213 protein-coding genes, 3 tRNA genes and 3 pseudogenes (2 of these 219 cut by a window edge) are annotated in these 230,686 nt (G+C 39.6%); 87 read left to right on the top strand and 132 right to left on the bottom strand.

Features of this window, described 5'->3' with window-relative positions; translation table 11 throughout:
• Positions 1-85, top strand: partial view of a CoA-acylating methylmalonate-semialdehyde dehydrogenase gene (locus F902_RS10505; RefSeq protein WP_005203273.1) — the end only. The gene continues 1,412 nt to the left of window position 1, outside the view; only the last 85 of its 1,497 coding nucleotides appear in the window; its start codon lies off the left edge, out of view; the stop codon is at positions 83-85.
• A gap of 43 nt (positions 86-128) precedes the next feature.
• Here the strand turns inward: F902_RS10505 and F902_RS10500 are convergent, their stop codons facing one another.
• Positions 129-878, bottom strand: coding sequence for an IclR family transcriptional regulator (locus F902_RS10500; RefSeq protein WP_005203272.1), 750 nt, complete (start codon positions 876-878; stop codon positions 129-131).
• A 271-nt stretch (positions 879-1,149) separates the two neighbouring features.
• Here F902_RS10500 and F902_RS10495 point away from each other — a divergent pair, with 271 nt between their 5' ends.
• Complete coding sequence (locus F902_RS10495; protein ID WP_005203271.1) at positions 1,150-2,820, top strand: FMN-binding glutamate synthase family protein; 1,671 nt, start codon at positions 1,150-1,152, stop codon at positions 2,818-2,820.
• Positions 2,821-2,850: 30 nt separating this feature from the next.
• On the opposite strand, the gene F902_RS10490 is transcribed toward F902_RS10495, so the two are convergent.
• From F902_RS10490 to F902_RS10475, 4 genes are read right to left on the bottom strand one after another with little or no spacing between them, the layout of a single operon-like run.
• Positions 2,851-3,879 (bottom strand): alpha/beta hydrolase, encoded by a 1,029-nt coding sequence (locus F902_RS10490; RefSeq protein WP_005203270.1) that lies wholly within the window; start codon positions 3,877-3,879, stop codon positions 2,851-2,853.
• Complete coding sequence (locus F902_RS10485) at positions 3,879-5,015, bottom strand: YdcF family protein (protein WP_005203269.1); 1,137 nt, start codon at positions 5,013-5,015, stop codon at positions 3,879-3,881. Before F902_RS10485 ends, F902_RS10490 begins: the two co-directional genes overlap by 1 nt.
• Before the next feature lie 8 nt (positions 5,016-5,023).
• Positions 5,024-6,058 carry a UDP-N-acetylmuramate dehydrogenase gene (murB, locus tag F902_RS10480; RefSeq protein ID WP_005203267.1) on the bottom strand — a complete coding sequence of 345 codons (1,035 nt, stop codon included), beginning with the start codon at positions 6,056-6,058 and terminating at the stop codon, positions 5,024-5,026.
• A 13-nt stretch (positions 6,059-6,071) separates the two neighbouring features.
• A complete protein-coding gene (locus F902_RS10475) occupies positions 6,072-6,581 on the bottom strand; it encodes a low molecular weight protein-tyrosine-phosphatase (RefSeq protein ID WP_005203265.1) in 510 nt (169 codons plus the stop codon).
• A gap of 598 nt (positions 6,582-7,179) precedes the next feature.
• Here F902_RS10475 and F902_RS10465 point away from each other — a divergent pair.
• Both F902_RS10465 and F902_RS22970 read left to right on the top strand, forming a co-directional pair.
• Positions 7,180-7,812, top strand: coding sequence for a glutathione S-transferase family protein (locus F902_RS10465; protein WP_005203264.1), 633 nt, complete (start codon positions 7,180-7,182; stop codon positions 7,810-7,812).
• A 154-nt stretch (positions 7,813-7,966) separates the two neighbouring features.
• Positions 7,967-8,089 (top strand): hypothetical protein, encoded by a 123-nt coding sequence (locus tag F902_RS22970; RefSeq protein ID WP_263974999.1) that lies wholly within the window; start codon positions 7,967-7,969, stop codon positions 8,087-8,089.
• Positions 8,090-8,693: 604 nt separating this feature from the next.
• Here F902_RS22970 and F902_RS10455 read toward each other — a convergent pair.
• Together F902_RS10455 and F902_RS10450 are read right to left on the bottom strand one after the other, a co-directional pair.
• Positions 8,694-9,161 (bottom strand): BLUF domain-containing protein, encoded by a 468-nt coding sequence (locus F902_RS10455; RefSeq protein WP_005189133.1) that lies wholly within the window; start codon positions 9,159-9,161, stop codon positions 8,694-8,696.
• A 39-nt stretch (positions 9,162-9,200) separates the two neighbouring features.
• A pseudogene (locus F902_RS10450) lies at positions 9,201-9,650 on the bottom strand (BLUF domain-containing protein).
• Between the two features lie 545 nt (positions 9,651-10,195).
• Here F902_RS10450 and F902_RS22875 point away from each other — a divergent pair.
• Positions 10,196-10,531 (top strand): hypothetical protein, encoded by a 336-nt coding sequence (locus F902_RS22875; RefSeq protein ID WP_005203261.1) that lies wholly within the window; start codon positions 10,196-10,198, stop codon positions 10,529-10,531.
• A gap of 130 nt (positions 10,532-10,661) precedes the next feature.
• Here the strand turns inward: F902_RS22875 and F902_RS10440 are convergent, their stop codons facing one another.
• Positions 10,662-11,753 (bottom strand): DUF6670 family protein, encoded by a 1,092-nt coding sequence (locus F902_RS10440; protein WP_026057551.1) that lies wholly within the window; start codon positions 11,751-11,753, stop codon positions 10,662-10,664.
• Positions 11,754-12,052: 299 nt separating this feature from the next.
• On the opposite strand from F902_RS10440, the gene F902_RS10435 reads away from it, so the two are divergent.
• Both F902_RS10435 and F902_RS10430 read left to right on the top strand, forming a co-directional pair.
• A complete protein-coding gene (locus F902_RS10435; protein WP_005203256.1) occupies positions 12,053-13,213 on the top strand; it encodes an iron-containing alcohol dehydrogenase in 1,161 nt (386 codons plus the stop codon).
• A complete protein-coding gene (locus F902_RS10430; protein WP_005203254.1) occupies positions 13,210-13,644 on the top strand; it encodes an acyl-CoA thioesterase in 435 nt (144 codons plus the stop codon). Before F902_RS10435 ends, F902_RS10430 begins: the two co-directional genes overlap by 4 nt.
• A 71-nt stretch (positions 13,645-13,715) precedes the next feature.
• Here F902_RS10430 and F902_RS10425 read toward each other — a convergent pair whose 3' ends face one another.
• From F902_RS10425 to dnaX, 19 genes are all read right to left on the bottom strand, one after another.
• Positions 13,716-14,297: a TerD family protein gene (locus F902_RS10425; RefSeq protein ID WP_004807602.1), complete on the bottom strand. Its 582-nt coding sequence runs from the start codon at positions 14,295-14,297 to the stop codon at positions 13,716-13,718.
• A 32-nt stretch (positions 14,298-14,329) separates the two neighbouring features.
• Positions 14,330-15,049 (bottom strand): TIGR00266 family protein, encoded by a 720-nt coding sequence (locus F902_RS10420; RefSeq protein ID WP_004807604.1) that lies wholly within the window; start codon positions 15,047-15,049, stop codon positions 14,330-14,332.
• Positions 15,050-15,061: 12 nt separating this feature from the next.
• Positions 15,062-16,360: a VWA domain-containing protein gene (locus F902_RS10415; protein ID WP_005203252.1), complete on the bottom strand. Its 1,299-nt coding sequence runs from the start codon at positions 16,358-16,360 to the stop codon at positions 15,062-15,064.
• A 79-nt stretch (positions 16,361-16,439) separates the two neighbouring features.
• Positions 16,440-17,015, bottom strand: a complete 576-nt coding sequence (locus tag F902_RS10410; protein ID WP_004653185.1) for a TerD family protein — start codon at positions 17,013-17,015, stop codon at positions 16,440-16,442.
• A gap of 87 nt (positions 17,016-17,102) precedes the next feature.
• Entirely contained in the window at positions 17,103-18,173 is a 1,071-nt protein-coding gene (locus F902_RS10405) for a DUF475 domain-containing protein (protein WP_005203250.1), read from the bottom strand.
• 59 nt (positions 18,174-18,232) lie between these two features.
• Positions 18,233-18,811 carry a TerD family protein gene (locus tag F902_RS10400; protein WP_005203249.1) on the bottom strand — a complete coding sequence of 193 codons (579 nt, stop codon included), beginning with the start codon at positions 18,809-18,811 and terminating at the stop codon, positions 18,233-18,235.
• Between the two features lie 103 nt (positions 18,812-18,914).
• The gene (locus tag F902_RS10395) at positions 18,915-20,114 is read right to left on the bottom strand and encodes a TerD family protein (protein ID WP_005203248.1); all 1,200 of its coding nucleotides are present in this window, start codon (positions 20,112-20,114) and stop codon (positions 18,915-18,917) included.
• 24 nt (positions 20,115-20,138) lie between these two features.
• Positions 20,139-21,020, bottom strand: coding sequence for an HpcH/HpaI aldolase/citrate lyase family protein (locus F902_RS10390; protein ID WP_005203246.1), 882 nt, complete (start codon positions 21,018-21,020; stop codon positions 20,139-20,141).
• 4 nt (positions 21,021-21,024) lie between these two features.
• Positions 21,025-22,176, bottom strand: a complete 1,152-nt coding sequence (gene stiP / locus F902_RS10385; RefSeq protein ID WP_005203244.1) for a cysteine protease StiP — start codon at positions 22,174-22,176, stop codon at positions 21,025-21,027.
• Positions 22,160-22,981 carry an HAD family hydrolase gene (locus F902_RS10380; protein ID WP_005203240.1) on the bottom strand — a complete coding sequence of 274 codons (822 nt, stop codon included), beginning with the start codon at positions 22,979-22,981 and terminating at the stop codon, positions 22,160-22,162. The genes stiP and F902_RS10380 overlap by 17 nt, the downstream gene beginning before the upstream one ends.
• The gene (locus tag F902_RS10375) at positions 22,974-24,113 is read right to left on the bottom strand and encodes a phosphoribosyltransferase domain-containing protein (RefSeq protein ID WP_005203238.1); all 1,140 of its coding nucleotides are present in this window, start codon (positions 24,111-24,113) and stop codon (positions 22,974-22,976) included. The genes F902_RS10380 and F902_RS10375 overlap by 8 nt, the downstream gene beginning before the upstream one ends.
• A gap of 42 nt (positions 24,114-24,155) precedes the next feature.
• Positions 24,156-25,208: an ATP-grasp domain-containing protein gene (locus tag F902_RS10370; RefSeq protein ID WP_005203237.1), complete on the bottom strand. Its 1,053-nt coding sequence runs from the start codon at positions 25,206-25,208 to the stop codon at positions 24,156-24,158.
• Positions 25,205-26,734 (bottom strand): helix-hairpin-helix domain-containing protein, encoded by a 1,530-nt coding sequence (locus F902_RS10365; protein ID WP_005203236.1) that lies wholly within the window; start codon positions 26,732-26,734, stop codon positions 25,205-25,207. The genes F902_RS10370 and F902_RS10365 overlap by 4 nt, the downstream gene beginning before the upstream one ends.
• The gene (locus F902_RS10360; protein ID WP_005203235.1) at positions 26,727-28,532 is read right to left on the bottom strand and encodes a PP2C family serine/threonine-protein phosphatase; all 1,806 of its coding nucleotides are present in this window, start codon (positions 28,530-28,532) and stop codon (positions 26,727-26,729) included. The genes F902_RS10365 and F902_RS10360 overlap by 8 nt, the downstream gene beginning before the upstream one ends.
• A gap of 21 nt (positions 28,533-28,553) precedes the next feature.
• On the bottom strand, positions 28,554-29,612 hold the full coding sequence (locus F902_RS10355; protein ID WP_005203234.1) for a TerY-C metal binding domain-containing protein: 1,059 nt from the start codon (positions 29,610-29,612) through the stop codon (positions 28,554-28,556).
• Between the two features lie 34 nt (positions 29,613-29,646).
• Complete coding sequence (locus F902_RS10350) at positions 29,647-30,282, bottom strand: vWA domain-containing protein (RefSeq protein ID WP_005203233.1); 636 nt, start codon at positions 30,280-30,282, stop codon at positions 29,647-29,649.
• A gap of 37 nt (positions 30,283-30,319) precedes the next feature.
• Complete coding sequence (locus F902_RS10345; RefSeq protein ID WP_005203232.1) at positions 30,320-30,961, bottom strand: TerD family protein; 642 nt, start codon at positions 30,959-30,961, stop codon at positions 30,320-30,322.
• Between the two features lie 34 nt (positions 30,962-30,995).
• Positions 30,996-31,634 (bottom strand): vWA domain-containing protein, encoded by a 639-nt coding sequence (locus tag F902_RS10340; protein ID WP_005203231.1) that lies wholly within the window; start codon positions 31,632-31,634, stop codon positions 30,996-30,998.
• Positions 31,635-31,747: 113 nt separating this feature from the next.
• On the bottom strand, positions 31,748-33,730 hold the full coding sequence (gene dnaX / locus F902_RS10335) for a DNA polymerase III subunit gamma/tau (RefSeq protein WP_026057550.1): 1,983 nt from the start codon (positions 33,728-33,730) through the stop codon (positions 31,748-31,750).
• Positions 33,731-33,932: 202 nt separating this feature from the next.
• Here dnaX and F902_RS10330 point away from each other — a divergent pair, with 202 nt between their 5' ends.
• The 10 genes from F902_RS10330 to F902_RS10285 all read left to right on the top strand — a co-directional run bounded on the left by F902_RS10330 (position 33,933) and on the right by F902_RS10285 (position 44,605).
• A complete protein-coding gene (locus tag F902_RS10330; RefSeq protein WP_005203228.1) occupies positions 33,933-35,099 on the top strand; it encodes a cupin domain-containing protein in 1,167 nt (388 codons plus the stop codon).
• A 208-nt stretch (positions 35,100-35,307) separates the two neighbouring features.
• Positions 35,308-36,369 (top strand): linear amide C-N hydrolase, encoded by a 1,062-nt coding sequence (locus F902_RS10325; RefSeq protein WP_005203225.1) that lies wholly within the window; start codon positions 35,308-35,310, stop codon positions 36,367-36,369.
• Positions 36,370-36,400: 31 nt separating this feature from the next.
• Positions 36,401-36,913: a hypothetical protein gene (locus F902_RS10320; protein WP_005203223.1), complete on the top strand. Its 513-nt coding sequence runs from the start codon at positions 36,401-36,403 to the stop codon at positions 36,911-36,913.
• Between the two features lie 476 nt (positions 36,914-37,389).
• Positions 37,390-37,956 (top strand): TetR/AcrR family transcriptional regulator, encoded by a 567-nt coding sequence (locus tag F902_RS10315; RefSeq protein ID WP_004807643.1) that lies wholly within the window; start codon positions 37,390-37,392, stop codon positions 37,954-37,956.
• A 564-nt stretch (positions 37,957-38,520) separates the two neighbouring features.
• On the top strand, positions 38,521-38,832 hold the full coding sequence (locus tag F902_RS10310) for an ArsR/SmtB family transcription factor (RefSeq protein WP_004807645.1): 312 nt from the start codon (positions 38,521-38,523) through the stop codon (positions 38,830-38,832).
• Positions 38,833-38,912: 80 nt separating this feature from the next.
• Positions 38,913-40,613, top strand: a complete 1,701-nt coding sequence (locus tag F902_RS10305; RefSeq protein WP_005203220.1) for a SulP family inorganic anion transporter — start codon at positions 38,913-38,915, stop codon at positions 40,611-40,613.
• A 197-nt stretch (positions 40,614-40,810) separates the two neighbouring features.
• Positions 40,811-42,013: a serine/threonine transporter SstT gene (gene sstT, locus F902_RS10300; protein WP_005203217.1), complete on the top strand. Its 1,203-nt coding sequence runs from the start codon at positions 40,811-40,813 to the stop codon at positions 42,011-42,013.
• A 6-nt stretch (positions 42,014-42,019) separates the two neighbouring features.
• Positions 42,020-42,700: a YoaK family protein gene (locus F902_RS10295; protein ID WP_005203216.1), complete on the top strand. Its 681-nt coding sequence runs from the start codon at positions 42,020-42,022 to the stop codon at positions 42,698-42,700.
• Positions 42,701-42,703: 3 nt separating this feature from the next.
• A complete protein-coding gene (locus tag F902_RS10290) occupies positions 42,704-43,243 on the top strand; it encodes a DUF2058 domain-containing protein (protein ID WP_005203213.1) in 540 nt (179 codons plus the stop codon).
• 120 nt (positions 43,244-43,363) lie between these two features.
• Positions 43,364-44,605 (top strand): mechanosensitive ion channel family protein, encoded by a 1,242-nt coding sequence (locus tag F902_RS10285; RefSeq protein ID WP_005203208.1) that lies wholly within the window; start codon positions 43,364-43,366, stop codon positions 44,603-44,605.
• Positions 44,606-44,638: 33 nt separating this feature from the next.
• On the opposite strand, the gene F902_RS10280 is transcribed toward F902_RS10285, so the two are convergent.
• From F902_RS10280 to F902_RS10255, 6 genes are all read right to left on the bottom strand, one after another.
• On the bottom strand, positions 44,639-44,893 hold the full coding sequence (locus F902_RS10280; RefSeq protein ID WP_005203206.1) for a hypothetical protein: 255 nt from the start codon (positions 44,891-44,893) through the stop codon (positions 44,639-44,641).
• Between the two features lie 135 nt (positions 44,894-45,028).
• The gene (locus F902_RS10275; protein ID WP_004653154.1) at positions 45,029-45,310 is read right to left on the bottom strand and encodes a hypothetical protein; all 282 of its coding nucleotides are present in this window, start codon (positions 45,308-45,310) and stop codon (positions 45,029-45,031) included.
• A gap of 160 nt (positions 45,311-45,470) precedes the next feature.
• Entirely contained in the window at positions 45,471-45,983 is a 513-nt protein-coding gene (lptA, locus tag F902_RS10270) for a lipopolysaccharide transport periplasmic protein LptA (RefSeq protein WP_005203204.1), read from the bottom strand.
• Positions 45,984-46,144: 161 nt separating this feature from the next.
• Positions 46,145-46,477 (bottom strand): hypothetical protein, encoded by a 333-nt coding sequence (locus F902_RS10265; protein ID WP_026057549.1) that lies wholly within the window; start codon positions 46,475-46,477, stop codon positions 46,145-46,147.
• Positions 46,478-46,737: 260 nt separating this feature from the next.
• Positions 46,738-48,609, bottom strand: a complete 1,872-nt coding sequence (locus F902_RS10260) for a non-contractile tail sheath protein (RefSeq protein ID WP_005203194.1) — start codon at positions 48,607-48,609, stop codon at positions 46,738-46,740.
• Positions 48,610-48,794: 185 nt separating this feature from the next.
• Complete coding sequence (locus tag F902_RS10255) at positions 48,795-49,448, bottom strand: hypothetical protein (RefSeq protein WP_005203193.1); 654 nt, start codon at positions 49,446-49,448, stop codon at positions 48,795-48,797.
• A gap of 858 nt (positions 49,449-50,306) precedes the next feature.
• On the opposite strand from F902_RS10255, the gene F902_RS10250 reads away from it, so the two are divergent.
• Entirely contained in the window at positions 50,307-50,549 is a 243-nt protein-coding gene (locus F902_RS10250) for a hypothetical protein (protein WP_005203192.1), read from the top strand.
• A gap of 153 nt (positions 50,550-50,702) precedes the next feature.
• Here F902_RS10250 and F902_RS10245 read toward each other — a convergent pair whose 3' ends face one another.
• The 3 genes from F902_RS10245 to F902_RS10235 all read right to left on the bottom strand — a co-directional run bounded on the left by F902_RS10245 (position 50,703) and on the right by F902_RS10235 (position 51,761).
• Complete coding sequence (locus tag F902_RS10245; RefSeq protein WP_005203191.1) at positions 50,703-51,005, bottom strand: hypothetical protein; 303 nt, start codon at positions 51,003-51,005, stop codon at positions 50,703-50,705.
• 92 nt (positions 51,006-51,097) lie between these two features.
• On the bottom strand, positions 51,098-51,292 hold the full coding sequence (locus F902_RS10240; protein ID WP_005203190.1) for a hypothetical protein: 195 nt from the start codon (positions 51,290-51,292) through the stop codon (positions 51,098-51,100).
• Between the two features lie 151 nt (positions 51,293-51,443).
• On the bottom strand, positions 51,444-51,761 hold the full coding sequence (locus tag F902_RS10235) for a hypothetical protein (RefSeq protein ID WP_005203189.1): 318 nt from the start codon (positions 51,759-51,761) through the stop codon (positions 51,444-51,446).
• Between the two features lie 524 nt (positions 51,762-52,285).
• On the opposite strand from F902_RS10235, the gene gltS reads away from it, so the two are divergent.
• Both gltS and F902_RS10225 read left to right on the top strand, forming a co-directional pair.
• Positions 52,286-53,515, top strand: a complete 1,230-nt coding sequence (gene gltS, locus F902_RS10230; RefSeq protein ID WP_005203187.1) for a sodium/glutamate symporter — start codon at positions 52,286-52,288, stop codon at positions 53,513-53,515.
• Positions 53,516-53,747: 232 nt separating this feature from the next.
• Positions 53,748-54,695, top strand: coding sequence for a metal-dependent hydrolase (locus F902_RS10225; protein WP_004807673.1), 948 nt, complete (start codon positions 53,748-53,750; stop codon positions 54,693-54,695).
• A 125-nt stretch (positions 54,696-54,820) separates the two neighbouring features.
• Here the strand turns inward: F902_RS10225 and F902_RS10220 are convergent, their stop codons facing one another.
• Positions 54,821-55,183: a hypothetical protein gene (locus tag F902_RS10220; protein WP_004807675.1), complete on the bottom strand. Its 363-nt coding sequence runs from the start codon at positions 55,181-55,183 to the stop codon at positions 54,821-54,823.
• 681 nt (positions 55,184-55,864) lie between these two features.
• Between F902_RS10220 and F902_RS10215 the strand changes: the two genes are divergently transcribed.
• The 4 genes from F902_RS10215 to gcvH all read left to right on the top strand — a co-directional run bounded on the left by F902_RS10215 (position 55,865) and on the right by gcvH (position 59,761).
• The gene (locus F902_RS10215) at positions 55,865-57,712 is read left to right on the top strand and encodes an ABC transporter ATP-binding protein (protein WP_005189223.1); all 1,848 of its coding nucleotides are present in this window, start codon (positions 55,865-55,867) and stop codon (positions 57,710-57,712) included.
• Positions 57,712-58,152, top strand: coding sequence for a MaoC family dehydratase (locus F902_RS10210; RefSeq protein WP_004807678.1), 441 nt, complete (start codon positions 57,712-57,714; stop codon positions 58,150-58,152). Before F902_RS10215 ends, F902_RS10210 begins: the two co-directional genes overlap by 1 nt.
• Before the next feature lie 128 nt (positions 58,153-58,280).
• Positions 58,281-59,306 (top strand): AraC family transcriptional regulator, encoded by a 1,026-nt coding sequence (locus F902_RS10205; protein WP_004807680.1) that lies wholly within the window; start codon positions 58,281-58,283, stop codon positions 59,304-59,306.
• Positions 59,307-59,386: 80 nt separating this feature from the next.
• Positions 59,387-59,761, top strand: a complete 375-nt coding sequence (gene gcvH / locus F902_RS10200; RefSeq protein ID WP_005203186.1) for a glycine cleavage system protein GcvH — start codon at positions 59,387-59,389, stop codon at positions 59,759-59,761.
• 89 nt (positions 59,762-59,850) lie between these two features.
• Here gcvH and F902_RS10195 read toward each other — a convergent pair whose 3' ends face one another.
• Both F902_RS10195 and aspA read right to left on the bottom strand, forming a co-directional pair.
• Complete coding sequence (locus F902_RS10195) at positions 59,851-61,008, bottom strand: lytic polysaccharide monooxygenase (protein ID WP_026057548.1); 1,158 nt, start codon at positions 61,006-61,008, stop codon at positions 59,851-59,853.
• A gap of 260 nt (positions 61,009-61,268) precedes the next feature.
• The gene (gene aspA, locus F902_RS10190; RefSeq protein ID WP_005203184.1) at positions 61,269-62,717 is read right to left on the bottom strand and encodes an aspartate ammonia-lyase; all 1,449 of its coding nucleotides are present in this window, start codon (positions 62,715-62,717) and stop codon (positions 61,269-61,271) included.
• Positions 62,718-63,190: 473 nt separating this feature from the next.
• On the opposite strand from aspA, the gene putP reads away from it, so the two are divergent.
• Positions 63,191-64,687 carry a sodium/proline symporter PutP gene (gene putP / locus F902_RS10185; protein ID WP_005203183.1) on the top strand — a complete coding sequence of 499 codons (1,497 nt, stop codon included), beginning with the start codon at positions 63,191-63,193 and terminating at the stop codon, positions 64,685-64,687.
• Between the two features lie 44 nt (positions 64,688-64,731).
• Here the strand turns inward: putP and F902_RS10180 are convergent, their stop codons facing one another.
• Positions 64,732-65,223, bottom strand: a complete 492-nt coding sequence (locus tag F902_RS10180) for an Lrp/AsnC ligand binding domain-containing protein (protein ID WP_004653132.1) — start codon at positions 65,221-65,223, stop codon at positions 64,732-64,734.
• 120 nt (positions 65,224-65,343) lie between these two features.
• Here F902_RS10180 and putA point away from each other — a divergent pair, with 120 nt between their 5' ends.
• From putA to F902_RS10160, 4 genes are all read left to right on the top strand, one after another.
• The gene (gene putA, locus F902_RS10175) at positions 65,344-69,105 is read left to right on the top strand and encodes a trifunctional transcriptional regulator/proline dehydrogenase/L-glutamate gamma-semialdehyde dehydrogenase (RefSeq protein WP_005203182.1); all 3,762 of its coding nucleotides are present in this window, start codon (positions 65,344-65,346) and stop codon (positions 69,103-69,105) included.
• A 104-nt stretch (positions 69,106-69,209) separates the two neighbouring features.
• Positions 69,210-69,680 carry a GrpB family protein gene (locus tag F902_RS10170; protein ID WP_005203181.1) on the top strand — a complete coding sequence of 157 codons (471 nt, stop codon included), beginning with the start codon at positions 69,210-69,212 and terminating at the stop codon, positions 69,678-69,680.
• Positions 69,681-69,773: 93 nt separating this feature from the next.
• Positions 69,774-70,859 (top strand): tRNA (uridine(54)-C5)-methyltransferase TrmA, encoded by a 1,086-nt coding sequence (gene trmA / locus F902_RS10165; protein ID WP_005203180.1) that lies wholly within the window; start codon positions 69,774-69,776, stop codon positions 70,857-70,859.
• A gap of 249 nt (positions 70,860-71,108) precedes the next feature.
• Complete coding sequence (locus tag F902_RS10160; protein ID WP_004653128.1) at positions 71,109-71,336, top strand: hypothetical protein; 228 nt, start codon at positions 71,109-71,111, stop codon at positions 71,334-71,336.
• A gap of 50 nt (positions 71,337-71,386) precedes the next feature.
• On the opposite strand, the gene F902_RS10155 is transcribed toward F902_RS10160, so the two are convergent.
• A complete protein-coding gene (locus F902_RS10155; protein WP_017402292.1) occupies positions 71,387-72,124 on the bottom strand; it encodes a phosphodiester glycosidase family protein in 738 nt (245 codons plus the stop codon).
• Between the two features lie 164 nt (positions 72,125-72,288).
• Here F902_RS10155 and F902_RS10150 point away from each other — a divergent pair, with 164 nt between their 5' ends.
• The 3 genes from F902_RS10150 (at position 72,289) to F902_RS22110 (ending at position 74,493) form a co-directional block, all read left to right on the top strand.
• Positions 72,289-72,822: a lecithin retinol acyltransferase family protein gene (locus F902_RS10150; RefSeq protein WP_005203178.1), complete on the top strand. Its 534-nt coding sequence runs from the start codon at positions 72,289-72,291 to the stop codon at positions 72,820-72,822.
• Positions 72,823-73,055: 233 nt separating this feature from the next.
• Positions 73,056-73,313, top strand: a complete 258-nt coding sequence (locus F902_RS10145; RefSeq protein WP_005189278.1) for a YjhX family toxin — start codon at positions 73,056-73,058, stop codon at positions 73,311-73,313.
• Positions 73,314-73,425: 112 nt separating this feature from the next.
• On the top strand, positions 73,426-74,493 hold the full coding sequence (locus F902_RS22110; protein ID WP_017402291.1) for a bifunctional HD family hydrolase/N-acetyltransferase: 1,068 nt from the start codon (positions 73,426-73,428) through the stop codon (positions 74,491-74,493).
• Positions 74,494-74,556: 63 nt separating this feature from the next.
• Here the strand turns inward: F902_RS22110 and F902_RS10130 are convergent, their stop codons facing one another.
• The 5 genes from F902_RS10130 to F902_RS10110 form a co-directional block, all read right to left on the bottom strand.
• Positions 74,557-75,108: a hypothetical protein gene (locus tag F902_RS10130; RefSeq protein WP_005203166.1), complete on the bottom strand. Its 552-nt coding sequence runs from the start codon at positions 75,106-75,108 to the stop codon at positions 74,557-74,559.
• Between the two features lie 58 nt (positions 75,109-75,166).
• Positions 75,167-75,562, bottom strand: coding sequence for a hypothetical protein (locus F902_RS10125; protein WP_004807705.1), 396 nt, complete (start codon positions 75,560-75,562; stop codon positions 75,167-75,169).
• A gap of 138 nt (positions 75,563-75,700) precedes the next feature.
• On the bottom strand, positions 75,701-76,441 hold the full coding sequence (locus F902_RS10120) for a hypothetical protein (RefSeq protein ID WP_005203165.1): 741 nt from the start codon (positions 76,439-76,441) through the stop codon (positions 75,701-75,703).
• Positions 76,442-77,180: 739 nt separating this feature from the next.
• Complete coding sequence (locus F902_RS10115) at positions 77,181-77,732, bottom strand: hypothetical protein (RefSeq protein ID WP_005203163.1); 552 nt, start codon at positions 77,730-77,732, stop codon at positions 77,181-77,183.
• Between the two features lie 60 nt (positions 77,733-77,792).
• Complete coding sequence (locus F902_RS10110) at positions 77,793-78,200, bottom strand: hypothetical protein (protein WP_005203155.1); 408 nt, start codon at positions 78,198-78,200, stop codon at positions 77,793-77,795.
• Between the two features lie 134 nt (positions 78,201-78,334).
• Between F902_RS10110 and F902_RS10105 the strand changes: the two genes are divergently transcribed.
• On the top strand, positions 78,335-79,012 hold the full coding sequence (locus F902_RS10105) for a LexA family protein (protein ID WP_005189291.1): 678 nt from the start codon (positions 78,335-78,337) through the stop codon (positions 79,010-79,012).
• Between the two features lie 124 nt (positions 79,013-79,136).
• Here the strand turns inward: F902_RS10105 and F902_RS10100 are convergent, their stop codons facing one another.
• Entirely contained in the window at positions 79,137-79,715 is a 579-nt protein-coding gene (locus F902_RS10100) for a YceI family protein (protein ID WP_005203153.1), read from the bottom strand.
• Between the two features lie 227 nt (positions 79,716-79,942).
• On the opposite strand from F902_RS10100, the gene F902_RS10095 reads away from it, so the two are divergent.
• Complete coding sequence (locus tag F902_RS10095; protein ID WP_005203151.1) at positions 79,943-80,353, top strand: OsmC family protein; 411 nt, start codon at positions 79,943-79,945, stop codon at positions 80,351-80,353.
• A 38-nt stretch (positions 80,354-80,391) separates the two neighbouring features.
• On the opposite strand, the gene F902_RS10090 is transcribed toward F902_RS10095, so the two are convergent.
• The gene (locus F902_RS10090; protein WP_005203150.1) at positions 80,392-81,024 is read right to left on the bottom strand and encodes a hypothetical protein; all 633 of its coding nucleotides are present in this window, start codon (positions 81,022-81,024) and stop codon (positions 80,392-80,394) included.
• 140 nt (positions 81,025-81,164) lie between these two features.
• Positions 81,165-83,153 (bottom strand): transketolase, encoded by a 1,989-nt coding sequence (gene tkt / locus F902_RS10085; RefSeq protein ID WP_005203149.1) that lies wholly within the window; start codon positions 83,151-83,153, stop codon positions 81,165-81,167.
• 383 nt (positions 83,154-83,536) lie between these two features.
• On the opposite strand from tkt, the gene metK reads away from it, so the two are divergent.
• A complete protein-coding gene (gene metK / locus F902_RS10080; RefSeq protein ID WP_004653111.1) occupies positions 83,537-84,703 on the top strand; it encodes a methionine adenosyltransferase in 1,167 nt (388 codons plus the stop codon).
• Positions 84,704-84,761: 58 nt separating this feature from the next.
• Here the strand turns inward: metK and F902_RS10075 are convergent, their stop codons facing one another.
• Positions 84,762-85,019 (bottom strand): hypothetical protein, encoded by a 258-nt coding sequence (locus tag F902_RS10075; RefSeq protein ID WP_004807761.1) that lies wholly within the window; start codon positions 85,017-85,019, stop codon positions 84,762-84,764.
• 241 nt (positions 85,020-85,260) lie between these two features.
• Between F902_RS10075 and F902_RS10070 the strand changes: the two genes are divergently transcribed.
• Positions 85,261-85,446 (top strand): hypothetical protein, encoded by a 186-nt coding sequence (locus tag F902_RS10070; protein ID WP_004807762.1) that lies wholly within the window; start codon positions 85,261-85,263, stop codon positions 85,444-85,446.
• A gap of 46 nt (positions 85,447-85,492) precedes the next feature.
• Here F902_RS10070 and F902_RS10065 read toward each other — a convergent pair whose 3' ends face one another.
• From F902_RS10065 to F902_RS10035, 8 genes are all read right to left on the bottom strand, one after another.
• Complete coding sequence (locus tag F902_RS10065; RefSeq protein WP_005203146.1) at positions 85,493-86,056, bottom strand: FxsA family protein; 564 nt, start codon at positions 86,054-86,056, stop codon at positions 85,493-85,495.
• 186 nt (positions 86,057-86,242) lie between these two features.
• Positions 86,243-86,677: a putative hemolysin gene (locus tag F902_RS10060; protein ID WP_026057544.1), complete on the bottom strand. Its 435-nt coding sequence runs from the start codon at positions 86,675-86,677 to the stop codon at positions 86,243-86,245.
• A gap of 164 nt (positions 86,678-86,841) precedes the next feature.
• Entirely contained in the window at positions 86,842-87,003 is a 162-nt protein-coding gene (locus F902_RS22630; RefSeq protein ID WP_005203143.1) for a hypothetical protein, read from the bottom strand.
• A 167-nt stretch (positions 87,004-87,170) separates the two neighbouring features.
• A complete protein-coding gene (locus F902_RS10055; RefSeq protein ID WP_005203139.1) occupies positions 87,171-88,589 on the bottom strand; it encodes an NAD(P)/FAD-dependent oxidoreductase in 1,419 nt (472 codons plus the stop codon).
• Positions 88,590-89,189: 600 nt separating this feature from the next.
• Positions 89,190-89,402, bottom strand: coding sequence for a cold-shock protein (locus F902_RS10050; protein WP_004807774.1), 213 nt, complete (start codon positions 89,400-89,402; stop codon positions 89,190-89,192).
• A 457-nt stretch (positions 89,403-89,859) separates the two neighbouring features.
• The gene (locus F902_RS10045; RefSeq protein ID WP_004653101.1) at positions 89,860-90,069 is read right to left on the bottom strand and encodes a cold-shock protein; all 210 of its coding nucleotides are present in this window, start codon (positions 90,067-90,069) and stop codon (positions 89,860-89,862) included.
• Positions 90,070-90,179: 110 nt separating this feature from the next.
• Positions 90,180-90,413 (bottom strand): hypothetical protein, encoded by a 234-nt coding sequence (locus F902_RS10040; protein ID WP_004807776.1) that lies wholly within the window; start codon positions 90,411-90,413, stop codon positions 90,180-90,182.
• 184 nt (positions 90,414-90,597) lie between these two features.
• Positions 90,598-90,674 (bottom strand) — tRNA-Met (locus F902_RS10035).
• Positions 90,675-90,971: 297 nt separating this feature from the next.
• Between F902_RS10035 and ruvC the strand changes: the two genes are divergently transcribed.
• Positions 90,972-91,517: a crossover junction endodeoxyribonuclease RuvC gene (gene ruvC, locus F902_RS10030; protein WP_004807778.1), complete on the top strand. Its 546-nt coding sequence runs from the start codon at positions 90,972-90,974 to the stop codon at positions 91,515-91,517.
• Here ruvC and F902_RS10025 read toward each other — a convergent pair.
• The gene (locus F902_RS10025) at positions 91,514-93,007 is read right to left on the bottom strand and encodes a bifunctional ADP-dependent NAD(P)H-hydrate dehydratase/NAD(P)H-hydrate epimerase (protein ID WP_005203136.1); all 1,494 of its coding nucleotides are present in this window, start codon (positions 93,005-93,007) and stop codon (positions 91,514-91,516) included. The two genes, ruvC and F902_RS10025, sit on opposite strands and share 4 nt — an antisense overlap.
• Positions 93,008-93,030: 23 nt before the next feature.
• Here F902_RS10025 and queG point away from each other — a divergent pair, with 23 nt between their 5' ends.
• Complete coding sequence (queG, locus tag F902_RS10020; protein ID WP_005203135.1) at positions 93,031-94,155, top strand: tRNA epoxyqueuosine(34) reductase QueG; 1,125 nt, start codon at positions 93,031-93,033, stop codon at positions 94,153-94,155.
• A gap of 91 nt (positions 94,156-94,246) precedes the next feature.
• On the top strand, positions 94,247-95,236 hold the full coding sequence (bioB, locus tag F902_RS10015; protein WP_005203134.1) for a biotin synthase BioB: 990 nt from the start codon (positions 94,247-94,249) through the stop codon (positions 95,234-95,236).
• A 43-nt stretch (positions 95,237-95,279) separates the two neighbouring features.
• Here bioB and F902_RS10010 read toward each other — a convergent pair whose 3' ends face one another.
• Both F902_RS10010 and F902_RS10005 read right to left on the bottom strand, forming a co-directional pair.
• Positions 95,280-95,492 carry a hypothetical protein gene (locus F902_RS10010; protein WP_005203133.1) on the bottom strand — a complete coding sequence of 71 codons (213 nt, stop codon included), beginning with the start codon at positions 95,490-95,492 and terminating at the stop codon, positions 95,280-95,282.
• Between the two features lie 132 nt (positions 95,493-95,624).
• On the bottom strand, positions 95,625-95,972 hold the full coding sequence (locus tag F902_RS10005; RefSeq protein ID WP_004807786.1) for a hypothetical protein: 348 nt from the start codon (positions 95,970-95,972) through the stop codon (positions 95,625-95,627).
• A gap of 489 nt (positions 95,973-96,461) precedes the next feature.
• On the opposite strand from F902_RS10005, the gene F902_RS10000 reads away from it, so the two are divergent.
• The 9 genes and pseudogenes from F902_RS10000 to F902_RS09960 all read left to right on the top strand — a co-directional run bounded on the left by F902_RS10000 (position 96,462) and on the right by F902_RS09960 (position 108,948).
• A complete protein-coding gene (locus tag F902_RS10000; protein ID WP_004653088.1) occupies positions 96,462-96,995 on the top strand; it encodes a fimbrial protein in 534 nt (177 codons plus the stop codon).
• 80 nt (positions 96,996-97,075) lie between these two features.
• On the top strand, positions 97,076-97,807 hold the full coding sequence (locus tag F902_RS09995; RefSeq protein ID WP_004807790.1) for a fimbrial biogenesis chaperone: 732 nt from the start codon (positions 97,076-97,078) through the stop codon (positions 97,805-97,807).
• A gap of 66 nt (positions 97,808-97,873) precedes the next feature.
• Positions 97,874-100,447 carry a fimbria/pilus outer membrane usher protein gene (locus F902_RS09990; RefSeq protein WP_005203132.1) on the top strand — a complete coding sequence of 858 codons (2,574 nt, stop codon included), beginning with the start codon at positions 97,874-97,876 and terminating at the stop codon, positions 100,445-100,447.
• Complete coding sequence (locus F902_RS09985; protein ID WP_005203131.1) at positions 100,444-101,457, top strand: fimbrial protein; 1,014 nt, start codon at positions 100,444-100,446, stop codon at positions 101,455-101,457. Before F902_RS09990 ends, F902_RS09985 begins: the two co-directional genes overlap by 4 nt.
• Before the next feature lie 154 nt (positions 101,458-101,611).
• Positions 101,612-102,592 (top strand): annotated as a pseudogene (locus F902_RS09980) (DUF4882 family protein).
• A 356-nt stretch (positions 102,593-102,948) separates the two neighbouring features.
• Positions 102,949-103,242: a hypothetical protein gene (locus F902_RS09975; RefSeq protein ID WP_005203129.1), complete on the top strand. Its 294-nt coding sequence runs from the start codon at positions 102,949-102,951 to the stop codon at positions 103,240-103,242.
• 313 nt (positions 103,243-103,555) lie between these two features.
• The gene (locus F902_RS09970; protein WP_005203128.1) at positions 103,556-106,582 is read left to right on the top strand and encodes a LodA/GoxA family CTQ-dependent oxidase; all 3,027 of its coding nucleotides are present in this window, start codon (positions 103,556-103,558) and stop codon (positions 106,580-106,582) included.
• Positions 106,583-107,689 (top strand): FAD-dependent monooxygenase, encoded by a 1,107-nt coding sequence (locus F902_RS09965; protein WP_005203127.1) that lies wholly within the window; start codon positions 106,583-106,585, stop codon positions 107,687-107,689. It begins immediately after the preceding gene.
• 107 nt (positions 107,690-107,796) lie between these two features.
• Positions 107,797-108,948: a catalase family protein gene (locus F902_RS09960; protein WP_005203126.1), complete on the top strand. Its 1,152-nt coding sequence runs from the start codon at positions 107,797-107,799 to the stop codon at positions 108,946-108,948.
• Between the two features lie 185 nt (positions 108,949-109,133).
• Here the strand turns inward: F902_RS09960 and F902_RS09955 are convergent, their stop codons facing one another.
• The 5 genes from F902_RS09955 to F902_RS09935 form a co-directional block, all read right to left on the bottom strand.
• A complete protein-coding gene (locus F902_RS09955; RefSeq protein WP_004807805.1) occupies positions 109,134-109,343 on the bottom strand; it encodes a cold-shock protein in 210 nt (69 codons plus the stop codon).
• Between the two features lie 99 nt (positions 109,344-109,442).
• Positions 109,443-109,676 carry a hypothetical protein gene (locus F902_RS09950; protein ID WP_004807806.1) on the bottom strand — a complete coding sequence of 78 codons (234 nt, stop codon included), beginning with the start codon at positions 109,674-109,676 and terminating at the stop codon, positions 109,443-109,445.
• Between the two features lie 185 nt (positions 109,677-109,861).
• Positions 109,862-109,938, bottom strand: a tRNA-Met gene (locus F902_RS09945).
• Positions 109,939-110,221: 283 nt separating this feature from the next.
• Positions 110,222-110,620 carry a hypothetical protein gene (locus F902_RS09940; RefSeq protein WP_005203125.1) on the bottom strand — a complete coding sequence of 133 codons (399 nt, stop codon included), beginning with the start codon at positions 110,618-110,620 and terminating at the stop codon, positions 110,222-110,224.
• A 687-nt stretch (positions 110,621-111,307) separates the two neighbouring features.
• Positions 111,308-111,384, bottom strand: a tRNA-Ile gene (locus tag F902_RS09935).
• Between the two features lie 157 nt (positions 111,385-111,541).
• Here F902_RS09935 and F902_RS09930 point away from each other — a divergent pair.
• Together F902_RS09930 and F902_RS09925 are read left to right on the top strand one after the other, a co-directional pair.
• A complete protein-coding gene (locus F902_RS09930) occupies positions 111,542-112,933 on the top strand; it encodes an integrase family protein (protein ID WP_005203124.1) in 1,392 nt (463 codons plus the stop codon).
• A 91-nt stretch (positions 112,934-113,024) separates the two neighbouring features.
• A complete protein-coding gene (locus tag F902_RS09925; protein ID WP_005203123.1) occupies positions 113,025-113,249 on the top strand; it encodes a hypothetical protein in 225 nt (74 codons plus the stop codon).
• A 186-nt stretch (positions 113,250-113,435) separates the two neighbouring features.
• Here F902_RS09925 and F902_RS09920 read toward each other — a convergent pair whose 3' ends face one another.
• The 4 genes from F902_RS09920 to F902_RS09905 all read right to left on the bottom strand — a co-directional run bounded on the left by F902_RS09920 (position 113,436) and on the right by F902_RS09905 (position 127,956).
• Positions 113,436-113,846 (bottom strand): hypothetical protein, encoded by a 411-nt coding sequence (locus F902_RS09920; protein WP_005203121.1) that lies wholly within the window; start codon positions 113,844-113,846, stop codon positions 113,436-113,438.
• Positions 113,847-114,377: a glycoside hydrolase family protein gene (locus F902_RS09915; RefSeq protein WP_005203120.1), complete on the bottom strand. Its 531-nt coding sequence runs from the start codon at positions 114,375-114,377 to the stop codon at positions 113,847-113,849. It abuts the gene before it with no gap.
• Positions 114,361-114,645 carry an HP1 family phage holin gene (locus F902_RS09910; RefSeq protein WP_005203119.1) on the bottom strand — a complete coding sequence of 95 codons (285 nt, stop codon included), beginning with the start codon at positions 114,643-114,645 and terminating at the stop codon, positions 114,361-114,363. Before F902_RS09910 ends, F902_RS09915 begins: the two co-directional genes overlap by 17 nt.
• An 84-nt stretch (positions 114,646-114,729) precedes the next feature.
• The gene (locus tag F902_RS09905) at positions 114,730-127,956 is read right to left on the bottom strand and encodes a PLxRFG domain-containing protein (protein WP_005203118.1); all 13,227 of its coding nucleotides are present in this window, start codon (positions 127,954-127,956) and stop codon (positions 114,730-114,732) included.
• A gap of 99 nt (positions 127,957-128,055) precedes the next feature.
• Between F902_RS09905 and F902_RS09900 the strand changes: the two genes are divergently transcribed.
• Complete coding sequence (locus tag F902_RS09900; RefSeq protein WP_005203117.1) at positions 128,056-128,586, top strand: hypothetical protein; 531 nt, start codon at positions 128,056-128,058, stop codon at positions 128,584-128,586.
• A gap of 23 nt (positions 128,587-128,609) precedes the next feature.
• Here the strand turns inward: F902_RS09900 and F902_RS09895 are convergent, their stop codons facing one another.
• From F902_RS09895 to F902_RS09785, 24 genes and pseudogenes are all read right to left on the bottom strand, one after another.
• The gene (locus tag F902_RS09895) at positions 128,610-130,559 is read right to left on the bottom strand and encodes a hypothetical protein (RefSeq protein ID WP_005203116.1); all 1,950 of its coding nucleotides are present in this window, start codon (positions 130,557-130,559) and stop codon (positions 128,610-128,612) included.
• A gap of 73 nt (positions 130,560-130,632) precedes the next feature.
• Entirely contained in the window at positions 130,633-133,161 is a 2,529-nt protein-coding gene (locus F902_RS09890; protein ID WP_005203115.1) for a hypothetical protein, read from the bottom strand.
• A gap of 1 nt (position 133,162) precedes the next feature.
• Positions 133,163-134,503 carry a hypothetical protein gene (locus F902_RS09885; RefSeq protein ID WP_005203114.1) on the bottom strand — a complete coding sequence of 447 codons (1,341 nt, stop codon included), beginning with the start codon at positions 134,501-134,503 and terminating at the stop codon, positions 133,163-133,165.
• Complete coding sequence (locus F902_RS09880) at positions 134,500-137,121, bottom strand: hypothetical protein (protein ID WP_005203113.1); 2,622 nt, start codon at positions 137,119-137,121, stop codon at positions 134,500-134,502. Before F902_RS09880 ends, F902_RS09885 begins: the two co-directional genes overlap by 4 nt.
• Positions 137,122-137,124: 3 nt before the next feature.
• The gene (locus tag F902_RS09875; protein ID WP_005203111.1) at positions 137,125-137,709 is read right to left on the bottom strand and encodes a hypothetical protein; all 585 of its coding nucleotides are present in this window, start codon (positions 137,707-137,709) and stop codon (positions 137,125-137,127) included.
• Positions 137,710-137,739: 30 nt separating this feature from the next.
• On the bottom strand, positions 137,740-138,936 hold the full coding sequence (locus F902_RS09870; protein WP_005203109.1) for a hypothetical protein: 1,197 nt from the start codon (positions 138,934-138,936) through the stop codon (positions 137,740-137,742).
• The gene (locus tag F902_RS09865; RefSeq protein ID WP_005203107.1) at positions 138,936-142,574 is read right to left on the bottom strand and encodes a hypothetical protein; all 3,639 of its coding nucleotides are present in this window, start codon (positions 142,572-142,574) and stop codon (positions 138,936-138,938) included. Before F902_RS09865 ends, F902_RS09870 begins: the two co-directional genes overlap by 1 nt.
• An 8-nt stretch (positions 142,575-142,582) precedes the next feature.
• Positions 142,583-142,912, bottom strand: a complete 330-nt coding sequence (locus F902_RS09860) for a hypothetical protein (protein WP_005203105.1) — start codon at positions 142,910-142,912, stop codon at positions 142,583-142,585.
• Positions 142,912-143,886 carry a hypothetical protein gene (locus F902_RS09855; RefSeq protein WP_005203103.1) on the bottom strand — a complete coding sequence of 325 codons (975 nt, stop codon included), beginning with the start codon at positions 143,884-143,886 and terminating at the stop codon, positions 142,912-142,914. Before F902_RS09855 ends, F902_RS09860 begins: the two co-directional genes overlap by 1 nt.
• Complete coding sequence (locus F902_RS09850; RefSeq protein WP_005203100.1) at positions 143,887-144,195, bottom strand: hypothetical protein; 309 nt, start codon at positions 144,193-144,195, stop codon at positions 143,887-143,889.
• 49 nt (positions 144,196-144,244) lie between these two features.
• Positions 144,245-144,652 carry a hypothetical protein gene (locus F902_RS09845; RefSeq protein ID WP_005203098.1) on the bottom strand — a complete coding sequence of 136 codons (408 nt, stop codon included), beginning with the start codon at positions 144,650-144,652 and terminating at the stop codon, positions 144,245-144,247.
• The gene (locus F902_RS09840) at positions 144,633-144,830 is read right to left on the bottom strand and encodes a hypothetical protein (protein ID WP_017402287.1); all 198 of its coding nucleotides are present in this window, start codon (positions 144,828-144,830) and stop codon (positions 144,633-144,635) included. Before F902_RS09840 ends, F902_RS09845 begins: the two co-directional genes overlap by 20 nt.
• Positions 144,831-144,900: 70 nt before the next feature.
• Complete coding sequence (locus F902_RS09835) at positions 144,901-145,572, bottom strand: phage adaptor protein (protein ID WP_005203094.1); 672 nt, start codon at positions 145,570-145,572, stop codon at positions 144,901-144,903.
• Position 145,573: 1 nt separating this feature from the next.
• A complete protein-coding gene (locus F902_RS09830; RefSeq protein WP_005203091.1) occupies positions 145,574-146,467 on the bottom strand; it encodes a RyR domain-containing protein in 894 nt (297 codons plus the stop codon).
• A gap of 85 nt (positions 146,468-146,552) precedes the next feature.
• Entirely contained in the window at positions 146,553-147,029 is a 477-nt protein-coding gene (locus F902_RS09825) for a hypothetical protein (protein WP_005203089.1), read from the bottom strand.
• Positions 147,030-147,091: 62 nt separating this feature from the next.
• The gene (locus F902_RS09820) at positions 147,092-148,381 is read right to left on the bottom strand and encodes a phage capsid family protein (protein ID WP_005203087.1); all 1,290 of its coding nucleotides are present in this window, start codon (positions 148,379-148,381) and stop codon (positions 147,092-147,094) included.
• A gap of 26 nt (positions 148,382-148,407) precedes the next feature.
• Positions 148,408-149,457: a hypothetical protein gene (locus F902_RS09815; RefSeq protein ID WP_005203085.1), complete on the bottom strand. Its 1,050-nt coding sequence runs from the start codon at positions 149,455-149,457 to the stop codon at positions 148,408-148,410.
• 177 nt (positions 149,458-149,634) lie between these two features.
• Positions 149,635-149,994, bottom strand: coding sequence for a hypothetical protein (locus F902_RS09810; RefSeq protein ID WP_228129735.1), 360 nt, complete (start codon positions 149,992-149,994; stop codon positions 149,635-149,637).
• 259 nt (positions 149,995-150,253) lie between these two features.
• Positions 150,254-150,994, bottom strand: coding sequence for a hypothetical protein (locus F902_RS09805; protein ID WP_422385893.1), 741 nt, complete (start codon positions 150,992-150,994; stop codon positions 150,254-150,256).
• Positions 150,989-151,387, bottom strand: a pseudogene (locus F902_RS23110) (Gp49 family protein); the annotation flags it as partial. The pseudogene F902_RS23110 and the gene F902_RS09805, both read right to left, overlap by 6 nt.
• A gap of 80 nt (positions 151,388-151,467) precedes the next feature.
• Entirely contained in the window at positions 151,468-151,863 is a 396-nt protein-coding gene (locus F902_RS09800; protein ID WP_005203080.1) for a hypothetical protein, read from the bottom strand.
• A 68-nt stretch (positions 151,864-151,931) separates the two neighbouring features.
• Complete coding sequence (locus tag F902_RS09795; protein WP_005203078.1) at positions 151,932-154,208, bottom strand: portal protein; 2,277 nt, start codon at positions 154,206-154,208, stop codon at positions 151,932-151,934.
• A gap of 9 nt (positions 154,209-154,217) precedes the next feature.
• Complete coding sequence (locus F902_RS09790) at positions 154,218-155,903, bottom strand: terminase large subunit (RefSeq protein WP_005203076.1); 1,686 nt, start codon at positions 155,901-155,903, stop codon at positions 154,218-154,220.
• 2 nt (positions 155,904-155,905) lie between these two features.
• Positions 155,906-156,658: a hypothetical protein gene (locus F902_RS09785; RefSeq protein WP_005203074.1), complete on the bottom strand. Its 753-nt coding sequence runs from the start codon at positions 156,656-156,658 to the stop codon at positions 155,906-155,908.
• Between the two features lie 116 nt (positions 156,659-156,774).
• On the opposite strand from F902_RS09785, the gene F902_RS09780 reads away from it, so the two are divergent.
• A complete protein-coding gene (locus F902_RS09780; protein ID WP_005203072.1) occupies positions 156,775-157,725 on the top strand; it encodes a hypothetical protein in 951 nt (316 codons plus the stop codon).
• A 41-nt stretch (positions 157,726-157,766) separates the two neighbouring features.
• Here F902_RS09780 and F902_RS09775 read toward each other — a convergent pair whose 3' ends face one another.
• From F902_RS09775 to F902_RS09715, 13 genes are all read right to left on the bottom strand, one after another.
• Entirely contained in the window at positions 157,767-158,243 is a 477-nt protein-coding gene (locus F902_RS09775; RefSeq protein WP_005203069.1) for a hypothetical protein, read from the bottom strand.
• Between the two features lie 11 nt (positions 158,244-158,254).
• Positions 158,255-158,689 carry a hypothetical protein gene (locus tag F902_RS09770; RefSeq protein WP_005203067.1) on the bottom strand — a complete coding sequence of 145 codons (435 nt, stop codon included), beginning with the start codon at positions 158,687-158,689 and terminating at the stop codon, positions 158,255-158,257.
• Between the two features lie 5 nt (positions 158,690-158,694).
• A complete protein-coding gene (locus tag F902_RS09765; RefSeq protein ID WP_005203066.1) occupies positions 158,695-159,360 on the bottom strand; it encodes a RusA family crossover junction endodeoxyribonuclease in 666 nt (221 codons plus the stop codon).
• A gap of 129 nt (positions 159,361-159,489) precedes the next feature.
• Positions 159,490-159,693, bottom strand: a complete 204-nt coding sequence (locus F902_RS09760; RefSeq protein ID WP_005203062.1) for a hypothetical protein — start codon at positions 159,691-159,693, stop codon at positions 159,490-159,492.
• Positions 159,690-160,046, bottom strand: a complete 357-nt coding sequence (locus F902_RS09755; protein WP_005203060.1) for a hypothetical protein — start codon at positions 160,044-160,046, stop codon at positions 159,690-159,692. The genes F902_RS09760 and F902_RS09755 overlap by 4 nt, the downstream gene beginning before the upstream one ends.
• Positions 160,043-161,098 carry a replication protein gene (locus tag F902_RS09750; RefSeq protein ID WP_005203058.1) on the bottom strand — a complete coding sequence of 352 codons (1,056 nt, stop codon included), beginning with the start codon at positions 161,096-161,098 and terminating at the stop codon, positions 160,043-160,045. The genes F902_RS09755 and F902_RS09750 overlap by 4 nt, the downstream gene beginning before the upstream one ends.
• Positions 161,088-161,936, bottom strand: a complete 849-nt coding sequence (locus F902_RS09745) for a DNA adenine methylase (RefSeq protein WP_005203055.1) — start codon at positions 161,934-161,936, stop codon at positions 161,088-161,090. The genes F902_RS09750 and F902_RS09745 overlap by 11 nt, the downstream gene beginning before the upstream one ends.
• Positions 161,933-163,834: a DNA cytosine methyltransferase gene (locus tag F902_RS09740; RefSeq protein ID WP_005203052.1), complete on the bottom strand. Its 1,902-nt coding sequence runs from the start codon at positions 163,832-163,834 to the stop codon at positions 161,933-161,935. The genes F902_RS09745 and F902_RS09740 overlap by 4 nt, the downstream gene beginning before the upstream one ends.
• A complete protein-coding gene (locus F902_RS09735; RefSeq protein WP_005203050.1) occupies positions 163,834-164,340 on the bottom strand; it encodes a hypothetical protein in 507 nt (168 codons plus the stop codon). Before F902_RS09735 ends, F902_RS09740 begins: the two co-directional genes overlap by 1 nt.
• Positions 164,337-165,047: a hypothetical protein gene (locus tag F902_RS09730; protein ID WP_005203048.1), complete on the bottom strand. Its 711-nt coding sequence runs from the start codon at positions 165,045-165,047 to the stop codon at positions 164,337-164,339. The genes F902_RS09735 and F902_RS09730 overlap by 4 nt, the downstream gene beginning before the upstream one ends.
• Positions 165,044-165,352 carry a hypothetical protein gene (locus F902_RS09725; protein ID WP_005203046.1) on the bottom strand — a complete coding sequence of 103 codons (309 nt, stop codon included), beginning with the start codon at positions 165,350-165,352 and terminating at the stop codon, positions 165,044-165,046. The genes F902_RS09730 and F902_RS09725 overlap by 4 nt, the downstream gene beginning before the upstream one ends.
• Positions 165,353-165,588: 236 nt before the next feature.
• Positions 165,589-165,861 carry a hypothetical protein gene (locus F902_RS09720; RefSeq protein WP_005203042.1) on the bottom strand — a complete coding sequence of 91 codons (273 nt, stop codon included), beginning with the start codon at positions 165,859-165,861 and terminating at the stop codon, positions 165,589-165,591.
• The gene (locus F902_RS09715; RefSeq protein ID WP_005203040.1) at positions 165,849-166,112 is read right to left on the bottom strand and encodes a helix-turn-helix domain-containing protein; all 264 of its coding nucleotides are present in this window, start codon (positions 166,110-166,112) and stop codon (positions 165,849-165,851) included. Before F902_RS09715 ends, F902_RS09720 begins: the two co-directional genes overlap by 13 nt.
• A gap of 121 nt (positions 166,113-166,233) precedes the next feature.
• Between F902_RS09715 and F902_RS09710 the strand changes: the two genes are divergently transcribed.
• The 12 genes from F902_RS09710 to F902_RS09655 all read left to right on the top strand — a co-directional run bounded on the left by F902_RS09710 (position 166,234) and on the right by F902_RS09655 (position 174,371).
• The gene (locus F902_RS09710) at positions 166,234-167,019 is read left to right on the top strand and encodes a S24 family peptidase (protein WP_005203038.1); all 786 of its coding nucleotides are present in this window, start codon (positions 166,234-166,236) and stop codon (positions 167,017-167,019) included.
• A 225-nt stretch (positions 167,020-167,244) separates the two neighbouring features.
• Entirely contained in the window at positions 167,245-167,724 is a 480-nt protein-coding gene (locus F902_RS09705; protein WP_005203036.1) for a hypothetical protein, read from the top strand.
• Positions 167,725-168,054, top strand: coding sequence for a hypothetical protein (locus F902_RS09700; RefSeq protein WP_005203034.1), 330 nt, complete (start codon positions 167,725-167,727; stop codon positions 168,052-168,054).
• Positions 168,055-168,056: 2 nt separating this feature from the next.
• Positions 168,057-169,118 carry an ERF family protein gene (locus F902_RS09695; protein WP_005203032.1) on the top strand — a complete coding sequence of 354 codons (1,062 nt, stop codon included), beginning with the start codon at positions 168,057-168,059 and terminating at the stop codon, positions 169,116-169,118.
• Positions 169,115-169,801 (top strand): hypothetical protein, encoded by a 687-nt coding sequence (locus F902_RS09690; protein WP_005203030.1) that lies wholly within the window; start codon positions 169,115-169,117, stop codon positions 169,799-169,801. The genes F902_RS09695 and F902_RS09690 overlap by 4 nt, the downstream gene beginning before the upstream one ends.
• Positions 169,802-169,861: 60 nt before the next feature.
• Positions 169,862-170,677: a hypothetical protein gene (locus tag F902_RS09685; RefSeq protein WP_005203028.1), complete on the top strand. Its 816-nt coding sequence runs from the start codon at positions 169,862-169,864 to the stop codon at positions 170,675-170,677.
• Positions 170,678-170,679: 2 nt separating this feature from the next.
• A complete protein-coding gene (locus F902_RS09680; protein WP_005203026.1) occupies positions 170,680-171,060 on the top strand; it encodes a helix-turn-helix domain-containing protein in 381 nt (126 codons plus the stop codon).
• 11 nt (positions 171,061-171,071) lie between these two features.
• The gene (locus tag F902_RS09675; protein ID WP_005203023.1) at positions 171,072-171,740 is read left to right on the top strand and encodes a hypothetical protein; all 669 of its coding nucleotides are present in this window, start codon (positions 171,072-171,074) and stop codon (positions 171,738-171,740) included.
• On the top strand, positions 171,733-172,017 hold the full coding sequence (locus F902_RS09670; protein WP_005203022.1) for a hypothetical protein: 285 nt from the start codon (positions 171,733-171,735) through the stop codon (positions 172,015-172,017). The genes F902_RS09675 and F902_RS09670 overlap by 8 nt, the downstream gene beginning before the upstream one ends.
• Before the next feature lie 76 nt (positions 172,018-172,093).
• Entirely contained in the window at positions 172,094-172,393 is a 300-nt protein-coding gene (locus tag F902_RS09665) for a hypothetical protein (protein WP_005203017.1), read from the top strand.
• 540 nt (positions 172,394-172,933) lie between these two features.
• Positions 172,934-173,479, top strand: coding sequence for a 1-acyl-sn-glycerol-3-phosphate acyltransferase (locus F902_RS09660; RefSeq protein ID WP_017402284.1), 546 nt, complete (start codon positions 172,934-172,936; stop codon positions 173,477-173,479).
• A 142-nt stretch (positions 173,480-173,621) separates the two neighbouring features.
• Positions 173,622-174,371: a YebC/PmpR family DNA-binding transcriptional regulator gene (locus F902_RS09655; RefSeq protein WP_004653079.1), complete on the top strand. Its 750-nt coding sequence runs from the start codon at positions 173,622-173,624 to the stop codon at positions 174,369-174,371.
• A 43-nt stretch (positions 174,372-174,414) separates the two neighbouring features.
• On the opposite strand, the gene F902_RS09650 is transcribed toward F902_RS09655, so the two are convergent.
• On the bottom strand, positions 174,415-174,885 hold the full coding sequence (locus F902_RS09650) for an Lrp/AsnC family transcriptional regulator (RefSeq protein ID WP_004661600.1): 471 nt from the start codon (positions 174,883-174,885) through the stop codon (positions 174,415-174,417).
• Positions 174,886-175,344: 459 nt separating this feature from the next.
• Entirely contained in the window at positions 175,345-176,115 is a 771-nt protein-coding gene (locus tag F902_RS09645) for a glutathione S-transferase family protein (protein ID WP_005203014.1), read from the bottom strand.
• Between the two features lie 359 nt (positions 176,116-176,474).
• Here F902_RS09645 and F902_RS09640 point away from each other — a divergent pair, with 359 nt between their 5' ends.
• The 7 genes from F902_RS09640 to ychF all read left to right on the top strand — a co-directional run bounded on the left by F902_RS09640 (position 176,475) and on the right by ychF (position 184,106).
• Complete coding sequence (locus F902_RS09640) at positions 176,475-177,686, top strand: SfnB family sulfur acquisition oxidoreductase (RefSeq protein WP_005203012.1); 1,212 nt, start codon at positions 176,475-176,477, stop codon at positions 177,684-177,686.
• Between the two features lie 13 nt (positions 177,687-177,699).
• Positions 177,700-178,923, top strand: a complete 1,224-nt coding sequence (locus F902_RS09635) for an SfnB family sulfur acquisition oxidoreductase (RefSeq protein ID WP_005203010.1) — start codon at positions 177,700-177,702, stop codon at positions 178,921-178,923.
• Positions 178,923-180,335, top strand: coding sequence for an LLM class flavin-dependent oxidoreductase (locus F902_RS09630; RefSeq protein WP_005203008.1), 1,413 nt, complete (start codon positions 178,923-178,925; stop codon positions 180,333-180,335). The genes F902_RS09635 and F902_RS09630 overlap by 1 nt, the downstream gene beginning before the upstream one ends.
• A gap of 27 nt (positions 180,336-180,362) precedes the next feature.
• Positions 180,363-181,193: a MetQ/NlpA family ABC transporter substrate-binding protein gene (locus F902_RS09625; protein ID WP_005203005.1), complete on the top strand. Its 831-nt coding sequence runs from the start codon at positions 180,363-180,365 to the stop codon at positions 181,191-181,193.
• Positions 181,194-181,204: 11 nt separating this feature from the next.
• Positions 181,205-182,275 carry a methionine ABC transporter ATP-binding protein gene (locus F902_RS09620; protein ID WP_005203003.1) on the top strand — a complete coding sequence of 357 codons (1,071 nt, stop codon included), beginning with the start codon at positions 181,205-181,207 and terminating at the stop codon, positions 182,273-182,275.
• The gene (locus F902_RS09615; RefSeq protein ID WP_004639351.1) at positions 182,256-182,915 is read left to right on the top strand and encodes a methionine ABC transporter permease; all 660 of its coding nucleotides are present in this window, start codon (positions 182,256-182,258) and stop codon (positions 182,913-182,915) included. The genes F902_RS09620 and F902_RS09615 overlap by 20 nt, the downstream gene beginning before the upstream one ends.
• 99 nt (positions 182,916-183,014) lie before the next feature.
• Positions 183,015-184,106 carry a redox-regulated ATPase YchF gene (gene ychF, locus F902_RS09610; protein WP_005203001.1) on the top strand — a complete coding sequence of 364 codons (1,092 nt, stop codon included), beginning with the start codon at positions 183,015-183,017 and terminating at the stop codon, positions 184,104-184,106.
• 51 nt (positions 184,107-184,157) lie between these two features.
• Here the strand turns inward: ychF and F902_RS09605 are convergent, their stop codons facing one another.
• Entirely contained in the window at positions 184,158-185,105 is a 948-nt protein-coding gene (locus F902_RS09605; RefSeq protein ID WP_017402283.1) for a GlxA family transcriptional regulator, read from the bottom strand.
• Positions 185,106-185,206: 101 nt separating this feature from the next.
• Between F902_RS09605 and F902_RS09600 the strand changes: the two genes are divergently transcribed.
• Entirely contained in the window at positions 185,207-185,986 is a 780-nt protein-coding gene (locus F902_RS09600) for an alpha/beta fold hydrolase (RefSeq protein ID WP_005202994.1), read from the top strand.
• Between the two features lie 102 nt (positions 185,987-186,088).
• On the opposite strand, the gene F902_RS09595 is transcribed toward F902_RS09600, so the two are convergent.
• Positions 186,089-186,622, bottom strand: a complete 534-nt coding sequence (locus F902_RS09595; RefSeq protein WP_005202993.1) for an Mpo1 family 2-hydroxy fatty acid dioxygenase — start codon at positions 186,620-186,622, stop codon at positions 186,089-186,091.
• Between the two features lie 107 nt (positions 186,623-186,729).
• Here F902_RS09595 and F902_RS09590 point away from each other — a divergent pair, with 107 nt between their 5' ends.
• A complete protein-coding gene (locus F902_RS09590) occupies positions 186,730-187,434 on the top strand; it encodes a Crp/Fnr family transcriptional regulator (protein ID WP_004807836.1) in 705 nt (234 codons plus the stop codon).
• A gap of 204 nt (positions 187,435-187,638) precedes the next feature.
• Entirely contained in the window at positions 187,639-187,956 is a 318-nt protein-coding gene (locus tag F902_RS09585; RefSeq protein WP_004807838.1) for a hypothetical protein, read from the top strand.
• Positions 187,957-188,020: 64 nt separating this feature from the next.
• On the opposite strand, the gene F902_RS09580 is transcribed toward F902_RS09585, so the two are convergent.
• A complete protein-coding gene (locus F902_RS09580) occupies positions 188,021-188,485 on the bottom strand; it encodes a hypothetical protein (protein WP_005202989.1) in 465 nt (154 codons plus the stop codon).
• Between the two features lie 187 nt (positions 188,486-188,672).
• Between F902_RS09580 and F902_RS09575 the strand changes: the two genes are divergently transcribed.
• The 4 genes from F902_RS09575 (at position 188,673) to dapC (ending at position 194,329) form a co-directional block, all read left to right on the top strand.
• Complete coding sequence (locus F902_RS09575) at positions 188,673-189,062, top strand: tautomerase family protein (protein WP_005202987.1); 390 nt, start codon at positions 188,673-188,675, stop codon at positions 189,060-189,062.
• A gap of 120 nt (positions 189,063-189,182) precedes the next feature.
• Positions 189,183-190,400: a formate-dependent phosphoribosylglycinamide formyltransferase gene (gene purT, locus F902_RS09570; protein ID WP_171061120.1), complete on the top strand. Its 1,218-nt coding sequence runs from the start codon at positions 189,183-189,185 to the stop codon at positions 190,398-190,400.
• A 70-nt stretch (positions 190,401-190,470) separates the two neighbouring features.
• Positions 190,471-193,134 carry a [protein-PII] uridylyltransferase gene (glnD, locus tag F902_RS09565; protein WP_005189443.1) on the top strand — a complete coding sequence of 888 codons (2,664 nt, stop codon included), beginning with the start codon at positions 190,471-190,473 and terminating at the stop codon, positions 193,132-193,134.
• Positions 193,135-193,159: 25 nt separating this feature from the next.
• Entirely contained in the window at positions 193,160-194,329 is a 1,170-nt protein-coding gene (gene dapC / locus F902_RS09560; RefSeq protein WP_005202982.1) for a succinyldiaminopimelate transaminase, read from the top strand.
• 47 nt (positions 194,330-194,376) lie between these two features.
• Here the strand turns inward: dapC and F902_RS09555 are convergent, their stop codons facing one another.
• Together F902_RS09555 and F902_RS09550 are read right to left on the bottom strand one after the other, a co-directional pair.
• Positions 194,377-196,593, bottom strand: a complete 2,217-nt coding sequence (locus F902_RS09555) for a TonB-dependent receptor (RefSeq protein ID WP_005202980.1) — start codon at positions 196,591-196,593, stop codon at positions 194,377-194,379.
• Positions 196,594-196,782: 189 nt separating this feature from the next.
• Entirely contained in the window at positions 196,783-197,400 is a 618-nt protein-coding gene (locus tag F902_RS09550) for a LysE family translocator (protein WP_026057542.1), read from the bottom strand.
• Between the two features lie 152 nt (positions 197,401-197,552).
• Between F902_RS09550 and F902_RS09545 the strand changes: the two genes are divergently transcribed.
• The 3 genes from F902_RS09545 to F902_RS09535 all read left to right on the top strand — a co-directional run bounded on the left by F902_RS09545 (position 197,553) and on the right by F902_RS09535 (position 202,532).
• A complete protein-coding gene (locus F902_RS09545; protein WP_004653055.1) occupies positions 197,553-198,005 on the top strand; it encodes an Lrp/AsnC family transcriptional regulator in 453 nt (150 codons plus the stop codon).
• Between the two features lie 182 nt (positions 198,006-198,187).
• Complete coding sequence (locus F902_RS09540) at positions 198,188-199,378, top strand: efflux RND transporter periplasmic adaptor subunit (RefSeq protein WP_005202970.1); 1,191 nt, start codon at positions 198,188-198,190, stop codon at positions 199,376-199,378.
• A 1-nt stretch (position 199,379) separates the two neighbouring features.
• Positions 199,380-202,532, top strand: coding sequence for an efflux RND transporter permease subunit (locus tag F902_RS09535; protein ID WP_005202968.1), 3,153 nt, complete (start codon positions 199,380-199,382; stop codon positions 202,530-202,532).
• 47 nt (positions 202,533-202,579) lie between these two features.
• On the opposite strand, the gene F902_RS09530 is transcribed toward F902_RS09535, so the two are convergent.
• The 4 genes from F902_RS09530 to msrB form a co-directional block, all read right to left on the bottom strand.
• Entirely contained in the window at positions 202,580-203,203 is a 624-nt protein-coding gene (locus F902_RS09530; RefSeq protein ID WP_005202964.1) for a LysE family translocator, read from the bottom strand.
• Positions 203,204-203,275: 72 nt separating this feature from the next.
• Complete coding sequence (locus F902_RS09525; protein ID WP_422385889.1) at positions 203,276-204,118, bottom strand: AraC family transcriptional regulator; 843 nt, start codon at positions 204,116-204,118, stop codon at positions 203,276-203,278.
• Positions 204,119-204,152: 34 nt separating this feature from the next.
• Positions 204,153-204,641 (bottom strand): glutathione peroxidase, encoded by a 489-nt coding sequence (locus F902_RS09520; RefSeq protein ID WP_004653049.1) that lies wholly within the window; start codon positions 204,639-204,641, stop codon positions 204,153-204,155.
• Complete coding sequence (gene msrB, locus F902_RS09515; RefSeq protein WP_004653048.1) at positions 204,638-205,057, bottom strand: peptide-methionine (R)-S-oxide reductase MsrB; 420 nt, start codon at positions 205,055-205,057, stop codon at positions 204,638-204,640. The genes F902_RS09520 and msrB overlap by 4 nt, the downstream gene beginning before the upstream one ends.
• Before the next feature lie 240 nt (positions 205,058-205,297).
• On the opposite strand from msrB, the gene F902_RS09510 reads away from it, so the two are divergent.
• Positions 205,298-206,728, top strand: coding sequence for a pyridoxal phosphate-dependent aminotransferase (locus tag F902_RS09510; protein ID WP_005202960.1), 1,431 nt, complete (start codon positions 205,298-205,300; stop codon positions 206,726-206,728).
• 40 nt (positions 206,729-206,768) lie between these two features.
• On the opposite strand, the gene F902_RS09505 is transcribed toward F902_RS09510, so the two are convergent.
• Positions 206,769-207,665, bottom strand: coding sequence for a tetratricopeptide repeat protein (locus F902_RS09505; RefSeq protein ID WP_005202958.1), 897 nt, complete (start codon positions 207,663-207,665; stop codon positions 206,769-206,771).
• A 215-nt stretch (positions 207,666-207,880) separates the two neighbouring features.
• On the opposite strand from F902_RS09505, the gene dnaE reads away from it, so the two are divergent.
• The 5 genes from dnaE (at position 207,881) to F902_RS09480 (ending at position 216,260) form a co-directional block, all read left to right on the top strand.
• Positions 207,881-211,444 (top strand): DNA polymerase III subunit alpha, encoded by a 3,564-nt coding sequence (gene dnaE / locus F902_RS09500; protein ID WP_005202955.1) that lies wholly within the window; start codon positions 207,881-207,883, stop codon positions 211,442-211,444.
• A 13-nt stretch (positions 211,445-211,457) separates the two neighbouring features.
• On the top strand, positions 211,458-212,297 hold the full coding sequence (locus F902_RS09495) for an RNA methyltransferase (RefSeq protein ID WP_004807869.1): 840 nt from the start codon (positions 211,458-211,460) through the stop codon (positions 212,295-212,297).
• Entirely contained in the window at positions 212,290-213,102 is an 813-nt protein-coding gene (cysE, locus tag F902_RS09490; protein WP_005202954.1) for a serine O-acetyltransferase, read from the top strand. The genes F902_RS09495 and cysE overlap by 8 nt, the downstream gene beginning before the upstream one ends.
• A 113-nt stretch (positions 213,103-213,215) precedes the next feature.
• Positions 213,216-214,115: an ABUW_2363 family tetratricopeptide repeat lipoprotein gene (locus F902_RS09485; protein ID WP_005202952.1), complete on the top strand. Its 900-nt coding sequence runs from the start codon at positions 213,216-213,218 to the stop codon at positions 214,113-214,115.
• A 126-nt stretch (positions 214,116-214,241) separates the two neighbouring features.
• Positions 214,242-216,260, top strand: a complete 2,019-nt coding sequence (locus F902_RS09480; protein ID WP_005202951.1) for an esterase/lipase family protein — start codon at positions 214,242-214,244, stop codon at positions 216,258-216,260.
• Positions 216,261-216,308: 48 nt separating this feature from the next.
• Here the strand turns inward: F902_RS09480 and ahpF are convergent, their stop codons facing one another.
• The 13 genes from ahpF to F902_RS09415 all read right to left on the bottom strand — a co-directional run.
• The gene (gene ahpF, locus F902_RS09475) at positions 216,309-217,874 is read right to left on the bottom strand and encodes an alkyl hydroperoxide reductase subunit F (protein ID WP_005202949.1); all 1,566 of its coding nucleotides are present in this window, start codon (positions 217,872-217,874) and stop codon (positions 216,309-216,311) included.
• 127 nt (positions 217,875-218,001) lie between these two features.
• Complete coding sequence (locus F902_RS09470; RefSeq protein WP_005202948.1) at positions 218,002-218,919, bottom strand: hypothetical protein; 918 nt, start codon at positions 218,917-218,919, stop codon at positions 218,002-218,004.
• 27 nt (positions 218,920-218,946) lie between these two features.
• The gene (locus tag F902_RS09465; RefSeq protein WP_026057541.1) at positions 218,947-220,071 is read right to left on the bottom strand and encodes a toxic anion resistance protein; all 1,125 of its coding nucleotides are present in this window, start codon (positions 220,069-220,071) and stop codon (positions 218,947-218,949) included.
• A 12-nt stretch (positions 220,072-220,083) separates the two neighbouring features.
• Positions 220,084-220,860 carry a hypothetical protein gene (locus tag F902_RS09460; protein ID WP_005202944.1) on the bottom strand — a complete coding sequence of 259 codons (777 nt, stop codon included), beginning with the start codon at positions 220,858-220,860 and terminating at the stop codon, positions 220,084-220,086.
• Positions 220,861-221,031: 171 nt separating this feature from the next.
• Positions 221,032-222,024 (bottom strand): putative solute-binding protein, encoded by a 993-nt coding sequence (locus F902_RS09455; RefSeq protein WP_005202941.1) that lies wholly within the window; start codon positions 222,022-222,024, stop codon positions 221,032-221,034.
• 132 nt (positions 222,025-222,156) lie between these two features.
• Positions 222,157-222,591 (bottom strand): PaaI family thioesterase, encoded by a 435-nt coding sequence (locus F902_RS09450; RefSeq protein WP_005202939.1) that lies wholly within the window; start codon positions 222,589-222,591, stop codon positions 222,157-222,159.
• A gap of 65 nt (positions 222,592-222,656) precedes the next feature.
• On the bottom strand, positions 222,657-223,640 hold the full coding sequence (locus tag F902_RS09445) for a fatty acid desaturase family protein (RefSeq protein ID WP_005202937.1): 984 nt from the start codon (positions 223,638-223,640) through the stop codon (positions 222,657-222,659).
• Between the two features lie 120 nt (positions 223,641-223,760).
• Positions 223,761-224,558 (bottom strand): PaaX family transcriptional regulator C-terminal domain-containing protein, encoded by a 798-nt coding sequence (locus F902_RS09440; protein ID WP_005202934.1) that lies wholly within the window; start codon positions 224,556-224,558, stop codon positions 223,761-223,763.
• A gap of 100 nt (positions 224,559-224,658) precedes the next feature.
• The gene (locus tag F902_RS09435) at positions 224,659-225,459 is read right to left on the bottom strand and encodes an undecaprenyl-diphosphate phosphatase (RefSeq protein WP_004807892.1); all 801 of its coding nucleotides are present in this window, start codon (positions 225,457-225,459) and stop codon (positions 224,659-224,661) included.
• 128 nt (positions 225,460-225,587) lie between these two features.
• Positions 225,588-227,477 (bottom strand): M48 family metalloprotease, encoded by a 1,890-nt coding sequence (locus F902_RS09430; protein ID WP_026057540.1) that lies wholly within the window; start codon positions 227,475-227,477, stop codon positions 225,588-225,590.
• Between the two features lie 102 nt (positions 227,478-227,579).
• Positions 227,580-229,118: an amidophosphoribosyltransferase gene (purF, locus tag F902_RS09425; protein ID WP_004807897.1), complete on the bottom strand. Its 1,539-nt coding sequence runs from the start codon at positions 229,116-229,118 to the stop codon at positions 227,580-227,582.
• Positions 229,119-229,142: 24 nt separating this feature from the next.
• Positions 229,143-229,736, bottom strand: coding sequence for a CvpA family protein (locus tag F902_RS09420; RefSeq protein WP_004807899.1), 594 nt, complete (start codon positions 229,734-229,736; stop codon positions 229,143-229,145).
• A gap of 1 nt (position 229,737) precedes the next feature.
• Positions 229,738-230,686: the 3' portion of a quinone-dependent dihydroorotate dehydrogenase gene (locus tag F902_RS09415; protein WP_005202924.1), read on the bottom strand. It continues 59 nt past the right edge of the window; only the last 949 of its 1,008 coding nucleotides appear in the window; the start codon falls outside the window, past its right edge; it ends in the stop codon at positions 229,738-229,740.

Here is a 230,686-nt window from a genome sequence, read left to right as displayed (position 1 = left end):
TACGCGTCGTAAAACCATTACTCAACGCTGGCCAAGTACCAATGTTCGTGAAGGTGCTCAATTTTCAATGCCGACACTCAACTAATTTATTTACTCACTAAAAAGAGTGAGCATTCAGCTCACTCTTTTTAAACATCAATCAATTTATTTAAATCACTTGCTGCCTGACGTAATAAAGGCTCATACGCCACTAGATCTTCAAGAGACTTTCTTATTGTGGGTGCATGTACATAAAGACAGGCCACAATGGTACCAGCTCTTTGAATCGGGACTGAACAAGCCACCATCCCCGAAATAAACTCTTCATTATCCGTTCCAAGTTTATTCAAAAAAATTTGCTCCAGATTTTCTTCAAGTAATACTGGATCGGTAATGGTATTTTTGGTGAGTTGTACAATCGGGAGATGTTCTAATATATTTTTCCTGCGATTCACAGGCTGAAAACTTAAAAACAGTTTTCCACTCGATGTACACCACAGAGGTACTGTCGCACCAACGGGTAAATACACCTGTAGCGGCCAATTCGCCTGAACCCTGTCGGTGTAAAGCATTTGATTATCACTGAGTATTGCGATACCACAGGTTTCATTAATCTGATCAGATAGTTTTTGCAGGATTGCCAAGCGTTCCATCTTTCGAGGTTCCTGCTCCCAAGCATTCATCAGCAGCTTATAGGTGCGATCACCTAAAATATAACCACCATACATATCCGTCTTCACAAACTTTTCTTGTTCTAAAGTTTGCAATAAACGATGGATACTTGGCTTTGGGATATCCAACTCTACTGAAAGGTCTAAAGGTGATGGTGGATGTTTTGCAGTTGAAATTGCCTCAATAATGTCTAAAACCCGAGTAATTGATGAACCTTTTTTATTCATTTTAAGTCCCAAAACCTGCATATCGCCAATTTCTTTTCGAATACAGCACATCTATATTTATGAAAGTTACCAATATTCAAGATAGTAATCGTGTTAGGAACATGGATTCAAGTCATTCTTCCGCTATAAACAGGAAAGTTACTTTCCAATAAAGAATCAAATAAGCTGGCTTATAAGAGAATAATTCTCATATCTAACAATTCATTACTTGAGCTTATGTGTGCTTCTTGGCATCGTTTGTCAGTTGCTTCATTATGGGAATCTCCTGCCGATGGCTAGTCCAGCGCAAGCTATAAGACATAAATTACTTAACACTTTCTTTTCAAGACATTCTGTTTGGTTTCTTTGTATTTTTACTGCTTTAACCATTACTTGGTTTAAATTTACCTATACCCCACATACCATTTATTATTTTATATCCGATACGCTTTTAAACGGTCTTTGGTTAGTCACTGGATTACTCAGCATTGTTGGTTTACGCGATCTATTGCAAAAGAAACATGCCATCTTAAGAAACTATCCAATTTTGGGTCATTTTCGTTTTCTGTTTGAAGATGTTCGCCCTGAAATTCGTCAATATTTCATAGAATCAGATCAAGACGCCCTGCCTTTTTCACGCATGCAACGCAGCCTTGTTTATCAACGTGCAAAAAATGAAAATGCAGATAAACCGTTCGGTTCAATTATAGATGTCTATGATCCAAACTATCGCTTTATTGTGCATTCAATTGCCCCTTGCCCACCTGCAAACCCAGAATCTTTCCGTGTGCTGATTGGTAATGCGCAATGTAGCCAGCCTTATAGTGCATCGATCATGAATATCTCTGCGATGAGCTTTGGTAGTTTGAGCGCCAACGCAATCCGAGCTCTTAATAAAGGCGCGCATTTAGGCAACTTCTACCACGATACAGGTGAAGGTAGTCTAAGCCCATACCATTTAGAGCATGGTGGCGATATTGTCTGGCAAATTGCTAGTGGTTATTTTGGTTGCCGTACAGCTGAAGGCTTATTTGATCCAGACAAGTTTGCACAGCAAGCCAAAAATCCGAATATTAAAATGATTGAGGTCAAGCTCTCACAAGGCGCGAAACCAGGTCACGGCGGTATTTTACCCAAGCATAAAATCACTGAAGAAATTGCCCGTATTCGTGGTATTTCCAGAGATCATGACTGTGTTTCCCCTTCTAAGCACCCAAGTTTTAACACCCCAATTGAAATGATGCATTTCATCCAAAAACTCAGAGAGCTTTCAGGCGGTAAACCTGTTGGCTTTAAATTATGTATTGGCCAACCATGGCAATTTATGAGCATTGTCAAAGCCATGCTCGAAACCAAAATTGTGCCTGACTTTGTGGTGGTTGATGGTTCAGAAGGCGGAACTGGCGCAGCACCAATCGAATTTAGTGACTATATTGGTACGCCGCTTAGAGAAGGTTTGCGCTTTGTGCACAATACACTGGTGGGTGCAGGACTTCGTAGCCAAGTCAAAATTGGTGCCAGTGGCAAAATGATCAGTGCCTTTGATATTGCCAGCACCTTTGCCTTAGGTGCAGACTGGGTTAATTCTGCGCGTGGCTTTATGTTTGCGGTAGGTTGTATCCAAGCCCAAAGTTGTCATACCAATCAATGTCCTGTTGGCGTTGCAACGCAGGATAAAGATCGCCAAAAAGCCATCGATGTTCCAAGTAAAGCTGAACGTGTATTTAACTTCCATAAAAACACGCTACACGCCTTATCTGAAATGATTGCAGCTGCAGGTTTACATCATCCATCCGACATTAAAGCGCATCATTTGGCACAGCGTATGAATGATCGTGAAATCAAAAACTATGCACAGATCCACTTCTTCTTAAAAGAAAATGAATTACTGCATAGCGATTTAAATGATGACGAGAATTTCTACTATCGTATGTGGAAAATGGCGGATGCCAATCAGTTTTAATATAAACGCTTAAGCAAATAAAAATCACCACTAGTAATAGTGGTGATTTGGTTTTGCATGTAAGAAAGCAGGAATTAAGCCTGTCAGCGCAGCACGAATATCAGCACGTTCATTAATTAATTGATGCGAACCTTCTTCCAACATCAATAAAGTCTGCAATCTAAACTTACGGCGAATATACTCAATGTTATAACGCCAATCTACGGTTTGATCTAAAGCACCTTGTGCGAGCCAGACAGGAATACGACATGCTGGTCGCTGTTCCATTTCCAGCATCCATTTTGACATCGCCAAAATCCAGTCCATGCCCATCATTCGAGGTTGCAAGGGATCTTTTAAACGAACAAAACGTAGAAACTCTGGATTATGGTTATTACGACGGAAATGTCGTGGCACTTGGCTTTTGATCCGACGAATAATGCCTAGACCAACTGAGTTATGCCACCAAGCCGTTTTTGCAGGTCGGATCAATGGAGACAACAGCAATACACGGTCAACAATAGGATCTTCTCTGCGCTCTGCATATTCAAGTAAGTGATGCATCCAAATTGCACCACCTGTACTTTGCCCAATCCCTAACCATGGCTTTGGTAATTGTTTCGCACCACGCACGGCATCATAAACTGCATGTAACACTTGCTGATAATGATCAAAATTCTGAATACTGGCTGGTGAGCCATTGCTTAAACCATGTCCAGGTAGATCGTAAGTGACGATGCTAAAGCCCTGATCTAGAATCTCTTTAATAATCGGTTGGTAAATACCACTATGTTCCAAATAACCATGTAGCAAACACACGGTACCTTGGATTTTTTGTTGTTTGGGTTGAAATACTTGGACATGTACGCGGAACAATGGCATTTCTACATAGCCCTGCCAATGTTCACAGTCCAATAAATGTAAGCCATATAATTTACGATAGGCTTGTAATGGTTTCGAAATTTCAGTAATACCAGATAAATCCAAAGGTTCAAGCACCTGTGGTGTTGTCTCTCGATTGGGTACAGGTAAATCTAATTGCTTTAAAATTGTCGGATTTAAAAATGGAAGATCAGACATTATGGTATCTCTCGACAATCACTTGAGCCAAATAACATATCACGTATTGTTGCCAACATTTCGTAGTTGGCACGACGGCTATGATCATAGTTTTGTTCACTTGGACGCCATTCGGTTAACTTTGTTGGCATCGGAGCAACCACAGGAATCGTTTCAATTCCATTCAAGGCAAACAAACGACGAGTACGCGGCATGTGGTATTCATCAGTAATGAGGATCACTGTTGGTGCACCGCCTTTCTTTTGCAGCAATAAAGAACTGAATCGCGAGTTTTCACAAGTATTCATACTGCGATTCTCAAGTAGCTTCGCTTCAACACCACGTTCTTTTAACCATGCTTGCATATAAGGTGCTTCAACACCACTCAGTACAATTGGTAATGCATATTTCTTCTCGACTTGTAATGTTTTTTCCAAGCGCAAGCGAGTGTAATTATTCACAACAATATCTTTACCATTTGCCCCAAGCGTCAACCCGCCACCCAATACGACAATTGCATTCGGCTGCGAAATACTTTGTTGCTCGGCCGCACTATCTTTGTTTTTTTTGAGTTCAATCAAATCCTTATTGGTCTGATCTTTGTCATCCTCGCTCACAGGCAATGCGATCGGATAAGTTTCTAAAAAGGCAATATACTTCCCCATGAGTGCCTGATTATCAGGTGTATTCCATTGCAAAAAGTCCAATGGCGTATTGATCACAACTGCAGAACTCTCCTGATCCTGATCAGGCTGCTGTTCACTCATTAATGGAATATTCGGTTGCTTTTTCTCATCTTGGTTTTCTTTTTCTTGCTCTTCAGCAATCAATTCTTGCAGCAATTTATAACGCGCTTGAATTAACCTTAAATCCTCTGATTTTTCAGATTGAAAGGTTTTTTCCATAAGCTTCAAATAAGCCTGACGAGCAATCCATAAATTCGAACCTGGCTCAAGCGTTTCATGTTCACTTAAGGCTGCTGGTCGTTGACTTTGTGCCGCCACTTCATTGACATCTACAGGGACAAAACGATTCAAACCTTTTACAACAAACTGTGAGTAAAAAGGTGAATATAAAAAAAGTACAAAACAGCCTAATAGCACGAATAATATAGTAATTACCCGTACTAAACTGACCATCCAATGTACTTTCGCCATAGATTTCTTCACCCACTATGCGCTTGAATCAAACCTTGTTCACTGTATAACACAGGTTCAGGTTCCAATAGAATACTAAACTTTTGTTTTACATCACTTTGTACAGCCTGATAAGTGCTTTGTACATCAGCTAGAGTCGCCTCAGCATAATTCACCAAAACCAAAGCTTGTTTATGAAACATCCCAACTGAGCCTAATTGCTTACCCTTCCAACCTGCTTGATCAATTAACCAGCCTGCAGCCACTTTAACACTGCTATTTGCCTGCGGATAATGCGGAATGTTTGGAAATTGTTGAGTAATTTTATCAAATTCAACTTGTGCCAAAATTGGATTCTTAAAAAAGCTTCCAACATTTGGAAATTCTTTCGGGTCTGGCAATTTACTTTGGCGAATGTGTATCACCTGATTCTGTAAGTTTTCTGCGGTCAGTTCATCGCCTACTGCTTGCTTCAGATCACCATAATTCAGTTTAAGTTCAGCTTGTTTCAATAGTTTAAAAGTCACACTGACAATGATGTAACGATTGGGGTGATCTTTGAAAATACTATGGCGATAAGCAAAATGGCAATCTTGCGCAGAGATCGAATCAAACTGTTTTAGTTCACGATCATAAACTTGTACCGATTCAATAAACTCACCCGCTTCAACGCCATAGGCACCAATATTCTGGACAGGTGAAGCACCGACTAACCCCGGTATCAAAGCAAGATTTTGCAATCCAAACCATTGCTGTTGCGTGCTATATAAAACAAAGTCATGCCAGACTTGCCCAGCACCCACCTTAACCGTAATAGTATTTTCATCTTCAGAAAGAACTTCAATTCCCTGAATATTTAAATGCATCACCAAGGCTTGTACTTGCTGTGGCAATAAAACATTACTGCCACCCGAAAGTACCAAAACGTTTAAATGCTGCTGCTCCGCAAATTCTAATGCCGCAAGGACGTCATCTGGATGATTGATTTGTACATAATGTGAAGCAATCGCATTCAAATTTAATGTATTTAAGTTTTTAAGCTGAACCTGCGCTTGTAGCTGCATATTAAATTAAATCCTATTGCCCTGCTTTCATTTGCTTTTTAAAAATATCGATCCATGCTTGGCTGCTGGATTCACACTGATCAAGTACTCGATCAAATCCATCTGCACCACCATAATAAGGATCTGGTACAGCTTGTTGACTAAATTGAGGATCATGTTTACTCATCAATGCCAACTTGGCGCGAATCTGATGTCTACCAAACTGTTGCACAGCTTGAGACATGAGTGTTTGAATATCATCGAAGTTTTCATGGTCCATTGCTAAAATCAAATCAAATTCAACAAAGTCTGCTAAAACAATCTGTCTAGCCCGTAAAGCAGATAAATCATAACCACGTTTTGCAGCATGTTTTTGACTACGTAGATCTGGTGCTTTGTTCGGATGGTAATTACTGGTCCCAGCAGAGTCGACCGTGACATTTAGGCCATGCACATCACAATAATGTCTGAGAATCGCCTCCGCAGTTGGAGATCGACAAATATTCCCTAAACAGACACATAACACCTTATATTGTGTAGCCATCAGAAAAATATTCCAACATTATGTTTTATAAGGAGATTAAAATATTGCATGCAAAATTCCTGCAAAATAAACGCAAAACGATTAAATGTCATTATGCCTGAATTGACCTTTCTGACATCAGCTATTTTGTCAAAAATTGCTTTGATTTGAAAGGAAATAGTGTTTGTCTCTTTTGAATATTCTGTATGAATATGTACTTTTTTGGAATTAACAATGTGTACCACTCACAACCGTTGCATGAAACCACACTGAACAACCAAGCTCATAAAGAAACTGAATGTTTAAAGGTCAATTATATAAAGCTAAAATGCAAAAAACGCTCAAAGAATACGGTTTTTGCGGAAGCGCATTCGACTCACGCCACCTCTATCAAAGACTAAGAATGATTGTTGAAAAAGTTAAGATACATTTTGATTAAGGAATCACTTAATCCTGCTCTGCAACTTCAAACATTGAAAACATTTGCTTTTTCATATTTGCTATAGCAGTTCGACTATTATTTAAGTAGATAAACAGCACTATCTGTAAACTTAAGCGTATATTGGAAACCGTAAAATTTGGGGAAATGACCCATAAGATTTTTAAAGCAGGTATTATCATGATTACATTACATCACTTAGACCAATCACGTTCTTTCCGAATTTTGTGGTTACTCGAAGAAATCAAACAACCATATCAATTGCAACGCTATTACCGTGACTTAACGACTCATTTGGCACCTGAGTCACTAAAAGCCATTCATCCTTTAGGAAAATCTCCTGTAATTGAATGGGAAGGTAAAGTGATTGCGGAATCAGGTGCTATAGTAGAGTTGTTGATTCAAAGACTTGCTCCACACCTTGCACCAGATATAAATGACGCTATTTATGCAGAATATCTACAATGGATTCACTTCGCTGAAAGCTCTGCTATGGTGCCATTTTTATTAAAAACGTTTAATCAGATAGAAGCTAAGCATGGTACGAAATTGGTGTTTCTAGAAAACTATACTCAAGTTGAGTTTGATAAAGTTTTTGGTTTTTTAAATGATTATTTAAAAGATAAAAATTTTTTAGTGGATGATCGTTTAACAGGGGCAGACTTTATGATGGGATTTGGGCTTCACGGCTTAATTCATCATATGGAACAAGGTGAAAATTATCCATATATTAAAAGTTATGTAGAACGTTTAAGCTCACTACCAAGTTGGAAGGCAGCAGAAAAAATTGAACAAGACGGCATGCTGATCTAAAGATAAAAAATATATGGGTGAATCACTTAACAAATATGAATCGTAAAGTCACACTTTGAACAGATTAACTGATGAAACAAGTCCTCTTATGAGAACTTTTACACAAATTTCAGTGTGATTACGAAGACGAATAGAGAAATAGAATGTTTTAGCCATGTTTATGCTGGGCTATTTAACTAAAGATGAACCATATAACGGCGGCTATGACATCTCTCCAGTATATTTCTTAGAGGCTGATCCAGTAAAGCAGAAGATCATGACTTTCGCGCTTAAGTAAACGCACCATTACTGAACCAAGCCCGTGAAAACTTTAAACAGTATAGCGCAATGGAAGAACGATTTATTAGGGAGGTGGGAAAGCCAACGGGGCCTGAGATTCCTAAAAATTAAGATCTCTCAAATTATAGGCCTACTGTACAACGTTTACTTAAATAAGAAGCCAGTATAGACCGTTACATCTCCTAATTTTTCTTAAAAATTATTTTACATTCTGAAATGTGACTCTATCCTCGAATTGTATAAAATTACATCTACCTATATTTTTTAAGAAGCATTTTTTTGAAGATTAATGCAGTGGTTCTTCAGGATGAAGACTTAAAGTTACATAAGCTCCAAAAAGTGCAAGACTCCGTGTACGACTCAGCCCACAACAATAGAGTTTCAAATTGGCTATGGATTTATGCTGAAACAGCCGAGTTTTTTAACTTTGATATATGGGATGAGCTAGACAATGCGTATGTCAATAAAGTAATTCATTATAAGAACAAGCTTTACAAGGTCATTGAAATTAACTCTATGGGTAAAATTAGATATTCCTGAACCACTGATACAATACACATTTACCTAAAAACCTATCCCCCCATAAGCTTCAATCAATTTTTTCAAAGATATGGGTGAATACCTCTTTGATTTAAACCCACTCTTTTACGAACGCGAGTTTGATTTTCATTCAATAATGCTTCAAGCAATCCATTCAAATTCTGATCATTCAAAACAGATGGGATAAATTCTTCACAGCCTAACCGATTAAAGAAAATATCTACTTTCGAGCTTTTTTGAACATACTTCATAGACCAGTTTTTAAAACTATACTTCTGAATTTTTTTAACTTCAAATTCAATAATACTGTTATGTCTAGCGTCTTTTTTGATACTTTCGAATAAAGGTAAAACAATAAAGTCTTCCCCTTCTAAACATTGGAAGAATGCATTATTTGCATAATACAAAACTCCAAATACAGCATTCTTGGAATTAAAGTCTCTTGCTACAGTCAGGATATTGCTTAGATCATCAATCAGATCGTCAGCAAGACCTTGTCGTGAACTTGCATAGCACAATTGAATCTTCATTTTCTTCTCTCATGTACGATGCATGGTTAAAATTTGGTACTAGTCATTTACTTCAAAAACATATGGCTCTGTTGCATACTCTGAAGCTAGAAGCTCAATGAATGATGGTATTGAGTTTGTAGTAAGTAAGAAAGGATTAAAATCATCTCTATGGTTTTCTAAAAAGAAGTCCCCTAATCTTTTATTAATTGGTGCAAACTTCATGTTCCAACGTTTAAAAAGTCCAAAATCACATTTTTCATAAAATAAAATTTCTCAGTTTTTATGACGATCATCTTTTAAAATTTTTTCATAGAAAAGCTCATCAATTTTACTCTTACGCCCTTCTAAACACTGAACAAAGTATCCATGCCCATAGTAAAGAACGCCTGTAATTTCATTTCGAGAATTGAAATCTACAGCTGTATCCAAGATTTTTATCAAATCCTGTTTAAGATCTGGATAGATATTGGTGGCCTTGCTTGCGTATAAAACTCTCACGAACTCCATTTTTATCACTTCCAGCTATAAAATTACATAATAGGTAAAAGCTAAATCTACCGACTAAAGTGAAAAGTCTATAGGATCAGCAACTACAATAAAACCGTCTAATACAATACATGCATTTGTTTTTTAATACTATTTTAATTTTTTACTTCATTACGTATTCCTTCTGCCATACTTCTGTTAAAAAATATTAATGGATTTTTGAGAATTTCAGAGATATTAAAATTAAGGATTTGATATAAATAAATATTAAATTTTTATTCCAACTATTTATTGATCAAATAACAATCAAATGTGCGAGATTTCTTATGATCATGTAAGCCAAAGATTATACCGTTAGATTTTTGAATAACTATAATTTTCTCATACACCAGTATTTCGATAATCCATTATTTTTATTGAGTTTAAAATTCTAGCCATGATTATTTTAGACGACAAAACCAATAGATAGGCTTACTTTAAAAATGGTGTACACACAAATCCCCACCTTTGAGATGAGGCCCTTAAAGGTGGGGATTTTCTTTTCAACTTGAATTAGAGGAAAAACAATGAATATCATCAAGAATTTTTTTATTTTTGCTCTTTCTGTAATAATTATTTCTCTAGTTATAATCGTGTTTGACAAGATGGGAATGAACCAAAACTTTAATTTATTCTTTTCCTCACTCTTATACTCTGTATTTATCACACTGTATTTTAAAAATTTTTTGGTCAGTCTTCTATGCTTTTCTGTGTTTTACACGATACTATTCCTATTAAGTCATTCTCTAGAAGTTTTGTTGATGCTTTTGACTTCACTATCTACACTAATTTTAATTGAAACGCTTATGCCAAAACTAAAAAAGAATGTAGTAATCCCACTTTATAAAACTGATGCTTTTTAATTTCTTAGTCGGTATTCGAATACAAAGCTGATAGACGCATTGAAAATTTAAGGTCGAATCACTTTAATTAAAAAAGCCCTCATCAGAGGACTTTTTTAAAATTATTCAGTTCATTCTTAAGTTAATTTTTTTAACGTCTATCGATATACTCTAAATACCCTCTGCCAATAAGATCTTTCCCTTGGAACATTCCTTGCCACTTATACGAAGAAACATAACCAGCCGCTAAACCATAGCAATATGCGGTATCTACTTCTGCTCTGATTTCTAAAATCTTCAAATTATCGTGATATGCAATCCATTCAAATGTTTCTGGTACATACATGCTATAACCATCAGGTGTTATCTGAGGTTCAACCTTATTCTTAGTAACTTCAAACCTTATATCACCATTAAATTGAATTGAAGTACCATCGATATGACGGTAATAGACTGATGTTAAAATAGGTTGATCTTCATAACAAATAAAAGCCAGCACCAATTGCTGTTCATCATCTAAGTTAATTACTTGATAACTGAAAATCTTTACAGGAATTTGGATAGCATTTACTAATGTTTGATTTTTTAGCATTGATGTTGCTATAGCTTTCCATGATTCAAGGGTGCAAAGCCCATTTACTTCTATACTTTCATCATTTTGAATCATTCGTCCTTCATATTTCATCAATACACTGAAATGCTTGTATAAAGAACCATATGCAAACCATGTGATTGCTCCGGTAGGTACCAAATGTATTTCAATTTGCAAATCTTCTCTTTTTGTAGTTAGAAGAAACCCATTGTCAATTTCTGTGAGAGAAGTTTCATTGTTAAAAATGACAGAAAATGGCTTTTCACTGAACTGTATATCATCAACTATTGAATATGTTTTAAATGCTTCTTCAGTAGAAGATAAAGCTGTCCCATGGACCAATGACGCGGTATCACCTTTTCCTCTAATGGACATTTGATATTCTGAGTCTGTTATCGGAAAGCCAACATAACCTATCACTGAAGCCCAAGAGAGATAACGATATGGTTCAGGCAAGTCTGGTACCATGATCCCGTAATGTGTACTTCCATATCGCTTATAGTCAATATGTGGGCTTAATTCAAAAGCTTTAGGAAGTGTACTCTGTTTCTTTGGGGTTACAGCACCTAATAAATATCCTGAAAACTTAGCTAATTTGCTATTAACTATATCTTTAATGCCCTTTGGCCCTAAATGACTTGAAGCTAACATAAACATTTTTACATGGGTTACTTAAAATTAAAATTAGTTCTATATTAGAACTTACAACCAGTTTTATTAATGTTAAATGAGGACAGAAGAAATCCTTTTTTGTTTAATTAATTTAAGAATATGACTAGACTGTCCTAAGATGACTATTTATTAATGACGAGAACAAATACCTTTTTCTTCTTTTCTTGCTCAGAGCTACACTTTTTAGGAACGCCTTATGTTAATTTATTTAGACAGTGAAACTTATAGTCACATGATATAAAAATGTTGTATTTATTATGAAAAATAAGGATGTATGTATGAACTCGTTTCAATTTCAAACTGTTCCGAACATCATTGCGGGGCTAGGTTCAATACAAGAACTTAAAAGTGTTTTAACACAACAAAATTATCATAAGGCACTCATCGTAACCGATGCAGGAATGATACAACATCAATTGCATCAACCCATTTTAAAAATTCTGAATCAGATTAGTCTTGAATACATTATTTATTCCGATATCCAAGCAGATCCACCAGAACATATTGTGCTGGAAGCTGTTGATTTTGCGAAACAAGAAAAGATAGATGTGATCATCGGTTTTGGTGGCGGTAGTTCAATGGATGTGGCCAAAATCATTGCCTTGCTGGCACATCCTGAACAACAACAAAACCTCAGTGAAATCTACGGCGTAAACCAAGCCAAAGCCCCGCGTTTACCACTGATTCACATCCCGACCACAGCGGGCACAGGTTCAGAAGTCACTCCCATTTCAATTGTGACTACAGGTGCAACCACCAAAATGGGCGTGGTTTCACCAATTTTATATGCCGATGTTGCCATTTTAGATGCGACTTTCACTCAAGGTTTACCTGCGCATCTTACTGCGGCGACAGGCATCGATGCCATGGTGCATGCCATTGAGGCTTATACCTCAAATATTAAAAAGAATTTTTATGCCGATATGCTGGCTAAAAATGCATTGAAATTACTTAATCATAATTTAGCCAAAGTCTTGAAAAATGGGGCTGACTTAGAGGCACGCCAAAACATGTTGGTGGGCTCTATGTTAGCTGGTCAAGCCTTTGCCAATGCCCCCGTTGGTGCGGTACATGCCCTCGCATACCCATTGGGTGGGCATTTTCACCTTTCGCATGGACATACCAATGCATTGGTGCTGGTTGAAGTTTTAAAATTTAATGCACCCAAAGCCAAACAACACTATGCAGAATTGATGCAATTACTAGACCCTCGAAGTACGGGTTGTACCGATGGCCTTTGCGACCTGTTTATAGACCATATGCAGAATCATCTGGACCAAAGTGGCTTAACCTTGAAGTTAAAAGAACTCGATATTGCTGAAGCGAAATTACCACAACTTGCCAAAGATGCCATGCTGCAAACTCGACTGTTGCAGAACAATCCAAGAGAAATGACCGAACAAGACGCATTACAGATCTATCAGGCGATTTATGCATGAGCAAACCGACTTTAAAACGACGCGAACAATTTAAGTTCTTTTTTCCAATCCAGACCCGTTGGGCCGATAATGATATTTACGGCCACGTCAACAACGTGACTTATTATAGTTATTTTGATACTGCAGCCAATTCATTACTGATTCAGAAAACAGGTTTTGATATTCATCACAGTGAAATTATTGGTCTAGTGGTTGATTCGGCTTGTAGCTTTCAACAGGAACTGTCGTTTCCAGAAATCATTGAAGTAGGTGTAGCGATTGGCAAAGTAGGAAACTCATCACTTAGATACGAGTTGGCGATCTTTAAACAAGGTCAGCACGAGGCTGCTGCTCAAGGGCATTTTGTCCATGTCTTTGTGGATCGGATAAGCCGAAAAAGCACCACCATTCCAGAAGCAATGCGGGATGTTCTAAACCACTATTTATTATAATTTCAGATTGCAGAAATAAACATGCCGCAATGTATTGAGCGATTGCGGCAGGCCATGATCAATTTAAATCATTAGATATGTGGTAAAGCATAAGGTACGATATCTTGGAAGGTACGACCATGCACATTTTCACCAATCGCATGCATTTTCCATGCATCATTGTGGCGATAAATTTTTGCAATAATCAAACCAGTATGTGCGCCTTGTGAAGACAGCTTATAGCTTGCAATTTCCTGATTGCTGGATTGATCCACCAAACGACAGAATGCATTTTCAACTTTCTCAAAGGTCTGTCCACGGAAACTGCTCACAGTAAATACCAACGATTTTACTTGTGCTGGAATCTGGTTCAAATTAACACGAATGACTTCATCATCACCATCGCCCTCACCAGTTAAGTTATCGCCCGAATGATGGATACTGCCATCCTTACTTTGCAATTGACCAAAGTAAACGACATCCAATACTTGTTTGTTATCATCAAATAAAATGACAGAGGCATCAAGGTCAATATTCCCACCACCACCACCAAAGCCGAAAAAGCCTTTGCTTTTCGCAACGTCCCAGCCCACACCCAAAAAAATTTGTTGTAAGCTGCTGCCATCTGCTTTTTGCAAACTAATTTTTTGACCCTTTTCTAAATTAATTCCCATGTATTTTTCTCCTCTGGATAAAAATGATTGTTTTAATTGGATTGATTACGGTTTAAGTTTAACTTCGAAGTTAACCATTGCAGGAAGTTGTTACGGTTTCGAGAACAAATTACCACCTTACCTTGGCCCGAAAAACGTAACACCATCCCTTCACCACTGGTCACACTATTGACCAAATTGCCAAGAAAGCCACTACTCTGTGAAGTAGAAACGGATAAATTATAATTTAAGCGTGAATCCCAACAGACCACGTGTCCATTATCAATAATGACTTCTTTGTTTGGTTCAACTTCAAGCTCAAACAAGGTGCCACAACCAGACACCACCACTTGGCCTTGCCCGCTAGTTTCCATCACCAAAAAACCACCGGTATTACCAAAAAATGCACCACCCAGACTGCTGTTTAAACGAGCTTTGACTTCAACTGAGTCATGTGCCGCCACGAAAGCCCCATCACTCAGCAAATACTGCGTCGCACCGACATCCAAAATCTGCATATCCCCATCCAACGCTGCGGATAACAGACAGTCACCATCACCGCGTACAGCTTCAATATGCTGCTGAAACAACGATTCATCATTGGCAAAACGACGTAATAGGGATTGCATTAAGCCACCTTGCAAACGCCCTTTTAACTCCAAAGGCGCTTCCATCATCACCATGGCATTACTTTCGCAATAGATTTTGTCGCCACGGCGCATGGATACATGCAGGAACGGTTCTGGTGAACCAACTAAGCTAAACTGTGCCATTATTTATTCCTTTTAATTTCTAACAATCTGATGTTGCTTCGCAGCGATTAACCAATCAGGGAATTCTTGTAATAACAATTCATATAAACGTTCATCTGAAACACTATCAATGCGGTCCAAACTAAAGAAATTACAGTTATCGACAATTCGACCTGACATTTCATCCAGCTTTTCTAGTGCACCATAATCTCGCCCGCCAATCCCGACAAATTGCCAGAAAATAGGCAGTTTGGCCGCTTGGGATAATATTTTCTGCATTTGTCGACGGCTGCCCACGCCACCATCCGAAATAAATAAAACATAAGTCGGAATTTGATCTTTGAATTTTTGGAAATAGTTAATCACAGCTTCAATTGCTGGAATTTCCTCATTATAACGTGCCCCCACTTGCCAGTTTTTCCAGCCACGTTGGGTGGTATTAATGAAATCATTGACATTGTCGAGCGTCACATCATCCAGTTGTGTCGTTTTAGCGGCAAAAGCCCAACATTCAAAACTGCCATCATCATCAAAATGAATGGCCAGTGGCATTAAGCGATTCACCACCTTTTGCACATCACCACGGCGATATTGCCCATCCATTGAGCCAGATGCATCTAATACCAAGGCTACGCGAGCGGTTACGCCCAGTAAATTTTTCTTTTCCAGTTGGACCAGTGATTTTTTGGTCAGATCGATAATGGATGCATTGCCCGTTTTTTCGGCCTTTTGCAAAGATAATTTTTTCTTTAAATCGATATTCGATTGTGGTGCTGCAGGTGTCGGCTGTTGTACTGTCGGCTCTTCGGCAACTTCTCCACCAAAATGTTGAATTAACGCGGCAAGCCCTGCATTAAAGCCTTGTCCAATGGCTGCTAAACGCCAAATACCTTCTTTTCGATAAATCTCAATCAGCATGGTGGCACGTTCTTGATCAAAGATGCTGCCATCTAACTTCAGTTCAGCAATCGGCTGTAACTGCAAGTTAAGAATTTGAATCGTCGCTTGCTGTAATTGCGACATGACATTCTGTCCATCAATTGCAGCGGTCAAAACCAGATGTTGAATATTTGCAGGTAGTTTTGCAGAATCAACTAAAAAACGGCTGCATTTATTGTGATTTTCAATCAGACGAACCGCTTGGCATGGCGTTTCAGGCTGATTATAAAAGGTCATGTATCGCTCATCACTCAAACGATACTGCGGATCAAGCCCAAAACTGGCGATATCTAAATCAAAAGCGGCTTGATATTGAATCTGGATATAAAAAGAGGATTGCCCCTGTAAAACATCATTTAATTTTATTTTTTGTCCGCGAACTAAATTCAACATATTCAGGAATAACCTATTTTTATCATTTATAAATATCGAAAAAGAAGATAGTGCCTAAACACTATCTCCCACAGACATCTTAAACAGAAACACCATAAGAAGCGGCTAATGGCCCTAAGCCACCAGCAAAACCTTGACCGATTGCGCGGAATTTCCACTCGCTACCGTGTTTATAAAGTTCACCAAAGATCATTGCAGTTTCAGTGCTGCTGTCTTCAGACAAGTCATAACGTGCAATTTCAGTACCCCCCGCATCGTTAATTACACGAATGTAGGCATTCGCAACTTGACCAAAGTTTTGGTTACGGGTTTGACCATCATAAATCGTAACCGCAAAGATCACTTTTGCAACGTCAGCTGGAACTTTGCTTAAATCGATACTTAGGGTTTCGTCATCACCATCGCCTTCGCCTGTACGGTTATCACCATTGTGAACCACAGAACCATCAGATGACTTTAAGTTATTAAAGAAAATAAAGTCATTATCAGCACGAACCTTACCACCTTCATTGACTAAAAATGCAATTGCATCTAGGTCAAATGCAGCACCATCAGTTACGCGAGGATTCCAACCTAAACCAACAGTTGTTTTTGTAATACCAGGCGCTTCTTTGGTTAAGCTAACGTTGCCGCCTTTGGTTAAACTAATTGCCATTCGAGTTTCTCCTTATTAAATTTCAACTCATTGTTTATTTCATTTGAATCATGGACATCATATAAATGATGTATCCATACATTTTTATCAAGCTTGTGTTTGTTGTTTACTGTAAGCAATTGAAGATAATACAGCCCAAATAATGAATGCAATACCAATCAAGCCTGTTACAACTTCAGGCACATGACCACCTGTTCCGGTATAAAGCATAATTGCAGCTAAAGCACCAATCGCATAATGTGCGCCATGCTCCAGATAGATAAATGCTTCTAGTGTGCCTTTCTCAACTAAATAAATCGTCATCGAACGGACAAACATTGCACCAATGGCCAGACCGAGCATAATCACAACCACATCACTTGTGATCGCAAATGCACCAATCACACCATCAAAACTAAACGAAGCATCTAATACCTCGAGGTAAAGGAAACCACCAATACCTGCTTTGACGATATTACTTGAAGTACCAGTAACTGGTTTTTCATCGGCTTCATCATCTTCGCTGCTGCCTTCAAGCAAATGACCCAATACCTGTACACCGATATAAACCACGATGCCCCAGATCCCCGCGACAATCACAATCAGTTTTTGTTGCTCAGGTACAAAAGCAGCCATAGTCAGTAAAGCAATCAGTGACACGAATACTGACATCGCAGGAATATTTGCTAGATTCGATAAATGGGTTTCCAGCCAATGGAACCAGTGCGTATCTTTACCATCATCAAACAAGAAGTTTAAGAACACCAACAGTAGGAACATCCCACCAAAGGCTGCAATTTCAGCATGATGTGCAAGTAACTTTTCTGAATAAGTTTTTGGATCATTCAATGCCAGTTTCGCAACCTCAATCATTCCCATGTCAGCGGTTACACCAACAATTAAGAGTGGGAAGATTAAACGCATACCAAATACAGCAACTAAAATACCAACGGTAAGAAATAGTTTTTTCCAGAACTCGTCCCAGTTTCTGAGTACTGATGCATTGACAACAGCATTATCAAAAGACAGGGATACTTCCATGACCGCTAGTACTGTCGTAATCAATAAAACTTTAAGCATCATCGAGAAACCAGCATTTGGGCCATGCGTAAAGCCCCACCATGCTGATAACCCTAAACAGATTACGGTAAAAATAATTGAGAAACGAAAATGTTTCATTTTTTTCCTTTTCTAAACAGCTTTAAGCTATTCATCATTTATGTGTTGAAATGAGAACCTTAGCCGACCTGAATACCATATTGTTGGCACATTGCAGCAAGCCCACCAGCATAGCCTTGACCAACGGCTTTAAATTTCCATTCGCCATTGTGGCGATAAACCTCGCCAAACACCATGGCAGTTTCAGTCGAATAATCTTCTGCCAAATCAAAACGAACCACTTCTACATTGGTGTCTTGGTTCACAACACGAATAAAGGCATTGGCAATCTGACCAAAATTCTGACCACGTGCTTGTGCATCATGAATGGTCACGGTAATCGCAATTTTTTCAATTTCAGGTGAGACTTTTGACAGATCAACCAATAAGGTTTCATCATCACCATCGCCTTGACCTGAACGGTTGTCACCCGTGTGCTCGACTGAACCATCTTGAGATTTAAGTTGGTTGTAGAAAATAAAGTCGTGATCACCACGTACTTTACCTGTTGAGGTTAATAAGAATGCACTCGCATCCAAGTCAAATGCTGCGCCATCAGTCGCACGCTCATCCCAGCCCAATCCAATTAAAATACGAACTAAATTTGGATCTGTTTTACTTAGGGATAAATTTCCACCTTTATTTAAACTAATTGCCATTTTGTTTTTTCTCCTCGTTTGAACACTTAAAATTCAATGGTCTTAATGACGTCTACATAGATATCGAAATTGTTGTTATCTAATACATCATTAAATATCAACTTTATTTACTGCCTGCAACCCAGCGCAGACCAAAACCAAAGGCTTGGTCCAACTCCCGATGTCCAGGTACATAGCGCACATGACGTTGTACTTGAATACTACCGCCTTGATTCACCAATTCAACAATTCCACACATCCCCAAAGGCTGCCCTTCAGTTAAACGGATTTCAATCGGTGGTTGATCTGGAACATAAATGGTGACCACAGCATCTGTTTCAGCCCAGTTCGGGACACCTTCATAAATAAAGGCAAACAACACTACACGGCGAATCTGCGACCAGTGCTGTCCATTAATTCTGAGCCACTCACCCTCTGTTAATGCACCAGTACGGTCATCCGCAGAAAGTTGGATAAAGGGGAAGCCGTTAAAATCACCAAATCGATTACCTAAAGCCTGAATCACCGATTTGCTACCATCTTGCATCTCGAATAGGCAACCCAAATCCAGATCAATACCTTGATTTTGGTTGAGCAGCTTTTTAAAGAAACCAGCTGACTGAGCTTGTTGAGTCCGTTGGTTCCAATTCAGATTAATTTTAATCTCACCAAAACCGTGAGCCTGTTTCTGTAAATTAATCTGGCTATTGCGTTTATCTAAGGTAATTTTGCTTAAATTAATCTTAGGCTGAGGTGCTGGCGTAGGTACAGGTTGAGGCACTGGCTCAGGCGTTGCAGCTTGATCACTAATTTCTACGCCAAAATGCTCAGCTAGCGGTTGTAAACCACCATTGAACCCCTGATTGACAAAGCGGAATTTCCACTGATCTTTATGACGATAAACTTCGGCCAAAATCAGTGCTTTTTCAGTCTTTTCTGCACTTTTTACCGTTGCTGTTGCCGTGAGCTGTCCGTTTTCCCATAATTCAATCTGAATATCTTGAATCGCATTGATTGCACCTTGCCCATCAATCGTTGCACACATCGCAAGCTTGCTGATATCCGCATCGAATAATTGAGTGTTCAGATTGAATTGTGCGATATACGGTGCTTTTGTGGTTGCCTCGACCAATTCCACACTACGGTTCGGTGTCTGCTTTTGCCCATAAAAAATCATGTCCGCATCACCACGAACTTTCGCCTGAGCATTCAAGACATAGGCGGTGACATCTAAACCGATATGCGCCGCTAATGTAGTTTTAATTTTCACTTGGCACTGTGACTGGCTCAATGCCAAATTGGCTCCTGTAATCAGTTGTTGCATCGATTATTCCTATATTTTTTGATTTTATACTTTTAGCCCAAACACTTTTGCCCGTTCTAAAATCCGTTCCGCCCAACGACGATGGGTTGCGGGTTCAAGCATACTGCCATGACAGGCAAATACAGCTTTGCTGCCATCCTGTAAAATACCCTGCGCTTGTTTTAACTCAATTTCATTGACCTGATAAGCCTGATGCACAATCGAGATCTGTGCAGGATGAATCACGGTTTTACCCGATAAACCATGCTGTAAATCCAGATATAATTCATCCTGCAACAATTTCACCTGACTAAAATGCTCACAGACAGGTGCGCTCAGTGCAAAACCATAAGGTAAAAACTGACCTGCTAGATTTGCAATGAGTGTGCCGATAGGCGTTTGGTATAAGGTCATATCACTTGGGCGGCGCAAAGCTAAACAATTGAGTAAATCATTGCCCCCAATCCGAAGCACCAACACTTTATGAAATTCAGGCAAGGCCTCTCTCAGTTCTTTCATTTGCCCCATATCAAAACTATCAGCTGTTTCAAGCGTAGGCATATAATGAAGTTCTGGAGGAAGAACGCTAAGCCATTGCTTAAAGCTGGCTAAACCAAATTTCGGCAATACCATGCCATCTAAAGCGGTGATTTCTTGCCATTCTGCCAATTCAGCAGCCATCGCAATATGACGAGGGCGAATAAACACTTTCGGATGTTGTTCAAGGCGCTGTTGCTGTTGGATTTGCTGCAATAACTGTTTGAGATTTTGTTTGGCAAATGCGATCTCCTGTTCAGTGATTGCATCTTCCAGACAAATCACCAGAGAACGCAACTCTGGATATTTTTCACCCTTCACCACAGCCCATAAGTCTGGACGCGTGGCAGGCATATATAATGTTGCCCCTAAAGATAATGCAGATAACATAAAATTATCCTTTCCCCAATTTTTGAATCAATGTAATCGCTCTATACGGCGCAATTTGATCACCGACTACTTGTACAGGTGTCTCTGTGACTTGCGTTAAATAACGTAATAAACGGGTATCAGCATCATCAGCATCGCGAAGCAAGACCAGATCAGGTACTCGTCTTAAAATCGCTCGGGTTGCTTCAGCAATACTCGGTTTTATCCGATTAATATTTTGAATGTCGTATTCTTGAGCCAGTTTCTGTACCACCTGCTGGCTTTGATCTTGTTGTGCTTGTTGTTGAGTTTCCGCCCAGACTGCATTGGGTTGTGGATTAAGGTGGGTGCGAATCTGGTTGATGCGCTGAATAAACTGCTGCGAAATATCAAATTCTTTTAAATGGCTATATTCGATACAGCGATGCCATTGATCGATATTCTCGGCATTGATTTCCTCGGCACTCAAGGTTTCACCTTCACAAATACTGCGGGAAATAAGACCCGAAATAGTCGAACCCAAAATACCAGATGGAATCAGCCAATCATCACCACTGGCCGCCAACCATGCGCACCCTGCAATATCCGACAAGACCACCAACGGTAAAGGTCGCCCTGCAAAACGAGCATCATCGCCTAAACTACGTTGTAATTCTTGGCGAATCGCGCCTTTCCCCGTCCAACCATCCACAAATACAAGCGATTGGTGTCCATGTTTAGCAATAATGGTTTCCAAGGCAGCAAAATCGATGCCACGGTCTCGAATAATACTGATGCCATAATGTACACAGTCACAGCCTAAATCCTGTATCGCATGATAAAGCAGTACACCTAAGGGTACACCCGCACGTACAAAGCTCACCAATACAATTGGCTCCTTGAATTGTGCAACCAAGCTTTGTGCCAACTGCTGAACTTCTTGGGCCAAACGCTGTTGCCCTTGCTGCATGGCCTGTTCAAATAACTGTAAATGGCGTTCGGTCGGTGCACTCTCCAAACTGATCATTTGCGAATAATGCTTTTCGCCCGATTGAATCAGGCGTTCTTTTTCGATGGTATCGGTTGGTTCAATATGCGTCCGTTTAAGTAAAAAAGTCACTTGTTCTGATTGATAACTACCACTAAACCCTTGTTTTAAAATTAACTCATTTGCTTTATCTTTATTGATAATCGCCATAATATCCTTCTTGTTTATATTGCTGCGTCAAATTATGTTTTACCCAACGATTCAATTGACTGTGGTTCGGCATGCCCCACCAATGACATAGATTCAAAAACTCTACATCGGATAAACTATCGCCAAAACCGAGAATCGGACGTTGTTGAGACGCAAACTGTTGCAATAAAAAACGGGCTGCATTGGCTTTGCTTACAGGTTCGGGAATCAAAGCCAAATTATTGCCATTTAAATGAAAATAGAACCCGTCTAATACATCTGGACTTAAGCTATTTAATAGTTCTGGTAAGAAATTCGGTGCATAAGGATTATCATTTTCGGTATTTTGCTTGGCCACCACGTATAAACCTAAACCTTGCTCTTCGACCACCCAAGTACGGATAGAACCAAAATGGGTTGCCTGTTGCTGTACCACCTCAATCAAAGCCTGTTGCCGTGCTTGATAAGGGGCCAATGCATGTTGCATCTGTGCATGCCAATCCAGATTTACACTGAAATCTGCATTCAGTACCGTACCGCCATGAGAACAGACTGCTCCATACTGAAAAGGTAAATGGACCCGAGACAATGCCTCTGCACTTCGTGCTGTGACGGGAATCAAATGTGTACTATGCAACAACCACTGCACAAAGTGCTGCTGAATCGGGTTCATATACGCCAATGCTTGTCCCTGTTTGTCCGTGGTGACCATTTTAAAGTCAGCTTGGGGAACAATACGGCGATGAGTCTGGAATAAAGTATCATCCAGATCAACCAACATGAGCGGCGTTGCAATATTTGGCGCGTCAAATAAGAAATTAGTCATTCGCACTACACAGATTAAAGGTTTGATGTGGGAATTCTACTGCGCTGATAACTTCAGCATTTGGAATCGCGTCTAATAGGCTATCGGAGACTGACTCAGCACAGGTTTCCACTGTAATAAAGATTCGGTCATACTCTAATGGATTGATATTGTAGACAAAGTTCTGAATACCCAATCCATAGTTATCTGAAAAAGCCAAAGCAGATTGAATTGCATGGCCTACTGCGATCGGTGAGCGGGTGATCGCACTAAATTTCACCTCTGCACCCTGTCGCTGCAAATCTTCAGCCAATAAGAATGAAGACCAGACATATTCACCACTTCCTAATACTAAAATCCGTTGCTGAGGTTCGACCTGCAAACGAATATAGGCAGACGTATCCTGAATCGGTAAACGCCCCCAAGTCGGTTCAGACAAGGTCGCGTACTCACCAAATGCCACGGTATCGACTTTGGGCATATTAATCTGTGGTGGATTTTCGGCATCCTGCCACTGCCATTTACCTGTCATCAATGCTACGGATTGACAATCTAATCCAGCAATATGAATACCTGATGACCAATCCGCCAAAGTAGCCGTCACAATATGGGAAATTTGATCAAAGCCAGCAGCTTGTAGTGCAGACACTAAATTGATAAAGGTTTTCCCTGTAGAAGCTTCATCATCAACCAATACGATACTTTTGCTGGCTAAAATTTTCTTTTGGATATCAGCATCAGGAGATCCATACAGCAATTGATCTTGGGCATGGCTATGTTCTTCTAAAAAGCGAGCCAATAACGGTGCGCCTTCAACAGGATGACGAGTTGTGGTGACATACAGTGCATCTGGATAGCGTTCTTGCAGGACTTGATGTACACCTGCGCCTAAACCTACCGCGGTTTCTGCCATTCCAATCACCAAGATTGGCTCAGGTAAATCACTCGGAATCAGTTGGGCTAAATCAGTAAACGCATGGCGCATGACTTGAGGGCTAACGGGAATATGTCTCCCCAAGACTTTTGAGACAAATAAAAAGGCTCTTTTCGGATTTATTCGTTCAGCAAAACCGAGTAAATCCTGCCATTTCCAATGGCTATTTTCATCGGGCTTTAAATCCAATTTGCCACGTTGTAATTCAATCTCAATCATATAATTCTTAAATCTAAGTTAAAATAATATACATAATGGTCTTTATATTACACAAATACTCTGACTTATGCTGCGTACAGTGACCGAACTTTTCATCTTTTCAGGTTGATAATTGAGCTGTAGTGCTTGGGCAATCGCCAAATGCACCAAATTCACACCGCTCATGAAGGTATGTGCAATGCCACCTGATGGTCGAGAGTTCACCTCCAAAATATACAACTGCTGTTGATCATTATATCGAGCTTGCATATTCACTAACCCATCACAACCAAATAATGCAGCCACCTGATTGGCCAACTCGATCGCAGGATCTTCGAATGTCAAACTCTGGCAGCCATTCTTTTGCTTATAACGTGCGATCGCACCATGCACCTGACCATGTACGCACAGCATATCCACTGAACACTCCAATCCAGCAAGAAATGGCATGACCAAATACACAGGGGGCTGTTCTAACTGGCGATAACTCTCAATAAAACTTCCAGGATGCGCTTTGAATCTCATGCTATTGGCAAACACATCAAAAGCATCTGCATTAGGGTCCAAATGCCAAAATCCTGAAGCAAAAACCCCTTTGGCAGGCTTGACGCACACATCGCCTTTTTGCAGCCAGTCATGATATGCATCTTCTAATTGCTCGGCATTTTCAACTATGGTTGCCGGTGCAACTGCCAAGCCGTGTGTTACGCAGATTTGAGTGAACAGAGCTTTGTCATTCAGTTGCTCAATCTGCTCAACCGTATCACAACCCGCCATGAGACGGATGCCCAATTGTTCGAAGCGCTGTTTTTGCGCCAGATAAAGTTCAGCATGATGCCCAGCAATGATCAATTTGACGTTTAAGCATCGTGCCTGTTGTAAAACCCACTCGACTCGCTCTGACAAAGGCGGTTCTTGTAAAGCGATATCAGCGACAGATGTAATTTCAGGACGATCATCTGCATGTGATGCCACCACATGAATTCTGGTATCAAAAGGCGCGTTTTTTGCTGCCAAAATTAAATCACGTTGACAAGAATGTGCTTGGGTAAACCAAATCCCAATCGAATTTTCTGCAATGCCAATCTGAGCAAGATCATTCACTATTTGTGTCATACACATTCCACCATTTGCACCACCACTAAGCGGCCTCCATCCTGACGTGAAAGTAAAATTTGTTTTCCATCTAGCAATTCAATTTTTTCGCCAATTGGAATCGTTGTTTTGGTTGCCACATCCATGAGATCAGGCAGATTTTCATTGACCAACCACCACTGATTTTGGTGAAAAACAAAATAGCCAACACGTTTGGTTTGCTCTGCTGTTAGACGCTCATTCGGTGCAATCAAATTATTGGCATGCCACGGGTAAAGTGACTGCCCTGTCCAGACCATTAAACGGTGATTATCAGGTCTAAAACTGCCTTCTCGGCGTGCCGAATAGAGGTTCAGTACAGGTAACTTGCCTTTAAAGGCTGTACCACAAAATGGACATACTGGTTTTGTTGTATTATCAAATACATACCATTTTTGACTGCAATCGCTATTTAAACAAGGCTGAATCAAATCCACCGTTTTAACCAAAGCGGTTTCCCAATCATTGGCTGAAGGTCGCTGCTGCGGTTGCTGTAAACCTGTCACAAAACTTTGTAAAAACAGTTCTTTTAAATAAGGGCCTGTCACAGTGAATGGAATTTTTTCAGGATCGGCCCACGGTAAAGCACTTGGACGGACTTGACTAACTTTTACCCGATTGCTTGGGTCGGTTGGATGTTCAATAAATAAGGCATTGTCACCCATTGCCAGATTTTCATCGCGCTGCGGATCATTCACATCATGGACTTTTCCACCACGCAATGGATGCCGATACAGTAAATACATGTAGATCAAGACCGCCAAGGCATGCCGATCGGTCATGATATTTGGGAGATTTCGCTGTGGATCATCTTTTTTTAAATGATTGGTTTTCACCACTTCAGGTGCAATAAAATCAGGCGTTCCAACCACATCAGGTGGATATTTGCCTGGCACGACCAAACCATCAACATCAATTACACAGGCACGGCCAGTTACAGGATCAATCAAAATATTCTTATAGGATAAATCTGAATGTGCCAAACCTGCTGCATGCATACGGCGCACAGCACGGGCAATTAAAATACAAATACGCAGATAATTCGACCAATTGCCTTTTTCTTTTTCATCTAAAAAGCGATTTTGGTTATTGGCACTGGCAAACCATTTCCCTTCTTTTTCCTTACCTTTAATGCCTAAAAAATCATTATTTTTAGACCCATGTTCGAAGAAAAACTGTTTTTGGTAAGTGGGAGCTGTAATCCCCAACAAACCATTATATTCAATCAAACCATCGGGCCAGCAAAAGACATTTTTCCAGTAATCCCCGCCGGCACTGTTGAAAATACCTTGCCATTTATTGCCAACAATTTCCTTTAAGCGGTCCTTCTGTCTTTCCAGCTCAGCATGTGACTGATAGAAATGGTTTTTTTCTTTGCTAAAAAAACACACCACATAAGATTTATCAGGAGAAAAATAGACATCTTTCATTGCTCCTGAGCCAATCACTTCATCAACGAATGCAACTGGCCGACCATCTAAAGTTTGACACTGGATAATCTTAGTCATGGGCAAGCCCCTCCACACTCACAGGCTTATTCCATAAAATCGCCAAAGTACGATCATCATGATGCCCTGCACTAAAGAACTTTGACCATTCCAATAAAGCCTGATCTGGGTGTGGCTGCTGTAACTGTGGTTCAATTTCTTGCCATAAGGCCTGCCATTTTTCGTGGTTCGCAAGTCCAGCATCTGTTTCAAAGCGCGGATCGGAAATACCATCTGTCATTAAAATCACAGCTTCACAATCATCGTAATAGCCAATATTGACGCGACTAGCAAACTGCTGTGCAAAACTGCGATCTAAGAAACGGGTTTGCCCAGCAAACTCACCACCATCTGGTTTTCCCATTAAACGTACTTTATCTTTGGCATATACAGCAATCGCACCATCGCCCATCCAAAAGGTACTAATAAAGGTTTTTTGCTCACACTGTTTAACCACAGCTACCAATAAAGTCGTGGCATAGGCCTTGGCTGCAACCTGCTTTAACTCGGCTTCCTTCTCAATGGCTTCAATGGCCACTTGGGCAGTTTTATAGAAGGTATCGTGAAAATCTTTATAGATTTGCTGTGCAACAGACTTGGTCATTTCATCATCACTGCCAACTTGCCATTGCTGCAATAAGCGATCCAGATGCGGATGATGCTGTTCGAGGTAATCCGTCAGCGTTTTGGCTGCACTTTGCACCGCAAGTAAAGAACCTTGTCGAGAATAACTGGCACTACCAGCGCCGTCCGCAACAATCAATACTGACCAATCGGTCTCTGCAACGCGAGCAATCAGAAAGTCATCATCACGGAATGTACCTGCGTGTTCATGTGAGCGCCCGCGCTGGCTACAAGCAGCAAGGTTAAAATACTCAGTCTGGATCAATTGATGGTCACTATGTGCTTTCTGATAAGGCGCATGGATATCAGGCTCATTGACCTGCCATAAGCTACGCGGGTCAGCAGTAATAATAAAGGTCACCTCACCCGAAGACCATGCTTGTGTGGCTTCGTTGTTTTTATACTGAAATGCCAGTTTAAATTCACCTGCTTGTAGCGGTATGCCCTGTAATTGTTGCGCTTCATCATCAAATACGATGCCTAAGTCGTCTGGAATTTTGATCGATTCTGAGCAAATCAGCACGTCCTCTTTGACTGGATATTGCATTTGGATACGGGCTTGATAGTCTTGCCCAACACGCGCATTGGGTATCTGAAAATGAGGCATTTTTTTCACCATTTTCACCTCATGATTTGGTTTTCCTGAGGCATTATTCTGATTGTGGTCTGTATTCTTTGCGTCGATATCTGTGATCGACTTAACTGACAGCAGCGAGGTTGTCTGGTGTGGCGTAGCGACAAAGCAATCATTGATGAAAGAAGGATCAGCTTCTGCTTCAATAGACGGGGACAAATAAAGTTCATCTAGAAAATCAAGCTGATCAACTGACTCCAATACATCCGTCTCATCAATTGGATTCTGCATCATTTGGATATGATCGAATAGCGGTTGGATTGATTCAGCGCTATTGATATTTTCAGCTTTAGAGATGTAAACCGGCAAGCGCCCCTGGTCCAGGATGCGCTGTAATAAAGAATGCTGAAACGCTGCTGACTGTTCTAATTGAAAGCCCATCAGCTCATAAATCTGTTCAGCCAAATCATGATAGGCATTATAAATTTTTTTACTGCTCAGCAATTGATTAAGAGAATCATCATCCAGTAACAGAGGATTCTGTTGAGTTTGATCTTGTAACAGCTGCTTTAATGTATTTAAAAAAGCGGTCTGAACGTCAGAAGTCAAAGTTTGCGACATGGCTTTTCCTAAATCCAATTGTTAACCACGCCCTCGTTGCACATCGAAGCCGTCCATTCCACCATAACCAAAACTGACTTGGCGACGACACCATGGGCAAGTCACGTCCTCGCTAAAACCGTCATAACACATCAATTGGCCACAACCACACATGGCAAAAGCCGTTTCAGCCAAACAATGTGGACATTCTGGAGTACCTTGTAATAGCGTGGTATTGACCTGCTGCTGATGTTGGGTTTGATCAGACCAAGTAAAATAATCCTCATCAATTCTGCAGCATTCGGTCAATTGAAAATGATATAAATTCAGGTTGATATTTAAATCTTGAGGCGCTTGATACTGAATTTCACGTTCAAATTTCATTAAATAGGGGCGATTCAGCTTGCCACAACGCCCCACAAAAGTGACACAGTTTTCATCCACCAAAGTTTTCTTGGCAGGCAAATCCTTGACCAGACGCATATAGCGCTCATCAATTGGCGGTAAATGATCTTGCTGCTGCCCGTCCCCAATACTTTTACTTTGTGCAACCACAGACGCACTAATCCATTGGAAAAACTTTTTAAAGTCTTGTTCATTCAACTCATCAAAAGCAATACAGTGTTCTGTTAATTGCTTGAGCGTTGCATAATCGACGTTTTTACCCATTCCTAAGGCAATCAACGTACAGCGTCGCGCATATTTCTTTTGCCAGCGATATATCGCATCTTTACATTCATCGGTCGGACGACCATCTGTAAACAAATATACGATTGGCTTCCAATCCCCTTTAATTTCTTCCGTTGTTTTAATCAAATGACGATCAAATTCATTCATCAAATGTTCTAAGGCTTTGCCTAAATGTGTCCCACCACCCAAAGGTAATTTCGCAGGATAATAAGCAAATACTTCCACTAACGGAACTAAGGTTCGAACAATCCCTGCAAAGGCAATAACAGAAACATACACGGTTTCCAAGGCATATGGATCTTGACGTAATTGTTGCATAATCAACTGGATGCCTTGTTGCATCTGTTGAATATTTTGCCCCGCCATCGACTCAGAACAATCCAATACGAAAAAAACAGGTAAACGGCGCATCTTCTGATTATCCTTAATGTATTCTTTATTTTATTTACAACACCAATTGCACTTCCGGCGGCGGTGGCGGCAATGAAACAGAACCTGAAATGCCCGCACTACTACTTCCCACCACGACACTGGCAGACACCCACTTAAAGAATCCTGCAAAAGAGGCCGCATCCATAGTATCCAATACCACAACTTTATCGGTCAGTTGCAGGAGATGTTCCTGTTTGGCTTTTGGCCCAGCGGCACAGGCAACAATACTGGCAAAGTTTAACTGTTTTATGACAGGAATCGCTTGCTGGTAAGCATAGACATCTGAAGGTGAGCCGTCAGTCATCACAAATAATAGCGGACGCCAATCCCCTTTGACCTCATCGGTACTTTTTTGTAATTGCTGAGTGACTTGCTCAGCAAGCAACTCAAGTGCAGCCCCCATAAAAGTTGCGCCTGCACTTGGAACATCGATATCGGCAAGCTGCACTTGATCCAAGGGCGTTAAAGGCAAATAAACCTTCGCTTCCAGATCAAAGGTAATAATACTTAAATGCACACTCTCCAATGCATAAGGATCTTGCCGCAATGCACTCAACATGGACTGCAAGCCGACGTTCACCGAATGAATTGGCTCACCTCGCATCGATCCTGAGGTATCTAATAAAATATAAACGGGTAAACGGCGCATGTTGTTCTAAACCTTTCTTTAGCCGAAAATCAAATTTTTAAGCGTATTGTTTTAACCATTCCACAAATGAATCAGATTGGGAAGCCTGTCCGACTGCATTAAATTTCCATCCTGCTGATTCACGGACAAGTTCAGCAAACAGTAATGAGCGCTGTTGATCATATTGTCCAGTACCCGACAAATCGAAACGGACCATTTCCTTGCCTGTAGTATCCACTGCACGGATAAATGCATTTTTGACTTGACCAAAATGTTGGTTATTTTCTGCGGCTTTATAGATTTGCACCACAAAAACCACTTTTTGGTATTGTTGATTCAGGTCATTGAGCTTCACGATAATTTGTTCATCATCGCCATCCCCCGCACCTGTACGGTTATCACCGGTTAACCAGATATGTCCAGAAGAATGCTTTTGATTATTAAAAAAGATAACATCACTATTTTCTAAGGTGACATTCCCCTGCGCATCTCGCCCCAGATTATTAACCTTGCCATTACTCCCCACCAGAAAGGCAATCACATCCAGATCATATTCAGCGCTATTGCCACCAAATAATCCGCCAAGAAAGCCTTTTTTCTGTTCCTGAATATCCCAACCTAAACCAATCGTTACTTGAGACAAATTATTTTCAGTTTTACTTAAACTTATGCCTTGACCTTTATTTAAACTTACAGCCATGGTTTTACCCTCTTATTTAATCTTTATTTTGCTTTTATAGTACGATGTTGACTTCAGGCGGTGGAGGTGGCAAATCGCCCAAGCCTGTGACTTCTTTTTGCCCTGCATCCACTTTCTGGCTGCCAGTTGAAATACTGGCAGAAACCCATTTAAAGAATGCTTTAATCGTATTTGAATCTGCCGTTGCCAATTCAACAACAACTTCTGTGATTTGTTTTAAAATTGAAGTATCAGCACCATGTCCCGCTGCGCAGGCCACGATCACCCCTGTTTTGACTTGTTGTAAACGTTGCAAACCTTTACGCCAATCATCTGTTGGCACACCATCAGTCATAATGAAAATCAATGGTTTCCAGTCACCTTTGACATCTGCTGTGGTTTTTGCCACTTCTTGTTCAATTTTATCGGCTAATAGCGCTAAAGCATCGCCCAAGGCTGTGGTTCCTGTGACCTGCAAATCTGGCGCTTGGAAAACAGCCAATTCAGTTAAAGGCACTAACTGTTTGGCTTGGCTGTCGAAACTGATTAAAGATAAATAGGCCGTTTCCAGCGCATAAGGATCTTGACGTAAAGTCGAAAGTAAAATTTGTACCCCATTTTTTACGGCTTCTATAGGCTCACCATGCATAGAACCTGAGGTATCAAGTAATAAATAAACTGGTAAACGACGCATTATTTTTTACCCTTATTTCGTTATGATTTAAATTTTAAGCCTAGATTACACTTTTAGCTTACCTAAATCATTACAAAGTAAAAAATAAATACTCTTCTGTCTACCTATTCCAGCTAAGGATTGAGCTTAATATTGACCAATTCGGCTTCAAAAGTATCGACCAAACTCTTAATTGTCGGCTCTTGGTGTAATAACTCGACTGCACGATGATATGCTCTTTCTTTACGCTCATTCTGCATCATTAAAGGCGTATTGGAATCCACTGCAGCATATTGCACACTGAACAGCGTTTGTGGCCATTGTGCTTTTAATGCATCCTCCAAGCCATGCTGCAATTGCGATAACATCCCTTCATATTCTTGAGGAATCTGAAAAACACAAGCAGCATTGATCTGTCCTTGCATCACACCATGCTGAGCTAACTCTTGAACCGCAGGTGAAAGCTGGCTAGTTCTAAACCAATACTCCCACTTCTCTAAATTCCACTCGCCTTCTAAAACCTGCTCACGCAGTTTTAAAATATCTTGAGGCATCAGATCAGTTTGTCCGTGATCTTGCTGTTGTATTACAGGTGCAGCTGGTTTATCTGCGACAACACTCGGTTCCGAAACAACCGCTTCAAGCACTGACTCTGCGATGAGATCAAGCGCCTGTTCAGCTTGAGGCTGCTCCAGCTGTACTTGAGGGTTTTGCTCAACAGGAAAAACCAGTACATCATCCGCCTCAACGATATTCGACTGAATCGTATGTTGTTGTACTGATACATCCAATCCAATTAACTGACCGTCCTCGACATCAAACACCATGAGATGAGGATCTTGATTGCGCTGTTCAGGTTCAGGTTCAGGTTCAGGTTCAGGTTCAGGTTCAGGTTCAGGTTCAGGTTCAACGCTAACCGTTTCTTGCTGAACTGCAAACTGATTTTCTATCCTTAAATCCGGTACTGGCTGATGCACTTCAGGTGCTGTAATTTGCGTAACAGGCATTGCCGTAACCGTGACTTCATTCAACGTTAACGGTCTAAATGCCAGTAAACGCAACACCGTCATTTCAAATCCTTGCTCTTGTGTCACCGCAAGTTGCAACTCAGCTCGACCTTTACAGGCAATTTGATAATACAACTGCAAATCTTGAGCAGAAATGAGTTTCGACAGCTGCAGAATTTTCTGGTTAATTTCTTCACTATATTTCAGTGCAAGATCAGGCAAGTATTGCAACAATGCCAGTTCATGCAAGGTAGAAACCAATTGATCCAAAACCAAAGACACGTCTAAAGCTTGCTGTCTAAATTGTAGAAGTAGCTGACTTACTCGTGCTTGCTGATTTTGATGAATTGCCAAGATCAAATCATAAATAATAGTTCGGTCAATCAAACCGAGCATATCTTTAACATCTTGATGATGGACTGCACCTTGACCATAGGCGATTGCTTGGTCTGTCAGAGACAATGCATCACGTAATGAACCTTGTGCAGATTCTGCAATTTGCCAAATCGCATCTTGATCGGCTTCGATATGCTCTTTATTTAAAATTGCTGTCAAATGTTCCGTGATTTCATCGACGGCCAAAGGACGTAAGGTAAATTGCAAACAGCGCGAGATGACGGTAATCGGCAGTTTTTGTGGATCTGTCGTTGCAAAGAGGAACTTCACATGCTCAGGTGGTTCTTCCAGTGTCTTGAGCAAGGCATTGAATGAATGCGTTGAAAGCATATGCACTTCATCGATCAGATAAACTTTGAAGCGACCCTGCGTTGGCGCATAAGGCACATTGTCGAGTAACTCGCGAGTATCCTCAACCTTGGTCCGAGATGCCGCATCGATTTCAATTAAATCAATAAAACGACCTTCATTTACGGCCTTACATGTTGCACAAACTTCACACGGTGTTGAAGTCACGCCTGTCTCGCAGTTCAAACACTTGGCTAAAATACGGGCAATCGTGGTTTTACCAACACCGCGCGTTCCAGTAAATAAGTAGGCATGATGCAAACGCCCACGTTCTAATGCGCTGGTTAAAGCACGAGAAACATGGTTTTGCCCCACTAACTCATTGAAATTACGTGGACGGTATTTTCTTGCCAGTACTTGATACATGAATGCTCCTTTTTGCGTCTTAAGCATACTGTTTTTTTGAAAGTCTGTGAATGAATCCGCTTCTAATTGATCAAGATTAAATACATTGCTGCACTTTTGATGACTATTTCCGAGCTTTTCATCACATTCAGACAAGACTTGCACCAATATTCAACTCAAGGGAGAATACGCACTAATTTATGTGTTGTTGGTTTTATTTCCCATGTCTCAATCTTTAACGGTACTCGGCGGCATTAGCGCAGAACAATTTCTTAATGAATATTGGCAGAAAAAGCCGTTGTTGGTCCGCAATGCAATGCCTGAAATTATCGGCTTATTAGAACCAGCAGATGTTCAAGAATTGGCATTGGAAGAGGATGTCACTGCCCGTTTGATCCGTCAAAAGAATAAAAATCCAAATGAGTGGCATGTGAAGTCCTCCCCTTTAACCAAAGGTGATTTCCAAAAGCTACCCAATCTTTGGACACTCTTGGTTCAAGCAGTTGACCATTATTCATTTGATATTTCAGAACTTTGGAAGAAATTTCCATTTATCCCTCAATGGCGCCGCGACGACATCATGGTGTCTTATGCACCTAAAGGTGGCTCTGTTGGTAAGCACTTCGATTTTTATGATGTATTCTTAGTACAAGGCCATGGTCATCGCCGTTGGCAATTAGGGCAAATGTGCGATGAATCAACTGAGTTTTTGCCAGATCAACCGCTGAAACTTCTAGCAGACTTAGACATTCATTTTGATGAAGTTCTTGCCCCAGGCGACCTTCTTTATGTCCCACCAGGTCTCGCGCATTATGGTGTGGCTGAAGATGATTGCTTAACCTACTCTTTTGGCTTCCGTATGCCAAACCTCTCAGAAATGATTGATCAAGTGAGTGATAAATTTGCAGAGAATACCTTACTCAAAAATCCATTGATCGATATTGCGCGCCAGCAAACAGCGCATCTAGGGGAAATTAACAGTACTGAGTTTTCATATTTAAAGACTCAATTACTTGATTATCTCACTCAAGCACCTGAATTTGATGCAGCGATCATGGCCTATATGAGCGAAGCAAGCTATCCAAATAACATTCCAGAACCTGAAGAGGTTGATGCCAATGATGTTGCCGAGATTATTGGCGCTGATTATCAAATTATTCTAGAACCGGCTTCTCGTTTACTTTACAGAAAACAAGATGAGTCTCTTGAGTTTTGGGCAAATGGCGATACCGTTTGCGTATCAGAACCGTTCATTCCTTATCTAAAGCAAATTGCAGATGGTGAAAGCCTCTTGCTAGATGAGCGATTTAATCAAACCGAGATTCTAGAAGATATCACAACGTTGCTGAATACCGCCGTCGTGATGTTATTACCACCAAACGAAAACTAAAGCATTCTTTTTTATGCGGATAGAGATTAATTTTGGTCTCTATTCACATTTATTATCTCAACATTTTGATCAAAAATAAAACCCTACTTTTTTTAATGATTACATTATAATGCTTGAATAATAATTTTTTTTTAATAGACTAAAACCAAGTCATTATAAAAATATTTTATAGAAATCACTTTGATACAACAGCAAGGAGTACGGACTTGTGTTTAAAAAAATATTATGTTTTTCCTTTCTCGCATCCTCATTCATTCTACAAACCAGCCATGCCTGCACCCGAGCAGTCTATTTAGGCAACAATGACCATATCATCACCGCCCGCTCCATGGACTGGAAGGTTGATGTAGGCACTAATCTTTGGATTTTACCGAGTGGCATACTTCGGGACAGCAATGCAGGGCCAAAATCTTTAAAATGGAAAGCCAAATATGGCAGTGTAATTGCAACAGGTTATGATATTTCCACGACTGACGGCATGAATGAAGCTGGATTGGTTGCCAATGTATTATGGTTGGTTGAATCTCAATATCCAGACACCAAACAATCTAAAAAACCGCAACTCAGCATTTCGGCTTGGGCACAATATGTACTTGATAACTATGCAAGCGTTGCAGAAGCTGTCAGTGCTTTAGAAAAAGAACCCTTCGATCTGATTACTGACAGCGTGCCAGGTGAACAACGCCTCGCGACATTGCATTTATCTATTTCAGACAAAACCGGAGATAGTGCCATTATCGAATATATTGGGGGCAAGCAAGTTATTCACCACAATAAAAAATATCAGGTCATGACCAACTCGCCAATATTTGATCAACAACTGGCACTCAACACTTACTGGCAACAAATTGGCGGTACAGTCATGTTACCGGGGACCAATCGTGCTGCTGACCGCTTTGCACGTGCCTCTTTTTACATCAATGCGATTCCAAAAAATGACAATCCTAAAGATGCCTTGGCTTCTGTTTTTAGTGTGATTCGCAATGCATCCGTTCCTTATGGCCTCAATACAGCGGAAGAACCGAATATTTCATCGACACGTTGGAGAACCGTTGCAGACCATAAACAGCAACTTTATTTCTTTGAATCTGCTGTCTCTCCCAATGTATTTTGGGTCGATTTAAAGAAAATTAACTTTAAAGATAGTTTAACGCGTAAACTTGATCTTGGCAAAGATCAACAGAATACTTTTGCTGGTGATGCAACCAATCAATTTAAAATATCAAAACCATTTGAATTTCTTGGTCCACAACTACATCATTATCACTGAAATATTGAGTACATCCTAGAGAGTTAAAAAGATGAAAAAAACTTTAAGTTTACTGAGCCTTTGTATTGTGATGAGTGGCTGCGCGACCTTACCTGACTCTTCTGCAAACTCAACAGACAATCTCGCAACCGCAGGCTCTTTGAACTGCAAAGCCAACGAACTTTGCCCGAATGTTTTTGTTGAATGGGATAAACAACACAAAGAGCAATTAAGAGTCGAGACCGTACTCAACAGTAGCTATGATTATTATGATATCAAAAGCCTTACTTTCTTAATTGATGATAAGACTTTTACTTATCAGCCCGTTGGTCCAACGCAGCAAAAAGACATCAATCGACTTATTCCAAGATGCTCATCGAATAGCTTCATTCTGCCGAGTACATTCCTGTATGAGCTGAAAAAAGCAAAAAATGTCGAACTTTCGATCGAAACAGATAAAGGCAACATCAAACGTTCAGTCTATACCCCAAGCCAACAATCGATGCTTTACCATAATTTTATAAAGCTCATTGCAACACTACCATTGCAACAAAACAAATCTTAAAATAGAAAATTATACGATGAAAGTCAGTTATTTATTTTAACTATAACTAACTGGCTTTTATATTATGTATTTATTCAAAATAGATTCCAGAGTAAGCATTAAAAGTAGAAGCGTTGCTTAAATATACACAAACCTACAAACAAGAATAAATCTCAACATAACCATCATAATTAAATCTAAACACCCCATCAAACCAGTTATCCTTTGAAAACAATTAGATGAATAATCACGGATCAAATAACTTTAAGTTATTCTAATCTTTTATCGTATTTTAAGATTTTATTAATAGTTATTTTCTATAGATATAAACATTATTTTCAAACTCTGTACTTGAAAATACGGACAAAAGAATCATTTAAATGAATAATGTTATTTTTTCCTATGATATTTCCAAAATACCATGTAAAATCCCTGCCAAAATTGCATGATGAAATGCAACATGATGCTCTTGGCGATGGGCGAACTAGAGGCGTTGTATGTCAAAAAAAGAAGATATTATTACCACTGCATTAAGACTTTTTAATTCGCATAGCTATAACTCGATCGGTGTAGATCGAATCATTAGTGAATCGGGCGTTGCAAAAATGACTTTCTACAAATACTTCCCTTCAAAGGAAAAGTTAATTGAAGAATGCTTAGTGCAACGTAACATTAATCTCCAAACTTCTTTAAATGCAACTTTGGCAGAATGTGATCCAGAGGATCATCTTGACCAACTTAAAGCAATCTTTGGATGGTATGCAGCCTGGTTTAACAGCGAAGATTTTAATGGCTGTATGTTTCAGAAAGCGTTAGAAGAAGTGATTAAAATCTATCCTTCTACGTTGCAACCTGCTACCCAATATAAAATTTGGTTAACAGCTTTAATTGAAAACTTATTGAAAAGTTTGGATATTCGTAACCCGACTCATCTTGCAACATTGATTGTCAGCATTTTAGATGGTATGACGATTCAAGCCCATGTCAATAAGCACTCAGTTGAAATGGATGAATACTGGAAACGCGTTGAGCACTTAATCAGTTTTGAAAAAGCTTTGGCATAAATACAAAATATCCCTTTATAAATAAAGGGATATTTTTTATTAAAAGTGTTTGAAAAATCAGGTATCATTGCATAAAAAAATAAAGCGTGATTTATAGTTATTATTGTGGCTCACGCTTGCGTCTGAGTGTAAAAAGAATAATAAATATTATTACCCTCTGGCGGTTGCACTTTCGCACTTCCGATCCTTCTTATGCAGACAGATCGTTCTGTCTTGTTTCTCATTATATATGTTTTTTTGTAAAGCACAATCTTTTTTTTAGTTTTTTATATTCGTTAATTATATTAACCACTTAATTTTATTATTTAGTATTTTTAAAGAATGAAGCAAAGGATATCGAATCTTAATGGCGTCAAACTGGATATAAATCTCTCAAAACCACGATAATGTGAATTTAATCACGAATTTCACCCAAACAACCGATTAATTAACAGTATAACACCTCCTTATTACTTTTACTGATATACATTTTCATTAAAAACCATTGCAATTATTCAGTTTTACTACAATTTTTTCATTGCGTGACTTTATACTAGCCTCGGCTGTAACCTAGAGAGTATATGCATGCAAAAGGATTTCGAGATCGACGCCATGAGAGAGTCAGCTGGTACAATTGTGACTGTACTGAAATCTCTGGCAAATACTGATCGTTTAATTATTTTGTGTCATTTGGCTAAACAAGAACTTAATGTTTCACAAATTGAAGAATTAACCCAAATCTTCCAACCTACGCTTTCACAGCAATTGATGATGTTAAGAAAAAGTAATGTTGTTTCTACCCGTCGAGATGGCAAACAAATTTTTTACTCAATTTTAGATCCAAAGTTGCAAGTGGTTTTGAATACGCTGTATGAGCATTACTGCCCTCAGGCATAATTCTCAAAAAAATTCAATCGTACCCTCTTTAGCATTTTTTCTGCATAATATATATAAATTTATGATTTAGACTATTGCGCATGAAATTGCTAAACCTAAACCTATCTAAACTTTTTCCTGCGCGAAAATGGTTAAGTCATTATCAGCTTTCCAGCCTAAAGTCTGATCTGATTGCAGCCTGCATTGTATTGGCTATGTTGGTACCACAAGGTATGGCTTATGCAATGTTGGCAGGGCTTCCGCCAATTATGGGGATATACGCCAGTATACTACCCATGATTATCTATGCCTTTACAGGAAGTAGTACCACCCTTTCGATTGGTCCTGTCGCCATTATTTCGATGATGGTATTTACAGCGCTCGACCCACTATTTGCTGCTGGATCAACAGCCTATATCGAAGCTGCTTACTTATTAGCGCTACTTGTCGGGATCATTTCTCTGCTTTTAGGTTTATTGCGTTTCGGTTTTCTTATTCAGCTTATTAGTCATCCTGTTATTCAAAGCTTTATCATTGCCTCTGCGTTACTGATTACCTTAGGACAATTTAAGTTTTTACTGGATATTCCGTTGCAAGCAGGCAATATTCCTGAGTTTTTACTGAGCTTATCTCAAAACTTACACCAAGTGACTTTGACTGGCATAAGCTTTGGGCTAATTTCTGTTTTACTCCTGTTTATGCTTCCGAAACTGATTCGATCCAGCTTTCTGAACAAAATATTACCTTTATTACTGGTTTTGCTCTCTATCGCGGTCATCACCTTTATTGGAAACGATGATCAGGCAATCAAAACAGTTGGAGTCATCCCAACAGGCCTGCCCAATTTTCATTTCCCAACATGGAACACTGAGCTGATTCTGCAACTACTCCCAAGCGCATTTATGATTGCAATGATTAGCTTTGTAGAATCGCTGGCCATTGCGCAAGCCACAGCACTACAAAAGCGCGATGACTTAGACAGTAACCAAGAACTGATTGCTTTAGGCTTAGCCAATATTGCTGCGGGATTTAATTCCGGTTTTGCAGTCTCTGGTAGCCTATCTCGTACGGTTGTCAACGCTGATGCGGGAGCGAAAACCCCGATGTCTGGTGTTATTTCATCTTTATTGATGATTGCAGTCAGCCTTTACTTTACAGGCTTCTTTCAAAACCTACCACTCGCTGTATTAGCTGCCACAATTTTTGTTTCTATCTGGAAGTTGATAACACTGACTCCATTTATTGAAACATGGAAATATTCAAAAGCTGACGGACTGGCAATGTGGGTTACCTTTTTTGGTGTAACCTGTATAGATATTTCAACAGGACTGATCATTGGTATTGTACTGACCTTTATTCTACTGCTTTGGCGTATTAGCCGCCCTCATATTGCTGTTATTGGTTTAATTGAAGGAACTCAACACTTTAGAAACATCTCAAATTACAATGTCATTACAACTCCAACTGTGGTTTCTTTCCGTGTTGATGAAAACCTTAACTTTTTAAATGCCCATGTTCTGAAAGGTTATGTGATTACAGAAGTTAGCCAGAATTCGCTGTTGCGACATGTTGTGATCAACTGCTCAAGCATTAGCAATATCGATCTCAGTGCATTAGAAATGTTAGAAGACCTAAATCGAGAATTAGCTCAGTTGACTATCCAATTACATTTATCCGAAGTGAAGAGCCCTGTTATGGAGCGACTATGTAAATCCCAGCTCAAAAATGAGCTTACAGGTCAAATATTTTTATCACATTATCAAGCAATACAAACACTTTCGCCTGAAATGCTTGTAGAATGAACAGCTTTTATTGGGTTTTTTTTATACAAAAGGATGTATCATGTTTTCATAATTATTTTTAAAAAACATTGTGTTAATTTTTTCGGTATTTTTAAAGTGATTGAATTGCAAAAAAAATTTTATTATTCACGGTTCTTAGGTATAGAATACCGCGCTTGTTTAACCTTAAACCGTGCATAGGTTTATAAGGCCTTTATATGTTTAATGTACTGTCTCGCTTGAGCTTAGTTAGCAAAATTATTATCGCTATTTTTTTAGGGATTGGCGTCGCTTTGCTCTTTCCTAACTTTACACCCTACTTAAGTTTATTGGGTGAATTATTCATTAAAGCATTAAAGTCTGTTGCACCGATTTTAGTTTTTGTTTTAGTTCTATCTTCAATTGCAAATTTCCAGATTGGTCAGAATTCAAATATCAAACCTGTGCTGGTTTTGTATGTGGTCGGCATGCTACTTGCTGCATTCAGTGCGGTAACTGCAAGTGTTTTGTTTCCAAGCCAACTTTTTTTACATTTACCGGCAGAAACAGGCCTTCAAGCACCAGGTAGCCTTGCAGAGATTCTAAAGAATTTACTTTTAAGTTTTATTGCAAACCCTGTTCAAGCAATTGGTGAAGCCAACTTTATTGGTATCTTGGCTTGGGCAATTGGTTTAGGCCTAGCTTTACGTCATAGCTCTGACACGACCAAGCAAGTTTTGACTGATGTGGCTGGAGCAGTTAATAAAATCATTCATACCGTGATTGGTTTTGCCCCGATTGGTATTTTTGGTTTAGTTGCAGTGACATTTGCAAGCGAAGGTCTAGCAACACTGACCAGTTATGCCCACCTATTAGCGGTCCTCATCGGCACAATGCTATTTGTTGCACTGGTGATTAATCCAATTTTGGTTGCGATTACCATGAAGGCTAACCCATACCCTTTAGTCTTTACCTGTTTAAAAGAAAGTGGTATTACCGCCTTCTTTACCCGTAGTTCAGCTGCCAATATTCCAGTAAACCTAGATTTGGCTCAGCGTTTAGGTGTCAATGAAGCAACTGCAAGCGTATCAATTCCATTGGGTGCGACTATCAATATGGCAGGTGCAGCAGTCACAATTACGGTGCTTACCCTTGCTACTGTGCATACACTCGATATTCCTGTTGACTTGAGTACCATGATTATTTTATCAGTGGTTGCAACGGTTTCTGCATGTGGCGCTTCAGGCGTTGCAGGTGGATCTTTATTGTTAATCCCTGTTGCTTGTAGTTTGTTTGGTATATCATCTGAAATTGCCATGCAAATCGTTGCGATTGGTATGATTATCAGTGTATTGCAAGATTCAACGGAAACAGCATTGAATTCATCGACAGATGTATTATTTACCGCTGCTGTTGATTTTAGAGACCATCCAAGATCATAGGTTGCTATGCCACTTCAACGTTTACCTAACTGGATTCAACTCGGTGCTTTCTTCCTCGCACTGAATGCAGGTATGGTAAACGTTTTGGGCTTATTTACAGTCCTCCATCAGTCCGTTTCACACATGACAGGCAATGTCAGTATGTTAGCAATGAGTTTGCTTGACTGGCAGCCTGAGCATTTTATCTACCTCAGTCTGGTGATTCTTTGCTTTGTGATTGGCTCTTTTTATAGTGGTTTAATCCTTGGCAATGGTAGTGTTGCATTTGGTCGACGTTATGGCCTACCACTTAGTTTAGTTGCGATCTTTCTGGTTCTCACTTGGCTCTTACTGCCTTATTTCCCGCGCTACGGCCTGTTATGGGCCTGTGTTGCCATGGGTGTACAGAATGCGATGGTAAGCCACTATAAAGGGGCAATTATCCGCACAACGCACTTATCTGGCGTGCTGACCGATATCGGTTTAGCATTAGGCTATAAAGCACGTGGCTTAAAAGTAGAAAAACGCCGTATTTTTCTGCATCTTCTCATCTTTATCGGGTTTTTATGTGGTGGACTTATTGCGAGTCTGCTTTATCCTTATTTAAACTTACAGACCTTTCTCATTCCAGCAGCATTAAGCTTAGCAATGAGTGTTGCCTACTGGATTTTCTATTTTCGTTCTTCATCAAACTCAAATTTGGATTGAATTATGGTTAAAAATGCATTGCAAGCTCAATTGTTAAAAGCGGGCTTGGTTGATAATAAGAAAGCAAAAAAATTAACGAAGCAAGCACAACATGGCCAACGTACTGGACAAAATGATGATGCGGCATTGAAAGCTGAAATCGACCGTGCCAAACAAGAAAAACTAGCCAAAGACCAAGCATTGAATCAAGAAAAGCAAGCTGTACTGGAAGAGAAAGCCCTAAAAGCTTCGATCATCCAGATGATTAAACATCATAAAGTCAAAGAAATTGAAGGTGACGTAACTTATCAATTTATTGATGAGGGCAAGATCAAAAAAGTCTATCTTTCACAGCAAGTGTATAATGCCCTTGTTTCAGGTTCACTTGTGATTGCCAAAGATCAAGACAGTTACGCTTATTTACCTAAAGCGCTTGCGGAAAAAATTGATCAAAAAATGCAAGGTTTTATCTTGATAAATAACAATACCGAGAAAAATGATCAAACTACCGATGAGGAAGATCCATATGCAGCATATGTGATTCCTGATGATCTAATGTGGTAAATCATCCAACAGTTATGTAAAGACGCCTTTACAAATCGTATATAAACTGTGATCAAGTTAATATAAAACACCATTACACCTTACAATTCCCGCTCAAAGAATTTATAAGGTGTTTTGGGTTTGGATTATTTAAAGTATTTGCGTAGTGAGTTAAGCCATTACCCATGGCTAGAAACAGCGATTGCATTCATCATTTTGATTTTGTTTGCGGCACTTGCCAACTTTATTGCGAAAAGAATTATCGTCCGTGGTATTCGCCATTTAGTTACAAAATTTAAATCTCCAAATCAATCAATTTTCGCACAACATAGTGTGACTCAGCGTTTTGCCAATATCGTCCCTGCGATTGTCATCATGAATGGCATTACCACGATTCCACATCTACCAGAGAAATTCATCAGCTTTGTACAAATGGGTGCGCAGGCTTTTATCTTCCTGACCCTAGCACTTACTGTCAGTGAAGCGCTGAATATTTTTAACTTAATTTATCAACGTAATCCCAAGTCTAGAAATAAGCCGATTAAGGGCTATCTGCAACTTGTTAAACTGATCTTATTCGTTGTTTGTGGCCTTATGATTTTGGGTACCTTCTTGAAAAAAGATGTGTTTACCCTACTTGCAGGCTTCGGTGCAATGGCTGCGGTATTGATGTTGGTGTTCCAAAATACCATTCTTTCTTTGGTTGCCAGTGTTCAAATTGCTTCTTATGACATGGTCCGTATTGGTGACTGGATTGAAATGCCATCTTTAAATGCAGACGGCGATGTCATTGATATGTCATTACATACGGTGACCGTACAGAACTTTGATAAGACCTTTACAACCATTCCAACAAATAAACTGGTGACTGACACCTTTAGAAACTGGCGTGGGATGAGTGAGTCAGGCTGCCGTCGTATTAAACGTTCACTGTTCCTAGATCAAAGTAGTGTTCACTTCATGTCTGATGCAGAACAACAAAAGCTCAAAGACTTCTTGTTACTTGATCAGTACCTCGATGCTAAGAAATCTGAAATTGAAGAGTTCAACAATCACTTGAGTAATCAGTCTCAGTATAATCAACGTCGTTTAACCAATCTTGGGACGTTCCGTGCTTATGTTGAATTTTACTTACGTCAGCATCAAGGGATTGCCCAAAACCAAACTATTTTGGTGCGTCAAATGCAACCAACCAGTGAAGGCTTACCATTAGAAATCTATGCATTTACCAATACCATTGCATGGGCTTCGTATGAAGCAATTCAGTCTGATATTTTTGATCACTTGATTGCAATTATTCCTGAATTTGGCTTGAGAATTTATCAAGCGCCATCAGGTCACGATTTTCAGGTACTCTCTGCTGAACAAACCGATAAAGCTTAATCTAGCTCAATAAAAAGCACCGTCAGGTGCTTTTTATTGATTGATCTCAAAATACTTCTTACACCCTTGCATCCACTCCGCTGATACTGGTGGCTCTTCTGGGTTTTCTGTATTTGCTAATTCACAATCTGCTGGATTGTTTAATCCATTGTCACTCGGAAAAGAATAACCATAATAGCCATCACTATTCTTCTGATAGCCACCCGTTTTTTTATAATTCCAGTAGAAGTAACTGGCAAAAGCCAATGCCATCCCTAACATGACAAAGAGCAATCCTTTTAAACTCATCCATCGCTCTAAATTGATTTTTCAACATTATAAACAAATTTATTAAACATTTAGGGATAAGTTTTACTTCTAGAAAAGAAAATGGCGCATAAAAAAGCCCCAATCAAATTTGGAGCTTTTTACGGTCTTTAGGAATCAGTCCCACTCTAGCTGAAACTGAATATTGGTATTGGTAAAATTAGGATTTAAGAAAACTCTATAACCTGCTTCCTTTAATTCAGTTACAACAATATCCGCATCTTCGCTACTGACTTCATGTTTTGAAAATTGTTGTAAGGCATCTCGATCACCGTCACTGGCTCTTAATTTAATCGTACTGGAAATTTTTGAGAGAATTTTATCTACTGTTAACTTTTTAACATTTGCATTAGAAATTGCAGTCGCTCGTGATGCAGGTAACAAAACTTCTTCGTTCACCGTATTCCGCCTGTAATATCAGAATAAGAAAAAAATTATAATATGTTCTATTTCCAGTTTTTCAAGTCCATAAAGTCAACTAAACGACAGATTTTGGCGCGCCAATACAAGAATAACAATTTTATGAGGTAAATAAGCAAATGGAAGTACTTTGACTCGCCTACTGACTTCTGATCAGCGGCTTCATTTTCACATTTTTCTGCGGTGGAATAACCATCTGAACGCGTTTATTCGAGCTACCACGAGCCTCAACATCACCTATGGTTAAATTATATCTTAGCGTTTCACCTGAAATACTGGAGCCATCCATGATAATGGATGCATTACCTTTTAATACAATTTCAGTTGCTGAAGTGTTGTACTCAACGCGGTTGGCCTTACCATAAACCATTCCCTTTTCTTCACTCACTTTTTGCTGAAATCTGACAGGGCTTCCCATCAGCGTAAGTTGATAAGGCTGGCCATTTTTCAGAGTTCCTATGGCTTTAGCCGCTTGGATATCAATCGTACCTTGTTTAATTTGGATATTAGAAGCCGAAAAGGAACTTTGATTTGGGCTATAAAGCGTATCTGTAGCTTCAATATAAATTGACTGCTGAAAATCAGACTCAAGGGCATAAATATATGTACTACACATCAAAATTGATGTAATCGAAACGATTTTCTTTATCATGATATTATTTTAGATCAATGCATTTATAGACGGCTGATCTTAGCATAAGATGAGATTAATTCTTATTTGAAATAATTAAATGAGCGTAAATCCTGACTCTAAATATTCGAAAATTCCTGATGGGTAAAAATAAGAGAGGAAAATCTCCTCTCTAAGCCAGTCTATTGACAATTGATATCCAGTTTTTCAGCATAATAATCCGTCGATACTTTTAAATCAGACATCAACTTCTCTTTGCTATAGTCCTTAGGTGCAAGTTTTAGTAAAGCAGGAATATACTTTGATTCATATAGATTAGGATAATCTTTGCAAAGTACGCGTGTCTGCTCTTGTTTTGGTGTATCCGGATTATCCAAGATGTCCATGTATTCGGAGATTTTATTGTCCACGACTTCAAAACTTTCTTGCGCTTTCTCACTTTTAACTTCAGGCTGCTTGTTACAACCAATAAATAAGATTGAGATTAAGCCTAGAGATAGAATTCTGATTTTCATAACAATACTGCATACGATAAATTCATAGAAATCCGCCATTGCGGGTCATTTGTTCTAATTTATCATTAAAGTGCGACACCGCAGATATCTTTTGTACCAGTTGGGTAAGAAAAATTTAACTGCGTATGATCAAACAAAAATTCTATGGATATTCCGCCAGCACTCACTTCGTGATTCAAATCATTCTATTAAAAAATTAGGCAAAGGATGAAAATAGAAGTGGCTTTTAATTTAAAAACCACTTCCAGTCTAAGTATTAATTATAAATAAATTTCAGGTGGATACGGCGTATCATCACTCACAGGGTTATAGAGTGTATTTTCGACAAAGAATCCATTCGGTGCCTGTACAGTATCAATCGTCACAGAATCCTGCATCACTTGCGGATAGGCCCAGATAAACTGCTTCATCAGTCCTAAAGGATTATTATTCTTCATGTCTCCAAATACACGCTGCCAGATTGGTGTTCGGTAAGGCTTAGTCTTATCGAATCCATAAAGGTGAGCAATTGAGGAATCAGGAACAAATCCTGCCAAATAAGCCACTTTATCAGCTGGGTAGTTCAAATCTTGTGTAGGAATCTCTGAAACCGCCTGATGAGCCAAGCCTAAACGCGCTTCCAAAATCCAGTCATAGGCTTCCGTCATGATGTAATCGAAATTCGGATAACTATAGTGCTCACTTGGATAATTGATATCTGTCGCCAAGGTTTCAATCGGTGTGCGAATCGTTGGAAAGAAAATCAGTGGACACACTTTTGCTGTTGGATACTTGGTTTTAATCACTGTACGAATATCTCGACATGTCTGTCCTAGTTTATTGCGTAACCAAGCCTTAAACTCATCATATGGTGTGCCTGTTTTATTTACTGCATCATAAATCGTGCCCAAGTCTGGTGCATACAATCCCGTGTCTGCGTTAAATGCCAGTTTAGTTGGATAATCATAGACACATGGTAAATCTGTACCCTGATTATACCACCACCACGGTTCACCAATCTGCATATTTACAGGACAGCCGCCTACAGCCATCGTATCAGCAAACTCAATAAACGCTTTATGTAGATAAGCAAGTGCATTTTGATCACACGGGCTAAAGAAATAACTTGGCGGTTCATACCCCGTACGGCCTAAATTACTATTCCAATCCCGCTGTGCCCAGAATTCATTTGCGCCCAATGAGTACATTTCAAAACTGACACCAAATACAGGCTGCATCCCTGCATTCTGCAATGCTTGAGCGAAACGCTCATGCCATTTACGTGTACATGGATTTACAACAGATTGATTGGTCACCAACGTATCTGGAATTTGCCATTTATTAATACTACTGTTCCAAGACATCTCAGGATACTTTGACATACCACAATAATGATTGATCAAACCGTGATAGCCCAAAGCCTGCATATTATCGACCAAGCGCTGTGGATTCAGATCATAATGGTCATCGTAGCTGGTACAGATGCCGTAGTCATGTTGCGGAACAGAAACGCGCTTGAGCGTAAGTTTGGCATTTGGCCCTGTGGTTACCGAATTCGTTAAACGAATATAGCCATCTTCGACTTGGGCTAAAGGCTGGGTAGAATGCCCATTATAACTGCTCGTAAAACCTGAAAACGAAATTCGCTGAATGTTGGTGACAGGAAAAGACTCTGTTGCTGAAAACCCCGCTTTGACTGTATTCCAATTGATATGAATATGTGCCGAGCGAGATGCTGGCTGATTTGCATAGTTAAACAAGACAATGTAAGCAACCTTGTCTTCACCATTGGCTTTGTATTGCACAGTAAGTGTCGGTGTTAATGTTGGATTATTTAACATTGGCATAGATGCCGAGAGTTCAATATCAAAATCCCAAATCACACCGCTGTAATCATATTTAGTTTCATAAGCCAAAAACTTATGATCTTTCGCATCATATGAATCCCAAATAATCCCTGCAAGATCGGTTGTGGTACGTGAGCGAAATGATGCTTCAAAGCCATTCCCATAATTGGTAATTGCAAACGACATGGTCTGTGGACCATCAATGCGCCAGTACTTTGGACTAAAACGATTAATCATTGAGGTTTGGATGCTAATTGCGGGAGTTGTTTTTAAATTTTTTTGTTTATATTCAAAAGTATTTGTCATTTTTTTAAATGCTCTCATTAATCACTGAATCTTTATCTTAAGCGATCGTGATTTTTTGACTGTTTGCATGAGTAAGGATTGATCAAAAAGTACGCATTTATTTCGACTTTATGTAAAGCTAAACTGAATCAGATCAATAAAAAAGCTCATCTTGTGACGAGCTCTTTTATTGCAAAAACGGATTCTTAGAAATTGTAACGAATGCCCACTTTATAAGTGATTCCATCTAGATCTAACACATCAGACGCGGTGCTCTCACAAAAATAACCTGTACATGCATCGTCAAAGTTTTCGATGTACAGCCATTTATATCCAAGTCCCACATAGCCTGCAATATCCTTTTGAATATAGTGACCTAATTCAAAATCAATCGGCAAAGTTACATAACGCAGTTTAGTATCATAGTCATCTGCATCAAGCCATGCATAACCAATACCAATACTTGCATTCGCATAAGTATTATTTTGATTATAAAATTTATAGCCACCTTTAACATTGATTTCAGTGCTGTGCCAATCTGAACTTTTTTGGTAATTCAATCCAAATGTTGTACTTAAGGTATCCAAGGCTGTAAATGTAACGCCTGTACCAAAGCCATTTAATTTCTCATGACCATCAATCGCATCCGACTGCAATCTAGAGCCATAATATTCTGCAAATACAGAAGTCTGAATTCCGCTGCTCGTCTCACTACGATAATTCTGATCTATGGGTTGGACTGTACGCTGTCCAAGCTCTTTAGGTGTCCCATAATTGACTTGTAAAGGTGTATCTGCCCACCCATTTACGCCCATGAGAGATACTGCTACTCCCATCACCCCGACAAATATTTTTTTCATCCTAATGCCTATTTTTATTTGAATTTAAGAGCTTAGAGAATAATTTATTTTCAATTTTTTAAAAATCATTTTTTTTAAAGACTATCAATAAAAACAAGAAACCGACATCTGGTCGCCCTTATATCGTTGTGTAATTTTAACACAAAACCATGTTCAGCCCTAAACTCACCGTATTGTTGTCTCATAGACACACTGAATAATATCTCCAAGAGATTTATTATCTTCGTTAACTTTACAGTTCAATTTTTTTATGTTGTATTAAGCCACATGCTAATTCATTAATAAAAAACATATTTTTTTCATATAACCTATATAGGAAAAAAATGACAAATATTCTTCCATTGCGTTCATTTTTGCTACCCCACTATTTTATTACTGCAAAAAAACGTCATAATTGTCAATTTAGGGTCGGCTTTTACAATTTCAAAGTATACAAAAAATAATTTATTATTAAAACTTAGTTATTGATTAAATTAAATAAAAACTTAAAAACAGAATTAAATAAATAATTATTAATGCTTGTCAAAAAACACACAAAAAAGGCCAATCGAAATGTAACCGTCAGTTGACTAAAGCTTACAAATTGCATTATAAAATTAGAGTATTTTTCATTTATTTGTGAAATTTAAACCTGAAAGTTGACAAAATAATGATGCAAGATTCAGTATTGCCAATTTTAGAGTTATTCTCAGCTCAAACTTATAAATAAAAGTGACGCGCTGCAAGCAGTGAGAAATACATTAATGAATACCTATAGCATTTTATTTATTTAATATTCAATTAATTTTAATTTAATAAATCATTAAGCTATTTCCGTATTCTATTAATTATTGAGATACCTTTTATAGGAGAAAAAAAATGTATCAAAAACGGCAAAAAGATGCAGCAATCGACTATATCAAAACTGAAATTGATATGTTAATTGATCTTGACAATTCTGATGAAATCATTAAGAGCAAAAATCATCTTGAAATGACGCTGCTATTATTGGTCAAATTAGAGATATTTGGTTGGGATCAAGCCCAAACTTTAGCTAGAGAACTCAGTGTAACAAGTAGGACCGCAATTGACTGCTTGGAACATATGAAAAAAATAGCATAAGCGCAAGCAACTAAGCATCAAGAACACATTTCTAAGCAACTAGAATGAATAAACGCTCAAAATCAATGATGAAAATGAGCGTTTTAATTTTCAAGTGCCACTACTCGAACCTAAATCAAATTACTTCTAAACATTTAGTTCATCTGTTTTTTGTTATGGGCAGATCTCTTTATCTAAGCGTCTAGAAACCCAGTCAATAAAAGCTGTTTTATTACGAAATTGGGGTGTATTAAATAAGTTAATATCCAATTCAAAATGATCAAAATTCAGTAGCTTATACACTCCACCACCTAAAGGGATTAAACCAGTATGCGGATATTTAATTGCTTTTAGCGCATTTCTCAAAAATAATGCTTTGATTTGTATGTCACTGTTTTTATAGGATTGATAGTTTTGAGAGTTTATGAATAGCTCATATTCTCGATCTAAAGTTTGAACAATTTCAGAAAAAAACACTTTATGCTCCTTTATTATTGGAATTATTTTTATACCACATAAAAATAAAAAGCCCATCATTTGATAAGCTTTTGTACAATTAAACATAAATTCTATTGAATACTTAATTCATCATCTTTAGCAACAATGACGGAAGTGAGCATTGGAACACCAAGAATAATCGGAACCATGATAATCCATAAATCCGTAGTCAACTTACTGGAAAAGAAGAAATGAATCACAAGAGCGACCAGAGCCAATACCGCAAATAGAACACCCATGAATCGAACTGCAAATTTAACAAGCATTTTTGGATCCTTATGATTCTAATACGTATAAACAGTATACGCCTACTCAGTAAATTAGGGCATTTTCTTTTTCTATTGCACTATAAAACCAACATATATATTTCTAAAGTTCAAAAAAGCCCAACATGAAGTGGGCTTTTTTAAACTAAAATTATTTCGCTTCGTTTACCCCAACGATAAACTGGCTGCAATTTGAACCTGCAGAAGCATTTGCCAGCTGTTTTTCAGAAAACTGAAATTTGGAAGCAACAGATTGATAGTCTTTCTTAAGACTTTGTCCAGTCAGTGTGCCTAACTGTTTAACCTGTTCTGGCGTTAATAATTCATTTTCAACCGCTTGATTCATCATGACACAAGCTGTAGTCATTGCATCATAACGTGCTGCAGTCTTTGAATAACCGAATGAACCGATTAAACCACCAATAACTAAACCGATAAGTAAAGATAAAATAATATGCTTTTTATTCATTTAAGTAACCTAGACAACCAATAAAAAATTAAGCAAATAAATATATTCACTTTTTCAAAATAAACGATTCGTTTTCTGTTTTTATTGTAGAGCGCTTTGCGGGATTTAAGCTACGAAATGTAACTTCTTCAGAATTCTGCAACTTTATCGTTCCTGCGCGATAAGAGTGTCTTGATATTGCATTTTTCTAGCGTATTCATGATTGAAATTCTAAATTATGCTGTAGCAAGCGTATAAAAAGTACCCTTTTAGATCCCATTCAGACAAAAAAATAATTTTTCTCAATTTCATGTGAAATCCATGGCAGCAACATGCCATCTCAAATAAACAATCATTAAATTAAATGCTTAAATTTACTGTAATTTTACTCTTTGTTTACTTAAATATTTTGCAACAACTATTTAGATGCAGCAATGTTTAATTGTTAACCACATCACATATTTTAAAGCTGTTTTTTTTAATTTAATCTAGCGCCCTCAGAGCGCCTTTTTACGCTCTTGACGGTTCATACTTTAAGGATATCTATGGATTTCATTCTTAATCCAACATATACGCTCATGCTAGCGGTGTTGGTCCTCTACGTAGGACGCATTTTAAACAAGCACATCCCGTTTTTAACAAAATACAATATCCCAGAGCCTGTTGCAGGCGGTTTAGTCGGCGCAATTATTTTTTACTTAATCCATCAATTTGCGGGTTATACAATTTCTGTAAATAAGCCAATGCAAGACACTTTTATGCTGATGTTTTTCGCATCCATTGGTTTAAGTGCTAATTTCGCCAAACTCAAAGAAGGTGGCAAACCATTAATCATCTTCTTAATTGCAATTTCCTTCTTTGTCATCATTCAAAATGGCGTTGGTATGGCAATTGCCTCTGCCGTAGGCCTTGATCCATTGATGGGTGTTGTTGCAGGTTCAATTGCCTTAGTCGGTGGATTAGGTACTGCGGGTGCGTGGGGTCCAATTTTTGAAACCAAATATGCAGTTGAAGGCGCATTACCAATGGGTATTGCGAGTGCAACTTTTGGTATGGTGGTCGGCGGTTTAATGGGTGGTCCATTAGCGCGTTATCTTATTCGTAAGCATAATCTGGCGTCACCTTTAAACGCTGAAATACGCGAAGAAAATAAAGATGCCCCGCTTACTGATAGCGAATACACATTTGAAGCACCGCAAAAAGTTCGTTTGATCACTGCAGACAACGCAATTGTTACCTTAGGTATGTTTGCATTTGCGCTAGCGTTTGCAGAAACAATGAAAAACCTGACGATTGGTACTGCAATTGAATTACCTACCTTTGTCTGGGCATTGGGCGGCGGTATTCTGTTACGTAATGTGTTAGAAACAGGCTTAAAACAAGAAATCTTTGATCGTTCAATTGATGTATTTGGTAACACCGCTCTCGCGCTTTTCCTCGCCATGGCACTGGTATCATTAAAACTTTGGCAATTGGCAGATCTTGCAGTTCCAATGATCATCTTGTTGATTGCTCAGTCTATCGCGATGTGGGTCTTTGCAGTTTATATCTCATTCCGTGTAATGGGGAAAAACTACGATTCAGCAGTACTAGCTTCTGGTCTGTGTGGTTTTGGTATGGGGGCAACACCAAATGCGATTGCAAATATGCAAGCCATTACCAACATGTATGGTCCTTCACATAAAGCATTCCTGATTGTTCCTCTTGTCGGTGCATTCTTTATTGATCTGGTAAACGTTGTTGTTATTCAAAGTATCTTACAAATCTTTGGTTAATTGCTAAGTCATAGATTGACTGCTTGATTGATTTTATTAAAGCCATATCTTCAATAGATATGGTTTTTTTATGTATGACATTTCAAGCTTCAAAGTGAGAAGTTCTTGCTATTTTATCTTTAGAATCCCTAGATCAGGTATTTTTGTCCTATAAGCACATGGTGAACAATTTTACTCAATGCTAAAAATCACTTATTCAAATTGATTCGTAATTTTATATTGGGTGACAGGTATGATCACAGAAAATCATCAACTAAAAGCAAGAAAAGTTTATTTCGACTTTTCGGAATCTTCTGTTTGTTGGATGCCAAATGATCCACTATGTTCTCACATTGCCAATGGTATCAATATGTTGTTACCTGCAGGTGAATTTTGGTTTTGCCGAGTTTTTAATAAAGCACTCCCTTATGTAACTGATGAAAACCTAAAACAAGAAGTCATTGGATTTGTCCGCCAAGAAGCTGCTCATGCCCGCGCCCACGAAAAAGCACAAGATTTCTTAAGAGAAAATGGTTATGACATCCAAGATCCATTAAATCGTGCTCACTTTATTTTTAATATTCTTCTCGGTGACAAACCTTTAGGGATACCGTTCCTCAAGGGTGAAAAGTTGGAGGAATACTGGTTGTTGTTCCGAGTTGGTGTTATTGCTGCAATCGAGCACTTTACTGGAACCATTGGACAATGGACACTCGATAGCAAGTCTTGGGATACAGCAGATCCAGCTATGACTGACTTATTTCGCTGGCATCTTGCCGAAGAAGTTGAGCATCGTTGCGTTGCCTATGACCTTTTTGAGCATTTACTCACCAACAAATTTGGTTTCTATGTCTCTCGACAAGTGATCATGATGGGTGTATTCCCTCTGTTTATTTTCTTCCTTGCAGATTTTGCGCGTAGCCTTGGACAACAAGATCTAGAGCATCAAGATATCCAAAAATTAATGCGTCGCGGATTCTTTAGATTTATCCGTGAATTTGAAAAAACTGCAACACAAACAGATAATCTGCCAACCATTAAATATTTATGGAAAGCAACTTTACGTTGGACATCTCCAAAATTTAACCCAGTCCATGAAGGCGATACTGAACAGGCATTGGCATATATGGCCCGCTCACCAGCAGTACAATATTTCGAACAAATGACTCAAAACTCAGGCAAGACGCCTGTAGCAAGTTAATTTTTTTGCAATATCCTTCATCAGTATCATACTTTTCAATTTCACACCCTTAATTCGTTAAGGGTGTTTTTCTTCAAGACTTGAGCTTAAACATACAGCAGGTAGAAACAATAACTAACAGTTACTTAACAAGGAAATTTAGTTTGTTTTAACTCATTTTTAAGTACTGCATAATTTTTTTGTGCTTCATTTTGAGTAAAATTAAATTCATCTTTGGCCATCACACTTTCAGCAGCATCCTGCATATAGCCCTGATACTCTAAATAATGTTCCATAATGAGCTTGTGTAGATTTACTTTACTCTTCTCAACCAAGCATTCTTTTTGCTTTGCCTCTAACTGCTCATTTTTCGACTTTACTTTTCCTCTTAAGCCGTATTCAAATTGAATTTGATCATCTATAGATTTGAAATAAACATCAGATAAATTAACGTAATCATCTTTAAAGTTTTTAGCATCTGCTGTACGACATATACCGAATAAAAACATAAGTATAACTATAGATATTATTTTCATCACCGTTTCTATATATATTAATTTTCACTTATTATAACAACATATTGGACAAAAAACCGCCTTAAAATCAAACACCAATACGTTTAAAAACATAAAACAAAGCATGAAGAATAACTAAATAAAACCTTATTTAATATCTCCCTATTTTAAATAACTACACTTAGTTATAAGACAAACTTTCTAATCAAAAAGTCACATCAATATTCTCTATAATTGATGAAGCCACATCTAATGCATCTCTTCCAATCTCAACAAAAATTTCAACTAAATCTACTGGATTAACATTAATTGAATTCACCACCGAACTCTGTGGCTGCTGATCTTCATTTTCTAATTCATTTATTTTATTATTTTGGCTATTCGTTTCTGCCTCTACCTATTAGTGAAGCCATTTAATTCATAAAAAAGTAGTATATTATCAAGGGTGTAATTCTTGAGCTTGATGATTAAAACAACCTCACTATCTTTATAAATTACATCCTTACTATTTCTATCATCTATTCATCTAATAGTTTTTCTTCACTTAAAATAGAAGCTTGATCTGTTGTCTGTTTCCTTTCTCATCATTTATTTTCTTTTACCATCTTCTGGCAGCTTTTCTGCTATCCTACAGGGGTGAGCTGAATCGTACTGTATAATTAGAGGAAATGCGGCATGCTGCAATGGTTTGAAAAATTAGTTGATCCCTATCCAACGAAAGACTTAAACAAACCATTACCAACCACTTTTTTTGCTTTCGTTTGGCAATCAACCAAAGGCATCCGCCCTTATCTCTTTATTCTGATTGCATGTACTGCAGCCGCAGCAAGCTTCGAAGCACTATTTTTCTCTTATATAGGCAAATTGGTCGATTGGCTGACACAAAGTCACCCAAGTACATTCTTAGAAAATAACCAACAAAACCTCACCATCCTGATTAGCATCCTTTTTGCCAATATCTTCTTTGTCAGCCTGCAATCTGTAGTCAAACATCAAGTTTTGTTTAGTAATTTCCCAATGCGTATGCGTTGGCGCTTCCATAACTTGTTATTACAACAGAGCCTCGACTTCTTCCATACAGACTTCGCAGGGCGCCTTTCTGCCAAGGTCATGCAAACTGCTTTGGCTGTGCGCGAATTCTGGATGATTCTAGGTGACATGCTGGTTTATGTACTGATCTACTTCATTACGATTAGTGTGGTCTTAGGCTCCATTTCTCCTGTACTTATTATTCCTTTAATGTTGTGGCTGGTTTTTTTCATTGTGATTGCCAGCTATTTTATCCCCCGTTTAGGTAAAATTTCCAAAAAACAAGCGGATTCACGTGCTGTCATGACAGGCCGTATAACGGATGCTTATACCAACATCCAAACTGTAAAACTTTTTGCGCATGCAGGCCGTGAAAGCCAATATGCCAAAGAATCCATGCAAGAGTTTATGGTTACGGTTTATAAGCAAATGCGTTTAGGGGTCAAATACGAAATCAGCATTCGTCTACTCAGTGCATTTCTATACATTGGTGTCATTGGCACATCAGTTTGGTTATGGACACAAGGGCAAGCTGCCATTGGAGTGATTGCAGCAACCACGGCGATGGTACTGAAGCTAGACAGTATGGCTGAGTTTTTAATGTGGCATGTCACCATGCTATTTGAGAATGTCGGTACCATTCAGGATGGTATGACCACCCTAGGTAAACAGATCCAGATTCAGGATAAGAAAGATGCGACTGAATTAAAAGTTCAGCATGGTGAAATCCGATTTGAGGACGTTAGCTTTGCTTATAACCAAAAAAATGTCATCGAGCATTTTAACTTAACCATTAAACCTGGTGAAAAAATTGGCGTTGTGGGCCGTTCTGGTGCAGGTAAATCGACACTGATTCAATTACTACTTCATTTCTACGATATCAACCAAGGTCGTATTCTGATTGATGGTCAAAATATTCATGATGTTACCCAAGACAGCTTACGCGCCAATATTGCATTAGTCACGCAAGATACCTCTTTATTACACCGCACTGTTGCTGAAAATATTAAATATGGTCGCCCAAATGCGACTGAAGCGGAAGTGCAACTTGCGGTTAAAAAAGCCAGAGCAGAAGAATTCATTCCCCAACTGACAGATCAAAAAGGTCGTGTTGGATTTGATGCCTACGTTGGTGAACGTGGTGTGAAACTCTCTGGTGGACAGCGTCAACGTATTGCAATATCGCGTGTTTTCCTCAAAGATGCACCGATTCTCATCCTTGATGAAGCAACCAGTGCGCTTGATTCGGAAGTTGAAGCTGCCATTCAAAGTAGTTTAAATGACTTGATGGTTGGCAAAACAGTCATTGCAATTGCACACCGTTTATCTACTATTGCTCAAATGGATCGCCTTATTGTCCTTGATCAAGGTCGAATTGCTGAACAAGGAACACATGAGGAACTGATTGCTAATGATGGCTTGTATGCACAATTATGGAAACGCCAAACAGGTGGTTTTTTAGTTGAACAGCGAGTGACTCAGGACACAGAATAATGTTGTATTTAGAAGACTTAAATATTGGTGATCGTTTTAGCAGCCGCGAATATGAAATGACACTTGAAGAAGTGAAACAATTTGCAGGTCAATACGATCCCCAACCTTTTCATTTGGATGAGCAAGCAGCAGCAGAACATCCTATATTTCAAGGATTAGCCGCAAGTGGTTGGCATACTTCTGCAGTGACCATGCGCTTATGGACGGAATGCTTTCCTGTTGCAGGTGGCCTGTTAGGTACTGAATCAAGCTTACGCTGGCCTCGCCCAACCCGTGTTGGCGATAAAATTCACGTAGAGATTGAAATTACTGCAATTGTGCCATCTAAAACCAAAAATGATCGTGGTATCGTCAGCTACGTAACACAAGCTTTGAACCAATATGGTGATGTGCTATTAATATCAACAACCAAAATTATGGTGTTTAGAAAACCAACTTGATTCTTGAATATTCGGTGACTGTTTTGTCCAACAATTTTTTTGATTGATTATTTTTTTTCATGTAAAGATGTTTAAGACTTAAATGTTTAAAAGATATTGGCAAAATTGATGAGCGCCACGGAAAGCACATGAAAACAACCTCAACTCGTCAAGATCAAGGAATACCAGGCGTCTATGGCTTATTGCTATTAGATGTCGTTTCTCGCTGGGGATATAGCGATGAAACATTGTTTGCACCGTTTCACTTAACCAGCGAACAACTGGCTGATCCAAACTATCGAATTCCAACACCGATTGCGAATGAATTGGTGAAACACTCTTTGCGCCTTACTGGTGAAAGCACACTTGGCTTTCATCTAGGTACGCAGATGCGTATTTCCATTCATGGTTTTATTGGCTATGCCATTATGACGGCGCATGACATTACCGATGCAATTGCACTGGCAAGCCGTTTCATTCAGTTACGTCTTCCCTTTTTACAGCTCTATTTCTCGACTTTCGGCCCTAAAGCAACTTTACAACTACAATGTGATATTGAAGTTGAGCCATTGCGTACCGAAATCATTTTAGGCTTAACCATTGGTATTATGACCATGGCCAAAGCCTTAACCGGAATTGATGACCTTAGCGGTGAAGTTGATCTGGACTTTCCAGAACCTGCTGGCTTTGAAAAATATAAAGATCGATTAACCAGTACAGTACGCTTTAATCAGCCCCATCTGATTTCAAGCTTCGATAAAAAATATCTTGGCTTAAAAATGGTCAATGCAGATCCAATTGCCAGCCAGATTGCTATTAACCAATGCGAAACTGAACTTTCAGCGCTAGGCGAACGTCGCCGTTTAGCAATGCGGGTGCGTGATATTTTAACCAATTCAGAACAACACTATCTGAGTATTGAAAGTGTGGCTGAACGCTTGCATATGTCAGATCGTACTTTGAAACGCCAATTGGCTGCGGAAGGTACATCCTTCTCTACGCTCGTGGATGAAGTTCGTTATCGTCACGCAACCTCGTTGCTATCTCGAACCGATTATAGTTTGGAGCAAATTGCTGACGAGCTCGGTTATTCCGATGTCGCGAATTTCAGCCGTGCCTTTAAACGATGGAGTGGCCGTAGTCCAAGTAACTGGCGTAAAGACCCTTACTTATAAGTTCACGAAAGCTTTTGTTTTTATTGAAAAGCATGTATAAACCAAATAAAAATGATACGACAGATTGTTAAGGAGTTGTCATGAATCATCCAGCAGAATTGAAATATGCACGTACGCATGAATGGGTAAGAATTGAGGGTGACCTCGTTGTTACAGGGATTACTGACCATGCACAAGATGAGTTGGGTGATTTAGTCTATGTGGAAACCCCTGAAGTGGGTAGCCATGTCACCGCAACCGAACAAGCAGGTATTGTTGAGTCAGTTAAAACAGCCTCTGATATTCACGCACCTGTTTCAGGCACAGTGGTTGAAGTGAATATTGATCTTGAAGATGATCCTGACTTTGTCAATGACGAGCCATATGGTAAAGGTTGGATTTATAAGATTAAGCCAGACAATATGGCTGATGTTGAAAAATTACTTTCAAATAGCGAATACGAATCAGGTTTATAATTTTTTATAAATCAGACCAATCTATTTGGACTAATCTATTAAAAAAACCGAGTTATATTAACTCGGTTTTTTTATTGCTTGAACATTGATTATTTCATTAAAAGCCAAGCATCCTGCCAGTTCGAGCCTGTGCCAGGTACGTATTGATGCGCTTGAATGGTACACCAACCACTATAAGGAAAAGCCTTGCACTGATATATCCGTCCATCACCACCCAATACCTTGGTCCCTGTTTTATATGTAGCAATACTCTTCGGATAAACAAAATCATAAGAACCACCACCACTGATCGGGGCACGCTCAATTTTGATTTCGACACGTTGGATGCCACTATTTAAACTACTATAAACATCATTTTTCCCGTTTACAGGCACAATCTCACCGTTTGCATTTTTAACGCCTGCGCGTAAGGAACTGTGTTCTCGATTAATCGCCTCCGCTAATAAGCGAGGCCAAACATTTCGATTGCCATTGGCAGTACTTGTAATCCGTAATTCTGTTTTTAAATTTGGATTTTCGCCATTCGCATCAAAGACTCGTGTAGATACACGATCATTTACCGATAAGTCATCAAGCGGATTAATATCACCAATATCATTCCAGCTTTGAACCGGTTTTGGTGGTTGTGGATCGACTGGTGTTGTTGGACTACCTGAACCGACATTTACATCAATAACATTATAAAAGGCATTACTGGTATCCCCGATATCCCAAACCGCTAGAATGACATGATAACCACTTCGGTCAGCGGGCACATGACAGCGATGTGTTTCCACACTGGCAGGTTTTTGGTACTTACCATCCACCGTACAAAAAGGATTTAGATCAAAAGAGCTACGTGCCAAGGGAGCTGAAGGATTCCACCCTTGTTTAGTGATGAAATAACGCCAGCCTTGAGTGACATGCTGTGCCGTAAACTGCCAAGTAAAGTCATTTGCACCTGTGGGCAAATTTGTTTTAACCCATCGTGTTGGTGATTGTGCATTCAGTTCTGAAAATTGACTCAAATTGGCATTGGCAATCTGTCCATCTGGTGGTCCAGACTGCGGAAAACCTTTCGGAGCTTCTAAACTTTGCGGCTCCCACACAATGCTGCCACATTGAGTATTCTTATTTAACTTACAGGCATAAGCTCGAGATTCTGGTTTAAGTACATAGCCATGTGCAAAAACCAATGAAGGTACAATAGGCAGTACCAATATTCCAATCGTGATTAAGCTGCGTCTAATAAAGTGATGCATCATTATTCTACCTTTGTCATATAACTTATTTATTGTTGTTGAGCATTGGTGTTCTTAAGACACCTCTTAGACCATAGGTGAGCTGCCTAGACAAGACAACCACCTACTCTGTAATGATCTGTAATACGTCAGTTGACTTGATCACAGGAATAAAAGCTTATGATGACCCGATCAAATTATGGCACCAATCCATTATTTCTCAGTGCAATCAAAAAAGCCTAATTCAATTTGAATTAGGCTTTTATCACAACTTAATTTTTCAGGATTTAAGCGACATAATCCACTTGAATGCCATCTACTTCTGAAACCAAGTTTTCAAAAGAGAAAATCTCATCCAGTTGCGCTTGAGTCAGCAGGCCGCGCTCTAAAACTACCTCTTGAATGGTCTTATTTTCAGCAATACATTGTTTACCGATTTCATCACACAATGCATGGCCCAAGAGTGGATCAAGCAGCGTAATAATCCCAACACTACGCATCACTGCATCATGGCAAGCCTGTTCATTTGCTTTGATGCCACGTACACATTTTTCATCTAGGCTTTGAATTGCATGTGTAAGCAATTCAATTGATTCATTCAATGAAATTGCAATCACAGGTTCCATCACATTGAGTTGTAATTGCCCCGCTTCTGCCGCGAAGGTAATGGTTAAATCATTACCAATCACTTTAAATGCAATCTGATTGACCACTTCAGGAATCACAGGATTTACTTTTGCAGGCATGATTGAAGAGCCAGCCTGTAATTCAGGTAACTGGATTTCGCCTAAACCTGTCCGTGGTCCTGAACTGAGCAACCGTAAGTCATTGCTAATTTTGGAGAGTTTGCATGCAAGGCGTTTTAATGTACTGGATAAAATGATGAATACACCGCAGTCACTGGTTGCTTCAACATAATCTTCTGCACCGACCAGATTCAAACCTGTAATCTCTTTTAAACAGGATACAGCTTTGATGGCATAACCTTTTGGTGTATTAACACCTGTGCCAATCGCAGTCGCACCTAAATTCACTTCAAGTAACATTTCTCGGGTACGCTTAATCAAACGCACATCTTCTTTTAATAAGGTCGCAAAAGCATGAAATTCTTGCCCGAGCGTCATCGGCACCGCATCTTGCAACTGAGTACGGCCCATCTTTAACACATAGCGGAATTCAATCGCTTTATTTTCAAATGAAGTAATCAACTTATCCATTTGCGTGAATAAAGCATCCAAAGAACAGTAAGTTGATAGGCGAATCGCTGTTGGATAGACATCATTGGTTGATTGTGACTTGTTAACATGATCATTTGGATGAATCACATCGTATTGACCTTTTTGATGGCCTAATGATTCAAGTGCAATATTAGCAATCACTTCATTGGTATTCATATTAATTGAAGTGCCTGCACCCCCCTGATAAATATCAATCGGGAATGAGTCTTGCCATTTTTCAGTTTCAGTAATTAAAGCATCACAAGCATGTTGAATCGTCAGACTTTGAGTTTCAGTGAGTTTACCAAAACTTAAATTCGCTTGAGCTGAAGCCTTCTTTACTTGCGCCAATGCACGAATAAAATAGCTATTTTGTCCAACTTTTTGCGAAGAAATTTTAAAATTTTCAATGGCGCGCAATGTATGAATTCCATAATAACAATCAGCTGGAACTTCTTTCGCACCGAGCAAATCATGCTCTATTCTTATCGTTGCCGTTTGAACCGTTTCCACTTCCATTTCTCTCAGACAATGCACCTTAATGGTGCAATGAATTAATATGAGAGATTCCAATCAATTTTTCATTAGCAAAAGCGCTTAACATTATATTTTTTTATAATCAAATTTCACTGAATTGTTGCCAATGTAACATTATGTGTCATAAATTCTGCTTAGTTTTTAGCTCAAAAAAATTAATCTACAGATGTACATTTTGTGAATTGTAACTTTTAAATACATTTTGAGTTTTTTTTGCACGCCGACCATTCATATTTTGATGAAAAAAAATCCTATTTTTTGGATTAAAAAATTAATATTCATATACTTATTTTAAATTACACAAAATAAACAATAATAATACACAAACATAACAGTTTTTTAAAAATCATTTGTGCTTGAATCTGTGACCTTATCAATCCCAAGAATAGTAAATCATTTTTTTGGCTATTCAGGTGTGATTGCAAATTATGGATATGTAAGGACAGGCATCCATTATGAATTTTTCTAATCCCACAGTTGTTGTATTCGTGGTATATATCCTGGCCATGCTTGGCATCGGTTTATACGCCTATTTTTCTACCAAAAACCTTGACGATTATATTCTTGGAGGCCGAAGTCTAGGCAGTTTTGTAACCGCTTTATCTGCGGGTGCATCAGACATGAGTGGTTGGTTACTCATGGGTTTACCTGGCGCAATTTACTTAACAGGCTTATCTGAATCGTGGATTGCCATCGGTTTAATTATTGGTGCATGGCTAAACTGGTATTTGGTCGCAGGACGTTTACGTGTACACACAGAAGTACAAAACAATGCCCTCACCTTACCGGATTATTTTACTGGTCGTTTTGACGATCAGAAGAAAATCTTACGCGTCACATCTGCATTGATTATTCTTGTCTTTTTCGCGATTTATTGTGCTTCTGGCATGGTTGCTGGCGCACGTTTATTCGAAACATTGTTCCACTTACCGTATAGCACAGCTTTATGGCTAGGTGCATTTGCGACGATTGGTTATGTGTGTATCGGTGGCTTCCTTGCAATTAGCTGGACTGATACTTTCCAAGCGGGCTTGATGATTTTCGCGTTATTGCTCCTTCCTATCGTAACCTACATGTCTCTAGGCATTGGGATGGAAGAGTTTAGCGCAGTGGTTGAATCTGTTCGCCCACACGCTTTTGATTTTGCGACAAACTTAAGTGTTGTTGCGATTCTTTCAGCAGCAGCTTGGGGTTTAGGCTATTTTGGTCAACCCCACATCCTTGTCCGCTTCATGGCAGCCGACTCGGTAAAATCAATTCCAGCTGCACGCCGTATCGGTATGACATGGATGATTTTATGTTTGGCAGGTGCAGTCGGTTCAGGCTTTATCGGTATCGCTTATTTCCAAATGCACCCAGAGTTTGCAGCAGCAGTAACGGCTAACCCTGAAACTGTATTCATGGAACTTACCAAAATCTTGTTCAACCCTTGGGTTGTGGGTGTAATTCTTGCTGCGATTTTATCTGCAATCATGAGTACGTTAAGCTGTCAGCTTCTGGTATGTTCTAGTGCTTTGACAGAAGATTTGTACAAAGGCTTTATCCGTAAGAATGCATCTCAAAAAGAACTGGTTTGGATTGGTCGTGCAATGGTGATCGCGGTTGCAATGCTTGCCCTTGTTCTTGCACAAAACCCAGAAAGTAAAGTACTAGGCTTAGTTGCTTATGCTTGGGCTGGTTTTGGTGCAGCATTTGGTCCATTGATTATTCTTTCATTGTTCTGGAAACGTATGACGTTAAACGGTGCATTGGTGGGTATGGTTGTGGGTGCTTTGACAGTCATCCTATGGAAAAATTTCTTCGGTTACACCGGCATCTATGAAATTATTCCAGGCTTCGTTTTTGCATTGATCAGCATCGTTGTGGTGAGCTTACTTGGTAAAGCACCAAATGCAGCGGTGACAAGTCGCTTCGAACAAGCTGATGAAATCTATGCGCGTGAAATGAAATAATTCTGATCAAAATTTAAGGGGCTTTCGGGCCCCTTTTCTTTTGCTTAAAATTTTGTTTTTGATTTAATTTTTATTTTAGAGCTGTCTTTCACTACTTGCATGACTGGGTAGCTGCGTGTTTCCTTCACACCAGGGAGCTGCCATAAAATCTGCCCTGCAATACGGCGAAACTCCTCCATCCCCGCACTTCGTAGTTTAATCAGAAAATCAAAACCTCCACTGACCATATGGCATTCCACGATCTCAGGATATTGGGTCACCGCATCAATAAAATCATCTAGCACGTGCGGTGTGGTCTTATCCAACAACACTTCCACAAAGACCAAAAAATTTGCATTAAGCTTATTCGGATTGAGCTTTGCCTCATACCCTAAAATAAATTCATCCTTTGTCAGTTTCTGTACACGTGCCATCACCGCAGTCGGTGACAGGTTCACTAATTCTGCCAATTTACTATTAGAAATTCTCCCATCTGCTTGAAGAATATCCAGAATTTTTAGGTCAGTTCGATCTAGTGTATAAATAGGGCCATTCAACTGAATTTTCCTCTAAAAAATGGGTAAATTATAGTGAGTTACTCGGGATTCATTCTGTAATCATAAATTATCTAAACCTCTCTACTCAATATGTTCTAGAGATTGTTATTGGAATTTAGTATGAATACATTGGATACTCCCGCACAAATGGAAACAGCTCACATCGACGGTTATATCACCGAATTTAAAGAAAAAAGTGAGTTTGAGCAACGCATTAATACGGCTTGGCGACGTGCAGAGCCTGAAGCAGTAGCTGTACTTGCTGAAGCAGCCAACATTTCCCCAGAACTTGATCAGAAAATTTATGAACTTGCGTTTAGCCTAGCGCATAATTTACGTGAACGTAAAAGCTCGGCGGGTAAAGCAGGTATTGTTCAAGGTTTACTCCAAGAATTCTCGCTTTCTTCACAGGAAGGTGTGGCATTGATGTGTTTGGCTGAAGCTTTGCTTCGTATTCCAGATACAGCGACACGCGATTTATTGATTCGTGACAAAATCAACCAAGGTAACTGGAAAGATCACGTCGGTCAAAGCAACCTGATGTTCGTAAATGCTGCTGCATGGGGCTTGATGTTAACTGGCAAGTTAATGGAAACACCAAAGCAAACCAGCTTATCAAGTGTTTTGACTGGTCTTTTAGCGCGTAGTGGTCGCGGCATCATCCGTAAAGCGGTTGACGTTGCAATGCGTATGATGGGTGAGCAATTCGTTACAGGTGAAACCATCGAAGAAGCGCTTGAACATGCAAAACCATTTGAACACAAAGGTTTCCGCTACTCATACGACATGTTGGGTGAAGCGGCACTGACTGAACATGATGCTGAGCGTTACTATAACGACTACACGCAAGCGATCCATGCCATTGGTAAAGCATCAAATGGTCGTGGCGTTTATGATGGCCCTGGTATCTCAATCAAACTCTCTGCGTTACACCCACGCTACCAACGTGCACAAATTGCGCGTGTTCATCATGAACTTTACAACAAAGTCTTCGAACTTGCGTGCTTGGCGAAACAATACAACATCGGTTTAAACATTGATGCTGAAGAGTCTGAACGTTTAGAAATTTCTCTCGAATTGCTTGAGCGTTTATGTTTCGAACCAAAACTTGCTGACTGGAAAGGCATTGGCTTCGTTATTCAGGCTTATCAAAAGCGTTGCTTCTACGTTGTAGATTACATCGTTGACCTTGCAAAACGCAGTAACAAGCGCCTGATGATTCGTTTGGTGAAAGGTGCATACTGGGATAGCGAAATCAAGAAAGCTCAAATTGATGGTATGACTGACTACCCTGTGTTTACCCGCAAAGTACACACTGATTTGTCATACATTGCTTGTGCGAAAAAATTACTTGCTGCACCAGATCAAGTGTATCCGCAATTTGCGACACACAATGCGCAATCACTTGCAACGATTTACACCTTGGCTGACCCAAGCAAATATTATCCTGGTCAATACGAATTCCAATGCTTGCACGGTATGGGCGAACCATTGTACGAACAAGTGGTGGGTTCTAAAGAAGATGGCAAGTTAGGTGTTCCATGTCGTGTTTACGCACCTGTTGGTAACCATGAAACTTTATTGGCATATTTAGTTCGTCGTTTACTTGAAAATGGTGCAAATACCTCATTCGTAAACCGTATTGCTGATAAGACTTTAAAAGTTGAAGACTTGATTCAGTCTCCAATCAAAGATATTCAAACTTCTGCGAAAGACGAAGGTCAGCTTGGCTTAAAACACCCTGCGATTCCACTTCCGCATGATCTTTACCCATTACGTCCAAATTCAAATGGCTTTGATCTCAATAACGATCAACCATTAACAGACTTAGATGCAACTGCACAAAAACTTCGTACTCACGTGTGGAAAAGTGCACCGCTACTTGGATTTGAATCAACAGTTCACGATCAAAGCAATGCGATTGCAATTACAAACCCAGCACAAAACAGCGAAGTTGTTGGTCATGTCAATGAAGCAACCAGCGCAGATGTACAACTGGCGCTAGAAGCAGCGGTACAAGCACAACAAAGCTGGGCTGCAACAGATAAAGTTGAACGTGCAGCTTGCTTAAAGCGCGCTGCAGATTTGATGGAAACTCGCATCCAAGAGTTAATGGTATTACTTTGCCGTGAAAGTGGTAAAACCTATGCCAATGCCATTGCAGAAGTTCGTGAAGCAGTCGATTTCTTGCGTTATTACGCGACACAAATCGAAAACTTGCCTGCAAATGCACAAGTGAAACCATTGGGTACCGTATTGTGTATTAGCCCATGGAACTTCCCTCTTGCGATTTTCTCTGGCCAGATTGCAGCAGCATTGGTGAGTGGTAACTGTGTGATTGCCAAACCTGCTGAACAAACACCTTTAATTGCAGCTCAAGCAGTTCAAATGCTTTGGGAAGCTGGCGTGCCACACGGCGTTGTTCAACTTCTTCCTGGTCGCGGTGAAACAGTTGGTGCTCAATTGAGCCAAGATGACCGCATTCAAGGTATCATGTTCACGGGTTCGACTGAAGTTGCAAAAATCTTGCAAAAGACTGTCGCAAAACGTTTATCTCCAAATGGTCAACCAATTCCGTTAATCGCGGAAACGGGTGGTCAAAATGCGATGATCGTCGATTCATCTGCGCTTACTGAACAAGTCGTTCTCGATGTCGTCAGTTCTGCATTTGACAGTGCGGGTCAACGTTGTTCTGCACTTCGTATCTTATGTGTGCAAGAAGATAGTGCTGCAACAGTCATCAAAATGTTGAAAGGTGCAATGCAACAGTTGATCGTAGGCAACCCTGCAATCTTAAAAACTGACATTGGTCCTGTAATTGATACTGAAGCAAAACAAACCATCGATACACACATTCAAAAGATGAAATCTAAGGGCTACCCTGTTCATCAATTGATGTTTAACGATGCGGTAAGCCAACAAGCGCTTGCACAAGGTACATTTGTTCCACCAACAGCGATTGAATTGCCAAACCTTGACGATCTAGAACGTGAAGTCTTTGGCCCTGTATTGCATATCATCACTTATAAATATGGCGAACTTGAGCAATTGATCGACCGTATCAATGCTAAAGGCTATGGCTTAACCATGGGTCTCCACACGCGTATTGATGAAACCATCAATACAGTGATCCAACGTGCTGAGGTGGGTAACTTATATATCAACCGCAACATCGTTGGTGCAGTTGTAGGCGTGCAACCATTTGGTGGTGAAGGCTTATCAGGTACTGGTCCTAAAGCGGGTGGTCCGCTTTATATGTACCGTTTGATGGAGCATTGTTCAGAGAAAGTATTGGCAACCCCATTTGCGGTGAAAGCTGAAATCTCTCAGTTTGATGCAGTCTCAAATGTTGCTTATCAAAGCTTATTGGCTTGGGCAAACCAAAACATGCCTCAAGCAATTCCAACGATTCCAGCATTTGGTGTAGGTAAGTTCTACGAGTTGCAAGGCCCTACTGGTGAAAGCAACCAATACATTATCTTGCCTCGTCATCGTGTGCTTTCGATTGCGAATGATGAAGCAAGCCAGCTTCAACAATTACTTGCAATTTTCTCCGTCAGCAGTACTGCGGCTGTGTTGAAAGACAATGCATTCTTAGTAAAACACAAAGCGTCTTTACCAAAAGATGTCTTAGATGCAATCACTGTGATTTCAAGTGTTGAAAAAGATGCGTTTGATGCAGTACTTCATCATGGTTCTGTTGAACAGTTGAAAGACTTGCAAACTAAAGTTGCGAATCGTTTAGGTGCGATTGTCGGGATTACCCAGTTACAAGCAAATGAACAAATTCCTTTAGAACGTCTAGTCATTGAACGAGCAATTAGCGTAAACACTGCAGCAGCAGGTGGTAATGCGAGTTTAATGACTTTATCTGAAGACTAATTTTCAGTCTTCTATCTCCTAGCCCGAATCATGTTTACATGGTTCGGGTTTTTTATTATTTTAACGTTACCTTTAAATAGCAATAATAAAATGAGATCACTTATATGCAGTTTTTCTCAGCTCCTGAATATCAACCCAACTGCACTCAGCTTTTTGAGGATTATAAAAATAAGATCCAGCAGCTTGTTCCTTTTGCGCTTGTTGAACATATTGGTTCATCCGCCATTCCCAATGCAATTTCAAAAGGTGATCTCGATATTTATATTGAAGTACCCGCCCATCAATTTTTAGATTCAATTGAAAAATTACAACAGCTTAATTTTAAAGAAAAACTTGACACACTACGTACTCATGAACTTTGTATGCTGGAATCACAACAACATGATGTGGCATTGCAAATCGTGGTGTCAGGTTCAGAATTTTGCAATTTCATTACCTTTCGGGATCTATTAAGAAACTCACCCAGCCTGACCCAACAATATAATCAGCTCAAACAAAGGTGTGTTGGCTTATCTCAAGACCAATATCGGCAAATTAAAGCAGATTTTATCCAATCTGTACTCGCCCTAAGCTAAGCATATAAATAAGTGAATATCATAATTTCCTGCACCTTAGCGTGCTTTTTTGATACCATTCCCGTTTAGATTTCACCTGTAGTTTTCTTTTTTATGACCGCTTCTTACCAACAGCAACTTCAAGAGAAAGTTGAACGTATTACCACACAGTTTGCATCGTTCAATCCACCAGCTTTAGAAGTGTTTCAATCGCCTGAACAACATTTCCGTATGCGTGCAGAATTTCGTCTCTGGCATACCGAAGATGATTTGTTCTATGCCATGTTTGAACGTGCTGAAGATGGAAAACAAAAAGAAGTTATCCGCGTGGATGCGTTTCCGATTGCAGATCAAAGCATCAATGATTTGATGCCACGTTTATTAGATGAATTAAAAGCAGTTCCTATTTTATCGCAACGTGTTTTTGAAGCAGACTTTCTCTCAACATTAAGTGGCGAGATGCTAGTCACCCTGATTTACCATCGTAAATTAGATGCTGAATGGGAAACAGCAGCTAAAGCGCTAGCTGAAAAACTGAATATTAAAATCATGGGCCGTAGTCGTGGCCAAAAAGTGATTATTGGTGATGACTACGTGGTGGAACAACTTAATGTTCACGGTCGTACCTTTAAATACAAACAAATTGAAAGCAGCTTTACCCAGCCGAATGCGCAAGTGTGTCAACATATGTTGGAATGGGCTTGTGATGCTGCACAAAAGTCCGAAAAAGACCTTTTAGAATTGTATTGTGGTAACGGTAACTTTACCTTACCACTCTCGTTGAAATTCAAACGTGTACTCGCAACTGAACTGGCTAAATCTTCAGTCTACGCGGCGCAATGGAACATTGAGCAAAACCAGATTGAGAATATTCAGGTGGCGCGTTTATCTGCCGAAGAGTTTACTCAAGCTTATCAAGGTGAACGTGAATTTAGACGTTTACAAGAAGCTGAGATCGACATTCAAAGCTACGATTTTGACACGGTTTTTGTTGATCCACCGCGTGCAGGCATCGATGATGAAACGCTTAAACTATTACAAGGTTTTGAACGTATTCTGTATATCTCATGCAACCCAGATACCCTGCATGATAACTTAAAAATACTTAGCCAAACCCATCGCATTGTGAAGTTTGCCATGTTCGATCAATTCCCTTTTACCCATCATGTGGAATCAGGTGTTTTACTTGAAAAGATTTAAACAAATTATTTCAACGTAACAAGATAATATAAAGGGTTCGAGTAACCCTTTATTTTTGTTCAAAGTATATTTATAAAAAAGTGATGTTTTTCAAAGGTCAAGTCATTCAAATGTCATAATTTCGTTAGACTTTAAAAGGCTCATCGAAAAAATTGAAGTTCAACTGCTGCTTTTATCACTTAAGCTGACTTGTATTTTATTTTAAAGCGGCTATATTTCGAGCTATGTTAGGTTGTATATGAAGGCTCTATGAGTTTTTGGCAAAAACTGTTCAATGCAGATGAACAATATAACGAACACAAGAACCAAACTTCTTGCGTTGAAAACGATTGTTCTTGCAAAACCAATGAACAACTGTTGGATGCTTTAGTTAAAGCTACAGATGAAGATGTGATTAAAGGCATTAAGAAAGTACTGATTTCTCGAGGTTACAGCCGCAAAGAATTACTTGCGATGATCAAGCCGCCGATCCAATAAAAATAAGCCCCCCCTGATCTCTTTCTATCAAGAGATTAGGGTCATCTGCATTACATGCACTTTTCTCTATTCACTTCTGCAACGATTGGCCCTAAATTAAAAGTTTTATCATGGCGTTTGGTTTGTGCTGAATACACACTGGAAATCGAGCCATCTAAATACAATGCATTGTCTATTTTCAACTGCTGCTTAAAAAACAGGGCAAATTGATAAAAACTGACGCGTTGCTGTGAAATCACAAAATACAACTGATTCCCTTTAATACCCACCCCATTTCTAATTTTTAATGAATTCGAGTCAGCAATAAACTGGCTGTTGATTTTCCCGTGATAGACCAACATTGGCCCTGACTGTGTTGCAAATTTTGCTTTAAATTGATCATGCTTATAATCAGCAGTGGTTTTAATCACAGCCTGTTGGTCATTCCAAGCAACTACACCATTAGGCTGCATAAAGAAATTACCAAAGCCCTTCGCGACATTAAGCTTAGCCAACTCCTTGCCATTTTCGATATACAATCCTACGGGTTGAAAATCTGCATGATACATTCCTGCATTCATTGCAAAATTAAGCTCCTCACAAGCAGATAGCTCTTTTTGGATAGCTGCAAACTTCTGATAATAACGATTGCTCTGAGGTTGCTTTAAAAATAGTTGCAACTGATTTAGATGCTCAACTTTAATCACATCATATTTTTGTTGATTCAATTGCAAGGTTTCATGCTGCATCGCATGTACAGGTGAACTCGCTAAAAATGCAAACGATAGGGAAAACCATTTTTTCATCATAAATACGAAGTTAAGCCTAGATTTTCCTGATTGTCCCATAGCAAGGCATACTGCAAAATAGCAGATACAAACACCACACATAATCATGAACTAGATGCTGCAAATAGGCTCGATTGATTCACATTTTTTCACTAAAATACCAGTGTAAACATCATAGTATCGACATGCAGCAAAAACACCCGCGCTATTCAATTGGCGCTCACCTCATCGTAAAACACTTTGGCTATAGCCATCATGGTATCTATGCAGGTCGTGGACGGGTTATTCATTATTCAGGGTTTGCACATATTTTTAAAAAGCATCCGATTGAAATGACATCTATCCAGCGTTTTGCCCGTGGTAAGCCAATCTATACGAGACATTATCAATCCCCACGCTACAAAGCCAAAGCTGTTGTACGGCGTATGCGCTCACGCATGCATGAAAATCACTATCACCTCATTATTAATAACTGTGAGCATTTATGCACATGGGCAATCACAGGAATTGAATCCAGTACTCAAGTTGAGCGTATGCAGCGTCGTTTAGCAACCATAGGTTACGTTAGTTCTGTTATGAGCTATATGAATAGCCTAATGCTCACTGTTGCCACCGCATGTTTTGCCATCGTTTTATATATTAAAGTTATGCTACGTCGGCAAACAAAGAAATCTGTACCAGCCTATTTACGCCTCAAAGAAAAACGACCGAAAAAATAAGATTTGCCTCTAGTTCAAAATGTTATTTTTCACGCAATTATTGCTTTTTAATTTATCTTGCTTTAGTATTTCTAGCGATACACATCGTATCGCATCCATATCGAGGGTTTTATGTTGGAGATAGCAGTAATCTGGTAACTACATTTCAATCACATATTGAAATTGGTTATCTTCGCGAATTTTTTGGCTTCAAGCCTAACTTTGCTTCTGATTACTTATATCTGGATAACAACATGAACTTATCTAAGTCCGAACAACGGACACTTCACGTCTTGGCTAAAGGCGGAAAAATCGTAAAACTCCGCAATGACGCTGGTCAAACCATCGCTGTAGAATGCTATAGCCGAGAAGGTTTCTTGCTGTCTGATTGCAACCTAGAAGTTTTTAATAAGCTAAGAAAGAAAAGACTGATCAAATCCTGTAATGGGCAGCCCTATCAAATTAACCTACATGGGCTTAGATCTGTACGTCCTCAGTTAGACAATCGTTAATCAACAATCATAGGGTTTGGATAAACCCATGATTGCTCTTAGATATGTCTATCATACTGTTGGGTCAATCGGGTCTATCCAAATTACATATGGTTTATTTTTGAGAAAGAAAATGGAACTAAACCTAATTCAAAATCGCTTAACATTTTTACGTGAAGCGGAAAAATTAAAAAACGTGACTCGCTTTTCGCATACATCGAATGGCCGTCAGGAAAGTACCGCAGAACACAGCTGGCGTTTATGCTTAATGGCGGTGGTTTTTGCAGATCAATTTAAAGACATTGATTTGGAGAAGTTACTAAAAATGTGCTTAATTCATGACCTTGGCGAAGCCATTCATGGTGATATTCCTGCCATTCTGAAAGATCAGTTTCCAGCTAAGAATCAGCAGGAAAAACAGGATCTTTATCAATTAACCGAATGTTTAGATAATCAACCTCAAATGTTGATTCGATCACTTTGGCAAGAATATGAAGATGCAGCAACACCAGAAGCAAAAATCGTTAAGGCACTAGATAAGTTAGAAACGATCCTTCAACACAATCAAGGAATTAACTCACCTGACTTTGATTATGAATTTAACTTAAGTTATGGAGAGAAATATACAAATGACTCTCCATTACTCAAACAAATTCGAGCAATTTTAGATCAGGAAACACAAGAGAAAATGAAGATGAATATACATATTCGCGATGAAAACCCATCTGACATTGAGAGCATTTTTGATTTAACCAAAGCTGCTTTTGCAACAGAACAACATTCAAGCCATACCGAGCAATTTATTGTGAATGCACTACGTAATTCCAATCAGCTCACGCTTTCCCTAGTCGCGGATTGTAACAATAAGATTATTGGTCATATTGCCTTTTCACCCGTGCAGATTTCTGATGGCACAACTGGTTGGTATGGACTTGGTCCGATCTCGGTACTTCCAGAATATCAAGGTCAAGGAGTAGGCTCTAAACTGATGCATGCTGGCTTAGAAGCACTCAAAGATTTAGATGCTGTCGGTTGCGTTCTACTTGGTGACCCACAGTATTACAGCCGATTCGGTTTCAAAGCAGATTCAAGACTGGTATTAGCTGGCGTACCTGCCGAATATTTCCAGATCTTGCCATTTACAGAAGATGTCCCGACAGGTGAAGTGGTTTATGCGGATGCATTTAATGCCACAGCATAAGTTCACAGACTAAATCACATGAAAGTAGAAGTTCGTATCGAATCGATGTGAACTTCTATTCTTTCAACAAGACAAAATCGTGACTTCTGAAGCCTGCAAGACTGCCTCAAATGTCTCTGCATACCCTGCAATCAACTCAGCTTTATCCGTTCCATTGATGATTCGCCGAGCACCTATATAATCTTTCTTATTTTGGCAGATGTAATTAGACAATTTCTTACCAGTAAACATCCCTTTTTTCATTCCAACAATCATGACACGAGCTGCAATATCCGCTTGTAAAGCCAGTTTCGGATTTTTCACTAAATCAATTTTTAAGTAATCCCCCATTCGCTTATAGTTTGCCAACCAAGTCAATTGCACATAGCCATAGCCGATATAGGGATAATATTGCTTAGACTTTAGATACTTTTCTGAACCATATTCAATCACGGGTTGCATCGTTTTAGCCGTTTCGTGCCAAGCCGTTGCCAAGATATAAGCGGCTTGGGCAGATGTGATCGCCCCATCTTCATCAAGCACTGAAACCAGAAAATTGATTCCATCGACCTGCAACTGACTTAATTTTCCAAATGTGTGGCGCAAAATATCGAAACCGTCTTGTGTTATTTTCATGTCATTTTCCTCTTTATAATAAAAAACCGCCCGAAGGCGGCATTGGATTGTTTTTTCTTTAGAATTTGTCTTTAAAGTCTTTCACCTCTTTTGCTACATCCAAAATGGTTGAATCTTCTCGTGCATTAATATAATTAAAGGTCCAACGAATAATCGCCCATACTGGCAAACCACAAAGAAAGTACAGACCTCCCAAGGCAAATGCGCCATATGGGTTTTGACTCCACTCTTGCAAGCCAAAATGCTGAATCACAAAAGCACCTCCGGCAATGCTGCCAACTGCTGTTGAAATGAGTGAAACCACCCATTCACGTCGAGACTTGGGTAACCGTGTCATAATCACAACCATCCAAGCCAAAAACATAAAAGTGAGTGCCATCATGACAATAAAAAAAACTCCATAAGATTTAATTACGGCTGCAATCCCTGCACCCGTTGAAACAAACTCTGTCATTATTTTTCCTCCATAAATAGAAAGGCCCTAACTTATTCAAAGTTAAGGCCTCGATTGACATTTTAAGCAAAACCACATAACCGACTACTCTAAATTCATTTTGATCACCATTGCTTAATTATTTAATTTAAATTCATACTATTGTGGATAATGCGTTATCCAACTTTGCTGATCATGAAACTGTACAAAATCACCTGCATTCACTTGTAAGCCCAAGATTTCACCTTTACTGGTTAAGTGATAATAAATATTGTCTTCAAGTGCTAATGGCATTTTATAATCCAAGCTGACATAGGCCTCTCGCAGATCAAAATCCAGTTGCATTAAATCTTCTTGTGCAACAATGTGATAATACTTCGGCAACTTTAGGGAATTGGTTGAATGCCACTCTCCAACAAGTTCATAGTCGACATAGACCTTCATCGATTGAGAGCCAGTAATCTCAAAGGTCACAATTGGGTTTTCTGAGGGGTTAGCTTCAATAAAAGTGACGTTATTCAGACTATTATATTCGCCCAAAGTCACCACAAATTTATCATCCAAAAAATAGCTATGAATGACAAATCCACGCTCAACTTGGTTTAACTTCACCTGATGTTCAGGTTGCTGATCCACACCTAAAATGACAATTGACCGATGCGTTGTATTTGCGCTGCTAAAAGAAAATTGACCTCTCTGTGCTTGGAAATAAGCAGATAAAGATACTTGGCACGCATCCTTCATTTTGACAGAACCTAATTGAGCGTTCCCTTCAATATATTCAGTCGCTGTGAGATCGGCTGTTGTTTGCATAATCGCAGGCACAATCTCGGCATAAGAAAGAATATCTAAGTGTTTAATGGAGAAAGTGCCCAGCATCATTTTATTTGTACAATTCATTTTAATCACCTTCAGTTATTTTCGGCTTTAAGCCGCTATCAATAGACAACAACTAACAATCCGTAGATATAAAAAAACTCGGCCTCTATAAGAAACCGAGTTTTAGGCAATAAAAAAGCCCATCTATTAAATGAGCTTTTTAATTATGATCGAAAATTTTATATTACGACCAGCATAATAAAAATATAGCTTAGTTTCCTCCAAAATGGAATCATTAAATCACTGTTTCTTTGTAAACATTTCTTTCCTTAATTTTCTTAAAACTAATGTATAAATACTAAAATTGATAGACCTCAATCAAAGTTCATTCACGAAATCATTTATATATGCTTTTGATATCATTCTTATTTAGAATTAAAAAGGTTTATACAATATTTGTAGTTTCCTCTTTGCTTACATGCCCTCCAACATGGACACATGAGCAAAAATTTTCCATCTAATTGTATTTTATTGATTTAGAAACAGCAACATCATAGCATCTAGAATCTAACCGAACAGGCTTCCTCGGAAACAATAAATTCGAGCTATACATTGAATAGAAAATTCCGCCACAGACAATAACAATTAAAGTCAAAATGGATGAATGTTTTTTAACATTAATAGTCTCCTTATTCTTAGATATATTTATATTACCCACAAATTAAAAGCCCACATGAAAATGAGCTTTTAACCAAGAATACTTAAACAATAAAATTAGAATAAATATAATTACAAAGTTGATAATTATATCTATAAAATATCATACCTTCATTATCTTATAAGTATCTTTTCTATATTGCCCTATTGTAATTTCTGCTTCTTGAATTGCAGTTTCAAGCACATTTATGAGTTTAATCTCATAACATTTCCATGTCTTTCTATAACAATCAAGACTCATTTGATGGCGACTGATCCCAGCATAAGCAAGACGCCCTTTTGCTGTATAGTTTTCCTCTAGATCAGGATCTAATACAAAATCCAGCACCATCCGTGCTACCAACCCTGCTAAATGATACATCGCAATACGTTCTGGCTCTCGCTTTTTATCTCGTACGGCTTGTTCAATAAATACTTTAGCCAAATGCTGGCGGATATCGTCATAGTCTTGCTTGCTTTTATGTTCGAACACAATCAATGCCGTGACTGACTTTGCCAATTGACTTTGCATTGAGGCAATCACACCCAAACGATCCTCATAACTCAATCTTCTCTCACCTGTACCACGCACAAAAGGCTCTAAATTTGGCGAACGCAAGCTTAGCCCCTGCATTAACCATTCAAATTTTTCAAACTTTGCTACATTTGCATTCATAACTTCACCTCTTATTGATTTATATATTTTGTGATTTAGCGATCATTGTATTTGTTGCGTTTAGTGATACTTTTCTCTCGCTTCAACAATATTCATGGCCTGATGAATTTCTTCAAATCGAGCTTTTGTACATGGTCGAGTTGCACTTTTGATTTGGGAAATATAACTATGTGCACAGCCCAAAATACCCACCAATGCTTTTGCCCGTCCCTTATGCGCATCTAACCACTGGCTAAACATCTGAATTTGGGCATCTGTTGCCTGATTGGCGATTCTTATACTTTTCTTTAATTCTTTTTGGGTTTTTTCAGGTGATACAAATTTAGCTATATGATTCGGCCTCGCTTTCAAGCGCTGCTCATATGTATTTTGGATCTTTGTGATTACGTTGCCTTGAGCCAACCATGCTTCAATTTCTGCATCAAGATTTTGCTTAATATGCATGTTTGGATTGATTGCCTTGTTCATGCCGCACCTCCAGCATTTAACCTAATGAATAAGACAATTATATTAGTAAACTAATATTAATTCAATAAGAATACTAATTTGACTTCACATTAGCTTGCTAATATTCTTAATTTATTGATTTAAGGTGCATTAAAATGCTTAAAGATCGGCTCAAAGAAGCAAGAAAAAAAGCCAAGAAGTCGCAAAAAGATGTGGTTGCTGCTGTCGGCATTACCCAATCTGCACTCAGCCAGCTTGAAACAGGACTGGTTAGCTCATCATCACATTTGCCTTCGATTGCTAATTTTCTAGGTGTAGATGCTTATTGGTTACAAACGGGTCAAGGACATGCCACACCGAAAGAATCTGGCCATGAAGATAGTTCAAATATCTCCCCTGTAAAAGCCAATATGGCGCCAGTACTCTCCTGGGTCCAAGCGGGGGTTTTTACCAATGTGGAATCGGTTGATATCACACAAGTTGAAGAATGGCTGCCATTGCCAGATGATTGTGATCACTGCTTCTATTTAAAAGTTCAGGGTCTCAGTAATTACCCTGTCTTTCATGAGGGCGATTACATCTTGGTTGACCCAACAGTGCAATATAGTGATATGCAGTCGGGTGACATGATTGTGGTGAGAAAGCATGAAGATGCAACATTTAAGCGTCTAGTGATCGAAACTGATAATTCAAGATATCTGCAAGCACTGAATCCAGAATTCAAACCCAACATCATTCCACTGGATGAAGAATGTATTTTTGTCGGTGAAGTGGTCGATTCCATTCGCTATATTTACCAATCCAAACGTCGATCGAAGATCAAACATAGCTAATGGGTAAAGACTTATTTATTACTATTCTTATTTAAAGCTAATATTAGCATCTTAATCATTTATACCATCAAACTCATATAAAAAAGCCTAGATGATGATCTAGGCTTTTTTGTTCAACGTCATATTACTTCGCAGCAGTTGCTTCAGTAGTAATATTCACAGTGATCTTGTCACCAACATTAGGCACATAGTTACCGATACCGAATGCAGAACGGTTAAAGCTTGTTGTTGCATTAAAACCAATTGCAGGTACTTTCGCCATTGGATGCTCGCCTTGTTTATTCAGCACAGCATCTAATACAACAGGTTTAGTCACACCTTTAACCGTTAAATCACCTGTGATTTTGAAGTGTTTCTTGTCTTTGGTTTCTACTTTAGTACTTTTGAAGGTAATGTTTGGATATTTCGCAGCATTAAACCAAGCTTCTTCTTGGAACTCTTTATCCAAAGCAGCAACATTGGTATTTACGCTGCTTAAAGGAATAGTCACTTCTACAGATGAATTTGCAGGTTTTGCATTATCAACTTTAATCGTACCTTGGATGTCAGTGAAATTTGCACTTGGTGTAGAGAAACCAAAGTGATTCCAGCTGAATACGGTCGCAGTATGCGTTGGGTCAATTTTATAGTCGACTGGCGCAGCCAACGTTACAGAACTAGCTAAAGCGACTACTAAACCGAGGCTTAATGTTTTAAATTGCATTTTTCGTATCCTTGTTTGATATAGTGATTAGTGTATAGATCATGTATTTTTATTCACTAGTCTTTATAAAACGATATGTTTCACCAGTGCAACAATAAAAGCGTTACAGCGCTTATCAAAAATCAATATCATAAGACCATTCGATACTGGACAATTGATCAGCAAGATCACATGATCAATGGGTATATTTTGATTTAGATACTTCACGATAAACAACAAGGTAAAACATGACACATACAGCACAAGCACTTAGTACATCTACACCTTATCGCGTTACATTGACAGATTCTGCTGGCCATACTTGGTATGCAGATGAGCCTGAAGATAAAGGTGGTCAAGATACTGCACCCAACCCTGTTCAGTTAGTACTTTCAGCTTTAGGGGCGTGTACAACGATTACTTTAGAAATGTATGCCAATCACAAAGGGATTAAGCTTGATCATGTTCAGGTTGATTTAGCCTTAAATCCCAATGGTGAACCAGAATCAGGTCACAACAATATTGAACGTAAAATTATCTTAAAAGGTGAATTTACCGAAGATCAGCATAAACGTTTATTAAAAGTTGCTGAAAGCTGCCCAATTCATAAATTGTTAACGTCAAATATTTCGATTCAGAGTGAATTAAGTATTGGCTAAGACATATAAAATATGGTCTTTATGTTAAAGACCATATTTTATAAAAAATTAATCTTGAACTGATAATTCAGTTCCTGACAATCAAATTCTTCCAACATATGCTGTGGAATGATCTGTTTTGCTTCTGGGCTTATAATCATATAAATTAAGTCATACCAATTTACTTCACTTTTGTCATCTGGACAGTAGAAAAGCCCCTGTTTCTGGTCCAATTTAATATATTTTTCATCGACACTTCTTAACTCATAACCACATTTATTGGTTATAAGCATGTTAACCAGTTCCATAATTTTAGTCTTATACTGCGGAAAAAACTCTGGTTTTTCAAAATTATGAACCATATCTAAGCTTGCCATCTTCAAAAAATGTGTTTCATACGTATCAATACAATTGACTCCAAAGACCCGCCAAGTAGATAAATTTTCGATTTCGTTTAAACTCTGAATTAAACAATCTGTATATTTAAATAGATGATATTTAGATAGGTTTTGTTTTGGGTCTTCTGTGAAAAGAATTTCTTTATCAAAAACCATATCAAGTTCGGCCATGGTACTTTGTTTGAATAAAGCTTCTCTAAGTTTTAAACGCCAGTCATCACACTCAAAATAATAAGTCCGGTTAGCAGCGATTCGACAAATTATTGAAAATAAATATGGGTGTATGTAATTCATAATAATTTTTTATTCACCTATAAACCAAAGTGTATTTCATAATTTCTTTAACTTTCTATCACTATTATTTTAAGAAACTCAATGTACATGTGTAAAAAAGCGCCCTTGATCAGGACGCTTTTTTATACCACTTAATTTAATTAAGCAGTCAATTCTTTAACCGCAGCAACAACCGCTTCAGTGGTGATACCGAAGAATTGGAACAAGTCTTTTGCTGGCGCAGATTCGCCGTAAGTGGTCATACCGATCACTTTGCCGTCTAAACCAACAAACTTCCACCAGTAATCTACATGAGCCGCTTCAACCGCTACACGTGCACGGATATGCGCAGGCAATACTGCTTCACGATATGCAGCATCTTGCTTCATAAACTCTTCAGCACATGGCATAGACACTACACGTACACCTTCAAGTTGTGCATATGCTTCCATTGCCAATGAAACTTCTGAACCTGTTGCAATGATGATTGCCTTCAATTCACCTTTCTCTTCAGCAAGTACATAACCACCTTTTGCAGCGTTTTGAATTTGAGCTTCATTACGTGCTTGGAATGGCAAGTTTTGACGAGAGAAAATTAATGCTGATGGACCATCTTTACGTTGTAGCGCAGATTTCCAAGAAATTGCAGCTTCAACTGTGTCACATGGACGCCATGTATTTAAGTTCGGTGTACCACGTAACGATGCAATTTGTTCGATTGGTTGATGCGTAGGACCATCTTCACCTAAACCGATCGAGTCATGCGTATAAACATGAATCACACGTTGCTTCATCAATGCAGACATACGTACCGCATTACGTGCATATTCCATAAACATCAAGAATGTTGCAACGTAAGGAACGAAACCACCGTGTAAAGCCACACCATTCGCAATTGCAGTCATACCGAATTCACGAACGCCGTAATACACGTAGTTACCCGCTGGGTTTTCTTGTACGCCTTGGCAACCTTTCCAAAGTGTTAAGTTAGAACCCGCCAAGTCAGCAGAACCGCCTAATAATTCAGGAAGTAATGGGCCGAATGCCTGTAAAGTATTTTGGCTTGCTTTACGTGTTGCAATGGTTTCTGCTTTTGCATTGGTTTCAGCAATGAAAGCATCTGCTTGCGCTGCAAATTCAGCAGGTAAATCGCCATTGATACGACGTAATAATTCAGCTGCTTCAGTTGGATATTTTGCTTGGTATTGAGCAAACAATTCATTCCAAGCTGCTTCAGAGGTTTGACCTTTTGCTTTTGCATCCCAAGCTGCATACACATCTTCAGGGATAACAAATGAATCTTCTTTCCAGCCTAATGCTTCACGAGTTAAAACGATTTCGTCTTTACCCAATGGCGCACCGTGGCAATCTTCTTTACCTTGTTTATTTGGTGAACCTAGACCAATAATCGTTTTACAGATGATGATGGTTGGTTTATTGGTTTCAGCTTTTGCTTCTACAGTCGCTTGACGGATTGCATTAGCATCATGACCATCTACACGAAGAACTTGCCAGCCATAAGCTTTGAAACGTTGTTCAGTATCATCGCTGAACCAACCTTCTACTTCACCATCAATCGAAATACCATTGTCATCATAGTACGCAACAAGTTTACCAAGACCTAAAGTACCTGCAAGTGAACATACTTCGTGAGAAATACCTTCCATCAAGCAGCCATCACCTAAGAAACAGTAAGTGAAGTGATCAACAACATTTAAACCGTCTTTGTTGAACTGAGCTGCTAAAGTTTTTTCAGCTAATGCAAAACCAACTGCATTTGCAATACCCTGACCTAATGGACCAGTTGTTGTTTCAATACCAGGCGCATAGCCATATTCTGGGTGACCTGGTGTTTTAGAATGTAATTGACGGAATTGTTTTAAATCTTCAATAGATAACTCATAACCAGTCAAATGCAATAATGCATATTGCAACATTGAGCCATGACCATTTGACAATACGAAACGGTCACGGTTCGCCCATTGTGGGTTCGTCGGGTTATGATTTAAAAATTCACGCCAAACAACATCAGCGATATCTGCCATCCCCATTGGTGCACCTGGATGCCCTGAGTTTGCTTGTTGCACAGCATCCATTGCCAAGACACGAATTGCGTTTGCAATACGACGTTCATTTAAAGGGGTTGTCATAAGTCAGAATCCGATTAAATCAAATAAGATGAGAGAAGATGAGAAATCATCTTTCAAAAGATGCGACTATTGTCTTAAAAAAACGCCAGTGGGTAAAGTCCAATACACGATATTTCTTATTTTTCACGCATTCATTTGGCATTCTGGGAGCAAATGTTCATGTGATAGACAACACACTTCTTTGCTAGACACAATTTTAGGCCCTAAATTACAGATTTATTCATATAAAAAGGCGTTAATATCAGTTTCCCTGATACACATATCAATAAAAACATAATGAAAATGAAATAAATTCATGCTTTTTAGTCAGCTTATGCTAGTCCTCTGCGTCAAGTCGATGTAACATACTCTGTCTTTTTGAAAATACCAATGATAGGACGTTCATGCGCGAGTATGCTGTTTTTACTTCAGAATCTGTAAGCGAAGGTCATCCAGACAAAATGGCTGACCAAATTAGCGATGCAATTTTAGATGCAATCCTAAAAGAAGACCCGTATGCGCGTGTCGCTTGTGAAACATTAGTAAAAACAGGTGCGGTTGTTCTTGCTGGTGAAATCACAACAACAGCAAATGTGGACTTTGAAGCGATTGTACGTCAAACCGTAAATGGTATTGGCTATCACCATTCTGATTTAGGTTTTGATGGTTCTACCTGTGCCGTCATCAACATGATCGGTAAACAATCTCCTGAGATTGCACAAGGTGTTGACCGCCAAAAGCCAGAAGATCAAGGTGCTGGCGACCAAGGTTTAATGTTTGGTTATGCAAGCCGTGAGACTGATGTTCTCATGCCTGCTCCTATCTCTTATGCGCACCGTTTAATGGAGCGTCAAGCAGAATTACGTCGTTCAGGTACATTACCGTGGTTACGCCCAGATGCGAAAAGCCAAGTGACATTTGCTTATGAAAATGGCAAACCTGTTCGTTTGGATGCAGTTGTATTATCAACACAACACGATCCTGAGATCTCTCAAATTCAGCTTAAAGAAGCGATTATTGAAGAGATCGTTAAGCCGATCATCCCAGCTGAAATGTTCCATGCAGGCACTAAATTCCATATCAACCCAACAGGTATGTTTGTAATTGGCGGCCCTGTAGGTGACTGTGGTTTAACTGGTCGTAAGATTATTGTAGATACTTATGGCGGTATGGCACGTCATGGTGGTGGTGCTTTCTCTGGTAAAGATCCATCGAAAGTTGACCGTTCTGCTGCTTATGCTGGTCGTTATGTGGCAAAAAACATTGTTGCTGCTGGTTTAGCAGATAAATGTGAAATCCAAGTAAGTTATGCAATCGGTGTAGCAGAGCCAACATCGATCTCTATTAATACGTTCAATACAGGTAAAGTATCAGATGAGTTGATTATTCAACTTGTACGTGAACACTTTGACTTACGCCCGTATGGTATTACACGTATGTTGAACCTGATTCAACCGATGTATAAGCAAACTGCAGCTTATGGCCACTTTGGCCGCGAAGGTTCAGACTCTGCCTTTACTTGGGAAAAAACAGATAAAGTTGAAATCCTTAAAGATGCAGCTGGATTGTAATCCATAGTGCTCTTCTATAAAAAAGCTCGCAAATGCGAGCTTTTTTATTTACCCCAAATTATTTAGCAGAATCTGTATTATCTTGCTTAAACATCTCAAATAGTGAATTGCTTTGAACGGGCTGATCTTCTTGATGATGTTGCGTATACAAATGCGCAAGCTTGATAACAACGACAACGGCTAGACATGCGGCAACACAGAACATCCATAAGCCATACGGACTACGGATATGATGAGAGCCACAATGTGGACACTCTTTATCAGTTGATGCAACAACCTTGTCACAACATGCACAATGATATTGATATAACATCATTAATTCCTCCTACCACTTATTTTTTATTTTCTTTTTACAACAATTTCAAATGTCGCACTTTTATCCTATGAAAAAAAAACTGAGAATTCAATCTAGTTTTCTGACCTATTCATTCAAATTAACAATTTTTTATGACAATTTGATTAGAATCTCGATTTTAAACAAATCTTTAAGTTCTTAATATTATTTTGATCTTTCACATAATTTGATAAAATAATCTTTTGAAACTGTGGAATACATCATGACCGAATTAATTAATAAAGGTGGATTTCGAGAACGTGCAAATCGCAGCCGTAAATATAAACAGTCAGAAAATGAGATAACAACCCTTCAACCTAGCCACTATCAGCCACAAAATAAAGAAGCCGATCTGCCTGCCACCCCAGAACCAGCTCAGAATCCACAAGAACAAAAAGATAAGACATAAAAAAGCACACGCTATTGGTGTGCCTTTTTATCTACATAGAACTGAATCAGTTCACGTCTTTAAACTCAATTTTCTTTTGATCAGGTTTTACTTCACGCGCTTCGCCATCAATAATGGTTGAGTCTCGATATTGACCACCACCTTGCTGATTTTGCATGTCCTGCATTTGGCGCATTAGATCAGCAAATGGATTCTGTCCTGTAGCACCACCAGCGCCCATACCTCCCATCATTTTATCCATCATGGCTTGCTGACGTTTGGCCATCGTTTTCATCAGTGCATTACGAAACGCCGTTTGAACAGGTGGAATTAAAACCAACACTGCCAATACATCAGAAATTAAACCGGGAACCATCAATAGAAAACCAGACATCGCCAGTGCTAATTTCTTGGTGACCGCTGGATCAGCACCTAATTGGCCTGTCATCTGCATTTGCTGCAATTGAGGCATAATGCTCGATGTACTTGAACGAACCATATTCAAGCCAATGAAGAATGCGATAATGAACCAGAAAAAGACATACCACATACTTCCAACGAGGTCACCCACGCCAATCCAAACTAAAACTTCGGCAATTGTGCCAAATACCACGATAAGAAGTAGATTCATGTCAAATCTCGAAAATTAAAACCTTGTGCAATCTTGAAGAATCAATCCTGACACAACAAATAAAATAAACTCAATAAAGTAATTGATGGGTACATTTCTCAATTTATCAAGTCTGATATGATAGCTTGTATAAAAAAGCTCCCAATTAAATTTAATCTAATTGAGAGCCTCAATAATTTCTATCGATTAGCCACAAGTTGCTTGGATAATCTTCTTAGACTGCGGATCAATCGTTACTGTTACACGATTTTCACGATAATCCATAGTGACAGGCTGATTTGGTCCTACACTGCGAACAATCTCAGACTTAGTTTTTTGTTTGATTTGATCTTCGCTTAATCCAGACTGACCAATTAACTTTGTCGCTTCATCTGCTAGGCATTTTGGCTGACTTGCGCGGAACAACTCCCACTCTTCAACCACCTGTCCATTTGGTAAATTACAGTATCCAACCTGACCATTGGCTTCATTCTTAATTTCCAACTGACCACCTTGCTCTACGCAATATTTGCTTGCAGGGTTCGCCATACCAATTTTTGGCGGGGTCATATCTTTATTTGGTGTTGCTGAACACGCCGCCAATGAGGCTACAATTGCACCTAAGAGTAAGATCTTTTTCATAATTTGAATTCTGATAAAGTGAAAAGGCAAAGATAACAAAATAATGTCGATTATTATGTCTATGATTTGAAACAAAAAGAACTTACGCAAAAAAGCATGGGCTGCATAAGGATGTAACCCATACTTTTTCATTCACAAACTTATCCAATAGAATAAAGATACGCTTATTGAATAATGATGTATTCCAACCGAATAGCCTGATCAATCAAGTAATGCTCTTTGATAATATAAAAGTAAGGTCGTGTATCCACCCACTCATCCATTGCCATAAGAGCTTGCGTATACCCCGTTGCCGCTGAAAAATCTTTAACTTGTATAATATCCATGGACTTCATCCTTTTTTATTTAGCCTAACATATTATATTTATTCATATATAGAACAAATTGAAGTCGAATAAGTCATTTATACACCACTCATCTTTCAAGCTTAAGAAACATAAAAAATGTCTCACAAGGTGGAGACATTTTTATTAGAAATGAAGAAAATCGAATATTAAAACGAAACCATTTTGCCAGGATTGAGCATTCCAGTAACACCATACCAACCTTTTGACATTGGAATCGCTAAGGGCGCCAATAAACGACCAAATAAAATATCGTTGTGCTGAATTTTAGTGAGCATTGCATAATCGGTGTTCTTAGCTGAAAAATCATCTGCAATTGCTTTACCTATACGGACAGTTTGCGCCACACCATGCCCACTCCAGCCATGTACCGCATAAATTGGAAATTTATTGCCAAATTTTCGATTATCAGTTGCGCCATTCATAGTCAAATCACTGACACCACTCCAGCAAAAGTCCATTTCGACATTTTCAAGCTGCGGAAAAACTTTATTAATTCGGCCCAATAAATATTGATTCATTTTGGCGGCAGACCAACTTGTGCCTGTACCTTGCCCACCAAAAAGCAATCTATTCTTAGAAACACCACGATAATAATCAATCTGTAATTGCGTATCGTAGACAGGATGATCGTGTGGTAATAATTCAGTAATTGGCATCTCTAATGGCGCCGTAACTGCGATATAGGTATGAAATGGAATTGCTGTTTGTTTCTTTTCAGGAAGCAATTTAAATGCATTATGATGTACTGCAATCACAACACTTTTACGTGCTTTAATCACACCCGATGCCGTCTGCACATAAACTCCATCTGCTTGCTCAGTGATCGACAACACTTCCGTTTGTTCAAACACCCGCCCGCCATTCTTGCAGAAGCCATGTGCCAAAGCACGGTTAAGTGCCAATGGATGAATATGGCCACCCAAGTTATCGACCAAACCACCTTTATACAGGTTGGACTTGATCAACTCTTTTAATTCATACTCACCCACAACTTTCGTATGATCCTCACCCAAATACTTCCGAGCATCTGCACCTTGAGTCAAGGCAATCAAATGTCCCTCATGTACCGCAGCGGTAATATGTCCACGTTTACGCGCCAAATTTACAGCATACTTTTCAGCAATTTGATCAATTAAAGACATTGCTTCCGTAGAGATAAAATGCCAAAGTCTCTTGGCATCTTCATAACTAAAGCGCTTAATCATCTCCTCAGCTTCCCAACGCGCCAAACCTGGGGTAAGCTGCCCACCATTTCGACCTGATGCTGCGGAGCCAATGCGATTCTTTTCAACCAGAATCGTATCAACACCCTGCTCAGCCAAATGTAATGCTGTTGAAGCACCTAACAATCCACCACCGATCACAACTACATCACATTCTTGATCTGCTGATAAAGCATCAAAACAATGCCAGTCCTCTAAAGAACTCTCATAATAGTTTGCAGGATGATCAAATTGACCGTGTTTCGGATTAACCCAATTCCACTCACTCGAATTTTTATATGCTTTACTTTCTTTAAAAACAACATCATCTAAATGCGCTGGTTTCTTTATATCACCAAACATTCTAAATTCACCTAAAACAATTTTTTACCGATTAGTACAAGCAGCTTATCGCAGAAAAATTGAGTAACAAAACCAGAATCTTTCAATAATTTTGATAGGTATATCCGTAGCCGAATCTTCCATCAATATACTCAGATTATGAAACCAATTAAATTTGATGTGCCCAGATCTTCAAGCATCGACGATAAAAATGAGGTGATTCAATAAAAATCAATAATTGAAATTAAAAAAGCACCCGAAGGTGCTTTTCTCTCTTATAGGCTAGTTGCAATCAATACCACAAAGCTGAATAACAATGTACCTAAAGATCTCTTGCAATGTACATGAACTTCTTGCTCAAACCCTTGAGCATACGGCTCCAAGTTTTCCATAACTTTAACGCTCATTAAATGTACTACACTTATTAATTTGCCTAACAAATCAATAGAAATAAATTAGCAAAAAGTCGTATATCTCGCTAGTGCAATTTTTCAACCAAATGGTGAATTTATGACAAAAATCGACACTTAATACAAAATAATTTTAAAAAAGAGCCTGCTTTACATCAAGACATAAAAAAAGCCCACCAAAGTGAGCTTTTTTTAAATATCGCGCTTAGTTTTAAGCAACGACAGTAATACCACTTGCTTGAGGGCCTTTTTTACCTTCAGTAATTGTAAAAGACACACGTTGACCTTCATGTAGCACTTTGAAACCACTGCTTTGGATTTCGCTGAAATGAGCAAAAACGTCTTGTCCAGAGTCTGCATGAATAAAGCCAAAACCCTTAGTTTCGTTGAACCACTTAACTGTACCAGTCACAGTATTAGACATATATTTAAACCTATTTTAAAAAATTTGGGGCGCTTAGCAGCGAGCAACTTGGAATCATAAACTCTGAGAGGAAATCTGATAAAACGAAAGGTTTATCTACAACTATATCAGATGCAAGATTTTCTGAATCAACAGCGTTATTCTTCTAGTTAGCTTTCACTATACACGACTTTACATTTTTCACGCAATCTCTATCTATCAATCCTACACCCTAAGTCTTTTTTCCGTGCGTTATTCAGGACCAAGAATAAATAGAAAATAATTTTTTCAATTAATTTTCAGGTACTTAAATTTAAATATTTTCATCTAAATTCTAAATTATGATTTTTATATAAATTTTTAACATATTATTTCATTTTTTTTAATCTCAAATATTCGCTATTTCACCCAATTCAAATTGTTTTAGCCACAAAAAAAGCCCACTGTTGTGAGCTTTTTTTTCACTGGTCTAAAGTAATTAGATAACAGTAATTAGAGTTGCTTGTGGGCCTTTTTTACCTTGACCAAGAACAAACGAAACGCGTTGGCCTTCATTCAATACTTTGAAGCCCTTGCTTTGGATTTCGCTGAAATGAGCAAAAACATCTTCGCCAGAGTCAGCTTGAATAAAACCAAAACCTTTAGTTTCGTTGAACCACTTAACAGTACCAGTAACTGTATCAGACATACCTTTAAACCTTTTAAACTTTGTTCATTTATGAATTAAATCAAAATTTTTACATCATGATTTAATACAATCTATCCTTATTGAATAGATACTACAAGTATGTGAACCATTTATGTCAATCGATAAAGTTGATTAACATCCGTATAAAAGCTTTTCCCGTCCAAATTAAAGTCAATTTCTTGACCTGATTCCAACAGGATCTTCTTTCCTACTTCTACCCATTTAAAACCATTCAGCGTATTTTGCTGACGCTTTAAAGGGATGATTCTCACACAAATTTCATTGCCATTACTGGCTTTGGCTACACGCCATTCATTAATAATTTTCAACACAAAATCACTCATTTCTGAGCTCAAGTGATCGATTTTGATTTACTATAACACTAGATAGATGAGAGAGGATAGCTACATTTCTAGAATCTAATAATTTTTAGCTTTATTTAGGGTTATTTCAGCTAACTTTATTACTGTCTATTCTTTTAGACAGTAACGTTAAATACATCACAGAGCATAACTAATTTAATTCGGTTGGTAGCGGGAGCTGGATTTGAACCAACGACCTTCGGGTTATGAGCCCGACGAGCTACCAGACTGCTCCATCCCGCACCGACGAGTTAGCTTTATACGCACATCTTCCCCACAATGCAAATTATTTTTATAAAAATCGCTTAATTTATCAATTAATGTCTAAATTACACACAAAGTGATCAAAACTCACTCTTATTCAATGTGTCTGAGTTAAACTTGCAAATGAGTTCTCAATTTTCAGATATTGAATAAATCAACCAAGATTAGTTCAATAAAACAACTATTTCATTATAATTCAAAATTCTACAAAAATATTATGCAGTAAAAAGCCCATTATGTAACAATATCATCACCCTTTCATTTATATAGTGCTGCATGTCATTAATTATTGGTATTGACCCTGGTTCACGCTTAACAGGTTACGGAATTATCGAAAAAGATGGCAATAAGCTGCGGTTTGTTGATGCAGGAACCATTCGAACTGAAACACAAGAAATGCCTGAACGTTTGAAACGTATTTTTGCGGGTGTCGAACGTATCGTTAAATTTCATGGTCCAACAGAAGCAGCGGTCGAACAGGTATTCATGGCACAAAACCCCGATTCGGCTCTTAAGCTCGGTCAGGCCCGTGGCGCGGCAATTGCTGCATTGGTGAATCTAGATTTACAAGTCGCAGAATACACAGCACGTCAAATCAAGCAGTCTGTTGTCGGTTATGGCGCAGCAGAAAAAGAACAAGTTCAGCTCATGGTAATGCGTTTGCTTAATTTAACCATCCAACCTCAAGCGGATGCAGCAGATGCGCTTGCTGCTGCAATTTGTCATGCTCATGCGTCAGGTAGTATGAGTAAAATGGCAGTACTCAATGCATTAGGCGGTATGGCACGCGGTCGTAGCCGTTCCAGTAGTAGACGCCGTTAAACGTCTTGATTCACGACTTTATATATCATTTTTGCCATGTCATGCGCTTGTAATCCCCTCATACCCTTTTCAGCCAGCAGATCGCCTGCCTGCGCATGTAGGCTGACGATCTCATGCAATGCAATCTGTTGATGAAATTGAGCTTTTAAACTGGCAATCATCCCTGCCAGCACATCTCCCATACCTCCTGTGCCCATCCCCGCATTTCCCTGCGTACAAATAAATAATTGTTCTTCTAAAATTAAACTACCCGCGCCTTTTAACACCCATCGTCCTGCATAGTTTTGTTGTAACTGTTGAATGGCAGCGATACGGTCTTGTTCTATATCCGCAGCAGTACATCCCAACAGCGTTGCGGCCTCACCCGAATGTGGCGTTGCATAGTGATGGTGGTTTAATTGTTGCGGATGCTTGGCCAGAAACCACAAGCCATCTGCATCAAGCACAATCTCTAAATGTGAGTTTTGCTTGAGTAAAACAATCCATTGTAAATATATTTGCTCTGCCCATCCATCTCGTCCTAAACCCATACCAAAACAGACTGCATCAACTTGCATTAATAGCTGTTGAATGGTTTGCTGATTTAAGACATTAATGTCTCGCACCATAATATTTGGTGAACGTGCCAAAATGGCTTGATGATGTTTGGCATGACAGATCACACTGACTTTGCCTGCCCCTGCATGAAACGCCGCTTCAGCCGCCATAATCACTGCACCGCCCATATCTGCATGACCACCAACAACAAGCACATGCCCATAATTACCTTTGTGTCCAAAGGCTTGACGCTTGGGTAAAACGATTTTTTCGGGTGACAGATAGGCAAGTGGTTTTAATTCTTGGTCAACTGGAATCAAACTCAGCAAATGTAGTTTCCCCACATATTGCTTAGCCTGACCCGTAAATAAACCTGCTTTGTAGCCTAAGATCGTAAAGGTTTGATCGGCTTGTACTGCGCAAGGCAAAGCTTGTCCTGTATTGGCCTGTAATCCACTAGGGATATCGATTGAGACTTTTAAACCTGTTTGTGCATTATACAGCTGAATAATTTCTTGCCAGTTTGGATCTAGCATTCGGTTGAGACCAATGCCAAATAAGGCATCAATATGACAATCAAAAGTGGGCATTTCTTGATGGACAGCATTTTCAGATAAAAGATAATCAACACTTTGAATATCGACTTGATGAGACTGGGCAAATTCCGCGGCTTTTTTTAAATCTACGGATTGTCCAAGTTTTGTTGCAAACACAGTAATGCTAAATCCGTATTGCTTAAGAAACGCAGCAATATAATAGCCATCACCCGCATTATTACCCTGCCCGCACCAAACTGCGATCTTTTGAGTTTTATTTTGCTGGAATTGTTGCATTAACTGTTGTGTAATTGTCCAAGCCGCTTGCTGCATGAGCCCTAAAGATGAGTTTTGCTGAGCAAACCAACGCTGCTCCCATGCTTGGATACTTCGGCTATGGTAAACTACAGCTTGCATGTTTTTCTCCTTATTATCGCTTTATGGCTTCAAGCACACCATCTCAAACACAGTCTCAGAAAACGCCTGATAAAATCAAGTTGCAACAACTTGACCCTCAAGCATTAAAAGACTGGATCAAAGCACAGGCATTAGACTTGGGCTTTGCTGATTGTGTCATTGCCAAACCAGATGCTCAAGATCAAATGCCACGTTTTAAAGAATATTTAGAACGTGGTTATCATGCAGATATGCACTATTTAGAAGAAAACTTAGACAAGCGGGCTGACCCAACCTTGCTCGTTCCTGGTACAAAAAGCATTATTTGTGTGCGAATGAACTATCTTGTGGCATCACCCAAGCCCCGTTATGTACCATTTCAACCAAATTCTGCCATTATTGCGCGTTATGCACGTGGTCGTGACTATCATAAAGTCATGCGTGGACGTCTTAAAACCTTAGCGACCCGTATTAAGGAAAAAGTCGGCGATTTTGAATCACGCCCCTTTGCTGATTCGGCCCCTATTTTTGAAAAATCGCTGGCTGAAAGTGCAGGTATGGGATGGACGGGTAAGCACACCTTATTGATTCATAAAAAATCGGGCTCTTTTTTCGTTTTAGGAGAACTGTTTACTTCTCTAGAACTGCCTTTTGACCAACCTGCGACTGCACATTGCGGTTCATGTACTGCCTGTATTGATATTTGCCCAACACAGGCGATTGTTGAACCTTATATGCTGGATGCCCGAAAGTGTATTGCTTATCTAACCATTGAATATAAAGGTATTATTCCTGAGGAACTAAGATCAGGTATCGGCAACCGCATCTTTGGCTGTGATGATTGCCAGTTGATTTGTCCTTGGAATAGCTTTGCTAAAAAAGCGTCAATTCCAGATTTTGATCCAAGACATAACTTAGATGACATCAGCTTATTAGAAATTTGGCAATGGGATGAAGCAACGTTCTTAGCCAATACAGAAGGCAGCCCAATCCGCCGTACAGGCTACCAATCCTTTAAGCGTAATATTGCAATCGGTCTAGGAAATGCTCCATACTCGGCTGAGATCGTGACGCAATTGCAAGATGCAAAAACGCTGCACGATGAGGTCGTCAATGTACATATTGATTGGGCAATTCAACAGCAATTGCAGCAAATAAACGTACACTGAATAGAAAAATGGTGTTTTTTGCCCTTTGGCTTTGGCACGATTTCTGTATGATGAATCTCAATGTCTGTAATCAATCATCATGGATATAACAATGACTTTACGTAATGACTGGACTCGTGATGAAATCCAAGCTTTATATGACCAACCTTTTCTAGACTTAGTATTTCAAGCACAAGGCGTTCATCGTCAGCATTTCCAAGCAAATGCGATTCAGGTCAGCACGCTACTTTCAATCAAAACAGGTAAATGCCCTGAAGACTGTAAGTATTGCTCACAATCTGCTCGTTACGACTCTAAGTTAGAAGCAGAAAAGCGTATTGCCGTTGATAAAGTTATTCGTGAAGCACTTGCAGCAAAAGAATCTGGTTCATCGCGTTTCTGTATGGGAGCTGCTTGGCGTAACCCGCATGAGCGTGATATGCCTTATGTGCTAGAAATGGTGCGTGAAGTCAAAGCATTGGGCCTAGAAACCTGTATGACTTTAGGGATGTTGAATCAATCTCAAGCGGAACGCTTAAAAGATGCAGGTCTAGACTATTACAACCACAACCTAGACACTTCTCGTGAATATTATTCACATATCATTAGTACGCGTACGTTTGACGACCGCTTGGATACTTTAGATCATGTTCGCCAAGCGGGTATGAAAGTATGTAGTGGTGGTATTGTAGGTTTAGGTGAAAGCCGTAATGACCGTATCGGCTTATTACATGAACTTGCAACCATGCCAGTACATCCAGAATCAGTGCCGATTAACATGCTGGTTCCGATTGAAGGTACGCCATTGGCGAATGTTGAAAAATTAGATGTAACTGAGTGGATTCGTACCATTGCTGTTGCGCGTATCATTATGCCGCATAGCTATATTCGCCTTTCAGCGGGTCGCGAGTCATTAAGTGACTCAGACCAAGCACTTGCTTTTATGGCGGGTGCGAATTCACTCTTCTCTGGTGAAAAACTCCTTACCACCCCAAATGCGGGTGAAGGCAAAGATCAGGTCTTGTTTGCCAAATTAGGTTTAACTGCAGAAAAACCAAAACCGACGGTTGCAGAACTCTCTGTCGATGCCATGAGTGCATAAATAAAAAAGCCTTGTCATCTGACAAGGCTTTTTTTAGGTATGATTAAATTGATGTCACCAGAATGCCGTATTTGGCATTTAAAAACATTCCAACACGGATGATATCAACACCTGCTGCATGGGTTACTGACAATTCTTGGCTATGCACATCAAAATGAAATGAATCAAAAATGTCTTGATGTTGCATCAACCATGCAATCGTATCAGCAATACACTCATCAACAGTATATGTTTCTGATTTAAAGTCCTTATTCATAGCACTATGTTATATCTTCACTTGATCTTTCAATCATAACGGATAGATAAGCTTCGTGCTGCTTGTTAAAAAAACACTTAGTAAAGGACATTACTCACTAAGTGTATTAACTTGAAATATGTTTTGAATTGCTTAAGCCGCTTGTGGGCTCAGGATATTTTGGCCCGCCTTTAAGCTTGCAACAGCTTTGGCATTAAATTCTAAAGTCAGCACATGGTTATCTAAATGAACATGATAAGACTGAATCAATGACTGCTGACCCTCATCTGTTTCAAGCACATATTCATCTGCAATATTTAAAATACCTTCTAAATTAGTTGTACTAGAGGCACGATCATGGCTGAATAAATCATAGATCGTCTGCAGATTAAAGCTTGTTTGCTGTTCCGTAGCATGGCTTTTTAAATAACTTTCTAGGAATAAAACAAACTTGTGTGCGAAGAAATAGTAGTTTGGTTTGTGGGTATAAAGCATGTTCATTGAAAGCTCCTTTACGGTGTTTTTTTCATCTAATCATGACTAAAAAACTAAGGATTTAACCTTAAAAGATTCTTAAAAGAACTTTGAGCTTTTTGTTAATAAACTTAATAATCACGCTAAAAACTTGATTATTCATCTAAATTATTTTTTTATTTTTGCAATACAGATCACAAAAAAATGTGAATTCCTTTATTTTTTGATCAAAAAATATTCAAATAGGCCTTTTTTATGAAAAGAAAAAACAATCAGTCTTAAGCAATATTAAACAAACAGGCTAAAAAATCTGTTTTTACCAGAAATAAAAATACTTTATATCAATAACTTATTTATGATCGGAATTTTAGATCGAAATACACCATAAAAATGTGATGTAGTTTGCATTTATAAAACCTAGTGATAAATATTTCGCACATTACTTGTTCAGCGCAAAAATCCAACTGAGAAGTAATTTTAATTCAAACTTTTAGCCGATGTGTTCGAGAAATTATTATGAAAAAACTTGCTTTGATCGCTGCTCTTTCAGTTGTAGGTATTGCTAACGCTCAAGCTGCTGACGGAACGATTACAATTAATGGTCTAGTAACAGACAAAACTTGTGACATCGTGACTCCAGCTGGTAAAGACTTTACAGTAACACTTCCAACTGTTTCTAAACAAACTCTTGCTAACGCAGGTGATGTTGCTGGTCGTACTCCATTCCAAATCAACTTGGGTAACTGTTCAGAAGGTAAAGTTGCAACTTACTTCGAACCAGGTGCGACTGTTGATTTCAATACTGGCCGTTTACTTAACCAAAACGCTGGTGGCGCTAAAAACGTTGATGTTCAATTATTAGGTAACAACAACCAAGTAATCCCAGTTCTTGCTGCTGGTAGCAACGGTGCTCAAGCTAACTCGCAATGGGTTGACGTTGTAGAAGGCGGTACTGCTGACCTTAACTACTATGCTGAATACTATGCAACTGGCGCGTCTACTGCTGGTGAAGTAAACACTTCAGTTCAGTACACTATTATTTATCAATAATCTATTGATAAACTTTGCGAATTTCTAGATTTCTAGGAATTCGCAGTTGTACACTTCACGCAATCATAGAGAAAATTTAAATGGCACTGAACGGTTACAATTTTTTGCTTGGTTTAACGATGTCGTCGGCTTTGATCGCAAGTCATACACATGCGGAAATTATTTTGCATGGAACTCGCGTTATTTATCCATCTGACGCTCGTGAAGTGACTTTGCAAGTCAGTAACAATGGTTCTAAGCCATCGCTTGTTCAAGCATGGATTGATGAAGGTGATGCTAAAAGTACACCGGATCAGTCTAAAGTTCCGTTTATGATTACCCCTCCAATTTCGCGTGTAGACCCAACGAAGAGTCAATCGCTTCGTATTACTGCATTACCTAATGCGGCTCAGTTAAATCAAAAACAAGAAACTGTTTTTTGGTTGAATGTTTTGGATATTCCACCAAGACCAACTGCAAACAGTAAAGATGCTATTCCTGATAATTTTTTACAGCTCGCAATTCGTTCACGCATTAAGTTTTTCTATCGTCCAGCCAGCATCAAAGCTGATGCCAATCTCGCTGGTGAAAAATTACAATGGGCGAAAAGCGGACAAACTTTAATCGTAAAAAACCCAACACCATTTCACGTCACTATGACTGCGGTGTATCAGCAAAATGCAGGAAAGCCAGTTGACCTACTGCCTAAAGGTCTAATGCTCTCACCTTTTTCAGAGGACAAAATCCAATTGAAAACTGGGAGTACTGAAAAATTGAGCTATGTAAGCATCAATGATTACGGTGGTCGTATCGAACACCAGATCAAGCTTTAATAACAAACAAATTTATTTCCAATCAATAAATGATTTTGTACCTATCATTGAATAGGCGAACCGATTATGTCAAAGAAAAATGCAACAGCTAAATTCTTGAAGCGTCGTATCTGTTATTACCTTACTTCTGGGGTAGTCACAATCACGATGCCTATGGCTGTTTATGCAGTAGAACAGACAGCAGAAAAAGCTGCACCAATGGAAGCAGAATTTGACTCTGTTTTTTTAATCGGTGACGCCCAAAAAGTAGATATCTCTCGTTTTAAATATGGGAACCCCGTTTTACCTGGGGAATATAACGTTGACGTTTATATCAATGGTAACTGGTTTGGCAAAAGAAGAATGATGTTTCGTTCGGCAGAACAAAACCAAAATGCCTTTACCTGTTTCACTTCAAGCTCATTGCTTGAATACGGCGTAAAACAAGAAGTTCTGGTTAACCGTACAGAATCTGCTGCGCCGAATGGTTGTTACAAAATCGAAGAATGGATCGAAAACGCCTATTACGATTTCGATACCTCACGCCTGCGTGTCGACATTTCTATTCCACAAATTGCATTACAAAAAAATGCGCAAGGCTATGTTGATCCAAGTATTTGGGATCGTGGAGTTAATGCTGGATTTTTATCTTATAGCGGTAGTGCCTATAAAACCTTTAATCGCTTAAATGACAATAATGAAACCACCAATGCCTTTATGGCGATTACTGCTGGTGCAAACATTGCTGGCTGGCAATTACGCCACAACGGTCAGTGGCAATGGCAAGATGGTGCTCAAAGTGAACTAGATCCAAATAACAAAAAGAAATCTAACTACGAGTCTACCAGTACTTATTTACAGCGTGCTTTTCCTCAATATCGTGGCGTTTTAACCTTAGGCGATAGCTTTACCAATGGTGAGTTATTTGACTCATTCGGTTACCGCGGTTTAGATTTTTCTAGCGATGATCGCATGCTGCCAAATAGTATGCTCGGCTATGCCCCCCGTATTCGTGGTAATGCAAAAACCAATGCGAAAGTAGAAGTTCGCCAACAAGGTCAATTGATTTACCAAACTACGGTTGCACCGGGTAGCTTTGAAATTAATGATCTCTACCCTACAGGGTTTGGTGGTGAGCTTGAGGTTTCGATTATTGAATCGAATGGTGAAATTCAGAAGCTTGCCGTTCCTTATGCATCTGTCGTGCAAATGCTCCGTCCTGGATTAAGCCGTTACTCAGTCACTGCAGGTGAATTCCGCGACCGTGATATTGATTTAACGCCTTGGGTCACGCAGGGTAAATACCAACGCGGTATTAATAACTATTTGACAGGTTATACTGGCTTTCAATTGGCTGAAGACTATAGTGCCCTATTATTAGGTGCTGCCGTTGCAACGCCTATTGGTGCGGTGTCTTTTGACGTTACCCAATCAAATACAGATTTTGACAAACAAGGTTCTCAATCGGGTCAAAGTTTCCGTTTGAGTTATAGCAAACTCATTTCACCGACCAATACCAACTTAACCTTGGCAGCATATCGTTATTCAACAGAAAACTATTATAAGTTACGTGATGCCCTACTTATTCGTGATCTTGAAGATAAAGGTGTGAATACCTTTGCTGTGGGCAAACAGCGTAGTGAATTCCAAATTACCTTGAACCAAGGTTTGCCTGAGGGTTGGGGTAATATTTATATGGTCGGTTCATGGAACGATTACTGGAATCGTAATGAGACCAGTCGCCAATACCAAGTAGGTTATAGCAACAATTATCATGGCTTAACCTATGGCCTTTCTGCGACCAATCGTCAGATCGAATATGGTTCAAATAATCAAACTCGTGATACTGAATATTTGATGACCCTCTCTTTCCCAATTAACTTTAGAAAGAGCGCTGTTAACGTCAACGCTACCGCTTCTGAAAACAGCCGCACCGTTGGTATGAGCGGCATGGTCGGTGATCGCTTTAACTACGGTGCTTCGGTATCTCACCAAGACAGACAGAACCCAAGCTTTAACGTTAACAGCCGTTATCGTACCAACTTTGCGACAGTGGGTGGTTCTTATAGTATCGCTGATTCATATCAACAAGCGATGGTTAGTATGAGTGGTAGTATTGTTGCACATGAAAAAGGCATTTTGTTTGGCCCAGAACAAGGTCAAACCATGGTACTGGTCTATGCACCAGATGCAGCAGGTGCCAAAGTCAACAATACCGTTGGCCTCAGTGTGAATAAATCTGGTTATGCTGTGATTCCTTATGTAACACCATACCGTTTAAATGACATCACACTTGACCCACAAGAAATGTCGACCAATGTTGAATTAGAAGAAACCAGCCAACGTATTGCGCCATTTGCAGGTGCGATTGCAAAAGTTGATTTCTCGACCAAAAAAGGTTATGCCATCTACATCAACACCAAAACAGCAACGGGCGGCAGTTTGCCATTTGCAGCACAAGTGTTTAATACCAAAGATGAATCAGTTGGTATTGTTGCTCAAGGCAGTATGGTGTATTTACGTACGCAAGAGCCAAAAGGTGATTTGTATGTAAAATGGGGCGATGAAGCCAATGAACAGTGCCACTTCAGTTATGATGTTACAGCACAACTTTCTAACGATCAGCAAAGCATGATCATGACTGAGGCCGTATGCAAATGAAAAAATTACTTTTAAGCAGTGTATTAATTGCGGCAGGCTTTGGTGTGAATACAGCAGCTCAAGCTGCTTGTTCAACGAGCCCGGGCTTCACTACGATTGATGTCTCTATGCAAGTTGGACGTGTCGTGGTTCGACCAAGTGACCCCGTTGGTAAAATCTTGGTTAAATCTCTTTTTGAGATTCGTCCTAGGGACAATACGACATATAGTTGTAATCGTAGCGATATGATGGTTGCGCGATTATTACAAAACTACGCAATTAGTCCACTTGGCGATAATATCTATTCAACCAATATCCCTGGGATTGGAATTCGTCTTTATCGAGAAGCTTTTAACGCAACGAATTTTTCTGGATATTACCCTTATACCCGATCTGTACCAAGTACGAATATTCGCCTTGCCGAAGGCTATTTTGTTGTTGAGATTGTGAAAACAGCAGAAAATACAGGTTCAGGAACATTAGTTCCAGGTGTTTATAGCACCTATTATGCTGGAAACCGAAGCGATCGCCCCTTCTTAACCAGCACGGTTTACGGTAACGCAATTACGATTGCATCTTCTTCTTGTGAATGGAGAGGTGCTATTAATAAGGCGGTACAACTTCCAACAGTCATGAAATCAGGCTTTAAAGGAATTGGTTCTACTCAAGGTGAGCAATCTTTTGAGCTCAATATCCTTTGTAATGGCGGTGAAAATCCAACCGGTTATGAAGAAAAAAACCTGATTAGTTTGACCTTTGACTATCAACAAGAAGGTAATAACACTCAAGTTTTAAAAAATCTTGAACCAAATTCGACTAAAGCAAATGGTGTTGGCGTACAGCTTGTATCGAATTATCAAAGTAAAAACCAGGTTATTGGTCTAGGTGATAAGTTAGAACTAGGAACAGTAAAATCGAACCAAACTGTTCAATACAATGTTCCGCTAACCGCTCGCTATTATCAAACTGCAGCCAATGTCACTGCAGGTAAAGTCCGCGCTATGGCTACTGTAACGATCCAATACGATTAACTTTTTATAAGACCTCTTCCCAAACGAGAGGTCTTTTTTTATAAAAAACTTAAAAAATATAATTAAGTTATTAATTTAAAAACTAATAACCTCAAAACTACTCGCACTTATTTTTTGATAAAAACCGTAAATAACACACCAGAGGAACAATCAAATGAAAAAACTGAGCATATTTGCACTTAGCCTGGCCCTAATTGGCTGTGGCGAAAATCAAAATAGTTCACAAGATAATGCCAATACTCAATCCACAGCAACTACATCCAGCAACTTTAGCTTACGTAGTTTTAGCCAACCACAAACTTGCCAATATAACTTCGATGCAACACAGCAAGATTATGATGCTTTATGGAACAATCAAAATTCAGACTATCTAGTCAATTTATTTCCTACAATCAATGGGCAAAAGTTTAGCTTAACTGTTGCCCCTCCTTATTCTTCAAATAGCGATCCTGAATACGGTACTTTTAATTACTTACAATACTTAGCTACCAGTAAAACAAGGTTTTATTCAGCAAAAGATTCTCCTTACTTTCCACACTTGCAAGATGGTTTAGGAGATTTTAACTTACCAAAAACAGGAATTCTTGCACTGGAAATGCAGCTCGATATTCCTGCTGCTCCACTTAGTGGCGGCTATTATGGAGAACCGGGTTCATCTTATATCTCTGATATTAATTTTAATGGAATAACAGAAAATGGATATGTTGTAAGGTCAGGATATAATTACATGGCAGGTACTGCTGACCCTGACTTTGGTGAAAACCCACCATCCGTATTATTTATGCTTGGTTACCCAAATAGCGATGAGACTGAGTATACTTCAGTTGCTTATTACTACAGTAAAATGACCGACTATTAAAGCAAATATCATCGATTAGGTATCTATATCAACCAAAATACCAAACAGGTCGGTTTTATTGTCAATGGAGTTGATCAGGGATACCAAGGAACACTCCCTGCCCCATTGAAAAATATTGGTTTTGATATTCGTAGCTGGGTTGGTTCGGATAAAGATGGTGCATTCTCAGACAAACTTGCAGGACTAGAGTTTTCATCTGAGCTGATCACTGACCGTAACGCTCTACAATTCAGCTACCCTCAAGGTACAACAGACATCTGTGGCAATGTGATTTAACCCAGTTAGAGTCAAAAAGCCTAATCGTCGATTAGGCTTTTTTCTTGCCAAAAATAGCAATCACATAATTTTCCCGTAACAATGGTCTGCCTAAGTTCCATATTTGAATTTTAAAATATTCTACAGCGACCATATAATGCAGACCAGACAGGTCTGGTTTCTAAATTCACATTAAAACAAAAATATGTGACACAATTAACAAATCAAAATAAACATATTAATTATCAATTTAAAAGCAAAATTTTAAACACATCACACTTTAAATAACTATTTAATCAATATTTAATTTTAATATTGCCTTAATAATAATACTTATGTTAATTAATACTTAATACATTATATAAAAGGCAATAAACATGTATAACAATATCTATAAATCTGCCCTACTTTTATCATTAATGGCATTTGCTTCGGTGGGTTATTCTGCAAGCACAATCCAAATGAATGGAAGTATAGTAGAAGATACTTGCTCTCAGCAGCATAACACTAGTGACTGTCAGCAATTGAATCAAATCAGAGATAAGATTGATTCTCAATCAATTTCTCTCAGTGACTTAAGTACTCATACACAAAAAAATACAACCACCGACATTAGCTTCGAACAGCTACCAGATAAAAAGAATGCTGTTATTATCGCAAGCTACTACTAGTTAATAAAATACATATTATTATGTGAACTAATTAACATTTAAATTATTGGTTCACATTGCTCCAATCATAAAAACACTTAACAAATACTCGGCTTTATTTAGATTTTATTAAAAAAATAATTCAAAAAAAAACTACCCACTGTTTATTTTCAATAAAATATTCTTAATAAAAAAACTTAAAAAACAATTTAATTAAAACTGAATATGGAATTATTTTATTTATTCCATTGCATACATATTGACCACCCACAATATTTTCTATAATTTCATAAACGACGAAAATAAAAACACTTTAAAATAATAAGGACAAAAAATGGATCACTTAAAATCAGATTCGCCCAGCAATACGCCATGTGTTGATTGTACAAAAGACCCGATTGAATCTTTGAAAGCCATGTTTGTGGACATGGTACAAGCTGGGAGAATTCGAAAAGGTCAATGCCCTGCTATGCGACCAGTATTTCTTAAACCACACGGAATAGCCGCTGCTGAATTCAAAATCCGTGATGATTTACCCGAGAAGCTCCGTATCGGATTATTTTCAAATTTAGGCAAAAGTTACCCGACCTGGGTTCGCTTCTCATCCGACACCACACCAACAAATACAGACTTCAAATCTACCCTTGGTATCGGGATCAAACTATTTGATGTTGAGGGAAAAAAAATACTCGGTAACCCTGATGCGAGTACCTTTGATTTCTTGATGCAGAATTTTGATGCTTTTTTTGTCGACACTGCAAAAGATATGTGTGAATTTACCAAAGCTGGTGTGGTCGATGGTGATTATGATCCTTATCTAAAAGCTCATCCAAAAACCTCAGAATTACTGGATGCAATGGCAAAACCCGTTGCCAGTGTTTTAGCTTCCGCTTACTGGAGTGGTTTACCCTTTCAATTTGGTCCAAATGAATATGTAAAATATAAACTAGAACCTGTTTTTTATCTTGACCCACCGAACCATTCGCCTAATGACCCTTCTTATTTAGCCAACGACTTAATCTCGAGATTAAAAGTCTCTGAAGCACGATTCCGCTTCATGATCCAACTCAGAACAGATCCTGAACGTATGCCATTAGACGAAGCAACTATCGTCTGGCCAGAAGATTTAAGCCTACCTATTCACGTTGCCGACATCATCATACCCATTCAAGATATTTCAGCTCGCGGGCAAGCCGAATATGGTGAAAACTTAGCAATGAATATTTGGCGTGTCACTGCTGAACATGCCCCAGTCGGTTCTATCGCAGATGCTAGACGTGTTGTTTACGCAGCTTCGGCAGAGTTACGCCGTAATGTAAATGGTGTACCTCTAGGTGAACCTGATACTCCTCGTCCTATTATTTCCCCAGCAGCGTGTATTGATACCAAGATCGTTCGTGCAGCAATCCATCCTGCAATTGGGATCGCTCGCGTAGGTGACAGTGAAAATGAGTTTTTTATCGGACCAGAGCTTGTTGATGCTCCAACAGACCTAACCCAGCAGCCCAATAGCTATCGAGATAAGACTGGTGCAATCAAAAGGCAAGCAGCTCGATTCCGTATCTATGGCTACAATGCTGCTGGCGACGTAGTCCGTGAGCTGAATCCTGACAATGCAGATATTGTCTGGACTGTCCATGTTGCCAACCGTAAAGCTGAATGGTATCAATTTCAGTATGCACTGGACATACCAGAAGCCGTCAATGCTCCTGATAATGCGTTCACGCTACGTAATCCCAAAGTCAAACCAGCCAATCGACATAAATTAGCCATTGATCCAGGCCCACGTAGTATTTTTGGTCGTAATGTTTCGGGTGGTGCTGAACATCGTTTTGATACTGGAACTTTCCAAGCAGCAGCGGAACAGGCTGTGACTGTGCCTTTAGGTGAAATTCAAACAGATGAAAATGGACATTTATTATTTTTAGGTGGGCATGGTAAATCAGCATCTCCAACTCATGCACCTGTTTATGATCCAGACCATCCGCCAAGCTTTAATAATGCTGATGATTGGTATGATGACACATCCGATGGCCCAGTCACTGCAACAGTTTCCATAAATGGAATCGAGATACCCGTTGAATCGGCGTGGGTTGTTGTTGCTCCACCCAACTATGCGCCCGATGTTGTGAGCTGGCGAACCATGTACGACCTGATGTGCGATGTCTACGTCAATGCAGGCTGGATGGTTATGCCAGAAAAACCATCCTTTACTAAAGACATTTGGCCACTCCTGAAACGTCTGGGCGGTTTACAGTGGGTAAATAAAGGTTTTGCAGCCTACTTTGGCAAAGGCTGTCCAATGGATTTTAATAACCCTGCACTGCTGGCTAAACTTTCATTCCAATCAAAGAATAAAAATTTGGCTGATCCATATAGTGAATTACGCCGTGCCATCTTGCATAGTTTCAGACCATCCAAACCTAGCGTAGCTGAGCCAGTACAATGGCCACATATTTGGCCTTGGATTTATGGTGATGCGTTTGGAAGCTTTCCAGAAAATGGGCCCGGCAATATGCTCACTATGACGGGTTTACAAGAAGGTCTACTCCGAAACTGGGTGGACGGAAATTTTATCGATGACTGGTCTAATGAAGAAATTAAACCTCCTTCATCTTTAGATCAAGTTCCATTACAAGATCAACCTCAAACATTAGATCAGGCAGCCTTGCATTATTGTCTGGCAGATACCTTTCATCCCGGTTGTGAAATGACATGGCCGATGCGCCATGCCAGTATGTATAGTTCACCATTCAGAATCAGATTACGTGCAGCTACAAATCCCGAACCAGACTATGGCTCAACAATGACCCCCATCAAAGTTCAGCAAGTTGATGGCCCCTTATATGCTCAAGTCGCAGGCAGTATTACCCGCTGGATGGCAGTCCCATGGCAAGGAGATACCGCATTCTGCCGCTCTGGATACGATCCAGATTTCGATCCCTATCTTCCAACATTTTGGGCAGCCCGTGTTCCAAACCACGTTCTCACAGAACAAGACTATCAAAAAGTTATAAATCCTGACCTATCGAGAGAAGAACGTATCGCCGCCTTTAATCAACGCCACAGTTGGCTACGCGCAATCCAAAATGCAGATACTGCCGAAGTGATGAAGCGTATGATTGCTCAATTTAATGAACTTGGTATTGTTGAAGTCCGTGCAGGTGTAAAGGACGATCCAGATATTCCTGAATATATCTATGTCGAAACACTGATTGCTGGTCAGCTAAAAACGGCTGCCGAACATGCAACCAACTTGTTAGAAAGTAAGGTTGAACCACTTACCGACTTAGAAAAAGCAGGCTGGGCAAGTCATGAACAGTTATTGGCTTTCCGCTCTGTCCGTGTACAAAAACGCTAAATGAATAACTTAAAGGTAGATGTTTGTATCGCAGGTTGTGGGCCTGCTGGACTTATAGCGGCAAGACAACTTGCTTTGGCTGGGTTATCGGTGTGCGTCATTGATAACCCAAGCCATATGGTACATAAATTTGGTGAAACACTCCCCGGATCGGCAATTCGTTTATTAACCAAACTCGGCCTTCAATCAATCATTGTGCCTTTACAAACAGAGCAGCATGCCAATGGCTACTATTCACCTCGTGTCGGTGGAAATATGTCTTTTTGGGGAAGCGAGTCCCCCATCATTTCTGATGCCTTACATGATCCCTATGGGGTTGGACTTCGGATTGATCGGCAGAAATTCGATATGCTTTTAGCGCAGCATGCTCATGTTGAGGGAATAGTAAAATTTAGTGCAAACATTTTGGATTTAAAAAAAGATCGTAATATTTGGAACATTCAATTGGAATGTGGCAAATCCATTGCAACAAAATGGATTGTTGATGCAACAGGCCGCAGCGCCAAAATCATCCGTCTACTCGGTATTCAGCGCCATCGTGGTGTACCATTGGTTGCGCTGTATCGAACATTTAAACCAGAGAAAAGTATTTCACTCAGTAAAACCATCATTTCATCACATAAAAATGGATGGTTATATGCAGGGAAAATTTCAGAACAAAAATGGGTTCTTGGCTATCACACAATCCCCAAAACCGCAGCAGCACTTCACAACTATCCTGTACACTGGGATGAAATAATTAAAACCAATACGATCATACCTGAGCTTTTTGGTAAATTAGAATTTGGAAAAAATATCTGTTGTCATGATGTACGTAGTGTTTGGTTAAAACAGGGTTTAGGGGAAGGCTGGATTGCTTGCGGTGATGCTTTATTGGCATTTGATCCTATCGCAGGGCAAGGTTTGTTTAATGCAATTTATACCGCAATGAAAGCAGCAGAAACGATTGTACAATATGATCAAAATAAGGATGCTCATCAACACTATTTAGCTGAAACTCATAATATTATTAGAATCTATGAAAATCGAAGATATTCATTATATAAGCAAGAACAAAGATGGTTGAACAGTCCATTTTGGAAAGCACATCAAATGACCACTGGCTAAGCTAGACCAAATGATGAACACAAGTATAAAAATCAATTAGATCAGCGTATTTCTTCTACTCACGATCTTTTAAGTTGCTAAACTGATTTATGTTATGGAGCAAATATATGTTAGGTCTGATGCCTTTAGTACGCTTCGGTTTATTTTTCACAATCACTCCTCTACTGATCAGTATAAGTGGTTGCGCTTATCAGCATCAAAAATCAAGCATTGTGGCCAATACACATAAAATCCCCTATCCAACCATTGATACGGAATTAGGTGAAAAGTTACAACCGAACGAGAGTATTTTGGCTGCACAAATTTCTGAGGAAATTGGACAAAATATCCGTAAACAGTACGCAGCAGGCCATGTGCTACGTGATGCACATCCTAAAGCACATGGCTGTGTTCGGGCAGAATTCCATGTCTCAAAATCGTTACCATCAAACCTAGCGAAAGGCATTTTTATTGCTGATAAAACATATTCAGCATGGATTCGTTTCTCCAATGCTTCAGGAGATGCCACCCAAGCCGACAATAAAAAAGATGCGCGCGGCATGGCAATCAAAATTTTAGGTGTTACTGGAAAAAAGATTATGGAGAATGACAATCAGGCAATGACTCAAGATTTTATTATGATTAATCATCCTGTATTTTTTGTAAATCAACCTGATCGCTATTTATCCTTTATACGGAATATAAATAGTGGAAGTACGCTCAAAAAATTGCAGATTCCTTTTGCCCTAGGTTTGCAGGGCACTATGAATGCGCTTAAAGCGAGAAATTCAATAATTTCCAATCCAATACAAGCCCGATACTGGTCAATGGTGCCCTATCAATTAGGATTAGGCGCTGAGCGTCAGGCAGTTAAATATTCAGCAAGGCCTTGTTCTCAAAATACAACACTAGTGCCAGATCACCCCAATCATGACTTCTTAAGAGAAGCGCTTCGAAATAGCTTACAAAAAGGTGATGCATGTATGGAATTTCTGATCCAACCGAGAACATCAAATAAAATGCTCGTAGAAGATTCGATGACTGAATGGAAAGAAGCTCAAGCTCCATTTTATCAAGTTGCAACGATCCATATACCACAACAAAATTTTGATACGCCTGCTCAGAATGAATTTTGTGAGAATCTTTCATTTACCCCGTGGCATTCACTGCCTGAGCATAGACCCTTAGGCGCTATAAATAGATTGCGTAAAGTGATTTACGAGAATATTAGTGCAATCCGACATGAAATGAATTCTACTCAAAGAAAAGAACCACTATAAACATTTTTGTAGATATTCAATTGAATGAGCCATTCTTGATCTTATATTAAGTTTGATAGCAACTCGCCTTCGTCATAAGAATCGAGGAACAGATTAGAATTTATAATAGTATTTAATTAAGCTAGTGCATTAAATAAACATAAAAAAGCCCATCTATCGATGGGCTTTTTCACTGCTCTAACGAATTAGATTACAGTGATAAGTGTTGCTTGTGGTCCTTTTTTACCTTGTCCAGGAACATAAGAAACACGTTGGCCTTCATTCAAAACCTTGAAGCCATTGCTTTGAATTTCGCTGAAATGAGCAAATAAATCTTCGCCAGAATCAGCTTGAATAAAACCAAAACCTTTAGTTTCGTTGAACCACTTAACAGTACCAGTAGCTTTATCAGACATACTTTTAAACCTTTTAAACTTTGTTTATTTATGGATCAAAACCTTAAATTTTGATCCAATCTATCTTTACTAAAAAGATACTACCATTGTGTGAATTATCTATGTCAAACGATAAAGCTGGTTAACATCAGTGTAGAAACTTTTTCCATCTAAATTAAAATCAATCTCTTGACCAGACTCTAGAAGTACTCTCTTTCCAACTTCAACCCATTTAAAACCTAACAACGTATTCTGTTGACGTTTAAGTGGGATAATTTGCACACAAATTTCATTGCCATTACTGGCTTTGGCCATACGCCATTCATTAATAATTTTTAACACAAAATCACTCATTTCTGAGCTCATGTGATTGATTCGATTTACTATAACGCTAGACAGATGAGAAGAAGATAACTGCATTTCTAGAATCTAATAATTTTTAGCTTTATTTAGGATTATGTAAGCTAATTTAATTGCTATTTGTTCTTTCCAGAATAGCAACTATAAATACATCACAGAGCAAAACTAATTAAGTCGGTTGGTAGCGGGAGCTGGATTTGAACCAACGACCTTCGGGTTATGAGCCCGACGAGCTACCAGACTGCTCCATCCCGCACCGACGAGTTAGCTTTATAGGCGCTTTAACTTAATTATGCAAGTTTAATATTGATTAATAGCAACAAGAGCTCAATTTACAGTCGATTTATCAATATTTTTGAGTTTAACGGCACTTTTACTTCAATTTGAGTTGTATCAGTTTTTCACTAAAGTTAGATAAAAATAAGAAGAAAGTGAAAAAAGTAATATGTAGTATTGCCTATTCAAATTATAGCTACATAAATTCCCCTCATTTTTAGAGGTTTAGCCCTTTTCATTTAGAGCGAATAAATTAGTATCAACTATTCAAAAATATTTACTTGAGTCTGTCCATCTATAGAAAATATACACTTCCCTTTGAATTCTTGTGCATTACCCAACTCATTTTCGGCACAGAACTCTAGGTAAATATACACATCTCCACTTTTTTGATTTATATAGTAATTACCACGTAAATTATCATTAAAACTAACCGTCTTTTTCTTTGTTACATTCGAAAGTACGAGTTTTTTGCACTTTTCAATCAGTTTTTCCTTATTTAAATTAATTTCGGACTTCCGAATATAAGCAGAGCTTTTACTCAAATCTCTCACATTTTTTCGATTATCATTCTCAATTATATAAGAATCAAATTCTGTAATAATATTAGAGTCTTTGCTCTTATAATCTTCAAAACTTTCACACCCCAATAAACCTAACATGATGGTGAAAGCTAAGATATTCTTCACTTTAATAATCTATAAAATCAAAAAATATAATATAGCAAAAATAATGGAGTATGACAAAATTGAAAAGTATCTATAATTGTATAAATTATTGTAGGGACGATTTCTTATACTTTTAAGTTAGATTCTTAAATTGGATAAAATTCACTTAAGTATCGGATATAACTATATTTTATTAAAAAATAATTTTTCTTACAACTATAAGTGACTTTAAATTTTAATTAGCTTCAAGCTTACTTTGTAATATAAAAAATACAATATATCTAATAAAAATATTTCAACCCGTCACCCTGCCGAAGATATTTAAGCTTATAGAATAGATTTCATTTCACTCTTTATTATTCATCTTTTTCTTGTAAAAATAATTCATAGTAAATATGTCGGGAATATAAATAGTCATTTTCTTATCATCCTCTAATCATAGCTAACTGACTTAGGCTAAAAAGCAGGTTTAGATCATCAAATTATTTAAAAAGTCTTGTTCACTAATTTCGATGTACATTGAATTGATTTAGCAAAACTATAAATAATATTCAGCATCTTCCAAACCTAGATAGATCTTGTTTTCACTCTTAATTGTTAATTTTACTGATTACATAGCACTTACATAAATTTAGCCAATAAAAAAGCACTTACAATTAATGCATGTAAGTGCTTGATATATGGTGGGCCCACCGTGACTTGAACACGGGACCAACGGATTATGAGTCCGCTGCTCTAACCAACTGAGCTATAGGCCCTATAAAGTTAAATATAATTAATACAATGCTTTAACTTGATGCTGATTCTACATAATATTTTTTTGCATTGCAATATCATTTTTTGTAGGCACTATGTAGGCATCTTAAAATATTGTATGTTATTGCGAGTTATTGCAAACAAGCGTGATCATACACCATGACATCTGAAAGAACAAAGCTCACAAAAACATTTGTTGATTCTTTGCCCTTATCCCCTGGTAAACAAGTTATCTATAGGGATTCAGAGCTGATTGGCTTTGCATTGCGTGTAACTAATACCAAAGTATATGTTGTTGAACGTCGTATTGGTAATGGCAAATCATCTGTGCGTGTCACTATAGGGAAACATGGTGAAATAACTCCTACACAAGCACGTGATAAAGCCAGCCAATTGCTTGGATTGATGTCTCAGGGAATTAACCCAAACCTAGAAAAGCAAGAAGCTAAGAAAGAAATGTATGCCGAATACGCAAAGGCTGATCAGCAACCCACTCTTTTAGATGCCTACACCGCCTACAAAACTGAACGTGACCTTAGTCAAAATACGTTAGATGACTACGAGCAATGCATCAAAGATTATTTGGTCGACTGGCGAGATATTAAGTTAATAGAAATTTCTCGAAAGATGGTCCAAGAAAAGCATGCTGAGTTGTCAACACGATCTAAAGCGCGGGCAAACTTAGCTATGCGTTTTTTTAGAGCTGTTTTTAATTTCTCGGTAGAACATTATCTCGATGTTAATGATAAGAATATTATTGATGTTTCTAATCCTGTTAATACTCTTAAAGCAAAAAAATCATGGAATAAGATTAAACGTAGAAAAGGATACATTCGCAATAATCAAATGAAAGATTGGCTTGATGCAGTCGTAACTACTGAGTGGGTTGGCCAGCAATATAAAAACCATAATGCTTACACTAATCAAGATTTCCTGCTTACCGTTTTATTAACCGGTTTTCGTCGTGAAGAAGCTGAAACAATAGAATGGCCGCATGTTGATTTGAAGTATGGCTCTATCACGTCTGTTGATCCTAAAAATGGTGAACCTCTTACTTTGCCAATGGGCAAAACCCTGCACTATATAATGCAACAACGTTTTGAACGATCTGGTGGCGGTAAATATGTATTCCAAGCTCGCCAAGGTGTTGGGCATGTATCAAACAGAAGTAAGGCTAGGATTAAAATTGCTGAATTAACTGGTATTAAATTTACATACCATGATTTACGAAGAACATTCTCAAGTGTGGCGAATAGTCTTAATGTAGGTTCATACACAATTAAAAGGCTAATTAATCACACAACAGACGATTCCGATGTAACAGATGGCTACGTTCAAGTGTCTTTTGAGGACCTTCAGATTGCCATGAATATGATTGAAGACCTTTTACTTGACGATGAAATCATCTCAAGCATCAAAAACAGGAAATTTAAAAAGATCACAAGGCATCTCGATTATTTAGAAAAATCTGTAGCAGAAAATCCCGTTGAAATTGATGACGCATTGAAGGCTTTATCTAAAGTAGAGCAGTTGAAGGCCCGACTAAAGTGATATCGTTATCCACAGTTAAATAAATTTGAATTTTAGAGAGATGTTATTTATGCTTACTTGAATTTGTAACTTATTCAAGATGGATTCGTTTATGAGACTTCACTATCTAAAGAAAGATCAACTATACCTCCACATTCAGACTGATCTGTTTGAACAATATCAGGATTCTTCAGACGTGAGCGGCATGTTCAATCAAAAATATATATTTTCGCCATCAAAAGAAGGCTCAATGGAGTTCCAAACAAAAGTAGCTGCTGAACGTTATCTGACTTTAAATAAGAGAAAGTTAAAAGGATTTATTGTAGTAATGGAATAAAACATATTTTTTATACATGATACGAAATTTTTTTCTGACTTTTGACAAGTTTTATTCTAAAAAAGCCTTCACTTGGAAGGCTCATGTGCATCAATTAATGCTGTAACGCGCTGGACACATATTGAATACTTCTGAACTGTATCAATACCCCAGTCAAACCAATCACCTCCCGTATCCCCTTTTAACTCATTGAGCTTTGGCAATGGCGCTGTTAAGTTGGCTGGCAATGGAGGTGTTGACTGTTTTAACCTCATTGTTGAGCAAGCTGCGACCATCAGCATTACTGCACACATTGCGGTAAACAATATTTGTTTTAATACGCTCTTTTTCATTTCGTACTGTCTCAAAATGTTCGTTAATCTCAATCTCTTTTGCTGCAAGATTCAAACTAACTTGATTAAGTTTCTGTGCTTGTTGAACATACATATCAATAAGTTTGCCCTTAATAGCCTCGACACGAGAGTTACATTGTGAATCAGCATCTTTTAGCTTGCCTGCCAAGTTTTTTACATTAGCTAATTGCACCAGGTGCAAAAGCAATAAAAAAATAATGATAGACCAGCGTTTGTTGTTCCAAATCATTATCAATAAGGGCATTTAATTTGCTCCTAAGCATTTTTTGTTGCGCTTCACTTGCCAGGTCCACACACCAGAGCACTTATTAGCAGCAATTGAGCAGTCTACTTTTTTGCCATTTTTGGTGATGTACTTGTACAAAAGAAGTGAGTTACAGGCCTGAATATATTTGCCTTGTTTCAGATTCCGTAACATTGATGAATTGGACCAAGTGGCACGTCCATATTGATATACAAAGTCAGCGTAAACGTCATATTCATCCTGTGAAAGCTTTACGCCTTTTAACGACTGATTAAGTGCGACGGCATCACCTTTCATGTGATATTGCAAAAATTCTGTGGCCTGTTTTTTTGTAATGGCTGGATCAGTTATTTTTACTTTCTGGCCACTAGGATAAACTGTCGTTCCTGTACCAATCGTTGCAACCTTTCCTGAGTCATAATAAGGCTTTAGTACTGTACCTTCGCGCTCTTGGGTCCATTGAACACCGCCAATACTAACTGCTAGAATGCCACCTGCGACACCGACCCATAGCTTAGTCTTGTTTGACATTTAACTTCCCCAATAGTTTGTCTCGTTCTAATTTATGGATTTCTTCAGCACGTTTATTTTCTTGGCGTTTGTAGTACCAATTAATTAAAAAACTAAAAATACTGATTATTAAACCGCCGATTGCAACAACTAAACCAATTAATGTAATTGGATCTAATCCAAGAATTTTTGCACTGGCAGTTGCAACACCACCCACTACAGTTGTTTTAGCTGCAGCTGCTGTTACAGCGCTTGAAGTTTCAATTGCAGCCTCAGTGTATTCCGACATTTTTCATACCCTAAAAATAAAAAACCCCACGTCTTAACGCAGAGTTTTATAGAAATAGGATATTTATTCGAGGCTTACAGGGGGTTACTCACCGAACGCAAAACGACCAGCTTCACGGGCATCTTGACGATTACGAGACAAATATATGCCATCTTCCGCACGATCTATGCGACGTTGTCGATTACGATAACTTTGATTAAGATTCATTCTAGTTATACGACGTGAAGGATTCTTTTCATTGAAGCCTTGAATTTCATCCCAAATTTTATCCATTTCATTTTGATCATCAATCATTCTTGCTCTTGACCATAATGTCATGAGGCGGCTGCGACGTTCATTCAACCTTCTATTCATCTGGTAAATCGCTGACTTACCCTCATTAGAGGTTCGGACATCTGATGGAGAGAAACCCATACCTTGTACTAGAAGATCCATAGAACTTACTTCGTCCATAATCGAAATGCCTGTTTTGTCCTGTACTCCTTCATCAGCATATCGATAGGTTTTGGCAAAATTTTTCAGGAATACAGGTAACATTGTCTCAATACCTCGTAATGCCTGACCTTCTATTATTTCTTGACCACCTTTAACAAGATTCGTTCCAATACCGGCTACTGGTCCAAGAGCACCTGCCATTGCAGATTCAGCCCAACGTTTACCTTCTAACCCCTCCTGAACATCTGGTAATAGCAGGTTATTAATACCAACGCGTCCAGACATGTCTAAAGGTGTTAGTGCTCGTGGTGCACCTTTCATTAATAAATTTGAGAATGTAGGCCCAAATGCTTCAGCTAAATAATTGCGTAAACCAACTTCTGCGTCCCAAGGATCATCATCATCACCACCAGCCCAAGATGCTAGTGACAACAACATACCGACCATAGGCAATCCAAGAGCTCCTGCAAAGGCGACATGCATAGCTAAAATTGCACCAAGTGACTTACGAGCTTCTTTACGTTCCGTTTCAGTAGCACCTTTAATTGATTGAAAAGTCTGACGTGCCAAGGTGTAAATCATATTTTGGCCAAACTGCTTAAACAGTAAAAGAACCTTTGCAACATTGCCTTGCATGATACGAGGTCGATTCCCTGAACTGTAATCAAAATGCCCCTTATACGTTGCATCAACTGCTTGATCGAATGCAGTATCGTGTGTAGCTCCAGCTTTACGAGCTAAACGATATGAAGCAATAAATGTTACTTCACGGTTGAACCTTTCAGCACTATGGAACATAACACTCGCTGCACGCATGATTGGTCGTGTTTTCCACATGATTCCACTATCTTCACCTTGCGCAATGCCTGCTAAGTCATGTGCTTGAGTTACATCAATCACCCCTCGTGCAACAGCATCATCATAAGCTTGTTTTTCATCCTTATTTAGAAATTTTGAAATATCTGAACTGATAGTTTTGTATAATTCAGTTTTCGTTCCATCCCATTTAACTTTATGGAAATCCACCCCCTTTCTAAAATCGTTTGAGGCTTTCAGTAATTCACTTGCTGCTCTATCAAAGCCCCATTTTGCACCCATGATCGGGTATGCAACTAATGCCGTTTGGGACAAGTTGACCATTGCTGCTGCTGGTGAAAGACCTAAATAATAGATAAATCCTAAGCTTGTTAAGGCACTTGAAAATGCATTTGACTTAGGATTCATTAAATTTTTATGACGTTTATTCATTTCATCAATGACACGTTGAGCTGTGGGCTGGTCATAAGAGTTATCCTGTTTTTCCTGTTCATCAGCGTACTTTTGCATATCATCAAGTTGCTCTGCCAATTGGTCGCCATAGCGTAACTTGGCAAGATAACCAGCACCATGAAACATATTCTGTGCAAATGCTCGACGAGCATCTTGGCTAAATCCTGCTGTACCTTTACGGTGAATCCCATGTTTCGCCCAACTCAAATCAGGCATAGAGGATAAATAAAGCTGACTTAGGGTATCTTCAAATTCAGCTTGTTCCGCAGTCGATAGACCTAAATTATCCACCTCTGCAAATAGACTGGTCATAAACCCACGACCAACAGCATCACGATCTTCATTGTATTCTTTATCCAATCTAGTCTTACCAACATTATAATTTGGATATTTCTGCATAAGTTCAGACCGTAACGCCTGAGCCTCACCCATTGTTTCAGCACGGCTGACACTTTCTACTTCACCATTTTGATTACGCATCACCACAACATATTTACCGAAACGAGCTAAAGGAAAATACACTCCTTTGGAATAACCAAAGAACTGGACATCCATCTGTTTCAGCAAATCCGCTTTCTTTTGGCTGGACAGTTCAGAACGCAAGATACGTTCCTTGATAGCTTGATGCACTTTCGCATAGTGCTTTTTATAAGCATCACGAGCTTTTATGAACATTGCTTGTGATTCTGGTGATAAAGCGTTGAAATCATCTCGTAATTGTTTGAATCGAGAAACACTATCTCCTTTTACATATGGCTTAGTTGGGTCAATCTTTGCCAAAGTCGCATCATGCATTAAATCTGCTAGCTGACTTTCATCTTTTAGATTTGCCCAATCACGCACGATACTATCAGCTTCCGCCCCAGCATCATTCTTATCAGCATCCATTTGAGCAGCCAAATCATTGTATTGATTTAACTGAGGAAGTATTTTGCTATAAATTTCAGTAAGCTGGCGACGACCTAAAGCAGATAGCCCCATACCCAACCAATCAGTCTTTTTATAGCCTGTTTTATCCTTGATCGACTTTGCAGACAAATGTTTAATGCTTTCACTTAAATTATTTATTGTATTATCAAAAAACTGACGACTATATAGAGGTGAATTAACATTTTCAGCATTATATGAGGATTTCTCAATCATTCGCTCAGCAAGTGCAACTATGTCATTCGGGTTAAGATTGAGATTTATTCCAAAATTATCAAATAGCGTTGCTTTAACATACGTCACTAAATTGTTTATAAGTTTTTGTAGTGCATTACGCTGTACTACATTACGTTGTTGCATAGTTGATGAGAGTGTTAATAGGTATGGCAAATACTCTAGATGTTGACGCTCAGAACCTAGTTCACGTTCCGCAAGTAATTTTGCAGCCATAGCAACAGGGTTGCCCTGATCAACCAATTTATTAAATTGGCTCATCAATTCATTATATTGCTTTTGGGTCATCATATTTTGAAAACCAGCATGACCACCCAACTCATGCAGGAATGTTGGTATGACACTGTGATCGGTTAGGTTTGATGCTACAAGTACCGCTTTGCCGTTATGATAAAAACCCTCAACACCTTCAACTTGGTAATCCTGAATAATTTCAAGTTTACCTTGGCGTTCCAATTCGGCAATAGTATCCTCGCCAAAACGTTTTACCAATGCATCGCGTGCTTGTTGAATTGTAGTGCCTGAATTACTTTTAGTGCGACGACTATAAAGCGGAGTATCAGAATTGATCTTAGATGGAAATTGTTGATTTTTATATTTTCCCAAATAGCTGCGATCAACTACGGCCTTACGAGCTTCTGACAAAAACATCATTAAATCAGAGTCATTGTAACGTGATAGAAATTTATCATAGCCACGATCACGGAACCACTGACGAATATATCCAATTACCTCTTTTATTTTCTGGCTTATAAATGGCTTTTTTTCCTGATTTTGGGCAACAAATGCAAATAATTCCCCAACTAAAGCTTGTTGTACATCAAGAGGATCATAAAGCCCATTTTCTGCTCCTTGGGTATATGGCTCAATATATGCACTTTCAAACTGTGGCATATCCACACCATTCTCACGCGCAATTTTTCTAATTCCCTTTAGTCCCCCAAGAGCATTATAAAGTTGTTGGAATTTAGTCTTATATTCATTACCGAATATCTGTTGAACACCAAAATGTCCAATGACTTCATGTATTATAGTTTCCTGATAGGCCTCAAACGTAGTAATCTGTTTATCACTATTACCTTCGATGCCATCTGCAACTAAATACAGAGTATCGCCATGCCATACGCCACTTACTACATAGTTTTGGGTATTACCATATTCATCTTGATAGGTGGCGGCTTCCTGTATTTCTTTCGGAAGACCATCAAAGCTAGAAATAACTTGCACAGAGAAACTACCCAAACCACTCTTGTCGGAAATTCTGAGGATTCCAGTCGACGTATCCTGTGTAGTGGTCAATTTGAGATGATCAAGAATCGACGCAACGTGACGGACGGCACTATTACGGGAAAGGGTTCCGAAAATAGTATCAATTGATGATGCCCCACGTCGTTGATTATCTGGCTTCAAGTCATCACGGGACCAATTTTTTAAATCATTATTTCCATCAAACTCTTTGAGGGTATCTCCTAACCCTAATTCCTCAAGTTCTGCTCGTTGTTTGTTAAGTGCTTTTTCCAAAATAGGTTTCTGATTTGCGGGAATCTCTGGTCCTTTGGCAATTAATCTACGTTGCACACGCTTATGTGCTTCACGCACATTAATCAAATCTTGTGCCTGTGCAAATGGCTGCTCAAGCTGCAGTGACATCGATTCAATCTGATTTTTGGCTACATCGACTTCATGATCAATTTCAATAACATGGTCATTTAGACGACCTATGTAATTTGCGAACCGTGTAAGCATGCCTGATGCAGATGGTAAATTATCTTTTGTAGTATCAAATGTTGCCATTCTTTCGGTTGGTGAATTCAAGTGTACCTGTCCAGCAATATTTTCCAGACTGAACGATATACCTCGATAATTGAATATCACCTCACGCTGACCAGCAAATGCATTTTTAAGCTGAGATTGAATTGTCGTGACAGCCTTTTCGCGGTCATTGATTGTACGACCATCAACTTTTATTCCAACAAATTTGTCTTTGACAGGTAAGGGATGTTTGTTCGCTGTCTCAATCAACGAGTTATATTCACTTAACAGTCTAGGAGAAGTTTCATTAATAAAACGCTGATTCTGACGGATACGACCACGCAACATTTGCTTTTCATCAACATGTGCACTTTGCAAAGTCTCCAAGCGTCTAACTTCATTACGCAATTGTGTTTCTTCAAGAATTAATGGATCACCAGATGCCGCTGCTTTCATATCAGCTGCATTTGCGGCTTCACCCTCGATGTCATCAATCTCATTTAATGAGCCATCGTAGTTCCGCAACTGCTCGATACCACGGGCTTTATGCTCAAGAATCTGCCAGCGACGGGTATCATAGGTCTGTTCCGTTGCGTAGCGGTAAATGGCAACTTCAAAATTTTCAGGATCTCTTTCATAGAGTCTATTGCCACGACGAACAATACGTCCTTCGCGCTGTTCCAGATCACTTGGTTTCCATGGCGCATCGATATGATGTAGGGCAACAAGTCGTTGTTGAACGTTGGTACCAGCACCCATCTTTTGTGTTGAGCCTAAAAGTACACGGACAGCTCCACTATTTACCGCTTTAAAGAGCTTTTCTTTTGCCGATGGAGTGTTGTAGTCGTGGATAAAGGCTATTTCACGCTCTGGAATCCCGCGTTTGATCAACTTAGCTTTAATGTCATCGTACACGGAAAATTGCGTTGCTCCAGATGAGCCTGCAATATCATCTCTTGTAATTGATTCTACTGCCTCAGCATCAATTTCATGCTCACTGTTATATTCATCAATCACATCCTGTTCTATCTCACCAGCCTGCTCAATCGCATTAATCCAAGTCTGGCGAGAATCCTCATTCTTGATTAACTGAGATGCTTGCTCAATGGCCATGGCCTTGCTTGGCATACCACCTTTAACACGCATACCTGATACGGCATCGTAAACAGTAAAGGATGTTTTATCTTTACCACTGCCTTCTTTTACCACAAAGAAAGGTAATTCTTCTTGCCCTTCAACTGTATGCATGGTTCCTTTCTTATGTGTAAGGTTACCGTCATTTCTGACGTAAATCCGACGTTCCTTGTTAGCAAAGCCGCTACGTGCAGATAATGGAATAGACATATCACAGAAAATTAACTGTGTACCTTTGTCCTTATTCCATCTCTGATAAATCTCAAGGGTATGAGCCACTGCTTTATTTATTTTGGAATCTTTAAAATCAGGTGCCGATGGATTAATTAGACGATAATCCAACCCTGCCTTATTCGCCTGACCTGTTAGTGATAAGGCATTTATTTTACCCTTCGTTTGCTGGGTAAGGCTTTTAAGATTATTGAATTGACCTAAAATTGATTTCTCATCGACAAATATCTTAGGTGTTAAAGCATATTCAACAAGTGCAAGGCGTGCATCTTGTTCTGTTGCAAAAAGTCCAGAAACCTTAACTAAACCACTCTCATCAAGTATTCCAAGTGACACACTTCCATTATCCTGAGGTGCAAATGCAAAGGTATCTCCTTGTCGTGGGTCAAATTGGAAAACTGGCTGACCATTTATAATTTCCAATTCAGGTGTACCCATAAACTCGGCAACTTGATCAGAGCGTTTAGCAACTACGTTTTGTGGTCGACCACCTACAATTTTTGGTACAGGAAAAGTTTTACCGCGTGCAATTTCCTGAGCCTTCAGATCGTCAAGTGTCACAGTATCGGCAAAACTGTTATACAGTGCCATTAATGCTGGCAGGTTTTTAAACTTACTGAATCGGTTTGACTGTCTGAAACCTGTACCAGATGGCGAAACTTCATAAACAGACTCAACGCTGCCAAATTGTTTGGCCCAAGCATCGAATACATGAAGATCATTAGCTTTCAAAGTTGGGTATTGCAACAGGCGTTGCATGTTAAACATCTCTACCAATGAATTTGACACAGGCGTACCAGTGGCGCCAATTGCCGCTGCATTATCATTGCCAAAAGTATTGAACATCCATTGTAATTTAACGAACAAGTCAAATGCCTTATCTGAACCTTTCGGATTTCCCATACCTGGTACACGCTGCATAGTCGTGTTGTAGAATAAATTCTTAAATTCATGCAACTCATCTACAGCAAACGCATCCGCGCCCAATTCATCAAATGTAACGACCTTATCTCGATCCCCAAGATTCTGAATCCGCTGTTTCATTCGATTTTGCAATCTTGTCCGAATATTTTCCATGTCACGGATAATATTTCGATCACCACGATCACGCTTAACATCCTCAATAGCCGCTGTGATTTCGTTTATTTGTTCTTCCAAAACTGCTTTTTCAGTTTCGGCAGGTAATGCAATTTTTTTCAGTGATGAGTGACCAACAATGACTGCATCCCAATCACCCGTGATTATTTTTGAGAAAAATTTCTCACGGTTACCCTTTGAGAAATCATCAGGGGTAGCAGCCAAGATATTTGAACCTGGATACAGACGGTTAAATTCACTACGCCATTGCAAGGTCAAATGATTTGGTACCGCAATAAACGGCTTACGGGCAATTCCTAAACGTCGCATTTCCATAAATGCAGTGACAATTTCAAATGTTTTACCAGCACCTACGACATGATCAAGTAATACTTGTCTATCTTGAAGTACTCGCCAGACTGCATTTTTCTGATGTGGCAATAATGCCATGATAGGATTCATGCCAGGAAATGTAAGATGAGAACCGTCAAATTTCCGATTTACAATCCTATTCATTTTCTCGTTATAAATCGTAGCCACTTGTTCAGCACGATCAGGATCTGCCCACAACCAGCGTTGCCATTCAACTTTTAAAGCTGACTGTTTCTCACGAGCGGCCTCAGTTTCTTTCTCCATAACAACAGTATGGGAACCACCAAGTTGGCTTTTATTAGTTTTGGTAACCAAAACGCCTTGTCCAGCCATTGTACGGGTTAAAATATCTACGGCAGGCATAGACTCTGTACCCCACTTACCCACATTTAATGCAGGATCGGCTGTACCATCAGTCGTTGCAATCCATTGGCCCGTTGCTTTCAAATAACGAAAACCAAACTTCATACCTGTTATTTCTTGGGCAAACTCATCATAAATTTTGGTAGGAATAAAGCTAGCCCCCAAAGTTGCATGGATTTCGCTTGGCAATTTATCCTTAGGAATTGTTTTTTTAAGGGCTTCAACATTGCGCTTAAATTCTGAATCGTTCTTTGCCATCGCTTGTGCTTCTTCAAGCTTGGTTTTCACATCCCCTGACAAATATTCGTCAGCCATAACCATGCCACGAATTGGGTCGTTATAAACAGATTCCCCCAATTCACTCACAATCTCAGCGACAGGCTTATCGTATAGTTCAGCCATGTAATCAAGATCAACTTTACCCTTGTAGTTCAAAGATGCTAGTAATGCATCATTGGCGTTATAGACCTTAATGTTATTGGTTGGTGGAAAAAGCACACGCATTTTGAAAATATCAGCTTTATTCGCTGATTCTGGACGCGCTTCAATTTCTTCACGCTCAGCTACCGATTTACTTACACCACGGTCATAATCAAATTCAAGTGCCTGTACCAAAGCTGATTCGGTATCATCCAGAAAAATCCGTCTATTAGTCTGGCTATTTAAATAACCAAAGTTTTTATGAAACTGATCATACAGATCATTTAACTTTTTGCGGTTTGCTTCAATTTGCTGTGAATCTGCGTCGAGTGATTTTTCCATACGCATCTGATCACGCAAGGCATCACGCAAAGCGATCATACCTTTCATACGCTCCAATGCTTTATTGTTTGGAGAAAGCCATAATTGAGCTGTTTTTGAACCAAGCTCATCCTCACCACGCTGTAACACGTCACCCTTATCATTGATAAAAAATGAGCCTACTTTAACTCCATCAGGAACAGAATAATTTGCACTGGACATCACATCAGTCCGAGAAATAGGCTGATAAATATTTTCAGGAATATATTCTGATACCCAATTACTGAGTAACTTTCCAAGCGGATAATTCAAAGATTCAACTGTATATTCATTCGCTTTATACATTGAACCCGTGGCAGTAGATTCACCCAAAATATGCTTTGGATTATTTATAAAATAGTTATTAACATGGTGTTGAGATTCCTCACCCGTCTTGGTATTAACCAAAGTTTCAAGACCAGTTTCAACCCACTCAACATTACTAGACTTTTCATCTTTACCACGTTTACGCAATACGATGATGTCTGTGACAACCTCTGTACCAGCATTTTCTTTAAATGCGGTGTTAGGTAAGCGCACTGCAGCTAAAAGATCGGCCCGTTCAGCTATCCACTTTCGGTTATTGTTGGTCCGCGCATCCATAAAATTATGAGATACCACCATAGCCAACACACCACCAGGACGAAGTTTATCTATGGACTTAGCAAAGAAATAGTTATGGATTGAGAATCCTGAATATGGACTACGGTCATTATCGACAACTGGTTCATTACCAAATGGAGGATTACCAATTACTAAATCAAAATATTCAGCAGGAACTTGAAAGTCCTGAAAACCTGTTGCCTTTGCTATTTTGGCGCTTGGGTAGAGTGCAGCAACGATTTGACTTGTAATTGGGTCAAGCTCTACTCCGTGTAGTTCCGATTTTTTTCGCAAACTGGCTGGCATTAAACCAAAGAAATTACCTGTCCCCACTGACGGCTCAAGCACACGTCCACTCTTGAATCCAAGGCGCTCTACAATGGATATTATGCCATTCACTACATCTTTCGATGTGTAATGGGCATTTAAAACTGATGCTCGTGCAGCTGCGTACTCAGCATCAGAAAGTAATGATTTAAGTTCGTTGTATTCTTTAGACCATTGTTTATTGTCTTTATCAAATACGCCTTTTAAAGCTCCCCACCCAACGTATTGTGCAATTTGCTTACGTTCTTCAGGTGTAGCAACACGGTTCTCTAACTCCAACGTTTTTAGTATTTTTATGGTAGCAATATTATCTTTATATTTTTGGCGTATACCACCTTTGCCAATTTCCTCATCCTGTAAATTAAAGTCATTATCTAATACAGGTTTTTCTGAGATTTCTGCGGTCGCTGGATCTAACTCTGACTCTCGCTCGGATACGGTGGTGCTGCTTCCAGCCCGTACAGTTCCGCTATCTCGTGACGTGCCAGATGACGGCTCTGTTCGTTGCTGTACGCTGTCCGTTCCTGTTCTTCCTGATTTTTCAGTGCGTCCAGATACTCCCCTGTCACGATCAGTGCTTCCACTCGTTTTTGCCAACCCATCATCCAACGGTTGGCTATTTCGATTGCCAGTGGTGCCATCTGTTGAAGATGGTTTCGTATCGTTACTGGATAGATTTTTGGTTTGTATAGAGTTTGCATTACCCGAATCCTGATTGTTTTGAGTCGTTGCAGTCTTACGACTATAAAGCCCATTTTCAAATTGTTGTTTGAAATCATCTTGGGACTTACCACTATCTTGAACAATTTTTGCAGCACGTTCAAATGCTTCCTGTAACTGCTTGTCCGTAACACTATTTATTTTGTCATTAAATGCTTTTAATGCTTCAGCTTCAGTAGCATGAAAACCACCTACAGTTAAACCATGTTCAGATATCACTTTGTATTTGCCTACGCTATGCTTATCTGTACCTAAGGCTAAATAAAACTCGTGACCCTTTGCATTAAGGCTGTTAACAACAATATCAGCCGTATCAATTTGACCTTTATTATCGCTGTAAATTATACGGTTACCCGAATTTTTCGCTAATTCGTATCCAGCCTGTGCTCGATTAGATAGTTGGATATTATTTAACGTTGTAGCAAGATTTTTGGTTTCTTTCTTACTTGGAAGTATTTTTGATACAGATGGTTTAGTCGTATCATCATTCTTTAGCCAATCTTTGAATTGATTAATTTTCATTGATCGAATCGGACCAACTTTCCATCCTTCATCAAAATTGGATTTATAAGCACTCGTAGCTGCTTCTTGGCTGTCAAAACCAAGCATAACCTTATGCTCATCGAAACCACCTGTTTCTTGGTCAAGCTGGTCAACAATGAATACTTGATCTGAATCTGGATTTTTCCCGATATATGTATCAATTTGCTCACTGTCAGCTCCTTCAGTGCGTTTGATGTATCCATAATGGTCACTCATAGTATGCGACCATTCAGTACCATCAGGGCGCTTACCTGAGCGATTAGAGCCTTTTGGATTTTCAATTGAAATATCCAAACCCTTAAATTTGATATGCCCTTTCTTATAGTTACCAGCTTCTATTTGAGCAGGTGTAGGCTCAGGAACATTATTCAAAGGACTCGTTGCAGCTTCGTTAGCTGATTGCTCAATATCCTTAGATTTTACAGCCTGCTCAATTTCTACACTTGGAGAAGAATTTTTTAGGCTATCGATCTCCTTTCTGATCTGAGCTTTTTTCACAACACTTTTAGAATCTGCCAATTTTTGCTCAAGATTGGCTATTACATCAGTATTATCATTAACTGGAGTTACAGCATTCTTTGTGTTTGAATCCAAGAAATCATTGAATGCAATCAAAGATTTTGGATATTCACGCTCAGTAATTTGCCCTGTTTTTGCATTAGTAAGCTTGACCACTGCTTTATTACCAGCATCTTCGACTTGAACATTGCTGAATGAAGGAGAGTTTTTGTAGTACAGCAAATCTGTAGCAGGCCCTTTCCCTGTCAATGATGATTTTCTATCTAAGAGTTCAGCATTATCATTTTTGTAATATTCTAGTGCCTGAGTGGTAATATCTTGCGCATAGCGCATAGTTCCGACAGATTCATTACTGGAAAAAACAGGCTTGTCTTGTTGTTGCACGCCAATTTGTTGATTGCTATTACCTTCATTAGAAATTCCATGCCATACATTATCAGCGGTTTTAACACCAATAACTGTCACGCTACCATCTGCATTTGATTGAACATTATAATTTGGGTTAGATAATGCAGACTGAATTGCGTCATCTTTACGATATGTCAATCTTTCTGTTTTACCTTCATTGATATATTGGGCAACCTGTTCACGCGCACCTTCATCCATTCCTCTACTGATTTCACTCATTCCATGTTTTATTGAGTCGGCAGTTGTTACTGGCTGAGAATTAGTATCTTGAATAACTTGCGATGCTCCACTATCTACAGCTAAAGCTGCAGCTGATGACATTGGTCCATTATTAGGATTAATCCCAAGTTGTTCAGATGGTAATTGTGGTTGAGGAATATCAAGGTATTTGCCACCATTTGGAGATAAAGGATTATTTGATGGGTCTAAACCAGTTGAGCCACTAAAATTGGATTCGTTACTATTGCCCAATAAATTATCTGCCTCCGTAGAAGGCTGATCGTACACAAATGATGTGCGAGTTTGTCCATTAGTTCCAATTGAAGTTTCTGAACGTGGAATATATTCACCAGTCAAAGAATTATCAGTACCAGAACCTAATTGGGGTGGTGCTATTGGGGCGGTAGGTAGATTAGACTCAGTTTGATTATCTTGAGTATCATTATTTTGATTGTGGCCAGAAATGATATTGGCTGCACCACCCATGGCCATGCCTGCCAAAGTTCCCATTACAGCAGCATCTTCAACTCCTTCACTCCAGGGCTTATCTAATGCAAGATTCTGTAAAATCTGTTCAGATACAGATTGTGGTAATTCCTCCAAAAATCCTTCTGAAATTGCACCCTCAATGATGCGTCGAGGTACAGATTTCGCAGGCGTTGAGGCAATCTCGCCAGCTATTTCTGCTGGACCAAATCTACCATTAACCAACATAGTTTCTGCATCGCCAATACCCATTTTTTGGGCAAGTCTACCGCCAGCAAAACCAAAAATACCACCTAAGACACCTGTTGCTGCACCTGCCAAAGATTGATCAGCAGTTAGTCGACCATCTACAGTATCTTGGCGTATTTGTTCAGCTTGGCTACCTGCCATGACTGAGCCTTCTCCAACAGCACCGGCTACTACAGGATTTACAATACCACTTGCACGACCGATTACGCCACCAGCCAACATTGCTGGCACAGACTCAACAACAGTATTTGTAATTAATGATGGGTTTGTTAAAGCAACTTTGGTTTTATCTACAACCTTATCTACCCAATTTCCATCTTTTCCAGCATCAGCAAAGGCTTGTTGTTGTTTCTTATATTGGTCAGTATGTGATTCACCAAGAGCCTGTTTTGCTTCTTTTGGTCGGAAGCCAATAACACCATCATTATTTTCAAGTGTTTTCCCTACAGCACCATCAGACATCATATCCATGACGCCTACACCTAATTCAGGTACCGCTACAGCACCTTTTAATGCTGATAAACCAGTATCTTTCAAGTGACCAGCAACACCTTTCTCCTCACCATCAAGTGCACCTGTAAATGGTTTTAATGTTGGCTGTTGTTTAGAATTAGTATTGTCGTCAAGTTTACCTGTAAATGGTTTTAGGGTAGATTCTGACATGATGCACTCCTTTTGGTATGTGCATAGCATGGATAAAAGGGTTATAAAGGTCGAACCTTAGAGGGGTAGACTTTCAGAATTATTATTGGGGAATAAGAAATGACAGTGACTACTAAAATTCGAATTATTTGCGCCATAATTCTTCTTTTTAATTTATGGCTTATTGGTAAATATAATATTTCAGGCATAACAACATTGATTTTAACTGTCGGACTTGTATGTTTTGTAGAATATTTTATTATCCGTAATATTCCATTAGAAAAATTATCTAAAAAAGAGCTCAATAGAAAACTAAAAAGAAAAACTAAGATTATGATTATTAAAGATATTCAGTCTATACAAAACTGCTCTAAAAACATTAAATACTGCTATATAATTGCTGCTGGTCTTATATATATTCCTCTTTTTGTTTCTGGTTCTTTTACTACTGAACTATTTCCATCACTATCTCTATTGCTATTTGGTACTTTGATTTTAGGCGCTATTTTTCATGCTATTCTCTTTTTATACATCTACTTCAAATATCACAATAAAGTAAAAAACTCTTATCAGCATTATTTAGATTTTAATAAAAACAAAGAGATGCTAATTAATACAATAAGAACTATTGATACTAAAAATAAAGTGTAGCCACCCAACAGTGGCTACTCAAATTAATTGCCAATAAAACGATTCCCTTCAGCATCTTCGTACACAGGTTTACCGTTACTTGTGCCTACCTGACGAGTCATACCTTGTGGGAGATTGGTGGATGTTGCGGCAGGTGTATCAACAAATTTCTGAGTCTGCGTGTCAAATAATTGTTGAGGTCGATTAACCATGGTACCTGATTTTTCATTCCATTCTTGTCCGCCACCTACTGTCATATAGCGATCTTTGCCTGTATCAGCCTTTCCACCTGTATAACGGTTAATCTTTTCCTGAATAGACTTACGATCTTCATCTGTTTGAGCCTTATCATATTGTTCGTACAGTTTTTCTACTCGTGCGGAATTACGGATACCGAAACTCTTTTCAGTGGCATTTAGATTGAATTCTCGGTTAGCTAAATCATTAGAGGCTTGGAACTTTTGTGCATCAAAACCTAGATTGGCATTAAATCTATTGTTCGTTCCTTGCTCACCCAATTCAGTACGATAATTTTGCCCTGCCTGACCGATTGCCTCACGTTGCAAAGCTGCTGCATTATTGGCATCGGTGGTATATCTTTGGTTTGCTCTGTTATCTTCTCCTTGCTGTAGATCAGATAACGTACGAACTTGATTTGCGGTTAATCCTCTCGCCCCTGCAATACGTGCACTTGCTGCACGAATAACAGATTGACGTTCTGCTTCTTGCTCTTGGGTGCGCTGCGGTGCAGTAGGCTGGCTTGCTATACCTCTCATCCCCATTCCAATATTCATTTCTCTACGTGCAATAGCATCTTGAATCTGTTGTTCATTGGCTCCCAATTCACGCGTATTTGCAAATAGGTTTGCCACACCACGACGATCATTAACAGAGCGAATACCTCCTACGACATTACTGGCTTGTCCTTCAGGTATGCCTTGTTCTCGTGCCTGCGCAGCTGCACCTGGATTCGCATAACTAAAACTATTTCCTTTTTGTTGAATCGCATAAGGATCGTTTTGTCCTAAGTTTTGCTGTTGCTGATTCTCTGTCGTTTTGTCGACTGCTGGTGGTTGTGATGAGTTTGTGAATGGGTTTGCAGTAGTTTGATTGTTCTTTTGCTTGGAATTAAATGCAGCTTGAGTCGCTTTCGCTTCATCAGCAATACGCTGTTTATCTGCATATAAACGTCCAGCCTGTCCGAAAGTTAATGCATTACCTAAATCCGAAGCATATCCCAAAGCACGTACACCAAAGTCCTTTGCGAATCCTTTAGCTGTTCCCAAATCTTCAGCAGACTGATCTCCAAGGCCAAAACGTTCTCGATAATCTTCACTTGGTGTAGCTGCATTTGCAAATAATGATGAGGCCGCACCTAAATAACCAACACCCTTAGCAATTTTACTGTTATTCACGAAGTTTCTAATTCCTCCACCAAAGCCCCCACCTTGTGCTGGTGTTGGATTAACAGGACTGGTTGACGGTGTTGTAGCTGCCGCAGGGTTACTGGTTACTGTAGGCTGAGTGTATGTTTGCGGTAAGGGTCGGCTCACATCTCTGGTGATACCAGAAACATCACGCATCTGTGGTCCACCAATTCTATTTTGTTGGGCCCGACGGATATCGTCTGCGCTGGGATAGGAACTTGGTACCAATCCACCATTCGCAAAGAATAGTTCGGGTTTCAATCCCAAACCTTGTTGCTCTGGTTCTGGTACCTGCTCATGCGTTGCATCCTTCATTTGTTCCAAGGCCTGCACGCCCACCTGATGAACTTGTTCAGGAGGCAGTTGGAATTCACCGTTACTGAGATTGACCGGCTGGGGACTTCCCAATTTTTTAAGGTTTTTCGGACCAATCTTCTTGGTTGAATCCGCAGGCATGATAAAACTACCTGCAGGTACATTTTTTTTAATGCTATCAGATGTGCCTGTTCCTGGACCTTCAATGAGTTCTGATTGGCTATCCTGTTTAGGGCGTTGCATACCATACATGATAATTACCGTAATGTGATATTTATCCTGTATGGTTTATCAATAAGGCTTTATGACGTTAGCCTTACAGGGATTAATACGTGTAATTGTGGCTAGTCGATTCTGATTCGCTTTCACTATATCCTGTGCTTGTATTTGCTCCAGCACTCATACTTGCCGAAACATGCATTGCAGACATGGCACCAGCTGCAAGTTGTACTGAATATTGTCCAACTGATTTCGCTGCTTCTAAAGCTAACTGACCTTTCTGCAATGCATTTTGTCTATTACCCTCATATTCCTTTAACTGCAATTCAGCAAAAGCAATATTTGTACGAACATTCATGTCAGCATAACGAGCTTGAGTCTCATTGTTTGCTATTGATGTTCGTAAATTCATATCGGCATATCGTGCATGTGTTTCAGCGAATGCCATATTGACTCGACTATTCATGTCTGCATATCTTGCTTGCATTTCAGCATTAGCGATACCAACACGCGCACGAGAATCAATATAGCGATTATATACATCAGCGTTTGCTATCGTTGTTCGTAAACTCAGATCTGCATATCTTGAATGAGCATCAGATACAGCAATGGCCGTTCGTGATTTCATATCAGCAAATCGCGCCAAAGACTCACTGTTTGCTATACCGATCCTCATACGCATCTCAGCATAACGGGAATGGGCATCAGCGAAAGCAATCTTTGTTCTCGCTTGTGAATCGATTACATTTGCTTGTGTATTAATACTTGTTGTTTCAGCATTGGCTAGTGCTTTAAACGCTTCAACCTGTGCATTGAAAGCAGTTGTCTTGCTTGTAGCTTCTGACATCTGTGCATCAATGTCGGTTTTATATGCATCGACATTCGCGGAGTACTCCGCAACACGTACTCGAGCAGCTTCAATTCTCAAATCAGCTTCTTTTAACTTTACGTTTGCCTTAGATGAAACACCCTCTACAGTTGAGGCATACATACGCGCTAACGAGTCATACATTGATGCTTTTGATGACTCAGCTTTAACTTGTGAATCGTAGGTATCAATTTTTAACTTTTCAGCATTTACCTGCTCTGAAAATGCTTGAACCTCAGATTTATAAGCATCAAACTTAGTCTGAATCAGGCCTGCTCTTGCACTGGCACCTTGTACCAATGCCTTATAAACCTCAACGTTCGTTAATGCAGCTTCAACCTTTGCCTTAAAAACTTCAACTTTCTGCTGATTGATTTGACCAATAGCAAGTTGCGCATCGACCTGTGCTTTAAATGCTGTAATCTTAGAAATCGTCGCTTCAATTTTTGTTTTATATACAGTAATTAAAGATTCAAAAGCCGTATTTTGAGCATTGAATAAACTAATTTGAGCATTTAAAAGACTGATTTTGCTATCTATATGAAATTTAGCTAATTCTAGTGTATTAGAAACATAGCTTAACCACAGGTCTTGCTTCATTTTCTCAAGCACAATTCCTTGTTCTGTGAGAAATCGTATATGCTCCAACTGTTTCTCGAACGATTGAATCATGGTGTCTCGGTTTATATCCGCAATTGCGAATTTACCTTGATCACGTATATCAGCAACTTGTTTTGCTAACATACCCTGCGGCATTGAAAAACCGCGACTAGCCCAATCTGTTATTGCCGTTTGAACAGCTCTATTTGTTTCTCGATTTGTCCGTTCTCGTGCACGATTGAATAGTGCAGTTTCGATAACTTCTGGTAATCCTGAGTTGGTATGACTTCCACTTAACCATGCCTGTATTTCTGATACCAAAGGCTTAATCGCACTATTAGAATTCCAACTATTGTAATCTTGGCTTAGGACTGTTGATGCGTTTGAGACAATGTCATCTATATCGGCTGGCATCGTTAATTTAAATTCTGGTGCAGCCCCTTCAAAAACAGGGATTTCCTCAAATTTAAATTCAGGCAAAATAATCTGTTCTAAAGCCTCAATTTCAGGCAGCACAACAATAGGTGCATCTGGAATTTCAATATCATCATCAATTTGAGGTTTAGCCGGTGCAATCCCAAAATTAATTACTGGTGCATCAGGTAAATACAAAATTGGTGCTGCTGGAGCATCAGGTAACTCTAAGTCACTTAAATCGAGTGTTTTTAATAAATCGTCAAGATTTATCGAGTTTGGCAAACTTCCTCGATCTATATTTTTAAACTCAAATGTTGGCAAATTCGGTAAATTTATAGATGCATCAAAATTTGGAATTTCAGATGCAGATATAAAGTCTGGAATTGTTAAATCATTATTCAGTACCGGTGCATCTGGAATTGATATACCTAAGCCGTTAAATTCTGGTGATACCATTTCTTTTGGTGCTTGAATATCAATATCAATCACTGAAGGTTTTGGTAAGTCCGCTTTTAAATCGGGTACTGATATGCCCTTCAATGGCTGATAACCATCTGGTGATGGTTTTGGTAAATCCTTTGGAGGTTGTACCGCTTCAACTTGAACATTAGAAATAGTGGCTAAAGACTTTGAGACATCATTGGCATACGCACCAATTTTGTTTTCAAAAAACTGTAGCTTCCCTTGGACTTCATTGACCACTTTATCAATGTAATTATAGTTCGTTGATGGGATATCTATAGATGACATATCATACTCTCCGTTTCGTTCCTGCTATATCAATAGAGAAGTCATTGATATATCCATAAAGTCCACCAATCTTTATTTCAAAGCTGAAATGACGACCACGTAATCCTTTGCCAAAAAGAACACGTCCATTAGTAAGATAATTTGATGGTTCTTTTGGCAAGTTGTAGTAATAGGTTTGTTTTGTTCCGCTTTGAGTTGAGCTAACACCCACTGTCAACGATTTCGTATCACCAGCAAGTTCATACTCTAAATATGCGCCTAATGGATGAACCAATGAACCTTGACCTAAATCCAATTGGCCAGTAACCAATTTACCCTCAATGAATGTTTCCGCATCAAGTCTGTATAAGCCATCCTCTGCTACCCCATAAAGAACACCATCAACAACAGCAATTTCGCTGTATCCATAGTCTTGATAGCGGCTCATTGCCCATGTATCTACATTTGATGTCCATGCATAGCCATACTTCTTATAAACCGACTCATCTTCTTCTACGAAAATCAGATCACTGATATTTTGTTTCGCACGGTTTTTCCCTCGATTGAGTTCAACCAAGGTTAAGTTCTCATGCACCCACTGTTTAACCTTACGTTGTTGCTTGATCGACTCAACAGCACTGACTGAATCACTGACTCTCTGTTTTGCTTTTAGTCGCTGCGTACTTAACTCGTCAAAATGAATTTGATCTATTACATGATCTGAAAATCTTGAGGTAATACGATCACTAACTTTAACTTTCTCGTTAATTACTGATCTTGTTAATTTTTTTGTCTTGTATAGTTCATTAAAAATAATGTGCTCATGCACATTACTAATGATTTTTTGCTTAGATATCAACTCAGCAATCGTGATATTGTCTTGAATGAAATCCTTATAAATTGCTTTGGAAAATATTGATTCTTTTAATGATATTTTTTCATTCAAAGAAACAATGCTATATTTTTTAGTATTGAAAACGTCAGTAATTAAAAGTAACTCGATACTTTTTCCACGTAGACTATCTTTCTGATCATTGCCAGCACTTAATTGATCGAATACAAATGATTTGGTACGCAACTTATTCTTGTACTGCTCAGACACATTAATTTCGTCGTAAATGTAGTCTCTACCCACCAATCGGCCGCTAAGGGTGTCCTGAACGCTTACAGATTCTCTTGTAGGGAAAATGGTTGAATCAAGTATTAAATCTGACAGTACGATTGTGTCGCCTGAAAATACGGATAGCCTGTGAAGTGATTCTTCACGCAAACGAATGACTTCTTCGCTGATTCCCTTTGTTTTGCTCAAAGTTGTATTGGAATACGCAATCGTTTCTTGTATATCATCTCGATATAAAGTCATTCGTTAATTACTCCAATAAAGTGATGTGCAGACTTATGATCTACTAATGAAGTGGTCCCCCACTTAATACGAGCTCCATTAGCATCTGTTTCAGATATGTTTGCATACTCGCTATCACCAAATACAACCCTACAGGCATCACGATAAAAATATACAAGACCACCAGCATCAACGGGCGAATAATCAAAATACCAAGCTTCAGGTAAAGTTCGTTTGATAGTTCTATTTCCGAATACTGGATAGCTAAGTTTTACTAATCCAGTTGTTTCACCTTTCGTGATTTCTTCAGTTTCGTATTCTTCAACCTGTGGCGATTCACCGCCAATCGTTACACCCATAGCGTGATGTGTAGAGGATGATCTTGATGTGTATGGTCCGCAAACACCAGTTACATCAATGAATCCACCAGATGGCAATCCAAACCAATTACCACTATCCGCGTAGTCGTTATATTCGTTGGGTGAATAAATCATTTTATCAACGTAAACGGGTGTTCCATCCTTTGATCGTGGTTCGCCACGATATGGAATACCACCCCCCAAATAATGAAAAATTGCGTCATAGCACCATAAACGATACGAAGTTGGATCAGGGATTCCTAACTTGACTAGCTTTTCTGTTTCATTTCGACTTCCCAAGTAATCTTGGAAAGCATAGAGCCAACCATCACGGTTAAATGCAGGCACACACACTGCATTTTGCAAACTATATTGACTTGTAGTTTTAGTTTTAATTTTATGTGTGTAATAACGAGATCGAGACAGAGAACCATCCATAAACAACAACGGAGGTGTTTGATATGCTGGATTGCCGTATCCTAAATCTCGGCCCTCAATATGGGTGTAAGTTGTTACATCAGGTGACTCTTGTCTATCATCAAAATCCGATGTATAGAATTTACCCATTAAGCCAGTTAAACCCGTGGTAGTTGTCTTATCCCAACTACCTACAATCATTATGTCTTCAAATGTTGACTGCTCTTGCTTTGTGAATTTTCTTTCATCGTAAAAGTATTTGATCACCTTCAATGAATCTTCAATATAACTTCCAAATACGACAGTGTCGCACTTCATTGCTGGTCCTTCATACTCAGGCTCAATGATAGGAAAAGATTCACAACCTTGGCCTGTTAATTCAGGAAACTTCAATGCACCCATTCCCTTCGGATTTTTACCTGGATGATAAAGATTTCCAGACGTGACACGGCTAACACTGCCAATATGGTTTGCGATAGGTTTTAATTCTAAGTTGTGCCAATAGTCGACTTCGTTTGTATCAACGCCAGATGGACTATTTAAGGCCGCTTTCGCCCGTTCATATAAATCTTGTTGGTCTACCCTGCGCAACTTATACATAATCGCATTAGTTTTGACGGTACCTTTTATTAAAATATTGGTTAATTTTTCTAAATATGTCGAAATAACATCAACATATTCATCTTTAACAATAATTTTATCCAGCCAACCAATATTTTCAACTTTGACTAAATCAAGTTGTAGTTTATAACCATGTGCCAATTTAAGCATGGAGTCTAAAAATTGATAGCAGGTGTTGAACCCTTCACTTCCCTTAGAATTTAATGACCATCCGCATGCTGAATAAAATCCATTATGAGAATAGAAATCCGATGTATCACAAACTTTGATAATGACACCAGCTCGCTTCCAAGCATGAAAGTCCAAACCAGTCGGAAAGCCTTCGCCACTAGGCAATGCGCCGAATCGATCTAATATTTTTAGTATTTCATCATCACTGACACTTTCGATGTATTCTCTAAAATCATCTGTTGCCGTTGCAGGAACAATTGGCAAAGGCATGGCATGAACACCTGCTGAATTAATCTGTATCAACCATGGCTTATTATTGGTATCAAAGCTGATCGCATCGGTGTTTGAAAATTTATAATCGTATTGGAACTGACCATCTAAATTAGGAATGCCGGTGTAACCTGGTAATCTGACACTTTCAAGTTTTGCTACTATTTTTTCAAAGTAATCTAAAGGTAATTCAAATTGTTTTGAATCTAATGGATCTTCACTCTTTTCAATATTTGCAAGTCTTCCATAGCCACCAACGATTTGCAGCACTTCTGAAATTGCACTGCTATACCATGTGGGCCGATGCTTGGCATATTGAGTAAAAGTATAAATACCAGTGTTTTTAGGTTTGAAGTATTCAAATAGTTGATTGTACTCGATACAAAATCTTTTTAATTCTAAGTCTTTAAGTGGCAAAGGCTGCTTTTCATCATCATAGTTGATTAATCTTTTTCTAGTTAGTTCTGATATTTTTAATCCGACTTTACCTGTTTCAGTCAAAACAATTGACTTAGTAATTACCCCACTGAAAAGCATTGGGATAAATAATTTTGCGAATCCGTCGTTCTCTAGTTGATCTAATGTTGATGGTTTATGTGTAATGGCCTTTAGGATACCACCCATGTCCTGAAGTATGACATAACCACCATTAGGCAAGTCTTTAACTTGCCTAATGGCATTTAAATTTGAAACTTCCTTGTTGTTGGTGAGCTTTTTAATTTCATGATGAATGAAAAGCTCATCGTCTGCGGTAAGTTTTCCACCAACAACAAGTAGTCCATATGGTCTTGGTCTATGCATTGCTTAAGCAGCGGTAAAACTCAAGCGATAACCAATCTCGTATTCATCACCATCCTGAAAGGTTCGTGCTGCGGTATATTTTGATGCAGAGATCAGTGCACCTGAAGTACCACCACGAACACTACTGGTCAACATTGCTGCCCCAGTAACAGTTAATTGTGATGATGTTGCGATCGTAACTTTTGCGACAGAAGCAAAGTTATCAATTGAGTTAGTATTGGTATCGGCAGGTGTCCATTGTGGCCGTGTAGCATTGGTATAACCTTCGGTGAGACTAACAATTTCAGCCGCAACTGTTGCGAAATTAGCTGCAGTCCAGTTTGCTGCTGGTGCTGTAGCTCCACTGAACAAAGCAAGATAATACCCTGCTGGTTTAGCTTTACTGCCTAAAGCGACATTCAATAAATGCGCCAGACCTTCATTTACCACAAGGTTTTTGGTTGTCTGCCATTCACCACCGTTGACACGATCAAAGTATTCACCATGAGCAGCCAGCCCTTGATCTGGAAAATACAAACCATTTTCAGTTTCTTCAAAACGACCTGCATGTAAGTCGTCTAAAATTGCATTTTGTTGATTGCGATCCATTGTTCTGTACCATTTAAATAAACAATGTGATCAACTTACAATAGTGGTTATTCTTCTTCCTAGCCTTACAGACCTTCCAGACTTTGCTGTGATACCTTTTAAATCACCAGCCTGTAACTCGATAATTTGACCACTTGAAGTACCCAAAACATATCCGTTTTCTGCCAGCCAAATAGCTGTTGAATTGCCACCCTGCGAAATATCCCCACCAATGTCATTCGTGTCTATTTCTACTGCCGAATCTGGAACAGGTGCATGAGCAGTTCTTTGTTGGAATGACATATCTGCTGGATTTGTTCCAGTAAGAAATACAACATGGGTAACTTGACCAATCCAGATGCCATTGTCTACAGGAATTACAAAAGTGATTTTCTGCGGCATCATTACGAAACCAAAACGTTCATCATGTAGGTGATATGCAAGAGGTTCAGAAAAGCGGAGAATATTTTTATCTGCAGTCAGCAATCGACCTTGCCAATATTTCATATATCGACCTGATGGCATAGGAGATAATCCCATAAAACGTGCTGCCATACCAAGTTGATCAATATTCTGAATCAAAACATCAGTCGTATTTATTGAATAATCATCGTACAGCATTGGTTCTGTACCATTTCGATCTGTGACGTATACTCGAACTGATGTGATAGATGGATCAAGACAAAAAGGTAAATTAACTTTCAAACTTGCTGTGGTATTTAACGTAGTTTGACTTACTACATTTGACAACCCTGATTCTATTTGACCACGCACCCATGAAATCGCAATGTTATATGTCCCTTCGTTAAGTGATCCAGTTTCTAAAATATCAACTAGCGGTGAAGCTGGTGTATCAATTGTTAGTAATTGAAGGCTTTGCCCATTGAACGTCCATATCCCTTTTTCATTCGATATGTAGACCAAATTATTTACTACTTCATATTTAACCAACCCACTACCAATAGTGGCTAGAACCTCATGTTGCAGACTACTTAGATTTAGCTTTACAAGTTGATCATCCAATGTTGCAAATACATCTTTGTGCAATGGACTTTGCCAAATATTTTTATAATTAAAATCTGAGACTTTTAAACCGCCCTTTCTTAGCTTTAATCGCCCTGTTTCAGTAACATCAAGGTTTATCGCGTCCCTAACAAAAAGTCTTGGTGAATCACCTCCAACTTGCAGTCCATCATCTGCTTTGACGTTATTCATGCCAGCAATTGGAAATAGTTTAGTACCTGCCATTAGAACGCACCTTTTCTATACTGATCTGCATTACCATCTGGTCTAATGTAATGCGCTGCTGGTTTAATATTAGGAACTGAATGGCATGATGCGTCAAAACCTACAGCTTGTATTGAGCGCGAAGGAATTTCAACCTCAGTCCGTGTTACGCGCATTCTCTTATCAAAGGCTGTGTAATCATATTCACAAGCAAATGAATCGAATCCTTCAACTTTCAATTCGCGAACTCTAAGCGATACCCACGTCACACCAAAATTAAGATTATCGAATCCACCATAGTTACCTTTGATCAATTCACCAACTCGTAATCCCTGCCACATAAACGGCTTATCACCGCTTAACCTAGTACCCATTCTTAATGAATCCAAGCCCACAGTTGTTACGGTGCGATGTAGCAGTGAAACCCAATGAATATTAGAAATAGCAAGTGAATTAAACCCAATTGGTTTGATTACACGATGAAATGGTTCATTTCTACTTAATGAAGGTGCACCAAATGCAGCATTATCATTTGCCCCAAATTGCTTAATAAATTGAGTGCCATCTCCGATATTTGGAATCCCAATTCGATAAGACTGAAAACCTCTTACTTCGATATATCGTCTTTTTAATTGGACTGAAGGAATACCATATCCTGATAAGTTACCTAATCCGACGTTCGGTACCACAAAATATTTTAATGAAACCCTTGCTCGACCAAACACCTCACCTGGCGTTCTTGTTCCACCACTACTGTTTACATAGTGATTATTTCCACCAGATGGATGATTTGCTACGGCTTGGGGCGGTGCCTCAATTACCGCATAAATTGTATGGGGTGAAAGCCTTGGTTTACCGCAGACGATTGTGGAATCTATTCCCTCAACAATAGTGATAGTCCTATTTTTAAGGGTAACAACAGGTCCATTTTCAAAATTAGGCATAGGAATACCAGCATCAATAACAATACCATTAGACTGTAGGCTTGGTTCGCCTATCCGCATTGAGTTGAAGCCAGTTGCATAGACCACTGTTTGATTTAATACTGGTCGTGGTACCTGATTACTCGGAGATGGAATACCATAACCGTTAGTTGTCTCTCCATCTATATCAACAGAGTCTAGCCAAATATATTGTGTTGAATATGGCGGTGCACCTGTCTTAGTGACTTTTAATTTGTCACTCACAGTAAGGCCATTGAATCCATTTACACTGAATTTTCTGTCTCTGAATGCAATGATAGGCTTTCCAAAGCTTAGTGCATCATCACCTTTCTGATTTAATGCACGCCATTGTAGTCTTAATTCAGTTGTTCCGAACTCCTCACTATTGTGCCCATATACAGGCAATTCAGGTGTCACATTCTTAACGGTTGGATATCCGTAAGCATCACGCAAAGTCCAACGTGGTTTAATAATATTCCAGTGAATGCTAAGCGATGGACTCCCCACTTCGAGAAAATCATTGTTACGTCCTACTTCCTCGATGTACCGCGTATATAAATCGATTGTTGGTAGTGGGATTGCAGGTGGCTCAATACTATATCGCTGTTCAAATGAGAGTGTTCTTACCCTATCAGCTATCATAGGGGTGCCCATTTCTAAGCTGTCAAAATTACCTATCCGTTGGTAATATCTACGAGTATTTTGAATTGATGCTTGTCCAATGGTCTGACTATTAACTCCAATCGGTTGAATGACACGCGCATCGTTATATATAACAGTCCATCCCCCCATATAGGGTGGCTCTATACCATCAAGATGCAATGGCCTGATGCGGTCTGCAATCATTGATCTATCAATTGAAAGTGCATCAAATCCTGTTGGTTCAATCAATCGAGCATTATTATCAATTAATACATTGCCAACTCGACTATGTTCGCTACCGATCGCACCAATTGTTTTATTTCGATTTTCAATACTGGTCCAACCCTCCATTTTAGGAGGTACCAGACCATTATTCGCATCAAAAACCTGAGTGATATATTGCTTTAAATTATAAAAAGTTGCATCACCAAAACGTTGAGTAGGTTCTAAGCCAAATGTTAAAAATCCTTTTGGTTCAATGTATTTTGTATGTAAATCAATTGTGGTTAAACCAAATAGGTTACTAAACCCTCTCGGATAAATAGACTGTGACTCAGGAATGATTCGCTCACCAAAAGCCGATGCATCGAAACCTGTTGGGTTTAAATGTTGTGTCCCACCAACCTTGTGAATTGGTATTTTAGGTTCATCAATTGAAGTAGGTGAAATTGACCGTACAGCATCTGATAACCATGCTCCTGTACTGAACCGTGAGTGATCTGCACCCAAAGCAAGGATGGTTCTACGACCATGCTCAACTCTCTGGCCACCAAAGGAACTGACTTCAAATCCATTAAGTGAAATAACTCGAAATTTAAACCAGACATTTAATCCACCAAACTCTTGTGAATCTTTACCGATGCCAGCGTATATTTCACGTTTGAAATTCGAAATAAAAGCCGTACCAAAAGCGCTATTTTCAAAACCTAATGGGTGTATTTCTGGTGGCTTTTCAAGTTTATGCAACCCAAACTTTGGTTGATAAAAACCGCTTGGTTTAACTTCCCTTACACGGTAACCAATTGCTGTAGCTTGTAATCCATAAAATGAATCAAACCCCAAAGGTCGAATTGTTGGTATCTTATTTTTTATTGATGTGCTACCAAAGCTTTGTGAATCAAAGCTTTTGGTCGTTATTGTTCTTAAATTGCTCTCAACTATGCTCCAGTCGCTAAACTGTTGTGAATAGAAGCCTTCAACGACTATTAATCGACGTGTATTTCTAATCGCGGTATCACCAAAAATACCGCCTTCTATCCCCTTATCATCAAGCAATAATTTTTGTGTTGGGTCATAAACAGTAGGATAACCAGCATTAAACGCATCAACATTACCCGGCTGTACATATCTTGGACTATGAGATACCCACGCCAATCCGTAACGAGCTGCATCAATTCCATCAGGCATAGGACTTCGTTGAATCAACGCCTGTCCATAACGATCTGACTTAATCCCAACAGGAAATAGAATACGAGGTGTAACGGTAGGATTAGGAAGTACTGGCGGAGTAATGCCATAGCCACTTAGATTAGCGAATTGATCCGCTTTCGTATTAATCGCCTTGGTTGTACCAAACACCAATGAATTAATACCATTAGGACGAATGTATTTTACACCACCCTGCAAATAGGCTGTGCCATAAGTGGAAGCATTGAATCCAGAAACACTTACAATTTGCTTTAGGTTGTAGACTTTATTGCTATTACTAAAAGCTTCACTGAAAAATCCATTTGCTAATATTGTTTTATTTTTATTTATTAAGTTTGCAGTACCAAACGCGGATGCATTGAAACCAAAACCAGTAATGTTTTGAGTTTTATTATATAAATTGGGGTTACCAAAGCCAGATTGATTAAAACCAATAGGGTTTAGATAGCGATATTGGTGTCTAAGTGACGGATTCGCAGTTTCAAAACTTTCCCATGTCACAGGGAAAAGATATTGAGTATCACCACCTGGTGTTTCACCATTTTCGGTGAAGTTAAATTTAAGTTTATTACCAGCAGGCGGAGTATAAGCTGTGCCCGTAAAGTTAAATTTTATCTTTTTCCCGTTAGGTGGTTCATAGGCCATAAAATCACCTATGCTATCACTGGCTGGACGTTAGACAGAATCATATCGTTATAGTCTGCATGTCGACATACAACATCATAACGTAATTCAGGATTTAGTCCCGTTACTATCCATGTACCATCTGGAGCTGAAGTTGTAATTGCCACAACTTTACCATCACCAAATTGCCTGCTTTGACGACGTAATAAAACTCTAAGCTCGCATGACGCAGGTACGCCTTCAACTGTTGTAATGAAATCAGGATATTCACTCGACAAAAATCCATCAGTGCGATCTTTAGCAATGATTCTTGGTGCTTTAGCTAAAATTCTTGATCGAACAATTAATCCTTGAATCATTACTCAAACCTCACTGCCAATGCACCTAAGTTTTTGTATCTATTATCAATCTCAATATGAAGTCCTTTATTATTCGCGTCGTTGGAATTTGAATAAAAAATTGGTATAACTAAATAGTTTTTTTCAGTAATTCCATCTGTAGATAATTTCAAATTTGTTCCAGTCGTAACCCCACTTAAAACTAAAGAGACCAAATCAGAATCTATAAAACTATAATTCCATCCGCTTAAATCTGCTGCATTTGCTTGAATTAATCCATTAATTGAAGACATTCTTGGTTGAACTGTAGGCGAGTATTGCTCTGGTCCAGTATAGGCAGTTGATCTACCTCCCCATTGGTATTTCAACTCAGTTTTAGAAGAATAAAGTGGCGAACCTGATGCATATACAACAACACAGCCATTACCATCAGGAGCACCATTCGAATCCACAGTTCTTTTGAGATAAAGGAAAAATGAAGTACTATTGGCGGAGCCTGATCCATTATTTAAAAAAGTTCCACCTAAACCAATTGCTAGAAATAAATAACCATTGGACTTACAAGCTGCACTTAAACAATTCGAAAAGTAAGCTACAGTTAGTGAAGCAGATGTATAAGAATTAAAAGTATAATTATCACACAGTATTGGCCCGACAATATTTCCTGCCCCATCAGTACTAAATCCAACCTGTATATAACCACCAGGGGAAGCTTGTTCTCCGGATGAATTTGACATTCTTCTAGGAGCAAAAACAATTTTTATATAAATCGGATATGTACTAGAGAGGCTATCATTTATTTCATAAACTCTATAACCAAGTACATAGTTAGTACCTGCAGTTGGCTCCGCAATTGAACTAATATCTAATTGACCTGTATCTGAGGTTTGAATACAACCTACAGCAATCATTGCATCATGAGTGAGTTTCACCCAATCTTTGATGTCTTGAGCACTTGATGTTCTTACACGGACATTAGAAGTAAATTTTGCCATTTATTCACCTACCAGTTTGCCAAAAACATCCTCATTTACCCAATATCCTATCTCGTCATGCCACTTTTTATAGGTATTGAAGAAATCCTTTTCACTCATAATGCGAATTTGGTCTTGTATATAGCCTTCAATCCATTCCATGACATTTGCACAAGAACCATAATCCATCCCTGCTTTTTCTGATGCAAACATCTGAAATTTAGGCAAATGAATTAGAATATCCCAGCGAATCTTGTCGCTTCCATACTCATCAGAACGAAAGCCAACCACTCCAATTGCTTGAGTTGCTGGTTTTACAATGTCATTCATCTCACTGTCCTTCTTTTACAGTTGAAAAGAAAGCAATCGTATGATTGCTTTACACCTTGAAGATTTTGTTTGTTCCGTTATCCCATGTGACGATGATGTCACCGCCATTCGGGGTAATTGGCAATCCTGTTGCGGTATCAATAATGGCCAGTAACGGGCTGGTATTTTCTGTGCCAGTGTCTTTATAGATCACAATGGCTTCAATCGATGCGCCTGATACAGCAGAGAAAGTCACATCAGCCGCATCCGCAGCACCACCAGTCGTGGCTTTTGATGTAAGTGTCACTGGACCAGCAATACGAGCCGATGATGAAATGTCAGATAAATATTGATGTGTGGATGTCTGAGGCGTATATGCACCAGTGTCAATCAATAACACCTTGATTGTGTCTGTCATCCAATTGATTTGACCTTCTAAAAAGCGCTGACGCGCAAAGTCATAAAGCGTGTTCGCCATGTGCTTGATTCTCCATTTCTGAATCGGAAGCACTCTTGCGCGTAAGTTTAATTTTTACTTCTGGATCTGCTTCAACAGAAAGACGAGCCAACTGCCCAGACTTTTTCTCAAGCTGAACTGCTGCCTCGCCAATCTGTAGAATGTCACCAATTTTTATATCAAGTTTGAGTGTGCCCATCTTGTGCATCTTCATAACAATATGGGCTTAGTATGGATGGGAAAATCTAAATGCTCATGCCTTACAGGGGTTAAGGCATGAATGGTTGAACATGGTGTGGAGTATCTTCACGAGTGATACGTCGTAAATCACTGTCTGGGCGTGAGCCAAAATAATCAGTGAAGGCTTGCTCTGCAATAGCCACTCTGTTTGGGTCGAAAAACTCAGCATCAACTACGCTGAATGCCTTATGCAATACCCATTGTACGAGTTGTTCATGATGGATTTTATTGATCTCAGGTTGATCACTATCATGCACCATGTCTGTGATTGGCACTCGATACCCTTCAAGTGCGATTATCCCATCCACATTGGGCATTGGTACCAGCCGTATACTATTATCATCCTGAACCGCATAACCCGGTTTACCGTGCTGCTCAGCCCAATTGTTGTAATGGATACGATCCAATTCCCCTGTTGAAACTAAAGATAAGGGATGGCTAACTTCACCATTCGCAGGAACAAACCAGATGCGTGTAATTTCATACAGAGAATCATGCAATGGATAGTGAGCTGAACCAGCCGTTACAGCGATTTTACACACTGCATCATTTGATGACTCATGAAGTAAGCGACCACGGATGCATGCCTCTTTTACAGCATCGTTTAACCAGGTTTTCACATCTTCAGTCTCAATGAAAAAGGGCTCAACCTTATCATTAGCTTCGACACGAAAACGATGTATCAGCTCACTTAGTTCCATATTAGACCAACCCAAATTGATTAATACAATCAGCCGCTTTTTCACGCAATTGGGTAAGGCTCAATTGAGGGCTAAGTTTCTGGTTATATTTAGTCTGTACATATTCAATAACACCAGCCTTGGTCATCTTGCCTACAGTTTCAATCTCGTCAAACACGCGCTGCTCAAGCTCAGATTCTTCTTTCTTAGCTGCATTGGACTTAGCCAAGATTGCACTCGTATCATCTGTTTGCAATTGATCTTCCGATGCAGGAAGAATCGGTGATTCATCACCAATGTATAGCTTAAACTCAGGGTGTTTGAGTAATGATGCGGCTAGATCACTTGGTACAGTACGCACTTGGCCCTGCTCAAATGTCAAAGCAGAACCATAAAGATGATCTTTGTACAGTGATTTGTTACCGATATACTGAATTGGTGTACCAATAGGCTTCATTGCCTGTGCTATAGGTGCTGGCTGTGCAGAACTAATCGCCACATTCTTTTGATATACCACTTTCTGCCGTAGACTCACCACCTCAGCGCTCAATGCTAAGAATTCATCTTCATCAGGCATATTTTTAAGCGCGTGGACTGTAGCGCGAAATAAGTAATCTTTTGCTTTCTGCTCAAGTGGCAACTCATCATAGGGTAAGAAACACGGATGTTCCTTCTTTTCCAAATCCTTAACTTCGCCATACTTCCAGCCCTCAGCCTCTTTTGATTTGTACCAAGACTCATGGGTTTGTTCAGGTGTAGCGTCTGGATTGGCCAGATGCATTTCTACACCACTAACCATGCTTTGTCGTTGTTGTTCTGGCGCATCATCCCATGAAGGTTGACTCATATCGCCCAATGACTGGCAATAAGCTGTGTTAATCAAATGGCACGCCATTGCAATCGCTAATGTTTTCATCGTTATTACCCTTTTTAGCGTATAAAAAAGGTGATGTAAGCCACCGTACTAACCTACACCACCATTAACCCTAACCATTTAGACCTTAACGAGGTCCAGTACGTTCACCAGATACTAAAATTTTGATGTCACTTGCCTTAGCATTAGCCGCACCAGCAATAGTCAAAATCAAACGTGCAGTTTTCGGAAGATTAATTAACTTGCTTCCGTTTGCACGTAATCGACCTGCGGTGGCAAGATTGCCACCATTGATAAAATAAGCAGCATCTTGAGGTGCAGTTGTAACATCTACCTCATCAGAGTACTTAAACCCTAATGAGCCAGTTACTGTTGCAGTCATTCCAGTTGTGACAATGATCTGAGCGTCATCAAGACGGAAGCCTTGAGGTAGTTCACCTAAATCAATCACATCACCAACAGCTACCGCTGCTGTTGAGTTTGAATCAATCACGGCACCTGCTGCATTGGTTGCGAGCATAAATGCCAGAACTGTTATATTGCCGTAAGGGGTAAAGCCACCGAACTGCCCGTAACCGTTCTCTTTTTTCTTAATAGTCGCCATGTTTTAGAACTCACAATAATTGAACGATAAAAGGGCCTGTCGGTTAAACAGACCCTAGACCATTACTTGTTTGCACCAATGATCGGCACAGCCGTATCGACACAAGTCACACCATAGTCAGTGAACTCGGTGCCTTCCCCTGTTTCCACTGCAAAGCGGATTTTTGAGGTGCCACGGATAGAACCAATCAAGAGCTCCCATTTATCGCCATGGTCTAAATCTTTTTCAGACCAAAAGAATGGAACGCCAGACTTGTCACTTGCAGCAAATGCCTCTGCCAAAGCTTGACCACCCAAGATAATTGAACGGTCAATCGCAAATTTATCTGCAAAACTTGCAGGCACTTTTACAGTTGATTCAACTTCTGAGTCGTATGCGGCGCAATATTTAATATCATCACCAGCATAGAAGCGGATTGGTCGAGGCAATTTACGGATAATGAAGCCATTCCATAAACCAACATCACCCATAAATAATGGATGCTGTTTTGCCTGTGATGCACGGGCAAAAGCGGCTGATTGGAATGAACGGAAACCAGGTTGAGCTGCAAACTTGTTGTATTGAGCAGGTGAAACTAGCCATACACGGATTGGTGAATCATCCGCATTCGCATCACCTTCAAACTTCACGATAGGTGGCGGTAATGCAATCTGATCCAACACGGTTTTCATCGAGTCAACCGCATCCATCGTGAACAGATCGGTAGTTGCGATATCCAACTCACCAGCATTAGATGTAACGCCTTGAACGCCACCAGCATCAACAACGTAGTGGCGGTTGCGTGTAGGCGCTTTTACACGGTTCACCATGATTTCACTGTAATCTTTATGAGTTTCTTTTGGGATAACCCATTCGATATTGTCATGTGAACCTCGTGCACCGGCCATGTGAACAATCATTGACTGATCGCAATAACGGTCCATAAGGTTTTGTGCAACGGGACGGCCTAATTTACGTAGATCGGCTGGACTACGAATCTGTGACATCACATTACCCAAATCAACAGGGAAACGCGCTTGGTTCACACGTAGGCGATCTTCGTTAAGCTTCATACCGACACCACGACCTTCAGCGTATGCTGAACCCATGATCGGATATGCACCAACAGGGTTTAGTAAATGGAAAGTGACTTCATCACCTACGCCTTTACCTAGATCCTGAACACGCACAATCGGCATGTGTTGAGTAGTCTGTTTACGCAACGTAGCTTCTGCACCAGCTTCACCCTTCGGCATTTTGCCTGACAAGAGGTTAAGAGTGCTGTTACGTTGCATGTGAGTAGCGAACAAGCCAACGGCCTGTGTCACCATATTTGTCTTATCACCGTAAGCGGCATTGGTTTTTGTAGTCATGTTTTAGATACTCTCATCACGTATGTTTAAACATGTCTGTTCATGTATTGCTCACGTTGTTCTTGAGTCCAGCCCTGCATTTCTTCCGCGAGTTCCGCTGGCGACAAATTCGCTAGACGTTCATCACGGGTCACACCGGCTGGAGAACCTTGTGGCAAGTCACTTAGACTGTTCGGCACTGGTGTTTGAGCTTGACTAACAGCTTTTTGCGCTGCTTCCCGTACAGCATCAGGATTCTGTTGCTGCTGTGAAGCTTGTTGAGTTGATTGTGTTCCAGACTTATACAGTCCCAATAGTTCTACAACTTGCGCTGCTGAACCATTATTTAAAACTGCATCGTACGCACTTTGGATAAAGCTTGGTTGTGCACTTTTCCAGTCATTGAACTCTTTGGATTCAACAACCGATTCCGCATCAGGATGTGCTGTGAAGATTTCATTAAAATGAGCATCTTCTGCACTTAACTGTTGCTGCTGTTGAATAGGCGCCAAAACAGTTTTTAATTGTTGTTGCACCTGAGTTGAAACCTCAGTATTGACTAGTTTCAAGATACCAGCCGCCAAGTCCTTTTCGCTAAAGTCACCAAAGATTGCTGGATCTACACCCTGATCAATGGCTTGTTGAGCTAAATTCGCTTGATTGTCTTGTATCGTAGCAGCTTGACCGTTGTCCTGACGTTCCTGTGCTTGAGCTTGAAGTTGCGCTAATTGGATTTGTGCATCTTCAAACTTTTGTTTCCATTCCTTCCCATCGTTGCGTGCTTCCACCAACTTGTCATAAGGAATAGTGTGCTTACCATCTTTAGCCAAAATAAAAGCATTTTCAGCATTCAACTGGCTTTCATCGACCTGTTGTTGCTGTTGTGCCTGTTGTTCTTGGGCTTGTTGCGTACCGCCTGTTGTATCTTGGGTTGCTGTATCTTCCGCTTGGGTAGTGCTTGGCTCACTACCAGTTTCCTCAGTCTGAGCTGTGGTTTCGCCATTCATCGCCAGTTCTAATAACTGAGATGCAAGTTCGGGTGATGCTTTGCCACCGTTTGATTCAATCAACTCTTGTTGTTGCTCTGTAATATCCATGTCTTTCCTACTACTTATCGCTGTAGCCGCTAAGGTCTGAATGGCTAGAGTTATCTAGCGTTTAGCTGCTGATTGCTCAACATGAGGAAAGTTTCAAGGATTTGGAGATAATGGCGTTAGCCTTACAGGGGGTATGAAAAATGGGTATAAAAAAAACCGCCTAAGCGGTCATTAAAATTAGAGTCTATACCCATATTGCCAATTGGATTGGACATGCTTTAAAAGTTGTTCGTATTTATTATTAAGCTGAGACAAAATTAAGAATTTTCTACGCGTATTATTAAATCTAAAAACTTCAACTAAATATGTATCAACTGGCTCCTGTGTTGGTTTAGCCATTTCAGTCGCATATTCTCTGAATTTACTATAGTCGTGAATCGGTGTAAGCGGTTTAGGATGCGGCATTCGGACAATATCTTGATCGTTTTTAAAGTACATTAAACGCCCATCAGAAGCACCGCCAATAAACATAATCTTTTGAACGCTATGGAACGCACCAAATAGATGGTCCAGTGGGGTACCAAGATTAGGGTTCATTTGATTATCAAACCAGTATTTTGCAGAATGCCATTGACCTGTCGTATGACAGAATATCTCATCCATCTTATGTGTATTGATAAGGTCTTTAACCTTATCCAAGCCACCAAAACTTTCGATTAATTATTCTTGTGTATTCATTATTCAGCAAACCCAATATATCATCGTTAAATTTTACCAGAATGCATTAATTTCGAATAAGAAAAAGACAAAAAACCAACATCAAATGATGTTGGTTTTACACTTATTAATTATTGAATTAATTAAGTTTATCAATTAATTCTGAAAGTTTATTTTCTGCTTTTGTGCGTAAATCCTTGCTTGCACCAGGTGTGTTAATAATCTGAGTAAGCATGTATGCATTTTCACGATTGCTTAGTCGTTCATCACGCCAATTTGACGTTGATTCACCACATACACCCTGCGCTAAACTTTCAGCACACTTGACTGGACTATTTTTACATTCGGCTGCACGATTTAATTTCTCAATGGCTTCCTGATATGCATACTTCGCTCGGTCCATTTCCCCATAGGTATCTGGATCATGAGTTTCATACATACCTGTCACAGTTGAACCATCATGCAAAACTAAAATGCAATATGTGATGCTGGATAAGGCTTTATAACCTAAAGGTTCAAGTCCACCAATAGCACCTTCAAATTGAGCCAAGGGATTGACGTAGTATACGTGTTTAACACGTCCGTCATTTACTTCTGGTTCTGATAACTTTAGCTTGGAATTATTACTATGGCTTACGCCTAATATACCTTCACCAATGCCAAGTGCGACCGCTTGATTGACTAATTCAGTAATGGGTTCGCGTAATTGACCTGCTTTGGTGACAGCTTCAGTAAGTTCAGGTGATGCACCACATTTTTCAATTGCTTGGCATACGTCATAAATTTGATCAAGGATTGGAATACGTGTTGCCAATAATGTATCAATACCTTCTTTTAAACTAATTGGCTGTTTTTTCTCTGGCTTATAAGGTTCTTTCATTACTTTATCGGCGTATAAACTTTGTTTTAATAAATAGCCCTCTAATTGCCAAATTTTATTACGGGCATTTTCAAAGGCAATTTTACGGCCAATCTCAGCATCAAAGTTTTCAGGACTTGCACAAGCCGATTCACCTGTCACTGTGAATCCGTTTTCTAAGACCAACACACAGAAAGTCAATGTCTCAATAGGCTTATGCAAATCTTCACCTTCAAGATGTTGAGTACGCATTAAACCTAGATGATGACAATGAGTTTGTGCCGCGATAATGCCAGAACCAGTGAAATACATTTCTAATGCAATTTTAGAATTAATAGACTCTGGTGTTAAACGTGGTGCCGTAAGGCCTTTAGACTGAATTTCTTGCTCAATTTGTTGTTCGGTGTTTGACATGAGATTTTTCCTCAAATAAAAAGGCAAGCTCTATTCGCTTGCCTTTTTATTATTGGAATCGCTGCAAAGTTAATCACGCCTTACAGGGGTTCTTTATATGACTTAATGATTTCGTAACCCATTTCATTCAATTTCTTATCAACCTTGAGTTTCGCATCCAAGTGATCGACACCTGTGGCAAATACTTTTTCTTCTGCATTTGTCACTTTGACTTGGATATGACCAGTAGCATGATCTTCTCTGCATTCATAAATAGGTGTAATTGTTTTCTTTGGTAGTTCCGCAGGTTTATCTAATGCTTGACGAACAAAACAATCTTTAGCCTCTAATAATTTACGTAATCCTGTCGTTTTCTCTGGACCATCAGGTAAAAGTGCATCCAACTGAAGCGCTAAGTCTCCAATTGGTTTACTCACTTCTTGTAACTTTGGTGGTAAATGTTCGTAAGCAAAATATTTTAAGATCGGTGTGGGCACGGTATTATCCTCAAATAAAAAGGCAAGCTCTATTTGCTTGCCTTTTTATTATTGGATTAAGTCAAAATTTACTCATGCCCTACAGGGGGTAGGTTATCAGATGTTCTTTGCGTTTCTATGCCTTGCTGTCCTGTTGAAACCTGCTGCGGAACTGGTGGTGAAGCAGGACTTGTATTCTGCTGAACCTCTTGGCCCTGAATATATGGTGATTTAATATTCATAGCTGCTGTTTGATCTGCAGTAGGGAAATTAGGATCATCACCCATTGGATTAGGTAGCTGATATCCAGCCCCCTTCATTACCTCATCAGCAATAGGTGCAATCATTGGCATTTGTGCTATCTGTGCCCCTGCCTGCATTGCTGAATATGCAGCTTGGACACCGATCTGAACCGAACGTGCATCAATCTCTTTGATTTCACTTCCAGCCTTGCGCTCTTTAAGCTCCAGTTCACGCAATTTGATCTCATTGCCAGCATCGGCGAGTGCACGCTTAACAGCTTCCTGAATCTGTTGCTGAATCTGTTCTGGTGTAGATGCTTGAGCTGCTGCACGTACAGACTCGATAATTTCCTTTTTGTATGGAATATCAGTGAGTGACATTAGATACGGCAAGATAGCATTCTGGATCTCAGGTGGTAATGACTTGGCAAACTCGGACAATGATGTGAATTGCTGACTACGGAAGCTACTTGAACTCGGTACATCATCCAATACAACTTTAAGGCGTGTGCGTTGTACATCGTTTGATACATATGGATAACCCAATTCATCCGTTTCAGGCTTATTGATAATTACAGTACGATCTTCACGAACTGCATCACCTTCGATAATGACCGTGTGTTCCTGTGAACCAAGGTCCTCAACAATCATTGATAATAGCTGCTCACCGATCAATCGACGACTATCACGAAAGTTAGTCATGGATTTCATCAATGTTTGATTTGATTGCTCAACCTGTATTTGTTCCTGTTTTCCAGATGTAGCATTACCCTTCTTACCCTGAAAACCAGAGGTGATATTACTTACACGCTCAATGGCCGTTCTATTATCATTGATAAGCTGAAAATGCTGATCTGATAATTGATAATCACGCTTCACATCAAAACGTGCGCCTTGACGGGCCATGTGTGCAGCATCTAATACAATATCCGCATCTGGACGAGCTACTTGTCGACGTAACTGCTCATCAGACATTGCGACCGCACCTTTTGTACGCTCAACACGGACCACTGACATTCCCCACCGCAATTTTGATACACCACTATTGATACTGTCTTGGCTGTACTTCATGCGACGAACAAAACCATAAGGTATGCCCGTGTTATCTTCAATCGAGCCAAAGAACGGCACGTAAGGGAAATAATGATGTGCATAAGGTGTTGCACTATCATGTAGACAGTGTGGACCTAACCAGTATGATCGGCGTACCTTTGCGATTGTTGTTTTCTCAACCTTGGCTATGCCTTGATATATCGCTACATCATGGGCAATATTATTTGAGTCGTATTCGACAACACGTCCATCACTGAACCGCAAGATTAATGCATCTACCCAACGACGGTACCAAACCTCAGCAATATTTACCTCTTTGGATGATGGGTTATACCAATATTGCTCATTGATCGTATATGAACGAGCTTCAAGCCACGCATTGTTGAGGCCTGTACTCTTACCTCCGTCGGTAAAATCAATATCAGACCACCACGATCCACCATAGCGTCCTATTGTTTGAATCAATTCAGCATGCGCTGGAAATTTCTTGGCAAGGATTGATGGATGAACCCAACGTGTACGACGCAACCAACGTGCGTCAGATAGATCAGTCTCTTTGGACTTCATGTCCCAATGAATTTCATTACGATTGACGGCAATGCACCGATATGGATATTTGAACGGGTCCTGTTCGCGCTTTACCTCTACCCAGCCAATACCGCATGCAATCTGTGGCCTAAAAGCCTTACTACATGCCTCATCTGCTTTGGCCAGTCTTTCTGCCTGATTCAATTTATAATTAAGAGCAGCTGCTACATCATCTCCACCAGTTTCACCATTGGCAGTTACGCGCCAATCTGTGCGAGTCTGCAACTCAAAGCCTTCCACTGAGCCTAATGCTGGACCAATCATGTCCTCGATTGCAGGCGGTATCCCTATCTGCTGCATTTTCTTCAGGATATCGCTATCAAGCTGGTTGCCATCGGCATAATCCATTTCTTTATCCGCAATACTACGCCAGTAAGGTTGCTCCTCGATCTCATGCATAATATCCGTGAGTTCTTCAACAGTTAGCGCTTGATCTTCGCTAATCTGCTCATGTGTAGCTGTATCATCATCTTGAGTAAACATAGCTTTTCCTTAAAATCGCCAATCTGGTGCAGGTGCTTCGACATAGCCTTGCGTGTTGGATTGAGTTGTACTTGAATTTGAACCAGTGTTACTAGCCGTATAGACGTAATCACCTAATAACCCTGATTCCTTGGCCTGTGCATGTTGTCTTAGCGCATCTGCACCTTCTGAACAGCCGTTCGATTTATTTGGTTGGTCGATAAACTTCTTATGTTGTTTGCTGAATACTTTTTGATAACCTTCAATACGCTGAATACCGAGTTTGCATCGGTTTTCATCGAACCATGCATTTTTCAGCATCTTTCGAGTCGATAAAATCCCCGTATTAAGTAATGTGATGCGTGGAACGATCACAAAGTTATGACCTGGTAATAGGTCTGCTAATTGATCACGAATAGATTTATTAAAATCACCAAGTCGCTGATGATCTGCATCATGTGGTAAGAAATGTGTACCAAAGACATAACCAAGTCTTAAAAGCTCAACAACATAATGCTGTAGGTTCTGCCCATGTTCTTCGTAATAATTTATAAAACGGTCCTGTTGGTTCATCATTTGATGGAACCAGATAGCACAACCATCCGAGTTACCAATATCCCAAAATGTATTTACAGGTACTTCCAGTACTTCAACTTGACATACTCCACCACGCTTACGTAAAGCCAGCATGTCTTTAGCGTAGTAATTACCATCTTTGGCAACTTGGAAAGCTTCTTCGGGGAATGATGGATATTCTTGCCAAGTCTTTGCTTGATCACCTTTCAAATCGTTATCACGAGTTACGACATACCAAGCACGTTGATCAGGATCAATGTGACATTCAATGCCCATCGAATCCTTAACTTTTTGCTCTAACTCGTCAAAATACTCATGGTCTGATGCTGGAATAATGACTGTAGATGCATCTAATCGGTATTTAGGCTCTTGCCACCATGCATAGAAATGGAATCTGTAGTCCTTTGTGCCTAGTTTTTTCCGTAAAGCATAGTTGGCCTGTGCAATTTGAACCATTTGATAGAAGGAACCATTACGACCTTCCGCAGTAGACTCAATAACTAATACACCATTAGTTGGCACAGTTGGGATAGAACCAGTAATAACCTCATCATCTTTTGCTGGATCTGTAGCACAGATTTTACCGAATTCAGAAATATGTAAGCGGTGAATTGTTCCTGAACGGAATGAAGTTGCTACACGTATGGTTGAACCATTATGTGCAAACTCCATTTCTGATTTATTGCATGTTTTTAAGGGAAAACGTTCGCGAATTTCTTCTGGTAAATTATCGTATGCAAATTTGATCTTATCTTTGAAGATGTTATATACAGTAGGCAAATCCTGAGCAATGATACCGCAGTTTTGATTTGCATTAAAAAGCGCATGGTCCAGCCATAACACGCATATCAAGGTTGTAAAGCCAAGCTGACGCGCTTTCAGAATGATATTGCGGTACCACAACCGATCTAAAAACTTTACCTGTGCTTGGTTTGGCTTAAATGGTAACTCAAAAGTATCAGCTTCCCGTAATACGCCAAATTCATCACGGAAGTCATCACCCTTAATTTTAATCTTGTACAAGCAACCGCTAAAGATACGCCAAATCGGGTCACGAAGGCATTTTTCTAATTCTTCCGCATTCGTTGGCAATGGCTGCAAAGGCGTTTCAAAAACTGAACCTTTAATCATACTACCCATAATCAGCCATCCTTATGATCAGTATCATTCATTGCTATGGGCACTGAATTTATTTCAAAATCGGAATCATTGGCTACAGGCTGGAATGTAGAGCTATTACCAGTGGTAATACGATTCAATAATGCAGTAAGTGGGTCTTGAACAGGTTGTGCGTTATCCATGTTGTAAGCTTGTCGTTCAAGTGCCACAACGGTTTTCAATGAATCTGTAAGTTGTTTTAATTGCCCGATACGATTGTTTAACGATAAAGTTTTCTGAATAGCTACAGCATCAAAGAATTCAATACATCCCTCATCAAGGAACTGATTGAGCATCTGTTGTAAATTTTGCTGTAAATCTTTATTCGTTAGTTCTTCTACTTCCTCAATTAATTTAACGAAAAGATTCCGTGACCGAGAAATGTCTCTACGGTGCGCAATGCGCACTTGTGCAATCGCTCTTGCGTTCTCCTCTATCGTTTCTTCTTCTGATATATCAAAGTCTTGACGCTCATCATAGATAGTGCGCAATTCTTCCGAATGCACTGATTTGCTGCGCACTTGTTTGCGCACTGTGTCTTTTCTTACGATTTCATCGGCTACATCATTGATCGTCTGGTTGAGGTCGCGTTGCCAGCCAAACTTAGCTGCTCGCTTACGAATTGAGGTTTCACTCTTGATGCCATGTTCGCCTGCGATCTGGCGTAGACTCTTAATACCAGCACGATAATCGAGTTCGATTTTATTCCAGTCGGGAGTTACTTTTTTGTCAGACATGATCACTATGCTCTTTCAATAGCATAATGATCAGTGAGTTAGGTTAGTGAAGTCGAACCCTAGAGGGGGTTAAAAGCATATGGTATATTCAGCATAAATAATTTCGATTTAAGAAAATGATAAACCAAATTACCTATGAACAAGTTTCAAATGCGATTAATGAATGGGCAAAATGTGAGTTACATAAATTGGGAGCAGAATACAATTCTCAGATTCCAGTTTATATGCAGCTAAATAACTTTTTGAGCAAAAGAATTCCAATAATGCCTAGAAAAGTTAGCGAATCAACAAACTTTAAAGTTCCTACAGAACGTATTGCAGGATATGAAAAATTAAAAAATGCTTTAATAAACGGTGAAGATGTTAATCCATATATGAGTAGAAAGCTTTATGACTCAAATTTTGCCGATGGGCTTTTGGACCATTATGACTGTTTTCATTTCCACCTTGGTGAAGAAATGGATGGCAAGTTTATTAAAGGCAATGATGAAATAGCACTTGGTATAGTTAATAATCAAGAAGTATTCTTTATTCAGGTTAAAACTCATGGTAAGTCAACTTGGAACAATATTGATGTTTTAGAAATTGTTCATGAACAAAGGCCAGATTTAATCGCAAGATTTAAAGTAACCACAATGGTTAATATTAGCCCCTCAGTTTCAGATGAAAAGGATATAATTACACTGAGAGAAAAAGGCTATTCCTTTGCTGTGACTTTAAAAGATGGAACTTCCTATACACCATCGAAATTCGGTCAAGTAATGATGAGACAAGACTCAGAAACTGATGTAAAGGGAAAGAAGAAAAGGAAGAAAAAGAAATCTCTTCATTTGGCGGGTATGCATCTTGCCGCTATGCAGTACGAAACAAGGAAAATTTGTTCCTCGGTCAATGAATATATAAAAAGATTTAAGTTGCATTACAAATGCACGATTACCAATATAGAAATCTATGAGCTTAAAGGTGACAATAACTCGCAACTGACCCAATTTAAGCTCAAAATTTTTTATTTATCAGGTTTTGAATCCAAGTATTTTGAAAACACTTTCAATTTCGTTACCAAATAAATATTTAATTAGAAAATTTTTTATATTTTAGGTTGTAATGTTTATAATAGGACACCTTGCTTATTTTGCTCTACCTGATCAGATAAGATTTCAACCGTTTTTGATATTCTACGCATCTGGCCACTCACCTCAGTTTGAATAATAGCCATGTGATGCCCTAATTCAATATTGCTGTACTGCATGGCTTCACCAATCATCATATTTCCTAAGTTACGAGCCTCGCGTGGTGTGAGCGTCAATACATCATCACCAATATCAATTTTAACGGTGCCGTCAGGCAGCACCGTTTTTGACATGATCCGTGATGGTCTGTGCCTAGCAGCTGGAATGAATACACCACGCTGTACACGAATAATCTGCCCGTTATCTACCAGGTAACTCAGGCGATCATCAATAATGGATAACTTTAAGCCGGTTGAACTTGCCAAAGTTTCCCGTGTAACGATCTGCTCTTGGTTGTGCAAATCTTCTATTGCTTCCAAAATTGTTTGTGCATTAGGTTTTTGTTCGCTTTTCATTATGCATAACCTCACAGAACAGATTTATATTGATGTACAAGCATTGCTGCATCTCGGCTGTGTTCGCTTGTTCTACCAGTCCAGCCAGTTAATCTTTTAAAGTAGGCGTCCTTAGTTTTAGTAATGTTTGCTGCTGGATGGACCAGATCAAACTTAATGCCCTGCTCAATACAGAATTGTTCCCATATTGAACAATCGCGTTTAACTGAACCAACACCTTCTCGTGTACCAGGACCCGACTTTGCTTGGCGTGCATCGGCATTACCAAACCATGTTCGCAAACGGGCATCCTCAATTTTCACCACCATATCCGGGTATTGGCTATGCAACTCTTTTACAGCTTCCATAGCTTTTGTAATCGTCATGGTTTCAACACGAATAAGAATGCCATTACGCGCAACTGCCAATCCTGTTTTAACGCCACAATCGATACCCACTTTAATCATTATGCTTATCTCCCAGCCAACCACTCAAAATCGACCTTCTTATCCAGCCAATTTGTTTCTGTTAAAAAAACACAAGACAACCAGACACAACCTCCTACTGTTGGCTCTGCCAACTGAACTTTTTCTTGAATAAATACGTTGTCATCTTTGAAAAGCAGGTCAGAGCCTTTCAATGAATCGATTAGAATTTTTGAATAATTGTCTATGTCATAGCGTGGATATTTAGATGCGCTATAACTTTGGGCTTTCTTTGGTGGTTGAACGATTAATCGCACTTCACAGGCTCTACTTGTGGGTTTCCATCCAAGTGCACGTAGGATTGGCGCATACAAGCGGTAAACGCGTTGTTTGAAGTACTTGGCATCAGGTGTTAGTCCTACGCATGGTTTCCCCTTGCTGTCGGTCTGTAAACGCCAAATATCATTTGTGCTGAGGCCATACGGTAGCTTTACAGCGATATAATTTTCACCTTCAATGACCATTGCTCCATTTGCACCAGTATGCAGGCGGTCATGACCTATATTTTGGGTAGTAACAGAACAATTGACTACAGCTTTGACATCCGTTGCACGACGTTCGCGTGATTTACGATGGGTGCGCTTATCAGCTTCATGTTCTAATTCATCAATACCATCCTGATTAAGAGCATAGTTTTTCCAGTTTTTATTCATAAATACCGTCCTTGCTCACTAAATCAGAATCTAAAAAAAATGAAATTTGGATGTCACCATTCAATCGTTTGAGGTACACCGTATATAAAGCGGCTCTTGGATGGCGAGCGCATGTAATCCAGTTGGTAATCATTGGCTTTGCTCCTCATCTTCTTCGGCAAACTCATCTTCATATTCAGGCCCGCCATATTCGATATAGCTTTCATCTACCGCAGCCATTCCCTCAAAATACTCAACACAACACGGGCAAAATTTATAATCTCGATCTTCAAATGCACACTCTTTGCCATTTAACTGAACGCATGTGCATCCTAATTCTGCTAGTTCATTCATCGCACTTCTCCCAACGCCACAACATCAGCAAACATGCAAGTAAATGAACGACCATCACTTAAACGACCATAAACACGCCCATCTTCAACTCGATCTAAGACCCCTTCACCATGGAAATGAATTTCATGTGAGTTTTTTTCCAGTTGATGAGTAAAATCAACATGGACATGTGCACCAGGTTTCAATTCAATATTTTTAACTGCAGTGCGCAGCTGCTCGATGTCATTTTCGTTTTGTACCAAGTGGAAATTGCTATCAAAGAAACTATCGCGCTCGATGTACATGCGGCTGTCATAGTTATGAAGTAAAGCCTTTGCTACACGAATATTTGCGTTTGTTGTTAAGTCCATCATGCTGCATTCCCCTTAGTGGAGTTTTTGAAGCCCAATTCGATTAGGTATGGAATGAATGGTTTCTGTTTTTCAGAATCTGTGAGCATATTTGCTATACGTAGACCAAGATCCTGCCAAGACTCGCCGCTTTGACTGTATTCTTTGAATACGTCATCAAGCAAAGAGAGCTGTTTAGCAAACGAATAAAGTTGTTTTTTAGATGTAAAATGAACACCATGTTCAAAATGATTTGAACTGGATGATTCTTCTGTTGAAGTTGCTGTAGGTGGTTTAGCAAGCTTAATTCTTTGATGCTTCACATAAGCTTTAAGCAGCCAGTCAGTAAAAAAGTAAATTTGAAACTTATCTGAGTGTTTTTTTTCAGCGTTGTATTCTTCAAATGCTTCTAGTTCACGATTAAACCAATCAGCATTTAAAATCTCGTCAACATTAATTTCCTTGTTTGCAGAAACAATTTGAATTTTTAAAATTTTAAAATCCAACCATTCCCGTTTTTTATTTTGATTAATGTTTTTTGATAGTGTTTTTTGTGTGTTAAAAATTTTAACTAGCAGCGGTAAAATATTTTTACTAGTGTGGTAAAAACTTTTAACTAGTAAAAATTTTTTACTAGGGAAATTTAAACCAAATTTGCTTAAATTTTGCGCTTGTTTTAACGCAACTTTAGGGTAGTTAAAATTTTTAACTACAGCATTTTCAAATGGTGAAAATGCCTTCACTAGTAAAGATTTTTTACTAGGAAAACGAATGATTAAGCCTATGAAATAATTATCTAAAAGGGAATAAACATTGCCATAAACTGACTGGTGATGTTTCTTCACCAGTCCTACCGATACTAATTCCTTGAGACATCTAACCACTGTTGGACGACTCTTTCTGGATATTTCCTCTAGTTGAGATAAAGACAGTGCATCACACTCTTTGGTCCAGCCGCGAGTTTTACGCACAATAATTAAATAAATCTTTACTGCTGCATCAGATATTTTATCCATGCAATCGTCAACGAATGCATTGGCAACCATAAAGGAGTTGGGAACAAATTTATTCTGCATGTCCGCCTCCAAATAAATCATGTACATGTGCTTCTGGAGAAATCCAAAGGCATTCTTTGCGTAAACCTGCCCCACGGTGTGAAGCAATACGCGATAATGTTGTTCTTTTGGTCCACCCTTTTAGATGATCGTCATATAAATCGTTCTCATATCCTGAAAGTACGACCATACCTTTGAGGCTGGTTAATGTTTCAAGCAGTTGAAGATGCTGCGAATCATCCATTTCATGGCGGTAAAAACGGCCATATTGTGCCGATACATAACGAGTGTCATGCATATATGGCGGGTCTACATAATGAAGTGTTGTTTCTGCGTCATGATCTTGAAGGACCTGTATTGCATCCCTGTTTTCAATCAAAACGCCTTGTAATCGTTGCCCAATTTGAGCTAAATGTTCTGGATACTCTGCCCATAGTGCTTGTGCTGTGCCATATTGACGTTTGGTATCTATACGGAAACCTGTCTTACCTTTAGTTGCACCTGCTGAACCAAAGCCCATTTGCGCACGAATGATGATGCGACGAGCTCGCTCAATCTCATCAGCAGTAGATTCCCAAGCCAACTCAAACTCATCTCGTGCATAAGGTGTGAAAATAAGTTGTTCAATTAATTGTGTACGCTTACTTTCACAGCGAAGTATTTTGAATAAATTGACAATATCGCCATCGAGATCGTTATAGACCTCTGCATAAGCGCGTGGCTTTTGAATCAGCACACCTGCTGCACCGCCGAAAACTTCGGTGTAACAGGTATGTTTTGGGAAATGACTAATCACCCATTGCGCTAAACGGAATTTACCACCGTGATAACGAATAATAGGGTGAGCAATAGATGTCATGCTGCCCCTCCATACACTTTTTCATGCTGGAAGTTCGCTAAAACTAAAACTTCTGATAATTGTGGCGGTACTGAATTGCCTACCATCCTGTTCTGCTCAGTTTTAGTAAGATTAACTTTATTACCGAGCTCGTCGATTCCATAGGTAAAAATATAGGATTCTGGAAAGCCCTGAGCCTTATATAGCTCAACTGGCTGTAACATACGAAAACCAATATCTGCAATTTGATATAACTGATCAGCGACCGCTACAAGACCAAAACGCTCTTTAGATGTGACTGTTCTTAGAGGATCATTAAGGCTATTGCCATTTTTCTCACTTCCATAGAATGCGGTCAAAAACGCACGTACCTCGGCAAAATGCCCACCTGACGCAGTAATTGTATGGATAGGCTCATCTACCGCATGACCAACATTGTTGTTGCGAAGTTTTACGATATTGCTTGTGACCAGACTGTTATGGTCCTTAGATGTCACAGTAGGTAGAGGCTCAATTACAGGACTACCAACCACACCTGTATAATTTTTAGCAATAAACGCACTTACCAAGGCATGATGACCACCTGTTGCAATCGTATGAAGTGGCTTATCAGCACAATTTCCAGAATGATTAGATGTATTTACAACCAGTGAGGGTGCTATTAAGGCGTGATGTCCACCTTTAATATTTGCGCATATTGTTCTTAACGGTCCATCAATCGGCATACAGCGTGGTGCCGATGCATTCGCACACTCTGTTAAAACAGGACTGATTAATTTAGGTACACATAAGCCCAATGCATGCCCAGCACCACCAGGTCTCTTGATAAAGCTACCTGCGGTTATTGTTGGTAAAGGGTTTTGAATATTCTCCCCCATACTGTTGTATCTAAACTTAATTAATACGGGTGATATAACGGCCTTGTAGTTACCTGAAGCAACCAATGTCCCCATTGGTTTATAAATTGCAGTTGGCTTAGCTGAATACTTTGGTCCACCTGCTCCAGCAAGAAATGGAACAACTAAACTAAAACCTGGTGCACTCGTCACAGTTTGTAGTGGCTCATTAATTTGCTGGCCACGGAAACAGTTATAGTAGCTTGCAGTATGGTTAGATTTGACAATGAATGGATTTGGACTATTGACCACATAGCGCATAATTCCCGTTGCGATACGCTTACAAGTGGCATCTGCTAATGGTTTGCTACGCTCAAATATACTTGGGCATGGGATGGACCAATCAATACACTCTGCGGCAGTACGCCATGGTTTTAGCTTTCCAGATTTAACTGCCTTAGATTCTGGATCCGCATGCGTTGGTTGAGGCCATTGAATAGATAAGCCATCGCGACGAGCAATTAAGAAAAAACGCTTCCGAATTGTTGGTGAACCATAATCACACGCACGTAACTCTCTCCAGTCAACCGTATATCCCTGACGTTTAAGTGCATTTACGAAACAATTGAAAGTACGCCCTTTGTTTTTGGGGCATGGTCGACCATCTGGACCTAAGTCACCCCAAGTTTTAAATTCCTCAACATTTTCAAGCATGATTATGCGTGGACGTGTTTTTGCCGCCCAGCGAAGGGCTACCCATGCCAACCCTCGGATTTTTTTCTCTACAGGTTTTCCACCTTTCGCTTTAGAAAAGTGCTTACAGTCTGGAGAAAGCCAAACCAATCCCACTGGCTGATTGCCTGTAACTTCAATTGGGTCAATATCCCAAACAGATTCACAATAGTGTTTGGTTTTCGGGTGATTGGCGCGATGCATTGCAAGGGCTTTGGGGTCATGGTTTATCGCAATATCGACAGGACGGCCAAAAGCTTTCTCTAAGCCTGTACTGGTACCACCACCGCCAGCAAAGTTATCAATGATCAATTCATGAGGTAATAAATTAAAATTATTCATCATATTCATTATTTAGTACCTCGATTTTTAACGTGTTGTGCCCATCCTTTACATGGGCGCATACGTTTAATATCCGCAGCAGTCGGACGTTCGATACATTCGATATTTTGGTGGCAATAAAAGGTTGCACATTCACTCATAGCGAATGCGACATCTGATTGAGTACTTAATGATGTATTGGCTAAAGTGCCCTGTTTATATGCACAGCTATGACAAAGGACAGACTGATTCGGGGCTTTTCTTGCCAGAATTAATCCATTCAATGCACCATGAAAACTAGGTTTGTTGTAATTCAACTTTTCAGGATGCATATCTGAATAAATTGATAGATGAAGCTCTACAGCCTCATCACAAGCATTGGTGTAATCATCAGCCACATTAATTAATGTGCTCACCAACTCAAGAAGTTCGTCAGTAGTTTTTTGGGCAAATTTTTCCTTAAGAGCTTGTAAACGTTTATCCACTGGTTGGAGCAAAATATCTGTAAGTGCAAGAATGGAGGCGTTATCAGTCATGATTCACCGCCTTCGAGCAATTTAAACTCAACTACCCAAATCCATGGATTGGCTTTTAATGAATCCGAACCGTTTATTTCTTCCCACAAAATATGAAAAGCTGCTCTAGGCGTTTCACCATATCGATAACTATCTGACTGTGATTTCCAGCCATACATAGTCTCTAAAATACCCTCAGCCTTCGCATCTGAATCAGAAATAGCTTGAAGTCTCTCAATGCGAATATTGGAAATTTCGAGGACTATACGACATGCCCAACGTGGCATAAAAATAGATGGTCGCCAGTCACTAGGTACAAAATCCCAATCAACTTCTCCTTTTGGAAAACAGCGCTGAACAGCATCAAAGTCAGGAGCTGTCACCTCTTTCGATCCACCTGCTTTGTACTCTATCCAGCCAGTGCAAGGTTCATTTTCATCCATGGACCAACCCCTAGCACCAGGTTCAACATGCCATGTCTCCCGAACCCAAAGTCTGTCGCCTACCATTCCATATGGACAAATCATAGGATTACAGATTTCACGGTGCATAGTTGGAACTACGCCTTGTTCGTTAACTTGCCAATTCCAGCCATTATCTAATTCAATTAATCTGTGATTTATAGCTGTCGTTGGTGCTTTTTTTATAATTCTACGAGTTTGAGTTTTACGACCATCAAGAATCGCCTGAACCATCGATGTGCTAAATAAAATCGGACGTTCTTTCATGCTTCATCCGCCTTAATAGGAAGATTGATATAACTGCCAAAGCAATTGATTTTTCCTGCACGCTTTAAGCTCGATACGACTTCATTGGCAAACCATAAGCTGATTCGATGCTCTGACATGAGTTCTTTTTTAAACTCATCAAAATTGACTGCAGCTTTGCCTTCGTCATCATTCCTTTTCCGCAAAATGGCTTTACGCTTCTCAAGCATGCGGCTAAGTGTATGAATCGCAGGGTCATACATTGATTGGATTGATTGAGTTTGCTTGAATTCTGGCTTTGAATTGAATTTGTCTTGGGAAATCATGAAACCTCCCGTTGTGCTTCAAGAGCACGTAAATAATGGATAGATTCTTCACTATCCATAACTCGACAATTGGGTGAAAGATGGTGATCAAGATGTTTGTCATCACCAAGAATTAAACAGTGTTTACACTGCTCACCTTTGTATTCACTGCATTTGCCCTTGCACTTATGTTCTGTTAAATTATTCATGTGATTTAATCTCTCTGGTTAATGAACATTGAAGCCTGATGTAAGAGATCAGGCTTTTTTTACATTCAAAATAAGACCTAATTTTTTGAATACATTTTTGAATACGCTTGAATACGATGTATTCTTTGCTTTTTTTACATGCTCAAATGATGATTGACCCGTCTCAACAGCAATCTTCAAATCAATGGCTTCTCTTAATAATTTCGCTCGATCACAGCCTTGGCTTTCTGCCAATTTGTCAAAAACTTCTTGGACTTCTAATGGCACTCGAGTTGACATAGGTGCCAACAGTTTTTTGCTGAATAAAATTATTGATGACATGATTTTTCCTCTGGGATTGTTGGTGTTAAATTCCGTAAATATTGAAAATCAACATCAGGGCAAAGAGATTCACATGGCACAGCCCCTTTACTTTCACGATCTATCGCAATTGCGAGGGCTGGATTGCAATTACGGTTGCCATACATGATTTGCAAGGTTTGCCCGATTGTTGTTCCACAAGATGTCGCAAAAGACTCTCTTTCTTCATCATTAAGTGGCAAGAAGAAGTCTTTTAGAGTTTGTATATGCATTGCTAAAACTCGTCGCTAAAACATTATGAAAATAATTTAGCATTAGCTAAATGTTTTAGCAACTTTAAAATTAGCAGTTTTCTCTTGTAAAAGTTACAATTTGCTAAATTGGTTTTTATTTATGAGCAGTATGGACATCAAAGAAATTCGGCGACTAAATTTTGTCTTTCTAATCGAAAAGGCATTAGCTGATGATGCATTTAAGAACCAAAAAGAAATGGCAGCTGCACTAGGCCTTAAAAGTGGTTCTTATATATCTCAGCTCAAAGGTGGCGAACGTAAAATCGAAGATTCAAAGGCAAGAGAGTTTGAGATTTTCTTCAAGCTCAAGCCTTATGATTTTGATAAGCCGCTTTATGATAAAACGATCAGCGAAGGCTATATGCAAAGCGGTATTTTGCGACCAAGCCCTAGTCATTTCAATACGTTAGAAACTCATGACAATACATATCTGATTGATACGGCAAACTTTGTTCTGGTACCAAAATTTGATGTGAAAGGTGCATGTGGATTCGGATATACAAACTCTGATGAGCTGATTAAAGGAGGAATTGTATTTAAAGAAACCTGGCTACGTAAGAAAGGCATTTCACCAAAATTCGGTTGTTCCGCTATCATGGGCGGTGACGGTGATAGCATGTCACCTACTATCGAGCACAACAGTTTATTGCTGGCTAATTTAGCAATTACAACCTATGAACAGCTCGTAACAGGCAATATTTATGCATTTGTGGCGAATAATGAACTGCGAATTAAGCGATTATTCAAGATTGTTAAAGATGGTGGCTTAAGAATTTCAAGCGACAACCCTAACAAGGAAAAGTTTCCAGATGAGTTTTTAACAAAAGAAGAGCTTGATAATATTAAGATTGTTGGTCATATCCCATGGCGTGCTGGCGACATTTAGATACATTTTTTAATAATTATTAATTTTACAACCTGCTTAATCGCAGGTTTTTTTTACATTAAAATTAAGCGGAATATCAACACCTTGCTAAAAAATCGCTAAATAATTAAGCAAACTGTATTGCTTAATGTTTTAGCTATTGCTAAATTTATCTCATTCAAACAGCAAAAAGCCCCGACCACTTGCAGGGAATCAGGGCTTCTTACTTAAAACATGAGGTAGATTATGGAACAAAACGCTACTTTGGACAACCCACCAGAGACAACTTTACCTTTTTGGAAAGTTCTAACCGGCACAATGCTAATCGCATCAGGTTTGATTTTTGGTGTTGCATCCGCTCTCGATAAATACGATCACTTTAAGGCTGAACAAGCTAAGCCAATTTACAGTCAGTATGCCGCGGAATTAACAAAAAGCAGCTACGAGGTTATGGCTGCCCATCTTTCTTCAGATATCACTGGTGAAGCTGTTATCGACATGGATAACTTTAAAGTCCCTGTGAAATTCGTATTCAACAGCAAGATTCAATACTCAGGTGTTGTAGCTGAACCTGTTATTGATATTCAAATTCTTGAAATTGGTGTCATCACAAACATGGCTGGTACCAACGAATTCAGTGACTTCACAAACTTTGAAGATCATAAAGCCATTAACGCTGCAATCGTAGCGTATATCAAAAAACATAATCTTTTGGAGGGCGTTTAAATGACTACTAAACGTTTCACTACCCCTTTCCGCGAATTTATTACTCGCGACGACAGTGGTCGTTACCACGTCCGTTTAGGTCCACAGACATTTTCAACTAATTATCAGTTCACTGATATTCGTCTTGAAAAAGAATCAGGCGGTGAACCTGTACGCGCTGATCTTCTGGAATCTAAGCCATGGATTCTTAAAAATTTGCAGCAAGAAGTTAACTTTCAACGAAAAAAAGAGAAGGCAATCATGTTCAGTCAAGATTGTTTTCAGCGTCCACGTTATAGCGCAAATCAGCGTGTGGCATATAACAATGCTAAATCAAATAAGGGGTTATAAACATGAATACTGCAATCAATCAGGATTTATTAGTCAAACCGACCAACAGCCCTTTGGATTTACCTGGCGATTATGTTCAAGTTTTCCATCATTTGACCTACCTGAAAGTTATTAACGAGCTTAAAGCACCTAAAGGCCACACAAATGAGTTCGGCGGTGGTTATAAGTATCGTTCTGCTGAGGATATCCAAGAAGCGCTTAAACCAGTACTTTTAAAGCATAAATGCACAGTCATAACTCGAAAATTTGATTTTGATGATGGATTTGAAATCTATGCATACATGGTATTCAAAGATAATACTTATATTGTCTGTGAAGTGCCTGGCGTTGCTGAATTTGACTTTGATCGTGACTTAGCCAGCAATAAGAAAGTATCTAAGACCCAACAATATGCTGCATACCAAAGCTACGCTAAAAAATATGCGCTGGGTAATTTACTACAGATTGATGATTCTAAAGATGATCTTGATGCTCACTCAAATGAAATTATTAAAAATGAGCGTCAGAAGAATCATGTTCCAACACAAGCTGATTGTGATCGTGCTTTAAAACAAATTGAGGACTTACCTCTCAATATGCCTTTGGAACAGGCCGTAAAACATTTTGACCAAATTATTCGTACGTACCCTATGTTTTACGAAGTTTTAAACAATGCTTGCTGTAAAAAACATTCTGAAATCGAGCAGCATTTATATGCAGTACAAAATGCTCAGCACGATGCTACCGCCTTTGACAATAGTCATGTTGGCTCAGCACAAGGAAACAACTCACTTAAATCTGGTACCAATCAAACTTCTGCAACCAATACACAAGTTAAGAAAGGTGATGCTGACCAACGCCAGCAACAAAGCCAAAACCCACCTCCTAACAATGCCAGTAAAAATAAGCTGATTTCAAACCAGCAACGTGACCACCTTCAGGCATTTATCAATGAACGTGGATTAGATATTAAGTCTACCTGCGAATACTTAGGCATAGATGCTTTAACACAAATCGAAGCTTCAAAATTTGAAGCCGTCAAAACTGATATTGAAAAATTTGCACGCGAGAGTATAAACGCATGAGCGCATATATTGCTGACACTGAAACCAACACACTTGAAGGTTATCCAATCGAAATCGCCTATGTTCCATGTGCATTTGTTGATGGGTTGATCTCTGTAGATGGGTCAAAAATTTATGATGAGTACTTCTCATGCCCTGACCCAATCTCATTTGCAGCCATGGCGGTGCACCACATTCTTGAAGAAGATATCGCAGGCAAACCAAGTTACGACACTTTTAAAGTGCCAGAGGACTGCGAGTACTTCATTGGTCATAACATCGATTACGACATTAAAGTTCTACAAATTAGCAATAAGGATTTTAAGCCTAAGGCTATTTGTACTTTAGCTTTGTCTCGTATGGCTTGGCCTCATGCCGAAGCACACAATATCTCAGCTTTAATTTACATGCTGTCCGAGGGTTCTGCTGGTGCACGTGACCGTATTCGCAATGCGCACAGTGCAAAAGTTGATATTTGCTTAACCGCTACAATTCTCAAGAAAATCTGTGAAAAATTGGCTATCCGTGACATGGCCTCCCTTTTTCAAATGTCTGAAATTGCTCGTATTCCCAAAATAATCACTTTTGGGAAGCACAAAGGCACACCAATCAACGAAATTCCTAAAGATTATGTGCTGTGGCTATTACGTCAGCCTGATCTCGATCCATATCTTGAAAAAGCACTCTTAAAAGTAAACCGATAAGGATATCCAATTCTGATTTGAATTTCTGAAACACCAGACATCCTGTTTTTGGAGAAAATGATGAATACAGCAGCAGAATTACGCAGATTTACGGAAAATCAGGCGTTAGAAAAGGCAATTAAAGCTGTCACAAATGCTTTAGTTGATGCACCTTTTGGCTTAGAAATTTCGCAAATTATGAATAATTGCCGACTTAGTAATAAGACAACTAAGACAGTGCTGACCATAATCAGAGCCGAAAATAACGATGGTGTCTGGAGTTTAGGTGGGAAACTTAAACCAGAAATTCAAACAGTTTCACATCAACCTAATTTTATTAATAAGGTGGAAACTATGCCAGTACGTGTCACCAAAGAAGAAAGTCCAACAGTCACATATCTAAATAGACTAATTGAGCTTTTTAAAAACAATCCACAAGGTATATCTCTTGATAAAGCCTTATCTATCCTTGGCGGTGCGCGTGGTCGATTTGATTCGGAATTAATGCGCGTACGTCGTTACCAATTCCCTGTTCGTTTGGAAACAGTCGGAGATGAACGTCTATATATCCCTGATTTAGACAAAGAACCTGAGGTGAAACCACCTGCCCCAACAAAAAAACAAAATGCGGCACCAGTACAAAAGGTGACTGTCCCTAAACTGAATATTCCAGATTCAGAAGTACAACCAAATGTTCCTGTAAATAAAGGCATTCAGGATAAGGTAATTGAATTTCGCAGCATGGTTCAAAAACGCACTGTCATTACCGAAGAAGTATTACTCGATGCTGACCAGCTCGACAGTGTATTAAAGGATATTTTCGGCCTTGATACCGTTACATGGAAATACGTCGATGGGAAAGCTCAAGTTCATTTAACTAAAACAGAGGTTGCTTAATTATGAATATGCCTACGGATATACAAGCTGCAGTCGATGTTTTATATAACGAGCTTGACCAACTAAAAAACAAAATGATTTCTGATCATTGTTTTACAAATGACGAAGCTGAACAACTCGAATTTCTAGTTGCCAAAGCTATTAAGTATGGTGAGTTAGTCGCTAAACGAGATGCCACTGGTACCAATATAATTTTGCGTGAGTCTAATATTGATGAAGCCTTGGATTTAAGTCCAAGTGCAGTTCAGGAAGTATTAAACCATGTCCAAGATGTTGTTATCTCAAAAGCATTAGTCCTCACACGCGGTAATGCTACGAAAGCTGCTGAATTAATCGGTTGGAACCGTGGCACCTTCGCTAAACGCAAAAATCGTCTACGTTAAGGGTGAATCCAATGATTAAGCAATTACAACCCGTTTCATTACCACGAAATATCTTTAATTGGTCACATCCTGATTTGCACCTGGTAGATCCACGTTGGAACGATGGTGAAGAACGCGGCCATTCAAAAGAAGAATTGGCAATTTTAGAACGCAATGCTGGCATCAAAGTCATTACCCAAGAATATGACTATGATGATCTCACTGAGACATTAGGCGATGATTGCTCAAATTGGACCAATTGGAAGCCTTTACCGCCCACCCCTCAACATTTTTTAATTGGCGCTTACGATACTGAGGATGGGCCATTTTTATGGTGGGCAAAGCCATTTGACTATCAGGAAATTCCAGTATCTCCGTGGGTAAATGCTTTTTGTGAAAAACCAGAATTGCCAATTTCTAAAAATAATGAAGATACACTTCAATCCAAAGAAGTCTTTTTCTCAATCAGCCATAAGGGTGGCATTTACCATGGCTGGTATATAGCTCGCCCAATCGAAAAAGAATCATATTGCAACTGCGATTGCGGATGTTTTTGCAACGATGATGAGGACGACGAAACAGACTACGAATATTTCTTTAACGCCAATGTTGGTGATGAATTATTCGACGAGGATTCCGTAGATTTTTGGATGTACAAACCAAATTTACCTGGTGAAGAAGAAGGAAACGAAAATGAATGAAAAGCCGATTGCTGAAGTACACGTATCAGGTAGCTTTGAAGGTTCACCTGAAGATGCTGCAAACCACATATTCAGTACGTTAATTGCTCCTATAGCAGAGCAATTAAAAAAAGTGGACCCCAAGGATTCCAACAATTTTGTGTATCACATTATGGGTTTGGGCATAACTCAGTTCTCTGAATCAGTATGCCCTGAGCATTTCAGAAAAATTCTCAATGATGTTGTTGAAGTTATAGCAACTGAAATGGAAAAAGATCGTACAGGTATAAAACATTGATAAAGGTATCGATAGCGGAAATCCGCTATCGATACAAAATCAATCATTTAGGTAATTTGTTAAAGAGGTACTATTTATGGCTACTATCGAAAAGAAAGGTAAAGTACGGTTAACCATATTAGATCGAATGACATCAGAGGAAAAGGCAGCGGAAGCAATCAAGTATTGGGCCGCTCCTAAAGATGCAACATTCACCCCGGAAGTATTGGCAATCGTGTATAAAAAGTCTCTACCATGGTTCCAGCTTAAACGCTGCACTGGAGGTGGTATTCCATTCAGCAAAGAAGGAAGAACTATCCTTTATACAAAGCAGGATGCGATTGAATATTTCTCAAAACAAACGCATTCCAGCACATCATCAGCCGCTTACACATAAGCGGCTTTTTTCTGTGTAGGCATGTAGGCACTTTGTAGGCACCCTCTTACAAACATGTAGGCGATATGTAGGCATTTGGATTATTGCGAATTAATGTATATTATTGCTTAATATTGCATAATAAAAAAAATTGTATTTAAAATTAGAAAGTTAGTATTAAAATTTATTGCGAATTATTGTTTGATATTGTCTATTATTGCTTAAATATTTTTGTAACTTCTGAATTATGAGTCCGCTGCTCTAACCAACTGAGCTATAGGCCCTAAACTTAAATCATATTTTATGTATGATTAATGCTGCCTGATCTTAGTCAAATTTAACTTAAATTACAAGCAGATGATTTTATCAAATTACGAAAATAATGTTAAAAATCATAAACTGCGCTGATTCTATCTGATCTTCCCAGCTTGAGTAAAGATCATATTGCACTATTTTGATCATTAATAAGACATCCATTTTTTTTCATCTGGTGTTTTAGGATATGTATTTTCCTGAAAACTCGTATTACACTGCTGCGACTCAAAGCCTATGATGATAAACATGAAAAAATTTTTAGGAAAATCTATTTTTAAAGCAACAGGTTGGGAATATAACGTAGACCCAAGCATTTTAGAAAAAAAACAAGTCATTATTGGCTTTGAGCATACATCGAATCTGGATACTATCCTCTCCCTCGCTTTATTTGAAATTTTAGAACTCAAAATTCATACCTTAATCAAAAAAGAATTATTCAAAGGCCCTCTAAAACCAATCTTAGAACGTTTAGGTGGTATTCCAGTCGACCGAAAAGCCAATAAAGATATCGTGACGCAAATGGTTGAGCTGTTTAATCAAAATGACAGCTTTAATCTGGTGATTGCGCCTGAGGCAACGCGTGCAAAAGATGGTGAAGAACGTAAACCCATCCGCACTGGTTTTTGGCATATCGCCAAAGCCGCCAATGTGCCAATTATTTTGATGTATGCCAATGCCCGTACCAAGCAAGGTGGCATTCTAGGGAAAATTTACCCAAGCGATTTACAATCAGATCTGGAAAAGATCAAAGCGCTTTATGCGGAATACGACATAGACGTAAAAATTAGCTAATTAATCCAATCTATTTGATCAATCTTTGACGCTTGATCAAGATTTTAAAGTTTGAATATGAGCGATGCTAGTTTTCAACAAAACCATCGCTATGCTAATATTCCTGCACTTTTTTTAAGTTTTATTTTTTGGAGTTACTTCCATGGCGGGTCATTCTAAATGGGCCAATATTAAGCATCGTAAAGCTAAACAAGATGCAAGTCGCGGTAAGGTTTTTACTAAATACATCCGTGAAATCGTAACCGCTGCACGTTTGGGCGGGCCAGATGCGGCGAGTAACCCTCGTTTGCGTGCTGTAGTTGAAAAAGCACTGTCTGTGAATATGACACGTGACACCATCAACCGTGCAATCCAACGTGGTGCTGGTGGTGAAGACAATGATGATTTAAAAGAAGTTACCTATGAAGGTTATGGCGTTGGTGGTGTTGCGGTTATCGTTGAAACCATGACCGATAACTTAAACCGTACTGTTCCAGATGTTCGTCATTGTTTCTCTAAAACCAATGGTAACTTAGGTACCAATGGTTCGGTGGCTTACCTATTCACCAAGCGCGGTGAAATTTCTTTTGAAGATGTTTCTTTAGAAGACAAAGTCATGGAAGTTGCTTTAGAAGCAGGTGCTGATGATATCGAGATCGATGAAGATAGCATCTTGGTTATTACTAGCCCAGAAAGCTTTGGTGATGTTCAAGATGCACTTACAGCAGCAGGTTTAAAATCTGACAATGCTGAAGTTGTGATGAGCCCATCGACTAAAGCTGAAATCAATGATATTGATCAAGCTAAACAAATCATGAAAATGATTGATATGCTTGAAGATCTTGATGATGTTCAAAACGTTTATACCAACGTTGAATTCTCTGAAGATGTATTAACGCAACTTGATGCTTAATACATTCAGATCAGTAAAAAATGCATCTTTTTAGATGCATTTTTTATAGCTTATTTAAAAGTTTATAGCAGTTAAAGACATTATATTCTTTGATCACGAAGCTTGAATGTAGTGCGACGACACTGTCAATCTTACCAATACGGCGTAATAGAATTTCACTATAGTCATCCATATTACGTGCGACCAATTCCAAAATAAAATCTGCACTCTGCCCTGTCACGAGAAAGGCATTGGTCACTTCTGGAATATCTTCAATTTCTTGTAGGAATTTATCAAAAGTTTCACTATCGTGTTTGCTCAACGAAACCTGCAAAAGAATATGCAAACTAAAACCGAGTTTATTAAAATTAATTTCGCGTTTGAGCTGTCCCATCACTTGGGATTCGATCAGATTTTTAATGCGACGATGCACTGAACTAACCGAAAGGTTAATACGTTCTGATAGCTCATTCAGATTGACATCTTCATGGGTCAAAATTTCAAGAATTTGTTTATCAAAACGATCCAATTCCATTCTACAGTCCTCACTTTCAATCGATGTTTTTATCGGAACTGCTCACTCAGTAATTTTTAAGGGTCAAGGGAAAACATTCGTTTAACTTTTGACGATGCTGCATGGATAACGCAAACATGATTCCGATAAACTTTTGGTTTATCTTTGTCTCAAAGCCGAAACAAGACCTTTTGAGCAACTGTTCAACTGATCTCCCAATAGTTGAACAACTCGTTTCGATCCCCATCACACCCTGAAACATAAGATAACAAAGCCTTTTCACAATTATTTCCCTCTTTTCAGTTTTTTTAAAGTAAATTTGGCAATAATTTCTAATATTTTCTGCTTAAAACGAATTTTCTTTTAAAAATTAATTTTATTCCCTAATTATTTTTTGCTTTATCAATAGTTTTTCAATTTTCTTTCCCATAAAAAAGCCCCGATTATAATCAATCAGGGCTTTTCGACTCAAAATCTGATTTATAAACCACGCCAATCAACGCGCGCATTACGCTCAGTGGCATAAATACGCTGTACATATTGCCCAATCGGTAGGTCTGATAAATAGTCATAATATTGCTTCAGTTCGCCATCAAACTGTTCAATATCGTCATTCTCGAGTTCCCACGGCGTACCTTTGATCACCAATAAGGGTGCAAGAATTGAACAGACCGCAATATCCGCCAAACCCAGACGATCACCGACCATATAACGCCCTTGATTATCAATCAGACGCTGATTCAGATCACTAATCAACTCAGTCATCCGTAGTTTGGACTGCGCCACTTTTTCAGGACTGAGTTTATAATTGGTCGACACCAGACTTTTTAATATTGGTTTAGAAATCTTCTCGAACTGGCGCAAATAGCCTTGCTCGCCCATCATGATTTCAAGTGGATGATCGCCAACCGAAAGCGCATGTGCCAATGACCAGCGACGAACATGTACACCAAGCTCGTCAGTCAGCTTGTCAATTTCTAAAGCTTGCTCACGTAACTGCTCATCACGTCTCAATAACGCATGTTCAGGATAGGTCGTATCAAGATATAAAGCGATTTGTGTTGAATCAGCAACCCACCGCTTATCATCTTTCAGCATTGGCAATAAATATTGCCCAGACTTTAGATAAGTAAACGCACGATGGAAACCTGGAATTAAATTATGTGCCACATAGTCCAATTCCTTATGATCTAACAACCAGCGAGCTTTTTCACAATAGTGGGACAAAGGAAATTGGTATAAAACCCGCATAAACTCTCCAAATTTATTTTTCTACTCGATCAAACATAAGGTTTTCCCTACTTTAGAAGTAAAAGTTAATGAATACAATGTCCTTTTCGTTCGATCTTTTTGAATTTTGGCGAAGTCGCTTTATAAATTTTCATGGTGAGATTATTCCTCTCATTCATAGAAAATGAATTTTTATACTGTTTAACAAACCAGCATAAAAATTCAAATTATTGTTTTATATAAATATTTAATATTAATTTTTCTGTTATTTTTCTCATAAAAAATGCTTAGGAATTATTGTGATATACAAGCCATAACTGATGGTTTAGTTGAAAAGTAAAACTTTTGTAAAGTGTCTCTTATCTATTAGAGGTGCTCACATGTCCAGTAATCAATCAGTGATTCAAGTTCAAACACAACTGATTTCAAATGATCAGCAGGCCATTAATGCTGCCTATCAAGTTGCTGACTTTGCATTAGAAGATCGAAATAATCGAGATCAAAATCGTGTTTTACCCACCGAACAAATCATTCAGTTTAGCCAAAAAGGTCTGGGGGGAATCCGTGTACCGCAACAATATGGTGGTGCTTTTGTCTCCAATAAAACCTTGGCCCATGTGTTTCGTATTTTAAGTAAAGCCGATGCCAATGTTGGACAAATTCCGCAAAACCAATTTGGGTTATTAAATTTTATTAATATTACAGGTTCAGCTACACAAAAGCAGTTTATCTACGCTGAAATTCTGGCAGGTAAACGTATTGCCAATGGTGGGCCTGAAAAAAACTCCAAAGATACCAAAGCCATTCAAACCACTTTAAGCTTGGAAAATGGTCAATACTTTTTAAACGGGGAAAAGTTTTACTCGACTGGTACCAGCTTTGCAGATTGGTTAGCGATTCGTGCCTTGCATCCAGATGGCTACACCGTCTTGGCGATCGTTGATCGATATGCTGCTGGTGTTGAAGTGATTAATGACTGGAATGGCTTTGGTCAACGGACCACAGCCAGTGGAACGGTAAAACTACACAACGTTGTCGTTGATCCTACACTATTTTTTGATGAACGCATTATTGCCGACACCCCAAATGTACGCGGTGCGTATTCTCAACTTTTACAAGTTGCCATTGATGTTGGCATTGCTGAAGCAGCTTTTGATGACACCGTATCCAGCATTCGTAAAGCACGTCCCATTATTGATGCAGGTGTAGAAAAAGCCAGTGAAGAACATTACACACTACAAGAAGTTGGCAAGCTCAACATCCTGCTCGATGCAGCCATTTTATTACTGGATGATGCTGCTGAATATCTAGATGAACTTGATCAAATCGCTGCAATTTCTGCTGAGCAAGCTGCTCACGCCTCTATTTTAGTGGCAGAAGCAAAGATCTATGCCAATGATGCTGCCCTGCATATCTCAGAAAAACTACTCGAACTTGGTGGCAGCCGTGCCAGTCTGAGCCAACATAATCTTGATCAGCATTGGCGCAATGCTCGCGTACATACCTTACATGATCCTGTGCGTTGGAAATTCCATGCCATCGGTGATTATTACCTCAATGGTACACACCCTGCCCGCCATGCCTGGATTTAAGGAGCAAATCATCATGACCTCTTATCAAGAATTACAAAGTTTTGCCAAAACTAATTTTAAAGCGGCGCATATTATTCAGAGCGATACCGAAGCGCTGGAAATTGCGACCCAGCTCAGTCAGCAGTTTAAACATGCGGCAGTTGAACGCGATGCCAATCGAAACTTGCCGTTTACTGAAATCGAAACCTATAGTCAGTCAGGTTTATGGGCGATTACGGTACCTAAGCAGTATGGCGGTGCAGAAGTTTCCAGCCTAACCGTAGCCAAAGTCATTGCGCTGTTTAGCGGTGCGGATGGTTCAATCGGTCAGATTCCACAAAACCATTTTTATGCATTGGAAGTATTACGCAATACTGGCACGGAAGCGCAAAAGAAACGCCTCTATCAAGAAGTGTTACAAGGTGCGCGTTTTGGTAATGCGCTGGCCGAATTTAAAACCCGTACCTCTGCACATAAACAAACTACTTTAATCCGAAGCGAAAACGGTTATCTGATTCAAGGCGAAAAGTTTTATTGCACGGGCAGCTTGTTTGCGCATCGTATTCCAACTTTAGTGCTTGATGAAACGGGCAATGAGTTTTTAGCCTTTGTACAAAGAGATAGCCAAGGTTTAGAGCTGATTGATGACTGGTCTGGCTTTGGGCAACGTACCACAGGCAGCGGTACAGTCAAATTTAATCAAGTCTTTGTTGCCAAAGAGGATGTGATTCCTTTTGATACTGCCTTTAAGCAGCTATCTTTGGTGGGGCCATTTGCCCAAATTATGCATGCCGCGATTGAAGTCGGGATTGCTCGTGCTGCTTTTGAAGAAACACTGGAGCGTGTGCGTGTCGCCCGCCCTTGGATTGATGCAAATATTGATTCCGCTACTCAAGACCCCTTAACTCTGTCTGAGCTTGGTCGTGTGGCAACCGATGTCAAAGCCAGCGAACTTTTACTGAAACAAGCAGCTCGATCTGTCGATGCTGCAAAACAAGACCTCAATGCTGAGAGCTTAGCCAAAGCTTCAATTGATGTGGCAAAAGTACGTGCACATAGTACTGAAACTGCATTAAAAGCCTCATCAAAATTAATTGAATTAGCTGGCAGCCGTGGCAGTCAACGTGCTGATGGGTTGGATCGTCATTGGCGTAATGCGCGTGTACATACCTTGCATGATGCTGCACGCTGGAAATATTACTTTATCGGTAATTATGTGTTGAATGGCATTCTGCCTCCACGTCGGGGGACTTTGTAATGAGTCAAACGACTGCTAAAAAAATCTTGTTAAATGCCTTTGATATGAACAGTGTCGGTCATATCAATCATGGCTTATGGACGCATCCGCGTGACCAATCACATCGCTTTAATGAGCTGAGTTATTGGACCGAATTGGCACAGACTCTGGAACAGGGTTTGTTTGATGGCTTATTCCTTGCTGATATTACAGGTGTTTATGATGTCTATCAGAATGGCATCGATCTCACCCTGCAAGAATCGATTCAGTTACCAAGTCATGATCCTTCCACCCTGATTTCAGCTATGGCCTTGGTCACGCAGAATTTAAGCTTTGGTGTTACCGTCAATCTCAGCTATGAACAGCCCTACCAATTTGCACGGCGATTTGCCAGTCTTGATCATTTAACTCAAGGTCGTTTGGGCTGGAATATTGTCACAGGCTATCTGGATAGTGCCGAACGTTTGATTGGGCAAAAAGGTTTAAAAGATCATGATGCGCGTTACGATCAGGCCGAGGAGTTTTTACAGCTTTGCTATAAATATTGGGAAGGTTCGTGGGAAAATGATGCCTTAAAGAAAGATAAACAACAGCGCGTTTTTACTGATCCGAACAAGGTCCACTCGATCAATCATCAAGGGCAATATTACCAAAGCCAAGGTGTGTTTCAGGTAGCGCCTTCGGTTCAACGTACGCCAACACTCTTCCAAGCAGGTGCTTCACCGAAGGGACTACAGTTTGCCACGCGTCATGCCGAATGTATTTTTATTGGCGGCGATCAACCTGAAAAGATTCGTCAGCAAGTTAATAAAATACGACTACAAGCACAGCAACAAGGTCGAGATGAAGATGCGATTAAAATCTTTGTCGGCATTACCGTTGTCGTCGCGGAAACACATGAACTCGCCCAGCAAAAACTGGCTGAATATCGTCAATATGCCAGCCCTGAAGCAGGTTTAGCACATTATGCCAGTTCAGTCGGTATTGATCTTGCCAAGTTTGCAGATGATGAAGCGATTCCTTATCAAAAGAGCAATAGCATTGCTTCCGTCAATGAGAAATTTAAAGAACAGCGCATCAGCAAGAATGACTTAAAAACACAGCATGTGCTGGGTGGACGTTATCCCCTGATTGTCGGTAGCGGTACTGAAGTTGCGGAATACCTGATTGAACTACTCGATCAAACGGGCATTGATGGTTTTAACCTGACGCGTACGGTTGCACCTGAATCACACCATGATTTCATTCGCCTAGTGATTCCTGAATTACAGCAACGTGGACGTTATAAAACTGAATATGCAACGGGTTCACTGCGAAACAAACTATTTGCCCAAGGCGATCATTTGTCCACAAGCCATCCTGCTGATCAGTTCCGATGTAAACCGCATAACAACGCAGATGACCTAAAAATAATTGAAGAAATTAGTGCTTAACATTTAAGAAAAGAATTGGAGAAATATATGGCTCAAACAGCCTCTAAAAAATGGCTTGGTATTGGCCTTGTCGTCGTTGTTGCGATTATTGCCTTATTAATTTGGAATAAACAAAGACAGAACCATAGCAGTGAACTGGTGATTGGGATCAGTCCTTCTTTTGCCCATCCATTGCAAGTTGCAGCGGATGAAGCCAAACAGCAAGGTTTGAATGTCAAATTGGTCGAGTTTTCCGATTGGAATACCCCAAACATCACGTTGAATCATGGTGATATTGATGCGAACTTTTTCCAGCATCAACCTTTTTTGGATAATGCCATTAAAGAAACTGGCTTTAAATTAAAGTCATTTGCTGCGGGTGCGGCTTCGCATGTTGGACTGTATTCAAAAAAATATAAAAGTTTTGATGAACTCCCGAATGGTGCCACTGTTGCGATTCCGAATGATCCTGTCAATCAAGGCCGTGCGCTATTACTGTTACAACAAGCCAAGTTGATTGAGCTGAAAGATAGCAATAATCATCTTTCAGCACTGAAAGACATTACAGCGAATCCGAAGAACCTGAAATTTACCGAAGTTGAAGGCCCACAAACTGCACGTGCCATTGATGATGTTGATCTCGCTTTTGGCTATCCACATTACTTACGTTTAGCCAAAACGGCTGATCCTGAAAGTGCCTTATTGTTTGATGACAACACCAATAAACGTTATGCGATTTTATTTGTGGTGCGTGATGACTATCAGGACAAAGACAACAAGCTACAGAAATTTGTCGAGATTTATCAAAACTCACCCAAAGTTAAAGCGGCCTTGGATAGCGATTTTGGCAAGACACTGTGGTTCCCAGGTTGGAAATAAGGAGAACGATGATGGTGAGTTTTGGTTCACAGGTCGATTTTTCAGTCCCGCATCTGAAAATACGTGGTTTAAATAAGTTTTATGATGTACAGGGCCAACGCTTACATGCTTTAAAAGACATTAATATTGATATTCCCAAAGCACAGATTGTTGGGATTATCGGAAAAAGTGGCGCTGGTAAATCCTCCCTACTGCGTACCCTCAATGGATTGGAGTCGATTGATACAGGCAGTATTTTGATTCACCAACAAAATATTGCTGAACTCAGCCATGCCGAGTTGATCAAAACTCGGCAGAAAATTGGCATGATTTTTCAGCATTTTAATTTAATGTCAGCGAAAACGGTGTGGGAAAACGTGGCTTTACCGCTACGTATTGCGGGTTATGACAAGGCTGAGATCGAACAGCGGGTCAGTGAGGTACTGACGCTGGTGGGATTAGAGGCAAAGCGAAATGATTACCCTGCTCAACTGTCTGGTGGACAAAAACAACGTGTCGGTATTGCACGGGCCTTGGTTTCTCAGCCTGAAATCCTACTCTGTGATGAAGCCACCTCAGCACTGGACCCTGAAAGTACCGCCAATATTCTGTCCTTATTAAAACAGATCAATCAAGACCTTGGTTTAACCATTGTCTTGATCACCCATGAAATGCAGGTCATCCAAGAAATTTGCGATCAAGTGGTCGTGATTGATCAGGGTGAAATCGTTGAAGCTGGACAAGTCTGGTCAGTATTTTCCAATCCGCAACAACAGATCACGCAGGAATTACTCAATTTTGAACAGGTGAATTTACCCTTTGAACTGAGCCAAACCATTCTTCCTCGGAGTACGCATCAGATTTTAAAATTGAAATATGTCAGTGAATCGAAATCGGTGCCTGATTTATATGAACTATTGGATGGCTTTAATAGCCCCGTTCAGGTGTATTACAGTCAAATTGATAGCATTCAGCAGCGTACCATCGGCTCATTAATCATTGGGATTCGCAATCTCGAGTTTGATCTCAACCACTCACAATCTGAAAAACATCCTGCAATAACACAACTTGAGGTGATCGGTTATGTACAATCAACTCATTGATCTATTACTGACAGGCACTACCGATACTTTAATCATGGTCGGTGTTTCAGCGATTCTCGCCTTTTTGATTGGTCTGCCAATTGCTTTAATTTTGGTGAGTACTGCTGATTTTGGGATTTATCCTTCCAAAAAAATCAATCAGTCATTAGGCTGGGTAATTAATATTACCCGTTCTGTACCCTTCCTGATTTTAATGGTGGCTTTGATTCCATTTACCCGCTGGATTGTCGGAACCAGCTATGGGGTCTTGGCTGCAATTGTGCCGTTGACCATCGCCGCGATTCCTTTCTTCGCACGTATTGCAGAGGTCAGTCTACGTGAAGTCGATCAAGGGTTGATTGAGGCAGCACAAGCGATGGGCTGTAACCGCAAGCAGATTCTTTGGCATGTATTGCTTCCTGAAGCTTTACCGGGGATTGTTGCAGGTTTTACTGTGACTATTGTGACCATGATCAGTTCTTCTGCCATTGCAGGTGCCATTGGTGCAGGCGGTTTGGGCGATATCGCCTATCGCTACGGCTATCAACGTTTTGATATGCAAGTCATGCTTGCGGTGATTTTAGTCCTGATTGTTTTGGTCATGTTGGTACAAACCACAGGCGATAATATTGCCAAACAGCTGGATAAACGCAAAGTTTAAGCTCGAAATAAAAATCCACACTCGCCATGACCTGACTTTGTCATGGCTTTCATGTAAAATCAGCAGCAATTTTTAAATAACACATTTGTGAGTGGTTTCATGGGTTTTAATTGCGGTATTGTTGGTCTGCCAAACGTAGGTAAGTCTACATTGTTCAATGCATTAACAAAGGCAGCGATTGCAGCTGAAAACTTTCCGTTCTGTACCATTGAGCCGAATACAGGTATTGTCCCTGTTCCAGATCCACGCCTAGACAAACTTACAGCGATTGTTAAACCGCAACGTGTTATTCCGACCACGATGGAATTTGTTGATATCGCAGGTTTGGTTGCTGGTGCATCAAAAGGTGAAGGCTTGGGTAACCAATTCCTTGCCAATATCCGTGAAACAGATGCAATTGCACACGTGGTTCGTTGTTTTGAAGATGAAAACGTGATTCACGTAAATGGTAAAATTGACCCATTAGATGACATCGCAACCATCAACACTGAACTTGCACTTGCTGACCTTGATACCGTTGCAAAAGCCTTGTTACGTTTAACTAAAGCGGCAAAAGGTGGCGATAAAGAAGCGCTTGCAACTAAAGCGGTTTTAGAAAAAATCCAACCTTTACTTGATGAAGGTAAACCAGCGCGTGCAGCTGACCTTTCTGATGACGAACGTAAAGCAGTTCGCGGTTTCGGTTTAATGACACTTAAACCAACTATGTATATTGCCAACGTGGCAGAAGACGGTTTTGAAAACAACCCGCACCTTGAAGCAGTAAAAAAACTTGCTGCTGAAGAGAATGCCATTGTGGTACCCCTTTGCAACCAGATCGAAGCTGAAATTTCATTATTAGAAGATGAAGATCGCGCTGAATTCTTGGAAGCGATGGGCATGGAAGAACCAGGCTTAAACGTCGTCATTCGTGCAGGTTATAGCTTACTTGGCTTACAAACTTACTTCACTGCTGGCGTACAAGAAGTTCGTGCTTGGACGGTTAAAGTCGGTGCGACTGCGCCACAAGCAGCGGGTGTGATTCACACTGACTTTGAAAAAGGCTTTATCCGTGCTGAATGTGTGGCTTATGATGATTTCATCCAATATAACGGTGAAAACGGCGCCAAAGAAGCAGGAAAATGGCGTTTAGAAGGTAAAACCTATGTTGTTCAAGACGGTGATGTATTACACTTCCGCTTTAACGTATAAATCAGTTTTTTGATTTCCAAACCGCCAGTAATGACCTTATTGGCGGTTTTTTTATTTAAGCCACTGACGTGGTGTGACGCCAGCTATTCTGTTAAATACGCGGATAAAGAAACTGACATTTTCATAGCCCACCGCATAGGCGATCTGCTGTACATTCATCTCCGTGGTTAATAATAGTTTCTTGGCCTTATCTACTCTCACCTGCTGTAAATATTGATTGGGTGAAATCTGTGTCGCTAATTGAAACCGCCGTTTTAAATTTCGCTCACTAAAATTAAATTGCTTGGCCAAATCAGCAATACGATTTTCCTGAGGAAAGTTGATATCAAGCCAATCTTGCACCTGCAACACGGCTTCATCACAATGATTTCGAAAATTTGGCAGTACAGGATTGAGTTCTTGTGGAGCGTGCATTAACAAATGACTGGCACAGAGTTGTGCAAAATAATCCCCTTTCTGTTGTGCCACAATACCCAGCAAAGCATCAAACGTTCCAAGCAATGTACCTGTCGTATAAATCTGCTCACTTTGCAAATAATTTCGATTGGCAGTAAAGGAGCTTTGAGGAAACAACCGTTTTAGTTCTCGCAGAAACGCCCAATGGGTCGCAAGCAGGACATGCTGCAATTGTTGAGTAGCCGCCAAAAAATAAGCAGCTGTTGTGAGCGCGAGAATTGGTGTTTGTTGCTGTATTTGACTTGTAAGCCAGTCGACCAAGTCATTATTTTCTTCTTGGATCTGAATAAGCCGATTCCCTTCAAAACTGGGAAGAATGACTAAATCATAAGTTGACTCCATTCTAACTTTGTCATCGACTTCGATACTTGGACCACTGGCACTTGTTTTGGCTAAACCATCTAGACTCAGTATCTCAACTTGATAGCTTTCGGCTTGACTTTGCCGGATTGATAGTAAATTAATGACATGAAAGAAATCTTTCAGCATCATCATACTCATGGCCCAGCATCCATCATAGACAATAATGGCGATTTTTTTCATTTTAATGGCACGATCAGACTATCCTTATTCACGATTATAGCTATATCAGATCGATAGTTTTTATTATTCTTTGATCAATTTATACACTTGGCCTCGCTTCAATGTCACTTTTACATATCACAGAACAAATACTTGCGATAAAGCATGCACATGTCTTTCTAAAAATATGGCAGCCACAACACACAGATAATAAAATTCCAATCCTATTGCTGCATGATTCACTTGGTAGTGTGCAACTCTGGCGGGATTTCCCAGAACAACTTGCGATCGCAACTCAGCGAACTGTGATTGCCTATGATCGTTTGGGCTTTGGCAAATCAGATCCTATTCTCTCTAAGCTATCTCATCATTTTATTCAACAAGAAGCCCAAGTGATTATTGAACTTTTAAATCAACTTGAAATACCACAAGTGATTGCGCTTGGTCATAGCGTCGGTGGAGGTATGGCGGTCAGCTTTGCAGCACAATATCCTTCACGATGTACAGCAGTCATCACGCTTGCAGCACAAGCCTATATTGAACAGAAAACGTTGGATGGTATCACTACGGCTAAAAAAATCTTTCAACAACCTGAACAACTGCAACGCCTAGAAAAATATCATGCTGAAAAAGCACAATGGGTTTTAGATGCTTGGACAGAAACATGGCTTTCTGCTGAGTTTCGAGATTGGTCATTACAATCAGATTTACAGGCAGTCTCCGCCAAAATGCTGATCGTACATGGTGAGCATGATGAATATGGCAGTGTAGAACAACCCAAACGATTGGCTGAATATACCCACGCTGAAACGAATATCCTCCCGCAATGTGGTCACTTCCCCCATCGAGAACATCCCGAATTAGTCATCGAAACGATTCAGAAATTTATTGCTCAACTTTAACCGTTTTCAAAAGCGTACTGATATCACTCGCTATAAGTGCTCTTTCATCCAAATAAAAAAGCCGACTCATCTTGATATCGGCTTTTACATCAAACTGACGACTTAAGACACCGTCTGCGGCTTCATATCCATTTCAGCGCGTTTGATTTGGGCTTCTTTTAAAATCCGTTGATGCAACGGCTTACGGAAACCCAGTAAGAAAACAAATTCAGCCAAAACAAATAAAGGCCCGATGGCGAGACCAATCACATCATCAACAAAGGCTGGCTTTTTCTTTTCAAAATAATGACCCACGAATTGAAACACCCAACCCACCACAAAAATACCAATACTCGCACCTAACCAATTCCACATTGGTAAAGCCGCAATTTTCACAGCCACAGGATATGCTAAGACAAATAAAATCAGCATCAAAATACCGAATAACTTATCCAGTGAAATATAATAAATACTGCTTAGAACGATAAGCAACATGGCCAAAGTGATTGAAAAGCCCGAAATTTCTACGCCAGCACGTGCAGTTAAACATAGAATAGAAAAAACAATTAAGGGAATTCCCACAAAATGGGTCACAACATTATTTCGATCTAAGTGATAAGCCGCATATTGACTAAGTAGACGTTCCAAATTTGTCATTTCTCATTCCTCATATCATTCGTTTATGCTGTTAATCTATAAGAAATATTGCAGCGAAGTTGTCATGTAGCTGACAAATGGATTTATTTTTCTCAAAGGAACCCGTTGTGCTAGATTCGATTTATATTCAACATTTGCAGCAAAACTCATGGTTTAGCCATCTAGCCGAGCCTTTTCAAAACTTTATTATTGAACATGGCAAGAAACATATCTTCGAAAAAAATGCAGCCGTTTTTAGTGCGCAAGATCGATTTGATGGGGTTTATGGCGTATTGGAAGGCTCAATTAGCTTGGGTTATATCGACGTCAATGGCAATGAAGCGATTGCTGCAATTGCGGAACCGATCATGTGGTTTGGTGAAATTTCCCTCATCGACCAGCAACCCCGCTCACATGATGCGATTGCATTGAAGAAAAGCGTGGTGCTGCAAATACCAGCACAACCACTCAATGATTTCTTGCTGCAAAATCCGTATTACTGGTACTACTTTGCCCTGCTGACCAGTCAAAAACTACGCTATGTATTTTTAGAGCAAATTGCGATTCAAACCCAAAGCATTACCCAGCGCCTGGCACAACGCTTATTGTTTATTTTAGAGGGCTATGGCAATCGTTCCTTTATTCAGGATTTTAGTATTCAAATCTCACAAGACCAGTTGGCCAATATGTTGACGGTATCTCGACAAACTGTAAATCAAGAGCTCAACCTTTTTGAAAAGCAAGGCGTCATTCAGCTTGGTTTTAAGAAAATCGAAGTCATTGATTTAGATCGGCTTAGAAAATTGGCAACAGTCGGTCACCTAAAAGCGTAAGTATAATTTCTTGTATTTTAAATGAATAAGCACAGCATTTTTTTGCAATATGCTTTTAAGCTTAAACATAAATTAAAAGATAAACTCTCACTATAAAATACTACTGATGCCCTAAAATATTTCACAAAATCAGTCTGCTTTCTTGTCTTGAACACGCATACATTAAAGCTAAGCACTATCGCTTACCCGATGCAGATGACAATCATGAGAAAAATTGCAACGATTTTAACAGCAGGCCTATTTACAGTACTCAGCGCTAGCGCATTTGCCTGCCCGAAAGGAACTCAAATTCAAGGTGGTACAGGACCAAATCACAAAGGCGGCAAATGTGTTGCAACAAGTGTGGTAAAAACCAAGAAAGAAGCAACCAAAGCAACAGATACTGCAAAGCATGACATGACGAAAATGAAAGATACTGCGAAACACGATGCGATGAAAGCAACAACAGATACGAAAAAAGCAGCCAATACCACAGCAACCAAAGCCAAACAGGAAGCAGCAAAAACGGTCAAAACCTCATAAGCGTTTGATGACTTTAACCATAAAAAAGCGAGATAAAACATCTCGCTTTTTTATTTCTACATGCTTACTTAGGTGAAGTATTGCCTAGCGCTGGATTATCAATTGCATCCTTACATTGTGCTTTATCACGCTCATAATCAGCCTGCTTCTGAGTCGATGCATTGGCATTATCTTTTACATCACGTGCCCATGTATCCAAACTGGTCAATGCTTTACGACACAATGCATATTTGCCTTCCGTTACGGAATCGGTCATTTTGACATTGATACGCCAATCAGTGCTGAGCTGACGCAATGGTTTTCTGACTTTTTCTTCAATCTCAGTCACTTGTTTATGATAAACAATCGGATCGATGTCATTGATCAACTTCCATGCTGTATTGGCATAGGTGGTGGCATCGTTGTTAAGTTTCGGCGCAGGTTTGATTTCGACCTTTTCTTTTGGCTCATTATTTGGGTTTCCGCAAGCAGCCAATAAAAATGCACTACACAACAGGATTGCGGTTACACGAGAGTTTGGATTAGACATAGCAAATCGCCGATGAAACATTTGGACATTATGCTAGTCAATTTGGGAATAATTCTCAATGCTTGTTACTTATTTACCCAGCAGAATGCTTTTTATTCTAAGTAATTGATTTTATGTTTTTGTTCAGCATACTGTCAGACTTGTCCATCTATAAAAAACTAAAACTTCAACAAGGAAGACATCCACAATGTCACAGATCAAGATTTATGCCTTACAAACCACCATCGAGCAGTTTAGGAATCAACTTTCTCATGCTATCCATCAAGCGCTAGTTGAAAGTTTGAATTATCCCATCGAAAAGAAATTTCAGCGTTTTATTGCGCTAGCGGAAGAAGACTTTATCTATCCCAATGATCGGAGCCAGCATTATCTAATTATCGAAATTTCGATGTTTGAAGGCAGAAGCACTGAAGCAAAAAAACGTTTGATTCAAAATTTTTTCACTTATATTCAACAACAATGTGGGATTTCAACACAAGATATTGAAATTACAATTTTTGAAACACCGAAATGCAATTGGGGAATCCGTGGTCAACATGCAGATGAATTACAATTGAATTATCAGGTCAATCTATAAGCAGACAAATCACAGATGAAGTGCTATTTTTTGTCTAACAAAAAGCAGGTTTTTTGTGGCATATAAGCTTAATTCGACAAAAAGTTCTGCTATGCTTAAACACAAATTAATCAGGATAGGATTATTCGCATGAGCGTCACTCTTGGAACTCCATTTCAATCTTCTGCATTTAAGGTTTTACTGTTAGGTTCTGGAGAGCTAGGTAAAGAAGTTGTGATTTCTTTACAACGCTTAGGTGTCGAAGTTCATGCTGCAGATCGTTATGATCACGCGCCTGCTATGCAAGTGGCACATTATGCCTATACCCTGAATATGGCTGATTCAGCCGAATTAAAACAACTGATTGAAAAGATTAAACCCAATTTAATTGTTCCTGAAATTGAAGCTATTGCCACAGAAGTTTTGATTGAAATTGAACAAAGCCAAACTGCAACGGTGATTCCATCTGCAAAAGCAGTTAACCTCACCATGAACCGTGAAGGCATTCGTCGTTTAGCTGCTGAAGAACTCGGCCTGCCAACCTCTGCTTATCGCTTTGCCAATAGCTTAGAAAGCTTCCGTGCTGCATGTGATGACATTGGTTATCCAAACTTTGTAAAACCTGTCATGTCTTCTTCAGGTAAAGGTCAATCTCGTGTGAAGAGTTTTGATGAAGTGGATGCCGCTTGGGATTATGCAATGCAAGGCGGCCGCGTCAATCAAGGCACTGTGATTATTGAATCGCAAATTGATTTTGATTTTGAAATTACCTTGCTTACCGTCCGTGCTAAAAATCCAGAAACAGGTGAAATCGAAACACATTTCTGTGATCCAATCGGACACCGCCAAGATGCGGGTGATTATGTCGAGAGCTGGCAGCCGCAACAGATGACGCCTGCTGCGCTGGAAGAAGCAAAACGCATTGCCAATAAAGTCACTGTTGCTTTAGGCGGTTGTGGTATCTTCGGTGTAGAGCTGTTTATTAAAGGCGATAAAGTTTGGTTTAGTGAAGTTTCACCTCGTCCTCATGATACCGGTCTAGTCACTTTAGCTTCACAATTCCAGAGTGAATTTGAATTACATGCCCGTGCAATTCTCGGTCTACCTGTTAATACAGCACGCCATAGTGTCGCTGCAAGTGCGGTGATTTATGCAGGTGTTGATGCTAAAAACTTGAGTTTCACTGGCTTGAATCTTGCTTTAGCCAATCCAAACACAGACTTACGTCTATTTGGCAAACCTGAGGGCTTTAAACGTCGCCGTATGGGCGTTGCAACTGCTCGCGCTGAAACGACTGATCTTGCACGTGAATTGGCACAGCAAGCCGCAGACCAAGTGAGTGTACAAACCAACGCTTAAGATGACCTTAGGTTATTATTATCACAATTTCCCCTCTTTTTAGAGGGGCTTTGATAGAAGATCCAGCTTTATGATCAAGACCTCTCCTTTGTTGAACTACGTCACCAGTCTTCATGATATTCAAGCCATCAACCAATGGCGTACGGATGTAGAAAAGCAATTACAGGAGAGCTATGAAAATGGTCAACCTATTCGTGAAGTGATTGGAGCGCGTTCAGACTCGATTGATGAGGCCCTGATCTTTCTTTGGAATCATGCAGGTTTAGATCAAACTGAATTGGGCTTATTTGCAGTAGGCGGTTATGGTCGCCATGAAATGCTACCCTATTCAGATACTGATATCATGATTTTGTCTGAGGATGAAATCAGTGAAGAACAAGAAAAACTGATCTCGACCTTTATATCATCTTTATGGGATGTCGGTAATTTCAAACCGGGGATCAGCGTTCGCACCATTCAGAACTGTGTTGAACAAGCCATTAATGATTTAACTGTTGCCACTACGTTGATTGAAGCACGTCTCATTACAGGTAATCAGCAACTGGCAAAATGGCCACGCCGTATCGTTGCGCAAACATGGACGGATCAAACCTTCTATGATGCCAAAATGGTTGAACAAGCTAAACGTTATGCGCAACACAACAATACCGAAAGTAATCTAGAACCTGATATTAAAAATGCCCCAGGCGGTATTCGGGATATCAACCAGATTGGCTGGATTGCCAAACGTCACTTCCGCGTCAATCGTATTTATGATCTTGTGCATTTGGGTTTTATCACTGAATTTGAACTGGGTGTACTGGAAGAAGCAGAAAGTTTTTTATGGGAAATTCGAACCCACTTACACCGTTTAGCCAAACGCGATGAAAACCGTTTATTGTTTGAATATCAACGTGATATCGCGGCAAAATTTGGTTATGTGCGTGAAGAAGGTCAGCCTGTTAACTTTGCTGTTGAACAGTTTATGAAGCGCTACTATCGTACCGCGCAGCAAGTTTCAACGCTCAATGAAATGCTACTCGCCTATTTCAATGAATCGGTGATTACCCCACGCCTACCTGATTATGAACGTCACATTATTGATATTAATGAACGTTTTAAAATTGTCGATGGAAAACTGGCTGTTCAACATCACAAAGTATTTTCTGAAGAACCAATTGCCATCTTAGAGCTATTCTACTTATTGGCAAATCGACCTGAAATTACCGGTATTCGTGCCCGCACCTTACGCCTACTGGTGCTTGCTGCAAAACGGATTGATCAACGCTTCCGCGACAATCCAGAACATCAAGCCTTGTTTATGTCGATTATTCGCTCACCGCATTTATATGACACCATGGTAGCGATGAAGCGTTACGGTGTATTGGGCAATTACATTCCTGCTTTTGGACAGATTACAGGCTTAATGCAGTACGATCTGTTCCATATTTATACGGTCGATGCACACACCCTGTTATTACTCCGCAATTTAAGTCGCTTTAAAGAACCTGAATTTGCCAAAGAATTCCCAGTGGTCAGCTCTGTGTTCCAGCGTATTGCCCGCCATGACATCGTGTATATGGCCGCAATTTTCCATGATATTGCCAAAGGTCGTGGTGGTGATCATAGTGAACTTGGTGCACTGGATGCGATTGAATTCTGCCGTACCCATGGCTTTACCGAGCGTGAATGCAAACTGGTTGCATGGCTGATTAACAATCACTTGTTAATGTCCCTCACTGCACAGAAAAAAGATATTTCAGACCCTGACGAAGTCAAAGACTTTGCTGAAAAAGTCGGTGATATGGAGCATCTCGATTATCTCTACACCCTGACGGTTGCTGACATTAACGCAACCAATCCGAAGTTGTGGAATACGTGGCGTGCGTCCTTAATGCGCCAACTGTATACCTATGCACGTGATGTGATTCGCTCAGGCTTAGGTCGTCCAGTTGACTATCAAATGCTGATTGAAGATACCAAGTTTGCAGCCAGTGAACTCTTGGTCAATGACTTCTCTCTGGCTGAAGTTGAGAAAGTCTGGCAAGAGCTGGGCGATGAATACTTTGTCAAAGAGTCAGCCAATGAAATTGCTTGGCATACCCAAGCCATTCTGCAACACGGCGATAATCCAGAACCTTTGGTTTTATTACGGGCGCATCGTAATGCTGCTGATGATGCGGTTCAGATCTTTATCTATACCCGTGATCAACCCAACCTGTTTGCCACCACGGTTGCAGTACTGGATCGTATGAATCTTGATGTTCAAGATGCACGTATTATCACCGCTTCAACTTCATTCAGCTTAGATACTTATCTGGTCCTTGATCGTTTTGGTACATTGTTGACTGATCCAGATCGCGAACGCAAAGTGAAAGCCGCTTTGGTTGATGCATTGAGCCATTCGGATCAATATCCGGGGATCATGCAACGCCGTATTCCACGTCATTTGCGTCATTTTGATGTGCAAAATACTGTCGATATTGTCCTTAACCCGACACTACAGCAGCATATGGTTGAAATCTCAACCCTCGACCATCCAGGTCTGTTGGCGCGTATTGGTGGTTTATTCATGTTGCAAGGTTTGGATATCCATTCTGCAAGAATTGCCACACTGGGCGAACGTGCGGAAGATATTTTCTTTGTCACCAAGAAAAATGGTGTCTTGCTCACCGATGAAGAAGTGAAAACTTTTGCGGAAAGCTTAAAAGCCGCTTTAGATGAAGCATCGAATCAAATTTGTAATCCATCTTAAATTTTATTGTTTGGTAACTGTTTAAATGAACTCTAGCTTGTCGTTATTGCATCCCTATCCTTTTGAAAAGTTAAATCAACTTTTTAAAGATGTGCAACCTGCCAATTTACCGTTGATTCCTTTATCAATTGGTGAACCTAAACATCCTGCACCAGAGTTCGTTAAACAAGCGATTATTGATAATTTTGCCCATTTATCGACCTATCCGAACAGTAAAGGTCTGCCTGAGTTGCGCCAAAGTATTGCACAGTGGCTCAGCAATCGCTTCAAGTTGAATCATATTAGTGCAGAAGATCATATCCTGCCTGTTTCTGGTACACGTGAAGGTATTTTCTCTTTTGTACAAGCTTTGATTAAGCGTGAAGATGCACCGTATGTTGTGATGCCAAATCCGTTTTATCAGATTTATGAAGGTGCAGCCCTGCTTGCAGGTGCAAAACCCTATTTCATTAACTGTACTGAAGAAAATGGTTACTTAGGTGACTTTGATGCAGTTCCAGCGGAAGTCTGGGAAAAAACAGCATTACTGTTTGTGTGCACACCAGGTAATCCGACAGGAACAGTTCTATCAAAAGAACAGTTTAAAAAGTTAATTGCCCTGTCTGATCAATATGATTTTGTAATTGCATCGGATGAATGTTATTCGGAACTTTGGTTTGACCAAGCACCAATCGGTCTCTTAGAAGTCTGTGCCGAAATGGGACGTGATGATTATAAAAATTGCATCGTGTTCCATTCATTATCTAAACGTTCAAACTTACCGGGCATGCGTTCTGGTTTTGTAGCAGGTGATGCGGCTTTATTAAAACCTTATTTGCAATACCGTACTTATCACGGCGCTGCAATGCCAGTACAAAATCAATTGGCATCTATTGCAGCGTGGAATGATGAAACACATGTTGAAGAAAACCGTCAGCAGTATCGTGCTAAGTTTGATTTATTCCAGTCTGAACTCGGTCATTTATTACCTTTACAAAAACCAGATGCGGGCTTTTATTACTGGTTAAAAGTCGATAATGATGAGACTTTTGCCAAGATGTTGATGGAAAAAGCGCATATCAAGGTTTTACCGGGTCGTTATTTGTCTCGTGATACAGAACAAGGTAATCCGGGCGAAGGTCATGTCAGAATGGCTTTGGTTGCAGATTTGGCACAGTGTGAAGAAGTGGTCAAACGGCTGAAAGCAATTCTATAAATAAAAAAAATCCCCGAATATTCGGGGATTTTTTTTAAATCAATACATTAGAAATCAAAGCTTGCACTGAGCATAAAGGTACGCGGCAAACCTGCATTTAAATAAGTATTTGAGGTTTTCGCATTACTACCAATATTGTCATAGCCGCCGACTGAAGCCCAATATTTCTTATCAAAGACATTATTGATGCTTAAGTTAAACGTTGTTGGAACCTGATTGAATTGGGTTTTATAGCTTGCACCTAAATCTAAACGCGTCCAATCTCCCACTTTCAGGGTATTAGCGTCATTGGCATAGCTAGAACCTGTATAAACTACACGACCATTCACCGCAATATCCTGCTCGATTGGTAATTGCCAATCAGCGCCTAAATTGGCTTGGAATTTTGCAACACCAATTTCCTGATTACCATTATATTTAGCTTCAGGAGTTTGCTTTTGTTTTGCATCTAGCCAAGTCACACCACCCAGTATTTTAATTGAATCCGTCAGTTTGCCATAACTACTCAACTCAGCACCGCGATGCACATATTTTCCACCATTAACAAAATAATTGTTCTGGTCGACAATCCCTTTTTGTTTATCAATATCAAATAAGCTTAACGTTAAACCAATCTGATCATTTTCAAATTTCGCGCCAATTTCTTTCTGCTTTGCAACAAAGGGTTTAAGCACCGTTCCTTTATTTTCAACAGTTGATGGCGCTGAAAGTCCTTTTGCCAAAGACTCGATATAGTTCGCATAGATCGAGATTTCAGGTGTTATTTTATAACTCACACCAAGCGCAGGGGTAAACTTGCTTTCATCATAACTGGTTTTTTCTGAGGTGTTATAGGTATAGCTATCTTGCATAATTTGTTGATAACGCCCACCTAACATCACTGTTAAACGTTCATCCAATGCTTTGAGATTATCGCCAATCGCGATACTTCTTAAACGTGTCCGTGTCGTTAATTTCGGTGCATCTAATTGATTGCCTTTGAGTGCGCTACTCGAATATTCAGGCTTTTCATACTGTGTTGGTCGATAAATATTTCCAGCAAATGTATTGGTGTAATCCATCACATAGGCATTACGACTATTCTGCTGGAAAGCAGATCCTGATAACACAAGATTATGTTCAATCGTACCTGTATTCAACTTCGCACGTACACCGATTTCGCCTGTGTTGACCATATCTACACGTGCATTATCAAAACGATAGGAAGTGCCATCACCCGTTGCTGCATTGGTCAGTGTGAAATTCGCCAAGCTATTGTTTTCTTCACCATGGCGGAAACCATAGGCAGCATAAGCTGTCACTGCATCACTTAAATCATATTCTGCACGGTAGCTACCAAACACATCTTCTTCATTAGAGTACGTCCACTTTTGCGCATAATTACTAGAAGAATCAATTGGTTTAGGGATGCTCGTCACGCCACTTAAAGTAATATTTGGGCGTGTTGCATCTAAGCGGTTATTGCTATAGCCCATGTCACCAGACAACCGTAAACGATCACCACGATAATCCAATCCAATCGAAGCTAGACCCAACGATGCTTTTTCATCATCTACACTGGTATTTCCGCCACGATAGGCTGTATTTACACGTACCCCGAACTCTTGGTTCTCACCAAAACGACGGGAGATATCGTTTGCAATTTGTCCACCATTAAAATCAGTACCTACGGTAACTCGATTCAATGGTTCATTCGCGGCACGCTTTGGCAATAAATTAATTGTACCACCAATCCCCCCACTACTTGGTGTAGCACCATTTAAAAATGCAGACGCCCCTTTAAGTAACTCAACACGTTCAAATAATTCTGTAGGGATATATTGGCGAGGTAAGATCGAATATAAACCATTATAAGCAGTATCATCAGAACCTAAAACAAAGCCACGAATATAGTAAGATTCCTGAAAATTACCAAAACCTCTCGCAACTCGCACACTTGGATCTGCCTGCAAAACATCTCCTACACTTTTAGCTTGGCGTGACTGAATATATTCATTGGTATAGCTGGTCAAATTAAATGGTGTATCTAAGTTTTTTTGATTGCCAAAAATCCCGACTCGACCGCCGCTCGCGACTTGTCCACCCGCAAAAGGCTCCGTTAAACCATCAGCCGAGGCATCTGCACTTGCAGTAATTCGAATGGTGTTTAATGTTACTGCTGTATCCGCTTGAGCACTTGGTTGTGCTTCATCCGCAAAAACAGCTGTTGTCCCCATTGAAGCACATGCCATCATCAGCACTAATGGTTTAAGTTGTCTACCCATGATCTTTATCAGCCGACTTAAAAAATCGAATGATAAATGAGAATTGATACGTTTTACACTATTTTTTACCTATATGTGCCACTGTACAATTTTATGATTTTTAAAACCCGAACCCTATTAAAATTAAGATCCTGAATTCAATAATGATAAATTTAAAGCTTTATAAATAAGCGGAATAGAACATTTATTTTAAATTTGCCCAATAAATAGGATTGCCGCGATGAGCATCATCAATCCACCCGAAATACGACTGACTGCTTTTACTGCACGTGGTCTGCTTCTAAGCAATTTCTTGGCTGCTATACCAACCAACATATACACCACAGCACAACTGATTAAATGAATGAGCCCTAGCAAAATAATTTGTACGGTTGGTGAAAATGCCATTTGTGGGTGAATAAACGGTGGCAACAAGGCAAAAAATAACAGTAATACTTTCGGGTTTAAGCCACTAATCCCCACCCCTTTAATCAACCATGAACTTGCTGAATCAAGCGATTGCGTAGCATCGGTCTCAGTTGAAATGGTCGCTGGATGCATAAATAGATTGACGCCCATCCATAACAAATAACAAGCACCCATGATCGTCATCGCAGTGAGTAAAATTGGATAATGTTGCACCAAAGCGCCCACACCTGCTGCAACACATAAGATTGCCATAAGGTGCCCAAACACCAAACCTGTGACGGCATTTAGGATAAATTTACCTTTGATGCCTGCAAGAATGACATAAGCCCAGTCCGCACCTGGCGTTATTACGAATAAGATCGAAACGCACCAAAAAGCAAAAATGACACTAAGTTCCATAAGCAAAGCCCTTCCCACATCGACAATACGATCTTTGATCGTTTTCTTTTTCACCATTTGGTGAAGATTGTTGAGAAAGGATATGCTTTAATGGTGAAAATGTTATTCCAAATACTTCTATATCTTCAAAGCCCGAAGGGAGATTCTTCCAAATGGATCGCATTGATAAGAAAATTATTGCTGAACTACAAGCAAATGGGCGATTATCTATCACAGAACTGGCAGAAAGAATCGGTCTAAGTCTGTCGCCTTGTCATCGTCGTGTTAAAGCATTAGAAGAAAGTGGTGTGATCAAAGGTTATCATGCTGATCTAGAAGCCTCAAAAATCGGCCTTAATTTCTCAGCGATTATCTTCGTCACTTTAAAAGATGGAGATAAAAAAGCACTTTCTAGCTTTGAGGAAAAAGTCATTGAAATTGGCAATGTGATTCAGGCACAACGTTTATTTGGAAATCCAGATTATTTACTGCATGTGGTTGCTAAAGACTTGGCCAGTTTCCAGAAACTCTATGATGACAGTCTCTCTGCCTTACCCAATGTGCAGCGTTTGACCTCAACCATTGTCATGAAAAATGTGGTCTCCAATCGTTTACTGCCTCTTTAAGCAATAATTATCATTTTGGGTAGAATAAAAAGTGTGGAATTGAAGCATTTCACACTTTTCCTAAGCTGAAAAGTCATAAACCTAAGCGACTTTATTAATTTTTTTATCTGTCTATAGGCTATTGACCAACTGTTGAAATCTTCGTCTATACTTAGCCATCAAAACTTGATGACTATGGAAAGATGACTTCTCAAACTCCCAAGAAAATAAAGAAAAAGGGTTGGCTCATTTTAGCAATTGCGGTTGTACTTTTAATTATTGCAGTTGTGGTTTGGCAGACTGGAACTGCTAAAAAATCAGTGAATCCTGAAAAAGCTAAAAACGCAGATACCACCGAACAAAAAGCCGCTTTAACCGTCACAATTGTTCAGCCCCAACAACAAAATTGGGAACAAACCTTTACTGCCAATGGCAATATTGCGGCATGGCAAGAAGTGGTGATTGGTAGCGAACTCTCAGGCCAACGTCTTACCCGTGTGAATGTCAATGTCGGTGATGAAGTCCGTCGTGGTCAGGTCTTAGCTGAAATTAATAGCGAAACCATCCGTGCCGATTTGGCAGCAGCCAAAGCCAGTTATGCAGAAGCTCAAGCCGTACTGACTGATGCGATTACCAACAATAAACGTATTCAGCAACTAAAAAATACAGGCGCAATTTCAGCCCAAGAGTCTACTCAGTATCAAACCTCTCAAGCAACAGCTCAAGCGCGTCTAGATGCAGCCAAAGCACAAATTGAAAGTAACCAATTACGCTTAGCACAGACTCAAGTGGTTTCACCTGACAATGGTGTGATTTCAGCCCGTACAGCAACGGTCGGTTCTCTTGCACAAACAGGTCAAGAACTGTTCCGCCTGATTCGTGATCATCGTTTAGAATGGCGTGCCGAAGTTACGACATCGGATTTATACAAGCTTAAACAAGGCATGACCGCACATATTGTTTCACCTGACCCAGCCCAACCTGCTGTAACAGGTAAAGTCAGAATGATTGCACCTGTGATTGATCCACAAACCCGTTATGGCTTGGTTTATGTAGACATTCCAACCACTCAAGCTGTGCGTATGGGCATGTTTGTTAAAGGTGAATTTGATTTAGGTCAGAAACTCGCATTGACGGTTCCACAAACAGCCCTACTGTTGCGTGATGGTTTTTCCTATGTCTTTATTGTCAATGACAAAAATCGTGTCACCCAACAGAAAGTCACTGTTGGTCGCCGTTTGGGAGATCGCGTCGAACTCTTGAATTTACCCGCCAATGTAAAAGTGGTTTCTTCGGGTACAGGTTTCTTGGCAGATGGCGATCTGGTGAGTATCGCCAAAGACATTCCAGAGACACCACTTAGCAAACAACTTGTGACCACACAGGAGAAATGAGATGAATTTCTCCGCTTGGTCAATCCGAAACCCTATTCCCGGCATTCTGTTATTTATTATGCTGGGTTTGGCTGGATTGCTCTGTTTTAAATGGATGAAGATCCAGCAGTTCCCTGACATTGAACTACCAATGGTCACTGTCACAGCGGCATTACCTGGGGCTGCACCACCTCAGCTTGAAACCGAAGTCGCACGTAAGATTGAAAACTCGATTGCAACCTTGCAAGGTTTGAGAAATCAGTACACCAACATTCAAGATGGTGTTGTCACTGTCACAGCGGAGTTTCAATTAGAAAAACCTCTACAAGAAGCGGTTGATGATGTGCGCAATGCGGTGTCACAAGTTCGTTCTGATCTACCTGCCGACCTACGAGATCCGATTGTCAGTAAGATCAATCTTTCAGGTTCTCCAATCCTGACCTACACCATTCAATCGCCAAAGATGGATGAAGAAGCACTGTCATGGTTCGTAGACTATGATATCGCCCGCGCGATGTTACAGGTTAAAGGCGTTGGTGCTGTCGCTCGTGTTGGTGGTGTCACGCGTCAAGTTGAAGTCGAGCTCGATCCTGAAAAACTATTGGCGCTGAATGCAACTGCAACCGACATTACCCGTCAACTACGTTTGATTCAGCAAGATGCTTCTGGCGGTCAAACCAAAATCGGGGGTAGTGAACAATCCATCCGAACCATTGCGACAGTAAAAACAGCTGATGAAATAGGTGCAATGGATATTGCACTTAGTGATGGTCGACATATTCGTTTGGATCAGGTTGCAACTGTTCGTGATGGAATGGCTGAACGGCGTTCCGCTGCATTACTGAATGGCCAACCTGTGATTGGCTTCGAAATCACACGAAGTAAAGGTGCCAGTGAGGTTGATGTTGAAAAAGGTGTCGTCGTCGCATTAGATAAACTTAAAGCGGCACATCCCGATATTAAAATCAACGAAGCCTTTAACTTTGTAAAGCCAGTCGAAGATAACTACGAAGGCTCGATGTCACTGTTGTATGAAGGTGCAATATTAGCGATCTTGGTGGTATGGCTATTTTTACGTGACTGGCGTGCCACCATCATTGCTGCAACTGCCCTGCCATTATCGATTTTACCTGCCTTAATTGGCATGTATTTCTTTGGCTTTACCCTCAATACCGTTACGCTTTTAGCCATGTCATTGGTGGTGGGTATTCTGGTCGATGATGCCATCGTTGAGATTGAAAATATCATACGGCATTTACGCATGGGGAAAACGCCCTATGAGGCGGCCATGGAAGCAGCCGATGAAATTGGTCTGGCCGTAATTGCCACCACCTTCACATTGATTGCCGTATTCCTACCCACTGCGTTTATGAGTGGTATCGCAGGTAAGTTTTTCGTTCAGTTTGGTTGGACGGCGGCTCTTGCGATCTTTGCCTCACTGCTTGTTGCGCGTTTACTCACCCCAATGATGTCCGCCTATATTCTGAAACCATGGGTCGGTAAAGTTGAACAACAGGATGAATCAGCAACAGTACAAACAGCTACTGATCAAGGCACAAGCAGTCTAGCCAAAGACCGTGCTAAAGACGGCAAAGTTATGCGTGGCTATATGCGTTTGGTTACATGGTGTCTGAATCATCGCTGGATCACTTTAGCTGGTGCAATTGCCTTTTTTATCTGTTCAGTTATGCTAATTCCATTGCTACCTACAGGTTTTGTTCCACCACCCGATACAGGACAAACCCAAGTTCGTTTGGAGCTCACCCCGGGTTCACAGTTTGCAGATACGCTTAAGACTGCCGAATATGCACGTACGCTGATTAAAGATCATCCGGAAATTAAAAGCATCTATACCACGATTGGTGGTGGTGCTGCGGGAACAGATCCTTTTGCAGGTGGTGCATCAAGTGAACCGCGTAAAGCAACCCTCACGATTCAAACCACGGAACGTTCAGATCGTAGTGCCAGCCTACAAGACATTGAAGATCAACTGCGCCAACGTCTTGCCCCTCTTCCGGGTGCACGCATTCAAGTTGGCTTAGCGGGTAATAACAGTCAATACCAACTGGCTTTATCAGGTGATGATCCAGAAGCCTTAATGGCAACTGCGCGTAGCCTTGAGCGTGAATTACGTACCATTCCAAATGTAGGCAGTATCACCTCAAGCGCAGCCTTGATTCGTCCTGAGCTAGTGATTCGCCCTGATTTTGCCAAAGCAGCTGATTTAGGCGTGACCACTTACGATATTGCTGAGACTTTACGTATCGCGACTGCAGGTGACTTCGATCAAAACTTAGCAAAACTTAATCTGTCTCAACGCCAAGTGCCCGTAGTGATTAAACTGCCACTGGCTGCCCGTCAAGATCAGGAGCTCATGAAACGCTTGATGGTGAAAGGGAGTCGAGGTCCTGTGATGCTCGGTACCATTGCAGACGTCAATATCGAAAGTGGTCCATCACAAATTGACCGTTTCAACCGTTTACGTAATATCAACTTCAATATTGAATTGAATAATCAACCCTTGGGAGATATTGCGGCAAAAGTTGATCAACTACCGACGATGAAGAATTTACCACCTACAGTGAAGCGTACCAATATTGGTGATGCTGAAGTGATGCAGGAATTGTTCTCTAGTTTTGGTCTGGCAATGCTCACAGGGGTACTGTGTATCTATGTGGTGCTAGTCTTGTTATTTAAAGACTTTTTACAGCCAATTACCATTCTGGTGGCCTTACCTTTATCCCTTGGCGGTGCATTCGTAATGCTGCTTTTAGCCAAAAGTAGTTTCTCGATGCCAAGTTTGATTGGTCTGATTATGCTGATGGGGATTGCCAGTAAGAACTCAATTCTACTGGTCGATTACGCGATTATCGCAAGGAATGAAAAGCATTATTCGCGATTCAATGCTCTCCTCGATGCCTGCCATAAGCGGGCACGGCCAATCATCATGACCACATTGGCCATGGGTGCTGGGATGTTGCCAATTGCGCTCGGAATTGGTACCGATCCAAGCTTCCGTGCACCAATGGCAATCTCGGTCATTGGTGGTTTGATTACCAGTACCTTCTTATCGTTATTGGTGATCCCTGTGGTGTACACCTTTATCGATGATATTAATCGCAAGATCCATAGCTTTAGGAAGACACCACATCAACCTGTTGAGCCGACTCAATAAGCTTGCATAACTTGAATAAAAAGACGGTCAAATGACCGTCTTTTTATTTAATACATGATCAGTACCAGCATAAACAACAAAAAACTGCATCCTGCCAAATAATATAAATGCTGTAGATGCCGATTTAACCACGACAGGTAAATGCTTGAACCAATCAATTGAACAATAGCGAGATTCCAGATCAACACCAAACCCACCATCCAAAAGCACAGCAATGCATTTTGAGCAAAATTATATTGTGGATAAATCAAGATCACCAACACGCTATAGAACATCAAATTTTTCGGGTTGAATAAACTGGAAAGCAAACCTGATAGAAACGCCTTCAGGTAAGCATGCTTTTGTAGTTGATCAACACATTGCTCAGCAAGTTGATTGACCCTCTGTGTTGATTGAGCCAAACGAAAACATTGAATCGCCAAATAGGCAAAATAAAGCACACCCAACCACTTCATGAGGATAAATAATTCTGTATTCACCTGACCAATGATAAATAGACTCAAATAAATGCTGATCAATATGATGGCATTCCCAAGTGCGATGCCTGCACAGGTGAATCTTGCAGCCTTTTTCTGGCTCTGTATCAAGGTCTTTAAAATTAAAAAGAAGTCTGCACCAGGTGTCAGTAATGCAATAAAATGCGTGATGGCGATGGTTAGAAACAGCTCCATAGCTACTCTCCAAATAAATCGGAGTCAGCTTAGAAAAGTACGGTGCTTTGTTCTTGTATAAAATTGCGTGGGCTAAGATTTCTTATAATATTGCTTGGGTGTTATGCCTGTATGTTGCTTAAAAACGCGATGAAAATGACTTTGATCGCTAAAATCGAGTTCGTATGCCAAGCGTGCTAAATCACGATCAGGTTCTCTTAAACGCTGCCGAGCTTGGTTGACCTTATAGTTCAACTGATAAGCATGTGGGGTTAATCCAAAGTAATGTTTAAATAATCGTATTAATGCATAACGACTCATATTCATCTTTTCGGAAAGCTCGTGCAGAGACAAATTCTCAATATTGCCTTCAAGGCATTCCAATAAGTCTGGAAGGTACTTCTGAAAATAATGAGAGGAATGGATCTTTTCCCAATGAAAACTCGGTATTAGAATTTCTGTTAAGGTTTGAATTAAACACTGTTCTTTTTCGAGTACTGAAATCTGCTCATTAAATAGTAACCGATTCAATGCTGTAAATGCGTCGTAGGCTTTTACATCATCAACAATAGTTGGTCTTAATTGAGGGAGATATATTGTTTGTCTGTCAGTTTCTAAAGCAATATCTTGGTACAGTTCTTCAATCAAGGTCGTTAACCAAGTAGCATCCAAATGCATCATCTGATAACTCCATGCCTGATTTGGCAGCGGATTACAGGAATGTTCTACATGCGCAGGAATAACCACCAAAGTCCCTGCCTGAATGACTTGCTCTTGTGCAAAAGTACTTGAAAAGCGGCTCTGCCCAATATCAACAGCACCAATTGAAAAAGTAGGATGGCTGTGGGATTTATAGCAAATTCGACTTTGACATGCCCTACGCGTTTCAACATAAGGCATGTCTGGATCACTCCAGAATTCAACAGTTGAGTCCAAAAGAATTCAAACCTCAACCAAAAACTTTGCTCATTTATTTCTTCGCCAATGCTTTTTCAATATCAGCTTCCAAAGCCTCTGGCTTGGTCGTTGGCGCATAACGCTCTAAAACCTCACCATTACGCCCCACCAAGAACTTAGTAAAGTTCCATTTGATGTTACGGCTACCTAGAAGCCCTTTTGCTTCACGAGTTAAATAACGAAAAATCACATGTGCTTCAGGTCCTTTCACATCCACCTTGGCAAACATAGGAAAACTCACCCCATAATTACGCTGGCAGTACGCGCCAATTTCCTTATTTGTCCCTGGATCCTGTCCTCCAAATTGATTACACGGAAATCCTAAAACCTCTAAGCCTTGAGCATTATATTTTTCATAAAGTTTCTCAAGTCCCGCAAACTGCGGAGTAAAACCACACTTGCTTGCAGTATTTACAATCAGCATGACCTTGCCTTTATAATCAGCGAGCGCTTTTGTTTCTCCCTCTAACAATTCAGCTTCAAACTGATAAATGTTACTCATGGATACGTTTCCTCGTCGTTCTTTTCTTCTGTTTTAAGTTGTAATGATGCCGAATTCACACAATAACGCAGTCCTGTCGGCTGTGGGCCATCCTCAAACACATGGCCCAAATGTGCATCGCAATCATGGCAGACAATTTCTGTTCTGACCATACCGTGTGATAAATCTTCATGTTCTTCGATTGCAACACTGTCAATAGGTCTAAAAAAGCTCGGCCAACCACAACCACTATCGTATTTTGTTTCTGAAGAAAACAATTCCGCACCGCAACAACGGCAAACATATGTGCCATGTTGTTTATTGTTCCAATATTGTCCAGTAAATGCGGGTTCTGTGCCCTTTTGACGAGTTATGCGGTATTCTTCAGGTGATAATTCTCTTTGCCATTCCCGGTCTGTTTTATTCACTTTTCCCATAACCTGCACCTTTTATTCTGATGTTAGAACTATCTTAATGATCAGGTTTTATATTTACGCCATTCAAAAAAAAAACTCTAGTCTCAGATCGTATAATTTGGTGAAATTTAAGCAATAAAATCACAAAAAGCAAAAAGAAAGCAAATTAAATCCGTATAGTAAGCAATTTTTAACAATATTGTCTTTTGCGTAAGCAAATATGGTGTTATTCTAATTTCGCACGGTTGTATAGGACAAACAATGTCTCAGAAAAAAAGTGTGGTTTTCCAAAATCTATTACCAACCATCAGACAATATCAACAATCAGGTTTCACCCATGAAAAAATTGTTGAATTGCTGAGAGATCAACACGATCTAAATTTGGTAAGCGTTGAAACCTTTAAAAGTTATTTATACCGATATGCAAAAGTGAATCCAGCTATGTCAAAAAATACTGTTGTTCCCCAGTCTAATCAATCAAGTCGAGAAATTAAAAAATCATCTAAGCTTGAGCATGTTTGTTACGACATTCGTGGACCAGTATTACGCGCCGCCAATGAAATGGAGGAGCAAGGACATAAGATCATCAAGCTGAATATCGGCAACCCTGCACCTTTTGGTTTTGAAGCCCCTCAAGAAATTATTAACGATGTTGCATTAAACCTTCCAAATGCAATTGGCTACACCGACTCAAAAGGGATTTTCCCTGCACGTAAAGCCATCTGCCAGTATTACCAACAGAAAGGCATCTTTGATATGCATGTCAATGATGTGTATGTCGGCAATGGTGTTTCTGAACTGATCGTGATGGCGATGCAAGGTCTGCTTGATGACGGTGATGAAATGCTGGTACCTATGCCAGACTATCCATTATGGACAGCAGCAGTGAATCTTTCTGGTGGCACTGCAATTCACTATAAATGTGATTCTGAAAACTACTGGTATCCTGACATTGCGGATATGGAAAGTAAAATCACACCGAACACCCGTGGTATCGTGATTATCAATCCGAACAACCCTACGGGTTCTGTCTATCCACGTCATGTGTTAGAGCAAATCGTTGCGCTAGCGAAAAAACATGACCTGATTTTATTTGCTGATGAAATCTACGACAAAATCGTTTATGACGGCATTGAGCATGTAGCGGTTGCGGCTTTAGCTGGCGATCAACTGTGTATTTCATTCAATGGTTTATCAAAAGCATATCGTATCGCAGGTTATCGTGCAGGATGGATGGCAATCACGGGTAATAAAGCACGTGCTGCAGACTATATCGAAGGCTTAGATATGCTGGCTTCGATGCGTTTATGCGCCAACCATCAAGCACAATATGCAATTCAAACTGCTTTAGGTGGCTACCAATCAATTAATGATCTAATTCGACCAGGTGGTCGTTTATACGAACAACGTAATATTGCATGGGAAATGCTGAATGAGATCCCGGGTGTGAGTTGTGTTAAACCTGATGGCGCAATGTATTGCTTCCCAAAACTCGACCCAACAATTTATCCAATTGAAGATGATGAAAAATTAATGTTGGATTTATTAAGAGCAGAGAAAGTTCTCTTGGTACAAGGCACAGGGTTTAATTGGCCAACACCAGATCACTTCCGTGTGGTGTTCTTACCTGCTGAAAATGAACTACGTGAAGCGATCAATCGCTTGAGTCGCTTCTTAGCCAAGATGCGTTAATAAAAAAAAGCCCCCATTAAATTTTGGGGGCTTTTTTTATTTAAGAATCAGAATCCTGTAACTCATCCCACTGCGCTTCATATTCTTTCGATTTTTTTAGGTTTTTAGTCAAACCATAGCCACCTTTTTCATATAATCGAGCCAAATCCAGTAAGGCTTCGTCCTCACCCTGTGCCACTGCGAGCTCATAAAACTCTGCTGCTTTTTTATAATTCTTTGCAACACCTTTGGCCTCTTCATGGATATACGCAATATTAGAAGAACCCAAACCATTTCCTGCACCAGAAGCCAAACTAAATAAACGTAAAGCTTCTTTATAGTCTTGTTTTAATCCAGCCTTGCCTTCTAAATAAAAAATACCTAAGTTATTAATGGCAGAAGACTCTTCTTGTTTCGCAGCTAACTGATAATAATGCAGTGCTTTTTTGAGATCTTGTGGCACACCTCCCTCACCATCATTGTATAAATGACCGAGTTCAGCTTGTGCCATATCCAAACCAGCATCAGCTGACTTGGTCATCCACTCCACTCCTTTTTTGGTATTTACACTCACACCATCATCACCATAGAGATACAAATAACCTAAATAGTATTGTGCATAGAGCTGACCCTTTTGTGCCGCTTGGGTGTACCATTTCAAAGCAGTTGGATTATCTTCTTCTGTACCTTCGCCATAATCATACATATAGCCAACTGAAAAAATCGCATCTGCATTGCCTTTTGCTGCCGCTTTTTTAAACCATTCCAGTGCTTTACCAAAATCTTGATCAATCTCGTTTCCATAATAATAAGCATCACCTAAATTGTTCTGTGCCGTCGCATCCCCCGCTTTCGCTTGTTGTACGAGTTCTTGGCTAAAGGACACATCATCCGCATGACTGAAGGTAAATAAACTACTAGTCAATAATATTGAAAATACGATGTTTTTTAATTTCATTATTTCGCTCACATTGCTACATTTTTATTCGATTACATTCTAGCGGTAAAACACTTTGTGTAAATAGATATTTATATCTACTGAAAAATCAAAAACTAATTTTTAATATTTTATAAAAATAACAAAGCAAACACACGGTTTGCCAAAATATTAAGCATGTCATTTTCGGTTTGCATGCTAAACTATGCGTTGCTTTAAAAAAGGATAGTCCTTCTATGCGGTTTGTTCATCTCGGTATCCACACAGAATTTTCGATCACGGAATCGATTGTTCGCATACCTGATTTGGTCAAGGCTGCCGTAACAAATGAAATGCCCGCACTGGCATTGACTGACTTATCCAATCTACATGCTGCAGTCAAGTTTTATGAATCCTGTTTAAAAAAAGGGATTAAGCCTATTCTAGGCAGTGTCATTCGCTTAAATGATGCTGAACATCGTGCAACCTTATTGGCCATGAGCAGTACAGGTTGGCGCAATCTGACTGAAATCGTGTCGCGAGGTTTTATTGAAGGCCAGCAACTCAGTCTCCCTTGTGTACAAAAAGAATGGGTACTTGAGCAAGCTGAAGATTTGATTGTTTTACTGGGCCAACATAGTGATGTTGGTAAAATGCTCTGCTCTTCCAATCCACAAAAAGCAGAACCTTTATTAGAAGCATGGATTGAAAAGTTTGGAAATCGTGTCTATTTAGCTTTAACACGGACTGAACGTGTTGGGGAAGAGGATTTCATTCAGCAAGCAGTAAAACTTGCCGCTAAATATCAAATTGGTGTAGTCGCGCATAATGATGTGCACTTTGTTAAACAAGACGATTTTGAAGCGCATGAAGCTCGTGTTTGTATCGCCGACGGCTATGTTTTAGGTGATGATAAACGTCCTAAAAACTATAGTACTGAGCAGTATTTCAAAACTGGCGAGCAAATGTCTGAGCTATTCTCAGATATTCCAAGTGCGATTGAAAATACCTACCATATTGCAAGACGTTGTAATGTTGCATTGCAACTCGGCACTTATTTCTTACCTGACTTCCCGATTCCAGATGGCTATACCATCGACACCTATTTTGAACATTTGTCTCGTGAAGGTTTAGAGGAACGTTTAAATCATCTTTATCCAATTGCTGAACGTGATGAGGATTGGGCTGAGATTCGGAAGCCTTATGATGAACGAATCAAATACGAAGTTGATATCATTCTCAAGATGGGATTTCCTGGCTACTTCCTGATCGTCATGGACTTTATTCAATGGGCCAAAAATAATGGCGTACCTGTAGGTCCTGGTCGTGGTTCAGGTGCTGGTTCATTGGTTGCCTATAGTTTAAAAATTACCGACCTTGATCCATTACGATATGATTTGCTGTTTGAACGTTTCTTAAACCCAGAACGTGTTTCGATGCCCGATTTCGACGTCGATTTCTGTATTGCTGGCCGTGACCGTGTGATTGAATATGTGGCCCAAAACTATGGTCGCCAAGCAGTATCACAGATTGCGACCTTCGGTACCATGGCAGCAAAAGGTGCGATTCGAGATGTAGCACGTGTCCTTGGTAAGTCTTATGGTCTTGCTGACCGTATTTCAAAAATGATTCCAACAAAACCGCTGGGTGTCGATTTGGTCACAGCGATTGACATGGAGCCGCAGCTTAAAGATATCGTCACCAACCCATCCAACCCTGACAATGATGATGCTGCTGAAATCTGGGAAATGGCACTCAAACTTGAAGGTATTACCCGTAATACAGGGAAACATGCGGGTGGTGTTGTTATTGCGCCAGGTAAAATTACCGATTACTCGGCGGTACTGTGTGATGCAGATGGTACTAACCGTGTCGCACAATACGATAAAGATGACGTAGAAGCAGCAGGTCTGGTTAAGTTTGACTTCTTGGGCTTGCGTAACCTGACCGTGATTGAAGATGCGGTTCAAAATATCAATAAAAGAATTAAGTCCGAAATCCCGCTTAATATTGCAAATGTCCCCTTAGATGACAAAGATGCGTATTTGGTCTTTGCCAATGCGAATACCACTGCGGTATTCCAGTTTGAATCCGTCGGCATGAAAAAGATGTTGAAGGAAGCAAGACCAAGCAAATTTGAAGAAATTATTGCCTTCGTTTCATTGTATCGTCCTGGTCCAATGGATCTTATTCCAGACTTCATCCATCGTATGCATGGTGGTGAGTTTGAATACCTACATCCATTACTAGAAGGTGTCTTAGAACCGACCTACGGGATTATGGTTTACCAAGAACAGGTAATGCAGGCTGCACAGTTCTGTGCAGGTTATACCCTTGGCGGCGCGGATTTACTTCGTCGAGCTATGGGTAAAAAGAAACCTGAAGAAATGGTGAAACAACGCCAAATCTTTATTGAAGGTGCATCGAAAAAAGATATTGATGAAGCAACTGCTAACCATATTTTCGACTATATGGAAAAATTCGCAGGTTATGGTTTTAACAAATCACATGCCGCTGCCTATGCCCTAGTTGCCTATCATACGGCTTGGTTAAAAGCACATTACCCTGCTGAGTTTATGGCGGCGGTTTTATCATCGGAAATGCAGAATACGGACAGTATCGTATTCTTGATTGACGACTGCCGTAATAACAAGTTAGAAGTACTACCACCTTCAGTGAATATGTCTTTATATCACTTCCATGCCAGTGACGAACAAACCATTGTCTACGGCTTAGGTGCAATTAAAGGTGTTGGTGAACAGGCGATGCAATCGGTCATCGATTCACGAATTAATGAAGGCCCATATAAAGATCTATTTGATTTCTGTCATCGTATTGATCTGAAAAAAATCAATAAGCGTACCTTAGAAGCTTTGATTCGTGCCGGTGCGCTGGATTGTCTTGGCATTGAACGCTCAAGTTTAATGGCTCAATTACCTGAAGCAGTCCAAGCAGCTGATCAAGCTCGAAGCAATCGTGAAACAGGTATCATGGACTTGTTTGGTGAGGTTGAAGAAGTTCAGCGTAAACCTGCCAAACCCGTGAAACCATGGGCAGATGAAGTCCGCCTCAAAGGTGAAAAAGATACACTTGGCTTGTATCTCACAGGTCACCCAATTGATGTTTACCGCCCTGAATTAAAATCATTCATTTCAGCAAAACTGAATGAACTCACTCCGACACGTCGTGGTGTAACTACGGTTTTTGCAGGTCTGGTGGTTGATATTGCCAACTTCCCGAACCGTATCATGATCACACTCGATGATGGTACAGCACGTGTTGAAATTAGCTGTAACCATGAGCGTTTCCAACGCTATAAAGATATTGTTCGTTTAGAACAAGTTGTGGTGATTGAGGGTGAAATTTACGAGCGTGAAGGCTTTGATCGCCCGATGGCACGATTAAGTAAAGCTTTTAATTTGAATGAAATTCGCCAAAAACGAGCGCAAAGCATTCAAATTCGCCTCCCTCAAGATTTGATGACCAAATCTTTAGCCAAGGATCTACAGGCGATCCTATTACCTTATTGTAATATCGATATGTGTCAGCATATTGGTCTGCAAATCCTGCTTGAACAAAGCTTCGCAACTGCTGAATTACATTTAGGTGCACAATGGAAAGTTGTGCCATTAGATGAATTACTTGGAAAATTACGCGATTATTTTGGCAAAGAAACCATTTTTATCGAATACCAAGTGAAATCGAAGGCTGCAAAAGCAGCTGAGGCACCTAAAGTTGCAACGGTAGCTCCTCCACCAGACAATATGTCAATGGATGAAGCACTGGATCTTTATCAAGCTGAAGTCTCTCAATACTCTTAATTTTGGATAATCTATGAACCTGTTTGACTCAAACAACGTGTCCAAACATTTGGATCATGTGCGTATTGTTATGGTCAATACCACCCTACCAGCCAATATTGGTAGTGCCTTACGCGCAATGAAAACCATGGGTTTATCAAAACTTGTACTCGTCGCACCTAAGACCTATCCACATCCGGATATTGATGCACTGGCAGCAGGTGCGCAAGATTTAATTGAACAAATTGAAATTGTTGAAACTTTGGAACAAGCGATTCAAGATTGTCATATGGTGTTTGGGACCAGTGCACGTAGTCGCACGATTCCATGGCCATTGCTAGATGTTCGACCTGCTGCAAAAGAAGCATTAGATGCTGCAACCAAACAACAAAATATTGCAATTGTGTTTGGGCGTGAAGATCGTGGACTCACCAATGAAGAATTAGCCCTAGCCAATTATCACTTAACCATTCCAGTAAACCCTGAGTATGGCGTACTCAATGTTGCGCAAGCGATTCAAGTGGTTTGCTATGAGTTAAGAATGGCTGCGCTTGAACAAAATACTCAGGTTCAAGACAAGCCAGATGACCACATGCAACTGAAGCAACAACAAAGCATGGAATGGGATGAACCATTGGTTACACAACAACAAATGGAACAGTTTTATCCTCATTTAGAAAAAATGTTGACTGAAATTGAGTTTTTAGATCCAAATAATCCCCGTTTACTCCCATTACGCTTGCGTCGTCTATTCGGAAGGATACAATTAGATCGTATGGAGTATCATTTATTACGTGGAATCTTTAGCCGCGTACAGGCATTAGCCCAAGGTTCATGGAAAAAGACCAATACGGAGGATCATAATCATGATTAAACAGCTAAAAGAAGATATCGAAGCTGTATTTGCGCGTGATCCTGCGGCCCGCAATACATTAGAAGTCCTGACCACCTATCCAGGTATCCATGCACTGATTATGCATCGCATGGCGCATGAGCTCTGGAAAAAAGAATATAAAGGTACCGCCCGCCTACTTTCTTCTTTTAGCCGCTTTGCAACGGGTATTGAAATTCATCCTGGCGCAAAAATCGGTAAGCGTTTTTTTATCGATCACGGCATGGGTGTGGTGATTGGTGAAACAGCTGAGATTGGTGATGATGTAACGCTTTATCATAGTGTCACCTTAGGTGGAACCACATGGAATAAAGGCAAACGTCATCCAACACTTGAAGATGGTGTGGTTGTTGGTGCTGGTGCAAAAATCTTGGGCCCATTTACAGTACATAAAGGTGCCAAAGTCGGCTCAAATGCAGTTGTAACCAAAGAAGTTCCTGCTGGTGTAACTGCCGTTGGTAACCCTGCCCGTTATATTTTCAAAGACAAAAGTCAAATCGAACAAGATGAAGTCAATCGCCGTGACTACGCGGAAAGTATTGGTTTCGAACCTTATGCGACAACACAAGATCAGTCTGATCCTATTTTAGAAGGCATGCGCGTTTTACTCGATCGTATGCAAAAAAATGAAAAACGCATGAACGTACTTTGCCAACGTCTGTCTGAACTTGACCCGAGCTTCACCTCGCAAAGTTCAAAAACTCAACCATTGAGTAAAGAAGAACTTAAAATTATTGAAGAAGTTAGACGTGAGTGCGAAGCACAGAACAAAACTTCGGCAACCTAGTCAAATATATAAAAAATGTAACAAGCTTCTCATTGCAAGTTGGTTTTGCTTTTCCTAGACTGGTGAAACCAACGATCTACTTCTCATTTAACTAAAATTAATGGATGTAAAGCATGAATTTTAAGCCTTTGGCATTACTTGTACTTTCAACTTCTTTTTTGACGGCCTGTGGCGTTGCCCCTGTTAAAAAAGAGAAGGTTGCTGAACCCTTTGTGTTTAAGGAACCAGACCCAACTCCTCCATTCTATGCTTTAAATCCAACCAAGTATGATGCCCCACCAAGCTTTGAAGTTGCGATCAAAGATGCTGCGGCTCAGCCTGTCACGAAAATGGTCGTGTCATTACAAAATGATCCATCAAAATCAACAACATTGGATATCAACAAGCTCATTATCCCAACCATTGACAACAAACAACGCAACATGAAATATGCGGTTCTTGCTGGTGAGAATGAAATTGATGTCACTGAAATCGATGACTTTTTACAATTAGTTGAAGGTAAAGCACGTCACTATCCACCTCGTTTCCCAGAACGTCAAGAACGTAAGGGCTATGAAGTCAAGTTAAAAGAAACCACGCAGAAACTAGATGCTTTAGCCGAAAAGCCAAATGCTTCTTTAGATATCTTGACTCGTGCGTTTAAAGCAAGCGTGATGGCACGTAACTTAGACTTAGGTACATCTTATACTTCAAAGTCATTAACTTATGCGCAACGTATTCTCGCGATCAGCCCGAATGATCCTGAAACCAACTTCTGGTTCGGTTTTGGCTTATCAGAAGGTGGTGGTCAACGTGAGGCTATTCCATATTTAGACAAAGCAATGAAAGGTGGCGTCCAAGAAGCTTATCTTTCTGCTGCCAACAACTATTTATGGTTAGAGCAAAAGAAAAATGCGCTTCAAACCTTGAAAAACTATAAAATCAACTATCCTGACGAAGCAGAAGTGACTGATCGTTTGATCAAAGAAGTTGAAGCCGGAAAACGCTGGAATGTGTGGCAAGTTCTGAACTAATTGAGCTTGTAGAATCGCATTACAAAAATAGACTGCTGTGTGCAGTCTATTTTTTTATCTATGATTGAAAAAACATTCGATTTTCGTATTATAGCTACAATCTTCCAGCGAAATTGCTGACATACCATGCTAGCATTTACACCGAATAAGCGTCTATTTTTTATCTCTCTCCTAAGCACCGTCGTGATGAGTGGCTGCCAAGTTGTCAGTATCAAACAACAAGCTCTCAATGTGACGATTGCCAACGAACGTAACAGCATTCTTACGCAAAAAAAACTCAGTGAAGCCAGCCTCAATGTCTTGTCGATGTCGGGCAAAGAAGCCAAAGTGTGTATGCAAACACCAAATGAGTGCATTGCAGATCTACACAAAATTCCGCAAATCCAGGATGAGCAACTTTTATCTACAGCGAGCGAACTCTATCTCTCAAAAGCGCTGAGTCTGTCCGACGCGTCCGAATGTAAAATCAGTAAACTGACAAAACACAAACCTGAGGAAGAACAGAAAGCCATACAAAAGACCTATGAGCAATGCTTAGATCAAGAGCTTGAAGCTTTAGATAAAAGCATCCGTTATAGCTATGCATATTTGTTCAAAACGACACGACAACCGCAAGAACGCATTTTTGATAACCGTCAGGTCCAGATTCGAGACTTTTACAACCAAGCTTTAACCAAATTGGTGAATGTGCATAGTTTAAGAAATCCCTCTAAAACCATTAGCCCTACCATTCAAATTGGCAAAAGCACCTATACGATAGACATTCAATCCTATCAACGCTTACAAAATATGAAGCTGGAGAAATTTATTTCCAGCTATAACATGAACTTTTCGGGCTTACGAGCCATTAACCGCCGTGATGGTTTCGGTTCAGATTTCGTGGCCGTGTTTCCTTCAACGGATGCAGCCCATGGCGAAAATAAATATATTCTTGATCCATTAAGTTATAGCTATCCAAATGGAATTAACCCTAATATTCATAAAGCACGTTATTTAGCCGCAACCATTATTGCGCAACCCAAGAATGCAGCCGCAACCATTAATGATGTTTTAAATAATCCAAACTTTGAAGTAAAGGTTTATGACCCTTATAGCGTAGAGAAAGTCAGTATTGCAGGTAAAGAATATTCGCTTGCAGCCAATTTCTCTGCACCTTATGGACTCTGGTTAGCTGAGAATAATTTAGGTGCAGCGGCTTATTTAACTTTAATTGATCGTGATCAGCATCTGACCATGCCACATCTCTATATGCTGGAACCCTATAATCCGAACAAGAAAGTGATTGTATTGGTGCATGGTCTTGCCAGCAGCCCTGAGGCATGGATTGCGGTCACTAATGATATTATGGGTGATGCGGTACTACGTGAACACTATCAAGTTTGGCAAGTGTTTTATTCAACCAATATGCCGATTCTGGAAAGCCGTTTTCAAATTTATGCCTTATTAAAACAAGCCTTTGGCTCACTCAACAATAAAGATGCTGCAGCACAAGATGCAGTTTTAATTGGGCATAGTATGGGAGGCATTATCAGCCGACTCTTGGTGAGCAATGCTGATATTTCTAAACAGGCACTCACCATGATGAGTAGCCGTCAACAAACGCGTTTACGCAAGCATCCTGTGATTGGTGAACGGCTTAAAATGGAACCGATTACTAATTTTGATCGTGCCATTTTCTTGGCTGCTCCACATAAAGGAACTGACTTTGCTGATCGCTGGTTTACACTAGCAGCACGTAAAATCATCAAACTCCCTGCAACCTTCTTGACCACTTTGGCAGATACACTCACCAGTGATGATATGGATTTAAAAGAATTCGTTAAAACCCTGACCAATGATGTAATTCAAAATGGGCCAAGTGATCTCAGTAAAAAATCCAAATTTATGGAATTAACCGCCTCTATTCCGCCTGAAAATGGACTGGTTTTTCACTCGATTATGGGCAACATTACCAAGAGTGATGATCCAAATGTCATTACAGACGGGATTGTTCCTTATAAGAGTGCACATTTAGATGGTGCTGTTTCCGAGAAGATTTTCACGGGCGGCCATTCAATTCAAGAGACCCCAGAAGCAGTTCTAGAATTACGTCGTATCTTGCGTGAACACCTTGTCGATCACGGTTTATATAAACCGAAGAACTAAACACAATAAAAAAGCCCCAAATAATTGGGGCTTTTTTTAAGGGATTACTTACACACCAGAACGGATCATATAATCAAAGGCAGACAATGATGCTTTCGCGCCTTCACCTGTAGCAATAATGATTTGCTTGTACGGTACTGTCGTACAGTCACCTGCAGCAAAGACACCTTTGACATTAGTTTCATTGCGATCATTAATCACGATCTCGCCACGGCTGCTGAGTTCAACCGCACTGTTCTTTAAGAAATCTGTATTTGGTAATAAACCAATTTGTACAAAGATCCCTGCAAGTTCAACTGTGTGTTCAACATCAGTGGCACGATCTTTATATTTCAATGCTGTCACTTGAGCACCATCACCCACTACTTCAGTACTGAGTGCATTTAAGATGACAGTGGTATTTGGCAAGCTATTTAATTTGTCTTGCAATACTTGGTCTGCACGAAGTTTGATATCAAACTCAACCAAAGTCACATGCTCAACAATCCCTGCAAGGTCAATCGCTGCTTCAACACCTGAGTTACCACCACCAATCACCGCAACACGTTTGCCTTTGAATAATGGACCATCACAGTGTGGGCAGTACGCTACACCACGAGTACGGTATTCAGCTTCACCCGGTACATTCATTTCTCTCCAACGTGCACCTGTAGACAAGATAATGGTTTTTGATTCAAGCTTGGCACCATTTTCCAGTTCCACTTCAACCAGACCATTGGCCGTTTGATCTGCACCAGTGATCTTGCTGACACGTTGTAAGTTCATGATGTCGACACCGTATTCATGGACATGGGCTTCCATGTCTTGAGCGAACTGAGGACCTACAGTTTTTTGTACTGTGGTGAAGTTCTCAATGTCCATCGTGTCCATTACCTGACCACCAAAACGTTCAGCCACAATACCCGTTTTGATGCCTTTACGTGCCGCGTAAATCGCTGCTGTACCACCCGCAGGGCCACCACCAATCACCAATACATCAAATGCATCTTTGGCATTGATTGCTGCTGCATCTTTCTCAGCTGAATTGCTATCCAACTTGGCAACGATTTCTTCCAAAGTCATACGACCTTGACCAATATGCTGATTGTCTTGGAACACCATTGGTACAGCTAAGATTTTGCGTTCTTCAACTTCGTCTTGGAAGAAAGCACCATCAACCATGGTTGCCGTGGTATTTGGATTGTTAATCGCAATCAAGTTCAAAGCTTGAACCACATCTGGACAGTTATGGCAGCTGAGCGATACAAACACATCAAAGTTCGCTGTTAAGTTTAAGCCTTTGATCTGAGTGAGTACTTCATCAGATACTTTAGGCGCATAACCTGATACTTGTAATAATGCCAAGATCAAAGAAGTAAACTCATGTCCCATCGGTAAGCCAGCAAAGAACACACGTGGTTGTTCACCTGCTTTGGCCACACCGAAACTAGGACGGCGAGCGTTTGAACCGTCAAAACGCGCCGTAACTTGGCCAGAAAGTTCAGCAATTTCAGTCACGAGTTCTTTAATTTTTTCTGCTTTGTCGGAGTCATCTAAAGCAGCAACCAACTCGATTGGACTTTCTAAACGTTCTAAGTAAGCTTTTAATTGAGTTTTAATATTTTGATCTAACATGTATTACTCCAAATTCTAAGACGTTCAAATCGGCTAAATTCATTCAATGAGGCTATAGTACGCAAAAGCACTGAATAGGTAAAACAGTATGTTTTTATGAGTTTGATCGGATAAACCGAACTTAAAATTAAGAGACATCCAGTTTTTGACCAATCCTCACACGACGATTTTTCAAATGTTTGGCGAGCACATATAAAATTGCGCTTAAAGCAACAGCCAATACAATCAAGCCCCATAAAATGACATTCACAATCTGAGAAATACGTTCGGCTTGCTGCGCACGCAGGTCTAAGGGCTGCGTGATTGAGGTAATACTCTTACCGTATAGTTGCTGCTGCATGACCCACAGCTGTTCAGGTTTAAAGTCATATGCTTTAAATTGAGCTGGATTGGTTTTCTCTGCACTAATTAATTGATTCACATAGACATTAGCGGTCTTGCGATCGACAGGTTGATGCAATAAGGCCACTTGCGCCAAGACATAAGCTTTTTCAGTCGAAGAAATATTGGCCTGCTGTAAATCTTGAGCAATCTGACTTTCAACAATATTGTTTTGATAGCTCATCCACTGTTGATAAGCCTGCTTAGTTTCATCTTTCCAGTCATACTGGATGTAGGTCAGACCTGACCAAAGTAAAATAAATGAAATCACCCACGCCAGAATACGCTGTGTCCATGCCTGAAAACGTTGCTGAAAAAATTTAAATTTCTTGGCCCAACTAAGCAGTAAAAAAGCGCCAATAAATGAGACAAAAAGTTTGAGAAACAGCCAGCCGAACCATGATAATAGATTAAAAAGATAATCGACGGGTTGCTTAAAAGGAACAAGATCCTGTACATGATAAGGCAAATCTAAAGCCTGTACATGTACAGAAAGATCAAAGAAACGATAGATAAATTCTTTTTGCAAAAACAGACCAGCGATTGTAACAACAACGAATGTACTGGTCAGAAAAAACCAGATCATTAAATTGCGTTGACGTTTTTTTAACACATCTAAACGCTGGTCAATCGGTTGTACACTAAAATCTTCTATGGGTGACAATGATCTTTCCTTCAAAAATTAGCAATATCAAGATTTAGGTGGTTGGCTATTTTCAAGCACCAGATGATTCAAATTTTCTTGCAAAGCACGCAAACGGGTTGTCGCTTCGGCACGCTTTTGCATCCCTTCTTTCTGAATCTGAATCACATCATTTACTGTTTTAATGAGGGTGTTTTGTACATGTTCAAGGGTTTCAACATCGATCACGGAACGCTGATTGGCTTTAGCCGTATCAACTGAGTTTTGATGCAATAACTCAGCATTACGACGTAATAATTCATTGGTAGTATCATCAATGGCTTTGGCAAGTTGGACGCTATTCTTTTGCTCTTGCAACGAAATTGCCAAACTAATTTGATTTTTCCAAGCTGGTAATGTGATGTTTTTAATCGCGTAAAATTTGTCTACCAACATCAAGTTATTCGACTGGATGATCCGAATCATCGGTAAAGTCTGCATTGCAGACTGCTGTAAAACATGAAGATCACTGACTCTTTTTTCAAGGTTATTGGCTAAGTGGTTAAGATCATAAATCTGTTGTGTGGTCTGTTGATCTTGTTCCTGATTTGTCAGAGTCGTAATTTGCTGTTGAATATCCTGCTGCTTCAACTGACCCGCTGCAATATAAACACCTAGTTGCTTATATTCATCTTGAACCGCATCAAACATTTTATCCAATGTCCCAACACGTGCTTTCAAACCTGATTGTGAGCTTTCAATTTCTTTGACCAATACATCAATCTGCTCTTTGGTGGTATTAAAATGCTGATCAAAATTTTGTTTAGCATTCTTGAACTTACTCAATAAGCCACCAAAAAAACCTGAACTTTTAGATTTATTTAAAATACTTGAAGTATTTAACTGCTGAGCGACTTGCACCACTTCATTGAGTTTTTGTCCAGTTGCATCAAGGTCTTTGTTCTGTACCAGATTCAACAACTCATCGGTATAGGTTGAGGTTTTATTGGCAATATTTTTGCCATATTCTGCAACAGCAGTCGTACTGATATCGGCCAGTTCTTTATGCGCATCCATCACTTCAGCAAAATCTTGAGATTGTAGACCTAAGTCTTTTAAGTTCAACTGCTCAAAACGCTGCTCGGGCTTAATTTCAAGCTCATGAGATACCTTACTCAGTTCTGAATCTGACATCATATTTCCCTCTTATTTCTGTAATGATTTTTTCAAATTTTGGATTAAATCTTCGCGGCTTTTATCCAACTGCTCAATCGTCGCAGTCGAATTGGATTCCCGACTTTGCTTTAAATGATATTGCCATGCTGGAATTAAAATCTGTTGTGCCTCTTTAAAACGATCAAGCAAGCTAAAAGATAAATGCTGTGAAAGCTGCATCTGTTTGATTGCAATATCATTGCTGCTCTGTAAGGTTTGTAAAGTATTTACCTTTTTAGATAAGCGCTCCACAAAATGATCCAGCACTTGCTGCTTACTAAACTGAGGATACTCAATCAAGAATTGATCGGCTGCCTGAATATAAGCAGCCATCTGCTCTCTTAAACCCAATGCCTGCTGTAGACGCGATTGTGATTTTTGGATTTCGATTTGCAAACGTTGACTCAAATAATTCGCTTCATTAATCAAACGATCTAAATCTTTAACATATTTCACTTGCCCAGCATCATATTCAATATCAATGCCCAACCATTTTTGCAGTGCATTAAAACGGCGTGTGCCTAAAAACTTTTTGGATAAAGACAGCTGCTGAATAATCTGAGTGATCACTTCGCTGAGCTGCTGATTTAACTTAGGATCGACACCATTCAGCAAGACGCTTTGAGCTTGAACCAAATGATCTGCGTAATGACATAAACGATGCGGATCGTTCAATAAAGGTAATAAATCATTACGCTTGATCGCTAAAATATGTTCTTGATTTGATTCAATTTGCGATAAAGGTGTTAAGTCGAGCGGTAGCGTCATATCAATAGAAAATCGTGAGCACAAATAAATTTGAACAGCTTAGTTGTAGCATGTTCTTTGACTTTCTCATATCTAAATGTTGTTATGTTTTTTAAAATATAGTGTCGCCTTACTGACTAAAAACCCTCTAAATTACAATCAATAAAGAAGGTTCATCAATCAAATCATGGGTTACTCATCATTGAGCGCACATTCAAAGTTATTTGGATTTTGTTTGCAGCGAACTTTTTTCAAGAAGTTCATCATTTTTGGATCATAAATTCCTGCTTTAGTAAGTGAGATACGTGCTTCACGCATCATCTTCATATAGTTGACTTGTTCTTCAGGTGGGATAATCATCCAGTACTTGGTTGGAATTTCTTTTTCGTATTTTGAAATAATATTAAACGTTCGACCGAGTTGCCCCGCCACCCATTCACGCGATTTCTGCCCAAACCCGTCAGGAAATTTATCCTTTCGAATAATGAAATTTGCCGAAATTTGCGTCAGTGGAAATTTGACAATTCCGCCTTTATCACCGAGTCCTTTATAAAGCTCAAAAGGCTTATAAGCAACAATTGGCGCGGGAACAATATCAATTTGATGATTATTAAATTTTGCCCCTGCATTGGTCACATCGACTGAAACAGCTTGTGCACCTATTTGTGCAACCAATTTCGGTTGAGCTTCATCATAAGCAAATACACCAACTTTCTTACCTGCGGCCTTAGCCAAAGTATTTATATTACGATCAGCAACAAACAAATACGCAGGACCAATCGTTCCAAGACCCGCAATTTCATAAGGGCCATTGATCATACTTTTTGCCGCTTGAGGCTTAGAGAGCAATTGATAAGCAAGAATTGCCGTTTTCAAATCAGTTAAAGCACCAACAGCATCAAGTGAACCGACATATTTATTGAATTGTCGACCACGCAATCCACTGATAATTGCGCCATCACATTGCCCGACTTTTAAATCTTCAGCTGCAACACGCTCATCGACATAGGCACGCAAATCAATCTCTGCGCCCCACTTTTTTGCTTCTAATGCATAATCTTTTGCCAGTGCAAATGCATCACCCGATTTACCAACTGGATCAAACACACAAACCGTTTGCTTCGCCTGTGTTGTTACAGCGAATCCGAATAATGCCAAAGCAATTAAACCGTTTTTAATTATCATCTCGTTCTTCCCAGATAAGATTTATTTTATCTCTTTATCTCAACTTATTTGTGGATACTATCCTATGACGAGATTTTTATTTTTAACGGATTTACAGCCAATCATTCAGTTGTCACGAGTATTTTGAAGGTTTCATCCGCCTAAGATCGATGGTGCACTTTGTGGTAGTGCATAAGTTCCAATGACATGCGCAACCGGCTCTTCATCATCCAGAGAATATAGCCAAACTTCTCCTGTAACCAAGGTTTTACCAACCTTAATCAATTTACACACAGCCCGAATATCTCGATTTCCATTGGGTTTACGAAAGAAATTAATGGTCATATTGGTAGTGACTGCCATTGCAACCAGTCCCAGATGCCCCAAGATGGCAATATAGAGTACATAGTCTGCAATCAACATCAGCGTTGGGCCAGAAACGGTTTGTCCTGGACGGAGGTCTCCTGCATCGACTCGATAAAGTAGCTGTGCCCCCTTAGGAGGAATCTCCTCAATGGTACTTTTTTGTAACGCCTGCGGAAATTCTTGTGCTAAAAATCCAATAATTTCTTGTTTATCCATTGCCATACTCTTTTCCACCATTCCTGTTGTGTGAGCCCCGATTTAAAACAGAGCCCTAAAAAATCCAATATTTAATCCGCTTTAGCTGAAAGCTCATTCAGCACTTGCCAATAGCTTGGTGGTTCGGCAACATGACCGCGTTGTCTTAACATCTGGTGCATTTTTGGCAATTTAAAATAAGGTACAGCTGCCATCAAATGATGTTCTTTATGATAGTTGACATTGATTGGTGCAACCAAAGCACGAGCAATATAGCCTGCCTTAGTTGTACGCGTATTGGTTAAAGCACTATGACTGGTTTCCATTCCTGCATGCTCTGCCATTGAACGGACTCTGAGGAATAAAGGAAATGGGGTCAAATACGCCACAACCCATAATGCATAAAGTTTAGGATGCCCCGCTGCCCACAACGCTGAAAATAGAGCAGCGTTAGTTGCAATTGCACCACCACTATTTTTTAGGAATGCTTTAGGATAATCGCTCCAGTGTTTGCCTTCCTGAGAAATCCAGCGGCGGTCGTTTGATACCGTCCACTCCATTTTTTCAATATCCATCAACACTCGGCCAACCGCAAACTTAAACCCCGTCACGCCAGACAAATCACGCATAAATTTGCGCATTAAGGATTTTTTCGTGGTTGGAAAACCTGTAACTAAGGATAAATCAGGATCATCGACCGTAGAGGTTTTACTATGATGACGCATATGATGGGCACGATATTTATGTAGATCATTCCAAATCGGACGCGCGCATAACCAATCCGTCAAGGTATCATTCAACCATTTGGTTTTAAATAAACTTTGATGGGAAGCGTCATGCATGATGATCGCGAGTGCCAACTGACGGCCAGCCAAAACGACCAAGGCTGCAACACACATGAGTAATTTACCCCAAGCAGGTAAATACTCCCAAGAGCTAGCTACAGCCGCAAAAGTTCCACCAATCACAGCCCATGTCGAAAACACAGCCCAACTGCCTTGCGCATCAGACTTGGCTGTTAACTCAGTAATTTCCTCTCGCGAGAATAAATCACTAATCGCTACACGTGTATTCATATCCCTATCCTGCATTTGTTTTATTTTTAAAACTACACAATTTATATTTTTATTATAAATTAAGTAATATTTCTGTCAATAAATTAAAATTAGATTTTATGTAATATTTGTAATGAATATTTACTCAAGACTACTTTCATAAAACTTCTGCCATGCATCCAAACCTGTCTGATCCAACTGTTGTACGCTCTGCGCAAATTGCTCGCGAAGTTGAACATCAACAAAACCTTCTGGCAATAATGGATCATTCATCAGCAAGGAAATGGTTTGTCGTCCCAATAATAAAGATTCTCGAGCTGCGTCTTCCAAACTGAGCTGATCAACAGTAGACAACCACTGTTGAATCATTTGGCTGTATTTTTGGTAGTTTTGATTCAGCGTTTGTGTAGACCAAAGCTCAATAATCGTAGTCAACGTTTCGGTATCAAAATGGTTAATCTGGCAAAACTTTGCACTACTTTCTAAACCAGAAGTTTTTAATTTCGTAATCAGTTGATCAAAACCAATCACCAAATTATCAGGACGGATATAAATACCTTGCTCTAATTCTTTAAAACCAAAATGCTTGAGTGCTCTTTCACGACGATTTAATGCAGTACGATCAACCCGCCCAAGCTGACCCGTAAAAACCGCTAGATACTGCTGATTCCATACTTTGGTTTGTTTAATTCCATGCTTACGATTCAGCATGACATTTGCCCATTCATGCGATTGAACTGTAAATTGATAGACGCCACGTTCAATGGCTTCAATCACGCCATCACTGGATAACCGTGTCACAGCAACCCGAATGCTATTTTCACTGATTTCAAAAAGCCGCGCTGCAATAATGATTTGTTTAATTGAAATCGCTCGACCTTGAAGTCCTAACAGCAAATCAATAATTAAGTCTCGAGCATTCATTTTCACTATTGTCATTGTGCTATCGAACCAGATCTGAAGGATTTAAAATAAAGAATGGGGATTTTAACTGAGAATCTCCCTTTTCGCAGTTGCCAAAAGGGAGATGTTTTTATTTTTATAAAAAGACAAATAACAAAATAATACCTAGCACAATACGGTACCAAGCAAATACTCGTAAAGTATGGCGTTCCACAAATTTCACTAAGGCACTGACCACCAATAATGCAGAAATAAAGGCTGCGACAAAGCCAACAGCAATATTCAGCATATTGTCTTGCGTTAAGACATCCGCATTACGGGCCAAATCAAATACCGCCGCACCCAACATGGTTGGCATCGCCAAGAAGAACGAAAACTCGGTTGCTGCCTTACGAGACAATCCAGAGAACATCCCACCAACGATGGTCGCACCTGAACGTGAAGTCCCTGGAATCATCGCAACACACTGCGCACAACCCACCAAGAATGCTTGTTTATAAGTAATCTTGGTCGCATCTGTCGTTTTATGATCAAAATTCTTTGATTCAACCCAGAAGATAATCAGACCACCCACAATCAAAGCAACAGCAACCACCAGCGGGCTAAACAAAACACTCTTAATGAAATCGACCGCAAAAATACCAATCACGACTGCTGGAATGAAAGCGAGTAAGACACTAAAGGCAAAGTGACGTGCTTCAGCATCTCCACTAAAGAAACCTTTGACCAAGTCAAAAATCTTTTGACGATACAACCAGCACACAGCCAAAATCGCACCAAGCTGAATCACAACTTCAAAAACACGACCATCATCTGAATGAAAGTCGATCATATGACCAAATAAAATCAAATGACCTGTGCTTGAAATGGGCAAGAATTCGGTAAGACCCTCAATAAAACCTAAAAACAAGGCTTTTAAAATTTCAATATGTTCCATAACTTACTCAAAAGAACGTAATAGCAGAATAAAAATAAACGGCAAGCTTAACCTGAAATGTCATCATTTTATGTGATTGTCACGTAACCTTTTAGCAAAAAATATTCAGACAAATGCCTGAATTTCTGTTAAATAATCATCAAACTATTTTTCTTCTGCATCTGTTCGACCACTTCATGTGTATCAAAGCCTAAACGCCAATACAAAAGCCCTAAAACATCTAATTCATCTTGGGTAATAATTCGATCATTCCAGAGACATCTTTCAGCGATTGACAAGATATTAAGGCGTTCGCGTAATAACAAACCAGAGACATCATTTAAAATTTCCGCCAAGTCCAAAGGCTCATCTGAAATATCGGCATAAATTTGCATTTCATCTTCAGTTAAAAGCATCTGCAAGATACGTTCACGAACTTCGAGCTGGTTCGGACTATTAATTTGCTGTACATGCAGTAAGGCATCGATCAAATGTACAATCTGAGATTTGACATCTTCAAAAGCCGCAGGCAAATGTGCAGGCATTAAATTGAGTTCATGTTTCACCCGTTCCAACAACAATGCATCAAGCAAACCGACTTCACCATCTTCTTGAATGATACACGCCAACTTGGTTAAGAATTGACGTGCAATACTGGTCGGCATATGCCCAATATTTTTACAGGCGTCATGGAAAATCTGCACATGAATACGACCATCCAAATTCAATAAAGCATCGACAATCGCATGGCTGACCGGTGCTTCTTGCGGAATAAATTCGCGATACTGACGAATCATCAAAATCGCAACCATCACCTCACGAGAACCTGTCGCTGTTTGCATTGCCCGTTGAATTAATTCAGGGCGTTTCTTATTCTTTCGAACTTCTGGATTAAGTGGTTTGATTGCATCATTCAGTGCAAAACTAATCGGTGATAAACGCAATAAAGGTAATGGCTGTGGCGAACTCCATGGCATGGTGAGCTCGGCACTTTCCTCTTCTAACGAGCGAAAGAGGCTGAATAACGGGCGATTACGAAGCTTGCGTAGATTTTCTAATTGCAGATCTTGCAACAAAGTTGGATTTAATTCGTAGATTCGTTCTTTAATACTGGGATGAATATTCATCCAGCTCTGCGGACTCAACGAGTTAGCAAAGCACATATGCGAAATCGACTCAGAATAAGCACTATGGATCTGCGATCCCGAGTGATGCACATAAATCCGTAACAAGGTTTGCACATTGGCATTATTGTTCATCAAGCGCATGGTCTTGAGATCATTACGGAAGGTACGGCCACTTAAGGTCAAATATTTAATACAACGTGTAATTAAAATACCCAAACTACCGATTAACCAAATCACCCCACCAATCGCAACAAAGATGGTCTCAAATTTATTTCGATAAGTCGTTGCATAGGGATTATAACCCGCCTGAGCAAGCTTACTGCCCCACTGGCTAAAAGTAGTTAAACCACTATATAGAATTTTTAGCTTGGTATTTTCAACAGCTTCACCCGATAGAATCTGGTTAAACTCATAACTGAGTAAGCCATAAAGTTCAAGTTCATCCAGATTTTGTAATGCACCCCAAGTCAAAATAATCACAATATCCTGTGATCTAAACCCTGCAGTTAAAGCATTCACCCCAACTTCATCAGGAAGTACATAGACCGCTGGCGTATCAATATCAAAACTCTTGGCGACCTGCTCTACAACTTTTAAGGCAGTACTTTCTTCTGGCGTACTTTCATCGAAAACCAAGCGACGTGCCTTTAGCTGCTTTGCCAGCGAGTGACCGCCTTCCCGCAGCACATAAAGTTCAGCACCCACCGACCAGAATAAGACCAAAACAAGCAAACCGATAAAATACGGACTAAGTACATGCCACCAAATCGGTTGGGTATAATCAAAGAAATGAACGACCAAACCCAAAATTAAATTGAGAATAAAGACGGTTAATAACATTGCGATAAGACAGAAACTGACTGACCATGCAATATTTTTATTTTCAATTAAATAATGGCTCATTTCTTTCAATGTAAGTTTTCCCGATTACATTGTTTCAGTTAGGATTTCCGTATTCACTATCATAAAATAAAAAAGCGGGAAATTCCCGCTTTTCTATAGATTAAGATGAGATTACTCTTCTTTGATCCCAGTTAAGTCAACTGATGCTGCATCAATATTCACATCGATATAGCCATCTGATTTACTTTTCGCAGCATCACTACGTTTTTGCTCAAGTGCATCCAGATATGCCTTATCAATACCACCCGCGACATAGACACCATCAAACACCGAACAATCAAATTCAGTTAAATCTGGTACTTTGCTGGTACGAACTGCATTTTTCAAATCCTCCAAATCTTGGAAAATTAAACGGTCTGCACCAATATTTTCACGAATTTCTTCTACTGTACGGCCTGACGCAATCAACTCAGCCTTGGCTGGCATATCAATACCATACACATTTGGATATTTCACCATTGGTGCGGCAGAAGCAAAGAAGACTTTCTTCGCACCTGAATCACGCGCCATCTGAATGATTTCATTACATGTGGTGCCACGAACAATCGAGTCATCCACCAATAGAACATTCTTGTCTTTAAACTCAAGTTCTACAGGGTTCAATTTTTGACGAACTGATTTTTTACGTTGCTGCTGACCTGGCATAATGAAGGTACGTCCGATATAGCGGTTTTTCATAAAACCTTCACGGAATTTCACACCTAAAATATTTGCCAGCTCTAATGCAGAGGTACGACTGGTATCTGGAATTGGAATCACAACATCAATATCATGCTGCTCACCCCATTCTTTCAAGATTTTATACGCCAGTTTTTCACCCATTTTTAACCGGGCTTTATAGACTGAAATCCCATCAATAATGGCATCTGGACGAGCAAAATACACATATTCAAAAATACATGGGCGATATTCAGGATTCGCAGCGCATTGTTTGGTAAACAACTGCCCTTCTGAATCGATAAAAATCGCTTCGCCTGGTGCGATATCACGTTCAACTTTAAAACCAAGTGCGGTAATCGCAACAGATTCAGATGCGATAATGTATTCAACACCTTGTTCAGTTTCACGAGAACCATAGACCAAAGGACGAATCCCGTTTGGATCACGGAAACCGACCAAGCCATGACCAGTGATCATCGCTACAACACCATAAGCCCCTTTACAACGCTCATGTACGCGAGATACGGTGTGGAAAATATCATCTGGGCTTGGATTTAAAGTTCTGATCTTTTGTAGCTCATGTGCAAAAACATTGAGTAAAACTTCAGAATCAGAATCAGTATTCATATGACGTAAATCTGTTTTGAACAGATCATCATGAATTTCTGCAGCGTTGGTCAAGTTCCCATTATGAGCAAGCGTAATGCCATAAGGTGAGTTCACATAAAATGGTTGTGCTTCAGCACTGCTTGATGAACCAGCAGTTGGGTAACGAACATGTCCGATCCCGTAGTTACCAAGCAATGCACGCATATGACGCGTATGGAATACATCACGTACCATACCGTTATCTTTGCGGAGGAATAAACGCCCTTGATGGCAGGTTACGATCCCTGCAGCATCTTGTCCTCGATGTTGCAGCATCGTTAAGGCATCAAATAACATTTGGTTCACTGGTGATTTACCGGCTATCCCAACAACTCCACACATAGCAACCTCGCGACAAGCTAGCGATTAATAAAAAGGATTTTTCGTCGAATGATCAGAACGCTCATCAACTGAAGCACGTTCTGACTGGTCCATTTCAGTCGAAGGGCGATGTAACAACGCGCCTTCCGATGTCATTTGATTTAAAGCTTGATTTGCTGCATCTTTGGACAATTCAGTTGCCAAAGGTGCATAAGGTAATAGAATTTGTACAAATTTAGACTGTTTCCAGTGCGGTGAACTCTCAACCCAAGGTCCTAAACCCTGCATTGCGATCAATACAATCAGTAATCCTTTGAGAGAACCAAATGCTCCACCTGCTAAACGATTTAATGGGCCCAATTTCAGACTTTTCAAGAGCCCATTCAGTAATGCGGACACAATCCATGTACACACCACAATGATCAACACAATAAAGGCAAATGCTGCGATTTTTTGCACAACAGGGTCTTGGCTTAGACTGCTCATTGCAGGTGCCAAAACCACAGCGTATTTTGCCCCAATGATCAATGCGAATATCCATCCGATCAAGTTCGCAAAGGCTTTGATAAATCCTTGACGCAAACCGTTCAGCCCTCCAATGAGCAAAATGACCAGAATGATGATATCAAGTGTGTTCATTTCACACAGTCATCGCATTAATACAATCTTTCACAAGTGTTGGGCCGGTATAAATCAACCCGCTATAAACCTGTACCAAGCTCGCTCCAGCTTGCTGTTTGGCAACCGCTTGTTCACCAGACAAAATACCACCGACACCAATCAATGGAATTTGACCCGCCAATACTTTGGCAAATTGAGCTAAACATTCGGTACTCTTTTCAAATACGGGTGCACCTGACAAACCACCTGCCTCGTTTCCATTTGGCAAGTTTTCAACACCTTCACGCCCTAGCGTGGTATTGGTTACGATTAGTCCATCAATTTTAAATTGCAATAATTGTGCTGCAATGAATTGAATATCTTCTGAAGTTAAATCTGGTGCCACTTTAAGAACGAGAGGAACATAATGATTATATTGATTTGCCAGTTCGAGTTGGCGATCTTTTAAAGTTTGTAACAACTCAGTGAGCGCATCACCACTTTGCAAACTACGTAAATTTTTTGTATTTGGCGATGAAATATTAACCGCAATATAAGAAGCGTAATTATAAACTTTTTCTAGGCAAATCAAATAGTCAGATACTGCATCTTCAACAGGTGTGTCCGCATTTTTACCGATATTGATCCCTAAAACACCTTTAAATTTTGACGCTTTTACATTTTCAATCAGTTTATCCACGCCATCATTATTAAAACCCATGCGGTTAATAATGGCTTTTGCTTGAGGGATACGAAATAAACGTGGTTGAGGATTACCTGCTTGTGGACGTGGAGTAATGGTTCCAATCTCGATAAAACCAAAACCTAATGCAGCTAAAGCATCAATATGCGCACCATTTTTATCTAAACCGGCCGCAAGACCAACAGGATTTGGAAATTCAATTCCCATACAGGTCACAGGTTTTGCCGCAACTTTCTGATGCATAAAGCCAATTTTATGGGCTTTATCGAGCATAGAGAGAGTCAGT

Source organism: Acinetobacter higginsii (assembly GCF_000369525.1).
Lineage (GTDB): Bacteria > Pseudomonadota > Gammaproteobacteria > Pseudomonadales > Moraxellaceae > Acinetobacter > Acinetobacter higginsii.
This window is presented reverse-complemented; position numbering and strand designations above follow the sequence as displayed.

Excerpts from the sequence above, each read along its gene's own strand:
- tkt (WP_005203149.1), bottom strand. The coding sequence starts at position 83,153 with ATGACAACCCCTTTAAATGAACGTCGTATTGCAAACGCAATTCGTGTC.
- F902_RS10295 (WP_005203216.1), top strand. The coding sequence starts at position 42,020 with ATGCCACTTCAACGTTTACCTAACTGGATTCAACTCGGTGCTTTCTTC.
- F902_RS09550 (WP_026057542.1), bottom strand. The coding sequence starts at position 197,400 with ATGGAACTTAGTGTCATTTTTGCTTTTTGGTGCGTTTCGATCTTATTC.
- metK (WP_004653111.1), top strand. The coding sequence starts at position 83,537 with ATGCGCGAGTATGCTGTTTTTACTTCAGAATCTGTAAGCGAAGGTCAT.
- F902_RS09445 (WP_005202937.1), bottom strand. The coding sequence starts at position 223,640 with ATGAATACACGTGTAGCGATTAGTGATTTATTCTCGCGAGAGGAAATT.
- F902_RS10430 (WP_005203254.1), top strand. The coding sequence starts at position 13,210 with ATGAGCAAACCGACTTTAAAACGACGCGAACAATTTAAGTTCTTTTTT.
- F902_RS10090 (WP_005203150.1), bottom strand. The coding sequence starts at position 81,024 with ATGAATTACATACACCCATATTTATTTTCAATAATTTGTCGAATCGCT.
- F902_RS09750 (WP_005203058.1), bottom strand. The coding sequence starts at position 161,098 with ATGCAGAATAAATTTGTTCCCAACTCCTTTATGGTTGCCAATGCATTC.
- F902_RS09665 (WP_005203017.1), top strand. The coding sequence starts at position 172,094 with ATGGCTACTATCGAAAAGAAAGGTAAAGTACGGTTAACCATATTAGAT.
- F902_RS09450 (WP_005202939.1), bottom strand. The coding sequence starts at position 222,591 with ATGGCAATGGATAAACAAGAAATTATTGGATTTTTAGCACAAGAATTT.
- F902_RS09795 (WP_005203078.1), bottom strand. The coding sequence starts at position 154,208 with ATGTTTACTCAAGATGATGATACAGCTACACATGAGCAGATTAGCGAA.
- F902_RS10405 (WP_005203250.1), bottom strand. The coding sequence starts at position 18,173 with ATGAAACATTTTCGTTTCTCAATTATTTTTACCGTAATCTGTTTAGGG.
- F902_RS09825 (WP_005203089.1), bottom strand. The coding sequence starts at position 147,029 with ATGGCGACTATTAAGAAAAAAGAGAACGGTTACGGGCAGTTCGGTGGC.
- trmA (WP_005203180.1), top strand. The coding sequence starts at position 69,774 with ATGACCGCTTCTTACCAACAGCAACTTCAAGAGAAAGTTGAACGTATT.
- F902_RS09530 (WP_005202964.1), bottom strand. The coding sequence starts at position 203,203 with ATGGAGCTGTTTCTAACCATCGCCATCACGCATTTTATTGCATTACTG.
- F902_RS09860 (WP_005203105.1), bottom strand. The coding sequence starts at position 142,912 with ATGATTCAAGGATTAATTGTTCGATCAAGAATTTTAGCTAAAGCACCA.
- sstT (WP_005203217.1), top strand. The coding sequence starts at position 40,811 with ATGTTTAATGTACTGTCTCGCTTGAGCTTAGTTAGCAAAATTATTATC.
- F902_RS10050 (WP_004807774.1), bottom strand. The coding sequence starts at position 89,402 with ATGTCTAATACTGTGACTGGTACAGTTAAGTGGTTCAACGAAACTAAG.
- F902_RS10025 (WP_005203136.1), bottom strand. The coding sequence starts at position 93,007 with ATGCAAGCTGTAGTTTACCATAGCCGAAGTATCCAAGCATGGGAGCAG.
- F902_RS09455 (WP_005202941.1), bottom strand. The coding sequence starts at position 222,024 with ATGATAATTAAAAACGGTTTAATTGCTTTGGCATTATTCGGATTCGCT.
- F902_RS09880 (WP_005203113.1), bottom strand. The coding sequence starts at position 137,121 with ATGCATAGACCAAGACCATATGGACTACTTGTTGTTGGTGGAAAACTT.
- F902_RS10120 (WP_005203165.1), bottom strand. The coding sequence starts at position 76,441 with ATGAATTGTACAAATAAAATGATGCTGGGCACTTTCTCCATTAAACAC.
- F902_RS09685 (WP_005203028.1), top strand. The coding sequence starts at position 169,862 with ATGAATACAGCAGCAGAATTACGCAGATTTACGGAAAATCAGGCGTTA.
- F902_RS09900 (WP_005203117.1), top strand. The coding sequence starts at position 128,056 with ATGACAGTGACTACTAAAATTCGAATTATTTGCGCCATAATTCTTCTT.
- F902_RS10205 (WP_004807680.1), top strand. The coding sequence starts at position 58,281 with ATGAAAACAACCTCAACTCGTCAAGATCAAGGAATACCAGGCGTCTAT.
- msrB (WP_004653048.1), bottom strand. The coding sequence starts at position 205,057 with ATGGGAAAAGTGAATAAAACAGACCGGGAATGGCAAAGAGAATTATCA.
- F902_RS10160 (WP_004653128.1), top strand. The coding sequence starts at position 71,109 with ATGAGTTTTTGGCAAAAACTGTTCAATGCAGATGAACAATATAACGAA.
- F902_RS10475 (WP_005203265.1), bottom strand. The coding sequence starts at position 6,581 with ATGGCTACACAATATAAGGTGTTATGTGTCTGTTTAGGGAATATTTGT.
- F902_RS10340 (WP_005203231.1), bottom strand. The coding sequence starts at position 31,634 with ATGCGTCGTTTACCAGTTTATTTATTACTTGATACCTCAGGTTCTATG.
- F902_RS09765 (WP_005203066.1), bottom strand. The coding sequence starts at position 159,360 with ATGAATAAAAACTGGAAAAACTATGCTCTTAATCAGGATGGTATTGAT.
- F902_RS10290 (WP_005203213.1), top strand. The coding sequence starts at position 42,704 with ATGGTTAAAAATGCATTGCAAGCTCAATTGTTAAAAGCGGGCTTGGTT.
- F902_RS09695 (WP_005203032.1), top strand. The coding sequence starts at position 168,057 with ATGAATACTGCAATCAATCAGGATTTATTAGTCAAACCGACCAACAGC.
- F902_RS09975 (WP_005203129.1), top strand. The coding sequence starts at position 102,949 with ATGTATAACAATATCTATAAATCTGCCCTACTTTTATCATTAATGGCA.
- F902_RS10210 (WP_004807678.1), top strand. The coding sequence starts at position 57,712 with ATGTTGTATTTAGAAGACTTAAATATTGGTGATCGTTTTAGCAGCCGC.
- F902_RS09970 (WP_005203128.1), top strand. The coding sequence starts at position 103,556 with ATGGATCACTTAAAATCAGATTCGCCCAGCAATACGCCATGTGTTGAT.
- F902_RS09715 (WP_005203040.1), bottom strand. The coding sequence starts at position 166,112 with ATGCATATACAAACTCTAAAAGACTTCTTCTTGCCACTTAATGATGAA.
- F902_RS09940 (WP_005203125.1), bottom strand. The coding sequence starts at position 110,620 with ATGTTAGGTTTATTGGGGTGTGAAAGTTTTGAAGATTATAAGAGCAAA.
- F902_RS10115 (WP_005203163.1), bottom strand. The coding sequence starts at position 77,732 with ATGAATGCAAATGTAGCAAAGTTTGAAAAATTTGAATGGTTAATGCAG.
- F902_RS10440 (WP_026057551.1), bottom strand. The coding sequence starts at position 11,753 with ATGTTAGCTTCAAGTCATTTAGGGCCAAAGGGCATTAAAGATATAGTT.
- F902_RS10235 (WP_005203189.1), bottom strand. The coding sequence starts at position 51,761 with ATGAATAAAAAGCATATTATTTTATCTTTACTTATCGGTTTAGTTATT.
- F902_RS09600 (WP_005202994.1), top strand. The coding sequence starts at position 185,207 with ATGTCACTTTTACATATCACAGAACAAATACTTGCGATAAAGCATGCA.
- F902_RS09545 (WP_004653055.1), top strand. The coding sequence starts at position 197,553 with ATGGATCGCATTGATAAGAAAATTATTGCTGAACTACAAGCAAATGGG.
- F902_RS10010 (WP_005203133.1), bottom strand. The coding sequence starts at position 95,492 with ATGAATAAGGACTTTAAATCAGAAACATATACTGTTGATGAGTGTATT.
- F902_RS09745 (WP_005203055.1), bottom strand. The coding sequence starts at position 161,936 with ATGACATCTATTGCTCACCCTATTATTCGTTATCACGGTGGTAAATTC.
- F902_RS10260 (WP_005203194.1), bottom strand. The coding sequence starts at position 48,609 with ATGACAAATACTTTTGAATATAAACAAAAAAATTTAAAAACAACTCCC.
- F902_RS10155 (WP_017402292.1), bottom strand. The coding sequence starts at position 72,124 with ATGATGAAAAAATGGTTTTCCCTATCGTTTGCATTTTTAGCGAGTTCA.
- F902_RS10345 (WP_005203232.1), bottom strand. The coding sequence starts at position 30,961 with ATGGCTGTAAGTTTAAATAAAGGTCAAGGCATAAGTTTAAGTAAAACT.
- F902_RS09930 (WP_005203124.1), top strand. The coding sequence starts at position 111,542 with ATGACATCTGAAAGAACAAAGCTCACAAAAACATTTGTTGATTCTTTG.
- F902_RS09920 (WP_005203121.1), bottom strand. The coding sequence starts at position 113,846 with ATGCCCTTATTGATAATGATTTGGAACAACAAACGCTGGTCTATCATT.
- stiP (WP_005203244.1), bottom strand. The coding sequence starts at position 22,176 with ATGGCGATTATCAATAAAGATAAAGCAAATGAGTTAATTTTAAAACAA.
- F902_RS09890 (WP_005203115.1), bottom strand. The coding sequence starts at position 133,161 with ATGTCATCTATAGATATCCCATCAACGAACTATAATTACATTGATAAA.
- F902_RS09730 (WP_005203048.1), bottom strand. The coding sequence starts at position 165,047 with ATGAAAGAACGTCCGATTTTATTTAGCACATCGATGGTTCAGGCGATT.
- ahpF (WP_005202949.1), bottom strand. The coding sequence starts at position 217,874 with ATGTTAGATCAAAATATTAAAACTCAATTAAAAGCTTACTTAGAACGT.
- putA (WP_005203182.1), top strand. The coding sequence starts at position 65,344 with ATGAATACATTGGATACTCCCGCACAAATGGAAACAGCTCACATCGAC.
- F902_RS09585 (WP_004807838.1), top strand. The coding sequence starts at position 187,639 with ATGAGAAAAATTGCAACGATTTTAACAGCAGGCCTATTTACAGTACTC.
- murB (WP_005203267.1), bottom strand. The coding sequence starts at position 6,058 with ATGCAGCTACAAGCGCAGGTTCAGCTTAAAAACTTAAATACATTAAAT.
- F902_RS10400 (WP_005203249.1), bottom strand. The coding sequence starts at position 18,811 with ATGGCAATTAGTTTAAATAAAGGTGGAAATTTATCCCTAAGTAAAACA.
- F902_RS09460 (WP_005202944.1), bottom strand. The coding sequence starts at position 220,860 with ATGACGCTACCGCTCGACTTAACACCTTTATCGCAAATTGAATCAAAT.
- F902_RS10320 (WP_005203223.1), top strand. The coding sequence starts at position 36,401 with ATGAAAAAAACTTTAAGTTTACTGAGCCTTTGTATTGTGATGAGTGGC.
- F902_RS10315 (WP_004807643.1), top strand. The coding sequence starts at position 37,390 with ATGTCAAAAAAAGAAGATATTATTACCACTGCATTAAGACTTTTTAAT.
- lptA (WP_005203204.1), bottom strand. The coding sequence starts at position 45,983 with ATGATAAAGAAAATCGTTTCGATTACATCAATTTTGATGTGTAGTACA.
- F902_RS10365 (WP_005203236.1), bottom strand. The coding sequence starts at position 26,734 with ATGACTAAGATTATCCAGTGTCAAACTTTAGATGGTCGGCCAGTTGCA.
- F902_RS09925 (WP_005203123.1), top strand. The coding sequence starts at position 113,025 with ATGAGACTTCACTATCTAAAGAAAGATCAACTATACCTCCACATTCAG.
- F902_RS09485 (WP_005202952.1), top strand. The coding sequence starts at position 213,216 with ATGAATTTTAAGCCTTTGGCATTACTTGTACTTTCAACTTCTTTTTTG.
- F902_RS10240 (WP_005203190.1), bottom strand. The coding sequence starts at position 51,292 with ATGCTTGTTAAATTTGCAGTTCGATTCATGGGTGTTCTATTTGCGGTA.
- F902_RS10225 (WP_004807673.1), top strand. The coding sequence starts at position 53,748 with ATGATCACAGAAAATCATCAACTAAAAGCAAGAAAAGTTTATTTCGAC.
- F902_RS10110 (WP_005203155.1), bottom strand. The coding sequence starts at position 78,200 with ATGAACAAGGCAATCAATCCAAACATGCATATTAAGCAAAATCTTGAT.
- F902_RS09675 (WP_005203023.1), top strand. The coding sequence starts at position 171,072 with ATGATTAAGCAATTACAACCCGTTTCATTACCACGAAATATCTTTAAT.
- F902_RS09670 (WP_005203022.1), top strand. The coding sequence starts at position 171,733 with ATGAATGAAAAGCCGATTGCTGAAGTACACGTATCAGGTAGCTTTGAA.
- F902_RS09690 (WP_005203030.1), top strand. The coding sequence starts at position 169,115 with ATGAGCGCATATATTGCTGACACTGAAACCAACACACTTGAAGGTTAT.
- F902_RS09955 (WP_004807805.1), bottom strand. The coding sequence starts at position 109,343 with ATGTCTGATAAAGCTACTGGTACTGTTAAGTGGTTCAACGAAACTAAA.
- F902_RS09870 (WP_005203109.1), bottom strand. The coding sequence starts at position 138,936 with ATGGCAGGTACTAAACTATTTCCAATTGCTGGCATGAATAACGTCAAA.
- glnD (WP_005189443.1), top strand. The coding sequence starts at position 190,471 with ATGATCAAGACCTCTCCTTTGTTGAACTACGTCACCAGTCTTCATGAT.
- F902_RS09785 (WP_005203074.1), bottom strand. The coding sequence starts at position 156,658 with ATGTCTGACAAAAAAGTAACTCCCGACTGGAATAAAATCGAACTCGAT.
- dnaE (WP_005202955.1), top strand. The coding sequence starts at position 207,881 with ATGCGGTTTGTTCATCTCGGTATCCACACAGAATTTTCGATCACGGAA.
- F902_RS10500 (WP_005203272.1), bottom strand. The coding sequence starts at position 878 with ATGAATAAAAAAGGTTCATCAATTACTCGGGTTTTAGACATTATTGAG.
- F902_RS09705 (WP_005203036.1), top strand. The coding sequence starts at position 167,245 with ATGGAACAAAACGCTACTTTGGACAACCCACCAGAGACAACTTTACCT.
- F902_RS09735 (WP_005203050.1), bottom strand. The coding sequence starts at position 164,340 with ATGACTGATAACGCCTCCATTCTTGCACTTACAGATATTTTGCTCCAA.
- F902_RS09635 (WP_005203010.1), top strand. The coding sequence starts at position 177,700 with ATGACCTCTTATCAAGAATTACAAAGTTTTGCCAAAACTAATTTTAAA.
- F902_RS09520 (WP_004653049.1), bottom strand. The coding sequence starts at position 204,641 with ATGAGTAACATTTATCAGTTTGAAGCTGAATTGTTAGAGGGAGAAACA.
- F902_RS09810 (WP_228129735.1), bottom strand. The coding sequence starts at position 149,994 with ATGAACCCTAATCTTGGTACCCCACTGGACCATCTATTTGGTGCGTTC.
- F902_RS09710 (WP_005203038.1), top strand. The coding sequence starts at position 166,234 with ATGAGCAGTATGGACATCAAAGAAATTCGGCGACTAAATTTTGTCTTT.
- F902_RS22630 (WP_005203143.1), bottom strand. The coding sequence starts at position 87,003 with ATGGATATTATACAAGTTAAAGATTTTTCAGCGGCAACGGGGTATACG.
- F902_RS10395 (WP_005203248.1), bottom strand. The coding sequence starts at position 20,114 with ATGCAACAACTGATTACAGGAGCCAATTTGGCATTGAGCCAGTCACAG.
- F902_RS09895 (WP_005203116.1), bottom strand. The coding sequence starts at position 130,559 with ATGTATGGTATGCAACGCCCTAAACAGGATAGCCAATCAGAACTCATT.
- F902_RS09790 (WP_005203076.1), bottom strand. The coding sequence starts at position 155,903 with ATGGGTAGTATGATTAAAGGTTCAGTTTTTGAAACGCCTTTGCAGCCA.
- F902_RS10040 (WP_004807776.1), bottom strand. The coding sequence starts at position 90,413 with ATGAGTGATTTTGTGTTGAAAATTATTAATGAATGGCGTGTAGCCAAA.
- F902_RS09835 (WP_005203094.1), bottom strand. The coding sequence starts at position 145,572 with ATGGAACTAAGTGAGCTGATACATCGTTTTCGTGTCGAAGCTAATGAT.
- F902_RS10255 (WP_005203193.1), bottom strand. The coding sequence starts at position 49,448 with ATGAAAAAAATATTTGTCGGGGTGATGGGAGTAGCAGTATCTCTCATG.
- F902_RS09625 (WP_005203005.1), top strand. The coding sequence starts at position 180,363 with ATGGCTCAAACAGCCTCTAAAAAATGGCTTGGTATTGGCCTTGTCGTC.
- F902_RS10045 (WP_004653101.1), bottom strand. The coding sequence starts at position 90,069 with ATGTCTGATACAGTTACTGGTACTGTTAAGTGGTTCAACGAAACTAAA.
- F902_RS09495 (WP_004807869.1), top strand. The coding sequence starts at position 211,458 with ATGAACCTGTTTGACTCAAACAACGTGTCCAAACATTTGGATCATGTG.
- F902_RS09555 (WP_005202980.1), bottom strand. The coding sequence starts at position 196,593 with ATGGGTAGACAACTTAAACCATTAGTGCTGATGATGGCATGTGCTTCA.
- F902_RS09760 (WP_005203062.1), bottom strand. The coding sequence starts at position 159,693 with ATGAATGAACTAGCAGAATTAGGATGCACATGCGTTCAGTTAAATGGC.
- queG (WP_005203135.1), top strand. The coding sequence starts at position 93,031 with ATGGCTTCAAGCACACCATCTCAAACACAGTCTCAGAAAACGCCTGAT.
- F902_RS09505 (WP_005202958.1), bottom strand. The coding sequence starts at position 207,665 with ATGAAATTAAAAAACATCGTATTTTCAATATTATTGACTAGTAGTTTA.
- F902_RS09740 (WP_005203052.1), bottom strand. The coding sequence starts at position 163,834 with ATGAATATGATGAATAATTTTAATTTATTACCTCATGAATTGATCATT.
- F902_RS10495 (WP_005203271.1), top strand. The coding sequence starts at position 1,150 with ATGGCTAGTCCAGCGCAAGCTATAAGACATAAATTACTTAACACTTTC.
- F902_RS10000 (WP_004653088.1), top strand. The coding sequence starts at position 96,462 with ATGAAAAAACTTGCTTTGATCGCTGCTCTTTCAGTTGTAGGTATTGCT.
- F902_RS09640 (WP_005203012.1), top strand. The coding sequence starts at position 176,475 with ATGTCCAGTAATCAATCAGTGATTCAAGTTCAAACACAACTGATTTCA.
- F902_RS10435 (WP_005203256.1), top strand. The coding sequence starts at position 12,053 with ATGAACTCGTTTCAATTTCAAACTGTTCCGAACATCATTGCGGGGCTA.
- purF (WP_004807897.1), bottom strand. The coding sequence starts at position 229,118 with ATGTGTGGAGTTGTTGGGATAGCCGGTAAATCACCAGTGAACCAAATG.
- F902_RS09510 (WP_005202960.1), top strand. The coding sequence starts at position 205,298 with ATGTCTCAGAAAAAAAGTGTGGTTTTCCAAAATCTATTACCAACCATC.
- F902_RS09910 (WP_005203119.1), bottom strand. The coding sequence starts at position 114,645 with ATGTCGGAATACACTGAGGCTGCAATTGAAACTTCAAGCGCTGTAACA.
- F902_RS09725 (WP_005203046.1), bottom strand. The coding sequence starts at position 165,352 with ATGATTTCCCAAGACAAATTCAATTCAAAGCCAGAATTCAAGCAAACT.
- F902_RS09950 (WP_004807806.1), bottom strand. The coding sequence starts at position 109,676 with ATGAGTGATTTTGTGTTAAAAATTATTAATGAATGGCGTATGGCCAAA.
- F902_RS09630 (WP_005203008.1), top strand. The coding sequence starts at position 178,923 with ATGAGTCAAACGACTGCTAAAAAAATCTTGTTAAATGCCTTTGATATG.
- F902_RS10375 (WP_005203238.1), bottom strand. The coding sequence starts at position 24,113 with ATGATTGAGATTGAATTACAACGTGGCAAATTGGATTTAAAGCCCGAT.
- F902_RS09855 (WP_005203103.1), bottom strand. The coding sequence starts at position 143,886 with ATGGCAAAATTTACTTCTAATGTCCGTGTAAGAACATCAAGTGCTCAA.
- F902_RS10425 (WP_004807602.1), bottom strand. The coding sequence starts at position 14,297 with ATGGGAATTAATTTAGAAAAGGGTCAAAAAATTAGTTTGCAAAAAGCA.
- F902_RS09770 (WP_005203067.1), bottom strand. The coding sequence starts at position 158,689 with ATGATTAAAGTGGGTATCGATTGTGGCGTTAAAACAGGATTGGCAGTT.
- F902_RS09605 (WP_017402283.1), bottom strand. The coding sequence starts at position 185,105 with ATGAAAAAAATCGCCATTATTGTCTATGATGGATGCTGGGCCATGAGT.
- cysE (WP_005202954.1), top strand. The coding sequence starts at position 212,290 with ATGATTAAACAGCTAAAAGAAGATATCGAAGCTGTATTTGCGCGTGAT.
- dapC (WP_005202982.1), top strand. The coding sequence starts at position 193,160 with ATGAACTCTAGCTTGTCGTTATTGCATCCCTATCCTTTTGAAAAGTTA.
- F902_RS09420 (WP_004807899.1), bottom strand. The coding sequence starts at position 229,736 with ATGAACACACTTGATATCATCATTCTGGTCATTTTGCTCATTGGAGGG.
- F902_RS10070 (WP_004807762.1), top strand. The coding sequence starts at position 85,261 with ATGACCGAATTAATTAATAAAGGTGGATTTCGAGAACGTGCAAATCGC.
- F902_RS09575 (WP_005202987.1), top strand. The coding sequence starts at position 188,673 with ATGTCACAGATCAAGATTTATGCCTTACAAACCACCATCGAGCAGTTT.
- F902_RS09905 (WP_005203118.1), bottom strand. The coding sequence starts at position 127,956 with ATGTCAGAATCTACCCTAAAACCATTTACAGGTAAACTTGACGACAAT.
- F902_RS09850 (WP_005203100.1), bottom strand. The coding sequence starts at position 144,195 with ATGAATGACATTGTAAAACCAGCAACTCAAGCAATTGGAGTGGTTGGC.
- F902_RS10105 (WP_005189291.1), top strand. The coding sequence starts at position 78,335 with ATGCTTAAAGATCGGCTCAAAGAAGCAAGAAAAAAAGCCAAGAAGTCG.
- F902_RS09815 (WP_005203085.1), bottom strand. The coding sequence starts at position 149,457 with ATGGATATTACAGAGCAACAACAAGAGTTGATTGAATCAAACGGTGGC.
- F902_RS09830 (WP_005203091.1), bottom strand. The coding sequence starts at position 146,467 with ATGAAAACATTAGCGATTGCAATGGCGTGCCATTTGATTAACACAGCT.
- F902_RS09755 (WP_005203060.1), bottom strand. The coding sequence starts at position 160,046 with ATGATGGACTTAACAACAAACGCAAATATTCGTGTAGCAAAGGCTTTA.
- F902_RS10075 (WP_004807761.1), bottom strand. The coding sequence starts at position 85,019 with ATGATGTTATATCAATATCATTGTGCATGTTGTGACAAGGTTGTTGCA.
- F902_RS09580 (WP_005202989.1), bottom strand. The coding sequence starts at position 188,485 with ATGTCTAATCCAAACTCTCGTGTAACCGCAATCCTGTTGTGTAGTGCA.
- F902_RS10095 (WP_005203151.1), top strand. The coding sequence starts at position 79,943 with ATGACACATACAGCACAAGCACTTAGTACATCTACACCTTATCGCGTT.
- ychF (WP_005203001.1), top strand. The coding sequence starts at position 183,015 with ATGGGTTTTAATTGCGGTATTGTTGGTCTGCCAAACGTAGGTAAGTCT.
- F902_RS09780 (WP_005203072.1), top strand. The coding sequence starts at position 156,775 with ATGATAAACCAAATTACCTATGAACAAGTTTCAAATGCGATTAATGAA.
- F902_RS22970 (WP_263974999.1), top strand. The coding sequence starts at position 7,967 with ATGTTTATGCTGGGCTATTTAACTAAAGATGAACCATATAACGGCGGC.
- F902_RS10250 (WP_005203192.1), top strand. The coding sequence starts at position 50,307 with ATGTATCAAAAACGGCAAAAAGATGCAGCAATCGACTATATCAAAACT.
- F902_RS10355 (WP_005203234.1), bottom strand. The coding sequence starts at position 29,612 with ATGCGCCGTTTACCTGTTTTTTTCGTATTGGATTGTTCTGAGTCGATG.
- F902_RS09845 (WP_005203098.1), bottom strand. The coding sequence starts at position 144,652 with ATGGCGAACACGCTTTATGACTTTGCGCGTCAGCGCTTTTTAGAAGGT.
- F902_RS22875 (WP_005203261.1), top strand. The coding sequence starts at position 10,196 with ATGAATATCATCAAGAATTTTTTTATTTTTGCTCTTTCTGTAATAATT.
- F902_RS09840 (WP_017402287.1), bottom strand. The coding sequence starts at position 144,830 with ATGGGCACACTCAAACTTGATATAAAAATTGGTGACATTCTACAGATT.
- F902_RS09615 (WP_004639351.1), top strand. The coding sequence starts at position 182,256 with ATGTACAATCAACTCATTGATCTATTACTGACAGGCACTACCGATACT.
- F902_RS10170 (WP_005203181.1), top strand. The coding sequence starts at position 69,210 with ATGCAGTTTTTCTCAGCTCCTGAATATCAACCCAACTGCACTCAGCTT.
- F902_RS10220 (WP_004807675.1), bottom strand. The coding sequence starts at position 55,183 with ATGTTTTTATTCGGTATATGTCGTACAGCAGATGCTAAAAACTTTAAA.
- gcvH (WP_005203186.1), top strand. The coding sequence starts at position 59,387 with ATGAATCATCCAGCAGAATTGAAATATGCACGTACGCATGAATGGGTA.
- F902_RS09995 (WP_004807790.1), top strand. The coding sequence starts at position 97,076 with ATGGCACTGAACGGTTACAATTTTTTGCTTGGTTTAACGATGTCGTCG.
- F902_RS22110 (WP_017402291.1), top strand. The coding sequence starts at position 73,426 with ATGGAACTAAACCTAATTCAAAATCGCTTAACATTTTTACGTGAAGCG.
- F902_RS10100 (WP_005203153.1), bottom strand. The coding sequence starts at position 79,715 with ATGCAATTTAAAACATTAAGCCTCGGTTTAGTAGTCGCTTTAGCTAGT.
- F902_RS09960 (WP_005203126.1), top strand. The coding sequence starts at position 107,797 with ATGTTAGGTCTGATGCCTTTAGTACGCTTCGGTTTATTTTTCACAATC.
- F902_RS09655 (WP_004653079.1), top strand. The coding sequence starts at position 173,622 with ATGGCGGGTCATTCTAAATGGGCCAATATTAAGCATCGTAAAGCTAAA.
- F902_RS09645 (WP_005203014.1), bottom strand. The coding sequence starts at position 176,115 with ATGCGGGTTTTATACCAATTTCCTTTGTCCCACTATTGTGAAAAAGCT.
- F902_RS10305 (WP_005203220.1), top strand. The coding sequence starts at position 38,913 with ATGAAATTGCTAAACCTAAACCTATCTAAACTTTTTCCTGCGCGAAAA.
- F902_RS09720 (WP_005203042.1), bottom strand. The coding sequence starts at position 165,861 with ATGTCATCAATAATTTTATTCAGCAAAAAACTGTTGGCACCTATGTCA.
- F902_RS10060 (WP_026057544.1), bottom strand. The coding sequence starts at position 86,677 with ATGAAAAAGATCTTACTCTTAGGTGCAATTGTAGCCTCATTGGCGGCG.
- F902_RS10490 (WP_005203270.1), bottom strand. The coding sequence starts at position 3,879 with ATGTCTGATCTTCCATTTTTAAATCCGACAATTTTAAAGCAATTAGAT.
- F902_RS10130 (WP_005203166.1), bottom strand. The coding sequence starts at position 75,108 with ATGAAAATAACACAAGACGGTTTCGATATTTTGCGCCACACATTTGGA.
- dnaX (WP_026057550.1), bottom strand. The coding sequence starts at position 33,730 with ATGTATCAAGTACTGGCAAGAAAATACCGTCCACGTAATTTCAATGAG.
- F902_RS09435 (WP_004807892.1), bottom strand. The coding sequence starts at position 225,459 with ATGGAACATATTGAAATTTTAAAAGCCTTGTTTTTAGGTTTTATTGAG.
- F902_RS09965 (WP_005203127.1), top strand. The coding sequence starts at position 106,583 with ATGAATAACTTAAAGGTAGATGTTTGTATCGCAGGTTGTGGGCCTGCT.
- F902_RS10150 (WP_005203178.1), top strand. The coding sequence starts at position 72,289 with ATGCAGCAAAAACACCCGCGCTATTCAATTGGCGCTCACCTCATCGTA.
- F902_RS10265 (WP_026057549.1), bottom strand. The coding sequence starts at position 46,477 with ATGAAAATCAGAATTCTATCTCTAGGCTTAATCTCAATCTTATTTATT.
- F902_RS09660 (WP_017402284.1), top strand. The coding sequence starts at position 172,934 with ATGAAAAAATTTTTAGGAAAATCTATTTTTAAAGCAACAGGTTGGGAA.
- F902_RS10125 (WP_004807705.1), bottom strand. The coding sequence starts at position 75,562 with ATGACAGAGTTTGTTTCAACGGGTGCAGGGATTGCAGCCGTAATTAAA.
- aspA (WP_005203184.1), bottom strand. The coding sequence starts at position 62,717 with ATGGAAGTGGAAACGGTTCAAACGGCAACGATAAGAATAGAGCATGAT.
- F902_RS09885 (WP_005203114.1), bottom strand. The coding sequence starts at position 134,503 with ATGACTTTATATCGAGATGATATACAAGAAACGATTGCGTATTCCAAT.
- F902_RS09985 (WP_005203131.1), top strand. The coding sequence starts at position 100,444 with ATGAAAAAATTACTTTTAAGCAGTGTATTAATTGCGGCAGGCTTTGGT.
- ruvC (WP_004807778.1), top strand. The coding sequence starts at position 90,972 with ATGTCATTAATTATTGGTATTGACCCTGGTTCACGCTTAACAGGTTAC.
- F902_RS09650 (WP_004661600.1), bottom strand. The coding sequence starts at position 174,885 with ATGGAATTGGATCGTTTTGATAAACAAATTCTTGAAATTTTGACCCAT.
- bioB (WP_005203134.1), top strand. The coding sequence starts at position 94,247 with ATGACTTTACGTAATGACTGGACTCGTGATGAAATCCAAGCTTTATAT.
- F902_RS09465 (WP_026057541.1), bottom strand. The coding sequence starts at position 220,071 with ATGTCAGATTCAGAACTGAGTAAGGTATCTCATGAGCTTGAAATTAAG.
- F902_RS09480 (WP_005202951.1), top strand. The coding sequence starts at position 214,242 with ATGCTAGCATTTACACCGAATAAGCGTCTATTTTTTATCTCTCTCCTA.
- F902_RS10215 (WP_005189223.1), top strand. The coding sequence starts at position 55,865 with ATGCTGCAATGGTTTGAAAAATTAGTTGATCCCTATCCAACGAAAGAC.
- F902_RS10350 (WP_005203233.1), bottom strand. The coding sequence starts at position 30,282 with ATGCGCCGTTTACCCGTTTATATTTTATTAGATACCTCAGGATCGATG.
- F902_RS09915 (WP_005203120.1), bottom strand. The coding sequence starts at position 114,377 with ATGTCAAACAAGACTAAGCTATGGGTCGGTGTCGCAGGTGGCATTCTA.
- F902_RS09775 (WP_005203069.1), bottom strand. The coding sequence starts at position 158,243 with ATGAAAAGCGAACAAAAACCTAATGCACAAACAATTTTGGAAGCAATA.
- F902_RS10390 (WP_005203246.1), bottom strand. The coding sequence starts at position 21,020 with ATGTTATCTGCATTATCTTTAGGGGCAACATTATATATGCCTGCCACG.
- F902_RS10380 (WP_005203240.1), bottom strand. The coding sequence starts at position 22,981 with ATGACTAATTTCTTATTTGACGCGCCAAATATTGCAACGCCGCTCATG.
- F902_RS09620 (WP_005203003.1), top strand. The coding sequence starts at position 181,205 with ATGGTGAGTTTTGGTTCACAGGTCGATTTTTCAGTCCCGCATCTGAAA.
- putP (WP_005203183.1), top strand. The coding sequence starts at position 63,191 with ATGAATTTTTCTAATCCCACAGTTGTTGTATTCGTGGTATATATCCTG.
- F902_RS10485 (WP_005203269.1), bottom strand. The coding sequence starts at position 5,015 with ATGGCGAAAGTACATTGGATGGTCAGTTTAGTACGGGTAATTACTATA.
- F902_RS10280 (WP_005203206.1), bottom strand. The coding sequence starts at position 44,893 with ATGAGTTTAAAAGGATTGCTCTTTGTCATGTTAGGGATGGCATTGGCT.
- F902_RS10360 (WP_005203235.1), bottom strand. The coding sequence starts at position 28,532 with ATGTCGCAAACTTTGACTTCTGACGTTCAGACCGCTTTTTTAAATACA.
- F902_RS10145 (WP_005189278.1), top strand. The coding sequence starts at position 73,056 with ATGAACTTATCTAAGTCCGAACAACGGACACTTCACGTCTTGGCTAAA.
- F902_RS10420 (WP_004807604.1), bottom strand. The coding sequence starts at position 15,049 with ATGGCACAGTTTAGCTTAGTTGGTTCACCAGAACCGTTCCTGCATGTA.
- F902_RS09875 (WP_005203111.1), bottom strand. The coding sequence starts at position 137,709 with ATGGATCGCAATCAACAAAATGCAATTTTAGACGACTTACATGCAGGT.
- F902_RS09595 (WP_005202993.1), bottom strand. The coding sequence starts at position 186,622 with ATGACAAATTTGGAACGTCTACTTAGTCAATATGCGGCTTATCACTTA.
- F902_RS10005 (WP_004807786.1), bottom strand. The coding sequence starts at position 95,972 with ATGAACATGCTTTATACCCACAAACCAAACTACTATTTCTTCGCACAC.
- F902_RS09700 (WP_005203034.1), top strand. The coding sequence starts at position 167,725 with ATGACTACTAAACGTTTCACTACCCCTTTCCGCGAATTTATTACTCGC.
- F902_RS09440 (WP_005202934.1), bottom strand. The coding sequence starts at position 224,558 with ATGACAATAGTGAAAATGAATGCTCGAGACTTAATTATTGATTTGCTG.
- F902_RS10455 (WP_005189133.1), bottom strand. The coding sequence starts at position 9,161 with ATGAAGATTCAATTGTGCTATGCAAGTTCACGACAAGGTCTTGCTGAC.
- F902_RS09865 (WP_005203107.1), bottom strand. The coding sequence starts at position 142,574 with ATGGCCTATGAACCACCTAACGGGAAAAAGATAAAATTTAACTTTACG.
- F902_RS09535 (WP_005202968.1), top strand. The coding sequence starts at position 199,380 with ATGAATTTCTCCGCTTGGTCAATCCGAAACCCTATTCCCGGCATTCTG.
- F902_RS09990 (WP_005203132.1), top strand. The coding sequence starts at position 97,874 with ATGTCAAAGAAAAATGCAACAGCTAAATTCTTGAAGCGTCGTATCTGT.
- F902_RS09680 (WP_005203026.1), top strand. The coding sequence starts at position 170,680 with ATGAATATGCCTACGGATATACAAGCTGCAGTCGATGTTTTATATAAC.
- F902_RS10055 (WP_005203139.1), bottom strand. The coding sequence starts at position 88,589 with ATGTTTGGTGATATAAAGAAACCAGCGCATTTAGATGATGTTGTTTTT.
- F902_RS10415 (WP_005203252.1), bottom strand. The coding sequence starts at position 16,360 with ATGTTGAATTTAGTTCGCGGACAAAAAATAAAATTAAATGATGTTTTA.
- F902_RS10310 (WP_004807645.1), top strand. The coding sequence starts at position 38,521 with ATGCAAAAGGATTTCGAGATCGACGCCATGAGAGAGTCAGCTGGTACA.
- F902_RS09540 (WP_005202970.1), top strand. The coding sequence starts at position 198,188 with ATGACTTCTCAAACTCCCAAGAAAATAAAGAAAAAGGGTTGGCTCATT.
- F902_RS09820 (WP_005203087.1), bottom strand. The coding sequence starts at position 148,381 with ATGACTACAAAAACCAATGCCGCTTACGGTGATAAGACAAATATGGTG.
- F902_RS10065 (WP_005203146.1), bottom strand. The coding sequence starts at position 86,056 with ATGAATCTACTTCTTATCGTGGTATTTGGCACAATTGCCGAAGTTTTA.
- gltS (WP_005203187.1), top strand. The coding sequence starts at position 52,286 with ATGGATTTCATTCTTAATCCAACATATACGCTCATGCTAGCGGTGTTG.
- F902_RS09805 (WP_422385893.1), bottom strand. The coding sequence starts at position 150,994 with ATGAAAGAACCTTATAAGCCAGAGAAAAAACAGCCAATTAGTTTAAAA.
- F902_RS10330 (WP_005203228.1), top strand. The coding sequence starts at position 33,933 with ATGTCTCAATCTTTAACGGTACTCGGCGGCATTAGCGCAGAACAATTT.
- F902_RS10465 (WP_005203264.1), top strand. The coding sequence starts at position 7,180 with ATGATTACATTACATCACTTAGACCAATCACGTTCTTTCCGAATTTTG.
- F902_RS10370 (WP_005203237.1), bottom strand. The coding sequence starts at position 25,208 with ATGACACAAATAGTGAATGATCTTGCTCAGATTGGCATTGCAGAAAAT.
- F902_RS10410 (WP_004653185.1), bottom strand. The coding sequence starts at position 17,015 with ATGGCAATTAGTTTAACCAAAGGCGGCAACGTTAGCTTAACCAAAGAA.